Raw genomic sequence first — 224,566 nt, 5'->3', positions numbered from 1 at the left:
TGCGAAGCGGCTTCTGAAGCAACGAGCGCCGGTGGCTTTCGATCGTGCTGAAGCCTCGGAGAAGGAGGAGCGGCCTCCTTTAAGAGCAGCTCAGCCCCAAGCAATACTTCGATGATGCGATCCTTGCGATAGGTTTTAGGAAAGGTATCGCTGGCCGATCGTCCTTGAATGTAAACCGAATTCTCTGACCATTGAATCAACTCCCGCTGACTTAAATCGCCCTTTGCATCTCTATAGCTGAATTTTAGAGTCGACATCCGTTTCACTCCCTTCTGACGATCACATGGGCAAATTCCATGCATAACTACGCTGGCTATATCGAGAGGTGATTTCCTTTCAACAGGCTCGTTGAGGGTCATGACCTTCGCCCATTAGAGTTCAACGTTAGCAGCCCGAGCAGTGACGTCAGAAAAAGATGTGTTCCATTATTTTGCAGCGGAAGATCGCCACATGAACATAAGCAAAACCCGGTAACACACCCACCTCACCATCGCTTCTGCCTTACCTAGACTGCGCTAAGCGACCCCGCCCGTCAGAGGACCACTACCGACCGGTGGTTATAGTGTTGATCATATTAATCCAGTGGGCATAGTACCCACCAAGCACACCACAGGGAGGTGTTGTGAATAGCCGTTTTTTTAATCGGCCAACTCGTCGCAGACGGTTGGTATCTGGTAAGGATCAAAGGAAGTCACCATCACTTCAAGCATCCGAGCAAACCAGGACTGGTCACCGTGCCACATCCAAAAAAGGATCTGCTGAAGAAAACGGCCATCAGTATTTTGCAGCAGGCGCTGCTTTGACTCTCTGAGTCAGTTGCGCCATGGAGGACAACGAATATGCTCTACCCGATTGCGATTTCAATTGGCGATGACCATCACGCCTGGGGTGTAGAAGTCCCGGACATTCCTGGATGCTTTTCCGCCGGAGAGGATCTGGACGATGCCGTCGCCATGGCTCGCGAAGCCATCGAAGGTCATTTCGAGATTCTGGCGGACGACGACGCCCCCATTCCAGCGGCCAGCAAACTGAGCCTGCACGTGGCCAACCCGAAATACGCCGGTTGTGCATGGGCCGTGGTGGATATCGATGTGCTCAAGTATTTGGGCAAAGCCCAGAAACTCAACATCACTTTGCCGGGGCATTTGCTTAACCGCATTGACGAATATGTGTTGCACCACCCGGAAGAAAAAAGCCGCTCCGGCTTTTTGGCGTCGGCGGCTTTGAAAGTTTTGCAGCAGGGTTGAAACTTGTCGCGTCAACCTGTGCTGAGCTCATCCTACGCATTAAACCTAATTACATTTTCCTGTGAGTTAAATGATATTTTTAGGTTTAATCCACAGTATATTGTGTACTGAGAATCAAAACTGAACGCCGACGGTACACACGACATGCTGGATTTAAGCCTCACCACCGCAAGCGAGATCGTCAAACGGATTTGCCAACGCCTGCGCACAGAACGATTGGCTTTGGAGATGACACAGGCAGACGTGGCCGCTCGCGCGGGCATTGCGACGAATACGGTGTCAAACCTTGAAGCCGGTCGTAATGTGAGTTTCGACAACATGGTGCGAGTGGCGATGGTTCTCGGGCGCGAAAAGGAACTCGAAGGGTTGTTTCTGCCAAGGCTCGAAACTCTGGACGATATCATTCGCTACGAAAAAACGGCCAAGCGTCATCGCATCAAAAGGAAAGCCGACAATGCTTGAACAAGTTGACGTCTACTACGCGGGCTGGGGTGAACGTTGGCGGTGGGGCACACTTGCTACGACGAAAGCCCTGACCGGTCGCCCGCAGGTCATGTTTGAGTACAGCGATGAGGCAAAAAACAGAGGGCTGGAACTCTCGTCCTTGAGGCTTCCATTACAGGGGGCCAGGTTAAACCGGGATTTCCCGTCACATCAGTTGGGACTGCCTGGGCCGGTTTATGACTCGCTGCCAGATGGCTGGGGCATGTTGCTGATGGACCGATTGTTCAAACGTCGAGGCCTCAACCCAGCGCGCATAGGCCCCTTGGAGCGGCTAGCCTACATTGGCAACAATGCCATGGGGGCCATGTCGTTTGAACCTGTTGCACCCGAGGCGCTGGAACCGCAACTGCATGTTCCCATCGAGTTGCTCGCGTCCGAAGTGCAGGAAGTACTCAAAGGTAAAGGTGGAGAGCTTCTCCAGAAGCTACTACTGATCGGAGGTTCTCCACAGGGCGCCCGACCAAAAGCGCTGGTATATCGCGATCCGCACACTGATGCCTTTACTACGGCTGCCACTCCCGGTTTCGAAGCCTGGTTGGTGAAATTTCCGGCTCAGCAAGAACATCCCGAGGTGTGCGCCATCGAAATGGTCTATGCCGAATGTTTACGCTTGTGCGGTATCCAGACTCCTGACACTCGTTATTTCAGCCTGTCTGAGGGAATGGCCGCTTTTGCCACCAAACGCTTTGACCGACAAAACGACTTGCGGGTGCCCATGCAGAGTCTTGCAGCCTTTACCGGTGCGGATTTCAGATCCCCCGGGGCGCTGGACTACGTCAACTTCCTGCGTGCGACTCATAAGTGCAGCAATGACGTACGAGAGAAAGCCGCAGCGTTTGAGCGGGTCGTCTTCAATGTCGCATTCAACAACCGAGACGACCATCCGAAGAACTTTGCTTACATCATGTCGCCTGGCGGAGACTGGAAATTAGCGCCGGCCTATGACGTCACGTTCTGCGAGGGGCCGGGAGGCTATCACCAGATGGACGTGATGGGTGAAGCCTTGGAAATTGGAAGAGAAAACCTGCTCAACCTTGCAGTAGAGGCTGAAGTAAATGCCGCTACGGCCGCCGACATCATTGACAGATTTTGCGTGGTAGCTAGCCGATTCTCAACCATGGCTGAAAGTCTGTATCCGGGTGTGATCACCCAGGAAACCTTGCGCACCATTCAACAACGCATCGACCAAAACATCGGGCTACTTGCCTGAGTTCGTGCTGCCAGTTAGCAGTCTCGAGAAACCGGCGCTAATTGGCCGGTTTCTTTGGCTTCTTAAAGCGTTAGGGTTAATCCGCCGGCACAACCTTATCCAGTGCCTGATTCACCGCCAATTCGCCCAACATGACAACCTGCGCGATGCCGAGTGCGGTCTTGCGGTGTGAGGTGTCCAGCAGCGCGGCGAAGTTATTGAGCATGGTGGTGGCCGAGCCGAGGGTTTCGCTGGCGTTGGCGAGCAGGGATTCGGTGTCGTATTTCGGGTTGGCGAGGTACATCGGTTCGGGTTCGTGGGTGGAACCCATGATTCTGGCCGTGGGGCTGAGGTAGTGGTCGAGGGCGCGTTCGGCGGCTTCGTGGAATTTCTTTGAGTTGGGTGATTCGTAGGGGGATGCCGGATCGGTTTCCGGCGGATTGGGCGTTACTTTGAACATTGGATTGAGACCTTTTAGTAAGGCCGCAACCGATCTCGCTACTAAACGGATGGGTGGCAGCTGTGCGCAAGTTAGTAGACCGGACCCCAATCCAAATCCGGCGCACCCGAGGGCGCCATGCGCACAGCCGCCATCAGGTGCAAGCATTCGCCTGACTGAGTGGTACTCATGCAGCTATTTAGATTGAGGATGCCGAGCTACTAAACCCGATCACTGGAAATCAGTGACGCGAACCAAGTTACCGACCGCCTACCAAGCGCACAAGCCGGCGGATTCTGGCGTAGCGGTAGGCAACGGCGCAAGGATTTGTAGGCTTCAGGACGTAACACCGAACACTTATAAACACTGGCCACCGAGTGCGTTTAAGCAGCAAAAAACCTTGCAGAATTTTCTGACATTACAGATCCACAACACTCCATCGATTTTCACCTTCGTCTCGACCGACTAGCATTTCCCTATCAACCACCACCCTCCCCCTGCGCGGCCATCGACGAATACGTGCCATCACTTTCGAGGGATTCCACTCGCGGCCACTTTGCCGCTGACGATCGAACTCAAGAGAGCATTTCACCATGACGCAAAACATTTACGACGATCCCGAGTTTTTTCAGAGTTACAGCCAGATGAACCGCTCCATCGGCGGCCTCGACGCGGCGCCGGAGTGGCCTGCGCTCAAGACGCTGTTGCCATCCATGCACGGTTTGAATGTGGTGGATCTGGGCTGCGGTTATGGCTGGTTCAGCCGTTGGGCCATTGAGAGTGGCGCGGGGAGTGTGTTGGGGCTGGATGTCTCAGAGAAGATGCTGGAGCGGGCTCGGGCTACCACGACGGCGGCGAATATTCGTTATGAGCGCGCCGATCTGGAACAGCTCGATCTGTCCGCCTGTAGTTTTGATTTGGCCTACAGCTCACTGGCGCTGCATTACATCAAAGATTTGCCGGGGCTGTTTGCGCACCTGTACGCGGCGCTGAAACCGGGTTCGCACTTTGTGTTTTCCATTGAGCATCCAATCTTCATGGCGCCGCGTAATCCGGGCTGGTTGATTGACGGTGAAGGGAACAAGCGTTGGCCGCTGGACAGCTATCAGTTGGAGGGTGAGCGGGTTACGAACTGGTTGGCCGAGGGCGTGATCAAGCAGCATCGTACGGTCGGGACATTGCTCAATTCGCTGATCGATGCGGGGTTTACCATTCGTCATGTCAATGAATGGGGGCCGAGCGATGCTGAAGTAGCGGCGCAACCGGCACTGGCGGAAGAGCGGGAACGGCCGATGATGATGTTGGTGGCTGTGCAGAAGCCCTCACCCTAACCCTCTCCCAGAGGGAGAGGGGACTGACCGAGTTGTTCTCTAGGGTTACGCCGACCTGAAATATCGAGCCGAACTCCGGTTTCGAATACAACACCGGTCGGCTCCCTCTCCCTCGGGAGAGGGCTGGGGTGAGGGGCCCGTCCGAAAACGCACCCGAAATCTCCAGCCGAACAACACGTCCGGCTCATTTCAGCGAGTCGCGACAATGAATAACCGTGGAAATGGCAACAGCACCGAACCATCCGCCAATGCCGGATAAGCCTTCTCAACCTCCGCCAGATACTGCTCCAGGTACTGCGCCTTTTCCGCCTCGGTCAGCGGACTCAAAAACGGAATCAACCCGCTGCCCTTGAACCACTCCACCACCCCCGCCGCCCCGCCAGTCAGCTGATGGTGGTAGGTGGTGCGCCACACATCGACCCGCGCACAATGTGGCCGCAGCATCGAGAAATAATCGCCGGCGCTCGCCATGTCGGTACGCTGGCCCGCTGCACCCGCGAGTTTGCTGGCCCAAGGGCCATTCGCGGCGACTTCACGCATCAAGCGGTGGGAGGGTTCATTGAGGTTGTCCGGCATCTGGATCGCCAGACTGCCACCGGCCGACAACTTGCTGGCCAACGCCGGCAACAACGTCGCGTGATCCGGCACCCACTGCAACACGGCATTGGCGAAGATCACATCGAAGGGGCCTTCATCCGCCCATTGATCAATCTCCGCCACATCGAACTGCAACGGCGGCAAGCGCTTGCGTGCTGCATCGATCATGTCCGCCGAACTGTCCAGCCCGCTGACTTTCGCCCCGGGAAAACGCTGCACCAGCAGCTCCGTCGAGTTACCGGGACCACAACCGATATCGACCACAGTTCGCGCGTCAGACGTGGGAATCGCCGCCAGCAGATCGCGGGCCGGGCGGGTGCGTTCATCTTCGAAAGCGACGTATTGTTTGGCGGACCAACTCATTGCGTTCTCCTGTCGGGGACATTTCAGCGGTTCGTCACGATACAGGGTGCGCAGCGAGCAGTTCCACAGCGGCTCGATTGCAAACGGTGTCAGACCGTCCTGCCTGCTTATAGCCAATAGGTCGGACCTTATGGATTCGACGACCGTCCGTCGAGCCAGACAAAAGCGATTTTGACAGCTAAAAAATCGTACCTATAGTCAAGGAGCGGCAATCGGAAGGAACCCGAATCAGTCGATTTCGTGCAAGGAGCACGGCCTGTTCATTTCTCGTGATCAGTGGGTTCCCCCAGTAGTGTGCTGGCAAAAGCCATACGGCAAGCAAGCGTCGTCGTGCCTGGATTGCAGTCCGACGTTCACTATGAAAAAGGAGCATCACCATGTCTCGAGTGACGGATATTCTGGTTTCCATCGACACCGAAACCATTCTGAAAAAGTATCCAAACATCAGCAAGGATCCGAAGAATCCCACGCTGATCGATTGGAAACATGTGTACATGGTCACCAATCAGGACAACGTCGTCAGTGGCCAGGCCGGTGGCGAACTGGATCTCAAGGCTCAGGTCGGCGATCTGATCCGCTGGCGTGAAACCAGCCTGTCGCAGAGCTTCGAACAGGCGGTGATTTTCTACAAATTCGTCCCCAACGCCGGAGAGAACCTGATCTCGCCGCCCTCCCCGCGCAAGGCCACAGCGTGCGTTGCTGTGCCCAACACGAGCAATCCATCCGTACCAAGCTGCCAGAAAGTCGACAACCACTATTGGTCATCCGAAACCCTCGACTGTGGTCGCGTGACCTATCACTTCCACTTCCTGATCGTCGACCGCAACTGCCAGATCATCGGCTGCTGCTCGTGGGATCCGTTCATCTCCATCCATAACTGATGATGTGTCGAGCCCTTTGGGTAACAAGGGGCTCGACCGATCCGCTGCCGCTGCGCCCGGAACAGGATGTCTTGCCTTGACCGAAGCGGCTGTCGTCTTGTGCCAACATCATGAAAGGAATCCATGATGATCAGCGAACCGATCCCTTCACCCTCATCCGCCGTCACCGACGCACACAATGTGTTGCTGATCGTCGATGCCGAATCAGTGCTGACGCGTTATCCGAACCCAAGTCTGGACGCTGCCGCGCCAACGAGCATTACCGATGGATTTATCTTTTTCGCCATAGGTAATAACTCGAAAGAAATAGCCATAAATGACAGCACAATAACAGTCCCGGTCGAAATTGGCCGCGACCTGCACGTCCGTGGACGCTCCGTCAGCCTGATCGCCGAACACAGTATGGTTGTGTACCGCATGACAGTGGCTGACAGCGGCGTGCTTTCCGAACCGAACCTGCAAATTCATACCAACCTGACGGTGCCCGCGCCCAACCCGGACGACCCGACAACACCGGGCAGCCGACAGGCTGATGACCATTTCTGGACCTGCACGCCGAAGAAACCCGGCGACGTGCAATGCGAACTGAGTTTCATGCTGGTCAATCAGCAGTGTGAGGTGGTGGGTTACTTCCACTGGACTTTAGGACTGAAAATCACGAACTAATCGACAAAAAACCGGCCCTTAAGGCCGGTTTCATTTTCAGTCGTAATAGCCGACCGTTTTTTTCAGATGATCCGAATACTCGTAGATATCATCCACAGAGCTAATCGGATGACGGGTCTCATTTTTTTCCTCATCAAATATACCGATGTACTTCTGTGACCGATTGAAATGCAGCCGGCAGATTGGTTTGCGATTGTTGTCATCCAGCAGTATCCCGAAATAACTCTGCGTATCACGCTGAACGATTCGCTTGGCATCGACCACCGACCGGACCAGCGCGCGAACGATGTGGTAGCCCTCAAGCTCTTCCAGAGTTGTCAGAACCTTGTCATCCGACTCATCTCGCGGATCTACTGGATCTGTCCCGGTAGAGGTGGACGGCAAGGACGCCAATGCTGGTTGAATGGCACCACTCATTGCCGATTTGAGGCGATCATTGATCTGGTCATTCAAGAACTGCACAACGGCTTTTCTCGTCAGCTCATGAAACTGCTCACGTACTTTTTGAGTGATCACACCGTCGTAAACGCGGGAGGCAAATACCTTCACAAAGTCATCATCCGGCTTGCTGACCTGAGCTGCGATAACCTTTTTGATTTGACTGACATATTTCAATTCGCCAGCGGCGTTGATGATCGAGTCCACATCAAAAGCCGACTTCGTCAGCTTGATCAGTTCGGGGACCGAGTACTCATCGATGTCGAGAAGATCCAATTCCAGAAAGGGCTTTTCATCCATCTTGTTTGGCGCATCCAGGTCGGTAAAAAACTTGTAGACCTGACCGTTGGTGAGGATGGAAATTCGAGCGCTGGTGACGTGAAAGTACCGAAACAACTGGGAGGCGTGATTGATATGCAGAGGTTCACCGATCTTTTTGCACTCAATCAAAATCTGTACTTCGCCCTCCTTCATGATGGCGTAATCAATTTTCTCGCCCTTCTTCGTGCCGATGTCACAGACAAACTCTGGCGTCACCTCAGTCGGGTCAAAGACGTCGTAGCCCAACACCGTGCTGATAAATGGCATGACGAACGCATTTTTCGTTGCCTCTTCCGTCTGGATTGCGGCGCTCTGCAACCGTACTTTGGCGGCTAGGCTGGCTAACTTTTCGAAGAATTCCATGAGTGGCCTCTTGCGTGATGTCTGTCCGTGTAATGGGCTACTGGCAATTTGATTGCCACTTGATACTAGCCACAAAACCACACAATGAAAGTTTCGCCATCAGGCGAACTTTGCGCGACCGTGTTTTTATTGAAAGGGCATGGATGTAAGTAGAATTTTCATATCTCCCCCAATGTCTGAATTTCAAGCACTCCCCCAATAAGGAACACCGCTATGAAATTCGCAAAAATCTCCCAGAAGCTCGCGATGGTGGCCGGAAGTCCGAAGACCTTCATGGGAGCATTGATCCTGATCGGGTTGTGGGGGTTGAGCGGGCCGATTTTTCATTACAACGACACCTGGCAACTGATCATCAACACCTCGACCACGATCATCACGTTCCTGATGGTGTTCCTGATCCAGAACACGCAGAACCGCGACACCGACATTCTGCATTTGAAGATCGATGAATTGCTGTTAGTGACCAAAGAGGCGCAGAACGCGATGCTTGGGCTGGAGGCGCTCGATTTGAAGCAGCTGGAAGCGCTGCGCAGGCACTACCGTTCGTTGGGTGAAGGCGAAGTGTTCAATCTGGAGGGGCTGGGCGAGAAGAGCAAGTCCAAGCAGGATTTGAATGAGTGCTGATAAGTTAGATAAAAAGCAAAAGATCGCAGCCTTCGGCAGCTCCTACAAAATCCCTGTAGGAGTTGCCGAAGGCTACGATCTTTTGATCCTGGTTAGCGGCTAGCCTGCAGCGCGCGAGCCATTTCCAGATGACTTTGCAGCTTCGGCAAGGTCTCGTCGGCAAACGCCTTGATCTCCGGCACGTCAGTGGTCTGTGCTTCTTGCTGAATCTGCTCGATAGCCTCTTCAGTAGCTTTGACCTGGCTGGCGGCGTAGGCCTGATCGAAGGATGCGCCTTCGGTTACTTGCGGCATCAATTCCTTGGCCTTGCCGGCCAGTTCCTCACGCGGCGCGACCGGCAAGTCGAGCTTCTTGGCGATTTTCGCCAGGTGCTGGTTGGCCGTGGTGCGGTCGTTGATGACGACGATGGTGTAGTCCTTGACCTCTTTCGATTCGGCTTTGCTGTGGGCCAGACGACTGGCCTCGATGTCGGCCATGCCTTTGGCCGAGGCATCATTGATGAAATCGGCGGGCGACTGGGCAAAAGCGCTGCTGGCACACAAGCCCAACAGCGATGCAAAACTCATGTTGCGTATACGGGTGGCCATCCGGCTCATGGTCGCGCCCTCCTCACTTGCGAAATTCAAGCGGGAGCTTACGCCCCCGCCTCTCAATCAAAACTACCTTTACCGACTACTTCGATTTCTGAGCGGGCTTGCGGCCCATATCTGGTTTTGGCTCTTTGTCGACAGTCGTTGTGGTAGTTTTCCCACCTTTGCGACCCGCTTCAGAGGCCTTGGTTCGATCGTTGGCGAAGTTTCCCGAGTTCGAGTTTCTTGAGTTAGGCATGATTCTCTACCTCTTGGTAATGATCGTGGCGAGCAGGTGCCCGCCTAGATTGAGAATTTTCTGGCCGGCAAAGGTTTAGAAAAGTTGCAGTCGCTGCGACGAACGGCGCCGCTTTACCTACCCTGCCTGAGCGCTTGATTGCGCATCCCTGCACACACCCTCAAGCCTTGTTCGGCATCAGTCCCGGCAGCGCATGCAGCAGCGCGTTGATGGCAAAACCGATGAACATCACGCCGCACAAACGAGTGATAAGCAGCTCATGACGCTGATACAGCGTGCGAACCCGCTGCGCGCCAACCACGCCTATCAGAATAGCGTAGGCCAGCAAGCCACCGAGGAAACTCAGGGCAATCAGCGCCGGCAACATCGACCAGTTGAGCAGTTCGGCGCGGCTCGACAACAGCGCGGTGAAGGTCGCGACCGCCACCGGGTAGGCCTTGGGATTGGTCAGCCCGAACAGAATGCCGTGCCAGAACGGTTTGCGCGCCGCGCCCTGGGGTTCGTCGCCGTTGCGGCGCTGGGCGCGCACCGCGCGCCAGCCGAGCCAGAACAGATAGAGGCCACTGAGCACACCGAGCACATCAAACGCGGTGCTGCCGATTTCGCGGGCGCCGACAATCGCAATCAGCGCCGTGCTGCACCAGACCACATCGCCGAGCAGATGCCCACATAGAAACCCCGCCCCGGCCCGCCGCCCATGGGCAGCGCCGATGCCGAACACCGCCAGTACTCCCGGCCCGGGCGTAATGCCATAAATGAAACCCGAGGCCAGCACGGCCATTAGCAACGATGGAGTCATGGAAAACCTGCAAGCGCCAGAACACGTGGCCGCCAGTCTATAACAGACAAATGTGTCTGATCATGACTCGTCGTAAAAACGCATGCCGGCGTACGGTTTTTGCCGACACGCTGCCAGTCGGGAAGCGAGATCGCCGACATGAGCTTCGAGCTTGTGCCCGTCGGGATCGAGGAAGTAGAACGACGCGCCTTCGCTGCGGTTGTCACGCCACTCCAGTACGTTCGCGGCTTTTAGCTTGTGCACGAAAGCTGAGAAGTCGGCAGCATTGAGGCTGAAGGCGTAATGGGTGTAATCGGCGCAGGATTCACTCGAACGCAGCGGATCAAACGACAAACATAACCAAAGCCCCGGCAGCGAAAGGTAGGCACCGGCGTCCCACGTGGCTTCTACGCGCAACTGCAGCACATCGCGGTAGAACGCCAGGCTGCGGTGCAAATCGTTGACTGCGAGGGTCAGGTGGTTGAGGCCGGTGAGCATCGGGTCAGTACCCTCTGAGGTCTTCGGGGACGATGTATTGTTGGCCGTCGTAAGTCAGGGTGATCTGTTTCTGCTTCAGGCGGGTGGTATTGGAAACGCACTCTTTACCCGACTGGGTGTTTTTCATTTTGCTGCCGCTGGTGGTGACGATCAAATCGGCCAGACCATGATGACTGGAAGGGCCGATCTCGACCGTTCGGCGAATCGTCTTTGTGTAGCCTTCGCAATCATTCATGAACTCACCGTTGCTCTTGGCGACCACCAAGCCCTCCAGCACCGCACGCAACTCATTGCCTTCGCGAATGTACAGCGCCAGATCGGTTTTCTCGTAGGGAATGGCGTGGGAACTGTGCGCGAACTTTGAACGCAGACCGAAAGCCCGAACTTCCGGCGCCAGTCGATAACGGGCCGTGTCGATGCGCAGATCCTCAAAGCGCACGGCATCGGAGTTGTAGGCGCCCGGTTTACGGTAAGTGGCGATGGGGTTGTAAGTGCTGGCGTTGACGATCGAAAGATCCAGATCGAACACCCCGGCATCATCGTCGCCGGCGTCGGCAAGGTAGGTGGATTTGACTGCGATCGCCTGATTCTGCACGGCGGGCCAGACTTTGCAGCGCGACAGGGATTTGCCGTCGAAGTCTTTGGTCTGGCAGGCAGCCTGGGCTTGAGCGGCCATCGTCAAAAGGCCCATCGCGATGAAAGAGCCCAGCAATGTAGTACGCGAGAACATTATTCTTCCTTGAGTAAAAGACATCGGTCTTAGAGGCCTTTGAAATCTTCAGGCATTACGTAGTTTTTGCCGTCATAGCGAAGTGTCGTCAAGACCGGTTTTTGCGTGACGGTATTGGATACACACGCCTCGCCTTCGCCCTCGCCAACAGTCGAGCTACGGATCGTTTTGATAATCAGGTCGGCATAGCCATGGCTGCTGGTCTTGGCCAGAGCCACGGTTCGCGTAGTCTCGTAGCGCTCTCCCGCACAATTGCCATCCCACTCCCCGCCATATTCATAAACCACCAGCCGATTCATGACAGGACGCAGTGCGTTGTCGTCTTTCACATAGAGCGACAACCAGGTTTCATCCACAGGATTCACGCGCGAAGAGCCTTTGAACCGTACTCGCACGCCAAAGGCCTGCAATTGCGGCGCGAGCTTATAGCGGGCGGTATCGAATTTCAGATCATCAAGCGCGATGGCATCAACAGAAAATGCCGAGGGCTGATAAAAGCTCGCTAACGGCTTTGAATCTCCGCTCGCCACCAAGGACAAACGCAGATCGTAAAGCCCTACAGTCCCTGACTCGCCATACACCGGATCGGGCGAGAAATTGGCAGCAGCGGTGAGCGTCAGCCCGGGATACGCCGGCCAATCCCTGCAGAGGGAAAAATCCATCTCATGCGCCGTGGGTGCCGGTGTGCAATCGGCAAATGCCTGCCCCGCCAGCAACCACCCGCACAATACCGCACACCCGATCCAGCCAGACTTCACTGTCACTTCCCGCTCCTTGAGCACTTTTCAGCCGCGCACTATCCCCTGCTGTATCGACCCTTTCAACCGAATCATCAGTAAACCAAAGTGCATTTCCCGCTTGGTAGCGAGAAATCGTTGACGGCGTTGCGGGCGTTGGGGCGATGTTGGCGATTGCCAGGGTGGTGTTGATTCGTGTGTTTGAGAAAAATGGGGTGGCTGTTAACTGATGGAGTCAATCCGTGATTTATCAGTGTCTGGAAGTCAGTCTTCGCGAGCAGGCTCGCTCCCACAGGTGCCGAATTCCAACTGGAGAAATGCGATCACATGTGGGAGCGAGCTTGCTCGCGAAGGCGTCATTGCAGACACCGCAGATCTCAGAACTTGTCGAGCGTGCGCAATTTCTGCGGCAAGCCCCACAGCAACAGTGCCGCAGCGATCAATGCCGCCACGCCAATGACATACAGCGCCGGCGTGGTGCTGCCCGTCAGATCCTTGATCCGCCCGACCATCACCGGGCTGACGATCCCGCCGAATTGCCCGAGTGTATTGATCACCGCGATCCCGCCGGCCGCACCAGCGCCAGCACCGGCCAACAACTTCGGTGGCAGCGTCCAGAAGCTCGGAATCGAAGCAATGATCCCGGCACCCAGCAAGCCGAGGGCTACGATCAAGAACGTCGTGTGGCTGGCGAAAATTCCCGCACTGAAAAAGCCGATGGCGCCGACGACCACCAGCCCGGCGACAAACTTGCGCCGCTCACCGGTGGCATCCGACAAACGCCCGATCACCACCATGCTGATCGCCCCGCAAATGTACGGAATGGCCGTCAGCAGACCGATCATCACCGGACTCTCGGTGCCGGCGCTGCGGATCAATTGCGGCGCCCAGAAATTCAAACCGTAGGACGCGACCTGAATCAGAAAGTAGATCAGACCCAAGGTCAGAAAACCGGGAATCTTCAACGCCGCGAGCAACGAACCACCACTCTTGTGCGGCTCATGCCGGGCGATGCGGCTGGACAGCAGTTTCTTCTCGTCAGCGCTCAGCCAGTGCGCATCCTCGATGCGATCCTTGAGCAGCATCAGCACCAGAAAACCGAGACCGATGCACGGCACGCCGCCGAGCAAAAACAACCAGTGCCAGCCGCGCATTTGCAGCACACCGTCGAGGTGTTCCAGCACCAGACCGGAGAACGGCGCGCCGACCAGCCCGGCGAACGCCGACGCGAGAAACAACATTGAGGTGATGCGGCCACGGAAATGCTGCGGGAACCACAGCGTCAGGTAATACAGCACGCCCGGGGCAAAACCGGCTTCCATCGCGCCGATCACAAAGCGCAGCGCGTAGAACTGCCATTCGCTGTTGACGAACACCATCGCCGCCGTCGCCACGCCCCACGACATCATGATCCGCGCGATCCAGCGCCGTGCGCCAACCTTGTACAGCATCATGTTGCTCGGCACTTCGAACAGCACGTAACCGACCACGAACAACCCGGCGCCGAGGCCGTACGCGGTGTCGCTCAGGCTCAGATCGGTCTGTAGCTGGAACTTGGCGAAGCTGATGTTGATGCGGTCGAAAAAGGCGAACAGGTAGCAGACCATGATCAGCGGCATCAGACGCCAGGCGACTTTGCTGACCAGGGCTTTTTCGGCATCGTGATCGACGGACGGACGCGCGCCCGCCTCCATTACATTGAGGCTCATAGCTTTCTCCAGGCGGACTGCCGGTGGGCGTCCGATTGTTTTTGTTGTCTGGTTATGACGCTCACTGTGGAGCGCTTTTCTGTGGGAGCGAGCCTGCTCGCGAAGGCGGTGTGTCATTCACCGTTGATTTCGACTGACGCGACGCATTCGCGAGCTGGCTCGCTCCCACAGTGGATTGGGGTTGTCAGGTGGGGATCGGGTGCAGGTCGCAGTTGCGCCCGGCCTTGGCCAGTTGGCCGGGCACTTCGTGGCCCAGCAGATCCGGCAAGCCGCGCGAGAGTTTCAACAGCAGCGGCAAATCGATGCCGGTGTGGATGCCGATCTCATCGCACAGGTTCACCAGATCTTCAGTGCAGATATTGCCCGACGCACCCGGCGCAAACGGGCAGCCACCGAGACCACCGAGCGCCGCATCGAAACGCCGCGCCCCCGCCTCGTAGGCCGCCAGCACATTGCACAAACCCAGACCACGGGTGTTGTGGAAATGCAGGGTCAGATCAGCCGGCGAAACCCGCTGCAACACCCGCCGCACCAAACGATCCACCTGGCGCGGATTGGCCATGCCAGTGGTGTCGGCCAGGGTGATGCCCGCAATGCCGAGTTCCTGGTAAGCATCGACGATTTGCAGTACGCGATCCTCATCGATCTGACCTTCGAACGGACAACCGAACGTCGTCGCGATGCTGCCGTTGAGGCGCACGCCAGAACCGCTGGCAAACGCGACAATCTCTGCAAACGCCGCCAGCGAATCTTCACAACGCATGCGCATGTTGGCCATGTTGTGAGTCTGGCTGGCGGACATCACCAGATTCAGTTCATCGGCACCCGCCGCCAACGCGCGCTGTGCACCTTTGAGGTTGGGAATCAGCGCGACGTAAATCACCCCCGGCTGTCGTTGAATGCCGGTGAAGACCTGTTCGCCATCACGCAGCGCCGGAATGGCTTTCGGCGACACGAACGAACCGGCCTCGATGCGACTGAAACCGGCCAGCGACAGTTGATCGATCAACGCGATCTTGTCAGCGGTTTCCACCCACGTCGGCTCGATCTGCAAGCCATCGCGAGGCGAGACTTCCTGGACGATCAGGGTTTGCGAAATGTCCGTGATCATTGCACCACCCCTTGGCTTTTCAGGCGTTCGATGTCGAGTTCAGTCAGGCCGAGGCCGGCAAGAATACCGTCGGTGTGCTGGCCGAGTTTCGGCCCCGACCAGTTCACGCCGCCGGGGGTTTCCGAGAGTTTGGGGACGATGCCGGGCATCTTCACTGTTGCACCGCCGGGCAACTCGGCATTGAGCAGCATGTCCCGTGCCAGATAGTGCGGGTCGGCAACGATGTCGGCTACCGAATAAATTCGCCCGGCCGGCACTTCAGCGGCTTCCAGTGCCGCGAGGACATCGTCGATCGGCAGGCTGCTGGTCCAGTGGGTGATCGCGGCGTCGAGCAAACCGCTCTTGGCGGCACGACCATCGTTGTGAGCGAATTCCGCTGCTTCAGCCAGGTCATCACGGCCAATGGTTTGCATCAGACGTTTGTAGATCGGGTCGCTGTTGCCGGCGATCACCACGTAAGCGCCATCCGCCGTGAGGTAAGTGTTCGACGGTGCGATGCCCGGCAAGGCGCCGCCACTGCGCTCACGGACATGGCCAAGCATGTCGTATTCCGGCACCAGGCTTTCCATGACGTTGAACACACTTTCGGCCAGCGACACATCGACCACTTGCCCGCCGCCCTGCCCGGTCTTGACCCGCAGCAGCGACATCAGCGCGCCGATCACCGCGTGCAGCGAAGCCAGCGAATCGCCGAGGCTGACGCCGACCCGCGCCGGCGGTGAACCGGGGGTGCCGGTGGTGTAGCGAATGCCGCCCATGGCCTCGCCGATCGCGCCGAAACCCGGACGATCGCGGTACGGGCCGGTCTGGCCGTAGCCGGAAATGCGCACGAGGGTAAGATTGGGGTTCAGCGCGTGGAGTACGTCCCAACCGAGGCCGAGTTTTTCCAATGCGCCGGGGCGCAGGTTTTCGATGATGACGTCGGCATCGCTGGCCAGTTGCTTGACCAGTTCAATGCCTTCGGCAGATTTCAGATTGAGTGCCAGGGATTTCTTGTTGCGTGATTGCAGGTACCACCACAGCGACGTGCCTTCGTGCAGCTTGCGCCATTTGCGCAGCGGGTCGCCCTGACCCATGGCTTCGATCTTGATCACCTCGGCGCCAAACTCGGCGAGCATGCGCGCTGCAAACGGCGCGGCGATCAGGGTGCCGATCTCGATCACTTTGATCGCACTCAAAGGGGCAGTCATCGCGGGGTACCTCTTGTTCTTGGAGTAGGTGGCCAAGGCTAGAGGAACGCCAAGCGCAAAATCCAATCTTCTCTCGGCAATGAGCGTTCGCGAAATGCGAACGCTTGGGTGAGATTTCGTTGAGCTCAGGTCAGCCTTCCGCCTGTTGGGCTCGCCGATCGGGGTTGGTCCAGTGACGGCAGGATTGCCCGACTTTCGCCCAAGTGAGAAAGGTGATTACTCGACAGACTTTCGTCGCTTCGCCCTACAAACAAAACTCCGTCGCCTCTCGCGATTCACGGAAACAGCCGATTTTTGCCGAACTTTTCGCTCTGTAAAGTCTGGCAACACACACAAATTGCAACACCCCATGGATCGCTTCGCTCAAGGAATGTCGCCTGTGAATCTTCCGTTGCACACGCCCAATCTGTATTCCAACTTGCGCAAAATCATCGCCTTGGCCGACCACGATTGGGACATCGCCGAACAGGGCAAAGTCGCCGGCCTCAATGTCGAAGTGAAGAGCCCCAACCACCTGCTTGATCAATATGGACGTGAATTCCATCATTTCTGTACGACCTCATACCTTGGCCTCGACCACCACCCTGCCTTGCTCGAAGGCGCCATCACCGCGTTGCGCGAAACCGGCAGCCTGCGCGTCGCCAACTCGAAAAACCGTTGCAAACTGGCGATTCTCGAGCAATACGAGAGCGAATTGTCGCAACTGTTCGACGCCGTCTGCCTGAGCACCTTGTCTTGCAGCGCCGCCAGCGCTGGAATCCTGCCATTGCTGGCCAGCGGCATCTTTACCGAAGGCCGGCCACCGGTAATGGTGTTTGATCGTCACGCGCATTATTCGATGAATCATTTGAAGGCCGCATGTGCCGATGAAACCCTCGTGGTGACTGCGCCGCACAACGACATGGATTTCCTCGAACGCGTCTGCCAGCGACACGGCCGCGTGGCGTATGTCGCTGACGGCGCGTACAGCATGGGCGGCGTTGCCAACATGGAAGGTCTGCTGTACTTGAAGGATCGCTACGGGTTGTTTCTTTATCTGGATGATTCCCACGCGTTGTCCGCTGTCGGTCAGCAGGGCGCCGGCCTCGTTCGGCCACGGGTGGCGGCGCTGGAGGAGGACTGCCTGATCGTCGCGTCACTGGCCAAGTCGTTTGGCGCCAGCGGCGGGTTGGTGATGCTGGGCAACGGGAGACAGAAGACGCTTGTGCAACGCTACGGCGGGCCAAGCAACTGGTCGCAGAGTCTCAACTGCGCGGCGATCGGTGCCGGCAGAGCGTCGATCCGCCTGCATCGCAGCGCCGAGTTTGTCACGCTGCAAAGCGATCTTGAGGCTAACATCTGCCTCTTCGACAGCCTGATCAGCACCGATCAGTGCCACAGCAACATGGCCATTCGGTTGATCAAGTGCGGTCAGGCTGCTGTGGCCAATCGTATTGCCTGTGAATTGGCCGAACAGGGATTTTTCACCAGCGCGGTATTTTTCCCGGTGGTCGCTCAAGGCAAGGCAGCCATACGTATTACGCTGCGCGCGGACATGCAGCCGGCGCTTGTTCGAAGCTTCTGTGAAAGGGTCACCGGGCTGTTGCGCACCCACCATTGCGATCTCGACGACTGAAAACAGGGACGAGTCATGAACGCCAGCGTCACCCTCCTGATCACCTGCAGCACGGTTTTTCTCGCCCAATTGGGCATGAGTATTTATTTGCCGGCGTTGCCGGAGATCGCCCTATACCTGGGTGCGGAACCCGCACAGGTGTCGTGGGGGTTGTCGCTGTACCTGATCGGCATGGCGTTGCCGATGTTGTTCTGGGGCAGTCTGGCCCAGCGCATCGGACGCAAACCGGTGTTACTGGCGGCGTTGGTCATTTACGGGTTGGCCAATCTGGCGTTGCCGCCGGGTTCGACGCTTGAATCGTTTTTGCTGCTGCGACTGATGCAAGGTATCGGTGCCAGCGGAATTTCGGTGATGGCGCGGGTGCTGATCCGTGACAGCTTTCACGGCAATCTGCTGGCCAAAGCGTTGTCGTGGATTTCCATTTCATTCGTGGTGGCGCTGGGCATCGGCCAATATGTGGGCTCGCTGATCGAGGCGACGCTGGGCTGGCAGGCGATCTTCTACCTGCTCGGCGTGACGTGCCTGTTGATGGCGCTGATGGTGTCGCGCGTCACTTTCCCTGCGAGGGCTGAGGAACCGGGCAGCGCCTCATCATGGTCGGCATATCGGCAAATTCTGTCGCACCGGGCGTTTCTGCTGCCGGCTCTGGCCGGTGGCTTGGGCTACGGCGTGATCATCGCATTCAACACTGCGGCGCCACTGATTTTGCAGGGAACATTCGCTTGGTCGTCGGTGGATTACGGACTGCTCGGCTGGCCAATCAGCACTTCATATTTTCTCGGCGCGCTGGCGGTCAATCACTTCGTGCTGCGCACCGGTCAGGCATGGTTGATGACTGTCGGCGCAAGTTTGGTATTGGCGGGTAGCAGCGTGATGTTGCTGGGCAGTCTGACGGCCAGCTCCATCGCATTACTGTTTTGGCTGCCGTATTGCGTGGCCGTGTTCGGCCAATCGTTGAACTACCCGATCAGCCTGTCCCGTGCCAACGATGGCGCGCCGATTGCCGGAGCTTATGCGATGGCACTGAGCGGGTTCATTCATCAATTGATGGCGGCGATCATTGGCGCGATGGCCAGTCTGATCGCTAGTCCACAAGCCTGGCGCTTGTCGCTGCTGTGTACGTTGCTCGCTGTCGGCGCGATGCTCTGCGTGCGGTTCGCGCCGATGAGTGACAAGCGCTAGAAAGCATTGCGCAAAATATCCTCAATCAGACCGCGGAGAATCTCAGGAGCCCAGCCCACGCAAATGCTCAAACAGCATCCGGCTCACCGGCGACAATCCCGCCTCATCGCGCACCACCACAATCAACGCGCGATCCGACCAGTCATCCGTCAACGGCACCGCGTGCAACCCCAGCGCCTGACCAAACAGCTCATAAGCACGTTGCGGCAAAATGCCAATGCCCATGTTGGCCTGGACCATCCGGCACACCGCATCGAACCCCGGCACATGAATGCGAATACGCAGGACTTTGCCAGCCTGGCGCGCCGCCGCATGGGTGCGCATATTGATTGAACTGGCCGCGTGCAAACCGACGTAATCAGAGTCCAGGGTTTCATCGAACGCCACCGACTCACGGGTGGCCAACGGGTGCTCCGGCAGCATCACCACTACCAGTTTGTCCTCGCGGTACAACACGCTGTGCAGGCCTTTGATGTCGCTGTCGTTGGAGCAGATACCCAGATCCGCCACACCATCGAGCACACCTTGAATCACCCCGGCACTGGGTCGCTCTTCGAGGTCAGTCTTGACCTGCGGGTGCTGCGCGGAGAAGTCGCGAAGGTCTTCGGGAAGAAACTGAATGATCGCCGACAGGTTCGCCAGCATGCGCACATAGCCGCGTACACCGTGGCTGTGTTCGCCGAGTTCCAGGCCCATTTTCTCGACGTTGAACAGCATCTGCCGCGCATGGTGCAGCAGCGTTTCACCAGCCGGCGTCAGCGTCATGCCCTTGGCCTGACGCACAAACAGGCTGATCCCGAGCGCCTCTTCCAGCTCCATCAGGCGCTTGCTGGCCGCCGACACCGCGATGGCTTCGCGCGAGGCGGCACGGGTCAGCGTGCCCTCCTCGTGGACGGCGACAAACAGTTGCAGGGTGATCAGGTCGAGGCGGCGGATCAGGCTTTTTTGCAACATGCGAGACTCGGCAGTGGCGGCGCGGAAGAGCGCTGAGCATAACGCCACTAGCCGCCGCTGTACCCGTTTCAGAACGCGTTGCGAAAGATCTCCTCGATCTGGCGTTGATCCGCCGCTCGAGGATTGGTCAGGCCGCAGGCGTCTTTCAGTGCGTTGGTGGCAAGTACCGGAATGTCGCTGAGCTTGGCACCGAGTTCGCGCAGGCCACCGGGGATCTCGACATCTTTGGCCAGGCAACGGATCGCAGTGATCGCCGCTTGCGCGCCCTCCTCCGGGCTGAAACCGCGGATATCAGCGCCCATGGCGTGAGCCACATCGGTCAGCCGATCGGCGCAAACCAACGCGTTGAACGTCTGCACATGGGGCAACAGCACGGCGTTGCACACGCCGTGGGGCAAGTCGTAGAACCCGCCCAACTGATGCGCCATCGCATGCACGTAACCGAGCGAGGCGTTGTTGAACGCCATGCCGGCGAGGAACTGCGCGTACGCCATGTTTTCCCGCGCGGCGAGGTCGCTGCCGTCGCGTACGGCCAGGCGCAGGTTGTTGCTGATCAGGGTCATGGCTTTCAACGCGCAGGCATCGGTGATCGGGTTGGCAGCGGTCGAGACATAGGCTTCGATGGCGTGGGTCAGCGCGTCCATGCCGGTGGCGGCGGTCAGGCCTTTGGGCATGGCGACCATCAGTTCCGGATCGTTGACCGACAATAACGGCGTGACGTTGCGGTCGACGATGGCCATTTTCACGTGGCGCGATTCGTCGGTGATGATGCAAAAACGGGTCATCTCGCTGGCGGTACCGGCGGTGGTGTTGATCGCGATCAGCGGCAGTTGCGGCTTGCTCGATTGATCGACGCCTTCGTAATCGCGAATCTCCCCACCGTTGGTCGCACACAAGGCAATACCCTTGGCGCAGTCGTGCGGCGAACCGCCACCCAGCGACACGACGAAATCGCAGCGACTTTCCTTGAGCAGCCCCAGGCCCGACTCAACGTTGGCGATGCTCGGGTTCGGTTTGGCGCCATCGAAAATCACCGAATCGATGTCCTGCATCGCCAGCTTCTCGGCGACCATCGTCGCCACGCCCGCCTTGGCCAGTCCCGCGTCGGTGACGATCAGCGCTTTGCGAAAACCGTAGTTGCGGATCGCGACCATGGCTTCGTCGAGGCAACCGTTGCCCATGATGTTTACCGCTGGAATGAAAAAGGTGCTGGTCATGCGCGCGTCTCCTGACAGGGGCCGAATCGACTGCTCCGATTCAGCGGATAAGCACAGCATCGACCGATCGGTCAGCGTCGATGTTGATCTGGCTCAATGCCCGCTCGTGATAAAGTCGCCGCCCATCAGCCCTTTGTTTTGAGACTTCCTACGCAATGACCGATTTTCTCGATGTCGACGCCAGCCTTGAAGACTGGAACACCCTGCGCGCCGCGACCGAGTTCAACGGTTTGCTGGTGGGCAATGGCGCCAGCCGCGCGGTGTGGGACGATTTCGGCTATGACTCGCTGTTCGAAAACGCCCGAACCGTCGAGGAGAAACCGCTGAGCCCTTCGGAACTGGCGGTGTTCGACGCCATGCAGACGCGCAGCTTCGAGCAGGTACTCGGCGCGCTGAAAACCACCAGCCGGGTCAACAAAGCGTTGGCCGTCAGCTCAGCGGCGCCGCGCAATCGTTACTACGCGATCAAGGAAGCGTTGATCAACACCGTGCACGCCGTGCACATTCCGTGGCGTCTGGTGAAGCCTTCGACGCTGGCGACGTTGAACGAAGAACTTTCGCGCTATCGCACGGTGTTCACCACCAATTACGACTTGCTTAATTACTGGGCGCTGCAACATCAAAGCGACGCCATCGATGATCTGTTCAACGGTGCCAACGCGAGTTTTGATCTGAGCGAAACTGCCACCGACAAACCGCGCTTGTTGTACCTGCACGGTGGCCTGCATCTGGTGCGCAATCAGGACGGCACGGCGCGCAAACTGACGTCAACCGAAGGCACGCTGCTCGGCAGCTTCGCGATCAACAATACGATCAAGACGCTGGATGACGTACCGCTGTTCGTCACCGAAGGGCCGAGTGCGGACAAGCTCAAGACCATTCGCAGTTCGGATTATCTGTCGTTCTGTTACGAGCAGTTGCTCGGGCATGGCGGCAGTTTGTGCATTTTTGGTCATGCGTTGGGCGAGCAGGATGCGCACATCGTGCGGGCTCTGCGTTTGGCGAAACCTGCGACGGTGGCGATCTCGATTTATCCGCGCAGTGCAGCGTTTGTTCAGCATCAGAAGCGGCATTACGCGCAGGTGTTTGAGGGGACGGGGGTTGAGTTGCGGTTTTTTGATGCCAAGACGCATGCGCTGGGCAGTCCGAAATTGTCGGTGCCGGTCGAGATTTAGTGGTAAGGCTACCGACGCTATCGCGAGCAGGCTCACTCCTACAGGGGATCGCATTTCAACTGTAGGAGTGAGCCTGCTCGCGATAGCTTTAGCCCAATCAACTCATTCATCGGCGCTGTGCACCACCACCAGCAACTGCGCCTGCACATCCCCGACCGATCTGATCCGGTGCGGTTTCTGTGCATTGAAGTGCAAGGCATCACCGCGCTCCAGCAGCACCTTTTCGTTCATGAAATCCACTTCGACCTGCCCTTCGTGGACGAACAGAAACTCCTCGCCCAAATGCTCCTTGAAGGTCTTGTCGCTGAACTCATTTGGCGGGTAGATGATGAACGGAAGTAGGTTGCGCTCGCTGACCTGATGCGCCAGCACCGCATACCCCGGGCTCTGGTCATTCGCGGCGAGTGACTGCCGTTCGTGACTGCGCACCAGGCTGTAGCTGTCGAGGCTGACGTTGTCTTCGGAGAACAATTCCTCGACTTTCACATTCAGCGCTTTCGCCAGTTTCAACGCGGCAGCAATCGACGGGGTGTTGAGCCCGCGTTCGATTTTGGACAGATAACTCTTGGTCATGCCGGATTTTTCGGCCAGTGCCTCAAGGGTTACGCCAAGTTTTTTTCTCAATAATTTCAAACGGATAGACATGCGCAGCGGTTATTCCAGCAAGGAAGCGACGATTTGTGCTTGTCAATGACACTTTGTGTCATATAGCCTCTTTAGTGTCATTTGCACTCACCCAAAGGACACAGACATGGCCAAGACATTAGCACTACCCAAAGACCAACTGGTCAAGCAAGCGCTGACCCAGATGCAAAAAAGCCTCGCGGATAATACGTGGACCGACCGGCAAAAGCTGGCCCTGACCTGCCGGATTCTCTTCGAAAACGGTCACGACTCAGGCCTGGCCGGGCAAATCACCGCTCGTGGGCCGCAGCCCGGCACCTATTACACTCAGCAATTGGGCCTGGGTTTCGACGAAATCACCGCGAGCAATCTGCTGCTGGTCAACGAGGATCTGGAGGTCCTCGAAGGTCACGGCATGGCCAACCCGGCCAACCGTTTCCACAGCTGGGTGTACCGGGCTCGTCCGGATGTGAACTGCATCATCCACACTCACCCGACCCACGTGGCGGCGCTGTCGATGCTGGAAGTGCCACTGCAGATTTCCCACATGGATCTGTGCCCGCTGTACGACGACTGCGCATTTCTCGAAGGCTGGCCGGGGGTGCCGGTCGGTAACGAAGAGGGCGAGTTGATTGCCGGTGCACTGGGCGACAAACGCGCGATCCTGCTTTCGCACCACGGTCAGCTGTCGACCGGCACAACGATTGAAGAGGCGTGTGTCATCGCCCAATTGATCGAACGCGCGGCCAAGCTGCAACTGCTGGCGATGGCGGCGGGCACGATCAAACCGATCATTCCCGAGCTGGGCCGCGAAGCTCATGACTGGATCGCCAAGCCGAAACGCCACGCCGCGGCCTTCAACTACTACGCCCGGCAGAACCTGCGTCAACACGCCGATTGCCTGAACTGAACCCTGTTACGGAGAGATTCCCATGTCCACTATTCACGGCATCATCGGCTACACCATCACCCCGTTCGGCGCCAACGGCGAAGGGCTGGACCTGCCAGCGCTCGGCCAATCGATCGATCGCTTGATCGACAGCGGCGTCCACGCCATCGCGCCATTGGGCAGCACCGGCGAAGGCGCTTACCTGAGCGATGCGGAGTGGGATCAGGTCGCCGAGTTCAGCATCAAGCACGTGGCCAAACGTGTGCCGACGATCGTCAGCGTGTCTGACCTGACCACCGCCAAAGCCGTACGCCGCGCGCGTTTCGCTGAAGCCCACGGCGCCGATGTGGTGATGGTGCTGCCGGCCTCGTACTGGAAGCTCACCGAAGCGGAAATCCTCGCCCACTACCGCGCCATCGGCGAGAGCATCGGCGTGCCGATCATGCTCTACAACAACCCGGCCACCAGCGGCACCGACATGTCGGTGGATTTGATTCTGCGCATCGTCAATGGCGTGGAAAACGTGACCATGGTCAAGGAGAGCACCGGCGATATTCAACGCATGCACAAGCTGCAACTGCTCGGCGAAGGTCAGGTGCCGTTCTACAACGGCTGCAATCCGCTGGCGCTGGAAGCGTTTGCCGCCGGGGCGAAAGGCTGGTGCACAGCGGCGCCGAACCTGATTCCGCAGTTGAACCTGGATCTTTATGACGCGGCCATGGCCGGCGATCTGGATCGCGCGCGGGATTTGTTCTATCGCCAGCTGCCGCTGCTGGATTTCATTCTCAAGGGTGGCTTGCCGGCGACGATCAAGGCCGGGTTGCGGCAGACAGGGCTTGAATCGGGCGATCCGCGTTTGCCGGTGTTTCCATTGAGTGAGGCAGGTCAAACGCAGCTGAAAACGATCCTCAAGACCCTGCGCTGATCTCCCTGACACAAAGCAAATTTAATGTGGGAGCGAGCCTGCTCGCGAAGACAATGTATCAGTCGATGATGATGTTGACTGATACACCGCTTTCGCGAGCAGGCTCGCGCCCACAGGGGATTTTGGTGGATTTGAAAGTGAGGTCAGAGCACCGGCAAAGTCTTGTCCTTGATCACTTTGCTCGGCCCGTTCACCTTGACGCTGGCAATGCCTTTATCGCACGCCGCATCCGATGAATACGCCTCGCTGCTGCCGATGACCTGATGATTGGCCGCTTTCAGGTTGAAGTACGGATGGCCATCCTTCGTCGACTTCTTCTCATAGCGCTCATCCAGCGGGCTATTGGTTTGCACCGAAGCAATACCGCCGTCGGCTGCGGCGCGAGTGGTGTACAGCTCGCTGGTCAGAATCGTTTCGGCATTCGCCGCTTTCAGCACAAACCTGAACTGGCCGTTGCTGCTTTTACTGATTTCGTACCATCCGGACATGCTCGTTGCTCCTTGGCGATTGAGAGATTTCGCGCTTCAGAGTAAAGACCAGTCCTCACTATCTGTCGCTTGTACCGGCCTGCTCGCGAATGAGGCAACTCGGTGCCGGCTATTTCACCACCGCCCGCACCACCGACAACTCCGGCGCACTCACCCGCCGCTGACTCAAATAGCGCGTACAACTCACCCGCAGGAACGAGGCAAAATTCACCACCTCCCCGCGATAATCCATCACCTCCTCATACAGCTTGGCGATCAATTGGTTGGTGGTCATGCCGTCGACCTCGGCGATTTCGCTGAGGATGTCCCAGAACTGATTCTCCAGACGCAACGTGGTCACCACGCCGCAGATGCGCAGCGAGCGCGAGCGTGATTCATAGAGAATCGGGTCAGCCTTGACGTAGAGCTCGCACATCGGCGATTCCTCGTTACAGGGTGATTTTAGTGCCGAGCAAGCCAAGGAAACCGGCCAGCCAGTTCGGATGCGCCGGCCATGCCGGGGCTGTGGCCAGATTGCCTTGAACGTGGCCGTCCGTCACGGGGATGTCGATGTACGTACCGCCCGCCAGGCGCACTTCCGGCGCGCAGGCCGGATAGGCGCTGCATTCGCGGCCTTCAAGCACGCCCGCCGCCGCGAGCAATTGCGCACCGTGGCAGACCGCGGCAATCGGTTTGCCGGCCTTGTCGAAGGCGCGCACCAGGTCGAGGACTTTTTCGTTCAGGCGCAGGTACTCCGGGGCACGGCCGCCGGGGATCAACAGCGCGTCGTAATCGGCTTCGCTGACCTTGGCGAAGTCGAAGTTGAGAGCGAACAGGTGACCGGGTTTTTCGCTGTAAGTCTGGTCGCCTTCGAAATCATGGATCGCGGTGCGCACGGTTTTGCCGGCAGCCTTGTCCGGGCAAACAGCGTGGACGGTGTGACCGACCATTTGCAGAGCCTGGAACGGCACCATCACTTCGTAATCTTCGACGTAATCGCCGACCAGCATCAGGATCTTTTTCGCGGCCATGGGGAGGACTCCTCTGGAAATTACCTGGAAGTGTTCAAGGTAGACCTATTCGAGAGTGACGGGTAACAACGGGCTACTACTGTAGGAGCTGCCGAAGGCTCGGGCCGCGATCGGACGATCTTTTGATCTTGCCCGTAAAATCAAAAGATCGCAGCCTTCGGCAGCTCCTACGTTGCGGGGATTACCCGCAACTGTACGGATAAGTCCGTGCCTAGCTGTAACAGCCAGAAAGTCATGGTTTATGGCTTTATAAAGGCCATTCCCTGCCACCTTCAATTCTGGTCCACCATCATGTCCTCGCGCGAAAACACCGGCATGGCCCTCGGCCTGCTCGGCGTGGTGATTTTCAGCCTCACCCTGCCCTTCACCCGCATCGTGGTGCAGGAACTGCATCCGCTGCTCAACGGTTTGGGCCGCGCATTGTTCGCGGCGATTCCGGCAGCGCTGCTGTTGTTGTGGCACCGCGAGAAATGGCCGACGTGGCAGCAAGTCAAAGGCCTGAGCCTGGTAATCGCCGGGGTGATTCTCGGTTTCCCGGTGTTGTCGGCGTGGGCCATGCAAACCTTGCCGGCATCCCACGGTGCGCTGGTCAACGGCCTGCAACCGCTGTGCGTGGCGCTGTATGCCGCGTGGTTGTCACACGAACGCCCGTCAAAAGCCTTCTGGGCCTGCGCGGCGCTGGGCAGTGCGTTGGTGCTTGGTTATGCGCTGTATACCGGAGCGGGCAGCATTCAGGCGGGTGATCTGTTGATGCTCGGCGCGATTGCCGTCGGGGGGCTGGGCTATGCAGAAGGCGGCCGATTGGCCAAGGAGATGGGCGGCTGGCAGGTGATCTGCTGGGCGCTGGTGCTGTCGACGCCGCTGTTGATCGGGCCGGTGCTGTATCTGGCGCTGCAACATCAGGGCGCGGTGTCGGCCAAGACCTGGTGGGCGTTTGGTTATGTGGCGCTGTTTTCGCAGTTTCTCGGCTTCTTTGCCTGGTACGCCGGGCTGGCCATGGGCGGGATTGCCCGGGTCAGTCAGATCCAGTTGTTGCAGATTTTCTTCACCATCGCGTTCTCGGCGCTGTTCTTTGGTGAACATGTCGAGCCGATTACCTGGGTGTTTGCGTGTGGTGTGATTGCCACTGTCATTCTCGGCCGCAAGACTGCGGTGAAATCAAATGTGGGAGCGAGCCTGCTCGCGAAGGGTCCGTAACAGCCAACATCATCGTTGACTGTCAGTCCGCTTTCGCGAGCAGGCTCGCTCCCACAGGGTTTTGTGTCAGGCGAGGTAGCCGTCAGCGCGCAGCAAGGTTTCCAGGCAGTGCTCGCTGATGTTGTAGAAGTCTTTCAACTCCTGAATCTTCACCAACAACTGCGCCGGATCCACCGGCTCGGCGCGCTTCACTGCCAGAATCATCTTGTTCTTGTTGGTGTGATCCAGCGAGATGAATTCGAAGACCTTGGTCTCGTATCCGCAGGCCTCAAGGAACAGCGCGCGCAAGCTGTCAGTGACCATTTCTGCCTGCTGCCCCAGATGCAAACCATATTGCAGCATCGGTTTGAGCAACGCCGGGCTCTGGATCTGCAGGCGGATCTGTTTGTGGCAGCACGGCGAGCACATGATGATCGACGCGCCCGAGCGGATGCCGGTGTGGATCGCGTAGTCAGTGGCGATGTCGCAGGCATGCAAGGCGATCATCACGTCCAGTTCACTCGGCGCCACGCTGCGCACGTCACCGCACTTGAACACCAGCCCCGGATGATCGAGTTTTGCCGCCGCGGCGTTGCACAGGTTGACCATTTCCTCACGCAACTCAACGCCAGTGACCTCGCCCTCGGCCTTCAAGGTGTTGCGCAGGTAATCGTGAATCGCAAACGTCAGGTAACCCTTGCCCGAACCGAAATCCGCCACCCGCACCGGTTTGTCCAGCGCCAGCGGCGACGAAGTCAGGGCGTGGCTGAACACTTCGATGAACTTGTTGATCTGCTTCCACTTGCGCGACATCGCCGGGATCAGCTCATGTTGCGCATTGGTCACGCCGAGGTCCTTGAGGAACGGCCGGCTCAATTCGAGAAAGCGGTTTTTCTCGCGGTTGTGCTCGGCGGACGGTGCTTCGCGCAATTGCTGAGGTTTGCTCTTGAACAGCGAACTCTTGCCCTTTTTGCTGTATTCGAGCTGGGCTTCGTCAGTCACCGCGAGTAAATGTGCATTTTTGAACGAGGCCGGCAACAACCCGGCAATCGCCGCCACACCTTCGACCAAGGGCAGGTTTTTGGTGATGTCGCGGGTTTTGTAGCGATAGACGAACGACAGGTTAGGCTGCGCTTTGACGGTCACCGGCTTGATGATAACCCGCTGCAGATCCGCCTCTTCACCGACGTATTTGGCCAGTACCAGTTTGATGAAGCCGTTCTGTTCGAGACTTGTTTGCAGCAGCTCGATGAACTGGGCGTGGTGATCGGGCGCAGGCTTGGTGGCTGGAGCAGTAACGGGCATGGAGAAGCGGCCTCGGACGGGCGAAATCGGGAATGGCGGGTATTTTAGGGGGGATGGGGGTTGGGGACACGCTCTTATTTACCCAACGGTTGTTTGAAGCGCCCTCACCCTAGCCCTCTCCCAGAGGTAGAGGGGACCGACCGAGGTGTTTTCACGAGTTACGCCGACCTGAAATACCGAGCCGAACTCAAGTTTGAAAGGCCCCCGATCTGCTCCCTTTCCCCCTCTCCCATTGGTAGAGGGCTGGGGTGAGGGGCTGGATCTCAGCGTCGACGAATAATCCAGGTCTTACCCCAGCACAATCAACCGATTCGGCAACTCATTCCTCACCTGCGTCACCGGCACATGCACTTTCAGCAACTCCCCACACGCCTCGATACACGTGACAAACCCCTCCAATGTGCGCCCCCGCCTGACCTGCTCAGTAAACGCCGCCACAATCGCATCCCAACTCTTGTTATCGAGCCGTTTGGAAATCCCCTCATCCACCAGAATCTCCACATACCGCTCCGCCTCACAGACAAAAATCAGCATGCCGGTGCTGCCCACCGTGTGATGCAGGTTCTGCTCGAGAAACTGCCGCCGCGCCAGGTTCGACGCGCGCCAATGCCGCACGCGGCGCGGAATCAGATGAGTAGTGACTTTCGGCAGACGAAACAGCAGGCAAAGCACGATAAACGCCCCCCACTGCACCAGCAGCAAGCTGTGCATGGTCAACCACCCGGTCAGGTAGTGCACGACGCCGGGCACCACCAGCGCCAAAAGGCTCGCCCACAACAGCGGGATGTACGCGTAGTCATCAGCGCGCGCCGCGAGCACCGTCACCAGTTCGGCGTCGGTGTCGCGCTCGACCCGGGCGATCGCCTCGGCGACTTTGCGTTGTTCGTGTTCGGTCAGTAGTGCCATGTTGAAAAGTGCCTGCTCATTATTCTTCTGATATCACCAGCCGCCGGACGAACCACCGCCGCCGAAACTGCCCCCGCCGCCGCTGAAGCCTCCGCCTCCACCGCCGCCGCCAAATCCGCCACCACCGCCGAAGCCACCCCCTCCTCCGGAGCCACCCCGGCCGGCAGGCAGGATACCGAGCATCTGGCAGACAAACACCGTCAGGATGAACAACATCACCAAAAACACGAACAATGCCGGGTGCCGCGAGATGAAATCATCAGACGGATCACCGCTGGATTCATACACCGTCGACGGCTCATCCAGCGGATTACCGCCGAGCACCACCAGCATCGCCGCCACGCCGTCGCTGATGCCTTTGCTGAAATTGCCGGCCTTGAAGGCGGGCGTAATGACTTGATGGATGATCACTGAAGTCTGCGCGTCGGTCAGCCGATCCTCCAGGCCATAACCGACTTCGATGCGCAGTTTGCGCTCGTCACGAGCAACGATCAGTAGCGCGCCGTTGTTCTTGTCCTTTTGCCCGATGGCCCAGTGTCGCCCGAGCTGAACGCCAAAATCCTCAATGGTCGTGCCTTGCAGATCCGGTAGCGTGACCACGACCAGTTGCTCGTCGGTCGCCTGCTCGTGGGCCTGCAATTGCTGGCTCAGTTGCGCGCGCACCGACGGCTCGAGCATCTGCGCTTCGTCCACCACCCGCCCGCTCAACGCCGGGAACGTCAACTCGGCCCGGGCGCTGACGGCGAACAACCACAGCATCAGCACCAGGCCCATTTTCAACACGCGCATGGACAACCTCGAATCAGAATTTCACTTGCGGGGCTTTTTCCGCGCCGGGCGTGGTGGCTTCGAAGGTTTCGCGGATCGGCAGATCGCTGTACATCACGCTGTGCCAGAGGCGACCGGGAAAGGTGCGAATCTCGGTGTTGTATTTCTGCACCGCCAGAATGAAATCGCGGCGCGCCACGGCGATGCGGTTTTCCGTGCCTTCCAACTGCGATTGCAGGGCGAGGAAGTTCTGGTTGGCCTTCAGATCCGGATAGCGCTCGGAGACCAACATCAAGCGGCTCAACGCACCGGTCAATTGATCCTGCGCCTGCTGGAACTGCTTGAGTTTTTCCGGGTTGTCGAGGGTGCTGGCGTCGACCTGAATCGACGTGGCTTTCGCCCGCGCCTCGATCACTGCGGTCAGGGTTTCCTCTTCATGCTTGGCGTAACCCTTCACCGTTTCCACCAGATTGGGGATCAGGTCGGCGCGGCGCTGGTACTGGTTCTGTACCTGCCCCCACGCGGCTTTGGCCTGTTCGTCGAGGGTCGGGATATTGTTGATGCCGCACGCGGTCAGCAGCGTGGCCAGCACCAGCAGTGTGGCGACCTGCAAACGCGAGCGATTGGTTGGGCTTACATTCATCGCAGTGATGCTCCTTGGCACATATCATTATAAAAACCGAGCGCGAAACATTCTCAGCGGGCTCTTGGGGCATAATCGGCCGCGTCGCTGGATTACGACGGGGCAATGGGCTAAAAAGTGCCCTGCGTGATCATGCTGGCAAGTGTCGGCTGCCGTTTTTGGCTCTGTTTCTTTGAGCCCGTACCCGAACAACAATAGTCGCTCCCTAAATTTTGGCTGGCCGGCGTTGCATTGCCGCTTGGGCCCTTGAGAAAAATATTCATGAAGAAGCTGTGTTTGCTGGGTCTGTTCGTCAGCCTGGCCAGTCATCAAGTATTGGCCGCCACGACCCCGGTACCCCTGGAAAACAAGGATGCGTTCATCAGCAACCTGATGAACCAGATGACCCTCGATGAAAAGATCGGCCAGTTGCGCCTGATCAGCATCGGCCCGGAAATGCCTCGCGAGTTGATCCGCAAAGAGATCGCCGCCGGCAATATCGGCGGTACGTTCAACTCGATCACCCGTCCGGAAAACCGTCCGATGCAGGACGCTGCCATGCGCAGTCGCCTGAAGATTCCGATGTTTTTTGCGTACGACGTGATCCACGGTCACCGTACGATTTTCCCGATTCCGCTGGCCCTCGCCTCGAGCTGGGACATGGACGCCATCGGCCAGTCCGGGCGCGTTGCCGCCAAGGAAGCCGCCGCCGACAGCCTCGACATCACCTTCGCGCCGATGGTCGACATCTCCCGCGACCCGCGCTGGGGCCGCAGTTCCGAAGGTTTCGGTGAGGACACCTACCTGACCTCGCGCATTGCCGGCGTCATGGTTCGTGCCTATCAGGGCGCCACCCCGAGCGCGGCCGACAGCATCATGGCCAGCGTCAAGCACTTCGCCCTGTACGGCGCGGTCGAGGGCGGTCGCGACTACAACACCGTCGACATGAGCCCGGTGAAGATGTACCAGGATTACCTGCCGCCGTACCGCGCCGCGATTGATGCCGGCGCCGGTGGTGTGATGGTCGCGTTGAACTCGATCAACGGCATTCCGGCCACCGCCAACACCTGGCTGATGAACGATCTGCTGCGCCGCGACTGGGGCTTCAAAGGCCTGGCGGTCAGCGACCACGGTGCAATCTTTGAGCTGATCAAGCACGGTGTTGCCCGCGACGGTCGTGAAGCGGCGAAGCTGGCGATCAAGGCCGGTATCGACATGAGCATGAACGACACCCTGTACGGCAAAGAGCTGCCGGGGCTGCTCAAGTCCGGCGAGATCGACCAGAAAGATATCGACAACGCAGTGCGCGAAGTGCTCGCCGCCAAGTACGACATGGGCCTGTTCAAGGACCCGTACCTGCGCATCGGCAAGGCTGAAGACGATCCGGCCGACACCTACGCCGAGAGCCGTCTGCACCGCGCCGAGGCTCGTGAAGTCGCGCGTCGCAGCCTGGTATTGCTGAAGAACCAGAACGAAACCCTGCCGCTGAAGAAAGACGCAAAAATCGCACTGGTTGGCCCATTGGCCAAAGCACCGATCGACATGATGGGCAGTTGGGCCGCCGCCGGGCGCCCTGCGCAATCGGTGACGCTGTTCGATGGCATGAGCTCGGTGATCGGCAACAAGTCGAACCTGATCTACGCCCGTGGCGCCAACATCACCAGCGACAAGAAGGTGCTGGATTACCTGAACTTCCTCAACTTCGATGCGCCGGAAGTGGTCGATGACCCGCGCCCGGCCAACGTGCTGATCGACGAAGCCGTGAAAGCCGCCAAGGACGCTGACGTGATCGTCGCCGCCGTGGGCGAGTCCCGTGGCATGTCCCACGAATCCTCCAGCCGCACCGACCTGAACATCCCGGAAAGCCAGCGCGAGCTGATCCGTGCGCTGAAAGCTACCGGCAAACCGTTGGTATTGGTGTTGATGAACGGCCGCCCACTGACGATTCTCGAAGAGAACCAGTCGGCTGACGCGATTCTGGAAACCTGGTTCAGCGGCACCGAGGGCGGCAATGCCATTGCTGATGTGCTGTTCGGCGACTACAACCCGTCGGGCAAACTACCGGTGACCTTCCCGCGCTCCGTGGGCCAGATCCCGACCTACTACAACCACCTGAGCATTGGCCGGCCATTCACGCCGGGCAAACCGGGCAACTACACCTCGCAGTATTTCGATGACACCACCGGGCCGCTGTTCCCGTTCGGGTATGGCCTGAGCTACACCCAATTCGCCTTGAGCGACATGGCGCTGTCGTCGACCACCCTGAATGCCACCGGCAAACTCGACGCCAGCGTCATGGTGAAGAACACCGGCAAGCGTGACGGCGAAACCGTGGTGCAGTTGTACATTCAGGATGTCACCGGCTCGATGATCCGCCCGGTGAAAGAACTGAAGAACTTCCAGAAAATCATGCTCAAGGCCGGCGAACAGAAAGTCGTGCACTTCACCATCACTGAGGATGACCTGAAGTTCTACAACGCCCTGCTCAAGTACGCGGCGGAGCCTGGCAAGTTCAACGTGCAGATCGGCCTGGATTCGCAGGACGTGACGCAGCAGAGCTTTGAACTGCTATAACCGCCGCAAAACCCTGTGGGAGCGAGCCTGCTCGCTCCCACATTGGATTTAGGGTGTATTCAGAATCGGTTTTAGCCGCGGCGGTCGAGAATATTGACCACCACTCGATCCACCCAGCCCCAAACCCGCTGCTTGACCCGCCGCCACAACGGTCGGCGCTGCCACTCCTCCAGACTCACCTGCTGACTCAGCCCGAAGTCCTTCACAAAACTCGCCTCCACCGCTGCCGTCAACGACGGGTCCAGCGCCTCCAGATTCGCCTCCAGATTGAAGCGCAGGTTCCAGTGATCGAAGTTGCACGAACCAATGCTCACCCAATCGTCGACCAGCACCATTTTCAAATGCAGAAAGCACGGCTGGTATTCGAAGATCTGCACGCCGGCCTTGAGCAATCGCGGGTAGTAGCGATGCCCGGCGTAACGCACCGACGGGTGATCGGTACGCGGCCCGGTCAGCAGCAGGCGCACGTCGACACCGCGCGCCGCCGCCTTGCGCAGGGAGCGGCGGATTTTCCACGTTGGCAGGAAGTACGGTGTGGCCATCCAGATGCGTTTTTGCCCGCTGTTCAAAGCGCGAAACAGCGATTGCAGAATGTCGCGGTGCTGACGGGCGTCGGCATACGCCACGCGGCCCATGCCCTCGCCCTTGTCCGGCACGCGCGGCAACCGTGGCAGACCAAAATGCGCGGCCGGACGCCAGGCGCGGCGATAGCGGTTGGCGATCCACTGGCGATCAAACAGCAATTGCCAGTCGATCACCAACGGGCCGCTGATCTCGACCATCACTTCGTGCCACTCGCTGGTGTCCTGGCCCGGCGTCCAGAACTCGTCAGTGACGCCAGTACCGCCGACCACCGCCAGACGCTGATCGACCATCAACAATTTGCGGTGATCACGATAGAAATTACCGACCCAGCGCCGCCAGTTCAGCCGATTGTAGAAACGCAGTTCAACCCCGGCATGCGTCAGGCGCTGACGCAGATTGAGGGTAAACGCCAGGCTGCCGTAATCATCAAACAGGCACCGCACACGCACACCACGCTCGGCCGCCAGCACCAGCGCCTGCACGATGGTTTCAGCACAGGCGCCCGCCTCGACCAGATACAACTCCAGTTCGATCTGCTCCTGCGCGCCAGCGATCTGCTCGAGCATGCGCGGAAAGAATTGCGGGCCGTCGATCAACAGTTCGAACCGGTTGCCGTCCCGCCACGGAAACACCGCGCCGCGCATGTCAGCGCGCCGTGAAGATCAGCACCGCACCCACCGGCACCGACAGACTGATCGCCGACAGATCTGCGAGTTTGCGCAGACTTTCCAGCCCAGGCGCGAGATCGAAATCCTCGGCATTGATCACCAGCGGCTCTAGCGTGACCACCTGAAAACGACGATCATCGAGACGCGTCGCCAGCAGTTCGGCGGGGTATTCGTGTTGCTTGCCGTGCAGGTTGACGGTCAGTGGCAGGCGCAATTCCAGCTGCGCACCGGGGGCCAGATCGTTGATCGGGCGCAGGTCGATCTGGGTGGTGATGGTCGCTTCGGGGAATTGCTCGATCTGGAACAGCTCCTTGCGCATGCGCTCATCGCGCAGCGGGATACCGCTGTTGATCGAGTCCATCTCGACCTCGACTTCGGCGCGACCACTGGGATCGACCTTACCGTGCAGCACCAGAAAGCGCTGCACTTCGGAGACATTGGCGTTTTTCGTACTGACGAACGACAGCCGCGACGACTCGCCGTCCAGATACCAATTGGCCTGCGCCGGCAGCGCGACGGCGGCGAGCAGCAGGCTGGACAGGGTTGCACACAGGGAGCGGTTGAACATTGAACACTCGTGGGGCCGATAAACCTGCACGAACCTTAACCGCCCCCAAAGTTATTGCAACATCAAGATCAAAAGATCGCAGCCTTCGGCAGCTCCTACAGGGTGGACCCGGTCATGTAGGATCTGCCGAAGGCTGCGATCTTTTATGGCTGTAAACGACAGCCTTGGCGTTCGCTCAACCACTGGGCGCGATTGCTGCGACCCATGCCGCTGACGGTGATGGTTTTGCTGGCGCTGTCATCGGTGAACTGGCTGGTCGGCAGCCATTGTTTTACATAGCCACGGCAATACTCGGCATCGTTGTTCATCACATACCGGCAGGAGCAGTATTCCTTGGCGGTGTAGGCGCTGATGATGTCGGGGAAGGCCCACAGATTTTCGCGCTCGTAGACGACCCAGCCGAGCAGCAAAACAAGCAGCAACAGCAAAAAGCGCTTCATGGGCGCACCGCCTTCAGCACACGTTTAAGCAACTCGTTGTGATGGTAGCCACCGTCACGATCATCGCCATATCGCACGATCACCAGTTTCTCGCTGGGGATCACATAAAGCGCCTGGCCCCAGTGGCCGAGGGCAGCGAAGGTGTCAGGCGGTGCATCAGGCCACGGTGATGCGGCGCCATCGACGGGACGATTGAGCCACCAGTGGCCGCCGGGCACGGCCTCATCCTCGTGGGCCTTATAGCCAGCGAAGGGTTTGAGATTGAACGCGAGCCAGTCCTTGGGCAGCACTTGCCGCGCCTCCCAGCGGCCGTCGCGGGCCATCAGCAACCCGACTCGCGCCAGATCCCGCGCGGTGAGATAAGCATAAGAAGACGCGACAAACGTGCCGCTGGCATCGGTTTCCCACACGGCGTGACGGATGCCCAACGGCTCGAACAATGCCGTCCACGGATAATCCGCATAACGCTGCGGGCCGACGATCGTTTTCAACGCTGCCGCCAAGAGATTGCTGTCGCCACTGGAATAGTGGAAGGCCTGCCCCGGTTCGGCGTAGGCATCGTGATCGGCGGTAAACGCAGCCATGTCGCGATGACCACGGGTATAGAGCATCGCCACCACCGAGGATTTCAGCGGGGCGTACTCGTAGTCTTCCTGCCAGTCGATACCGGATGCCCAGTGCAGCAGATCGGCGATTTTTATCGCCGGGTGTTTGCTCAGTGGCGGGTAAAATTTCGCGGCCGGATCGTTTAGTTTGAACAGGCCCTCGCCGTAGGCCACACCGAGCACGCTGGCCATCAGGCTTTTGCTGATTGACCAGGTCAGGTGCGGGGTTTGTGCTGTGGTCGGGCCGGCGTAGCGTTCGTAGAGGATCTGGCCGTCGCGAATGATCAGCAGCGCATCGGTGCGGATGCCTTGGCGGGTTGCGTCGTCGCGGGGTGGGAAGGCGTAATTCTCCAGCGCTCCTGTATCGGTGATCGTCGTGCCAGTTGGCCATTGTTCGCCGGGCCATTGTTCGGCTTGAACGGTGAAGCTGATCAGCAGCAGAAACAGCGACAGGCCTTTGCACATGGGGAGGGCTCTTGGAGAGAACCTGCTGAGACTAGTCAGGGTTTATGACAGATGTGTGGTGTTCTTGGGATTGCTATCGCGAGCAGGCTCACTCCTACAGGGGATCGCATTTCAACTGACGAAACTCGATCAACTGTAGGAGTGAGCCTGCTCGCGATGAGGCCCTTCAGCCCGCCGCCAAAGCCTTGGCCAACCGCTTGGCCCGAGCCCCCGCCGCCAACTGCATCACCCCCTGATCGCGCTGCCACATCTGCGCCCATTCTGCCGGCCCGTCAGCCAACGCCTGACTCACCTCACCCTCCAGCGCTTCAAACTGCGCAAACAGCCCACCCAGCAACACATGCCCGGCCGGATTGTTCGGCGGTTGCCGGCTCGCCTCGGCACACCCGGCCAACAGCGCCAGCAAGCGCAATTGCAGCGCCTGCGGCCAGTCGCTGTCCTGTCCGACGCCATACAGCCACGCGGTCATTGCGCTCAGTACATAGACATCCTCAAGGGTGCGAAACGGTTTGACGTAAGCATCCCAGCCATCCCCCGCCAACAATTCGCACAACGCGCCATCCAGCTGCAACCGGCCATGACTGATGTCCGGCATCAACGGCAGCGCCGGCAGTTTTTCCACGATCACGCCGGGCTCGCCGGGATACACCACCGCCAAGCTCAGGCGCGGCGCTTCACCAGGCTCTTCACTGCGCGCAGCAATCAACAGCCAGTCCGCCGCATCGCCCGCCGTGACGAAGTCCTTGCGCCCGCTCAGGCGTAAATCGGTGAGCCGCGTCTGCATGTCCGCCGGACGCAAACTGCGCTGTTCGGTAGCACACAAAGCGCCCAGGCTCAGCGGCGCACTCGGCCACAACATGCGCAAAGCCGCTTGATAACCGACCAGAAACGCCAGCCCCGGCGTCGCCATCCGCCGCCCGCCCGCGACCGCCAATTCGAACGGTGTGACGTTGCCCAGTTGCTGCAACAACGTCGCAAAACCCTCGGCCAGGTCAGCAACGGCGGGCAATCGTTCACGGCTGTGCAGCAGATCTGGCCAGGGCATAGGAGGCTCCTTGTGGGCTGTCATATAAGCATCACCGAACGTTCATGGCGATGACACCGGGGCTACATAGCCTGACTTTGCACAACACGGCTGCATAAAGAAAGTCGATCGGCTGCAACCCACGACGGGTTAAAGGCCCGTACGGAGATTCACATGACTCAGATCGCCCGCATCAGCGACACCGGCAATGAACGCCGCCTGCAAGCCGAACGCCTGATCGGCGCCGAGGCTCTGCAGCAAGCCCAGGCCTTGCGCTTCAACGTCTTCAGCGGCGAGTTCAACGCCAAGCTGAAAGGCGCGGAACTGGGTCTGGACATGGATGATTATGATGTTCACTGCAGCCACATCGGCGTGCGTGACTTGAACACCGGCCGCTTGGTGGCGACCACGCGTTTGCTTGATCACACGGCCGCGAGCAGCCTCGGCAAGTTCTACAGCGAAGAAGAATTCAGCCTGCATGGCCTGACGCATCTGCAAGGCCCGATCCTCGAAATCGGACGTACTTGCGTCGACCCGGCGTACCGCAACGGTGGCACCATCGCGGTGCTGTGGGGCGAGTTGGCCGAAGTGCTGAATCAGGGTGGCTACAGTTATCTGATGGGTTGCGCGAGCATCCCGATGCAGGACGGCGGCATTCAGGCCCACGCGATCATGCAGCGCCTGCGCGAACGTTATCTGTGCACCGAAAACCTGCGCGCCGAGCCGAAAAATCCGCTGCCGACGCTGGATATTCCATCGAACGTGATCGCGGAAATGCCGCCACTGCTCAAGGCTTATATGCGCCTGGGCGCGAAGATCTGCGGCGAGCCATGCTGGGACGAGGACTTCCAGGTCGCCGACGTGTTCATCCTGCTCAAGCGCGACGAACTCTGCCCGCGCTACGCCAAACACTTCAAGGCGGCCGTGTGATGAGCCGGTTGCGGGTGTACGCGCGGATCGCGCGGGTGCTGCTGGTGGTGTCGCTGGGCTTGACCATGGCCAGCGTCTTCGGCGTATTTGAACGGATTGGTCTGGCGCATTCGATGGAGCGGCGTCAGCGCTGGTCGCGCTTTTTCATGGCGCGCTTGAGCAACGCCCTGCCCTTTCGCGTGACGGTTCACGGTGAGCTGCCAAAACAGCCGATGCTGTGGGTCAGCAATCATGTGTCGTGGACGGATATTCCGCTGCTCGGCATGCTCACACCGCTGTCCTTTCTGTCCAAAGCCGAAGTGCGCACCTGGCCAGTGGCTGGTTGGCTGGCGGCGAAGGCCGGCAGCCTGTTCATCCGTCGCGGTTCGGGCGACAGCCAGTTGATCCGCAAGCAGATGACCCGTCACCTGCAAACCGACCATGCCTTATTGATGTTCCCGGAAGGCACCACCACCGATGGCCGTTCGCTGCGTACCTTTCACGGTCGCTTGCTGGCGGCGGCGATTGATTCCGAGGTGATGCTGCAACCGGTGGCGATTCGTTATCTGCGTGATGGCGAAATCGACGCGCTGGCGCCGTTCATTGGCGACGACGATCTGCTCTCGCACCTGATGCGCCTGTTCAGCAATGATTGCGGCGATGTCGAAGTGCACCTGCTCAAGCCGCTCGCCTGTCAGGGGCGTGAGCGCGCGGCGTTGGCGTTTGAAGCGCAGCAGGCGGTGCAGAAGGCGTTGTTTGGCGAAGTGGCGAAACCGGCCGAACCGCGTCGTGCCGGCGATTTGATTGCCGCTTGAAAACACAAATCCCCTGTAGGAGTGAGCCTGCTCGCGATAGCGCTGTGTCAGTCAATACTAATGTCGACTGACACACCGCTATCGCGAGCAGGCTCACTCCTACATTAGATTTTCTGTGTCTGGGGGTTTTGGGCGAAGTCCTGGAGTTGTGGGTAGAACAAGCGGAAGTCGTCACTCAGCGGCTCATACAACCGCCGCAATTCCTCCATCGCCCCCGCCAACTCTTCCGGCCGGCTCAGCCGCCGCGAAATCCCGCGCAACACCTGCTCCAGCACTTCAAACTGTTGATACGAACCCAACCAGTCATTGGCAACCATGTGCGGGGCAATCCTCGCCAGTCGCTCGGGCAGGTGCCGTTCGTGAGTCAGCACCCGATACACATCAGCGGTGAAAACCTCCAGCGGCTGATCGGCATACAGCGTCCAGTCCCGCGCCAGGCAATGATCGAAAAACACATCCAGGACGATCCCGGCATAACGCCGCCGCGTGTCGGAAAACCGCCCCAGCGCGATATCCACCAGCGGATGGCGATCCGTGAACACGTCAATCCGTCGATGCAGTTGAATGGCCGCTTCCACCTCCGGCGCAAACTGCCCTTGCAGCCGACCTTTGACGAAATCGCCATACAGACTGCCGAGCAGTTGCCCGGGGCGCTGGCCACCGAGGTGTAAATGTGCGAGATAGTTCATGGGCGCAGCTTAGCACTGCGGCCCATAAGCCATACACCCATGTATCGTTATAACGCGATATACCAATTTATGCTGGCGTCAGATCAAAATCATATTGGTGTATCGCGATCTAACGATTTATATTTCGCCACATCGCGATATAGCGTTGTACACATTGTGAGCACCTGCCATGAACCTCGACCTCGACGAAATAATAAAAGCCCTGGCACACCCAGTACGGCGAGACATCCTCAACTGGCTGAAAGACCCGAAGAACGAATTTCCGGAACAGTTGCACAACCACGAGTACGGCATCTGCGCCGGGCAGATCGATCAACGCTGCGGCCTGTCGCAGTCGACCGTTTCGGCACACCTCGCGACGTTGCAACGCGCCGGTCTGATCAGCAGCCAGAAGGCCGGACAATGGCACTTTTTCAAACGTAACGAGGACGTGATCCAGGCGTTCCTCAGCACCCTCAGTAAAGAGCTCTGACCCTTAACGTCAGTCAGCCGACAAGGAAACCTGCATGCCCCTCTCGCTACTCATCCTCGCCTTGAGCGCCTTCGCCATCGGCACCACCGAATTCGTCATCATGGGCTTGCTGCCCAATGTGGCGGCCGACCTCGGTGTGTCGATCCCCGGCGCCGGTTGGCTGGTGACCGGCTACGCCCTCGGCGTGGCGGTCGGTGCGCCGTTCATGGCAATGGCCACCGCCAGACTGCCGCGCAAGGCTGCACTGGTGGCGTTGATGGGCATCTTTATTGTCGGCAACCTGCTCTGTGCGATTGCCAGTGACTACAACGTGCTGATGTTTGCCCGTGTGATCACCGCGCTGTGCCACGGTGCGTTCTTCGGCATCGGTTCGGTGGTGGCGGCCAATCTGGTGCCGGCCAACAAGCGTGCTTCGGCAGTGGCGTTGATGTTCACCGGTTTGACCTTGGCCAACGTCCTCGGTGTGCCGCTGGGCACTGCGCTGGGTCAGCAATACGGCTGGCGCTCGACTTTCTGGGCGGTGACTGTCATCGGCGTGATCGCACTGATCGGCTTGATCCGCTTCTTGCCGGCCAAGCGCGACGAAGAAAAACTCGACATGCGCGCCGAACTCGCCGCCCTTAAAGGTGCCGGGATCTGGCTGTCGCTAAGCATGACCGCGCTGTTCGCCGCGTCCGTCTTCACCCTGTTCACCTACGTTGCCCCGCTGCTCGGCGAAGTCACCGGTGTGTCACCGCGTGGCGTGACCTGGACGCTGATGCTGATCGGCCTGGGCCTGACCGTCGGCAACATCATCGGCGGCAAACTCGCCGACAAGGGCATGGCCGCCACGCTGATCGGCGTGTTCATCGCCATGGCCGTGGTCTCCACCGTGCTGACCTGGACCAGCGTCGCGCTGATCCCGACTGAAATCACCTTGTTCCTCTGGGCCACCGCGTGTTTTGCCGCCGTACCGGCGCTGCAAGTCAACGTGGTGACCTTCGGCAAAGCCGCACCGAATCTGGTGTCGACCCTGAACATCGGCGCGTTCAACGTCGGCAACGCTCTCGGCGCCTGGGTTGGCGGCAGCGTCATCGCCCACGGCTACGGCCTGACCAGCGTGCCACTCGCGGCGGCGGCTCTGGCCGTGCTCGCCCTGCTGGTAACCCTGATTACTTTCCGTCAGAACGGCAATGCCGATCTGGCCCCTGCAACTAACTGATTACTTTCCACTTACGAGGGTTGTAGACATGGCAACTATTTTTGATCCGATCAAACTCGGCGACGTCGAGCTGGCCAACCGCATCATCATGGCCCCGCTGACCCGCTGCCGCGCCGACGAAGGTCGCGTGCCGAACGCGCTGATGGCTGAATACTATGTACAGCGCGCTTCCGCTGGCCTGATCCTCAGCGAAGCCACTTCGGTAACGCCAATGGGCGTTGGCTACCCGGACACCCCGGGCATCTGGTCCAACGACCAAGTGCGCGGCTGGGCCAATGTGACCAAAGCGATTCACGGCGCGGGCGGCAAGATCTTCCTGCAACTGTGGCACGTCGGCCGGGTTTCCCACCCTTCGTACCTCAACGGTGAAGCGCCGGTGGCACCGAGCGCGATCCAGCCAAAGGGCCACGTCAGCCTGGTTCGCCCACTGGCCGACTACCCGACCCCACGCGCCCTGGAAACCGCTGAAATCGCCGACATCGTCGACGCTTACCGCACCGGTGCCGAAAACGCCAAGGCCGCCGGTTTCGACGGTGTGGAAATCCACGGCGCCAACGGTTACCTGCTCGACCAGTTCCTGCAAAGCAGCACCAACCAGCGCACTGACAACTACGGCGGCTCGCTGGAAAACCGTGCGCGCCTGCTGCTGGAAGTGACTGACGCCGCGATCGAAGTCTGGGGCGCTGGCCGTGTCGGTGTGCACTTGGCACCGCGCGCCGACTCCCATGACATGGGCGACGACAACCTGGCAGAAACCTTCACCTACGTCGCACGTGAACTGGGCAAACGCGGCATCGCGTTCATCTGCTCCCGTGAGAAAGAAGGCGCCGACAGCCTCGGCCCGCAACTGAAAGAAGCGTTTGGCGGCCCGTACATTGCCAACGAACGTTTCACCAAGGACAGCGCCAACGAGTGGCTGGCGAGTGGCAAGGCTGACGCGGTGGCGTTTGGTGTGCCGTTTATTGCCAACCCGGATCTGCCGGCTCGTTTGAAGGCTGATGCGCCGCTTAATGATGCGCACCCGGAAACCTTCTACGGCAAAGGCCCGGTCGGTTATATCGACTATCCAGCGCTGTAAGAAGCAGAAACACAAAGCCCCCGACTTGTGGTGAGTCGGGGGCTTTTTTGTGTTCGCCTGGAGAGCGATTGCGCGGCTGAGTACGTAGCCCCTCATCGGAACGCCGCCCGCCCAGCCCTCTCCCAGGGGAGAGGGAGCGGATTTGTGTGCGTTTCAAATCTGGAGTTCGACCTGATATCTCAGGTCGGCGGATCTCGAAAGAACACCTCGATCAGTCCCCTCTCCCTCTGGGAGAGGGCTAGGGTGAGGGCAAGCGGCTCACACTCATTCACACAGAAGACACAAATTCCCTACAAAATGCCTAGCTCGCTACGTATAAACTCCCCGCCGCAACCGTATATAAAAGCAGGCCAATTGACATAAGCTGTGCCAATTACGCATTTTGTTTCATTTGCGCAGGCTGGGGCTCAGGCGCAGCATATCCAACCCTGTATCGACCCAACGCTCGGCCTCGGCATGCAGCTCAAAGCTGTCCGGCGCCAGAAGCCATCCATACAGAAGGCCATCGATATAGCTGTGAATGCTGATGGCCGCGCGGGCAGTGTCGAGATCTTCCGGCAATTGGCCGCGATTGACCGCATTACGCAACGTCAGAGCGATACGCTCGTTGCAATCGAGACTGACGTCCCGGCGCTGCTGGCGCAGATCGCACATTTCATCGGTGAACTCGCACTTATGAAACAGAATTTCGTTGATACGCCGGGTTTTTGGGTCCAGCGCAACTTGATGAAACAAATGAATCAGCAGTTGGCGCATGCAGCCCAGCGGATCGAGCTCATCTTCACTTTCGCTGGCCTTGGCCAATTCATCCAGCGGCTCACGCAGCGAATCCAGCATGGCCTGGACCAGATCCGCCTTGTTGCTGAAATGCCAGTAGATGGCACCGCGCGTAACACCGGCCATTGTCGCAATATCGGCCAGCGTCGTACGGGCGACGCCCCTTTCATAAAAGGCTTTCTCCGCCGCTTCCAGAATCTGGCTACGGGTTTCTTGAGCTTCCTCTTTGGTACGACGGACCATGACAGTAAAACCTCAAACAGGATGTTTCAGGGATGGCTGAATATCCGCTGAATAAAGAGGGGGCGATCTCTCGCGGATCGGCTCCCCGGCCTACAATTTCAAACCTTGCAACGACTTTTGTAACGGGTCGGGTACGCGGCAAAGGTATTTACAAACAACCATGAACGTAAGTATATTCCTTAGCAAGCTACTTATCCACCCGGTATCCTTTTTTTACCCTTACACACTTCTTGTGCGCTCTTTGCGCGCCTGACCCGAGGATCTTCATGCAATTCAAGCCAGCTGTTACCGCTCTGGTCACTGCCGTCGCCCTGGCATCGCTGCTCAGCGGATGTAAAAAGGAAGAAGCGGCACCGGCCGCTCCACCGCCTCAGGTCGGCGTAGTCACCCTGCAACCACAAGCCTTTACCCTCACCTCCGAGCTACCGGGCCGCACCAGTGCGTTCCGCATCGCTGAAGTTCGCCCGCAGGTCAACGGCATCATTCTCAAGCGTCTGTTCAAGGAAGGCGGCGATGTCAAAGCCGGCCAGCAGCTGTATCAGATCGATCCGTCGGTCTATGAAGCGACCCTGAAAAGCGCCGAAGCCAACTTGCGTTCGACCAAGTCGATCTCCGACCGCTACAAGCAACTGGTCGACGAGCAGGCCGTCAGCCGTCAGGAATACGACACCGCCGTGGCCAACCGCATGGAATCGGAAGCGTCGTTGCAGACCGCGCAGATCAACGTGCGTTACACCAAGGTTTACGCGCCGATCTCCGGCCGCATCGGCCGCTCTTCGGTCACCGAAGGCGCACTGGTCAGCAATGGCCAGACCGACGCGATGGCGACGATCCAGCAACTGGACCCGATCTACGTCGACGTCACCCAGTCTTCGGTTGAGCTGTTGGAACTGCGCCGCGAGCTGGAAAGCGGTCGCCTGCAGAAGTCCGGGGATACCGCCGCAGCGGTCAAACTGACCCTGGAAGACGGCAGCCAATACAAGCTCGACGGTAAGCTGGAATTCTCCGAAGTCACGGTCGACCCGACTACCGGTTCCGTGACCTTGCGCGCCGTGTTCCCGAACCCGGATCACACCCTGCTGCCGGGCATGTTCGTCCGCGCCCAGTTGCAGGCCGGCGTCAACGCTGCGGCCATTCTGGCGCCGCAACAAGGCGTGACTCGCGACCTCAAAGGCACCCCGACCGCCCTGGTCGTCGGCGCCGACAACAAGGTCGAACTGCGTCAGCTCAAGGCCAGCCGTACCGTCGGCAGCCAGTGGCTGATCGAAGACGGCTTGAAAGCGGGCGATCGTCTGATCACCGAAGGGCTGCAATACGTACGCCCGGGTGTTCAGGTCAACCCGTCCGAAGCCACTAACGTAGGCAACAAGAACCCGGCCCCCGCTCAGGCAGCTGACAAAGCCGCCGGCGGCAAAGGGGAGTAATCCATGTCAAAATTCTTCATCGACCGTCCGATTTTCGCCTGGGTAATTGCCCTGGTGATCATGCTGGTCGGGGCACTTTCGATCCTGAAATTGCCGATCAACCAATACCCAAGCATTGCGCCGCCGGCCATTGCGATCTCCGTGACCTACCCGGGCGCTTCGGCGCAAACCGTGCAGGACACCGTGGTCCAGGTCATCGAGCAGCAGCTCAACGGTATCGACAATCTGCGTTATGTATCCTCGGAAAGTAACTCCGACGGCAGCATGACCATCACCGCGACCTTCGAGCAGGGCACCAACTCCGACACCGCGCAGGTACAGGTTCAGAACAAGCTGAACCTGGCCACCCCGCTGTTGCCACAGGAAGTGCAGCAACAAGGTATCCGCGTGACCAAGGCAGTGAAAAACTTCCTCTTGGTCATCGGCGTGGTATCGCGTGACGGCAGCATGACCAAGGACGACCTGTCCAACTACATCGTGTCGAACATGCAGGACCCGATCTCGCGGACCGCCGGTGTCGGTGACTTCCAGGTCTTCGGTGCCCAGTACGCGATGCGCATCTGGCTCGACCCGGCCAAGTTGAACAAGTACAACCTGACCCCGGGCGATGTCAGCACCGCGATCTCGGCACAGAACGTCCAGGTGTCTTCCGGTCAGCTCGGCGGCTTGCCGGCGTTGCCGGGCCAGCAGCTGAACGCGACGATCATCGGCAAGACCCGTCTGCAGACTGCCGAGCAGTTCAAGGCGATTCTGCTGAAGGTTAACCAGGACGGCTCGCAAGTGCGTGTCGGCGACGTCGCTGACGTCGGTCTGGGCGGTGAAAACTCGAGCATTTCCGCACAGTTCAACGGCAGCCCGGCTTCTGGTCTGGCGGTAAAACTGGCCAACGGTGCCAACGCCCTCGACACCGCCAAGGCGCTGCGCAAGACGATTGACGACCTCAAGCCGTTCTTCCCGCAAGGCATGGAAGTGGTGTTCCCGTACGACACCACCCCGGTGGTGACCGAGTCGATCAAAGGCGTGGTTGAAACCCTGGTCGAAGCGATCGTGCTGGTGTTCCTGGTGATGTTCCTGTTCCTGCAGAACTTCCGCGCTACCGTCATCACCACGATGACCGTGCCGGTGGTATTGCTCGGTACATTCGGCATCCTCGCGGCGTTCGGTTTCAGCATCAACACCCTGACCATGTTCGGTATGGTGCTGGCCATCGGTTTGCTGGTGGACGATGCCATCGTCGTGGTGGAAAACGTCGAGCGGGTGATGAGCGAAGAAGGCTTGTCACCGAAGGAGGCGACCAAGAAATCCATGGGCCAGATCCAGGGCGCACTGGTCGGTATTGCCCTGGTGCTGTCGGCGGTATTGCTGCCGATGGCGTTCTTCAGCGGTTCCACCGGTGTGATCTACAAACAGTTCTCGATCACCATCGTTTCGGCCATGGCCCTGTCGGTTCTGGTTGCACTGATTTTCACCCCGGCGCTTTGCGCGACCATGCTCAAGGCGATTCCGAAAGGCGAGCATGGCACGCCGAAGAAGGGTTTCTTTGGCTGGTTCAACCGCAATTTCGACCGTGGTGTGCAGAGCTATGAGCGCGGTGTCGGCAACATGCTGTCGCGTAAAGCGCCGTACCTGCTGGCCTATCTGCTGATCGTGGTCGGCATGATCTGGCTGTTCACGCGCATTCCGACCGCGTTCCTGCCGGAAGAAGACCAAGGCGTCCTGTTCGCCCAGGTGCAGACCCCGGCCGGTTCGAGTGCCGAGCGTACTCAAGTGGTGATCGACGAAATGCGCAGCTACCTGCTGGATAAAGAAGCAGGCGCAGTGTCCTCGGTGTTTACCGTGAACGGCTTCAACTTCGCCGGTCGCGGTCAGAGCTCGGGTCTGGCGTTCATCATGCTCAAGCCGTGGGACGAGCGTAACTCGGACAACAGCGTGTTTGCCCTGGCCCAACGTGCCCAGCAACACTTCTTCACTTTCCGCGATGCCATGGTGTTCGCTTTCGCCCCGCCCGCGGTACTGGAGTTGGGTAATGCCACCGGTTTCGACGTGTTCCTGCAAGACCGCGCCGGTATCGGTCACGACAAGCTGATGGAAGCGCGTAACCAGTTCCTCGGCCTCGCCGCTCAGAGCAAGGTGCTCTATCAGGTACGTCCGAACGGCCTGAACGATGAACCGCAATACCACCTGGAAATCGACGACGAGAAAGCCCAAGCCCTTGGCTTGAGCCTCACCGATATCAACAGCACGCTGTCGATCTCCTTCGGTAGTAGCTACGTCAACGACTTCATCGACCGTGGTCGCGTGAAGAAGGTTTACGTGCAAGGTCAGGCCGGTGCTCGCATGAGCCCTGAAGACTTGAAGAAATGGTACGTGCGCAACAACGCCGGGACCATGGTGCCGTTCTCCGCGTTCGCCAAAGGCGAGTGGATCTACGGCTCGCCGAAGCTGGCCCGTTACAACGGCGTGGAAGCGATGGAGGTGCTCGGTTCGCCAGCGCCGGGTTATTCCACCGGTGAAGCGATGGCCGAAGTCGAAGCGATTGCCAAGAAGCTGCCGGCCGGTGTCGGTATCTCCTGGACCGGTCTGTCCTACGAGGAACGTCTGTCGGGTTCGCAAGCGCCGGCGCTGTACGCCCTGTCGCTGCTGATGGTGTTCCTGTGTCTGGCGGCTCTGTACGAGAGCTGGTCGATTCCGATCGCGGTTATGCTCGTGGTACCGCTGGGGATCATTGGTGCGCTGCTCGCTACCAGCCTGCGCGGTCTGTCCAACGACGTGTACTTCCAGGTGGGGCTGTTGACGACCATCGGTCTGGCGGCTAAAAACGCCATTCTGATCGTCGAATTCGCCAAGGAACTGCATGAACAGGGGCGCAGCCTGCGTGACGCGGCGATCGAAGCCTGCCGCATGCGTCTGCGACCGATCATCATGACCTCGCTGGCCTTCGTCCTCGGTGTTGTACCGTTGGCGATCTCCACTGGCGCCGGCTCGGGCAGTCAACATGCGATCGGTACGGGTGTGATTGGCGGTATGCTCACAGCCACGATCCTGGCGATCTTCTGGGTCCCACTGTTCTTCGTTACAGTTTCGTCCATCGGCCAGCGTAAGATCGCTGACGAGGATGAAGCTACTGAAACTCCTAAAGAGGCTGGCCAATGAGCAAGTCGCTACTCTCCATCGCAGTCGCCGCCTTCGTGCTGAGCGGTTGCTCGCTGATACCTGACTATCAGCAGCCTGAGGCTCCGGTCGCAGGTCAGTACCCACAGGGGCCGGCGTACTCGCCGGCCCAGGCACCGGCGCAGGCCGCTGCCGAGCAAGGCTGGAAGCAGTTTTTCCATGACCCGGCGCTGCAACAGCTGATCCAGGTTTCGCTGGAAAACAACCGCGACCTGCGTGTCGCGGCGCTGAACATCGATGCCTATGCGGCTCAATACCGCATCCAGCGCGCTGATCTGTTCCCGGCAGTTTCGGCCAATGCCAGCGGCAGCCGTCAGCGGATTCCGGCCCGTGCCTCACAGACCGGTGATTCGAGCATCACCAGTTCGTACTCGGCCACCGTCGGCATCAGCGCCTACGAACTCGACTTGTTCGGTCGAGTGCGCAGCCTGAGCGAGCAAGCGTTGCAACAATACTTCGCTACTGAAGAAGCGCGTCGCAGCACCCAGATCAGTCTGGTCGCCAGCGTCGCCAACGCTTACCTGACCTGGCAAGCGGACAAGGAACTGCTCAAGCTGACGCAAGACACCCTCGGTGCCTTCGAAGAAAGCTACAAGCTGACCAGCCGCAGCAACGAAGTCGGTGTCGCTTCGGCACTGGACCTGGCGCAGTCGCGTACCTCGGTGGAAAACGCCCGGGCACAACTGGCGCGTTACACCCGCCAGGTCGCGCAGGACGAAAACAGCCTGACCCTGCTGCTCGGCACCGGTATCCCGGCCAATCTGCAAGCGGCCAAACCGCTGTCGGATGACCTGCTCAGCGACGTACCGCCGGGTCTGCCGTCGGATCTGCTGCAACGTCGTCCGGACATTCTGCAAGCCGAGTACAACCTGAAAGCGGCCAACGCCAACATCGGCGCGGCCCGTGCGGCGTTCTTCCCGAGCATCAGCCTGACCGCCAACGCGGGCAGCCTGAGCCCGGATCTGTCCGGTCTGTTCAAGGGTGGTTCGGGAACGTGGCTGTTCCAGCCGCAGATCAACCTGCCGATCTTCAACGCCGGCAGCCTGCGCGCCAGCCTCGACGCCGCCAAGATCCAGAAGGACATTGGCGTGGCGAACTACGAGAAGTCCATTCAAACGGCCTTCCAGGAAGTCGCCGACGGCCTGGCCGCCCGCCAGACCTACACCGAGCAGTTGCAAGCGCAACGTGACTTCGTTCAGGCCAACCAGGATTACTACCGTTTGGCCGAACGTCGCTACCGCATCGGCGTCGACAGCAACCTGACCTTCCTCGATGCCCAGCGTCAGCTGTTCAGCGCGCAACAAGCGCTGATCACCGACCGCCTCGCGCAGTTGACCAGTGCGGTCAACCTGTACAAGGCCCTGGGTGGCGGCTGGAATGCGCAAACCGCGCAGAACGAACCGCTGAAAGAAGAAGCGCCGAAGATGAAGTTGTTCTGATCATCTGTTGAACAAAAAGAGCCCGCCATTTAGGCGGGCCTTTTTTTACAAAAATAGAAAACCAAACTTAGTAGACAAACATCACTTTCTGAATTCTGCCCAGAAATTTTCAGCTTCCACTTTAACCACGGTCCCGAGAGCGTCTACATAATTAAACGAAAAAGTCCCTTCAATACGCTGCTTTTCCGCATCATCAACAACAAGATGAACTTTAAGTAGACCTTTACCAAATGCATCCCCCGCAATTCCCCCATTAGGCCTGCCGGCACCAAATATAGCGCTAACCTGCCAATCATCGTCGAAGGGATTTTTTATTTCGTAGGTCTTCTGCTCCAGCTTATGGTTCGCCAGCAACATCACTGCTGGGACCTTTTCGCCAGTATCTTCTCCAAAATAAGCCTCGACTACAGTACGCCAACTCTCAATATAGAAATTGAACCATCCTGTTTTCAGCTCTTCACTCGGTAGACCCTCGCGGGTAATTCGAAGGTTAATATCACCACTTGTAGCTCTGACCTGGCTTAGATTTTCACCGAATTTCTTAATTAACCCAACATGAACGCTATTCATAGCAAGCCCTTCCCGCATCGAGAGTTTAATATGCACTTACAAGTAACAAAACCTACACCCCGGCAATCTCACCTACAACTGTCATAGCTGACAGTTGACAATTCAAAATGACTTCTATAGGGCTGGCAAATCTAATTAGATAATGATTCCAGCAGCCACTAACAACGATTGGCAACTTTTTTGCCTGCCAGAAGTATGTTTGTACAGGCTTGCCTGAAAAAAGCCCCCCATTGACCAAAAACCAAGTTCAATCTTGCGTTCGATAATCGCCCAGAACCCGCTTTACCCAATTGAATCCGAACATCCGCCCCCCGCACCATTCGCTCCACAAAACCAATAACAACAGGTTCGACACCATGCTCCCGCGCCCTGCTCCGACCGGCTGACCGCCGTCGCTTCCCCCCTGAATTCATCGCATTTCTGCACCGTAAAAAACGGCCGCAGCGCACCCGTTCGCCTTAAAAAAACAAGAGAGACCCCAGCTATGACAACCTCCCCTGCGCCCTACGCATTTCCCGGTCTGATCGCCCTGGCCCTGGCCGGCGCGGCGCTGCCCGCTATGGCTGAAGAGGCCGGTTTCATCGAAGGGGCCAAGGTCAACCTGAACCTGCGCAACTTCTACATCAACCGCAATTTCACCAACCCGACCAAGGCTCAGGGCAAGGCTGAAGAGTGGACGCAGAGCTTCATCCTCGACGCCAAATCAGGTTTCACCCAAGGCACCGTCGGTTTCGGCATGGACGTGCTCGGCCTGTATTCGGTAAAGCTTGATGGCGGTAAAGGCACCGGCGGCACGGCGTTGCTGCCGTTGGACCATGACGGTCGCCCAGCGGACAACTTCGGCCGCACCAACGTCGCCTTCAAAGCCAAACTCTCGCAGACCGAAGTGAAGGTCGGCGAGTGGATGCCGGTGCTGCCGATCCTGCGTTCGGACGACGGCCGCTCGCTGCCGCAGACCTTTCGTGGCGGGCAGATCACGTCGAAGGAAATCGACGGCCTGACCCTTTACGGCGGCCAGTTCCGCGCCAACAGCCCGCGCGACGACAGCAGCATGAGCGACATGTCGATGACCGGCAAAGCGGCGTTCACTTCTGATCGCTTCAACTTTCAGGGCGGTGAATACGTTTTCAACGAGAAACGTACGCAGATCGGCCTGTGGAATGCTGAACTCAAGGACATCTACAGCCAGCAGTACGTCAATTTGATCCACAGCCAGCCGCTCGGCGACTGGACGCTGGGCGCCAACCTCGGCTTCTTCTACGGCAAGGATGACGGCAGCGCCCGCGCCGGCGATCTCGACAACAAGACCTGGTCGGGCATGTTCTCGGCCAAATACGGCGGCAACACCTTCTACGTCGGCCTGCAGAAACTCACCGGCGACAGCGCGTGGATGCGGGTCAACGGCACCAGCGGCGGCACGCTGGCCAACGACAGCTACAACGCCAGCTACGACAATGCGCAGGAACGTTCCTGGCAGTTGCGCCACGACTACAACTTCGCTGCCATGGGCATCCCCGGCCTGACACTGATGAACCGCTATATCAGCGGCGACAACGTACACACCGGGACGATCACCGATGGCAAGGAATGGGGTCGCGAATCGGAACTGGGCTACACGGTGCAGAGCGGCGCGCTGAAGGATCTGAACGTCAGATGGCGCAACTCGACCATGCGCCGGGACTTCAGCAATAACGAGTTCGACGAAAACCGCCTCATCGTCAGCTACCCGATCAGCCTCCTCTAAACACCGCATAAAATTGTAGGAGTGAGCCTGCTCGCGATAGCGGTTAATCAGTGACATTTAAAGTGACTGACACACCGCTATCGCGAGCAGGCTCACTCCTACAGGGGTTTTGTGCCATTGGTCAGGAGAAGTGGCACTTCGCCGGTCGGCAGGTAAAGTGACAAAACCTGAAGGACTCAGGTGCTTCACCTTTGCGCTTCCGTCGTCGTAGTCGGTCCTCAAGCTGGGAGCCAGGTTGTCATCGGAAGACACCAACGATCACCGGAGGACCACCTCAATGATCTCTCGTCTCGCAACACCCGACTGGGACGCCAAGGCGTACCAGCAGTTTTCCCGTCTCAGGCAACGCCCGGTCAATGAACTGCTCGACCGTGTGGACCTGCCGAACCCGCAACGCATTTACGACCTTGGCTGCGGCACCGGCATTGCTACGCAATTGTTGGCCAAACGCTGGCCGCGCGCGCAGTTGCAGGGGATCGACAGCTCCGCGCAGATGCTCGCCGAAGCGCGCTGTTTGCCGGTCAAAGCGTTGTGGAAACATTGCGATCTGCTCGACTGGCAACCGGAGCAGCCGGCGGATCTGCTGTTCGCTGCCGCCGTACTGCATTTTATCGATGGCCATGAGACCTTGCTGCCGCGCCTGCTCGGCCATATCAACCCCGGCGGTTGTCTGGCGGCGCACATGCCAGACTGGCGCGATGCGTTGTGGTATCGGCTGGTGCTCGACACCCTTGAAGACGGTGGCCTTGGCGGCACGCCATTGGGCACACCTGAACTGCGCCAGCGCATGGCCGCGCGGCCGTTGTTGGCGCTGGAGGACTACTACCGGTTGCTCGCGCCAATGACCTCGTCGCTGGATATCTGGGAGACCGAGCAGTTGCAGGTGGTTGACGGCAAATCGCCGGTGTATGACTGGGTGAAGGTCTCGGCGCTGCGGCCGGTGATGCAGGCGCTGGATTCAGAGGAACAGGCGCGGTTTATCTATCGCTATCTGATGCGGGTGCATGAGCATTATCCGCAGGAGGCGAATGGGCACACGTTGTTTGCGTTCAAGCGGATATTTATTGTGGCCACCGTCTGATTTGTCGCGGCCACTATCGCTATCGCGAGCAGGCTCACTCCTACAGGAGAACGCATTCCAAATGTAGGAGTGAGCCTGCTCGCGATGGCGTCAGCCCGGCCAACGACTATTCCCGGGATTCGACTCCTAGCTCATCCCACACCGATTCAGCCAGATGAAACGTCGCATTCGCCGCCGGGATCCCGCAATAAATCGCACTCTGCATGATCACTTCCTTGATCTCGCCCCGGCTCACGCCATTATTGGCCGCCGCACGCAGATGCAGTTTCAACTCACCTTCGCGGTTCATGCCAATCAGCATGGCGATAGTGATCAGGCTGCGGGTATGCCGAGGCAAGCCCGGGCGCGTCCAGATATCGCCCCAGGCATGCCGGGTGATCATCTCCTGGAACTCCGAGTTGAACTCGGTCAGCGTGGTCAGGCTGCGATCGACATGCGCATCACCCAGCACTGCGCGGCGCACTTGCATGCCGTCGTCGTAACGTTGTTTCTCGTCCACAAAAACTTCCTCACTTAGCCTGCAAAAACGCCAAGACACGATCACTGAAATCTGCGCCAGCCTGCACGTTGGACAAATGCGCCGCATAAAACTCGGCGTATTCGGCACCGCGTACATGCTCCTGAATAAAGTGCCCACCAGACGGCGGTGTCACCGCGTCTTCGGTGCCGGCAATCACCAACAACGGCACGTTGATCGACGCCAGTTGCTCGCGGAAATCGGCATCACGCACCGCTGCGCAGTTGGCCGCATAACCCTCAGGCGAAGTGGCCGCGAGCATGTCGGTTATCTGCTTGGCCGCTGCCGGATGCGCCGCCGAAAAGTCCGGAGTAAACCAACGGGCAATCGATGCGTCACGCAGGGCAACCATCGCCGCAGCGCCGTCGCGCAGCACGGTTTCGATGCGTGGATTCCACACCGACGGATCGCCGATTTTTGCCGCCGTGTTGCAGACGATCAGCTTGTTCAAACGATGACCGGCATTGATGCCCAGCCACTGGCCGATCAGGCCGCCCATCGACAGTCCGCAAAAATGCGCACGGTCAATGTGCAGAGCATCGAGCAAGCCGAGCACGTCATGCCCCAGTTGCTCAATGCTGTACGGGCCCGGCGTCACCAGCGATTGGCCATGGCCACGGGTATCGAAACGCAGCACGCGAAAGTGCTCGGTGAACGCTGGCATCTGCGCGTCCCACATGTGCAGATCAGTGCCCAACGAATTGGACAACACCAGCACCGGTGCATCGACCGGGCCCTCGATTTGATAGTGCAGTTCGCCATCGGCGAGTTGAACGAAAGCCACAGCCCTCTCCTTTCAGTCAGACAATGCGTTGTGTTCGGCCACCGCGCGCTCGACCCAGGTTTTCGCCTGACCGAGGTAATGGGCGGGGTTCAAAAGATGATCGAGTTCAGCATTGCTCAGCTCGGCGGTGACCTTCGGTTCATCACCGAGAACGGCGCGCAAATGGCGCTGCTCGGCCACTGCGCGTTTGCAGCATTGTTCGAGCAAGTGATGCGCGGTGTCGCGGCCGACCCGCTGGGCGAGGACGATGCTGACGGCTTCGGCGAGCACCAGCCCCTGAGTCAAATCAAGGTTTCGGCCCATGCGCTCGGCATCGACTTCCAAGCCGTCAGCCAGCAAGCGTGCCTGTTGCAGCGAACCGGAAACGAGGCAGCAGATTTCCGGCAGGGTTTCCCATTCGGCATGCCACAAACCGAGGCTGCGCTCGTGTTCCTGCGGCATGGCGCTGAACAGCGTCGAGACCAGACCCGGCACGCGCGTCGCTGCGCCGATCAACACCGCCGCGCCGACCGGATTACGTTTGTGCGGCATGGTCGACGATCCGCCCTTGCCCGGCGCCGAGGGTTCGAAAACCTCGGCGGCTTCGGTCTGCATCAACAGGCTGATGTCGCGGCCGAATTTGCCGAGGCTGCCGGCGATCAAACCGAGCACCGCGCCGAACTCCACCACGCGATCACGCTGGGTGTGCCACGGTTGCTCGGGCAAGCTCAGTTGCAGTTCTTCGGCCAAGGGTTCTGCGACCGGCAACGCCTGTTCGCCCAACGCGGCGAGGGTCCCGGACGCGCCACCGAATTGCAGCACCAGCAAGCGCGGTTTGAGTTCACGCAAGCGCTGACGGCTGCGAGTCACTGCACCCAGCCATCCGGCGATTTTCATGCCCAGGGTCACAGGCGTCGCGTGTTGCAGCCAAGTGCGCCCGGCCAGTGGCGTGGCCGCATGGCATTGCGCTTGAGCGGCGAGCGAATCGGCCAGTTGCGCCAGATCGCTTTCAATCAACACCAGCGCCTGACGCAATTGCAGCACCAACCCGGAGTCCATCACGTCCTGACTGGTCGCGCCCAAATGCACATAACGTTCGGCTTCAGCATCACTGGCAGCAATCTGCTTGCCCAACGCCTTGACCAACGGAATCGCCGAGTTGCCGGCCGTGGCAATCGCCTCGCCCAGCGCCGCAAAGTCATACAACCCCGCGTTACACGCCGCAGCAATCGGTGCGACAGCCGAAGAAGGAATCAGACCGACCCGCGCCTCAGCCCGGGCCAGCGCCGCTTCGAAGTCGAGCATCGCCTGCACGCGGCCCTGATCGCAGAACACTTCGCGCATATCGCGGGCAGTGAAATAGGCATCGAACAATTGATTGCCCGGTCGCTGAGTCATAAACAGTCCTTGCCGGCGCGGGCCATCACGGCCCGCGCGCTTCGGGTTAAAGATCGTGGTGCAAATACGCCGCTTGTTTCGGCAAGCGCAGACTGAACAGGAAGGCGATCGCCATCATCGCCGTCACGTACCAGTAGAAGGAGTTTTCCATGCCGATGTTCTTCAGGCTCAGCGCGACGAATTCCGCCGAGCCGCCGAAGATCGCATTCGCCACCGCATAGGCCAGACCAACGCCAAGTGCGCGGACTTCCGGCGGGAACATTTCGGCTTTCACCAGGCCACTGATCGAGGTGTAGAAACTGACGATCGCCAGCGCCACGGTGATCAGCACAAACGCGAGGAACGGGCTGCTGACGCTTTTCAGGCTCAGCAGAATTGGCACGGTGAACAGCGTACCAAGCGCGCCGAACCAAAGCATCGAGTTACGTCGGCCGATCTTGTCGGCGAGCATGCCGAACAGCGGCTGCATGCACATATACAGGAACAGCGCGCCGGTCATGATGTAGCTGGCGGTCTTGGCGTGCATGCCGGCGGTGTTCACCAGGTACTTCTGCATGTACGTGGTGAAGGTGTAGAAAATCAGCGAGCCACCGGCGGTGTAACCGAGCACAGTAATGAACGCGGCTTTGTGATCGCGGAACAGTGCGCTGATGCTGCCGGCGTCTTTGTGTGCGCGGGTTTCCTTGTTGGTGGTTTCTTTCAGGCTGCGACGCAGGAACAGCGAAATCAGCGCCGCCACCGCACCGACCACAAACGGAATCCGCCAGCCGTAGGCACGCAGGTCTTCTTCGGTGAGGAATTGCTGCAGCACTACTACCAGCGACACGGCCAGCAGTTGCCCGCCGATCAGCGTCACGTACTGGAACGAGGCGAAAAATCCGCGCTGGCCCTTGAGGGCGACTTCGCTCATATAAGTCGCGGTGGTGCCGTACTCGCCGCCGACCGACAGGCCCTGCAGCAAGCGTGCGAACAACAGCAGGACCGGCGCCCAGACGCCAATGTCCTTATAGGTCGGCAGGCAGGCGATCAGCAACGAGCCGAAGCACATCATCAGAATCGAGATGAGCATCGAATTCTTGCGCCCGTGCTTGTCGGCCACGCGACCGAAAATCCAGCCACCAATCGGGCGCATCAGGAAGCCGGCGGCGAACACGCCAGCGGTGTTGACCAGTTGCACCGTCGGGTTGTCGGAGGGGAAAAACGCCGGGGCGAAATAGATCGCGCAAAAGGCGTAGACATAGAAGTCGAACCATTCGACGAGGTTGCCGGACGAGGCGCCGACAATGGCAAAGATGCGCTTGCTGCGCTCTTCACCGGTGTAATGGGAGGTGGTGGTTGTCATTGTTTTTCACTCGATAGGGACAGTGAGAGTCTAGACATACTTTGCAACAGTCCCGTTCCACAGTTCCATCTGCAACACAGTTCTCCCCTGTGGGAGCGAGCCTGCTCGCGAAGAGGGAGTGTCAGTCAACATTTATGTTGGCTGACCCACCGCTTTCGCGAGCAGGCTCGCTCCCGCAGGGGATGGTGGTGATCTATTAATAATCGAAGAACACCGTCTCGGCGTCGGTACCCTGCAGAATCACGTTCCACTGGTAAACACCCGAGGCGTCCTGCTTGGCCAGCAACGTGCTACGGCGCTCCGCCGGCACACACTCCAGCAACGGATCATCGACGTTGGCCGGCTCGCCCTCAAAGTAGATCCGCGTCAGCAAGTGCTTGACCAAGCCACGGGCAAAAACCAATACCACCAAGTGCGGCGCCTGGGTCGAGCCTTTCAGCCCTTCAACCGTGCCCGGTTTGATCGTAGTGAAACGAAAGCGCCCTTCCGCATCCACCGGCACCCGGCCGAAACCTTCAAAGTGCGGATCGAGCGGTTTGTCCTGCTCGTCTTCCGGATGGTCATACTTGCCGGCGGCATTCGCCTGCCAGACTTCGAGCATGGCGTCGTTGACGACATCGCCGTTGCCATCCACCACCTGCCCGGTGATCGCCACGCGCTCGCCGAGGGTTTGCTCGACGGTGAGGTTTTCGCGGTTCAGCCAGGTCAGGCCGATGTGGTAATACGGCCCGACGGTGTGGGACGTGGTCGCAGTCAGCGTCATCTTATTTCTCCATCGGCGTGGCTTCACGCCCGCGCAGCACGATGTCCCAACGATAACCGAGGGCGTAGGACGGAATGGTTTTTTCCAGATCGAAACTGGCGATCAGGCGTTCCTTGGCCGAAGTGTCCGGCACGCAGTTGTAGATCGGGTCGTAGGCCAGCAGCGGATCGCCCGGGAAATACATTTGCGTGACCAAGCGGGTGAGAATGCTTGGCCCGAACAGCGAAAAGTGAATGTGCGCCGGACGCCAGGCGTTGTGGTGGTTGCCCCACGGGTAGGCGCCGGGCTTGATAGTCTGGAACTGATACCAGCCGTCAGCATCGGTGACGGTGCGGCCGGTGCCGGTGAAGTTCGGATCCAGCGGCGCGTCGTGCAGATCACGCTTGTGGTTGTAGCGGCCAGCGGCGTTGGCCTGCCAGATCTCCACAAGAATCCCCGGCACCGGCAGACCGTTTTCGTCGAGTACACGGCCGTGAATGATGATGCGTTCGCCCTGCGGCTCGCCTTCATGCTGGGCGGTCAGGTCGTTATCGGTGTCGCCCACACGCTCGGCGCCGATGGTCGGCCCGGTGATTTCCGACAGCGAGTGCGGCAGAAGCACCAACGGCTTCGACGGCGAGCGCAGGTTGGTGGATTGATACGTCGGGTGCAGGTACTCAGGCTGAGTGCCTTCCTTCGGACGACGGTAACCAGGCTTGTCAGACATGTCGCTTTCCTCTGTTCTTTTTCGTCACGGCTTGCGTCAAACGCGTTCGATGGCCAGGGCCAGGCCTTGGCCGACACCGACGCACATGGTCGCCAGACCTTTCTTGCCACCGGTCTTTTCCAACTGATGCAGCGCGGTCAGCACCAGACGCGCACCGCTCATGCCCAACGGGTGGCCGAGGGCGATCGCGCCACCGTTCGGGTTAACCTGCGCGGCGTCATCGGCCAGACCCAGTTCACGCAGCACCGCCAGGCCTTGGCTGGCAAACGCTTCGTTGAGTTCGATCACGTCAAAATCGCTGACCGCCACGCCGAGACGCTCGATCAGTTTGCGCACCGCCGGTACCGGGCCGATGCCCATCACCCGAGGTGCGACACCGGCGCTGGCCATGCCGAGCACTTTGGCGCGGGCGGTCAGGCCATGCTTTTTCACGGCCTCAGCGGAGGCGAGAATCAGTGCGGCAGCACCGTCGTTGACGCCGGAAGCGTTGCCGGCGGTGACGGTTTTGTCAGGGCCGTTGACCGGTTTGAGTTTGGTCAGTGCTTCAATCGTGGTATCGGCGCGCGGATGTTCGTCCTGGCTGACCACGGTTTCGCCCTTCTTGTGGGCAATCCGTACTTCAACAATTTCTTCGGCGAAGTAACCGGCAGCCTGCGCGGCGGCGGTACGTTGCTGACTGCGCAAAGCAAAAGCGTCCTGATCGGCGCGCGAGACTTTATAGTCGTCGGCGACGTTGTCGGCGGTCTGCGGCATCGCGTCGACGCCGTACTGCGCCTTCATCAACGGGTTGATGAAACGCCAGCCGATGGTGGTGTCTTCCAGCTTCATGTTGCGCGAGAACGCCGCGTCAGCCTTGCCCATCACAAACGGTGCGCGGGACATCGATTCGACGCCGCCGGCAATCGCCAGCTCCATCTCACCGCTGGCGATGGCACGGAATGCCGTGCCGATCGCGTCCATGCCCGAAGCGCAAAGCCGGTTAAGGGTCACGCCCGGTACGCTGTCCGGCAGGCCCGCCAGCAGCAGGGCCATACGCGCAACGTTGCGATTGTCTTCGCCGGCCTGGTTGGCGCAGCCGAGGAATACTTCGTCGATAGCATTCCAGTCCACCGAGGGATTGCGTTCCATCAGGGCTTTGATTGGCACGGCGGCCAGGTCATCGGCACGAACCGCGGACAAACCGCCGCCGAAACGGCCGATCGGCGTGCGAATCGCGTCGCAGATATAAACGTCACGCATCATGCTTCTCCCGGTGCCTGACCGTGGGCGGCGGCGGTGCGCGCTTCGAGATCGCGCAGCGCGGTCAGTTCGACGTCGGTCGGTTCAGCGGTGGTTTCAACGCTGTCAGCAAAACGAATCGCCCAACCGGTGGCCGCGACCACTTGCTCGCGGGTTACGCCTGGATGCAGCGCAGTGACCACGAATTCGTGGGTGCCCTCTTCCGGCTCCATGATGCACAGGTCGGTGATGATCCCGACGGGCCCGGCGCCCGGCAGGCCCAGACGCTTGCGAGAATCGCCGCCCTCGCCGTGACCGACCGAGGTGATGAAATCAAGCTTGTCGACAAACGAGCGCGCCGACTGTTTAAGGATGATCAACACGCTTTTCGCCGAACCGGCGATTTCCGGCGCACCACCGGCACCCGGCAGGCGCACTTTCGGCGAGAAGTAATCACCGACCACGGTGGTGTTGATGTTGCCGAAACGGTCGACCTGCGCGGCGCCTAGAAAACCGACGTCTATGCGCCCGCCCTGCAGCCAATAGCGAAAAATTTCACCGGTCGGCACGACAGTGTCAGCAGTTTCCGCCAACTCGCCATCGCCGATCGACAGCGGCAATACGCTTGGCTTGGCGCCAATCGGACCCGACTCATAGATCAGCACGACGTCTGGCGAGGAGGTCAGGCGCGCGAGGTTGGCGGCTTTCGACGGCAGGCCGATGCCGACGAAGCACACCGAGCCGTTCTTCAGGCGACGGGCCGCCGCGACGGTCATCATTTCATTGGTGGTGTAAGTCATTACTTGGCCTCCGAAGCAGCGGCCAACTTGGCCTGGAACGCGCTGAAGTCAGCGCAGCCATGGATGTATTCGTTGATCCACGCGGTGAACGTCTCACGGTCGCGAGCGATCGGATCCCACGCTTGATAGAAACGATTGTCGCGCTCGTTGTAACCGTGGGCGTAGGACGGATGTGCGCCGCCGGGTACGTGGCAAACCGCGCTCAAGGCCCAGGTCGGCAACACGCAAGAGTTCATCGGCGCGTTGAGGTTGTCGACGATTTCTTCCACGGTGACGATGCAACGTTTGGCAGCCAGTGCGGCTTCTTTCTGCACGCCGAGAATGCCCCACAGCAGCACGTTGCCCTGGCGGTCGGCTTTCTGTGCGTGGATCACGGTCACGTCCGGGCGCACCGACGGCACGGCCGCCAACACTTCACCGGTGAACGGGCAAGTCACAGTCTTGATCAGCGGATTGACCTTCGGCAGGTCGGAACCAGCGTAGGCACGCAGCACCGCGAACGGTAGGCCGGATGCACCGGCGACGTAGGCATTGGCCAGGTCGGCGTGGCTGTGTTCTTCGATTTCCAGCGGCTGCGGCCATTGTTTCTCGACCGCGTCGCGCAGACGGTGCAGCGAGCCCACGCCCGGGTTACCGCCCCAGGAGAAAATCAGTTTGCGCGCGCAACCGGCGCCGATCAGTTGGTCGTAGATCAGGTCAGGCGTCATCCGCACCAGCGTCAGATCTTTCTTGCCCTGACGAATGATTTCATGACCTGCGGCCGTAGGGATCAGGTGAGTGAAGCCTTCGAGTGCGACGGTGTCACCGTCGTTGACGAATTGCTTCACCGCGTCGTGCAGCGAAAGGATCTCAGCCATGGAGCGGGCTCCTGTTTTTGTAATGAATCGCCAGTGATAAAAAGGCGCGAGGTTCAGCGCCGGAGTCACTGCAGATTAAGCCTGGGGAAATGGCCAAACAATCCGATAATCGACTGAGTGTTCGTTTATCGAACAGATTGTTGTCAGCCTATCGGTTCGTGTTTCCTGCAAAAGATCGCAGCCTTCGGCAGCTCCTACATGGGAATGCGTAACCCTGAGCTGCTGCAGGCTGCGATCTTTTCGCTTCACACCGCGATATCAGGTGGCATCCGCATGGCTGACCATGCCTTTGACCAACACTGCCGCCGTCGCCAGACCCGCAGGAATCACCAACGCCGTCAGCACCTGCTCGAAATTCCAGCCAAGGCCCAACAACGTCGCGCCCATCCACGCCCCGAGAATCGCGCCAAAGCGGCCAATCCCCAGCATCCACGACACCCCGGTCGCCCGCCCCTGAGTCGGATAAAAACGCGCGGCCAGCGACGGCATCGCCGATTGCGCACCGTTCACGCACATCCCCGCCACCAGTACCAAAGTCGCCAGCAAGGTGATGTTGCCCAGGCTCTGCCCGACCGCGTAGGCAAACACCCCGGCCAGCAGGTAGAAAATGCCGATGACCTTGTGCGGATTGAAGCGGTCCATCGCCCATCCCACAGCGACCGCGCTCAATACCCCGCCAAACTGGAACAATGCACCGATGAACGCGGCTTGCTCCATGCTCGCGCCGCTGTCACGCATCAGCGTCGGCAGCCAACTGGTCAGCAGATAAACGATCACCAGGCCCATGAAATAGGTCAGCCACAGCAGCAAGGTGCCGGTGCTGTAAGTACCGGAGAAAATCACCGCAAACACATTGCGCGCCTTGACGGTCTTCTGTTCAGGCACGCTGAAACTGGAGGCTTGAGCGACGGTAACCGGATCGATCGGTGCCAGGGTCTTGCGCACTTTGTCAGTGCCGCGGTTACGCACAACAAGGTAACGCGCCGATTCCGGCAGCCAGAACAGCAGCACCACGGCGAGGATCAGCGGCAGGATCCCGCCAATCAGCAGCAGGCTGTGCCAGCCGAACGCCGGGATCAGCTTGGCGGAAATGAACCCGCCACCGGCCATGCCGAGGTTGAAACCGCAGAACATGCTGGTCACCAGCAGCGACTTCTTGCGCTCCGGGGTGTATTCCGAGAGCAGTGTGGTGGCGTTCGGCATCCCCGCGCCCAAGCCGAGACCGGTCAGGAAGCGCAGCACCAGCAGTTGTTCAACGTTAGTGCTGTATGCCGAAGCAAGGCTGAAGGCGCCGAACAGAACCACAGCGCCCACCAGTACGACTTTTCGTCCAAAGCGGTCAGCCAACGGGCCGGAACCCAATGCACCGAAAACCATGCCGATCAACGCAGCACTCATCACCGGGCCAAGGCTGGCGCGGTCGATGCCCCAGTCCTGCGACAGCGCCGGGGCAATGAAGCCCATCGCCGCCGTGTCGAGGCCATCGAGAAAGACAATCAGGAAACACAGAATCACCACGCGCCACTGATAGCGCGAGATCGGTTGGGCATTGATGAAGGTCTGCACGTCGAGGCAGTTACCTACAGCGGACTGAGGCTGGTTCATTATTTTTATTCCACGCAAAAAACGCAGTCGAACAGCGGCCGGCCAAAGAGCGGCACGGTCACAAGAATAGAAGGTGTGGATCAGGCGTTGCGGGAAACCCGGCAACAGCGGGTGGAGCGGAGACAGTCGGAGAGCGTGCGCATGGTGAGTTGCCTCTTGTCATTATTATGGGAGTCGACAATCCGGCGGGCTCATTCACATCAGCGCCGGATGACGCTGCCGCGACATTAATGATCCGAAGGTTTTAGCGTCAATTCGATAAACGCAACACTGTGCGTTTATCGAACAGCTTCATCAGGCGAATAACTGCGCGCTGAGGTCGCGACTGGCACTGAGCAGGCCCGGCAGGAAGCGCTGCTCAAGCTCGGTACGGCTGACGCGACCAGCGTGGGTGCTGACGTTGAGCGCCGCCACCACTTGGCCAGACGCGTCGTAGACCGGCACGGCAATTGAGCGCAGGCCCTGTTCAAGTTCCTGATCGACGATGCACCAGCCTTGCTGCCGCACTTCCTGCAGGCATTCGAGCAACGCATCTGGTGTATGGATCGTGCGGCTGGTCTTGGCGACCAGTTCGGCGTGATCGAGGTATTCACGCAGCGATGTGTCATCGAGTGCTGCCAGCAGAATTCGCCCCATCGACGTGCAATACGCCGGCAAGCGCCCACCCACTGACAGGTCCACCGAAATCAGCCGCTGAGTGGTCGCCGAACGCGCGATGTAGAGAATGTCGTCGCCTTCCAGCGTGGCCATGTTGCAGGCTTCGTGCAGTTGCTCGCTCATGCGGTCGAGATACGGCTGAGCGGACACTGCCAATGGCGTCGACGACAGATAGGCGTGGCCGAGGGTCAGCACTTTGGGCAGCAATGAGTAGGTGCGACCGTCCGTGGTGGCGTAGCCAAGTTTGATCAAGGTATGCAGGCAACGACGCACGGCGGCGCGGGGAATTTCCGTGCGATGACTGATTTGGGCGATGGTCAGATGGCGCTTGCGCTCTTGAAACGCCTGCACCACCGCCAAGCCCCGGGCCAGCGAGGTCATGAAGTCCGGATCACCGGTCAGCGCCTGGATGCGTTTGGCCGGCGAGGCGACGATCGGCGGCGCCACGGAGGTGAAGGAGTTGCGCATTTGATCGTTCATTTCTTGTCCTTTTATCCGGCACGGATCAATGGGCTATACAAGCGGCTTGCCGACAAATGCACAAGCAGCGGACCTGCAACATTGGGCGATTATCGAACCGCCGACCGATAATCGCAATCAACCGTTGCGGCCGTTTCATGCGCCTTTCTGGGTTTACTCAACTTCTCTCGTTATCCGAATCACGGCCTTAGTTGTTCGACTTAATGGCGCCAAAAACCGATCACTCGCCCAATAAAGGCCACCACGCACTTCAACTAGCGACAAAAGTTGCGGGTCACAAAACAATCACACATCCAGAACCGTTTTTAACTTGGCAAAGATAGTCATTCCTGAATCGACCGCTATAATGCACCTCAGTGGCACCTCGTTTTCAAACGCCGAGATCGTCACCCGCTGTGGCGATGTCCATCGCCGACAGCCCGGCCAGCGCCTGACGCGCATTACTCATGCAACGCCTGCGCTCGCTGAAACAGGAAACTGATGCTGCGTCAGTTTTTATCTGGTGCCGTAGCCGCCTGTAACACGGAAGTCTTGATCGCCCCATCGATAAAACCAATGCCTGTCTGGGCATTGAACTCTCGGTGGCTTCGTTCAATGGATTCGTTGCAGTGCGTTTCACCAGACACATAACTCAACTCATACAGGTAGCACTGTGACGAAAGACGAACTGCGCGCGGAACTTGAGCGCCAGGAACAACGTTACAAGGAAGTTTACGGCGGGGAAGTCACCACCTACGCCGCTCAGCCAGAACCGGAACGCAAAGCGTGGCGTAAACGCCCGACCGTTCAGGATCAGGTCTTCAAGCAAGAAATCGAAAAGATCGAAAAGGAACTCAAAGCCGAAGAGCCTTGAGCCGCGGTTTTTGGATCGTTGAAGGTTTTACGTCGATACCGGTTACAAGCGCGGTGAAACGACGATGCCTTGCGCGCCCGCTACCCGCGGGCAGCGGCCATCATCCGGTCTGGCAGATTGAGGACGGGCGTCCTACAGGTTTCACAGATATTTCAGACAAGCGTTCGAGACCTCTCCGCGACGTTGAAATCGCCTGCGAAATCAGTCTTTTACGAATAAAATCAATGACTTGAAAAACCATGCGTTGTGCTGGGTTTTCATGCGCTGCAACAAATTAAATCGAAGAAGTGTGTAACCGATGAGCAGGTAGGGGATCGATTTCCAGTCTTTTCTGGCATAATCGCGCCCCCTTACGACCGGGTCAGAAAACCTTCATGATCGATTTATTCAGCGGACTGGATGCTTGGGTGCTTGTGAGCCTCTTGCTCGCCCTGACGTTTGTCCTCGCCTTCGAGTTCATCAATGGATTTCATGACACCGCTAACGCGGTAGCCACTGTTATCTACACCAAAGCCATGCCGCCCCACCTGGCGGTGTTCTTTTCCGGTGTGTTCAATTTCCTCGGCGTGCTGCTGGGTGGCGTTGGCGTGGCGTATGCCATTGTCCATTTGCTCCCGGTTGAGCTGCTGATCAATGTGAACACCGGCCATGGTCTGGCAATGGTGTTCTCGTTGCTCGCCGCGGCAATCGCCTGGAACCTGGGCACCTGGTACTTCGGTATCCCGGCGTCCAGCTCGCACACTTTGATCGGCTCGATCCTCGGTGTCGGCCTGGCCAACGCCCTGATCAACGATATTCCGTTGGCCGACGGCGTGAACTGGCAGAAAGCGATCGACATCGGCGCCTCGCTGGTGTTCTCGCCAATGGCCGGTTTCCTGATCGCCGCGCTGATCCTGATCGGCCTGAAGTGGTGGCGTCCGCTGTCGAAGATGCACAAGACACCGGAACAGCGCCGCAAGATCGACGACAAGAAGCACCCACCGTTCTGGAACCGCTTGGTCCTGGTGATCTCGGCCATGGCCGTGAGCTTCGTGCACGGCTCCAACGATGGCCAGAAAGGCATCGGCCTGATCATGCTGGTGTTGATCGGTATCGTGCCTGCACAGTTCGTTCTCGACCTGAACAGCACCACGTATCAGATCGAACGTACCCGCGATGCGACCCTGCACCTGAGTCAGTTCTACCAGCGCAACGCCGATTCGCTGGGTGAATTCCTGGCCCTGGGCAAGAGCGTGGAAGGCGATCTGCCGGAGAAATTCCGCTGCAACCCGCAGCAGACCGAACCGACCATCAGCGCCCTGCTGCACACCCTCAAAGGTGTTGCGGACTACCACTCGCTGTCGTCGGAAAGTCGTATCGAAGTGCGTCGTTACCTGCTGTGCCTGGACGACACCGCGAAGAAGGTTGGCAAGCTGCCTGGTCTGGAACCGCGTGAAAAGGCTGACCTCGATAAGCTGCGCAAAGACCTGACCACCACCACCGAATACGCGCCTTTCTGGGTGATTCTGGCGGTTGCACTGGCTCTGGGCCTGGGCACCATGGTTGGCTGGAAGCGCGTGGTACTGACCATCGGCGAGAAGATCGGCAAGCAGGGCATGACCTATTCCCAGGGCATGTCGGCGCAGATCACTACTGCCAGTCTGATCGGTATGGCCAACATTTTCAGCCTGCCGGTGTCGACCACTCACGTTCTGTCTTCGGGCGTGGCGGGCACCATGGTTGCTAACAAGAGCGGCCTGCAGGGTGGCACGGTTCGCACCATTCTGTTGGCTTGGGTGTTGACTCTGCCGGCGACGGTTGCGCTGTCGGCTGGGTTGTTCTGGCTGGCGTCGAAGGCGTTGGGTAGTTGATAGATAGCGGGACATGAGAAAGGCGCGATTCGAGAGGATCGCGCCTTTTTTTGTGTTTGGGGTTTTGGGATTGGGGGCATATCCGTTGCTGCGGGTGTTGCTGGTCAGGGTTCCGCCCTTACGGCAGTCACTTTTTCCAGACGCCGAAAAAGTAACCAAAAAGGCTTGCCCCGGCGTACGGCACTTCGCTGAGGCTCAGTGTTCCCTCGCTACGGTGGGGCAAAAGATCAAAAGCCAGAGCCAAAGCCAAAACAAGATCAAAAGCCAGATCAAAGGCCCCTCACCCTAACCCTCTCCCGGAGGGAGAGGGGACTGACCGAGGTGTTTGGGCGAGTTATGCCGACGTGAAATACCGAGTCGAACTCAGATTGTGAAACAGATCAAAAGCCCCCTCACCCTAGCCCTCTCCCAGAGGGAGAGGGCTAGGGTGAGGGGGGAGGTACGCCGACATGCGATATCGCATTGAACTCAGATTCTGAAAGGTCAAAAAATCGGCTCCCTCTCCCTCGGGAGAGGGCTGGGGTGAGGGGCGAATCCAACACCGAACCAAAGCCGAACACCCGCTCTTCACCACTCAACAGGATGAGCGTTAGCTCGGCTGCGGCTTTTGATCTGTAAGGCGACGTCGGAAGGCTGAGTGGAGGGATTGATCCGGGCGTGGGAGCGCAGCGACCGTTTGGCGCAGCCAAACACAGCGAGAGGAGGTGCAGCGAAGCAAACCGTAGGCGCTGCGCCCGGATCGACCCCGCAGCGAAGGAACCCCGAGCCCCAGCGAGCGGGCCGCACGCAGGAGCAAGCGTTTTTTGCTTACTTTTTTAGGCGCTTGTAAAAAAGTGAGTCGCCGTAAGGGCGAAACCCTAACCCGCCGTTACCGAAAAAACGGATATACACACCAAACACCCACAACATGGTCGGCCCAAAGGCCGCCAAGACACAAAAAAAAGGGGCAACCGAAGTCGCCCCAAAATGCCTTGCGTGCTCATCAATCCAGAAGAATCACTTCTTGCGCTTATTCGCATCCTTCCAGATAAAAAATCCAAACCCTGCAAAAAACAGAACCATCAGCCCTACAGTCAGGACCCCGGCAAACACCACGTTATCGAAAAACATGACTGGCCTCCTGGCCCCTGCTCTGCTGCGATGGAACTAAGTTACCAAACACACAGGCGCACAAATTGACCGGGATCAATACCAGCAAGGAAGGGAGATAAAGGAGGGGAATTAAATGACCTGCATCAACGGATGCAGGGGCAGATCAACGCTTTTTCGGCTTGTTTTTCGACTTTTTCTTGGCTTTTCCCAACGGCATCGCCTGTTCAAAGGCCTGGCGCACTTCGTTCAGCCGCTTCTCTTTAATGTCATGCACGCGCTTGGCGCGTTCAGTACTGAGGTCAATCAGTTTGTCGTCTTGGCTCATGGCGTCAGTACATCACTTGAAAGAATCACAACTGCCACATCACCGGCAGGACTGCGCCAATAATGCAACGTCACACCAGCGCTGACCAGCCGAAGATCAGATCTCGATATCGACCCACAAGCCCTGACGCGGCTGATCTTCCATCAGCGGCACCACCGGCACGGTGTTGTCGGCGTTGAGTTCGGTGCCCGGCACGGCCAGATGCTCTTCCGGGTCTTCGTCAGCCTCGCGGCGGCGGCGATCACGCTCCTGCTGGCGGCGCTGTTCTTCGCGCGCCAGCAATCGATCCTCTTCGGGATCGCGCTTTTGCAGATCGATCGTGCTTTCGTTGGAGCTTTCCTGCACCGGCACCACCGGAGGAATGTCCGGCCGCTGACGAATCGGATCCTGCTGGGAAGTGATCGGCACAGCGCTCAGGGGGAGCATCGGTGGCAACATATATGGGGTCTCCTGTCAGCAGGCTATCGGCTGCGGCAAAGGCGCCTTGAGCCATTCGTCGCAAATCTGTGACGCACTTGGCACGTGTAGGAGCTGCCGAAGGCTGCGATCTTTATCAGACAGCTCAAACCTCAAGGGTTCTCAAAGATCAAAAGATCGCAGCCTTCGGCAGCTGCTACCCAGTAATCTTTGGCCCTGAAGCCCTCATTCCGTTAAGATAGCCCGCTTTTTCAAGGTGGGAGTCAGGCAGCATGGCGCAGCAGTATCAACCGGGGCAACGCTGGATCAGTGACAGCGAAGCAGAGCTTGGTTTAGGCACCGTTCTGGCACAGGACGGCCGCTTGTTGACCGTGCTTTACCCGGCCACTGGCGAAACCCGCCAGTACGCGCTACGGAATGCGCCCCTGACCCGCGTGCGATTCTCGCCGGGCGACAGCATCACCCACTTCGAAGGCTGGAAGATGACCGTGCAGCAAGTCGACGACGTCGACGGGCTGATGGTCTATCACGGTCTCAACGGGCAGAACGAAGCCGTCACCCTGCCGGAAACCCAGCTGTCGAACTTCATCCAGTTCCGTCTGGCCAGCGACCGTCTGTTCGCCGGGCAGATCGACCCGCTGGCGTGGTTCTCGCTGCGTTACAACACCCTCGAACACACCAGTCGCCAGTTGCAATCCTCGCTCTGGGGCCTGGGTGGCGTGCGTGCGCAACCGATCGCGCACCAATTGCACATCGCCCGTGAAGTTGCCGACCGCATTGCGCCGCGCGTATTGCTGGCGGACGAAGTGGGTCTGGGTAAAACCATCGAAGCCGGTCTGGTGATCCATCGCCAACTGCTCTCGGGCCGCGCCAACCGCGTGCTGATCCTCGTCCCGGAAAACCTTCAGCACCAGTGGCTGGTGGAGATGCGCCGCCGCTTCAACCTGCAGGTCGCGCTGTTCGACGAAGAACGCTTCATCGAAAGCGATGCCGCCAACCCGTTCGAAGACACCCAGCTTGCACTGGTGGCCCTGGAATGGCTGGTCGACGACGAGAAGGCGCAAGACGCACTGTTCGCCGCCGGCTGGGATCTGCTGGTGGTCGACGAGGCGCACCACCTGGTCTGGCACGAAGAAAAAGCCAGCGCCGAATACTCGCTGGTCGAGCAACTCGCCGAAGTCATCCCGGGCGTGCTGCTGCTTACCGCCACCCCGGAACAACTCGGCCAGGACAGCCACTTCGCCCGTCTGCGCCTGCTCGACCCGAACCGATTCCACGACCTGGCGGCGTTCCGCGCCGAGAGCGACAACTATCGCCCGGTGGCCGAAGCCGTTCAGGAACTGCTCGACAAGGGCCGTCTCTCGGCCAAAGCGCACAAAACCATTCAGGGTTTCCTCGGCAACGAAGGCGAAGCCTTGCTGACCGCGGTCAACGACGGCGACACCGAAGCCAGCGCGCGCCTCGTGCGTGAACTGCTTGACCGCCATGGCACTGGCCGCGTGCTGTTCCGTAACACCCGCGCCGCCGTGCAGGGTTTCCCAGAGCGCAAACTGCACCCGTACCCGCTGCCGTGCCCGGACGAATACCTCGAGCTGCCGCTGGGCGAACACGCCGAGTTGTACCCGGAAGTCAGCTTCCAGGCGCAGCCAGACGCCAGCGAAGAAGAGCGCTGGTGGAAATTCGACCCGCGTGTCGAATGGCTGATCGATCAGCTGAAAATGCTCAAGCGCACCAAAGTACTGGTGATCTGCGCCCACGCCGAAACCGCGATGGATCTGGAAGACGCCTTGCGCGTGCGTTCCGGCATCCCGGCCACAGTGTTCCACGAAGGCATGAACATCCTTGAGCGTGACCGCGCTGCTGCGTACTTCGCTGATGAAGAGTTTGGCGCGCAAGTGCTGATCTGCTCGGAAATCGGCAGTGAAGGTCGCAACTTCCAGTTCGCTCACCACCTGGTGCTGTTCGATCTGCCGTCGCACCCGGACCTGCTCGAGCAGCGTATCGGTCGTCTCGACCGGATCGGCCAGAAACACATCATCGAACTGCACGTGCCGTACCTGGAAACCAGCCCGCAAGAGCGCCTGTTCCAGTGGTATCACGAAGCGCTGAACGCGTTCCTCAACACCTGCCCGACCGGCAACGCCTTGCAGCATCAGTTCGGCCCGCGCCTGCTGCCGTTGCTCGAAGAAGCCGACGACAGCGAGTGGCAAGCGCTGATCGACGAAGCGCGCAGCGAGCGTGAGCGTCTGGAAGCCGAACTGCACACCGGTCGCGACCGTCTGCTGGAGCTCAACTCCGGTGGTGCTGGCGAAGGTGAAGCGCTGGTCGAGGACATCCTTGAGCAAGACGATCAGTTCGCCCTGCCGATCTACATGGAAACCCTGTTCGACGCGTTCGGCATCGACAGCGAAGACCATTCGGAAAACGCCCTGATCCTCAAGCCGAGCGAGAAGATGCTCGATGCCAGTTTCCCGCTGGGCGACGACGAAGGCGTGACCATCACCTACGACCGCAACCAGGCGCTATCGCGTGAGGACATGCAGTTCATCACCTGGGAACACCCGATGGTGCAGGGCGGTATGGACCTGGTGCTGTCCGGTTCGATGGGCAACACCGCCGTCGCGCTGATCAAGAACAAGGCGTTGAAGCCGGGCACTGTGCTGCTGGAACTGCTGTATGTCAGCGAAGTGGTAGCGCCGCGTTCGCTGCAACTGGGCCGATACCTGCCGCCGGCCGCGCTGCGCTGCCTGCTCGATGCCAACGGCAACGACCTGTCGGCTCGCGTCTCGTTTGAAACGCTGAACGATCAGCTGGAAAGCGTGCCACGCGCCAGCGCCAACAAGTTCATCCAGGCCCAGCGCGATCAGTTGACGCCACGGATCAACGCCGGTGAAGACAAGATCGCCCCACGTCACGCCGAGCGCGTGGCCGAGGCCCGTCGCCGTCTGGCGGCCGACACCGACGAAGAACTGGCGCGCCTGACCGCGTTGCAAGCGGTCAACCCGACTGTGCGCGACAGCGAACTGGTGGCGTTGCGTGAACAGCGTGAGCAGGGTCTGGCGATGCTGGATAAAGCGGCGTTGCGTCTGGAAGCGATTCGGGTATTGGTGGCGGGCTAGACCGCCCCGCTCCAGCGCTGAAAACAACAAGGCCCGCAGTGATGCGGGCCTTTTTTATTCAAAGCAAAAGCAAAGATCGCAGCCTTCGGCAGCTCCTACAGGAACCGTACTCCTATGTAGGAGCTGCCGAAGGCTGCGATCTTTTGATCTTAAGCCGTCGCCGCAGCCACTTCTGGCTCAACCACCGCAACCAACCCCTCCTTCATCCGCTGTGCATCGCGCACAAAACACCGCGCCGCCAGAAACAGAAACACCATGGTCAGAAACAACGCCACCGGAATCAGGTACATCGCATCATGCAGCCCGACTGCCTTGAACGCCTCGGTCATCTGCTCAGCCCCCGCCGCCGCCATCGCGGTATGCGCAAAATGATCGGACAAGCCCCCCACCACCACCGGCCCCAAACCACCGCCGAGCAGATACAACCCGGCAAAGAACAACGCCATCGCCGTCGCCCGCAAACGCGGTTCGACCACGTCCTGAATCGCCGTATAAACACAGGTGTAGAAGTTGTAGGCAAACAGCCAGCCGACACTGAATACCGCGACAAACACACCAATCTCGATGCGCCCGGCATGCAGCGCCCAGGCCGTGCACAACGTCGAAATAATCAGACTGAACGCGGCGAACAACAACCGACCATTGGCCACACGCTGGTGAATCTTGTCGGCAATCCAGCCGCCCAGCGTCAACCCGACCAGCCCGGTGACGCCGACGATCATCCCGGTAGCCACCGCCGCCTCCTGCAACGGCATGAGGAAATAGCGTTGCAGCATCGGCACCAGAAACGAGTTGCAGGCATACGTTGCGAAGTTGAAGCACAACCCGGCCAGCACCAGCCAGAGAAAAGTCGGTACCGCGAGAATCCGCCGGATCGGCCTGTCGACCTTCTCTTGCGAAACCTGCACGGTCTCCGCTGCGCCGCGCTTGGGCTCTTTAATAAAGAACATGAAGATCGCGAGGATCAGCCCCGGCACTGCCGCAATAAAGAACGGCGCACGCCAGCTGTCAAACGCCTTCACCATCCAGCCAATGGTGAAGAACGCCAGCAACAAGCCCAACGGCAGACCGAGCATGAAAATGCCCATGGCCCGCGCCCGACGATGGGCCGGAAACAGATCGCCAATCAGCGAATTGGCCGCCGGCGCATAACTGGCCTCGCCGATGCCGATGCCCATGCGCACGATCAGAAAACTCCAGAAACTGCCGACCAGACCGTTGACCGCCGTCAGCGCACTCCACGTCGCCAGGCCCCAGCCCATCAGTTTGCTGCGCGAGCCGGTGTCAGCCATCCGCCCCAGCGGCAGGCCGGCAATCGCGTAAACAATGGTGAAGGCGGTGCCGACGATCCCCAGTTGGAAGTCGCTGAGGTGCCATTCCATGCGGATCGGCTCGATGATGATCGCCGGAATGGTGCGGTCGAAGAAGTTGAACAAGTTGGCGAGGAACAGCAGGAACAGAATGCGCCAGGCATTCGCCGCTTGGGTCGAGTTCTGCATGGGTCCGTCTCTTTATTGTTATAGGGCTTCACTGCCAACGCATCCGAGCCCGGAACCTGCAATCTAGTCAGCCAGGACGGGGCTGTCTGTGATCATTCGTCTGCCTGATATCGGACCATGGCACTGTAACGAAACGTAAGCCCTTGATAAGCCTGCAATCCCCCGAAAACCGGGGCTTTTGCGGCAAAACCTTGCCACAAAAAAATAGTTTCGCGCCCCCCTTCCCAAGTCTGCGGCAAAGCCTAGAATGGCCGGCGGATCCGTCCGGATCTCCCGATCAATCCCTTTGATACCCTCGCCCATGTCTGAAGTCAGTCCGTGTCTGAATTGCGGTGCCTGCTGTTCCCATTTTCGCGTGTCTTTCTTTTGGGGTGAGTGTTCATCTTCCGGCGGCACGGTGCCCGATGAACTGGTCACACAGATCAGTCCCAGTCGGGTGGCAATGAATGGCACCGACTGCAAATCGCCGCGCTGCACGGCGTTGGTCGGCGAAGTCGGCAGCGAGGTGAAGTGCTCGATTTATGAATTGCGCTCCAGCCCCTGCCGCGAATTCGAATCGTCATGGGAAAACGGCGAACAGAATGTCGACTGCGACAAGGCCCGAGCGCGTTTCGGTTTGCCGCCGCTGCAACCGGACTGGGCGCAAATCCCTTTCGAACAGATCGCTTGAGCCTTTAGCGCCAATCGCTATGACGCTAATGCCGAAATCATTAGCGCCAATGTGCCACTACCCCTTCCAGGCCAAAAACCGCCTCTATACTCCTGTCATTCGCCTGCGTTCACCGCGCAGTCAGGACGACTTCAGAGACGGGGCATGCTATGGAGTGGCTTGGTTTGCAGTTTGTTACCGAGCTGCCGGAGAGCGGGCAGGTCATCCTCGATTGCAGTCACAACCCTCTCCTGGTGATGGTTGCGTATCTGGTCGCCTGCGCAGCCAGTTTCGCTACTCTGGATATGGCTGAGCGCGTTGTAAATGCCGAAGATCCGGGGTCGCGGCGGATCTGGCGCTGGATCGGCGCGACCTGCCTGGCCGGCGGCATCTGGGCCATGCATTTCATCGGCATGCTGGCTTTCCAGACACCCATCGACATTCAGTACGACCTTGGCATCACCCTTTTCTCGTTGCTGATCGCCCTGCTCGCCTCTTGGCTGGCCATGCAAACCCTTAGCGAAGCGCAGCCGAGTGCATTGCATTGCTTGAAAACCGCGTTTGTCATCGGCCTGGGCATCGCCGGCATGCATTACGTTGGCATGGCGGCGATGAAGTCGAGCGCCACCGCCTACTATCAGCCAGTACTGTTCGCGCTGTCTGTGGCGATCGCCATCGGCGCCAGTTTCGCCGCGCTGTGGGTGGCCCGCTATCTGAGCGAAGGCAGCGGCGTGGCGCATCAGTTGCTCAAGTACAGCGCTGCACTGATTCTCGGCGCCGGCATCATCAGCATGCATTTCACCGGCATGGCTGCGCTGGATCTGGTTCTTCCCGAAGGAGACCTGACAGCGAGCGGCGGCGATAACGGGCATCTGCAACTGGGCCTGACCGTGGCGCTGATCATCCTGCTGATCCTTGGCAGTGCGATCAGTGCAGGGCTGGCCGACAAGAAACTGCAAAACAAAGAAGAGGATCTGCGCCGGCTCAACGCCTTGCTCAGTCAACTCGATCAGGCGCGCATGTCACTGCAACAAGTGGCCAACTACGACGCCCTGACCAACCTGATCAACCGTCGTGGTTTCAACCAGATCTTCGCCGAGAAACTCAGCCAGAAAACCAGCGAAGGCGGCATGCTCGCGGTGATGTTTCTCGACATCGACCACTTCAAGCGGATCAACGACAGCCTCGGCCATGATGCCGGTGACGAGTTGCTCAAGGTCATCGCCCAGCACATCAAAGGCTCGGTGCGCAGCCATGAAGACGTGGTCGCGCGCTTCGGCGGCGACGAATTCTGCATCCTCATTAACCTGCGTGAGCGCGAAGAAGCCCGCAATATGGCGCAGCGCATCATGCTCAAGATGAAAGAGCCGATCGAGTTGGCCGGACGTCGCATGGTGATGACCACCAGCATCGGCATCAGTCTGTTTCCGGAAGATGGCAGCACCTGCGAAGAACTGCTCAAGCACGCCGATCTGGCGTTGTATCAATCCAAAGGCGCGGGACGTAATGGCCTGCACTTTTTCAGTTCCAACCTTAAGACCCGCGCCAGCTTCGAGCTGCAACTGGAAGAAGAACTGCGCCACGCCCTGCGCGAGGAAAACGGTCTGACGCTCTATTACCAACCGATCTTCGAACTGAAAACCGGCCGTGTCACCAAACTCGAAGCGCTGATCCGCTGGCAACATCCTCTGCACGGTTTACTGACCCCGGATCGCTTTATCACTATCGCCGAAAACAATGGCCTGATCGCCGAACTGGACAACTGGGTGCTGCGCCGCGCATGCAAGGATCTCGGTGAATTGTCGCGGCATGGCTGCGAAGAACTGAAAATTGCCTGGAACTGCTCGCCGCTCAATCTCGCACGGGAAGAACTGGCCACGGAAATCGAAAGTGCCTTGCGCACTGCCGGGGTCGCACCGGAACGCCTGGAACTGGAAGTCACCGAAAACGCGTTGATGGGCAACATCGCCAACACCCTGGTGCTGCTACGGCAGATCCGTGCGCTCGGGGTGTCGTTGTCGATCGACGACTTCGGCACCGGCTATTCCTCACTGGCCTACCTCAAGCGCCTGCCGCTCAACACCTTGAAGATCGACCGCTCGTTCATCCTCGACATTCCCACGGCCACGGCCGACATGGAGATTGTCCAGGCGATCATCGTCATGGCGCACACCCTGCATTTGCAAGTGGTGACCGAAGGCGTGGAAAGCCTGGAGCAGTACGAATTCCTTGAACGCTCGGGCTGCGACTTTATTCAGGGTTACCTGCTCAGCCGCCCGGTACCGCTGGACGAGCTGCGCCCGGTGCTGGAAGAAATCAATCAGCGCAAGCATTCACACGCGGTCAATCCGTTGATTCTGGCGCGCGGTACATTTGCACCAGTGTCGCTGGATCCTGCGCCAAATAGCCTTGCGCCCCATGCAGGCGCATCAGTTGTGCGGCCAATCCGCTGATCGGCGTCGCCGAGCCTTGTTCGCGGGAAAACTTCACTGCCGTATCGAGATCCTTGAGCAAGGTGCGCACGTGCCACTTGATCGGTTCGAAACGGCTTTCGGCCATTTGCGGCGCAAGAATTTGCAACGGTTTTGAATCGGCGAAACCGCCGGCCAGGGCTTCGGCGATCAGGCTGGCATCGACGCCAGCCTGTTCGGCCAGTGCCACCACTTCGGCAATCACCAGCGCATTGCAGGCAACGATCATCTGGTTGCAGGCCTTGGTCACCTGGCCCGCGCCTATGCCACCCATGTGCGTGACCCGTTGACCGAGGTTGAGCAGCACCGGGCGCACGCGTTCAAGATCTGCCGCTTCACCACCGACCATGATCGCCAGGCTACCGGCTTCGGCGCCGACCACGCCGCCCGACACGGGTGAGTCCAGCCAGCTCATCCCGGTTTTATCCGCCAGCGCCGCCGCCATCTCGCGAGTGGCCGTCGGTTCAAGGCTGGAAAAATCCACCAGCAACTGGCCGTTTTTCGCGCCTTCGGCGATACCGCCAGCGCCAAACACCACCTCGCGAACCACCGCCGTATCGGCCAGACACAGCATTACCACGTCGGCGTGCTCGCACAATTCAGCGGAGGTCGCCACTTGGCGGGCACCGGCCTCGACCAGTGGCGCGCACTTGGCCGGGTTGCGATTCCACACGGTCAGCGGGTAACCCGCCGCCATCAGACGCCGGCACATGGGCAGGCCCATCAGACCGATTCCGGCGAACCCCAACGAAGGTAGCGTTGACATCATTTTGCCTCTTTTCGATTAAAGATCGCCGAATAATGGCCGATTCATCAACGATCAGGAAAGGATTCCCCCCAGCGACAGTCAGGCCAAAACCCTGATGCTCGGGCTCAATTCGCGCAATTAAAAGACGCGAGATCTTATTCCGTGAGGTTCGCAGGCAACTGGCCCGCGAGCCAACCCAGTCCAGGTATATGGCGCACAATGAATTCTAAAAACAATCCCGCCACTGCGGTAGCCGATCTGACTTTGAGCCCTGCCGCCAACAGCCCGTCATCGTCGAAGCCATTGGTCCCGTCGCGCCCGCTGTCGACTCAGCAATACCTGTACTTCACCGAAACCAATACCGACCGCATCCTCGACAACCTCGACGGCCTGCGTGATCTGGTGTTCCCGCGTCCGCCGCACTTGGAAGGCGACAACGAACAGCACAACGACCAGGAATTCCCTTCGGTGTGCCTGATCGGCCTCGGTCGCTGCGGCTCGAACATCGCCCTCGACGTCGCGGAGCTGGTGTACAACGCGCGCAAGTTCTACCTCAACGAATTCAATAACGAAGATCGCGCGGCGGATCGCCGCCTGGCCGACAAGGGCTACAGCCCGGCGCAGTGGATCAAGAACAACCTGCGCATCGGCCCAAACAAATCGACCAAACCGGTGTTTCTGGTCGAACCACTGGTGATGCTCGGCGACCTCGACAAGGACATCGCCGGGCGCATCCGTTTCTCGCGCAAAGGCGAGAAAAGCGGCTTCCTGCGCGACTACAGCAAAATGAAGATCATGGACTTGTCCGAAGTCCACGCCGGTGGCGCCGGTAACGCGCCGATCCTCGGCCAGTACCTGGCGAAGATCATCCTCAACAAGGACACTCAGCGCTTCTCCAGCCCAGACTGGAAAATGATCCACTCGTACCTGATCGACAGCTGCGGCATCAAGGCCAACCAGTCGCGCCTGTATTTCTCGATCTTCAGTGCTGGCGGCGGTACCGGTTCCGGCATGGCCTCGGAGTTCGGCCTGGCCCAGCAGCACTCGTACATGAACAAGACGTTCGACACCAAGCCGATGGACGAGCATGACGGCAAGAGCGGGCATTCGTTCGTGTTCGAACCGATCTTCACCAGCGGCATCTGCGTGCTGCCGAACATCTCCGATCACCGCAGCGAAATGTCCGAGGCGCTGCACATCAACGCCGGTCGCCTGCTGTGCAAATATCTTTCGGAAGAATGGGATTTCTCCTACAACTTCGCCAACGAAGACAGCAGCGAAGCCAGCGTCATGGGCCGTATCCGCCCTTGGAACGCGATGATGTTGATCTCCAACGACATCATGCGTTACGCCGAAGAAAGCGACGACGGCAACATCCAGAACATTGATGTCAATGCCATGGAAAAGCACGCCAACCAGTACATCTCGCAGCAGATCTTCAACATTCTGACGGCGCAGGCTGTCACCACGGACTACGACCAGAACTACTTCCGCCGTGCCGGTATCGACATTGGCGAAACCATTCGCCTCGACGCCAACGACCTGTTCATGAGCCTGGCCGGCCCGGTGGCGATTGCCTACGCCGAATCGGTGGTGCCGGAAACGCCGCCGCCGAGCAGCGACAAATTCAAGGTGTTCGACAAAGAGCCGCAGCGCCTGAACATCGACGACCTGTTCTTCCGTTCGATCGACCTGCCGCACTTCAACAAAGTGACCCAGGCGATTGAAGGCATCAGCCTGTTGCCAATCGAGTCCAAGCGTTATCGCGCGTCGCTTGAGCAGTACAAGAATTCCGGCTACGACGCTGCGGCGCTGCACGACCTGCACTTCTTCAAGAACTGCTCATCGGTGGTCTCGATCGTCTCGCTGCCGAAAGACTACAAGCTGTCGTACATGGACCTGAACCGGTTGAAGACTCACCTGAACAGCCTGTTCCCGAATACCACGCTCAAGCGTTACGCACTGGTAATCGGCGCCTCGGCCAACCTGTCGCTGACCACATTGATCGCGAAGAGCCCGTGCCTCTCGGATGACTTCCTGACCCTGATCGTCGCGTTCATCAAACGCTGCTTCGCGAAGAACCCGTACCGTTTCGACGAGACCCTGGACAACTCGATCCTCGATTTCATCATTAATGAAGAGTTCGACGAAGACCGCATCGACGACCTGCTCAACGAGTTCGAAAACCCGGCGAAGATCCTCGATACCAACTGGTACGCGATCAAACCGATGTACGAGAAGAAGTACCGCGAGCTGATCAACGACAAAGAGAAGTTTGTCTCGATCAATGACATTCGTTTGTCGCGCGATTGCGTGAAGAAGTCGATCAAATACCTGCGCGAGATTTACCGTCACCGGATTGGCAAGACCAAGGTTATTTCCCTCAATAACCATACCGGCAAGTCGTTCTCGGTCTGATCCAGGATCGAGTCGCGGCAATCGCGAGCAGGCTCACTCCTACAATTGGAATGCGTTCCCCTGTAGGAGTGAGCCTGCTCGCGATGGCCTTTTCAGACGAAAGAAATCTCGAATCCAACATCCAGAAACAATTAAGCAGCCGTTAGGCTGCTTACTAAACTGTTCCCGTTACGTTTACGTCACCGTGAGCCCACCCGCGCTTGTGGTGTTTCTCTACGGCAACGTGCCATCACGCTACTCCGCTACACACTTTTCGCCGATGACCGGACGCACCATCAAGGTGCGACGCCAGTAGCGACCGCCCTTTCCTGGACCAGAATCCACGGCCGAACTACCACTGCCCACATCTCGGGATCGCGCTCGAAAAGATCCAGCGCCCGCGTTTCAGACAGCTTGGCGAGTTTGTCTTCGGCCAGCCAGGCAGCCACTTTCTCGCCATCATCCGAGGCCACGGCCTCGGCGGCGGCGATCAAATCCAGCGCAGGGTCGACCCACAATAGGGCACCCTTGGCGAAGAACGGCTCCAACTCTTTCCAGGTAATCGATGCGGTTTCACCAAGCAGCTTGGCATAGAGGGTGCTAGGTTCTTGATTCATGGGTGCTGTCCGGAAAAGAAATCGACGCGAATAATAACGTTGGTGGTCCGCCAGCAAAACCCGGTTGCAAAAGGCTGCACCGAACGAAAAGAGCAGGAACGCCAGGGAATGCTGCTGATTGGGCTATATGCCCACGAACGCCCCGCCGCAATTCTGTCTTTTTCATTCAAAAATGCGACACCCCCAAGTTTTGCCCCTCGGCGCCCGCTTCCCAGGCTGACAACCGGCGCTCTACACTGTACCGGTACAGTTGCCGGGGGCATTTCCGGAGGGTATCGCAAAGATATCTGACCCGGTTCTGCTGCTACGGCGCCAGAACTCAAAAAAATTACAACAGTAAGAGTGGAGCACTATGACTAAGGCTACTAAGCAGATTTCCAAACTGTTTGCCGCTATGGTTCTGGCCGGGGTTGCCAGCCATTCGTTCGCAGCTGACACCATCAAAATCGGTATCGCCGGCCCTAAAACCGGTCCAGTAGCCCAATACGGCGACATGCAGTTCAGTGGCGCGAAAATGGCCATCGAGCAAATCAACGCCAAGGGCGGCGTCGACGGCAAGAAACTCGAAGCCGTTGAATACGACGATGCCTGCGATCCAAAACAAGCGGTAGCGGTCGCGAACAAGGTCGTCAACGACGGCGTCAAGTTCGTCGTCGGTCACCTGTGCTCCAGCTCCACTCAACCGGCTTCGGACATCTACGAAGACGAAGGCGTGATCATGATCACCCCGGCTGCCACCAGCCCGGACATCACCGCCCGTGGTTACAAAATGGTCTTCCGTACCATCGGTCTGGACAGCGCCCAGGGCCCTGCCGCCGGTAACTACATTGCCGACCACGTGAAACCGAAAATTGTCGGCGTCCTGCACGACAAGCAACAGTACGGTGAAGGCATCGCCACCGCGGTGAAATCGACCCTCGAGAAGAAAGGCACCAAGGTGGCCGTGTTCGAAGGCGTCAACGCCGGCGACAAAGACTTCTCGGCGATCATCGCCAAGCTCAAGCAAGCCAACGTCGACTTCGTTTACTACGGCGGCTACCACCCGGAGCTGGGTCTGATCCTGCGCCAAGCCCAGGAAAAAGGCCTGAAAGCCAAGTTCATGGGTCCGGAAGGCGTGGGTAACGATTCCATCACCCAGATCGCCAAGGATGCGTCCGAAGGTCTGCTGGTGACCCTGCCAAAATCCTTCGACCAGGATCCGGCCAACGTTGCTCTGGCTGATGCATTCAAAGCCAAGAAGGAAGATCCGAGCGGTCCGTTCGTGTTCCCTTCCTACTCGGCGGTGACTGTAATTGCCGAAGGCATCAAGGCAGCCAAGTCCGAAGACGCGACCAAAGTGGCTGAAGCCATCCACGCCGGGACCTTCAAGACCCCGACTGGCGACCTGAGCTTCGACGCCAAGGGCGACCTCAAAGACTTCAAATTCGTGGTCTACGAGTGGCACAACGGCAAACCTAAAACTGAAGTATCGCCTCAGTAAGGCGCTGCCTGACTGACTGCCAATAAAGCCCACGGCGTGCCGTGGGCTTTGTTTTACGAATGTATTGGGCCGCGCTGGCGTGATCCGCCAGTCTCCCCACCTGAAAATCTCAAAACCGTCATCAGCGGTTCGCTGGCAAAACCCGGATTCGAAGTGGATAAAGATCCACGGGGCCGGGCGGGAAAATGACTCCACCAGTGAAATGCGTATCAGGTTTTTAGGAGCGCTGTAATGCCTGACATCTATCACTTCTTCCAACAGCTGGTTAACGGCCTGAACGTTGGCAGCATGTATGCCTTGATCGCCATCGGCTACACGATGGTCTACGGCATCATTGGAATGATCAACTTCGCCCACGGCGAGGTGTACATGATCGGCTCCTACGTGGCGTTCATCGCCATCGCCGGGTTGACCATGATGGGACTCGACAGTGTCCCGCTGTTGATGACGGCGGCGTTCATCGCCAGCATCGTCGTCACCAGTTCCTACGGTTACAGCATCGAACGCATTGCCTACCGCCCCCTGCGCGGCAGCAACCGTCTGATCCCGCTGATTTCCGCGATCGGTATGTCGATCTTCCTGCAGAACACGGTTCTGCTGGCGCAAGACTCCAAGGACAAAGCTATCCCCAACCTGATTCCGGGCAACATTGCCTTCGGCCCAGGTGGCGCACAAGAAGTGCTGATTTCCTACATGCAAATCGTGGTGTTCGTGGTGACCCTGATCGCCATGCTCGGCCTGACGCTGTTCATCTCCCGCTCTCGCTTGGGTCGCGCCTGCCGCGCCTGCGCCGAAGACATCAAGATGGCCAACCTGCTCGGCATCAACACCAACAACATCATCGCCCTGACCTTCGTCATTGGTGCCGCGCTGGCAGCCGTTGCGGCTGTGCTGCTGAGCATGCAATACGGGGTGATCAACCCGAACGCCGGTTTCCTCGTCGGCCTCAAAGCCTTCACCGCAGCGGTACTTGGCGGTATCGGCAGCATCCCCGGCGCCATGCTCGGCGGGTTGGTGCTGGGGGTGGCGGAAGCGTTTGGCGCCGATATCTTCGGTGACCAATACAAGGACGTCGTGGCTTTCGGCTTGTTGGTTCTGGTGTTGTTGTTCCGTCCGACCGGCATTCTGGGCCGTCCGGAGGTTGAGAAAGTATGACTAGGAATCTTAAACAGGCGCTGTTCAGCGCTTTGCTGGTGTGGGCCGTGGCCTACCCGGTACTCGGTCTGAAACTGACCATCGTCGGCATCAACCTGGAAGTGCACAACACCAGCCCGACCGTGCTGGCGACCATCGCCATCTGTTCGGTGCTGATGTTCCTGCGCGTGCTGTTCAACCAGCAGATCAGCAAGGCCTGGCGCTCATCGCCGGGCCTGCCGCTGATTCCGGCCAAAGCGAGCAACTTCCTCACTCTGCCAACCACCCAGCGCTATTTCATCATTGCGCTGATCCTGCTGGCACTGGTGTGGCCGTTCTTCGGCTCGCGTGGGGCGGTGGATATCGCAACGCTGATCCTGATCTACGTGATGCTTGGCCTCGGCCTGAACATCGTCGTCGGTCTGGCCGGTCTGCTCGACCTCGGTTACGTCGGCTTCTATGCCGTCGGCGCCTACAGCTACGCGCTGCTGTCGCACTACTACGGCCTGAGCTTCTGGATCTGCCTGCCGATTGCCGGCCTGATGGCCGCGACGTTCGGCTTCCTGCTGGGCTTCCCGGTGCTGCGTTTGCGCGGCGACTATCTGGCGATCGTGACCCTCGGCTTCGGCGAGATCATCCGTCTGTTCCTGCGTAACCTGACCGACATCACTGGCGGTCCGAACGGCATCAGCAACATCGAGAAACCGACGTTCTTCGGTCTGACCTTCGAACGTAAAGCCGCGGAAGGCATGCAAACCTTCCACGAGTATTTCGGCCTGCAATACAACTCGATCAACAAGGTGATCTTCCTCTACCTCGTTGCCCTGGTGCTGGCGCTGGCGGCGCTGTTCGTCATCAACCGTTTGCTGCGCATGCCGATCGGCCGTGCGTGGGAAGCGTTGCGTGAAGACGAAATTGCCTGCCGTGCGCTGGGTCTGAATCCAACGATCATCAAGTTGTCCGCGTTCACCCTCGGCGCTGCATTCGCCGGTTTCGCCGGTAGCTTCTTCGCCGCCCGTCAGGGTCTGGTGACCCCGGAATCGTTCACCTTCATCGAGTCGGCAATCATCCTCGCCATTGTGGTGCTGGGCGGTATGGGCTCGCAGTTGGGTGTGATCCTGGCTGCCGTGGTGATGATTCTGTTGCCGGAAATGATGCGTGAGTTCAGCGAGTACCGGATGTTGATGTTCGGTGCGCTGATGGTGCTGATGATGATCTGGCGTCCACAAGGTCTGCTGCCGATGCAACGCCCACACATGGAGTTGCGAAAATGAGCCGCGAGATCCTTAAAGTCGAAAACCTGAGCATGCGCTTCGGCGGTTTGCTCGCGGTCAACGGTGTGGCCCTGACCGTCAAAGAGAAACAGGTGGTTGCACTGATCGGGCCCAACGGCGCCGGCAAGACCACCGTGTTCAACTGCCTGACCGGTTTCTATCAGCCCACCGGCGGTAGCATCCTTTTGGACGGCGAGCCGATTCAAGGCCTGCCGGGCCACAAGATCGCCCTCAAAGGCGTGGTGCGCACGTTCCAGAACGTGCGCCTGTTCAAGGATATGACGGCGGTCGAGAACCTGTTGATCGCCCAGCACCGTCACCTGAACACCAACTTCCTGGCCGGCCTGTTCAAGACCCCGGCGTTCCGCAAAAGCGAGCGCGAGGCCATGGAGTTTGCCGAGTACTGGCTGGAAAAGGTCAACCTGAAGGAGTTCGCCAACCGTACCGCCGGCACCCTGGCTTACGGTCAGCAACGGCGTCTGGAAATCGCTCGCTGCATGATGACCCGTCCGCGGATCCTCATGCTCGACGAACCGGCTGCCGGTCTGAACCCGAAGGAAACCGAAGACCTCAAGGCGCTGATCAGCGTGCTGCGTGAAGAGCACAACGTCACCGTGCTGCTGATCGAACACGACATGAAACTGGTCATGAGCATTTCCGACCACATCGTCGTGATCAACCAGGGCACGCCTCTGGCCGACGGTACGCCAGAACAGATCCGCGACAATCCTGAAGTGATCAAAGCCTACCTGGGGGAAGCGTAAATGCTGCAGTTCGAAAACGTTTCCACCTTCTACGGCAAGATCCAGGCCCTGCACAGCGTCAACGTCGAAGTCCGTCAGGGCGAGATCGTGACCCTGATCGGCGCCAACGGTGCCGGCAAGTCGACGCTGCTGATGACACTTTGCGGTTCGCCGCAAGCGCACAGCGGCAGCATCCGCTACATGGGTGAGGAGCTGGTCGGCCAGGACTCGTCGCAGATCATGCGCAAAAGCATCGCGGTGGTGCCGGAAGGTCGTCGGGTGTTTGCCCGTCTGACCGTTGAAGAAAACCTGTCCATGGGCGGCTTCTTCACCGACAAAGGCGACTATCAGGAACAGATGGACAAGGTTCTCGGACTTTTCCCACGCCTGAAAGAACGCTTCAACCAGCGCGGCGGCACCATGTCCGGCGGCGAACAGCAAATGCTCGCCATCGGCCGTGCGTTGATGAGCAAGCCCAAGCTGTTGCTGCTCGACGAGCCGTCGCTGGGCCTGGCACCGATCATCATCCAGCAGATTTTCGACATCATCGAAATGCTGCGCAAGGACGGTGTGACGGTGTTCCTGGTTGAGCAGAACGCCAACCAGGCGCTGAAAATTGCTGACCGGGCGTACGTTCTGGAGAACGGCCGTGTGGTCATGCAAGGCACCGGTGAAGCGCTGCTGACCGACCCGAAAGTACGCGAGGCGTACCTCGGCGGTTGATGTGTTTCGCTAAACAAAAAACGGCCTTCGGGCCGTTTTTTTTGTGCCTGCACGATTTTCAGATTCTCCAAAAAGCCCTTGTAGGAGTGAGCCTGCTCGCGATGGCGTTGTGTCATTCAACATCACCAGTATCTGACATGACGCCATCGCGAGCAGGCTCACTCCTACAGGGTTTTGCGTTTTTCCAAAAAGATTTTGAGCGGGCTGTAACGCAACGCCACCTCGTTTCTCTAGAGGGACAAGCAAGCGCAAACGCGCTTGTAAAAACCCTGAACAAGACTGGAGAAACATCATGACTGCTACCACCCGCACCCTGTCCGCCACCGCCCTGGTTCTGGCCCTCGGTTCTGCCCTGAGCATGGCCGCTGTATCGACCGTCCATGCTGCCGACGCCGACATGGAAAAATGCTTCGGCGTGGCCATGAAAGGTCACAACGATTGCGCAGCAGGCGCGGGCACCACCTGTGCCGGCACGTCGAAAATGGACTATCAGGCCAATGCCTGGAAGCTCGTACCGAAAGGCACCTGCGCCACCACTGAAAGCAAAACCTCGCCGACCGGTTTCGGTCAGATGGAAGCCTTCAAAGCCAAGTCCTGATCGTTGGCCTGCCTGAGTGACGATCATGCTCACAATCAATGACCATGCCCCCTCCTGCACTCAGGCAGCCCTTCTCGGGCTCCCGCCCCGTGCCGGGCTGGGGCTCAAGACCGGGCACTTTCGTGACGTGCTCGGCTCACTACCGGACATTGGCTTCTTCGAAGTCCACGCCGAAAACTACATGGTGGCCGGCGGTCCGTTTCATCATTTTCTCGGTTTGATCCGCGAGCAGTATCCGCTGTCGCTGCACGGTGTCGGCTTGTCCATCGGCGCTGAAGGACCGTTGGATAAACAGCATCTCAAACGCCTCGCCGAACTGATTCAGCGCTATCAACCGCAATCCTTTTCCGAACACCTGGCCTGGTCAAGCCATGGCCCGGTGTTTCTCAATGACCTGTTGCCGCTGGCCTATGACACGCCGACATTGAACCGCGTCTGCGAGCATATCGATCAGGTGCAGAGCACGCTCAAACGGCCCATGTTGCTGGAGAATCCGGCGACCTATCTGGGTTTTCAGCGTTCGACCATCGATGAAGCGGAGTTCATCGCCGAGGTCATCCGCCGCAGCGGCTGCGGCTTGTTGCTAGACGTCAACAATGTCTATGTTTCTTGCGTCAACCATCAGCGGGATCCGCTGGCGTATCTCGATGCGCTGCCATTACACGCGGTGGGTGAAATTCATCTGGCGGGGTTTGCCGAGGATAGCGACAGCCTTGGCGATCGCTTGCTGATCGACGATCACGGTGCCCCGATCGATCAAGCCGTCTGGCGTTTGTACCGGAAAGTGCTGCAACGAATCGGTCCGGTGGCGACATTGATCGAGCGCGACAATCACGTGCCGGCGTTCGAGGTGCTACTGGCGGAGGCGCAACAAGCTGAGGCGTTTTTAATGGATGCCGGAGCACGCTCATGAGCGTTCAACGTGATTTCGCTGCCGCGCTCATCGACACGCGGGCACCCTGCCCCGAAGGTCTGTGCTGCGCCAACGGTGCCGATCCGGCGAGCCGTTTCGCGGTGTACCGCAATAACGTGCTGGGTTCGCTGATCAATGCGTTGAGCGACAGTTATCCGGTGGTTGCGCAATTGGTCGGCGAGGATTTCTTCCGCGCCATGGCGGCCATTTTCGTACAACAGCAGCCGCCGCAAAGTCCGCTGATGAATCGCTATGGCGAAGCGTTTGCAGCCTTCATCCAGACATTCGAATCCGCCTCGAGCGTGCCCTATCTGGCCGATGTCGCGCGGCTCGAGCATTTGCGCACGCGGGCCTATCACGCCGCCGACGCCGAGCCGGTGCGGCACGAACAAATCACTGCGGCGTTAGCCTCCCCACAAGCCTTGAGTGAATTGTGCCTGGTGTTTCATCCGTCCCTGCACTTGCTCGATTGCGCCTATGCCGTGGTTGCGATCTGGGCGGCACATCAGCAGGACGCTGTGCTCGAGGGCATCGAGATCGATCGTCGGCAACATGCCCTGATTCTGCGCAATGGCCTGGACGTCGAAGTGTTTGCCCTCGAACCCGGGGCCAGCGTGTTTATCCGTCATCTGATCGATGGCCAACCACTTCTGGCAGCGGTTGAAAACAGCCCTGAATTCGATCTCGGCCAAACCCTCGGCCTGCTGACCGCACACAACGCGATCACCCACTTGAACAACAAGGAATCGCCATGAGCCTCCTCCTCATCACCCGCGCCATCGCGCTGCTGGAAAAAATCCCTCACAGCCTGATCGCCTTCATTGCCCGTTTCTCGATAGCCGCGGTGTTCTGGAAGTCAGGGCAAACCAAGGTTGAAGGTTTGGCCATCGACCTGATCGACGGGACCTTTCAACTCGGTTGGCCGCGGCTGGCCGACTCGACCATTCCGTTGTTCAAGAGCGAATACCACGTGCCGCTGCTGTCGCCGGAACTCGCCGCGCACCTGGCGGCGTTCGCCGAACACTTTTTTCCGGTGCTGATACTGATCGGCTTCGCCACACGGTTTTCGGCATTGGCGTTGTTGGGCATGACGCTGACCATTCAGCTGTTTGTGTACCCCGATGCCTATCCGACTCACGGCACCTGGGCGGCGGTGTTGCTGTATCTGATGGCGACCGGCCCGGGCAAGGTGTCGATCGATCACCTGATCGCCCGCCGTTTCGCCAACTGAACGCCGACCTGTAGGAGCTGCCGAAGGCTGCGATCTTTTGATCTTGCTTTGAAAAAAACAAAATCAAAAGATCGCAGCCTTCGGCAGCTCCTACATGGGGTTTATGTTCATATGATCAGCGCTGAAGTCGATCCAACGCCTCGCCGCTGCGCTTGAACCAGCCGATCAAATAGTCTGCGAGCACCTGCGTGCGCTTCGGCAATCCGCCCTGATACGGATGCACCAGGTACATCGGCATGCGTCGGGTCTGAAAATCTCGCAGCAGCCAGCGCAATCTGCCGTCAGCCAATTCCGCTTGCAGCAAGTAGGAAGGCAATCGTGCGACACCGGCGCCGCTGAGCGCGGCTTTCTTCAGCAAGTTGTAATGATTGCTGGCGAACGGTCCTGACACCCGCACTCGTAACAATTCATGCTGCTGGTGATACAGCCATTCCTCACGCCCGCTGTAGTGGCTGTTGAGCAAACAGCGATGTTCGGTCAATGCTTGCGGCGTCAGCGGTTCACCGAAACGCTCGAGATATGCCGGGCTGGCGCAGGTCATTTCCTGCCAGGCCAGTAACGGTTTGGCAACCAGTCGTTCGTCATTGGCCACTTCGCTACGGATCGCCAGATCAAAGCCGTCCCGCGACAAATCGCGATAACTGTTGTTCAACTCCAGCTCGATCTGCACTTCGGGGTATTTGTGCGAAAACTCCAACAGCAAACCATCAAAAAAGGTTTCCCCCAGAGACACCGGCACCGTCATTCGCACCGGTCCGGCCATATCGTCTTTTAGCCGCGCCAAGGCCTGACGCGCTTTTTCGACCTGGACGACCAACGCTTGCGCCTGCGGCAACAATGCCGCGCCCGCCGCGGTCAGGCTCAAGCGCCGGGTCGTGCGTTGCAGCAACACCACGGAGAACTGCGCCTCGAGCTGGCTGATGCGCTTGGACAACTGCCCCTTGCTACAGCCCAACTGCTGCGCTGCCAAGGTGAAACTGCCCGCTTCGATCAACACCGCGAACGCCGCCAGATCATCCATTTCGCTCATGGATTGTTTCCATCTGAAAACCAAAGGTTGCCCATTAGTGCGCTTATCCGCAGAAAAAACCACTCTAGACTGAAACCTCGTTCAATCACTTGAGGTACAGCTCGATGAAGATTCTGTTGATAGGCGCTGGCGGCACCATTGGTTCGGCGGTGGACAAAGAGCTGTCGCAACGCCACGAAGTCATTCGTATCGGCCGCACCAGCGGTGATTTGCAAGTGGATATCAGCGACAGCGCGTCGATCCGCAAACTGTTCGAAAAGACCGGCAAGTTCGATGCGCTGGTCTGCGCTGCGGGCAACGTGACCTTCGCACCGCTGGGCGAGATGACGGAAGACAGCTTCGCTCTCGGCCTCAAAGACAAACTGATGGGTCAGGTCAATCTGCTGCTGATTGGTCGCGAATTCGCCAATGACGACGCCTCGTTCACCTTCACCACCGGCGTGCTCAGCCACGATCCGATTCGCAGCGGCGCCTGCGCAGCGCTGGTTAACGGTGCTCTGGACAGTTTCGTCCGCGCCGCCGCCATCGAACTGCCACGCGGCCTGAGAGTGAACTCGATCAGTCCGACCGTACTGCTCGAAGCGATGGGCAGTTACGCCCCGTATTTCCGTGGTTACAAGCCGGTTCCTGCAGCGGATGTGGCATTGGCCTACGCGAAAAGTGTCGAAGGCTTGCAGACAGGTCAGACATTTCACGTGGGCTAAACCCTTGTGATGAACGGTCAGGCTGCGTAACGTGGCGGCACTTGTCTGGAGAGTCGAAGATGCGTGTTGCCCGTTCGTTAGTCGTTGTTGCCCTGCTGCCGTTGTTTGCCGCTTGCCAGTTGTTCGACGGCCAGCGAGAAAGTGCCTCGCACGTCGGGCAGACGCGGATGCAGGGGCAACTGACCGCCGCTGACGGCAAACTGGTGTTCCAGCCGTGCCAGGAGCAGCGTCAACTGGTGGTCAATGACATCGGCGGCACCAGCGTTCTGCAGGAAGCAGCAACACTTGCTGATGAACAAGGCAAACTGTTTGCCGATGTCCGCGGCAAAGTCGCCGGTGACCGCCTCGACCTGACTCAGTTGTATCGCGTCGAGCGCTCCGGCACGGCCTGCGATGATCCGAATTTCAAACTGCTGATCCTCCGCGCCGCCGGCCATGGCCCGGAATGGAACGTCAAAGTCAGCGGCAGAGGCATGGTCATCGACCGCGAAGGCCAGCCGCCGCTTGCCATGCCGTATGTTGAAGAACAACTGGGCGACGGCCGCTTCAACCTCAGCAGTGAAGCCAACAATCAGCGCATCGAATTGTGGGTCGCGCCACAACGCTGCGTCGACAGCAGCACCGGTAGCGTGCAGCACATGAGCGCCGAGTTGCGCATCGACGGTCAGGTGCAGCGCGGGTGCGGGTATTTCGGCGGATCGCGCAACGACTGAGCGTTTTAGCCTCACCGGATCCGGCCTTTGCGGCTTATAATCGCGGCCTTCAAACGCCCTGGCGCAGTTGTGCGCCCCGCGAACCCGGATCCTCGCCATGTTACGAATCACTGAACTCAAGCTGCCAATCGACCATCCCGAAGAAGACCTGCGCGTTGCCATCGTGCAACGTCTGGGCATCGCCAGCGATGATCTGCTCGATTTCACCTTGTTCAAGCGCAGCTACGATGCGCGCAAAAAGTCCTCCGAACTGTGCTTCATCTACACCATCGACCTCGAAGTGCGCGACGAGGCCAAGGTGTTGGGCAAGTTCGCCGACGACCGTAACGTCAACGTGGCGCCGGATGTCAGCTACAAATTCGTAGGTGAAGCGCCAAGCGACCTGAGCCAGCGCCCGATCGTCGTCGGTTTCGGCCCGTGCGGGATCTTCGCCGGTCTGTTGCTGGCGCAAATGGGCTTCAAGCCGATCGTCCTCGAACGTGGCACCGAAGTCCGTCAACGCACCAAAGACACCTGGGGCCTGTGGCGTAAAAGCGTGCTCAACCCCGAGTCCAACGTGCAGTTCGGCGAAGGCGGCGCGGGCACGTTCTCCGACGGCAAGCTGTACAGCCAGATCAAGGATCCTAAGTTCCTCGGCCGCAAAGTCCTGCACGAGTTCGTCAAGGCTGGCGCGCCGGAAGAAATCCTCTACGTCAGCAAGCCGCACATCGGTACGTTCCGTCTGACCGGCATGGTTGAAAACATGCGCGAGCAGATCCGCGAACTGGGCGGTGAAGTGCGCTTCCAGGAACGCGTCACCGACGTGCTGATCGAAGACGGCCAACTGGTCGGCGTCGAACTGGCCAGCGGCGAAACCCTGCATTCGAAACACGTGGTTCTGGCCCTCGGCCACAGCGCCCGCGACACTTTCCGCATGCTCCACAGCCGTGGCGTGTTCATGGAAGCCAAACCGTTCTCGGTGGGTTTCCGCATCGAACACCCGCAATCACTGATCGACCGTGCGCGTCTGGGCAAGTACGCCGGCCACCCGAAACTGGGCGCCGCCGACTACAAACTGGTGCACCACGCCAAAAATGGCCGTTCGGTCTACAGCTTCTGCATGTGCCCGGGCGGCACGGTGGTCGCGGCGACTTCCGAGCCGAACCGCGTGGTCACCAACGGCATGAGCCAGTACTCGCGTAACGAGCGCAACGCCAACTCCGGCATCGTCGTCGGCATCACCCCGGAAGTCGATTATCCGGGCGGCCCGCTGGCCGGGATCGAGTTGCAGGAGCGTCTGGAGTCCCACGCCTTCATCCTTGGCGGCAGCGATTACAAGGCACCGGCGCAACTGGTTGGCGACTTCATCAACGACATTCCTTCGACCGAGCTGGGCGAAGTCGAGCCGTCGTACAAACCGGGCGTGGCACTGGGCGATCTGGCCCTGGCCTTGCCGGACTTTGCCATTGAGGCGATTCGTGAAGCCTTGCCAGCGTTCGAGAAGCAGATTCGCGGTTACTCGCTGCACGATGCGGTGTTGACCGGGATCGAGACGCGCACGTCGTCGCCGTTGCGCATTACCCGTAACGAAACCCTGCAGAGCATGAACGTGAAGGGCTTGTTCCCTGCTGGTGAGGGCGCGGGTTATGCGGGCGGGATTCTGTCGGCGGGTGTGGACGGGATTCGCATTGCCGAGGCCGTGGCACGCGACATTCTCGGCCTGACTGACTAATCATCTGAAGCAATACAAAGCCCTGTGGGAGCGAGCCTGCTCGCGAAAGCGGCATTTCAGACAACAATGATGTTGAATGAGATGCCCCCTTCGCGAGCAGGTCGAATCGTCGCACCGTCGCCCCCATATTTGGTTTTTGCGTTTCTTCAGATATTGGCGCGCAGGACTGAAGTCGGCAGCGGCTCACCGCGCTCGGCACTCGCCGCCACCGCCTCGATCAACCCCGCCAACTCATACCCTTGCGCTTGCAGCCAATCCTGATCGTAGTAAGTGTCGGCATACCGCTCGCCGCCATCGCACAGAATCGCCACGATCGACCCCGACTCCCCCGCCGCTTTCATCTGCTGCGCCGCCATCAAGGCGCCGATCAGATTGGTCCCGCTCGACCCGCCAACATGCCGTCCCAGACGCTGCGCCAGATAATGCATGGCCGCCAGCGACAAGGCGTCCGGCACCTTGACCATCGCATCGATCACCTTCGGCAGAAACGACGCCTCAACGCGCGGCCGACCAATGCCTTCAATCCGCGAACCGCAATCCAGACGCAAACTCGCATCGCCGGTCTGGTAGTAATCAAAGAACACCGAACGCTCGGCATCGGCGCACAACACCCGGGTGCAGTGCTGGCGATAGCGCACGTAGCGGCCAAGGGTTGCGGTGGTGCCGCCGGTGCCGGGGCTGGAAATCAGCCAGCTCGGTTCCGGGTGTTTTTCGTAACGCATCTGCTGGAAAATCGACTCGGCGATATTGTTGTTTGCGCGCCAGTCGGTGGCGCGTTCGGCGTAGGTGAACTGATCGATGAAGTGGCCGCCATGCTCGCGGGCCAGACGCTCGGATTCAGCGTAAATCTGCGTGGGATCTTTCACCAGATGACTTTGGCCCCCGTAGAAGGCGATCTGCGCAATCTTCTCTTTGGAGGTGGTCGCCGGCATCACCGCAATAAACGGCAAACCGAGCATCCGCGCGAAGTACGCCTCGGAAATCGCCGTCGAACCGCTGGACGCCTCGATCACCGGCGCGCCGGGCTTCAACCAGCCGTTACACAACGCATAGAGAAACAGCGAACGGGCCAGGCGATGTTTGAGGCTGCCGGTCGGATGACTGGACTCATCCTTGAAGTACAACTCGATGCCCGCAAAACCCGGCAGCGGCAAAGGGATCAGGTGGGTGTCGGCGCTGCGCTGAAAATCCGCCTCGATGATGCGGATGGCTTCGCGGGCCCACTGTCGGTTGTCGCTCATGGTGATGGTTCTCGTTGAATCGGGCAGGAGATGAATGCGTCCAAAAGGCTCACTCATCAGCTTAGGAAAAATCCTATAGCGCGCACAGATACAGCTGAGTCTCAATATGTCAGACAACTGCTAGGCTCAGCGTGGCTTGAGCCAGACACCTTGTAACGCCATATAACAAAAAAGAATATAACTTTTGTTTTAACAACTAACAGTACGGGTTAGGGTGTCCCACCTTTTTGACGATTCGATGGAGAGCGACCTTGCCTCTGCGTAGCACTTTCACGCGTTTCTTTCAGTTGGAAGCTGCCAGCGGTCTGTTATTGATCGCTGCGGCCATCCTTGCTCTGATTATCAACAACTCGCCACTGTCGTGGCTGTACACCGGCCTGCTCGACACCCCGGTGGTGGCGCAGATCGGTGCGTTGAAAATCGCTAAACCCTTGCTGCTATGGATCAACGACGGTCTGATGGCGATGTTCTTCCTGCTCATCGGCCTGGAAGTGAAGCGCGAGGTTCTCGACGGCCAACTGTCGAAGCCTTCACAGATCGTCCTGCCCGGTGCGGCCGCGATCGGCGGCATGCTGGTGCCGGCGCTGATCTACTGGTTCCTCAACCGTGACAATCCGGCAGCCCTCGACGGCTGGGCAATCCCGACCGCAACCGACATCGCCTTCGCCCTCGGCGTGCTGGCATTGCTCGGCAAGCGCGTGCCGGTGTCGCTGAAGCTGTTCCTGATGACCCTGGCAATCATCGATGACCTCGGCGCCATCGTTATCATTGCGATCTTCTACTCCGGCGAACTGTCGACTCTGTCGCTGGGTCTGGCGGCAGCGTGCATCGCGGCGCTGGTGGCGATGAACCGGCTCGGGGTGGTCAAGCTTGGGCCGTACATGATCATCGGTTTGATCCTCTGGGTCTGCGTATTGAAGAGTGGCGTTCACGCGACACTGGCCGGTGTGACGTTGGCGTTCTGCATCCCGTTGCGCACGAAAAACGCCGAGCCGTCGCCGCTGCTGACCCTCGAACATGCGCTGCACCCGTGGGTGGCTTACGGCATTCTGCCGCTGTTCGCCTTCGCCAACGCTGGCCTGTCGCTCAGCGGTGTTACCGTCGAAAGCTTCACCCATCATGTGCCGATGGGCATCGCGGTAGGCCTGCTGTTGGGCAAGACCGTCGGCGTGTTCGGCCTCACCTGGCTGGCCGTGAAGATCGGCATCGCCACCCTGCCCCAAGGCGCCAACTGGGGCCAGGTCATGGGCGTAGCTATTCTTTGCGGTATCGGCTTCACCATGAGCCTGTTCGTCGGTTCGCTGGCGTTTGAGCCGGGTGTGAGCGATTACGCAGGAATGGACCGGATGGGCATTTTGACTGGGTCGATTCTGGCGGCGTTGATTGGTTATGCGGTGACGGCGGCGGCGAGTCGCAAGAACTCCCAAGCGATATAACCTCTTTGGCGAGGGAGCAAGCTCCCTCGCCACAAGTTTCCTGCGTTCCTGTTACACAGCGAACAATCCCACGTCTTTAGAGACGCGTCCTACAGCCACCATTTTCCTGCTTCGTTAACGTCGCGCAGCCCTTTGCGAAGGGCTGTCGACGGATGAAAGAAAGGATGATCAGTGGCTGGCAACAAGGGCATTCCCCGGGTTCAAAACCCACCGCAAGGCGACGGGCATCACGTCACATACCGCTACATGACGGCCACTGAACTGGCCGAGCGCGATGCCAGACAAAATGCTTACGACGCCATGCTGGCGCGGCAGGAGGCTTTCGAGCGCAGCCGTGAGGTGGCGGTTAAGAAGACAGAGCCCGTTCGTGCCGGCTGCGTATTCGCCAAATCCTGCAAATTGCCGGATGCGATTATCGATTACTCCAATCCTGCGGGGATGGTGCCGACCGACAGCCTGAAGGATTACGGCGAGCTGATCCTGCTGGGCGCGCGTGAAGCCGATGAGAGCGGCGCAGTTCCTCTCAAGAAAATCGGTGCAACTGCTATTCCAGTTGGATTTGGCAGTCTGGCTCTGGCGAATCGGTGTTTGAAGCACTGCCCGCTGCTGTATCAAGCGCGGCTGTTGCGCCTTTGGTTGGTTTGGTTGCGCTGTTCATGCCATCGAGTCTTGGCGACAGTGCGCTCTATACCGACGAACAACTGCGTGGACTTGATCAGGCGCGAACGCGTGTTCGGCTGAGGGTCGAACAACAGGCCGACGGCAGCCTGAAGGGCTACGGCTTCTACACCGGCAAGAATCGCGATTGGGAAATGGTTGATGTCGTGCAGTTCAAGTTGCGTGGAAGCCAGTTCATTGCTGACTTTGGCGAAGGTGTAGAACTGATCTGGACGCCTGCTGTAGATGGCTCGGACATCCTCGGTATTCCGGCGCTGGAAGCCGCACCGCAAGCGCCGCATATTTGGGTTTATCCGCCGACAACAGCGGCGGATGGGATTCTGGTGAATCCGGCTTATCCGCCGGAGTACCGGGATTTTATTCTGGTGTTTCCCCCGAACTCCGGGGTTCGGCCGGTTTATATTGTTCTAAATGTTCGACGCCACGGTACCGCCGAAGCTGGACATACCTACCATCCTGCTCCCGAAACAAGCGATATCACTGCATTTCCCGGTTTGAGAAGAGCAAAAAAGAAAACCCCATACGCGGGTGGTCTCCGAGATCGCTGGACGGATGCGAAAGGCAGAACAATATATGAATGGGATTTTCTACATGGAGAACTTGAGACGTACCGGGCAAGTGATGGCACTCACTTGGGATCGTTCGACCACAAAACCGGCAAGCAGTTAGATCCGCCAAAAAAGAAGAAACGCAGCATTAAGAAATATCTATGAGGGGTCTATGGGATTAAGAGCCAGGCTTGAATGGTATGACAAGAAAACTGAACTGGGCGAAGGAGAAGAATTATCGAAAGACTTCGGTGATGACGGTTCAATTATCGAATCACTTGGAATGCCAATCGAAAATAATGTGAACAACGGAGGATTCGATGTGCCCTCGCAATGGGTCAATATCCTGCAACCCCATTTTAGACAAACCATTGATTTATCTTCTTTCGACTTTCAGGTCGCTTTCGTCTACCGCGACCATTGGTAAGCAACCAACAAAAAACCCCGACCAGTCACCTGATCGGGGTTTTCTTTACCCTGAATTCCGCTTAGTGCGAAACGCGGCTGGTCCCGCCGACGGTGGAGATGCGCACGCGTTCGCCAACGCGGAACACTTCATTCTCCTGAACCTGCTGCACATAGGCACGCATGCTGCCATCGTCTTCACGCACGGTGATTTCCACACCTTGAGTACGGGTCAGACCTTCTTCGGTCGCCGAACCGATCAGACCACCCGCCACCGCACCGATGACCGCAGCAACGATGCTGCCCTTGCCGCCGCCGATGGCGCTGCCGCCGACGCCGCCGACCGCTGCACCAGCGAGGCCGCCGATAGGGGTTTTGGTGCCTTCGATTTTCACCGGACGCAGGGATTCGATGGTGCCCATGCGAATCGTCTGCACGCGACGCGCTTCGTCACGGGAGTAGGAGTCACCGGTCAGGCTCGATTGGCAGCCGGTAAGCAACATCGCCATCGTGGAAAAGGAAGCAACCAGCAGAACAGACTTACGCATAGCATCAACTCCAAAAAAACATATAGTCATTAAACTCCGCTGCTTGACGCCTGTCACGACGCAGCCCGGATAAATTGGCTTTCATTCAGGCGCGGTACAGACGCCTGCACGCTTTCCCTGACATAGCCCCTACAGTAGCGCCAAATTGCCGAATCTGCGCCACCGACACCAAGGATTTTCATGGATTACTTCATCATCGTCGTCACCACTGCCGCCGGTTTGTACTTCCATTGGTGGTTGTACGTGCGGATCAAGCGCTGGATGGATCGCGATCTGGCGCTGTCATTGGCCGGCAAGAACGAGGACAAACGTGCCTTCATGCTCGAACAGCTGGCTCGCGCTCAGGCGCAGAAGATCAAGCGCCGGGATCTGCCGAAGTGGCTGGAGGCCGCTGCGGCAGGCTATCCCGCTCGGTAGACTGCTCAGGGTGCCAGACGTTCAAGAATCCAGTCGGCGCCCTGCACACGGTAGTTGAGGCGATCGTGCAGACGGCTCGAACGGCCCTGCCAGAACTCGATGCGCTCAGGCAACAAACGGTAACCACCCCAGTGTTGCGGGCAGTCGGGTTGCGTGTCGGAGAAACGCTGCTCGGTGGCCTTGAGCAAATCTTCCAGCTCACCGCGCCCGTTGATCACCCGGCTCTGCGGGGATGCCCAGGCACCGAGACGGCTGCCCAGCGGACGCACCTGATAATACGCATCCGACTCCGCGGGCGTAACCTTCACTACCCGCCCTTCGATGCGCACCTGGCGCTCGAGGGTGGGCCAGAAGAAGGTCATGGCGGCGAACGGGTTGGCCGCCAGATGCTGGCCCTTGGCGCTGTCATAGTTGGTGAAGAAGGTGAAGCCCTGCTCGTCCAGGCCCTTGAGCAGCAGAATGCGGCAGTGCGGTCGCCCATCCTGGTCGACCGTGGCCAGCGTCATGGCGTTGGCTTCCACTGGCGCCTGTTCGGTTTTCACCGCGTCGGCGAACCACTGGTGGAACAACGCAAACGGCTCGGCCGGAGCTTGCGCCTCGGTCAGACCATCCCGGGTGTAATCACGACGCATATCTGCCAGAGCCTGGGTCATGGCGCATTCCTTTCGTTAGCGGATCACTTCTTGGTGGCATCGGTCGCGGCGACTTTCTTGTCGGTCGCGGCGGCTTTGGCTGGAGCAGTCTTTTTAGCTGGGGCCTTGGCCGGGGCCTTTTTAGCCGGCGCCTTGGCGGCAGCTTTTTTCACCGGAGCCTTTTTGGTCGCTGGCACAGCAGCTTTCTTCGCGGCTGGGGCCGGGGTGACCGGCTTGGCGGCAGGCTTGACGTCTTGCGCCGCGACCATGGTCACCGGCTTCGGCGCGGGCATGTTGTACTTGCTCAGCAGCGCAACCATGGTGTTCTGCGGGGTCACCAGCAGTTCGACACGACGGTTCAGGGCACGACCTTCAACGCTGTCGTTGGCGGCGCGCGGTGCTTCGGAACCCATGCCGCGCAGCATCAGGCGATCACGCTGCAAGCCGCTGAGACGGAAGATCGCCGCAATGGACTGGGCACGTTCCTGGCTCAGTTTGATGTTGGCAGGCGCCGCACCACTGGAATCGCTGTGGCCAAGGACCAGCACGGCAGTTTTCGGGTCGGCTTCGAGGATTTTCGCCACACGGGTGAACGGGCCGAGGGTGACCGGAAGCAGCATGGCAGGACGATCCGGGTTGAACGAGCCTTCGACCGGTGCCGTCACGACCAGCACATTTTCACGGCGTTCGAGTTGCAGATTGCTGTCCTTGACCGCTTCACGCAGGCGCGGCTCGTAGTCGTCAAGCCAGGCCTGGGTGACTTTCGGATCCGGCATCGGCACAGCCTTCGTGGTTGGCTGATCCTTGCCGCCAAACGGCCACCACCATTTGCCACCTGCGTCTGCTTCAGCTTTGGCCACGGTCGCCGGTTTTTTCGCTTCCGGGGCGACTTCTGCCTTCATATCCGCTTTGACCGTTTCATCATCGGAACCGAACGGCCAGTACCACGGGCTGCTGCTTTCAGTTTTGGCCACAGGTGCGGTGGCTGCAGGTTTCAGAGGGGCTGGAGCCGGTACTGGCTCCTTGGCCGCCACTTTGTCGGAAGAGCCGAACGGCCACCAACTGCCGCCGTCCGCATCATTTTTCGGGGTCTGTGCACAACCGGTGATCGCTACACACAGGGCCAGGGCGAGGGTCTTTTTAGATGACATTGAAAATCCACAAAATGAAGTAATGAAAAATCAGAGCACTTTCGCCCGGATAAACAGCCGTTTTGAAACGAAAAACCGCTTGAGGTTCCGACCCTGGGACCTCGGATGAAACTTTACAGACAAGTGGCAAGCACCCGCGCGAGCTTCTGCGCGCGCGGATCCATCAAGACATACGGCCCAAGGGTATTTGTCACAAAACCGAAGGCGACATCATGCTCAGGATCAGCGAAACCGATGGAGCCGCCCGCGCCCGGATGGCCAAACGCCTTGGGGCCGAGGCCATAAGTGGCATTAGGCACGTCCGGCTGATCAAGCATGCAGCCGAGGCCAAAACGAGTCCGGGTCAGCAAAGTCTTGTCTTCGCCGAGGCTGTGTTCGCGGGTCAGCTCTTCAAGCATGTCGCTTTCAAGCAGACTGCCGTCGAGCAGGCCCGCGTAGAAACCGGCCAGACTGCGTGCATTGCCGTGGCCATTGGCCGCCGGTTGCTGCATGCGCCGCCATTCCGGTTTATTGGTGCTGGTGAGCACTGAAGGTGGGTTGGTAAAAGCGCGGGTGGTCATGGCCGTTGGCTCGCGCATGGTCACCTGCAGCAGGCGTTGCGCGGCGGCGTCACCGGCATTGCCCTTGCCGCGAGCGATGTGTGCCACGCGATGGAATTCTTCGTCAGCCAGACCGACGTGGAAATCCAGCCCTAGAGGCTTGGCCACCCGAGCGACGATGGATTCGCCCGGCCCACGACCGTCAGCGCGGCGCAGTAACTCACCGATCAGCCAACCGTAAGTGATCGCGGCATAACCGTGGCCAGTGCCCGGCGTCCACCACGGAGCTTCGGCGGCGAGGGCATCGACCATGGTTTGCCAGTCATACAACGCTTCCGGCGCAAGCAATTCACGCAGTGCCGGCAGACCGGCCTGGTGGCAGAGCAATTGGCGCAGGGTGATGGATTCTTTGCCGGCGGCGGCGAATTCCGGCCAGTAGCGGGCGACCGGGGCGTCCAGTTGCAGCTTGCCTTCACCGACCAGTTGCAGCGCGGTGACGGCGGTGAAGGTTTTGGTGCAAGAGAACAGGTTGGCGATGGTGTCGCTGTGCCAGGCTTCAGCGCCGTCCTTGTCGGCAGTGCCGGACCAGAGATCAAGGACGGTTTCTCCACCGACCTTGATGCACAGGGCTGCGCCGCGTTCCTGGGGATCGTCGAACAGTGCGGCAAAGGCTTCGCGCACCGCTTCGAATTGAAGCTCGTAATGTCCCTGAATCTGCACCCGCAACTCCCCCGCGAAAACGCTCTACAAAGTGGCCCGCATTGTTCCAGCCCTAGAGGGATTTGGGAACAGCTGCGGGCCGGACGGTTAAAAGCCAAGTCAAAAGATCGCAGCCTGCGGCAGCTCCTACAGAGAAACGCGTTCCCATGCAGGAGCTGCCGCAGGCTGCGATCTTTTTAGAGCATCAAAGGTCAGTGACCATTGCCGGAATGACCACCGGCATGTCCAGCCCCCGGCCCTTTACCGGCCTCGCCTTTGCGCCCGCCTTCAGCCTCATGCCCCGCCGCGGCGGCCGCTTTCTCTGCCTCTTTGCCAAGCTGATCAATTGCCTGCAAATTGCTCTTGCGCACGGTTTCGACAAAGCCCTGATACGGCAGATCCGTCACGCCCACCAGGCCAAAGTGACCATTCTCGCCATCAAGCAGACGCCCGGTCACCGGTTGATCCAGATACTGGAACCAATGCACGCCGACAATCGATGGTTCGTTCAAGGCCTGTTTAAGGAAATTGGCATACGCCGGGCCGCGATCTTCTTCCCTGGCCACTGGCGTGACGCCGCCCCAGAACGGGCCACGATCCGCTGAGCCGAAGTTGAATTCGGTGATCAGTACCGGTTTGTCCAAAGCGCCCAGCGCGGTAAAGTCATAGCCGTCCTGCGGTTTCAGCGTGTACATGTTGAAGCTCAGTACATCGCAATACTGCGCGCAAGAGGCCACGGCTTCCGGGGTACTGATGGCAAAACGGCCGCCAAGCAGCAACTGGTTGGGTGCGTGCCATTTCAGCGAGTCGGAAATGGTTTTGAAGTAAGTGTCGGCGAAAACCTTCTGGAAATATTTGAAGTCCGCCTCGATTTCCGGATGCTCGGGATTCGGCAGCGGTGGCACGAAACCCGGATCCTCCATCAACTCCCACGCCGGCAGATCGATGCCCCAGGCCTTCGACAGCCCCGCCTGATTGCGATACTTGTCGCGCAACTGCTTGAGGAACGCACGCTTGGCCGGTACGTCGGTGGTCATTTTCAACGTGCCATAGGCCAGCGCATAGCGGGATTTCGGATCATCACCGGGGCCGGCCCATGCCAGTTCGTTGTCGGCGTAATAGCCGATCAGCCACGGATCGTCGCGGTGATCGCGGGCGGCGATGGCGACAGCGCGCTCGGTGGCCATGGCGAAACGCGGATCAAACGGATCCGGCATACCACCCCACCAGTCGCTGCCGGTGCTGATGCTGGTGTAGTCGCCGACGATCGACAGCGGCAAGGTGTAAGGCACACGCTCGGCATCACTTAGCGAATCGGCACTCCAGTTGCCGACCGTGTTGAAGCCCCAGGCTTGCAGACGATCAAGCGTGTGGCTGGCCCACTGTTGCTCATCGACAGTGGCCTTGCACGGCTCGGCAGCCTTTTCTGTCGTTGCTTGTACGGTTTCAGTCTTGGCTGCTTCAGCGACACCGGACTTCGGCTCCGCAGGTACAGACACAGGCTCTGCCGCTTTCACGGCTGCCGTTTCGGCAGCGGCAGACTTGGCTGCTTCTGCTACCCCTGATTTGTTATCACTGTCGGCTTTGCACGGTTCACCGTAGACGCGCTGCAGGTTGGCGCCGTAGAAGTCGTACCAGCGCCCGTTGCCATAACCCCGGCCCTGATCGACACCATTTCCGCCACGGTTGTCACCTTCGCCAAAGTGACTGGCCAAGGGCTCATCCGCTTTGGGCAAGGATTCGAACATGTACTCACGACCGGCCACGTAAGTCTGGTTGACCTGCGGGCTGACGGTGTTCACACCCAACGAGTAAAACGGGTGCCCTTCAGGTGTGACCAGATACCAGCGGCCATCACGCTTTTCAGTTCGGAAGAAACCGCTGGCCTTGAACACCGGGCCTTTGTTCCAGCCGCCAAACTTGTCCAGCGAGGACTTTTCACGCTCGGCCAACCAGGTTTTCAGTTGTTGCTGTTCCTTGGCGGCGGCGGATTTCAGTTGCTCGTCGTTGCTGATCTTTTCCGGCCACTTGCTGCGGGTCGACTGCCCGTACGCATCGACCAGATTGCCGTACACCGCCTGGGTGACCGACTCGCCATCCTGCACACCGAAGCGTTCGAGCAGCAAGCTCTGCGCGACTTTCGGCTGATCCAAAGACAAGCTAACCGAAACCACTTGGCTGCGATCAATCTCACCGCTGCTGCTGGCCAGCAGGATCCGCTGACCATCGACCGTCATTGGCATGGGTGGCCCGGCTTTCATGCCAAGACTCAACGGTGACGATGCGACCAGCGGCACCAACAGGGTTTGCGCAGGACCTGCCGGCAGATCGACGCGGCTGACCAGTGTGCGACCGTCGTTGCTCTGGATTTGCACGTAGACCGTCACAGCCCAGTCCATTGCGCTCTGCAACCGCAGGGTCATCATCCCGGACTGCGACCAGTCCCACGCGCCGGTCTGCGGCGTCAGACGCAAGGTCGGACGGGCCACCGGGTTGAATGTCACCCGCCGCAGCACTTCGCCCTCAGCCGTTTGCTCCGCGTTGGCTTGCGGCAGATCAGCGTTTTCGGTGGCGATTTTCACCACGTCGGCAGGACGGACAAAGTTGAACAGGGTCTGCTGACCCGCAGGCGCCGCGAACAGCGGCGTGGCGAAGATCAAGGCAAATACGGCAGGCAACGAACGGCGGATCATAAGAACGGAGTTCTCCCTAACGACCAACAATGGCCAATGGAAAAGCGATGGCAGAGAGATAGACAACACGGTGGGCAAAACTGCCCACCGTTGTCTCAGGATATTTCACGACGGAAAGGAGGCAACGCATTGAGGATCGCCTTGCCGTAGCGCTGGGTGACCAGGCGCCGATCCAGCAAAGTGATGGTGCCGCGATCTTCTTCGGTACGCAGCAGACGCCCGCAGGCCTGAACCAGCTTCAGCGAAGCATCGGGCACGGAGATTTCCATGAACGGATTGCCACCACGGGCTTCGATCCATTCCGACAGTGCCGCTTCGACCGGATCGTCGGGCACCGAGAACGGGATCTTGGCGATCACCACGTGTTCGCAGTAGGCACCCGGCAAGTCGACGCCTTCGGCGAAACTGGCGAGACCGAACAGCACACTGGAATCACCGCCGTCGACCCGCGCCTTGTGCTTGTTCAGGGTTTCCTGTTTCGACAGGTTGCCTTGAATGAACACCTGCTTGCGCCAGTCGCGGTCAAGACCGTCGAACACGTCCTGCATCTGTTTGCGCGAGGAGAACAGCACCAGCGTACCGCGCGAGCCTTCGACCAGGTCCGGCAACTCACGGATGATCGCCGCCGTGTGTGCGGCGGCATCGCGCGGGTCGGCTTTCAGATCCGGCACGCGCAGCACGCCGGCATCGGCGTGATGGAACGGGCTCGGCACCACAGCGGTGACGGCTTTTTTCGGCAGACCGGCGCGCATGCGGAAACGGTCAAAGGTGCCCAGCGCGGTCAGCGTCGCCGACGTTACGAGGCAACCATACGCGACGTTCCACAGACTACGACGCAAGGTTTCCGCCGCCAGAATCGGGCTGGCATTGACCTCAATGTCGAACAGCGAACCGCTTTCGGCGAGGGTCAGCCAGCGCGCCATCGGCGGGCTGTCTTCCGGGTCTTCGGCGGTGAATGCCGTCCACAGTTCCCAGTTGCCCGAAGCGCGGGACAACAGGCTGCCAAACAGCGGATACCACTCTTCGGCCTGATTGCTGGCGATGCCGATGTTGACCTCACCGTCCATACCTTCCTTGAGCAGGTCGGTCAGACGGGTGAACAGATCGTTGAGGCGCGAAAAGCCCTTCTTCAGCTCGATGCCCATTTCGCGCATGTGCTCGGGAATCACCCCGGCGACAAAACGATGCCGCGGACGTTCACGGCCCTCGACGTCTTCGCCGGGTTTGAAGTCGGCGACCTGCTCGCAGGCGCTGAACATGAACTGTTGCTGTGCCTTGATCTCGCGCGCCAGCTCCGGCACTTGCTCGATCAACTTGCCAAGGTCGCCCGGCAGCGGATGCTGGGCCAGCAGCTTGGTCAGGTTTTTCGCCGTGGTTTCCAGCCAGTCGGCGGTGGAGCGCAAGCGCGTGTAGTGGGCAAAGTGGCCGATCGCCTTGTCCGGCAGGTGGTGACCTTCGTCGAACACGTAAATAGTGTCACGCGGGTCCGGCAGCACAGCGCCGCCGCCCAAGGCCAAGTCAGCCAGGACCATGTCGTGGTTGGTGACGATCACGTCAACCTTGCCCATGCCTTCGCGGGCCTTGTAGAAGGCGCACTGGCCGAAGTTCGGGCAATGACGATTGGTGCACTGGCTGTGATCGGTGGTCAGGCGCGCCCAGTCGGCGTCTTCCAGCGCATTCGGCCAACTGTCGCGGTCGCCGTCCCATTTATTGCCGGCAAGCTTCTCGATCATGCTGGTGAACAGCTTCTGACTGGCCTCATCGACCTCGATCTTGAAGCCTTCTTCTTCGAACAGCTGGGCGGTGGCGGTCTGCGCGTGGCCTTCCTGCAGCAACATGTCGAGCTTGGACAGGCACATGTAGCGGCCACGGCCCTTGGCCAGGGCAAAGCTGAAGTTCAGCCCACTGTTGCGCATCAGGTCGGGCAAATCCTTGTAGACGATCTGCTCTTGCAGGGCGACGGTCGCGGTGGCGATGACCAAACGTTTGCCGGCGGCTTTGGCCGTGGGGATCGCCGCCATGCTGTAGGCCACGGTCTTGCCGGTACCGGTGCCGGCTTCCACCGCGACAATCGCGGGGTCGCCACTGCGCCGGCCTTCGTCGTCGGTGTCGATATCCCCGAGGACTTTCGCGATTTCAGCGATCATCAGGCGCTGGCCATAACGCGGCTTGAGGCTCTTGGCCTCTAGAAAACGCGAATAGGCGCCCTGGATCGTGGTTTTGAGTTCAGTGCTGATCATGGATTGTCGGGCGCAAAAAACGCTGGATAAATTTTCAGTGGTTTCGGATGGCGGCTATCATACCCCGCTAATTAATCCCGCGCAGAACGGAGTGCCCCAATGACACCTTTTAGCCTCGTTTATCCCCTGCATGTCCTGTCCGCCCTGGTCTGGGTCGGCGGCATGTTTTTCGCCTGGATGGTCCTGCGCCCGGCGGCTGTGAAGGCCCTCGACGGCCCTGCCCGACTGACTTTGTGGGTGGAAGTGTTTCAAGGTTTTTTTCGCTGGGTCTGGGTCGCGGTGATCCTGTTGCCGATCAGCGGCGTGAGCATGTTGCATCTGCAGCAGGTCGGCTTTGAGACCGCGCCGAAGTATGTGCAGGTGATGATGGGCTTGTATGTGGTGATGACGGCGTTGTTTATCCGGATTCAGGGGCTGATGCTGCCGGAGCTGCGTAAAGCGGTGGACGCGAAGGACTGGCCGGCGGGTGCGGCGGTGCTGGGGCGGATTCGCCGGGTGGTGGGGCTTAATCTGATTGTCGGGTTGCTGCTGGTGGCGGTTGCGGCGGCGAGGCCGATGATCTGAAGATGGGGTAAAGATCAAAAGCCCCTCACCCTAGCCCTCTCCCGGAGGGAGAGGGGACTGAATGGGGGATATTGAAGAGTTACGCCGACCTGAAGGATTAGCTTTGAATCCATAATCGACACGGTCGGCCCCCTCTCCCTCAGGGAGAGGGTTAGGTAGGGGGTCTGCCTTTACAGGCGCTGCACAGTCACAGCACCCGCCGCCCCCACCGGCCCGGGCTGGCCATCCGCCCCGGCCTTACCATTCTTGCCGCCATCGGCGCGATACACCAGGCAGCCCTTGGACTGGCCGCCCTTCCCGGCCTTGCCACCAACACCCGCCGGGCCACCGTTGCCGCCCGCCACATTGACCTTGATCAGTTCGGCCGGAAACTCGCGCGGCACTTCAAGACGCACCAGCGCACCCGGTGCGCCCGGTTGGCCGTCGCTGCCGTTACTGCCATCAAAACCGTGCCCGGCCGAGCCATAAGTACAGCCCGGGTCTTCACCGTTGCCGCCATCCAGGCCAACAAAACCCGGTGCGCCGGTGCCGCCACGGGCATCGACCAACAGTTGCGGCGCGTTCAACGCCTTGAATTGCAGATTCAGATTGCGCCCCGCACGGGCGGCTTTTTCATAAGTCCCCGGCGCCCCGCGCGCGGTGATCTGGCTGCCTTCACTGAGTTCGGCGCGGGCCACTTTCAATTCCAGCGCCTGTTCAGCCGGAACGATCGCAATGCGAGCTTCATGGCCAAGACGCAATTCGCCCACGGTCAATTCGGTCACGTTGGCCGGAATCAGCAAGGTGCCGTAATCGGCGACGTCGAGACGTTCGAGCTGCAAGGTGCTGGTGGTATTGGGCAAGCGCATCAGCGAATTGGTTTCGACACTGACCACCTGGGCACAGGCCAACGGACTGATAAATGCAGCGAGCAAGCAGAGTTTACGCATGGGAAGAAGCCTCCGGAGCGGCCGGGGCCGGGATGGTTTGCAGGTGGAAAACGCCAAACAACAGGATGCGACCACGGTCACGCCAAGGGTGCTCACGCCCCTTGAGGCTGCGATTGCACAGCAGCACTTCGAACACATGGATCAGCAACAACAGACCGCCGGCCAGATTGACCAGCAGATGCAGCGGATGTACGAAAGGCACCAGTTGGTTGGCCAGCACCACGCAGCAGAACAGCAGGGTCAACAACCGCCCCAGCCCCCAGAACACTTTCATACGCTCCCCCGTGTTGCGAATTATTCTTTGGGCGCACAGTAACGGCTTCTGCGGGGGATAAGCCAGAGGGATAAATGAAAAAAACCCGATCGCCTGCCAAATGGCTGCCGGGACGACGATGATTATCGCCCGGCAGCTCTAGCCTGCGCCCTACAGACGCGTCCTAACGATTTATATGCAATTCCACACGACGGTTCTGCGCGCGGCCTTCATCGGTGGCGTTATCGGCAACCGGCTCGCTCTCGCCACGTCCTTCACTGGTGAGTTTGTTCGGCGCCAGGCCCTGGCTCAGCAGATAAGCGGCGACACTGCTCGCACGCCGTTCCGACAATGCCTGGTTGTAGGCGTCCGACCCTTTGCTGTCGGTGTGACCGATGACCTTGATGCTGACCACGTCGGCATTGCGCAGCTTGTCCATCAGCGTATCGAGCTGGGCTTTCGCCGCCGGGGTCAGATCGGACTTGTCGAAATCGAACAACACGTTGCCGGCATCGCTGAGGGTGATGACTTCAGTTTGCGGTGCGGGCTCCGGCACTTTTTCTGTGACCGGGTACTGCGGCAGCGGGCAACCACGGTGATCGACCGGGGTATTTTCCGGGGTGTCCGGGCAACGGTCGCGGCGGTCGAACACGCCGTCGTCGTCTTCATCGCCGTCCTGGGCATAACAGATCAGTCCGCCGGTAAGAATCCCCAGCGCTGCGCCGCCACCGGCCCAGCCAGCGCTTTCGATAGCGCCGAGGCCGCCACCGACCAGTCCGCCGATAACGCTGCAGATCGGCCATGTTCGTTGATTGAGGGGTGCAGTGCCATCGCTGTGGGTGGCGCAACCGGTGAGCAAACTGCCTAGCAGCAGCACCGGCAAGACGGACCTTGAGAAAACAGTCATTGTGAAAGCTCCTGTGTCACCGGCCCATACCGGTTACACAGGAGTAAAGACCCGCATCCGCGACTGCACAAGGCGCGGATGCGAGAGGGGCTTAACGCTGGATTTTGATTTCGGTACGACGGTTTTGCGCGCGACCGTCCGCTGTTTTGTTGTCGGCCACTGGCTGGCTTTCACCCAGACCGGACACCGAAACGAAGCTGGCGCGTGGCACACCTTGCTGGATCAGGTAGTCCACCACCGAGTGCGCACGACGATCCGACAGTTTTTTGTTGTAGGCATCGCTGCCCACACTATCGGTATGACCGGTCACAGTCAGTTGCGCCGTCGAGGATTCCTGTTTCAGGCGGGTGGCGACCTTGTCGAGCACTTGCTTGTCAGGGCCGGTCAGCGTGGCTTTGTCGAACTGGAAGTGCACATCACGGATAACAATGGTTTCTTCCTTGACCACTACAGCTTCTTCGACCACGGGTGCAGGCGTTGGTGGAGGGCAACCGTCAGCGTCGACCTGTACGCCTTTAGGCGTGCCCGGGCACTTGTCGCGACTGTCCGGCACACCATCGCCGTCTTCGTCGCCATCACCGTGAACCCAGCAATAGGCCGCTGCCGTGCCACCGATCAGCAACGCACCGTAGCCGGCCCATGCCGAACTTTCGGTTGCGCCGAGACCGGCACCGACGACACCACCGACCGCCGCACAGGTCGGCCAGTCGGTTTTCTGCAAACCTGCGCAACCAGTCAACACACTGGTTAGCAGAATCAAAGGTAATGCTGTCCGAACTATGCTCATCTGGTTTTCTCCTGAGGGATCGGCTTAAAACCGATTCAGGGAGTAAAGACCGGAGTTTTAATCTCCGCCAGCAATAGGCCATGCCTGTTTGCGACCGTGTTCACAGGACTTTGGCGCAATCGCCGGTAACTGGCGGAACCGGGCACTTTGCCGACATCGTCAGGCAGGCTAGTCTTGGCGGTCTGATTGAGGAGCTTTGATGAACGTCGCCATTTCTTCCCGCACGCCGCAACAGGCGTTGGCCGCTTTGCTGGATCGCTACGCCCCGGCGCGTCTGCTGCTGATTGGCGCCAGCGAATTTCCAGCCCTGAGCGCCTTTAAAGAGGCACATCCAGACACCGTCGTGGCCCATGCCGCGCCGGGCGCACTGCCTGCCGAACTGGCGGCACAGCGTTTCGATCTGGCGCTGGTGGTCGATTGTCTGGAACATTTGCCCAAGCGCGACGGCCTGAACCTGTTGGGCGGGATTCGCAATCTCAACGCCAGCCGCATCGCTGTGCTGGCAGACCTGTCGGCCAGCGGCTGGCAGGAAACCGACTTCTATTCACTGGCGTTGCAAGCCAGTGAACGTTTTCAACGCGACGATCAAGTGCTGACCCTGTTCACCTACGATCTGCTTGACTACAAACAAGTCCCCGACTGGCTCAATTCACGGTTCTGGGCCAATCCGGAAAACTTCGGGAAATACTGGTGGTAATGCAATGAGTACAGCCATTTGTCCTTGCGGCAGCGGCAATCTGCTGGAGGCCTGCTGCGGCCATTATCACGACGGCCATCCGGCGCCGTGCGCCGAAGCCTTGATGCGTTCGCGCTACAGCGCGTATGTGCTGGGTTTGATCGATTACCTTGTGGCGACCACCCTGCCCGCTCAGCAAACGGGGCTGGATCGCCAGTCGATCAGCAACTGGAGCGCGCAGAGCACCTGGCTCGGCCTTGAGGTGGAGAGTTCGGAAGTCTTTGGCGGTCAGCCGGAGCACGCCTTCGTCACCTTTACTGCGCGCTGGCACGACGATCAGGGTGAACACAGCCATCGCGAACGCTCATCGTTTGTGCAGAATGCCGGGCGTTGGTACTTCATTGATCCGACGGTGCAATTGAAATTGGGGCGCAATGACAGTTGCCCGTGCGCCAGCGGGCAGAAGTTCAAGAAGTGCTGTGCAGGGTATTTCGGCGCCTGATGTTGAAGATCAAAAGATCGCAGCCTGCGGCAGCTCCTACACAGGATTTGCGTTTCCCCTGTAGGAGCTGCCGAAGGCTGCGATCTTTTAGCGTCTAGACTGGCAGCAAAGGGAGTTAAACCATGCTAAGTCGTCGGCGCACCTGCCAATGCTTCATTCTGATGCTGGTCCTCAACCTCGGCGGTTGCGCGTCGTGGTTCAGCGATGACAGCGTCGACCCCGCCGTGCATCTGGTGAAAGTCGAAGTGGTGCGCGCCAAACTGCTCGAACAGAAATTCATCCTGCACTTTCGCATCGACAACCCCAACGACAGCGACCTGACCGTGCGCGGGCTGGAATATCGCATTCATCTGGCGGACATATTGCTGGCTGAGGGCGAGCATGAACACTGGTTCACCGTCGGGCCCAAGCGCAGCGCCTATTTCAAAGTGCCGATCCGCACCAACCTCTGGCCGAAGGTAAAAGACGTGGTGAAAATGCTGAAAAATCCGAACCAGCAGATTCCCTATCGTTTGCAGGGCGAAATGGAAACCGGTTTATTCATCGCCCACTACGTGCACCTTGAGCGCAATGGCGTGATAATCCCCGCCGATTTAATTCCGGAGCAACACCGATGACCCAGCAACCTCATGTCCATGGCCCTGACTGCAACCACGATCATGACCATCATCACGACCATGACCACGGCCATGTTCACGGCCCGAACTGCGGCCACGCCCACCAGGAACCGGTGCGCAACGCCCTGAAAGACGTCGGCCGCAACGACCCTTGCCCATGCGGCAACGGCAAGAAATTCAAGAAGTGCCACGGGGCGTGATGCCTGGGGCGAAGACCCTCTTCGCCTGACCCACCGCCTTCGCGAGCAGGCTCGCTCCCACAGTCAATCGAGTTCCTTCAGTTGCAATGCAATCCCTGTAGGAGTGAGCCTGCTCGCGAAAGAGCCGGCACATGCAACATCGTTGGCGTCTGACAGACTGCTATCGCGAGCAGGCTCACTCCTACATTTGATCTGCGCCGGTCACAGGTTTTGTGCCCACCGCGGTCCTTGTGGGAGCGAGCCTGCTCGCGAAGGGGCCGGTGTATACGGCGAAGTTATTTCAGCCGGCCACCAGAATCTGTGCAGCACTGACCACCGTCGCATACTCCCCGTGTAAATTCCCCAGCGACATCCCGTGCACCTCTTCAGCCGTTCGCAACGTGCCGAAATAGTCGGCCTTGTCGAAGGTGAAGCACGCATCCTCCGCCACCCAAGCCGCAAACTCCAGATTCCCCGCCGTGCGCGCTGTCGACTCAACCGAGTTATTGGTCGCCACGCCGACGATGACCAACTGCCCGATGCCCGCCTCACGCAACCGCGCCTCTAATCCGGTGGCACAAAATGCATCCGGCACCTGCTTCTGAATCAGCCATTCGCCGTCCTGCGGCAAAAACCTCTCCTGAAACTCCACCCCTTCCTGCTCCGGCCAAAACACCGAATCCGGTTCACGCGACAGATGTTGCACATGAATCACCGGCCTTGTGCTACGCCGCCACAGCCCCAGCAGATCAAGAATTCGCTCCTCCGCCTGCGGATTATTCCTTCGGCCCAAACGCGGCTCGAGGATGCCTTTTTGCTGGTCGATGATGATCAGTGCAGCGTTGGCCTGCAGCTCCATGGCGATTTTTCTCACGCGGGTCATTGAATTCTGCGCAGTTCAGCATCACCTCTTCCTGTTAAGCAAGCTATCGAACGCACACGGGACGACCTGACGCCGGCGTTTGCTGTCCGCACGCAAGTCCATTTCAGCTTTGGAGTTTTCCATGATCGACCTGTATTACTGGACCACCCCCAACGGCCACAAGATCTCCCTGCTCCTCGAAGAAGCCGGCCTGCCGTACAACGTGCACCCGATCAACATCAGCCAAGGTGAGCAGTTCCAGCCGCACTTTCTGAAAATCGCCCCGAACAACCGTATCCCGGCCATCGTCGACCACACGCCTGCCGATGGTGGTGAGCCGTTGTCGCTGTTCGAATCCGGGGCAATCCTGCTGTATCTGGCGGAGAAGACCGGGAAGTTTCTGCCCAAAGACCTGCGCGGTCGGCAAACGGCGTTGCAATGGCTGTTCTGGCAAATGGGTGGCCTCGGGCCGATGGCCGGGCAGAATCATCATTTCAGCCAGTTCGCACCGGAGAAAATTCCTTACGCGATCAAGCGCTACATCGACGAGACCGCACGGCTGTATGGCGTGTTGAACAAGCAACTGGCCGATAACCAATTCGTCGCGGGCAGCGAATACAGCATTGCCGACATGGCGATTTATCCGTGGATCGTCTCGCACAAATGGCAGAGCCAGAACCTTGAGGACTTCCCGCATGTACTGCGCTGGTTCAACCACATCAAGGATCGCCCGGCGACGGTGAAGGCATACGCGTTGGTGCAGAAAATCAATCCACCGAAATCCTGAATGACGATCAAAAGATCGCAGCCTGCGGCAGCTCCTACATTGGAATGCGCGTCCCTGTAGGAGCCGCCGCAGGCTGCGATCTTTTCCATTCGACAGAAATACGCAAATAACCCCCGCCCCCGCTTGCGCGGCCACCTCCTGCTCACTAACGTAGCGCCTTTACTGACGCTACCCCCCGCAGGAGCTTTGCCATGGCCTCGCCAGCCCTTACTCATTTTCTTCCCCGGTTCGGCGTTGCCGCAGCAGTGGCCGGTGTTTTGGGCCTGTCCGGTTGCCAGACCTGGAACGCTCAGGACACCCTCCCGCCGACCTCCGGCGTGCAACCGCTCAAGGGCCTGGCGCAGAACGTGTCGGTACGCCGCAATGCCATGGGCATGCCGTTGATCGAAAGTAATACTTTCCACGACGCGCTGTTCAGCCTCGGCTATGTGCACGCCAGCGACCGCATCAACCAGATGGTCACCCTGCGCCTGCTCGCTCAGGGCCGTCTGGCGGAAATGTCCGGCGCGTCGATGCTCGATGCCGACCGCTACATGCGCGCGGTCAATCTGAAGAAAAGCGCTGGCGAGCTGTACAAGGCTTCGTCGCCACGCCTCAAGCGCTTCTTCGAAGTCTATGCGCGGGGCGTCAACGCCTACCTGTTCCGCTACGCCGACAAGTTGCCGGGCGACCTCGCCGCCAGCGGTTACAAGCCCGAATACTGGAAACCGGAAGATTCGGCGCTGATTTTCGCCCTGCTGAATTTCAGCCAGTCGGCCAACCTGCCGGAAGAAATTTCCTCGCTGGTGCTCGCACAAACCGTGACCACCGACAAACTCGCCTGGCTGACGCCGTCCGCCCCCGACGAGAACTTGCCACTGGCCGAAGCCGATAAGCTGCAAGGCCTCAAGCTCAACGGGCAGATCCCGGGGCTGACCGAGCTGAGCAGCGCCAGCCAGCAACTGTCGGCGCTGAACCTGCTCGGCACCTCGTCTTCAAACAACTGGGCGATCGCCCCGCAACGCAGCCGCAGCGGCAAGAGCCTGCTGGCCAGCGACGCCCATGGGCCGCTGGCCGCGCCGTCGCTGTGGAGCTTTGTGCAGATCCGCGCACCGAAATATCAGGCCGCCGGTGTCACCGTTGCCGGTCTGCCGATGGTCCTCGGCGGTTTCAACGGCAAAGTCGCGTGGAGCATGACCAGCGTGCTCGGCGACAACCAGGATCTGTTTCTGGAAAAAATTCGCCGTCAGGGCAGCAGTTTGACCTATGAGGTCAACGGCAAATGGCAACCGCTGGGCGTGCGCAACGAAACCTACTTCGTCAAAGGTCAGCGACCGGTACGCGAAGCGGTCTATGAAACCCGCCACGGCGCGTTGCTCAACAGTGCCCAGGCAGCGGCGCAAGGCAGCGGTTTCGGTCTGGCCCTGCAAACGCCGAGCTTCACCGACGACAAGTCGCTGGATGCGTTTTTTGACCTGACCCGTGCGCAAACAGTTGAACGTGCCTCGGATGCCAGCCGGGAAATCCGCGCCATCGCCCTGAATCTGGTGTTCGCTGATGCGAGCAATATTGGCTGGCAAGTCACCGGGCGCTTCCCCAACCGTCGAGAAGGCGAAGGTTTGCTGCCGTCGCCGGGCTGGGAAGGTCGTTATGACTGGGACGGTTACGCCGACCCGATGCTGCACCCGTACGATCAGGACCCGGCGCAAGGCTGGCTCGGCACCGCCAACCAGCGCGTGATCCCGCACGGTTACGGCATGCAGTTGTCGAACTCGTGGGCCGCACCGGAGCGTGGCGAACGTCTGGCGGAGCTGGCTGGCAGCGGCAAACACGACAGCCGCAGCGTGATCGCCATGCAATACGACCAGACCACCACCTTCGCCGCCAAGTTGAAGAAAGTCTTCGACGCGCCAGGCATGAAGCAGCCGCTGAAACAGGCGATCGATGCCTTGCCGGAAGCGGATCGCAGCAAGGCGCGCGAAGCGTTCACGCGGTTGATGGCATTCGATGGCAAGCTCAGCCCGACCTCGGCGGATGCGGCGATCTATGAGTTGTTCCTGCAGGAAAGCATGAAGCAGATCTTCCTCGATGAGCTTGGCCCGGAATCGAGCCCGGCGTGGAAAGCGTTTATCGCCAATGGTGATTTGTCTTACGCGGCGCAGGCCGATCATCTGTTGGAGCGTGAAGACAGCCCGTTCTGGGACGACATCCGCACGCCGCAGAAAGAAGACAAAGCGGTGATTCTTGCCCGCAGCTTTGCCGCAGCGATCAACGCTGGCGACAGTCAGTTGGGCGGCGATCACCGCGCCTGGCAGTGGGGCAAGTTGCACAGTTATACGTGGAAAAACAGCAATGGCCAGACCGTGCGCGGGCCGCTGGCGGCCGGTGGCGATCACACGACGTTGAACACTGCAGCGTTCCCTTGGGGTCAGGACTTCACAACCTCGCGCGCGCCGTCGATGCGCTTTATCGTCGACTTCGGCCAGGCTGAGCCACTGATGGGGCAGAACGGTACGGGGCAATCGGGGAACCCGGTGAGTCCGCATTACCTCAATGGCATTGATGCGTGGTTGAAGGGGCAGTACATCGGTTTGCCGATGCAGCCGCAGAATTTTGACCGGGTCTACGGCAAAACTCGTTTGACCCTTACTCCTGGCAAATAAGCTGAACGTCAAAAGCCCCCCTAACCCTCTCCCTGAGGGAGAGGGGACTGATTGGGGGTTGCTGCAGGTCTACGCCGACCTGAAGGAGTTGTACCGAATCCGGAGTTAACTCGGTTCGCGCGTTGCCGAATCCATAATCGGCGCGGTTTTTCAGGTCGATGTCACTCGCCAGACGCCTCGGTCGGCCCCCTCTCCCTCTGGGAGAGGGCTGGGGTGAGGGTTGCTCTTCAAAGTCGATAGAACTTCCGGACACGCGCCAGCCTCATAGCTAACAAGCCCCCCATTCCTGGTAACGACATGGACCTTGTTATCGCCCGCCCCGAAGGTCTCTATTGCCCCGCCGGGGATTTCTATATTGACCCCTGGCGCCCCGTCGAGCGCTCGGTGATCACCCATGCCCACGGCGATCACGCCCGCACCGGCAACCAGCATTACCTGTCCAGCAGCGCCAGCGAAGGGATTCTGCGCGCGCGACTCGGGCAAGACATCAATCTGCAAACCCTCGCCTACGGCCAACGCCTGACCCATCACGGCGTCACCTTGAGTTTTCATCCCGCCGGTCACGTGCTCGGTTCGGCGCAAGTGCGTTTGGAATACGGCGGCGAAGTCTGGGTCGCGTCAGGGGATTACAAGATCGAACCCGACGGCACCTGCGCCCCGTTCGAACCGGTGCGCTGCCACACGTTCATTACCGAATCGACCTTCGGCCTGCCGATCTATCGCTGGCAGCCGCAGGCGCAGGTGTTCGGCGAGATCAATCAGTGGTGGGCAGCCAACATCGCCGCCGGCAAGGCCAGCGTGTTGTTCTGCTACTCGTTTGGCAAAGCCCAGCGGATTCTCCATGGCATCGACGAAAGCCTCGGCCCGATCCTCAGCCACGGCGCGGTCGAGCCGCTGAACCGTGTCTATCGCGACGCTGGCGTGTATCTGCCGCCGACGATCTACGCGGGAGACGTGAAGAAAAGCGACCCGATCATGCGTCAGGCACTGGTCATCGCCCCGCCCTCGGCAGGAGGTAGCACCTGGATGCGCCGATTTGGCGAGTACAGCGACGCATTTGCCAGCGGCTGGATGCGTTTGCGCGGCACCCGCCGGCGGCGCGGTGTCGATCGCGGTTTCGTCCTCTCCGATCACGCCGACTGGCCCGGCCTGCTGTGGGCCATCGAGCAGACCGGCGCGGAACGCGTGATGGTCACCCACGGCTCGATTGGCGTGCTGGTGCGGCATCTGCGCGAACAGGGTCTGGATGCCCAGGGCTTCAACACCGAATACGGCGATGACGAAGAAGAAAACATCGCCACCGAACCGACCATCGCCGAGCTGCCAGCATGAAAGCATTCGCCGAGTTGTACGCCGAACTCGACGCGACCACGTCAAGCAACGCCAAACTGGCGGCGATGCAGACCTACTTCGCCCGAGCCGAACCGCATGACGCTGCGTGGGCGGTGTACTTCCTGTCCGGTGGCCGGCCCCGGCAACTGGTGCCGGTGAGAATTCTGCGCGAACTGGCTGTCGAGATTTCAGGCTTGGAGCCGTGGTTGTTCGAGGAAAGCTATCAAGCAGTCGGCGACCTCGCGGAAACCATTTCGCTGGTGCTCGCGGAAAACCGGTACAGCTCTGACGCCGGTCTCGCCGAATGGATCGAAGAAAAGCTGCTGCCGCTGCGTGGTGAAACTCCGGAGTTCTTAAGCCGACAACTGCCGGCCCTGTGGGCGCAACTGGATCGATCAAGCCTGATGCTGTGCATCAAACTGATCACCGGCAGTTTCCGCGTTGGCGTCTCGAAACTGCTGGTCACCCGTGCCTTGGCGTCGATGGCCGGGCTGGACAGCAAACGCGTGGCGCAGCGTTTGGTGGGTTACACCGATCTGTCGAACCGACCGAGCGCCGCCAGCTACCTGAAACTGATCGCCCCGGAATCCAGCGATGAACATGCCCAGCGCGGCGGTCAACCGTACCCGTTCTTCCTCGCCCATGCCTTGTCGCAACCGGTGGAAGAATTCGAAGCCCTGATTGGTTCGGCCAGCGACTGGCAGATTGAATGGAAATGGGATGGCATCCGCGCACAAGTGGTCAAGCGTGAAGGCCGGCTGTGGATCTGGTCGCGGGGCGAAGAACTGGTGACCGAGCGTTTTCCCGAATTGGATGTGCTGGTACACGGCTTGCCCGACGGTACGGTGATCGACGGCGAAATCGTTGTGTGGAAAAGCACGCATCCGCGCACTGAAGACGCATTCGATCCGCAATCGACCGAGCCGCCGGCCGTGCAGCCCTTCGCTCTGCTGCAACAACGCATTGGCCGCAAGACTCTCGACAAGAAAATCCTCGAAGAGGTGCCGGTGGTGGTACTCGCCTACGACTTGCTCGAATGGCAGGGCGAAGACTGGCGCAACCAGCCGCAAGCGAAACGTCGGGCGCAACTGGAAGCGGTCATTGCGCGCTGCAACAGCCCGGTGCTGCTGGCCTCACCGGTGCTGACCGGCACTGATTGGTTCGACCTCGCCCGCCAACGCGAGTCTTCGCGGCGACTGGGTGTCGAGGGAATGATGCTCAAGGCGCGGGATTCGCTGTATGGCGTGGGGCGAACCAAGGACATGGGCGTTTGGTGGAAGTGGAAAGTCGATCCGTTCAGCGTCGATGCGGTGCTGATTTACGCCCAGCGCGGGCATGGCCGGCGGGCCAGTCTGTACAGCGATTACACCTTTGCCGTGTGGGACGGCCCGCCCGATTCGAGTCAGCGCGCGCTGGTGCCGTTTGCCAAGGCGTATTCGGGGCTGACCGATGAGGAAATGCGTCAGGTCGACAGCATTGTGCGCAAGACCACGGTGGAGAAATTTGGCCCGGTCAGCAGTGTGAAGCCGAGTCTGGTGTTTGAGCTGGGCTTCGAAGGTATTGCCCTGTCACGCCGACACAAGAGCGGGATTGCCGTGCGGTTTCCGCGAATGCTGCGCTGGCGACAGGACAAGACCGTGGATGAAGCGGATAGCTTGGCCACTTTGCAGGACCTGCTGGCCTGACCCCTTTTCCCGGCACAACACATGACGCGGCCACAAATCGGTGCACGCTTTGCGCAATGCCCATTTCCGTGCACTCAGTTCCCCTCGCCCCTCCCCGCCCAACCTTTTAAAACACTTGTTCGGGACTCTGGTTCGGAAATTGCTACTTTCTATAGGTCGTACGCGTTCCAGTAACAATAATTCTGCGCCACAAGCGCTCATATTGGTTCTTAGGGATTGAATAATGAAAAAAGCATTGCTGACCCTTTCTGCACTGGCGTTGTGCATGGCCGCTGGCTCCGCGCTGGCCAAGGAATACAAAGAGCTGCGCTTTGGCGTTGACCCTTCGTACGCACCGTTTGAGTCGAAAGCGGCCGACGGCAGCCTGGTGGGCTTCGACATCGACCTGGGCAACGCGATCTGCGCCGAACTGAAGGTCAAGTGCAAGTGGGTCGAAAGTGACTTCGACGGCATGATTCCGGGCCTCAAGGCCAACAAATTCGACGGTGTGATCTCGTCGATGACCGTGACCCCGGCCCGCGAAAAGGTCATCGACTTCTCCAGCGAACTGTTCTCCGGCCCGACCGCTTATGTGTTCAAGAAAGGTTCCGGCATCACCGCAGACGTCGCGTCCCTCAAGGGCAAAACCGTCGGCTACGAGCAAGGCACTATTCAGGAAGCCTACGCCAAAGCCGTGCTGGACAAGGCCGGCGTGAAAACCCAGGCCTATCAGAACCAGGATCAGGTGTACTCCGACCTGACTTCCGGCCGTCTCGACGCGGGCATCCAGGACATGCTGCAAGCCGAACTGGGCTTTTTGAAGTCGCCACAGGGCGCCGACTATGACGTCAGCAAGCCAGTCGACAACGAATTGCTGCCGGCCAAAACCGCTGTCGGTATTAAGAAAGGTAACACTGAGCTGAAAGCGCTTTTAGATAAAGGTATCAAAGCGTTACACGATGACGGCAAATACGCCGAGATTCAAAAGAAACACTTTGGCGATCTGAATCTGTACAGCGGCAAATAATGCCCCGGCGCCCATCCTCGATGGGCGCCTTTTCCATCCGCTCAGGTTGCTGATTTATGTTCGAAAACCTCTTACAAAATCTGGGGCTCTCTGCCTTCAGCCTCAAGGGTTTTGGCCCTTTGCTGTTGGAAGGCACCTGGATGACCATCAAATTATCGGCGTTGTCGCTGTTGGTGGCCGTGTTGCTCGGCCTGCTCGGCGCCAGTGCCAAACTGTCAAAAGTCAAACTGGTGCGCCTGCCCGCTCAGCTCTACACCACGCTGATTCGCGGGGTGCCGGATCTGGTGCTGATGCTGCTGATTTTCTACAGCCTGCAAACCTGGCTGACGTCCCTGACTGACTACATGGAATGGGAATACATCGAGATCAACCCATTCAGCGCCGGGGTGCTGACGCTGGGCTTCATCTATGGCGCGTATTTCACCGAAACTTTCCGTGGCGCGATCCTCGCGGTGCCGCGCGGTCAGGTTGAAGCTGCCACCGCTTACGGCCTCAAACGCGGCCAGCGCTTTCGCTACGTGGTGTTTCCGCAAATGATGCGTTTTGCCCTGCCGGGCATTGGTAACAACTGGATGGTGATGCTCAAGGCCACCGCGCTGGTGTCGATCATCGGCCTGGCCGACCTGGTCAAAGCCGCGCAGGACGCCGGTAAAAGCACCTATCAACTGTTTTACTTCCTGGTTCTCGCCGCGTTGATCTATCTGCTGATCACCAGTGCCTCTAATTTCATCCTGCGCTGGCTTGAACGCCGCTACGCCGCCGGTGCCCGGGAGGCCGTACGATGATCGAACTTCTGCAGGAATACTGGCGCGCCTTCCTTTATACCGACGGCCAGAACATCACCGGGCTGGCAATGACGATGTGGTTGCTCAGCGCTTCAATCTTCATCGGTTTTCTGGTGTCGATTCCGCTGTCGATCGCCCGCGTCTCGCCGCACTTCTACATTCGCTGGCCGGTGCAGTTCTACACCTATCTGTTCCGTGGCACGCCGCTGTATATCCAGTTGCTGATTTGCTACACCGGGATCTACAGCCTCGCCGCCGTGCGCGCGCAGCCGTTGCTCGACAGTTTCTTTCGCGATGCGATGAACTGCACGATCCTCGCCTTCGCCCTCAACACCTGTGCCTACACCACGGAGATTTTCGCCGGGGCGATCCGCAGCATGAACCATGGCGAAGTCGAAGCGGCCAAGGCTTACGGGCTGACCGGCTGGAAGCTGTATGCCTACGTGATCATGCCCTCGGCCCTGCGCCGTTCGTTGCCTTACTACAGCAACGAAGTGATCCTTATGCTGCACTCGACCACGGTGGCCTTCACCGCGACCATCCCCGATATTCTGAAAGTCGCCCGGGATGCCAACTCGGCAACCTTCCTGACCTTTCAGTCGTTCGGCATCGCCGCGCTGATCTACCTGACCATTACCTTTGCGCTGGTCGGCCTGTTCCGCCTTGCCGAACGCCGATGGCTGGCCTTCCTCGGCCCGACTCACTAGGACAACCCTGCAAATGCGCCACCTGATCCATGACTTGCTGGCCCCGCTGCCGGGGACCGCACGACAGATTCACAGCTTCCACTTCGGACCGGAGCAGGCCAAAGGCAAGGTCTACATCCAGTCCTCGCTGCACGCCGACGAACTGCCCGGCATGCTCGTCGCCTGGCACCTCAAGCAGCGTCTGGCCGAGCTGGAAGCGGCCGGGCGACTGCGCAGCGAGATCGTGCTGGTGCCGGTGGCCAACCCGGTCGGCCTCGAACAAGTGCTGATGGATGTGCCGCTGGGCCGCTACGAACTGGAGAGCGGGCAGAACTTCAACCGCTGGTTCGTCGACCTCAGCGAGGAAATCGGCAATGCCATCGAGGGCAAGCTGAATGACGATCCGCAGCACAACCTCGAACTGATTCGCACGCATCTGCGCAACGCCCTCGCCCGCCAGACCGCCAGCACGCAACTGCAATCCCAGCGCCTGATCCTGCAACGGCTGGCCTGCGATGCGGATATGGTGCTGGATTTGCACTGCGATTTCGAATCGGTGGTGCACCTCTACACCACGCCCGAAGCGTGGCCGCAGGTCGAACCGCTGGCGCGCTACATCGAAGCTCAGGCGAGCCTGCTGGCCACCGATTCCGGCGGCCAGTCGTTCGACGAATGCTTCACTTTGCTGTGGTGGCAATTGAAGGAGCGCTTCGGCGAACATTTCGAGATCCCGCTCGGCAGTTTCTCGGTGACCGTCGAGTTGCGCGGTCAGGGTGACGTCACCCATCCGCTGGCCAGCCGCGACTGCCAGGCGCTGATCGACTACCTGATCCAGTCCGATGCGATCGTCGGCGAGACCAAACCGCAGCCGCCATTGCCGTTCCCGGCCACGCCTCTCGCGGGAGTCGAGCCGGTGACCACGCCGGTCGGCGGCCTGCTGGTGTACACCGCCACGGCGGGGCAAGTCCTGGAAGCCGGGCAGCAGATCGCTGAAATCATCGACCCGATCAACGACCGGATCACCCCCATTCATTGCACCAGCGCCGGCGTGATGTACGCCCGCTCGCTGCGCCGCATGGCCACGGCCGGCATGGTCATCGCCCATGTTGCGGGCGCTGAAGCCTACCGCAGCGGCTACCTACTTTCGCCTTGAGGATGCTCGTCCCATGTACAAACTGACCGTTGAAGGCCTGCATAAAAGCTATGGCGACCATCAGGTGCTCAAAGGCGTTTCGCTCAAGGCCAAAACCGGCGACGTGATCAGCCTGATCGGCGCCAGTGGCTCGGGCAAAAGCACCTTCTTGCGCTGCATCAATTTTCTCGAACAACCCAACGATGGCGCCATGAGCCTCGATGGCCAGGCGATCCGCATGGTCACCGACCGCCACGGCATGCACGTCGCCGACGCCGATGAACTGCAACGTTTGCGCACGCGGTTGGCAATGGTATTCCAGCATTTCAACCTCTGGAGCCACATGACCGTGCTGGAAAACATCACCATGGCCCCGCGCCGGGTGCTGGGTTGCAGCAAACAGGAAGCCGACGATCGCGCCCGGCGTTATCTGGACAAGGTCGGTTTGCCGGCGCGGGTGGCGGATCAATACCCGGCGTTTTTGTCCGGCGGGCAGCAACAGCGCGTGGCGATTGCCCGGGCGCTGGCGATGGAGCCGGAGGTGATGTTGTTTGATGAGCCGACTTCGGCGCTCGATCCGGAGCTGGTGGGGGAAGTATTGAAGGTGATTCAAGGGCTGGCGGAAGAAGGCCGGACCATGATCATGGTGACCCACGAAATGAGTTTCGCCCGCAAAGTCTCCAGCCAGGTGTTGTTCCTGCACCAAGGTCTGGTGGAAGAAGAAGGTGCGCCCGAAGAGGTGCTGGGCAACCCTAAAAGCGAACGCCTGAAGCAATTCCTCAGCGGCAACCTCAAATAGCCACCTTCCCCTGTAGGAGCTGCCGAAGGCTGCGATCTTTTGATCTTGTTTTATAAAGATCAAGATCAAAAGATCGCAGCCTTCGGCAGCTCCTACACAGTCACCCTGATTAAACCTTTCGCCAACTGATGTGGTCACTGGAAGAACACCTCCAGAGCGCGCGCAGCCCGCATGGCGAAATCTCCCGACCTGGCAAAAATCTGGTTCAGCGCCCGCGACTGGAAGCCGTTCGCCTTTCAGAAACAGGTGTGGGCGGCGATCAAAAATGGCGAGTCCGGCCTGCTCCATGCCAGCACCGGCGCCGGTAAAACCTACGCAGTGTGGTTTGCCGCGCTCAATCGCTTCGCTCGCTCGCAGCCTGCCGTCGAAATACCGCGCAAACGCAAAGCCCCCGCCGAACCACTGACAGTCCTGTGGATCACCCCCATGCGCGCCCTCGCCGCCGACACCGCGCGCGCCTTGCAGGTACCGGTCGATGATTTGCAGATCCCGTGGAGCATCGGGCTGCGCACCGGCGACACCAGCAGCAGCGAACGCGCCCGGCAGAGCCGACGCCTGCCGACCACACTGATCACCACCCCGGAAAGCCTGACCCTGCTGCTCGCTCGTGCCGATGCGCAGGTGGCGCTGGCGAGTCTGCGCATGATCGTCGTCGATGAATGGCACGAACTGCTGGGCAACAAGCGCGGCGTACAACTGCAACTGGCCCTCGCCCGGCTGCGGCATTGGCAACCTGAGCTGATCGTCTGGGGCGTGTCCGCCACCCTCGGCAACCAATCCCACGCCGAACAAGTGCTGATCCCACAGGGCGGTGGCGTCAGCATTCAAGGACAAAGCGAAAAATCGCTGAAGGTCGACACCCTTCTCCCACCGGCCATCGAGCGTTTTCCCTGGGCCGGGCACATCGGTCTGAAGATGTTGCCGCAAGTGGTCGCCGAACTGGAGGCCTGCGCCAGCACCCTGGTCTTCACCAATACTCGGGCGCAATCGGAAATCTGGTATCAAGCGCTGCTGGAGGCGCGGCCGGACTGGGCCGGATTGATTGCCCTGCATCACAGCTCACTGTCTCGCGACACTCGCGATTGGGTCGAGCAGGCCTTGAAGAACGGGCTGTTGAAAGCCGTGGTCTGCACCTCAAGCCTGGACTTGGGCGTGGATTTCCTGCCGGTCGAGCGCGTGCTGCAAATCGGCTCGGCCAAAGGTGTTGCCCGCCTGATGCAGCGTGCCGGTCGCTCTGGCCACGCACCAGGACGCACGTCGCGGGTGACGCTGGTGCCGACGCACAGCCTTGAACTGATCGAAGCGGCCGCCGCCCGCGATGCCGTCGAACAACGGCGTATCGAACCACGCCTGTCACCGCACAAACCGCTGGATGTGCTGGTGCAGCATTTGGTCAGCATGGCCCTCGGTGGCGGATTTTTACCCGATGAGTTGTACGAAGAAGTCCGTGGCGCCTGGGCTTATCGTGACCTGTCACCCGCCGATTGGGCCTGGGCGCTGGCTTTCGTACGCCATGGCGGGATGTCTCTGACAGCCTATCCGGATTACCGCCGGGTCGAGCCCGACGAGCACGGCGTCTGGCGCGTACCGGATGCACGATTGGCACGACGTCATCGCATGAGCATCGGCACCATCGTCAGCGACGCGAGCATCCATTTGAAATTCTGGAGCAAGGGTGGCGGTGGCAAGCAGCTGGGCAGTGTCGAGGAAGGCTTTATCGCGCGGCTCAAACCCGGTGATGGTTTTCTCTTCGCCGGGCGTTTGCTGGAGTTGGTGCGAGTGGAAAACATGACCGCTTACGTCAAACGCAGCACCGCGAAAAAAGCCGCCGTACCGCGCTGGAATGGTGGGCGGATGCCACTTTCCAACGAATTGGCCGAAGCCGTGGTCAGGCGTTTCAGCGAGGCCGCGCAAGGCGAGTTTGTCGGCCCGGAAATGCGGGCGTTACGACCGTTGCTGGAAACCCAGATGCGCTGGTCGGGTTTGCCCACGACAGAAAACCTGTTGGCCGAAGTATTGAAGTCTCGTGAAGGCTGGCACCTTTTCCTTTATCCGTTTGCCGGGCGCCAAGTGCATCTGGGTCTGGCGAGCCTGTTGGCATGGCGCGTCAGTCAACGGCAGCCCGTGACGTTTTCCATCGCGGTGAACGATTACGGCCTGGAATTGCTCAGCGCTACGCCGATCGACTGGGCCGAGTATTTGAATACCGATCTCTTCAATGCTGATGATTTGTTAGCGGACGTTCTGGCCAGCCTGAATGCCGGCGAACTGGCGCTGCGGCGCTTTCGCGAGATCGCACGGATTGCCGGACTGGTCTTCGCCGGCTACCCCGGCGCACCGAAAAGTACCCGGCAGGTGCAGGCATCCAGCGGACTGTTCTTCGAAGTGTTCAAACAATACGATGCAGATAATCTGTTGCTGGCGCAGGCCGGGGAAGAAGTCCTACGGGAAGAACTGGATATTCGTCGCTTGGAACAGACACTGGAGCGGATCAACCAGATGAAACTGGACGTGCATCAGGTTAAACGTCCTACACCGCTAGGGTTTCCGCTGCTGGTGGAACGCATGCGCGAAAGCATGAGTTCGGAAAAACTCGCTGATCGCATCAGGCGAATGGTCGGTGATCTGGAGAATAGCGCCGACAAGGATAAATCCCGATGAATGCGCCCTACCCGGTGCGCCTGGCCGGCGAAGAACTTTGGCTCTTGCCGGAAAAAGCCCTGTACTGGCCGGCGCAGCAGGCATTGCTGATTGCCGATGTGCATTTCGGCAAAGCGGCGGCGTATCGCAGTCTTGGTCAACCGGTCCCGCATGGCACCACGGCGAGCAATATCGAAGTGATTGATCGGTTGTTGGCGAAGCTGCCCTGCCGGTTGTTGATCTTTCTCGGGGATTTCCTCCACGGACCTGGTTCACATGCGCCGGGCACGCTGGACGCATTGGCGCAATGGCGTGCGCGCCACGTTGATCTACCGATGACGCTGATCCGCGGCAATCACGACAAACGCGCCGGTGATCCGCCTGAATCGTTGAATATCCGGGTGGTGCCGGAACCGCTGCTGCTCGGGCCATTCGCCTTGCAACATGAACCGGACCCGCATCCTGAGAGACACGTGCTGGCCGGTCACGTACACCCGGTCTACCGGCTGCACGGCAAGGGTCGGCAGAGCTTGCGTCTGGCGTGTTTCAGGCTAAGCGAACGCGTCAGCCTGCTGCCGGCCTTTGGCGCTTTTACCGGAGGGTATCCGGTCGAGAAGGATGAAAGCTGCAGAATCTTCGTCATCGGTGATAACGAAATATGGCCAGTCAGTTGAAGTCTTTGCAGACCTCATCTGACTGGCCATTTTCACGGTTTATCAGGCGACAGGCGCCGGTGGCGGCTCGTCCGGAAGGGTCGGTTCGCCCGGCTCGGTCGGTTGTTCGTTAGGGGTATCTGGGTCGGGTTGACCGGGAATTCCGCCGGCCATGTTCAGTGGCGGATGCGCCAACAAGGACCAGGCCAATACGCCAATCTGATTGGGCTCGAGCCTTGCCAGTTCGGCAGTGATTTGCGGATCGATCTTCATAGGGCACTCCTCGGCGAAGGCCCGTTTTGCCGAAAGCAAAAACGGGCAGTACACCCCATAGAGTGTCTGCCCGCCAAAGAATTCCCGCGATCTGTCGGATGGACCGATCAGGTGCGCGGCAGGGTCACGCCACGCTGGCCCTGGTACTTGCCCCCGCGATCCTTGTAAGAGACTTCACATTCCTCGTCGGATTCAAGGAAGAGCATCTGCGCCACGCCTTCGTTGGCGTAGATTTTCGCCGGCAGGTTGGTGGTGTTGGAGAACTCCAGCGTCACGTGGCCTTCCCACTCAGGCTCGAGCGGCGTGACGTTAACGATGATGCCGCAACGCGCGTAGGTGCTTTTACCCAGGCAGATGGTCAACACATTGCGCGGAATGCGGAAGTATTCGACGGTGCTGGCCAGGGCGAAAGAGTTCGGCGGGATGATGCAGACGTCGCTGTGGACGTCGACGAAGCTGCCCGGGTCGAAATTTTTCGGGTCGACGATGGACGAGTTAATGTTGGTGAACACTTTGAAGTGGTTGGTGCAACGTACATCGTAGCCATAGCTCGATACACCGTAGGAGATCACACGGCTGTCGTCGCTGCCGCGCATCTGGCGCTCGACGAACGGTTCGATCATGCCGTGTTCCTGCGCCATGCGGCGAATCCACTTGTCCGATTTGATGCTCATGGCGGGGTGTCCTGAATAGCGAGGTGGAAAAATTCTGTCCGGCATCTTACCGGGCGCGCCGCCGGGTTCAAAGTGCGCGGTGCAATTCTCGCCGAACACCCATGAAATACGGGCTTTGGCGACGAACCGTCACACCGCCGATCCCGAAAACAGAGAAACCTTCGCAAGAAGCATTGGCACTTCTCGGAAACTGGGTTAAGGTGGCGTCACTGTGTTGCTTGTGTCACTGAGAATCTCTACACGATATGTTGAATTTCGATCCAACCATCTACAAGAATTTTTCCTGCTCTTTGCACTCAGTCTCGGCCAGGGTTCTTCCTGAGTCGCAGTTATCTTTGTTCAAGGAGTTACACCATGTCTAATCGCCAAACCGGTACCGTTAAGTGGTTCAACGATGAAAAAGGCTTCGGCTTCATCACTCCACAATCCGGTGACGACCTGTTCGTTCACTTCAAAGCTATCCAATCCGACGGCTTCAAAAGCCTGAAAGAAGGCCAACAGGTTTCTTTCATCGCTACCCGCGGTCAGAAAGGCATGCAAGCTGAAGAAGTACAAGTTATCTAACTTGTAGCTTCTTTAGAAAAGAGCCCCGCCCTTAAAAGCGGGGCTTTTTTGTGGGCGCCTGTTTTTCAGCTCGCAAAAAAAGATCGCAGCCTTCGGCAGCTCCTTGGATGTACATCAATCCTCTGTAGGAGCTGCCGAAGGCTGCGATCTTTTGCTTGTGCCTTACCAGGCTACGCCAAACCCTGCGGTGTAGCGGGTCTTGTTCAAGTCTGCATCGTTGGTGCCGCTGATGATGTCGCGCTCGGCCTTGAGGTTGAGCGAGGCCCAGTCGGTGACCTTGTAGCGCAGCCCCAATTCAGCATCCAGCGCGTAATCGGCAACACCGGACAGCGGCTTGCCCACTTCACCGTTGGTGAAGAACTCGACCTTCTTGCCGATCAGGTAGCGGTTGTAATCCCACTTCATGGCGACAGAATAGAAGTTGTCCTTGCTGCCATCGCGATACTCGTAATCGGTACGGTTGAGCAGCGAACCCAGCGAGAAAGCCCCCAACTCGTCATCCCAGAACTGATAGCCGGGACCGGTACCGACCACGCGCTGACGAGCCAGCTCTTCGATGTGATCGCGCTTGTAGTTCAGACGACCCTGCCAGAACCATTGATCGGTGAGGAAGCGGTCCAGTGCATATTCGGCGCGCCAATTGTCGGTAGTGGTCTCGTCGTCCTGCACTTCGCGGTTGTACTCGCCTTCGGCAGTATGGCGCCAGCGACCATGACGCGCGGTGGTCTTGAAGCCGACATCGTAGTCATCGGTGTCTTTCTCGGCGCGCTGATAGTCCAGCGCCAGGTCGACATTGCCCTTCCACACCAGATCCTCGACCACCGGTTTTGGCCTGAGAATCTGCTGAATGCTCGCCAGTTCCACAGTTTTCGGCGCCTCACCGTTGGCCAGGGTGACTTTGCCATCTTCGGCGGCCGTCAGCGACTTGGACACTTCACCGGTGTAGGCGTCCTGCTTGACCAGCAAGTGCTGATCGCTGTCCAGGGTTTTGACCTCTTTCCAGTCAATCGTAACCGCACCGGCGTACTTGGTCTGGATCAACAGCTTGCCACCGTCGAACACGGTGATAGTGCCGCTCAACTTGTCACCGTTCTTCAACCAGACGGTGTCGGCAAGCAGGGGCGTGGACGCACTGAAAACAGCAAGGCACAACAAGGATCTGGACAACATAAGCGAATCTAAGGCTCAAGTTTGCGAAAAAGGTCGGCATTATCCGTAGGAATAAGACCCTGACAAGGACTGACCGGACTATTTCTGATGAGTTCATTTCTCAACTGGCTGATCACCGATTACTCTGAAAGCCATCAAACTGTTCATGCTCAGGAACCGCGTACGTGAAAGACCCGCTCGACAGCGTAGAAAACGATGCGCAAATCCGACGCACGGCGCTCTACTCGACGCTCGCCCAAGTGCCAGAAGGCAAAGTCGTCAGTTATGGCCAGCTAGCTGAACTGGCCGGGTTGGGGCGCGCCGCGCGCTGGGTCGGCCGCACCCTGAGTCAGTTGCCAGGCGATACCAAACTGCCCTGGCACCGCGTGCTGGGCGCCGGCGGTCGGATCAGCTTGCCGGTGGGCAGCCCGTCGGGCGATGAACAACGGGCCCGATTGCGCATGGAAGGCATCACCGTCCAGAACAATCGTGTGGATATTCAGCGCCATGGCTGGCGTCCGGTAGAGCACAGCGGTTAGAGTGCGCGCTTTGTTTTCGCAATCTTGAGGCAGACTTCAGCCCATGCCCCGTAAAACCTGGCGCGCCGCGCTAGCCGCTTATGCCAGTCCTTCGACGCTCGTGCTGTTGTTGCTCGGTTTCGCCGCCGGCCTGCCGTACATGCTGGTGTTCTCTACGCTTTCCGTCTGGCTGCGTGAAGCCGGTGTCGCCCGTGAAACCATCGGCTATGCCAGCCTGATCGGTCTGGCCTATGCGTTCAAATGGGTCTGGTCACCTTTGCTCGACCAATGGCGCCTGCCGTTGCTGGGCAAGCTTGGCCGTCGCCGTTCGTGGCTGGTGCTTTCGCAGGCGCTGGTGATCCTCGGCCTGATCGGCATGGGTTTCTGCGATCCGCAGAAGCATCTGTCCTGGCTGATCGCCATTGCAGTCGTCGTCGCTTTCGCCTCCGCCACTCAAGATATCGCGGTGGATGCCTATCGCCTGGAAATCGCCGAAGACAATCGCCAGGCCGCCCTCGCCGCCAGTTACATGTCGGGTTATCGCGTGGCTGCACTGCTGGCGACTGCCGGCGCGTTGTTCTTCGCCGAAGGCTTTGGCTCCACGGGCTTCAACTATCAGCACTCTGCCTGGGCCGGCACTTACGCGCTGTTCGGCGCGCTGATGATTCCCGCGCTGCTGACCACGCTGTTCATGCGCGAGCCACCGGTACCGCTGCGCACACAGTTGCAGGCCGGGCGCTACACCTTCATGCATCAACTGATGTCGGTGTTTGTGCTGATCGTCTTGCTGGTCTCGGTACCGGCGATGTTCACCCAGCTCTACAACACTGATTTCGCCAGCGTGCTGTTCGGTGACATGAGTCCGCTTGACCTGCTGCTGGAAGACCGCGCCTTCCTGCGCGCGATTCTCTATACGCTGCTCACCGGCCTGTGTCTGTCGACCATGGGCCGTCGCGGCCTCGCACCGGTGCTGACACCGGTCAATGACTTCATTCTGCGTTATCGCTGGCAGGCGCTGCTGCTGCTCGGCCTGATCGCCACCTATCGGATGTCGGACACGGTGATGGGCGTCATGGCCAACGTGTTCTACATCGACCAAGGCTTTACCAAGGATCAGATTGCCAGCGTCAGCAAGATTTTCGGCCTGATCATGACACTGGTCGGCGCCGGCATGGGCGGCCTGCTGATCGTGCGTTTTGGCATTCTGCCGATTTTGTTTATTGGCGGCATCGCTTCCGCAGCCACCAACCTGCTTTTCGTCATGCTCGCCGACATGGGCCCGAACCTGCAGATGCTGGTGGTGACCATTTCCCTCGACAACTTCAGCTCGGGCCTGGCGACGTCGGCGTTCGTAGCCTATCTGTCGAGCCTGACCAATCTGAAATTCTCGGCCACGCAATACGCACTGCTCAGCTCGATCATGTTGCTGTTGCCGCGCCTGATGGGCGGCTATTCCGGGGTCCTGGTCGAGAAGTTCGGTTACCACAGCTTCTTCCTGATCACCGCCCTGCTCGGCGTGCCGACGTTGATTCTGATCGCCCTGCACTGGTTTCAGGAAAGCCGCCGCGAAGGCCCGACGCCAACGCCCGAGCCTGTGCCGACGCCGGTCACAGAAGAATCGTAAGACGTTTCGGCAACGGCGGGAGGAATCCCGCCGTCGTGCCTCCCCACTGACCTCACGCCTGTACGTCGGCAAAACTCGCCGGTACACTGCGGAGTCATTTCCAGTCATAGCAACCGACAACGGCCAACCATGCGCACCAGTCAATTTTTGCTCGCCACACAGAAAGAAACACCTTCCGATGCGGTCGTGATCAGCCACCAGCTGATGTTGCGCGCCGGCATGATCCGCAAGCTCGCCTCCGGCCTGTACACCTGGCTGCCCATGGGTCTGCGGGTTATGCGCAAGGTTGAAGCCATCGTTCGCGAAGAGATGAACGCCGCCGGCTCTCTGGAAGTGTTGATGCCGAGCACCCAACCGGCCGAGCTGTGGCAGGAATCGGGGCGCTGGGAAGAATACGGCCCTGAGCTGCTGCGCATCAAAGACCGCCACGGTCGCGACTTCTGCGCGGGCCCGACCCACGAAGAAGTGATCACCGATCTGATGCGCAACGAGTTGAGCAGCTACAAACAGCTGCCGATCAACCTGTATCAGATCCAGACCAAGTTCCGTGACGAAATCCGCCCACGCTTCGGTTTGATGCGCGGCCGCGAATTCATCATGAAGGACGCGTACTCGTTCCACGCTGATCAAGCCTCGCTGCAGGTCACCTACGACCGCATGCACCAGGCCTACTGCAACGTGTTCACCCGCCTGGGCCTGAAATTCCGTCCGGTTGAAGCCGACAACGGTTCGATCGGTGGCGCTGGCTCGCACGAATTCCACGTGCTGGCCGAGTCCGGCGAAGACGATATCGTCTTCAGCAACGGTTCCGACTACGCAGCGAATATCGAAAAAGCCGAAGCCGTGCCACGCGAAACTTCGCGCGCCGCTGCGACCGAAGAGCTGCGTCTGGTCGACACCCCAGACACCAAAACCATCGCGGCGCTGGTGGAGAAATTCAATCTGCCGATTGAGAAGACCATCAAGACCCTGATCGTGCGTGCCGAAGAAGAAGGCAAGCTGATCGCACTGGTCATCCGTGGCGACCACGAACTCAACGAAATCAAGGCTGCCCAGCAACCTGGCGTCGCCAGCCCGCTGGTCATGGCCACCGATGCCGAACTGCGTGACGCCATCGGCGCCGGCGCCGGTTCCCTGGGCCCGCTGAACCTGCCGCTGCCAATCATCATCGACCGCTCGGTCGAGCTGATGAGCGACTTCGGTATCGGCGCGAACATCGACGACAAGCACTACTTCGGCGTGAACTGGGAGCGTGATCTGCCAGTTCCGACCGTGGCTGACCTGCGCAACGTGGTTGCCGGCGATCCAAGCCCGGACGGCAAAGGCACGCTGGAAATCAAACGCGGTATCGAAGTCGGCCACATCTTCCAGCTGGGAAACAAGTACAGCAAGGCGATGAAGTGCGAAGTGCTGGGCGAGAACGGCAAGCCAGTGACCCTGGAAATGGGTTGCTACGGCATCGGCGTTTCCCGCGTGGTGGCAGCTGCCATCGAACAGAACAACGACGAAAACGGCATCATCTGGAGTGACACCCTGGCGCCGTTCCAGATTGCTCTGGTACCGCTGCGCTATGAAACCGAGCAGGTGCGCGAAGCCACCGACAAGCTGTACGCCGAACTGACGGCGGCCGGCTTCGAAGTGCTGCTGGATGATCGCGACAAGAAAACCAGCCCGGGCATCAAATTCGCGGACATGGAGCTGATCGGCATTCCTCACCGGATCGTGGTCAGCGACCGAGGCCTCGCCGAAGGCAACCTGGAATACAAGAGCCGTACCGAAGGCGAAGCGCAAGCATTGCCGGTGGCCGACGTATTGTCCTTCCTGCAGGCCCGTATCCGCCGCTGAAACCAGATAGAGACGTCATGTTCAAGCGAAACACCTTAGGCCTCGGTGGCACCGCCCTGTGCGGTGCCCTGCTGGTCAGCGGCTGTGCCAATCACATGTCACAACGCAGCGAGCACGAAGAGCGGGTCGAGCGAAAGTTGCTCGACCATAGCTTGCAGATTGATGTCGGCGAGCCTAAGGAGCTTGAGCTGCCGCAGCGACGCGTGAAGATCAACGAACAGAAGACTTTTGAAGTCACCGAGTTCGAAGTGACACGTCGCTACGATCGCTACACGCCTTACCAGCCTTGGCGGGAGGTCTACGAGATTCCGCTGGGTGCGGTGGCCGTAGTCGGTGGCGTCGGCGCCAACGTGGTCAATGTGTTCGCCCTCGGCAACCTGCCGGACAGCATCACCAAGGACTGGCTGAGCTACGGTTTTGCCGGGCTCAACCCGTTCATGAACGTACAGTCCAACGGTCGTGCACAACAGAACCTCGCCGGCATCGATGAAGTCCAGCGCGACAAGCGTACGGAGTATTCGAGCCTGCCGTGGAGCGAGCGGCCAGTGCAGGTCAAGGCTGGCAAGCAGACCTTTGACATGACCACCGATCGTAATGGTGTGCTGCGTCTGAACCTGCTCGACAGCCCGTTTGCCGAAAATGACCTCAACCATGTCGGCAAATTGCAGATCAGTGTCGAAGACGCCAAGGATGACGTGCACTCTGATTCGTCGCTGATGATCAGCAGTCATCTGCGCGGCAAGTTACTGGAAGCGCACGGGCTGATTTACGACGACCTGGAAGACGACGAAGTGAGCCAGTGGGTGCACCGGGTCAAACGCCTGTCGGAACTGGGCCTGGAAGAAGAAGCCAGCGAGCTGGAACAAAGCCTGATCGAACTGACGCGCAACGATCCTGAGTTACAGACTGAGTTTCTCAAGTCGCTGACCAAGGATGCCGGGCGTCTGGTGGCGGATCCCGGGCCGAATTAAGGCCTATTAAAAGATCGCAGCCTTCGGCAGCTCCTACATTGGAACGCGTTTTCCTGTAGGAGCTGCCGAAGGCTCGGGCCGCGTTCGGACGATCTTTTGACTTTAACGTTCGAACAACTCCATCTGCTCAAACCCGCCGCGCAAATCCTCCAGCCGCACCCCAACCCCCAACAACCGCACCGGTTTCCCGCCGCGATTGAACGCCTGCGTCAGCATCAACTGATAACTGCCAAGATCCCGCCCTGCCCCGGCCTGCTCGAGCGTCGTCTGGGTAAAGTCATGAAACTTCACTTTGACGAACGGCTTGCCCGGCCGATAACTGCTGTCGATCCGCGCCATACGGTTTTTCAGGGTTTCCAGCAGCTCTGGCAGTTTGTCGAGGCAACTGCGCAGATCCGGCAGATCAACGTCGTAGGTGTTTTCCACGCTGATTGACTGACGCCGACTGTCGTTGTGCACCAACCGGTCATCGATCCCACGGGCGAGACTCCACAGTCGCTCGCCAAAACTGCCAAATTCGCGCACCAGCGCCAATTTGTCCCACTCGCGCAACTGCGAGCAGTCAACGATGCCGAGCTTGCCCAGCTTATCGGCCGTGACCTTGCCGACGCCGTGCAACTTGCTCACCGGCAAACCGCTGACGAAATCCTCCACCTGATCCGGGGTAATAACGAACAGCCCGTTGGGCTTTTTCCAGTCGCTGGCGATTTTCGCCAGAAACTTGTTCGGCGCCACACCCGCAGACACGGTGATGTGCAATTGATTGGAGACGCGCCGACGGATGTCCTGAGCGATGCGCGTGGCACTGCCGCCAAAATGCGCGCTATCGGATACGTCGAGATAAGCCTCATCCAGCGACAACGGCTCGATCAGGTCGGTGTAATCGGCAAAAATCGTATGAATCTCTCTCGAAGCCTCGCGATACGCCTCCATACGCGGCTTGACGATGGTCAGGTCCGGGCACAGTTTCAAGGCATGCCCCGACGCCATCGCCGAACGCACGCCATAGGCCCGCGCTTCATAGTTGCAGGTGGCAATCACCCCGCGTCGGTCCGCCGAACCACCCACCGCCAACGGCTTGCCGGCCAGGCGCGGGTCATCGCGCATCTCTATGGCGGCGTAAAAGCAATCGCAGTCAATGTGGATGATTTTTCGCTGAGTCATGTCAGAAAAGGAAACGTGGCGAACCGGATCGGCAGTATCTCACTGACACCTGTATATAGCACCAGTGGTATGAATGTTCTTTCCAGGCGGTAGGAAATGTCCGTTGAATTTATTTTATCAATCGACGAGAGGCCTCCAATAGAGCTGAAAGCCTTGCTCCACCTGCCCTGCAGCGCGAAAAACACCCGAGAAAAAGCGCTAACCGATTGAACCTCAACAGATTTTATCCAGATTGCGGGTTGACACCCCGGCGTTCCTCTGTAGAATGCCGACACACAGACGCGGGATGGAGCAGTCTGGTAGCTCGTCGGGCTCATAACCCGAAGGTCGTCGGTTCAAATCCGGCTCCCGCAACCAAACATCAAAAAAGGCTACTCGAAAGAGTGGCCTTTTTTGTGCGCGTCTGTTTTGTCGATTTCCTCCTCTTATAGAGAAGCAATCGCCAAACAGGAATTCTTTGCATTTCCGAAGCTTAACGCGCTACCTGCGACCGTTTGACGCTATTTCACACTTATTTGACCCTTTCCGGGATTAGCGGTTGACACCCCGTCGTTCGTCTGTAGAATGCCGCCACACAGACGCGGGATGGAGCAGTCTGGTAGCTCGTCGGGCTCATAACCCGAAGGTCGTCGGTTCAAATCCGGCTCCCGCAACCAAACATCAAAAAAGGCTACTCGAAAGAGTGGCCTTTTTTGTATCTGTTGAAAAAGTCCTTTCGCAACAATGATCTGTCACTGTGCAGTGAACGCTTGGGATCTTCAGAAGTACTCACTTGCGACTATGCTTGAGTCGCAGGCAAGACGTCTGCAATCCAGGAACTGCCCTCGCCGATACCCGGTGAGAGGCGTAGTATTTTGTGATTATTTTTTTCTACAGGGATTGGTAACTTGGCTGGATACCTCCATCCTGTCGCGCACAATCCAAGAGGTGATTGATGCGCGCCAACTCGTCTGATCCACAAGACACCGTCACAGCGGAACATCCGATCAAACCCGAGCGTTTGCGCTTGCTGGATCGGTTGAGCAAATACCGACAACCGATTGGTCTGGCGGTGACTTTGCTGTTGTTCGCCATTGCGCTGATTGCCTGTCGTCATCTGCTCGCCGAACTCGATCTCGATGCACTGCACGACTCGATTCTCGACGTGCCGAAACCCGCCCTGCTCGGTGCGTTCGGCGCGACCGTGGTCGGCTTCATTATTCTCTTGGGCTACGAATGGTCGGCCAGCCGCTATGCCGGCGTGACCCTGCCACCGCGCACATTGGCGCTGGGCGGATTCACCGCGTTTGCGATTGGCAATGCGATCGGTCTGTCGTTGCTGTCCGGTGGCTCGGTTCGCTACCGCTTATATGCACGACTGGGTCTGGGGGCGTCGGAAGTCGCGCACATGACCTTGTTCGCCAGTCTGTCGCTGGGCTGCGCCTTGCCGCCGCTGGCGGCACTGGCAACGCTGAGCGACCTGCCTGCTGCCTCGCAGGCGCTGGGATTATCCGAAGGTCTGCTCGGCACAGTTGCCGCTGTAGTGCTGGCGCTGGGCGCAGTACTGGCTATTGGCATCTACCGTCGGCGCCTGCCGGAACAACCGTTGCGCGACAACCTGCTGGTCAGGGTTGGTCGCCGCACGCTGCGTTTGCCTGGGCGACGCCTGACGTTCCTGCAACTGATCATTACCGCCCTCGACGTTGCGGCTGCCGCCACCGTTCTCTATCTATTGCTGCCGGAAGCGCCACCGTTTGGTGCGTTCCTGCTGGTGTACCTGTTGGCATTGGCGGCTGGCGTGCTCAGCCATGTACCCGGTGGCGTCGGTGTGTTCGAAGCGATTCTGCTGGCCGCCTTCGCCGACAAACTCGGTGCCGCACCACTGGCCGCGGCGCTGCTGCTGTATCGCCTGATCTACGTAGTGCTGCCACTGCTGGTCGCCTGCGTATTCCTGCTGATCAACGAAGGTCAGCGCCTGTTTCAAACCCAGACCATGCGCGCAGCGTCTGGTCTGGCCGCGCCGATTCTGGCGGTGCTGGTGTTCCTGTCCGGTGTGGTGCTGCTGTTTTCCGGCGCTACTCCCGAGATCGACACGCGTCTGGAGCACATCGGCTTTCTGATCCCGCATCGTCTGGTCGACGCTTCGCACTTCGGCGCCAGCCTGATCGGCGTGCTCTGCCTGATGCTCGCTCAAGGCCTGCGTCGTCGCCTGTCGGCGGCGTGGATGCTGACCACCATTCTGCTGCTGGTCGGCGCCCTGCTCTCGCTGCTTAAAGGCTTCGACTGGGAAGAAGCGACGCTGATGACCCTGACGGCTGCGCTGCTCGGCGTGTTCCGCCGTTCGTTCTATCGCCCGAGTCGTCTGACCGAACTGCCCTTCTCGCCTTTGTATCTGGTGGCCAGCCTGTGCGTCCTCGGTGCATCGACGTGGCTGCTACTGTTCGCCTATCAAGACGTGCCCTACAGCCACCAACTGTGGTGGCAGTTCACCCTTGATGCTGACGCACCGCGTGGCCTGCGTTCGCTGCTCGGCGCTGCTGTGCTGTTGCTGGTGATCGCGCTGACCTGGCTGCTGCGCACCGCACGCCCGGTCATTCATTTGCCGACGCCCGACGAACTCGATCGCGCGGCAAAGATCCTGATGGCCTCGTCACAACCCGACGGTGGCCTCGCGCTGACCGGTGACAAGGCGTTGCTGTTTCACCAGAACGACGAAGCGTTCCTGATGTACGCACGCCGTGGCCGCAGCCTCGTGGCGCTGTATGACCCGATCGGCCCCGGCCAGCAACGCGCCGAGATGATCTGGCAGTTCCGCGACCTCTGCGATATTCACCATGCCCGCCCAGTGTTCTATCAGGTGCGCGCGGAGAACCTGCCGTACTACATGGACATCGGCCTGACCGCGATCAAATTGGGCGAAGAAGCCCGGGTCGATCTGCATCGCTTTGACCTGGAAGCCAAGGGTAAAGAGATGAAGGATCTGCGTTACACCTGGAACCGTGGCACCCGCGATGGCTTGTCGCTGGAAATCCACGAGCCCGGTCAGGCGCCGATGGATGAGCTGAAAGTTATTTCCGATGCGTGGCTGACCGGCAAGAACGTGCGCGAGAAAGGTTTCTCCCTCGGCCGTTTCAGCGACGATTACCTGAAGCATTTCCGCATCGCGGTGATTCGCTTCGAAGGTCGCCCGGTGGCGTTCGCCAACCTGCTCGAAACTTATAGCCATGACCTGGCCAGTATCGACCTGATGCGCGCGCACCCGGATGCGCCGAAGCTGACCATGGAATTCATGATGGTCGGCCTGATTCAACACTATAAGAGTCACGGATACGCGCGCTTCAGCCTGGGCATGGTGCCGTTGTCGGGGTTGCAACCTCGGCGTGGTGCACCGCTGACCCAGCGTCTGGGCTCGATGGTTTTCCGCCGTGGTGAGCAGCTGTACAACTTCCAAGGCTTGCGCCGCTTCAAAGACAAGTTCCAGCCTGACTGGGAACCCCGTTATATGGCCGTGCCCGCCGGACTCGATCCGTTGGTGGCGCTGGCCGACACTGCTGCCCTGATCGCGGGCGGCTTGACTGGATTGGTGAAACGCTGATGATTCAACGCTCCCTGAAGTACATCCTGGCCGCACTGATCGTGCTGGCCGTGATTGCCGGCGGCGGTTTCTGGTACCTCAAACGTCCGGCACCGGAACCGACCGTAGAACAGCTGACCCCGGCCGATGGCGCCGCCATGACCCGCGTCATCCCGGGCACCAAGCCCAAGGCGCAGGTGCTGGTCGCGGTCAACGACGACCAGAAACTCAGTGAAAAACAACTGACCACCCTGAGCCGCAGCGCCTCGGCGCAGATCGTTCAAGTGATTCTGCCCAAGGACTGCCTGCTGCAAAGCCGCGCCCTGCAATCGGGCCTGCGTGAACTGAATGGCCCGGCCACTTTGGTCAGCGGTATCGGCCCGGGTGCTGTGCTCGCATGGCGCTGGTTGGCGGAACAGAAAGACGACAAGGCCCAAGCCATCTCCGTCGACCTCGCTCTGGAAAAAGGTGGCTGCACGCACCTGCTGCCGAAATCCGCCGCCCACGGCCACTGGCTGGCAGCGTGGAACGACAACCCGGACGACGCCAGCGCAGGTTTCGTGCGCGATCAACCGAACGCCGAAACCAGCATCAGCGACTACGACATCAACCTGCCGCAAGTGCTGAACAACGAGCTGCGCAAGATCCTCGTCGGCGGCGACAAGGCCAACGGCGGTCTGGCGATCCCGGTGGTTGAAGTGCCGGCCGGTCAAGCCAAAGACACCGTGACCCTGTTCCTCTCCGGTGACGGCGGCTGGCGCGACCTTGACCGCAACGTGGCCGGTGAAATGGCCAAGATCGGTTATCCGGTCGTCGGCATCGACACCCTGCGCTACTACTGGCAGCACAAGAGCCCGGAGCAAAGCGCGCTGGACCTGACCGAGCTGATGCAACACTACCGGCAGAAATGGGGCACCAAACGCTTCATCCTCACCGGCTACTCGTTCGGTGCTGACGTATTGCCAGCGATCTACAACCGCTTGCCAGAAACCGAGCAGCAACGCGTCGACGCCATCATCCTGCTGGCCTTCGCCCGCACCGGCAGCTTCGAAATCGAAGTCGAAGGCTGGCTGGGTAACGCCGGCAAAGAAGCCGCCACCGGCCCGGAGATGGCCAAGCTGCCAGCGGCCAAGGTTGTGTGCATCTACGGTGAAGAAGAGACCGATGAAAGTGGCTGCACGGACAAGACTGCAGTCGGCGAAGCAGTGAAACTGCCTGGCGGCCACCACTTCGACGAGAACTACCCAGCGCTGGCCAAGCGTTTGGTGGACTTGATCGAGAAGCGCCAGAGCAAGGACTCGGTCGCCGAAGAGTGATCTGAGCCCCCACAAAAAGCCCTCGCAACTTCACGGTTGCGGGGGCTTTTTACATTTCAGCAGCCACCAGAATCCCCTGTGGGAGCGAGCCTGCTCGCGAAAGCGGTGGGTCAGTTTACAGATTCGCCGACTGACACTACGCCTTCGCGAGCAGGCTCACTCCTACAAGGGATGGCGCTGGATTCAGACAACGCGTCAGTCTCGCCGGCCAAGCTGAACATCTATCCACGTGACATCATCGTCGCCAACGCTAATGTCGCTATCCGGCGCCGCCAACAAACTGCTTTGCTGCACTTGGGTCAAGTCCGCCCAAAAGCCATCCGTGACAAATACCAAGCGCTCAACAGCGTCCAGTGCACAACAAACAAAGTCAGGGTTCGGGCCCCGATTGATCTTCAAGCATCGCGTTACTGAATGTCGAGCTGGATCTTGCGCCAACTCACAGTGCGAACGGTCGCGCCGCCAATTGGCCTTGCAGTGAGGTGGCGTAATCCACTCGATGGCACCCGCCAGCGTCACAATCCCGCATGAACAGTCTCCCTCGTATGCAATGGTGAGTCGGCCATGAGCGACCAAGCCAATCAGGTAACAGATGGCTCCCGTCTGATCAGCAGGCAACGACGCATGAAAATCCGACAGTATTGAAACCAATAGGCGCTCAACAGCTGCGGGTTCTGCAGGATAGCTCCCCTGCTCCATCTGTGTGGAATGAGCCGCCAACATGCCGCTTACGAAGCTTTCAGCCAACTGTCCACTGCCGCGCCTCGAAGTGCCATCCGCGACAACAAAAAACCCACTGCCACCCTCACAGGTCGCTCCGGCATAGTCATTATTTCCTCTGCTGGCTTGCCCAGTGATTGATCGGGAGTGGTATCTCATGCGTTGACCAGCGCTTTCATACGCCTGTGAATAATCTGCCCTCTGCCTGGATTCGCCTGCACCGAGCCTGAACTTTCGATCACGTAGCCAACCCCATCGAGCGCCATCAGCTTCTGGACTCCCTCTGTGATGAACGCCTTGAGGTCCTTGTCAGCTTGGCCCACCTCCTCCAACAGCTCAGGCCGACCATCGATCAAGATGATCATGTCCTCGACATCCTTGTGATAAGGATCGCCATTTCCCCGACCGGCGAAAGCTTCCAGTTTCGTCGCGAGAAAATAAGTGGGCTGGAATATCTGGATGACAGTGCCGCTGGGCAGGGTGAATTTATCCGCCCTCGCCAGCCCCTCGACGAACCAGCGGTTGGCATAGCCGAGCACTGCAGGGTCGGAAGGCATGACATCCACGACAACGTCATTGAAGCGAAAACGACAATTGACCTCGTCCTCACCCGTGATCTTGAATCCCTTGGCCGCCAGCCGTTCGGTGAGATGGTTCCAGGCGCTGATACCGGCCAGCTCGATCACTAGATCAACGTCATCAGTGAAACGAATGTCGTCCAGCACTGCTGTATCTGTAACCAGCATGGCGGTTGTGCAACCGCCAACAAAAGCAACTTCGGCGAGAAACGCCTCCCCCAAGCCTTCAGCCACGAACTCAATGAGTTCGTAGTTGTGATCCGCGTTTGACGACATGTTATTTCAGCCCCATCCCTGCCTTCAGAATACTGACTGCCACACCACACTCACGCGGTCCACCCAGACGGATTGCATCAGCGAGCGCCAGATAGTGGTAAAGGATCCGGTCTTTTTTCACCGCTTCCGGCACTGTTTTGTAAAGCGGCTCTATCGCTTGGCCTCGCTCGGTTCCATGCGCATCCGGCCAGACCGGAATCAAACCACCCGCACTCTTGATGCTTTTGGACAGCGCAGGCGCCGCAAAGCCTGTGGGTATCCCACGAACCATCGCGCCAGGCTTGACCGGGAAGAAGTACTTCAGCGCGTGCTCGGTAATTTTCAGCAGTTCCCGGCGGTGCACTTTGGCAAGCCCGGTGTCGTAATCATGAATGAGCAATCCAGATTCCCGGCACCGGGCGAGAGCATTTGAGACTTCGCTTTTGCTCAGCCCGAGAGAGGCAGACAGCGCACGCAGAGAGTAGCGGTCGCTCCAACTTGTCAGTGGTGGATCAGATGCTGGTTCCGCCCATCCCTCCCAGCCTGACCCATCAGCGAAAGGCGAATCGAATTCGCGGCGCTGGAAGAGTGTGTCTTCCCCATCAGTGGAATAGGTGACCAATGGCTTCCCCACACTCTCCCCTGCGGTCATTCGGCTGACGACATAAGGCCTGAGCAGCTCTTCGACCCTGTCCGAATTCGATTCCGCCTCCATCTCCCCCAAGAGATTCTCTTCCTGAGCATGGAGACTGGCCATCTTGAACAAAAGCAAAATGTCTTGACTCTTCATCTAGCTCCAAACCTCAAGTGTCCACATTCCATAAAACGTGGACACTTGTCTCACTACCCAGGGAGAGTCGTCAAGCCCTTGGGTGGATCACTTATTGCGGCATACCTTGCCCGCATATCGTCATGGCTGATTGCTTGGGCCAGATCAAAGATGAGCAATCGTTCACTGGCCTTCTTTTCGATCCGAAGGCACCTCGGTTCATCCTGTGCTTCTTTTTGCGCTGATGCTGTCATACGTACCTGAATGCTTTGTACACGTCGGTTCGTGCGTGACGTTTAGTATCGTTTACTTCCAGTCTCGCAATATCAGATGACGCCCACAGACCTTGTAGGCAAACTCCGAAACTCGTGTTTGGACGCTCTGCCGCTCTATTGCGCTGTTTTTCGACGGGATACTCTCCGGACGTCGCTGACCCATTCAGCGATCGGGTGTGGTAACCCGGAGAAACCATCGCAACAGCGCGCTCCTCAAGTTATGGCGGCTGTGCGTGGGACGCTTTCGGGCGTGCCGGTTTCCTTGGTTCCCGGTTTACCACCCTGCGTACAGTTGCCTCCCTTTCGCGTGGTAACGAAAGTCGCGGCACTTCGAACCAAGGAGTAACACGATGACCGAAACTGACCTGCACAGACTTGCAAACGCTAAAACCATCGGCTTCACCCCCTTCCTCTACAACTCGGATCAAGCGTTCTTCAACGTCCGCGCCGGCATCCCGATCATTGATGCCTTGTCCCAATCCTCCGACCTGCTATCCCTCGCTAAATCCTTCGCTGAGGATGCTGCCTTCATCAGAGATACCGACCGCCACGCTTGGGCGGCGCATTACCTGACGGTGATGGGCAAAGCCTTGATTGATGATGTGATTCAGGCGCTGATGCCGCGACCTGCGCGGACGAATACCGAATCTGAAGCTGAAGCTGATCTGTCTGAACGCACCTCTTGATTCAATCCAATACCCTGTGGGAGCGAGCTTGCTCGCGAATGCGGTGGTTCAGCCACCACATGCTTCGACTGACACTACGCCTTCGCGAGCAGGCTCGCTCCCACAGGGAATCAGCGGTGGTTTGAGGATTGGGCACAGGCACAAAAAAGCCCCCGACAGCCTCGAAGCTGACGGGGGCTTTTGAGTTGCGGCCAGGCTTACATTTCTACCTGCGTGCCGAGCTCAATCACCCGGTTCAACGGCAAATTAAAGAACCTCAAGTTCCCATTGGCATTCTTCAACATGAACGCAAACAGCGCTTCACGCCAACGCGCCATACCCTCAAGTTTCGAGGCAATCACCGTTTCGCGGCTGAGGAAGTAGGTCGTACGCATCGGGCTGAAGTCCAGATCATCCAGATGACACAGCTTCAGCGCCTGTGGCACGTCCGGCTCGTCGGTGAAGCCGAAGTGCAGGATCACCCGGAAGAAGCCCTCGCCGTGCGCTTCCACTTCGAAGCGTCGCGATGGCGGGACGCGCGGGATGTCTTCGTAGACCACCGTCAGCAACACCACTTGCTCATGCAGCACTTGGTTGTGCAGCAGGTTGTGCAACAGCGCATGCGGCACGGCGTCGGAGCGTGCGGTGAGGAACACGGCGGTGCCCTGCACCCGATGCGGCGGTTGTACGCGGATGCTGCTGATGAAGATCGGCAGCGGCAGCGCGCCTTCGTCGAGGCGTTCGACCAGCAGTTGCTTGCCGCGCTTCCAGGTGGTCATCAGCACGAACAGTGCGATACCGGCAATGACCGGGAAAGCACCGCCCTGCACAATCTTCGGCACGTTGGCAGCGAAGTACAGACCGTCCACCAGCAGAAAGCCCAGCAGCACCGGCACCGCAAGGATCGGTGGCCATTTCCACAGCAGCAACATAACCGCTGAAACCAGAATGGTGGTCATCAGCATCGTGCCGGTCACCGCCACGCCGTAGGCCGAGGCCAGTGCGCCGGAGGATTCAAAGCCCAGCACCAACAGGACCACGCCAACCATCAGCGCCCAGTTCACCGCGCCAATATAGATCTGGCCCTGCTCGTCGCTAGAGGTGTGCTGGATGTACATGCGCGGGATGTAACCGAGCTGAATCGCCTGACGGGTCAGGGAGAACGCGCCGGAAATCACCGCTTGTGAAGCGATCACCGTGGCCAGCGTCGACAGACCGACCAGCGGAATCAACGCCCAGCTCGGTGCCAGCAGATAGAACGGGTTGCGCGCCGCCTCGGGGTTTTCCAGCAGCAAGGCGCCCTGCCCGAAGTAGTTGAGCACCAGCGCCGGCAACACCAGAATGAACCAGGCGCGGGCAATCGGCTTGCGGCCAAAGTGGCCCATGTCGGCGTACAGCGCTTCGGCACCGGTCAGCGCCAGCACCACGGCGCCGAGGATCGCCACGCCCATGCCTGGATGAACGACGAAGAAATTCACCGCCCATATCGGATTCATCGCATGCAGCACTTCTGGCGTGTGGCTGATGCCGTACACACCGAGGGCGCCGAGGACGAGGAACCAGGTGACCATGATCGGCCCGAACAAAATGCCAATCCGCGCCGTACCGTGTTTCTGAATCAGAAACAGCGCCACCAGCACCACCAGCGACAGCGGCACCACCCAATGGTCGATGCCATCGAATGCCAGTCCCAGACCTTCAATCGCCGACAGTACGGAAATCGCCGGGGTGATCATGCTGTCGCCATAAAACAGCGCCGCGCCGATCAGTCCGCACACCACCAGCAACGAACGCAATTTCTTGCGATGCCCCGCCGCGCGACGAGCCAGTGCGGTGAGCGCCATGATGCCGCCCTCGCCCTGGTTGTCGGCGCGCAGCACGAACATCATGTATTTGATCGACACGACCCAGATCAGCGACCAGAAGATCAACGACAGAATGCCCAGCACGCCGTCATGGTTGACCGATACGCCGTAAGCGCCGGAAAACACTTCTTTGAGGGTGTACAGCGGGCTCGTGCCGATGTCGCCGTAAACTACCCCGACCGCCGCGACCAGCATGCTCAGCGGCTTGGTGGCCGAACCCTCGGCGCCTGCCGCATGACTACTTGCCTGACCCATCCAACACTCCTACTTCTCAGAACCGGCTTCTTTGAATGAAGCACTATGCTTTGTGGTGCAGCATGCGCTGTTTTACCTGTTGTTACAGACGTTTTGTTGACTGTAAAAAATTGGTAAAGCTCAACGGCGCGAAGCATAGCGCAGCACTCGTCGTATTTCCCTGCATAAAGCTGGTCAAGTGCGTTGCTCGCCGCTAGAATTGCGCACTTTTTGATCAGAGGCGCGCCCTAAGCGCCCGTCCGTCGGCTTTCGCACCAAGAAAGCGATGTCACAAAATACCGAGGTTAGACATGTCCACCACTCCTGCGCCGGCCAATCCAAAGGTTGGCTTTGTATCTCTGGGTTGCCCGAAAGCACTGGTCGACTCCGAGCGCATCCTGACCCAGCTGCGCATGGAAGGCTATGACGTGGTGTCTACCTATCAGGACGCCGACGTTGTAGTCGTCAACACCTGCGGTTTCATCGATTCGGCCAAGGCTGAGTCGCTGGAAGTGATCGGCGAAGCGATCAAGGAAAACGGCAAGGTGATCGTCACCGGTTGCATGGGCGTGGAAGAAGGCAACATCCGCAACGTGCACCCGAGCGTGCTGGCCGTGACCGGTCCGCAGCAATACGAGCAAGTGGTCAACGCTGTGCACGAAGTGGTGCCACCGCGCAAAGATCACAACCCGCTGATCGATCTGGTGCCGCCGCAAGGCATCAAGCTGACCCCGCGCCACTACGCCTACCTGAAGATTTCCGAAGGCTGCAACCACAGCTGCTCGTTCTGCATCATCCCGTCGATGCGCGGCAAACTGGTCAGCCGTCCGGTCGGTGATGTGCTCGACGAAGCTCAGCGTCTGGTCAAATCCGGCGTCAAAGAGCTGTTGGTGATCTCGCAAGACACCAGCGCCTACGGCGTTGACGTGAAATACCGCACCGGTTTCTGGAACGGCGCGCCGGTGAAAACCCGCATGACCGAACTGTGTGAAGCGCTGAGCACCCTCGGCGTCTGGGTCCGTCTGCACTACGTTTACCCGTATCCGCACGTTGACGAGCTGATCCCGTTGATGGCCGCCGGCAAGATCCTGCCGTACCTGGACATCCCGTTCCAGCACGCCAGCCCGAAAGTGTTGAAGTCGATGAAACGCCCGGCGTTCGAAGACAAGACCTTGGCGCGGATCAAGAACTGGCGCGAAATCTGCCCGGATCTGATCATCCGTTCGACCTTCATCGTCGGCTTCCCGGGCGAAACCGAAGAAGACTTCCAGTACCTGTTGAACTGGCTGACCGAAGCCCAGCTCGACCGCGTCGGCTGTTTCCAGTACTCGCCGGTTGAAGGCGCTCCGGCCAATGATCTGGACCTGGAGATCGTACCGGACGAGGTCAAGCAGGATCGTTGGGATCGCTTTATGGCGCACCAGCAAGCGATCAGCTCGGCGCGCCTGCAAATGCGCATCGGCCGTGAAATCGAAGTGCTGGTCGACGAAGTTGATGAGCAAGGCGCTGTTGGCCGCTGCTTCTTCGATGCCCCGGAAATCGATGGCAACGTGTTTATTGATAACGGCAGCAATTTGAAGCCGGGCGACAAGGTCTGGTGCAAGGTGACTGACGCTGACGAATATGATCTGTGGGCTGAGCAGATCTAAGGTCAAAAGCCCCTCACCCCAGCCCTCCCGAAACGTCGGACCGCCCGTAGGGAGAGGGAGCTGACCGTGTTGTTCTTTCGAATTACACCGACCTGAACGTTCGAGTCGGGCTCAGGTTTTGAACAGCACAAAGATCAGCTCCCTTCCTCCTCGCCCCCTTGGGGGAGAGGGTTGGGGTGAGGGGGAGAGATCTTGCTGGCGACAGAAGTATCCAGCCAGACACCGCAACAAATACAGAAAGCCCCACTCTTTTTACAAGATGCGGGGCTTTTTTACGGCTATCGTTTAGCGGGGGACGGACTCCCTTGAAACGGACAAGAGGCAGACGGGCATGCGTCACCACTCGGTTATCCATACGCCGAAACTCAGCGATTATCAGGAACTGACCCGGGTCTGGGAGGCCTCGGTCCGCGCCACCCATGATTTTCTGCCGGACAGCTATATCGAGCTGCTGCGCAATCTGGTGCTCACGCGCTATCTGGATGCGGTGATGCTGATCTGCACCAAGGACGCCGACCAGCGCATCACCGGGTTTGCCGGGGTCGCGGCGGGGAAGATTGAAATGCTGTTCATCGATCCAGATTATAGGGGTCAGGGCTTGGGCAAGAAGCTGCTCAACTACGCGATGCAGCATCTGAATGCCGATGAGCTGGACGTCAACGAACAGAACCCGCAGGCCTTGGGGTTTTACTTCAAGCAGGGTTTCGAGGTGATCGGCCGCTCGGAGGTGGATGGCATGGGCCAGCCGTATCCGTTGCTGCACATGCGCCTGCGACAAAACCAACAACGCTCAAGCCACGCCTGACACACAACCGTACCCCTGTAGGAGCTGCCGAAGACTGCGATCTTTGCTTTTTAAAGATCAAAAGATCGCAGCCTTCGGCAGCTCCTACAAATGGAACCGGGCTTAACCGGCGCCACACAGGTACAATGCCCACCCCTTTTTTGTTACGGCCCTGTCATGACTGACCCGATTCGCCTCTCCAAACGCCTCATCGAACTGGTCGGTTGCTCCCGCCGGGAGGCCGAGCTGTTCATTGAGGGCGGCTGGGTCACCGTGGACGGCGAAGTGATTGACGAGCCGCAATTCAAGGTCGGCGACCAGAAGGTCGAGCTCGACAAGGACGCCAAGGCCACCGCGCCGGAGCCGGTGACCATCCTGCTCAACGCTCCAGCCGGCATGGACGTCGACACCGCCATGCAATCGCTGAGCGCCGAAACCCTTAGCGAAGAACACCGCTTCAGCAAACGTCCTCTGCGCGGGCACTTCCTGCGCCTGACCGCCAGCGCCGACCTGCAAGCCAAGGCCAGCGGTCTGCTGGTGTTCACCCAGGACTGGAAGATCCTGCGCAAGCTCACTGCCGACGCCGCGAAGATCGAGCAGGAATACATCGTAGAAGTCGAAGGTGACATGGTCGCCCACGGCCTCAATCGCCTGCAGCACGGCCTGACGCACAAGGGCAAGGAACTGCCGCCGGTCAAGGCCAGCTGGCAGAACGAAAACCGTCTGCGCTTCGCCATGAAGAACCCGCAGCCCGGCATCATCGCCCAGTTCTGCGAAGCCGTCGGCCTGAAAGTCATCGGCATCCGCCGCATCCGCATCGGCGGCGTCTCGATCGGCAAGGTCCCGGTCGGGCAATGGCGCTACCTGTCCGGCAAAGAGAAGTTCTAAGACTTCCACTGCCGCCGCACATTCCGGCAGCGCGCCCGCGTGCTGCCCACAACGCTTATCAGGATTACTCACATGATTCATAACGACGTATTGCGCAGCGTGCGCTACATGCTCGACATCAGCGACAAGAAGGTTGTCGAGATCATCAAACTCGGCGGCATGGAAGTAGCGCTCGCCGACGTAGTGACCTGGCTCGACAAGAAAGAAGAAGACGAAGAAGGTTTCGTGCGCTGCCCGGACGAAGTCATCGCACACTTCCTCGACGGTCTGGTGATCTTCAAGCGCGGCAAGGACGAAAGCCGTCCGCCGCAGCCGATCGAAGTGCCGGTGACCAACAACATCATCCTGAAAAAGCTGCGTGTGGCCTTCGAACTGAAAGAAGACGACATGCACGCGATCCTCAAGGCTGCCGAGTTCCCGGTGTCCAAGCCTGAGCTGAGCGCGCTGTTCCGCAAGGTAGGCCACACCAACTACCGCCCGTGCGGCGACCAGTTGCTGCGTAACTTCCTCAAGGGTCTGACCCTGCGCGTTCGCCCGGCCTGATCCTCTCTGCGGTGGCGATCAATGGTCGCCACCGCAACGCATGACCGTTCATTCCCTCCGAAAATAGTGGCTCCGCTTTTTGCGGCTGACGACTAGGGTGTACTGATCCCTAATCCTCAGGACTCGCCATGCACTCGTATTTCTCCCTGCAAGGCCGCACCGCTCTGGTGACCGGCGGCACCCGTGGTATCGGCAAAATGATCGCCAAGGCCTTTGTCGAGGCTGGCGCCCGCGTCTATGTCTGCTCGCGCGACGCCGAAGCCTGCCATCAAACGGCTGAAGAACTCAGCGCCTTGGGCAAGTGTCATGGCGTGGCGGCGAACCTGGCGACCGAAGAAGGTGTGCAGGAACTGGCCGCGCGCTTGGGCGAGCAGATCACGCATCTGGATATTCTGGTGAATAACGCCGGCACCACGTGGGGCGCGCCGCTGGAGAGCTATCCGGTCAAGGGCTGGGAAAAGGTCATGCAGCTCAACGTGACCTCGGTGTTCACCTGCATCCAGCAGTTTCTGCCGCTGTTGCGCAAGGGTGGTTCGGCGGCGAATCCGGCGCGGATTATCAATATCGGTTCGGTGGCGGGGATTTCTTCCTTCGGCGAGCAGGCGTATGCCTACGGGCCGAGCAAGGCTGCCCTGCATCAGTTGTCGCGGATTTTGGCGCGGGAGCTGGTGAGCCAGCACATCAACGTCAACGTGATCGCGCCGGGGCGGTTTCCGAGCAAGATGACGCAGCATATTGGTAATGATCAGCAGGCATTGGCTGAGGACACGGCGCTGATTCCGATGAAGCGTTGGGGACGGGAGGAGGAGATGGCGGCGTTGGCGATCAGTCTGGCGAGTACGGCTGGGGCTTATATGACGGGGAATATTATTCCGCTGGATGGTGGATTCAGTTTGTAGATCGGCGGTGCGGCCTTCGCGAGCAGGCTCGCTCCCACATTGGATCTGTGTCATGCACACAACCCCTGTGGGAGCGAGCCTGCTCGCGAAGAGGCCAGGCCTACCAGCACCAGACTTGAGGCCCGCCGGGTTATCATGCCCACCCCTGCCCTGCTTCGAATGCAAACCATGACTTACAGCGTCTCCCCCATCGGCTTCGTGCGCTCCTGCTTCAAGGAGAAATTCGCCATCCCCCGCCAGCCACAACTGGCTCCCGCCGCCCGTGGTGTGCTGGAACTGGTGGCGCCGTTCGATCAGGGTGACGCGGTGCAAGGCCTGGAACAGGTCAGTCATGTCTGGCTACTGTTTCTGTTCCATCAGGCACTGGAAGAAAAACCGCGCCTGAAAGTCCGCCCACCACGCCTGGGCGGCAACAAATCCATGGGCGTGTTCGCCACCCGCGCGACTCACCGCCCTAACGGCATCGGCCAGTCGGTGGTGAAACTGGACAAGGTCGAAGCCAATCGGCTGTTCATTTCCGGCATTGATCTGCTGGACGGCACGCCGATTCTCGACATCAAGCCCTACGTGCCTTACGCCGACATCATTCCCGACGCCGCCAACAACATCGCCAGCGCTGCGCCACATTTGATCGACGTGCAGTGGACGGACTCAGCCCTGAAACAAGCGCACACACACGCCCAGCGCCTCGACGAGCCGCTGGTTGAGCTGATTGAACAGTGTCTGGCGCAGGATCCACGCCCGGCGTATCAAACCCCGGCACCGGAACGCGAATACGGTTCGCAGTTCTGGGATCTGGATGTGCGCTGGCATTACCCGACGCCTGAGCAGATCCGCGTGCTCGAAGTCATTCCTGCCAAGGCGTAACCCCGAAAACGAAAAAGCCCGCGCTGCCTTCTCAGGCAACGCGGGCTTTTTGCTTTTCTGTAGGAGTGAGCCTGCTCGCGATAGGGCTGTGTCAGTCGACATCCATCTTGACTGATCCATCGCTATCGCGAGCAGGCTCACTCCTACAGTTTTGGGGCTTACTTCTCGACGAACGCACGCTCGATCAGGTAATCACCCGGCTCGCGCATCCGCGCCGAGATCTTCAGGCCAAAGCTGTCGAGCACTTCGCTGGTCTCGTCGAGCATGCTCGGGCTGCCGCAGATCATCGCGCGATCGTCCTGAGGGTTGATCGGTGGCAGGCCGATGTCGCTGAACAGCTTGCCGCTGCGCATCAGATCGGTCAGGCGGCCCTGATTCTCGAAAGGCTCGCGGGTCACGGTCGGGTAGTAGATCAGCTTGTCACGCAGCGCTTCGCCGAAGAACTCGTTCTGCGGCAGGTGCTCGGTGATGAATTCGCGGTAGGCGACTTCGTTGACGTAACGCACACCGTGAACCAAGATCACTTTTTCAAAGCGCTCGTAGGTTTCCGGGTCCTGAATCACGCTCATGAACGGCGCCAGGCCAGTGCCGGTGCTCAGCAGGTACAAGTGTTTGCCCGGGTTCAGGTCGTCCAGAACCAGGGTACCGGTAGGCTTCTTCGAGATGATGATCTCGTCGCCTTCCTTCAAGTGCTGCAGCTGCGAGGTCAGCGGGCCGTCCTGCACCTTGATGCTGAAGAACTCCAGATGCTCTTCCCAGTTCGGGCTGGCGATCGAGTAAGCGCGCATAAGCGGGCGGCCGTTAGGCTGTTGCAGGCCGATCATCACGAACTGACCGTTCTCGAAGCGCAGGCCCGGATCGCGGGTGCACTTGAAGCTGAACAGAGTGTCGTTCCAGTGATGAACACTGAGGACACGCTCGTGGTTCATGTTGCTCATGTACGTTTGACTCCTGGAGATTGGGTCTGCGCTGGCTTTGGAAGGCGACGGTGCGCAATTGCATCGCATTCTAATAGCGACGACAATATCTGTTAACTGGATTATTAAGATAAGGGTTATCGGTTATATCGATATGCGATTTACTCTCCGTCAACTGCAAGTCTTCGTCGCCGTCGCCCAGCAGGAAAGCGTATCCCGTGCTGCGGGTCTGCTCAACCTCTCGCAGTCGGCTGCCAGCACCTCGATCACCGAGCTCGAGCGCCAGTCCAGTTGCCAGTTGTTCGACCGCGCCGGCAAACGGCTGAGCCTCAACGCCCTCGGCAAACAGCTGTTGCCGCAAGCGGTGGCGCTGCTCGATCAGGCCAAGGAAATCGAAGATCTGCTCAACGGCAAATCCGGTTTCGGCTCGCTGTCAGTCGGCGCCACGCTGACCATCGGCAATTACTTGGCGACGCTGCTGATCGGCAGTTTCATGCAGCGCCACCCGGAAAGTCAGGTAAAGCTGCACGTGCAGAACACTGCCAATATCGTGCAACAAGTCGCCCACTACGAAATTGATCTGGGTCTAATCGAAGGCGATTGCAGCCACCCGGACATCGAGGTGCAGAGCTGGGTCGAGGATGAACTGGTGGTGTTCTGCGCGCCGCAGCATTCATTGGCCCAACGCGGCAGCGCGAGCATGGAAGAGTTGACTCACGAAGCGTGGATTCTGCGTGAACAGGGTTCCGGCACGCGGCTGACCTTTGATCAAGCCATGCGCCACCATCGCAGCTCGCTGAATATCCGTCTCGAGCTGGAACACACCGAAGCGATCAAACGCGCGGTGGAGTCGGGGCTGGGGATTGGCTGTATCTCGCGGCTGGCGCTGCGTGACGCGTTCCGCCGTGGCAGTCTGGTGCCGGTGGAAACGCCGGATCTGGATCTGGCCCGGCAGTTCTACTTCATCTGGCACAAGCAGAAGTACCAGACTTCGGCGATGCGCGAGTTTCTCGAGCTGTGCCGCGCTTTCACCGCCGGGGTGCAGCGCAGCGACGAGATCGTTTTGCCGACGATCGCTTAAAGCAGAATCACCGCCCACACCAGCGCGATCATGCTCAGTGCCACGAATTGTGCGGCGCTGCCCATGTCCTTGGCGTTCTTCGACAGCGGGTGCAGTTCCAGCGAGATGCGGTCGATGGCCGCTTCCACGGCCGAGTTCAGCAACTCGACGATCAGCGCCAACAGGCACACGGCAATCAGCAAGGCCTGTTCGACACGGCTGACATTAAGGAAGAACGTCAGCGGAACCAGCACCACGTTCAGCAGTACCAATTGGCGAAACGCTGCTTCACCGGTGAAGGCCGCGCGCAGGCCGTCCAGCGAATAACCAGAGGCGTTGAGAATACGTTTCAGGCCAGTCTGGCCCTTGAAAGGTGACATAAAGTAGAAACCAACCAAAAAGGAGTGGGAAAGCTAGATCAACAAAAGTCAAAAAAGCGTGAAGACGCCAGCCTTTATTGGCTCGGAATTGACTCAAGTTGTTGCAGCAGTAAAGCCGCTTGCGTGCGGGTGCGCACATTCAACTTGCGAAAGATCGCCGTGACGTGGGCCTTGATGGTCGCTTCCGACACGCTCAGTTCATAGGCAATCTGCTTGTTCAACAGGCCTTCGCAGACCATGGTCAACACGCGGAACTGCTGCGGCGTCAGGCTGGCGAGGCCATCGCTGGCAGCCTTGGCTTCGTCGGAAACGGCAACGGCTTCGAACGCCTGTGGCGGCCAGAACACGTCGCCATCAAGCACTTTGCGCACCGCTTGCTGAATCACGCTGAGGTCGCTGGATTTTGGAATAAAGCCACTGGCGCCGAACTCGCGGGATTTGACCATCACCGAAGCTTCTTCCTGCGCCGAAACCATCACCACCGGAATCTGCGGGTACTGGCCGCGCAGCATGACCAACCCGGAAAACCCGAAAGCGCCGGGCATGTTCAGGTCCAGCAGGACCAGATCCCAGTCGGCTTTTTCGGTCAGGCGGGTTTCCAGTTCGGCGATGCTTGCGACTTCGACCAAGCGTACATCCGGCCCGAGGCCCAGCGTCACCGCTTGATGCAGGGCGCTACGAAACAGAGGGTGATCATCGGCAATCAGGATGTCGTATGTGGCCATTTTTCAAATGATCCTGTTTTTGATGGCAGACCCGGTGCATTCCGGTCTGGCCAAAGCAACTCAAGATGCCGCTTTCGAGCGATATCCACAGGGGCACGTTCAACGCCAATCAACAGCAAACACGGCGTTTCAAACCTTGGCCGCACCCTAATCGGCGCCAAGCATGCCCAGCGAAGACGGGGTGGTCAAGCAGCACGGCCGCTGGCTTGTACAGTATGGGCCACTATTGGGCCAACTCCGGCTGCGGCTTTCGTATATAGGGCAGCAACTCAGCGTGGGCTGGCGTCGACTCATTCATGTCCAACTGCTGTTTAGCGCCAAGGTAATGCTGGCTGAACACGTCGAAATAGGCGTCCAGCGCAGAAGCCGCGTCGCTGTCACCGGCCAGTTCCAGGCACAGCGCCGCGACTTCGGCAGTGCACAGGTGCTCGCTGCGGGTCGAACGGCGCAAGCGGTAGCGTGAGAGTTTGTCGGGCAGCAGGCTGAGGATTGGCAAACGGTCGAAATACGGACTCTTGCGGAAAATCTTCCGCGCTTCGGTCCAGGTGGCGTCGAGCAGAATGAACAATGGGCGCTTGCTGCTATCGATGGCGACGGTGTTGGTTACTCGCGAGGGCTCCACGTATTCGCCGGGAAACACCAGATACGGTTGCCATTGCGGGTCATTGAGCAGCGCCAGCATCTGCGGATCGGGCTCGGTACGCGACCAGATAAACGCATGGTTATCGCGCACCACGTCAGCAATCAGCCAACCGGTGTTGCTCGGTTTGAACACTTCCTTGCCGGTCATGATCAGGCACACGCCCGACCGCGTCTCGACACTAGGTCGCCAGGCGCACAGGCAATGGCTGATGATCACCCGGCAGTCGCGGCAACGCTCGGAGCGAAAGCCACGGGCCTGAATCGGCTTGATGCCTTCATCTTCGCGCTGATCGCGCAAACGGGCGACGGCGTTGGGGGCATGGTTCATCGCAGGCAGCGCCGGCAGACAGGGAAACTCGACACGAACAACACTCGTCAGGGCAATAAAGGCCGGCAGTTTACCAGAGCGACGGGCGCAAGCCTGTACCCTCCCGACCGGCTCCCCTATAATTCGCCGCCACTGAACGCACAGTCACGTGGCTGGTCGAACCACCAGTCACTGAACCAGGAGAGTTTCATGCTGCGCCTTATCGTTCCCACCGCTGCCATTCTGCTGGCGTCGTCCTTCACCGCTCAGGCTGCCTCCCTGAGTGAGCAGAATCTGAACCGCGAGCTGCGCAACGTCGCCGCCCAAAGCAGCGTCGGCACGCCACGCGCCATCAGTGAAGACATTCTTGATCAGGGCTTCACCGTTGAAGGCACGCAGTTGATCAACCACCTGAGCGTGCAGAAAAGCCACGCCGACAAGATGCGCGCTGACCCTAAAGCCGTGTATTTCCAGTTGGGCGCTTCGGTGTGCAACAACCCGTCGTTCCGCAAGCTGATGGCCAAGGGCGCGATCATGCGTTACGACTTCACCGAAGTGAAAACCAACAAAGCGATCGGCTCCGCCAGCTACCAGGAATCGGATTGCCCGAAAGCCGGTCCGGCGAAAAAGAAGTAATCATCGCGAATTGGCGCGCCGCTGTTCATCCTCGGCGCGCAGTTCGGCCAGCAAGGCCTGTAAATAGTGTGAGCGGCGCTCGCCGCCGGCCAAGCGCCGGCAGCACTCTTCTTCGAGACTGAGATGATTGGTCTCGGCTGATGCCTTCAACATTCGATACAACTGCGTATCGATCTCCAGAATCACTCTGGCCATGTGTCCCGCCTCCTTGCCACCCGCAAATCCTTGAATCGCGTGCACCGTGACGCAAAGCTGTCGTACGACGCCTGTAAGTTAGTTAATCAGAGGGATTGCCGCTCGGCGCAGGTTCGGACGAGCGGTGAAGGAACCGGCGAACAATCAATAAACAGTTGCCAGGCAAAGCGTTGCGGCGCAATGATCAAGTCAGCGCAAATGCGCGCAAGGGTCTAGATTCAGAGTATTCCCGATCATTTTTCAACGGCAGGAAAGGAACTGCTGATCGTGTGTTTTTTGCAGCGCGGCACTGACGCCGCTCGTCAGGGCCATCCGCTCTGTGCAGAAGGAGACGTTGAATGCCTTACCAACCGAATGACCTCTTGAGCCGTCATTTTCAGGAAAGCGGCCCCGACCTCATCTGTAAGGTCGAAGAACAACTCAGCCGTGTTTCCCCCAACAGCCCGAACATTCCCATCTACCGCGACATGATCCTGACCGTGCTGCGCATGGCCCAGGAAGACCACAACCGCTGGAACGCCAAGATCACCCTGCAGGCTCTGCGCGAACTGGAGCAGGCGTTCCGGGTGCTGGAGCAATTCAAGGGCCGACGCAAAGTCACGGTGTTCGGCTCGGCGCGTACACCAGTCGAACATCCTCTATATGCCATGGCCCGAGAACTCGGCGCGGCGTTGACCCGCTCGGGGATGATGGTCATTACCGGTGCGGGCGGCGGCATCATGGCCGCAGCCCATGAAGGTGCCGGCCGTGATCACAGTCTCGGTTTCAACATCACCCTGCCCTTCGAACAACATGCCAACCCCACTGTCGATGGCACCGGTAATCTGCTGCCGTTCCACTTCTTCTTCACGCGAAAACTGTTTTTCGTCAAAGAAGCCGACGCGCTGGTTTTATGCCCGGGCGGTTTCGGCACGCTGGATGAAGCACTGGAAGTACTGACGTTGATCCAGACCGGTAAAAGTCCATTGGTGCCGGTGGTGCTGCTGGATGCACCCGGCGGCACATTCTGGCAAGGCGCGATGGACTTCATTCGCCAGCAACTGGAGGCCAACCGCTACATCCTGCCTACCGACATGAAACTGATGCGGCTGGTTTACACCGTTGAGGAAGCGGTGGAACAGATCAACCAGTTCTACAGCAACTTCCACTCCAGCCGTTGGCTCAAGCGTCAGTTCGTGATTCGTATGCATCACAAGCTCAGCGATCAGGCGCTGGCGCACATGCAGGAAGCGTTCGCCGATCTGTGCCTGAGTGACCAGTTTCATCAACACGACTACAGCGGTGAGGAACACGATGAAGCGCAGTTCAGCCATCTGGCGCGGCTGGCCTTCGCCTTCAATGCCCGCACTCACGGGCGCCTGAGGGAGTTGATCGACTACATCAACCTGCCGGAAAACTGGGCTCAGTCAAAACCGCAAACAGCACAACGTTCGCGCGAACCCTTCAAGGTAATTTGAGGGCAAAAAAAAAGGCCCGCTATTTTCATAGCGGGCCGTTTTTATTGAAGCAGTTTAATCGTCCATCCCTCGACCGCTGAACAAGCGGTTGATCATCTCCATCGAAAACCCCCGATAGGCCAGGAACCGACCTTGCTTGGCCCGTTCCTTCGCATCAATCGGTAAATGCCCGGAGAACTTCCGGCGCCAGGTGTCCTGAAGTTGTTCCTGCCAACTGATACCGCTTTCGCGCAGGGCGAGTTCGATATCGGCGCGCTGTAAACCGCGCTGGCCCAGCTCTTCGCGAATTCGCAGAGGGCCGTAGCCGGAACGGGCACGATAGGAAACAAAGCTTTCAAGGTAACGGGCTTCGGAAAGCAGTCCCTCTTCCGTCAAACGGTCGAGGGCTGTTTCGATCATCTCCGCCTCGGCGCCGCGCTGACGCAATTTGCGCGTCAACTCGACTCGACCATGCTCGCGGCGTGCAAGCAGGTCCATGGCGGTGCGTCGCACCGCGACGAGGGTATCGAGTACGGCGGTGGTCATCGCTGCAATCAGATGTCAGCGTCGGCCAGGTCGTCTTCAGTCTCTTTGACTGCAGAGGCCTTGGAGTCGATCACTGCTGGAGTAAGCAGCTTGTCACGAAGTTGCTTCTCAAGCTTCGCGGCGATTTCCGGATTGTCTGCCAGGAACTTGGCCGAGTTAGCCTTGCCCTGACCGATCTTGGTGCCTTCGTAGGCATACCATGCGCCGGACTTCTCGACGAAACCGTGCAGCACACCCAGGTCGATCATCTCGCCATTGAGATAGATGCCTTTGCCGTAAAGAATCTGGAACTCAGCCTGACGGAACGGCGAAGCGACCTTGTTCTTCACAACCTTGACGCGGGTTTCGCTGCCGACCACTTCGTCGCCTTCTTTCACCGCGCCGGTACGGCGGATGTCGAGACGAACCGAGGCGTAGAACTTCAGCGCGTTACCACCGGTGGTGGTTTCCGGGCTACCGAACATCACACCGATCTTCATACGGATCTGGTTGATGAAGATCACCAGGCAGTTGGCGTTCTTGATGTTACCGGTGATTTTACGCAGCGCTTGGGACATCAGACGGGCTTGCAGGCCCACGTGCATATCACCCATTTCGCCTTCGATTTCAGCCTTCGGCACCAGTGCAGCTACGGAGTCGACGATGATCACGTCAACGGCGTTGGAACGCACCAGCATGTCGGTGATTTCCAGCGCCTGTTCACCGGTGTCCGGCTGGGACACCAGCAGGTCGTCGACGTTAACGCCCAACTTGCCGGCGTACTCAGGATCGAGGGCGTGTTCGGCGTCGACGAATGCGCAGGTCGCGCCGGCTTTTTGCGCCTGGGCGATCACCGACAGTGTCAGTGTGGTTTTACCGGAGGATTCAGGACCGTAGATTTCAACGATACGGCCTTTTGGCAGTCCGCCAATGCCGAGCGCGATGTCCAGACCCAGAGAGCCAGTGGAGATAGCCGGGATCGCCTGACGGTCCTGATCGCCCATACGCATCACGGCACCCTTGCCGAATTGACGTTCGATCTGACCCAGGGCCGCAGCCAAGGCTTTCTTCTTGTTGTCGTCCATTAAAGTCCTCACGTAATCAATAAGGCCTGACGGCCAACACCTGTATAAGTAGCCAGTATTATTCCACAGCGTTCGCGGATCGCCTACCCCTGATTTTCGATTTCTCGTGCCGCTAGTCGCAGGAGCCCCTCTAGCGCGGCCTTCACCGTTTGTCGGCGGACATCATCGCGGTTGCCGGGGAAGTGCTGAACCTCACTGGTGACCGTTTCGCCAACGCCCCACGCCAGCCACACCGTGCCGACCGGTTTGTTCGGCGAGCCGCCGTCCGGCCCGGCCACACCACTGACTGCTACGGCAAATCGCGCCAGGCTTTTGTCCTGGGCACCACGCACCATCGCCTCAACGACCTCGCGACTGACTGCACCCACCGACTCGAACAATTCACCCGGCACATTCAGTTGCTGGGTTTTCTGCCGGTTGGAGTACGTCACATAACCCGCCTCGAACCACGCCGAACTGCCGGGAATCCGTGTGATGGCTTCGGCAATCCCGCCACCGGTACAGGACTCGGCGGTGGTGACGTGGGCATTGAGCAGTTGCAGACGTCGGCCAAGGTCGGCGGCCAGTTGAGTGATCTCTTTCACGGCGTGCTCCGGATCGTGTGGAATGCCTCCACCGTACACGAGCCGGTTGCGCTTTCAATACACAGACTCATTCAAAATGTTCGGGCGCCAGCGCTCTGACATAGGCCTGACAGGCCTGCAAGGCAATCATTCCACGGTCGCCGGTGTCGGTGATGGCGATAATTCGTTGAGCATGCGCCGGGTCAAGTCGGGCGCGTACGGTTGCATGATCCACGCTGCCGGCGCCGGCGGTGGCTGGCACGTTGCAGCCTGGGGCAACGTCGCTGGCGTCGAGAAGGACTGACAGGCGCACATCAGCAGTGGCAAGGCGATCGCGCAGGCGATCCTGATCACGTTGGGCATCGCTCAGCGCTCGGTAGTGGGTTTTTTCACTGGCCGCGAGCCGTTGCTCCAGCGCCAGACGTTTATCCTGCTCAGCCTGTTGCACGGTGGCGGCGGTCTGGGTCAGTTGATTGAGGGTTTCGCCGTTTAACCGCGCCTGCTCGGCCAGTTGCCGCCCGTAACGCCACTCCTGCAACTGCCAGGCCGCTGCAAATCCACCCGCAGCCAGCAACAGGACGCCGATCATTCGCCAGGGGATTGGCATAGCACCGCCCTCGCCCGCGCCCAGATTTCCAGACGATCCTGCAAGCCGTTCAACCCGCCGTTGATGCGACGGGTAATGGTGTTGAACTCGTCGCGGTCGGCCAGTGCGTTCAAACCTTTCTGCTCCCAGAACCATGCCGCGGATTCGGCCGCCCATTGCGGCTGTTCGAGCAATTCGGGCAGAGACAGCAGGCGCTCATCGCCGAACAGGCCAAGGCTGCACTGGCGGTAATTCGAACGGCCGGTAATCTGGATCAACCCGCGCCCTCGGTATTTTTGCCCGTCGCCGTCGGCTTCAGGTGTGTTGCCCAGACGCAAGGCCAACGTACCCGTGTCGTACTTGCTCAGGTATTGGTTGTTGCCCAGTTCGCGCACATAACGCAATTGCCCCGACTCATGGCCGACCTGCGCAAGAAACGCAGCAATACGTTTAGGCGTGTCGATGCGCCGCCGAGTCATGGCAGTGTTGAGTGCAGAAACAAAAACGCCCGCTTGGGAGCGGGCGTTGGGCATGATGTCGATAAGGTTGTTTTCAGTTAATTGCATAATGCTTGATCCTCCCTGGATATTGCCCCGATTGAATCACGGTTGAAGGCCAATGCCGCTCAGCCATTTTTTTGCCAGAGTTTTCAGGGTGCTGTCCGGCGTCAGTTCTTCGGGGGATGCAAACACCCAACCGAGGGTGCCGAAGTTGGCGGTCCAGTCGATTTGCGGTGCCGGAGCGATTTCAGTGATGTCGATCCAGAGCAGATCCGGATGAAACATCTCGGCCATATTTCCATCGGTGGAGAAGAGTTCGACCACGGTGTTCTGGGTGATGCGTGCGTAGGTTTTCATCAGGCGTACTCGTAGATGATCACGGCACCGGGAGCGCCTGCTGCGCCCGGTCTACCCGGCTGATTGGTTGTGTTAGCGATCCCGCCCGCGCCTGAACCATAACCGGAACCGGGGGCAGCCACACTCAATGCGACGCTGCTCGCATACCCACCACTGCCGAGCGGTGAGTTTGCGCCGTGCCCGGCAAGTGTTGATCCGGTGAGGCACATCCCTGGGTTGCCGGCCGCACCTGCCGAATTGACAATGTTGCCGCCACTTGAGGTTTGGCTGGGAAAACCACCCACATACAAGCCGAATCCAGGAAGCGTAAGCGGAGAACTCGAGGGAGACCCGCCGCCACCGGTGGCCGTAACCAATGAACCCAGCGAACTTGTACCGCCACTTCCTCCGCCTGTGCCGACAACCCCCGCCGCGCCCCCAGCCCCCACGGTAATGATTTGGCTCTGCCCGATCGCGGCAGAGGATAACCAGGCTTGTGCGTAGCTACCGGAAGCGCCACCGCCTGTAAGGGAAACCTGGGTAGAGTTCGTCGCACCGATTCCCGAGCTGCCACCACCTCCGCCGACGATGGTGACCCATACGTTCTTCATTCCCACTGCTGGCACATAGATGCCGGACGCAGTAAATGTCCTGATCCCCAAGAGCCGGCCACTTGCAGCATTGCCACCACTCGCATACACCAGCACCCAACTATCCAGTGCTGCGCTGTACACCACCGAACACACACTACCGCCGACAATCTCGGCAGGGCGCAATGCACTCGCTGCGAGACTGACCAGCGGCTTGGGCATCAGCCCGTTCGGTGCAAACGTACTCGCCCCGGTATTGGCATTACCGGCAGTAAAGCGCAGCGCCAAGCCGTCCTTCAATACAGTGACGGCAGGCACATAATTGGCCATATAGAGATTGGCCGCGCCGATGTCAGTGGCATGTTTGTCTTCACCTGCCTGACTGAGTTTTTTCACCGCTTGCAACAACTGGGTTGCATCGGCTTCGCTCGGCTCAAGGCCGGCGGATTTGACGACGTTCAACAACTCATCGGTGACGCTGTTGCCCCAGGTCGCCGGGATCAACGATCCGGGCAATCCCGCGACGACGTCTTCATTGACGAATTTGCCATTCACCAGCCCGACGCTGGGAACACTTTTTGGATAGTCCACGTTAGTTCCTCAACTGTCTGTCTGAAGCAAGCCTTCCAGCCAGTCAGGCTCAACTGGTCGGGAAAGCACATTGGGAAAGTCCGGATCATTCGGCCAATCGCGCAGTGCCTGCCGATACACCAATAGTTGTTTGAATTCCTCGGAGCGCAACGTCGTGCCCTCGCCCACTTCCAGTTCTTCGGCATCACGAAACACCAGCCACTGGGTGTTTTGCAGAACGTGGTTGCGCCATGCGCGCTCGTGGCTGGCAAGCGTTGCAGGAGAAACGACGGGGTCGGTCAAAACGGGCTGACCACTGGCGCTGGCGCTGATGACTTTGCCGCTCGCCTGCCCGGCAAACAGTTCGGTGTATTGCGCCTGGGTGATTTCCACCGCCCCTGCAGGCAGTTCGGGAAGTGCGCTGTCGACCCGATCAAAGCCCAAGCTTTGTGCATAAAAGAAAATCGTCATGGTCAGTACCCCCAAACCAGAATGCGGCCCGAAATGCCCGGATCAGCCTTTACACTTGAAGCCAGGACGCTTCGGACCCGAGCGACCACCGTCGTTGTCGTGGAGCTCCCGCCGTCAAATGCCCAAACGGTAACGTTGGAGGCACTCCATCCTGCCGGGTTACCTTCATTGGCAATACCTCCGAGGACAGCATTGGGAAACCTGATTGGCAGCGACACCGTCATGTTGCCATTCGCATCGGAGCCCCCCGTTACCCACTGCACGATCAAACCGCTGGGAAACTTTTGATATCCCGATGTGGCGAACTGTGCGGCGTAATTGGTTGAGTACTTCAGCGCAGCGGTGCCATAGACCACCCACACTCCAGACTCCCTGACGAAGTTCGCACTCTCACCATTGTTCATCACGATCGACGCCAGATAAGCCCCTTGAGGACTGATCTGCGCACCGGTTTTACTGGTCACCGTGACGGGCGCACTGTTACGGCAATGCAGGCTGATCGTCGCGCCGCTCGGCACCGCAGCAGCATCCGGAAGCGTCACGGTATACGTCGCGTTGCCGCCCAGGCCGATAGAACAGCCGACATCGACCGGGGTCAGTTGCGTGGCCGCATATATACCGCGAGCACTGGCATAACTGCCTAGCGCCCGCTGCACAAACTCGGATGTTGCTGCCGAGCGTCCACCATCAAACTGCGGCGCCGTCATGAACAATGCCGGACTGCGCAATGCCGCCAACAACTGATTGTTCGACGACTCGTTCGGCGTCAGACCAGCCGCCTGAACAACGTTAAGAATCTCTTGCGTGACGCTGTTGCCCCACGTCGCCGGGATCAGCGAGCCGGGTTTACCGGCGATCGGGTCTTCGTCGACAAACTGGCCATTGACCAGGCCGACACTGGGCACACTCTTGGGGTAGTCCAAGGTTTATCTCCTTAATCTGAAAATACATTGGGCGCAGGCCTCAGCCGCTTGAAGCGGCTAACCACACCGAGGCCGAAGACCGGGAGACGGTCAAAGGAACAAACGTTTCCTTGTGCAGGTATCAGTCGTTCACGACAACGCCGGGAACTGCCGGCCAGGCGACGGCATCGGGAAAACCGCTCTGCTTTTCAATACGGTTCAGCTCCACGCTGTAGAGCTTCCATTCGATCAGCAGTAGTTGTTCGTCATGGTTGGCATCGCCGATATCTTCGGCGTACTGCAGGGGGGCGATGCGCAGCACGGCATCGCGTAGCAGTGCGTCGCGCTTAGCGAGGACGACGCGTTTGCGATCCGCCAGCTGCGCAACCTCATCAACCTGCCAGGCGTTGCCCACCCAGACGTGAAAGCCACCCGGAAAAGGCAACCGGGTGAAGCCCTCCGGCAATTCGCCAAGCGCGTTCCAGGTTTCCCGAATGCCTGTGTCAGTGCGGTAGACATCGCCACGACAATCGATCTGCTGTTGCAAAGAACCCTTGTCATAGGCCCAGGCAAAACCCTCAGGCGCAGGGGAGAGTTCGATGCTTAGCGTCACCGCATTGCTTGGCAGTTGCAGACCGATTCCCGGCACGAGCGGGAACTCGACAGGGCCAACCAAGGCACCGCTGTCATCTATCAGATAATTGAACATGGGCACCTCAGATCAGTTTGATTCGCGCGGGATAGGCGATGTTTCGCGGTCGGGTTTCAGCGGCGAAATTGCCGATACTGCCGATGTAGGCATCATTGTCGAATGCAGGGTTGGGATAGGTCGTTGCCACCGTTGCTGAAGTCGGTAAAAAATTGACGTTGGTGGTAACGTCCCAGGCGATATCCGGAATCGCTGGAGCAGGCTTGAATGTCGCCCCGGTTCCAGTCGGCAGATAATGGTTGTGGCTTTGCAAGGCGTGCATTTGCAGGCTGCCTATTACACGTCCAGCATCAACGCTTCTGTTCTCACTCAAAACCCGCAAAAACTCGCCCCGAATCTCGGGAATTCGAAAGTTCGAAGCGCCATCGCCACTGGTCCAGCCGCCTTCTCTGCCAGTTCGCGCAGCTTCTGTGGTCAGCGCTCCGGATAGCTGGGCGAAATCCCACAGCCACGGCCATTCGGCGCGCTTGAACAGATCACCGTTGGGAACGCCATAACCTCCTGGGTTAAGCGTTGTGGTGGTCTCGAAAAACGGGCGTCCCAAGGCGGTATTGTCGAAGCGTCCTATCGGCCACCAGCTCCCCGTTCCGTCACTGCGCAGATGCCACCAGTCACCTCCCCCCATCAGCACCAGAAACGGATAGCCGCTGGCCGACAAGTTGGTGTGAAAGCGAATCCTGTCGGTGCCGGATGCTTGAACAACGAGGCGATTGCCGCTGTTGTCGACACGACGAAGAATCACATCGCGTACACCCAGAGAAACATCCGCCGGAGGTAAAGTCAGGGTCACGGGAGCGGGACTGCCATCGATCAAAACGAGACCGAGTTCCTGCTCAGCCAGTGACTTGGAAGCTGCAAGCCGGGTAATCACCGAACGCACCGGACTAGCGCTGCCAACAATCGATTGAATCGCCTTGAATAGTTGGCTGGTATCCGCCTCGGAAGCCACCAGCCCGCCACCGCTGATCACACTCAGAATTTCCTGAGTCACACTGTTGCCCCACACCGCCGGAATCAAAGAGCCCGGCGTACCCGCCACCGGGTTTTCATCGACGAAGCGACCATCGACCAGGCCGACGCTTGGGACGCTTTTTGGATAATCCATAGGTTGTTCGTTCCTTTGAAATGACAAATGACCGGCGTCGGCACAGCGTCTTCTGCGTGCCTGTCCACGGTCCGTTTTCTGAAAATAAAAAGCCCACAACGAAGTGGGCTTGGCTGACGCAGTACGCAGAATTTTCGGTTTAGCTGGAAAGGCCGCTGGCCAATTCGCGAATGGCGACCAAAGCTTCGTCACCAGCGCTGCGCGCCAGATCCATGTTGCCTTTGGCAGCCTGCGTGCGAATTTGCGCTTTGGCCTTCAGGCGCAGCGTACGCAGCGCCAGCAGATGGTCGGTCAGTTGATCGGCCTTGCTCAGAATCTGCTCGGCGGCTTGTTTGGCAGTGCGTCCTTTGACCACCCACGCAGCGACCGACAGCGGCACTTCCTTTTTCGGGTAACCGGCGTCCTGATAGGCCTGAGCATCCGCGGCGGCCTGGGCGTATTCCATGGCCTTGAGCGGGTCGCCGGCCAATGCGATGCGAGTGCTGTCGGCAGCGGCGTCAACTTTGACGCAAATCTGTTCAACTTCCTGCGCATTCAATTCAGTCTGTTTGTCTGCATTCAGAACCCATGCCACACCGTCCCAGTCATGGGCGGCAGAAGGTTGAGGAAGGCGCATTTCGCCGTCGAACTGATGAAGCTCCTGAATAACGATCATCGAATAAGCTCCCAGGAAAACTGGACGTTAACGGCATCGGAAAAATTGACCGCGATACCGACGCTGTAATCAGTGACGGGATGGCTCTTGATGCCCATGCTCAGTAGCAGTTCATCACTCTCCGCGTTCGACTGGCCAAGGTTGTGCTCTGCCTGATAGCACTGCCACAGCGAGCGCAAATTGGCATGATCGAAACTGGCGGCCAGCGTTGAAACCGTCACGTCGTTGACGATGTTGTTAGTGAACAACACACAAGGAGTAACCGTTGCGGGGTTCCAGCCACCTGCGTTATTGGAGCTGCCAGCAATCATGGGCGACAGGAAACAATAATTGCCCCCCGCCCAGCCGGTTGATGGAAAACCAACAGCCGTCACTGCGGTTGAGGACGGCGTTGGATTGCCGGCAACCAATCGGGCAGAACGTGCGTGCGGATCCAGTGGCAGGAAAATTGCGCCCGTGCCGTTGACCGTCTGAGTCCAGGTCAAGCGCGCACGGTTGTAGATGGTTCGAACCGTGGGCACCGAGCCCGGTGCGCCGGTCACGATCCAGGCCAGGCACATGTCCAGTGCCGTCGACTGGAAGCCGCCACCGGCGGCACCGTTGACCGTTCCTTTCAACGACTCGGGCGTCACGTCATGGATGTTGCCACGCTGCACGTAGAACGTCAGCGCACCGCCAGAGACCTGAGCGCGTAAAAAGTAATGGCTGCTGGGCAACAGATCCGCACTGCTCCAGGCCGACGTCACAAACGTGCGCGAACGACCCAACTGGCCATTCACGACTTCCTGACCGAGGCTGATATAGGTGCCTGCCGCAATCGAAACCCTGCCACCACTGGTGGATGCCGCAGCCGGGCTGACCGTCAACCGACCATCGGCGGTGGCTACCGTCGGCAGCGGCAACGCCACCAGCGGCAACGCCAGATCCTGATTCCAGCCCTTGGCCGTCACCGACTGAATCGCTTGCAGCAACTGATCGTATTTTTTCTCGTCCGGCGTCAGACCCGCCGCATTGATCACACTGAGAATTTCCTGGGTAACTCCGTTACCCCAATCCGCCGGGATCAGCGATCCCGGGGTTCCGGTCATTGGGTTCTCATCGACAAACTTCCCATTCACCAAGCCGGCGCTGGGCACACTGTTCGGATAATCCATGGCTTATTCCTCCCTAGTCATAATTGATGTGCACCTTGGTATGCGCCGGTGCACTGCGGTGAATCAGGCATTCCAGCGCCGACCCCGGATTGACGCCGAAGCGCTCGCCCCAGTAGCTCGCGCCGAAACGCCGACCGAGCAGCAAGCGCCCGCCGGTGTTGAGGGTCCACATGAACTGCGCTTCCCACGTGCCCCAGTGCGCCGAGCCGAAACGCGAACGGCCCATGCGCGGGGCTTCGAGTTCGGTGATGGTCGCGTTGGGGTAACCCTGGCTTTTGGCGATGTCGATGTAGTAACCGACAGCCTGGCTCCCCACCGCGAGCAAGCGCCGGCGTACGGCGAGGCGGCGGTCGTCGAACAGCGGTGTGGCGCCCAGGCACGGGTCGGGCAGGTTCATCACCTGTTCCCAGTCCGGCACCAGTTCGCTGACGCCGGCCGGGTCCATTTCGTTGAGCAGGTCGGCGGCGCGGGCATCGAGGCGCGCCAGTTCGACGGCGACGCCTTGCAGCACTTCCTCCAGTTCCGGCACCCGTTCCGGATCCCACGCCGGGCCAGTGGGCAGCAAGGCTCGCAGTTGCGCCTGATATTGCGCGGCGGTTCTTATGCCCCCCATACGCAACCTCCGAAGGTCAGCAGTTCGCTTTGCCCGGCAGGCACGTCAGCGGCCGGCGCGGTCAGCGTGTGATCGTACTCACCGCCAGCGCTGCTGATGGCTTCGCGGATATGGCTGATCAGCAACGGCACGCCCAGATCGGCCTCGCGGTTGTGCAGGTCGCGCAACTGCGCTTCAACGGCGGCGCGCACAGCGGTGGTGTCCGGGTTGACGCTCTTGAAGCGATACACCACCGGCACTTGAATCGGGCGCTGCACGTGCACTTCCGCCGTCACTGGACGCAGCGGTTCGATGTAGTCCTGAACTTCCGCCAATTGCTCATCGTTGGGCACCGGTTGCGGGTCTTCGTCACGCATGATGAATACCGTCACCGTGCCCGGCCCGAGCAAGCCGCCACGACACCAGGCGCGGGTCACGCCCGGCACTTCCAGTGCCCAGGTCTCGTAGTCGCTGGCCGAACCGCCATGGGGAATCACGCGGTAGGAACGGATCACCCGCGAGCGCAACGACTCCAGGCTTTCCCGCGCCACACCGCCGCTGAGTCCCGGCGCCAGCACGACAAAACTGTTGCCGACCACACCGGCAATCGGCTGCACCGGCGTCAGCGCCAGCCCGGCGTCGGCATTGCCGAGGCTGCCGGCATCGAGTGCGGCGATGGTGGTGGTGTTGCTGCCATTGACCGTGGTGCGCGCGGCGGTGACTTTGTAGGTGCGGCCGTCATTGGTTTGCAGCAGCGTATCGGCGTCGAGCACCGCGCCGGCAGTCGCGGTAAAACTGACGCTGCCGGTGGCGACTTGCGCGGGTTTACGTGGCTGGTTCAGGCGCAGTGCGGCAATCCGCTCCAGGGTGGATTCATCGGCCTTGTCCGGCAGAATCTGCTCGGCAATCCAGTCGAGATAACCGTACAGGCCAAAAGCGGCGCCACCGAGGGTACGGGCCAGCACTTGCGCATCGGACTGGCGCAGCGAATCGCCGGCCAGGTCGCTTTGGGTGCGCTTGATCAGCACCGGCAGCGAAGGGGTTTCAAACGGCATAGATCACCTGCCAACTGTTATCGGGGTTGATGTCCAGACGTTCGCCGTCGGCCAGGGTCAGGACCGTGCGCAGGTTCAGGCGCTGAGCGTCGAGGCGTTCGCTGATGATGTCGATGGCGCTGCAGTGGCCGTCGTCGATCAGCCATTGCAAGGCTTCGCGGGCATAGAACTCGGCGTCCATCTGCGTTTGTCGGGTCAGCTTGACCCGGCGCAACAGCCACAGCCGCGAGCCGATACGGTCATCGGCGACGGTAGGAAAGCTGTCGCCCCACCAGCCGAAACGCTCTTCGTCGTCGAGGGCGTCGTCATCGGCGGCGCGACGCCAGGTGAACAGGCTGATGAGCACGGCGCGGGTCAGCGCGGCGTGGAGATTTTGGCTGATCAGCATCACTTGCCTCCTGCCGGCGCGCCGGTCTGGCCGCTGCCGGCCTGTACGCCGACGTGCACGTGTTTGATCTGGCTGATGCCACCGGCGAGTTGATCGCCGGTGGACACGATCTTGCCGGTCTGATTGATCACCGGCGTATCGAAGTTCACCGCGCTGCTGGCGCGGATGTTCAGCGTGGCGGTTTCGATGTCGATGATCCGCCCACGCTTGAAGTGAATCTTGTCGCCCTCGTCGGTGTAGATCGCCACTTCACCAGCGGCCAACGCTTGCAGGCGATAGCGGCGGTCAGCGATGACCAGAGCGATGGCGTGGGAACGGTCGCCGCCGATGAACGTGACGACACCTTCGGCACCGGCCAGCGGATGGCTGGTGAAACCGTAAGGTTCGAAGTGCTCCATATCGTCGTTCACTTCGCCGGCGGTGAGGCGCATTTGCAGCGATTGCAGCTTGGATGCCGAGTTGGCGAGCACGACAGTGCCGCGCGCCAGCAGGCGTGTCAGTAGGCTCATGAATTGTCCTCAAAGGTAGGCATCACGCGATCCACTGTGGGAGCGAGCCTGCTCGCGAATGCGCTGGGTCAGGCAGTGTGATGTTGAAGCTGCCAGCGCTTTCGCGAGCAGGCTCGCTCCCACAGGGTTCGGAGTCAGGCTCAGGTTTTTTTCGGGGGCGTTGGATCAGGATCGAAGGTATGCGGCGGCGCCACTTGCAGCGTGGTCACCGAGCCTTGCGCCGACAGCGAATACGTGACCTTGGAGATCAGCATGTCGCCATCGAACCCAAGCACCGGATCCGTGACTTTGACCAGCGTGTTGTGCCGCCAAAGATCACCGTTAGCCTGGCGCCAGCCCTGCACCTGATACGTGGTGGTCTGCGCCCGCCCCATACGGGTGGCGCACTCCCACTGGGCGCGTTGCTGGGCCAGTTCGAACGTCAGCGCGGTGCCTTCGTTGATGATGGTGGTGCGTCGACGTTTGAAGCTCAGATCGGTCGCGCTGGATTCAACCTCGCTGACCGCCGCCCCGCTCTTCTTGTCCGAACCTTTCTGCTGGCCGATCACCCGGTATTCGGAGAACACCTGGCTCTGATCCATCGGCGCATTGGCCGACAGGATATTCTTGCCCAGCTCCAGCGCATCACTGGCCCGTCCACCGCTGCCAGGCTTGGCCAGCACCAGTCGGCCCTGCGCGTCATCGGTGGAAAACACCCGGAACAGTGAGAGCAACCGGTCGATCGACTGGAACACCGTTTCGCCCGGCACGATGGTGTGCTTGGCGAGCCGCGCGGTCTCGGGAATTTCATTGATCACCATCAGCCCGTACTCCATCGCCAGCGCCTGAACGATGTTCAACAGCGGTTGCTCCTGCCACTGGTTCGGCTGGTTTCTGGCGGCGCAATCGACCAGGTCCTGGGTCTTGGAACTGCCCTCGATGCTCAGGCTGATCTGGCGCCCGTCATAGCTGATCGGCGCCTTGAACACATAGCCGGTGAGCACCAGGTCCTGGCCGATTTTCACTTCGCAGGGGTCACCCGGCTTGATCCGCTGGTCCACCGTCTGCCCCGGCCACTGCCAGGTGATGTCAAGTTTGAACGTGCGGAACTGGCGCTCCAGATCGGCCGTGATTTCCACGCTTTTCCATCCGCCGTATTCCATGTTGTTGACGGTCAATGTGACGCGGTTATCCATCTCGCTCATGGCTCACTCCCTGGACACTTTCACGTCGTTGGGGGAAAAGCCCGGATGGTTCATCGCGTTGCTCTGAGTCACTTGGGTCACCCGTGTGGCATCGGCAAATTGCTTGTAGGCCACAACCAGCGCCGGCAAGCTTTCCTGGAACGATTTGGTGACCTGTCGCACACCGGATGACGCAACTGCCTTGAGATGCGCCAGCAGCGCTTCCTTGACATCGTTGATTGCCTGGTGGTGTTTGGGATCGGCCTTGTCCAGCATCGGATCAATGGCCACCCCGACAGCCTTCTGCAGCGCTTTCATTTCATCGGTCACCGGTACTTCCGGACGGGTCACGGGTTGATCCGCCTGATGCGCCACCGAAGGTGTCGACGACAGTTTCACGGCGGGGGTCGCCACTGGCATCGACGCCACCCACTGCGCCACTTTGACCAGCATCGTGTCCTGCACCAGATCGGCCATGGCTTGCGCTGCGGCGTTGGTGTCCTTGCCGGTGGTGATCTTCGGCGCATCAGCCTTGCGAATGGCTTCGAGTTGTTGGGACACGTCAGCAATCACGCCACGGTAGCCCTCCTTCGCAAACTCCTTGAGCTCCTTGATATCGCCGAGCAAACCCTTGAATTCCGCTGCCACTTCCTTGGGCAGCTCCTTCACGGCTTTAACCAGTTCAGTGATCTGTTTGTACTGCTCGATCAGCGGTTTGAGCTGCTCCTTGATCACCTCATAAACCCCGGTCAGGCTGTTGCGCAGATTGGCGATGCCGATCCGCGCAGCCTTGATCAGCGTCATAGCCTGCTCGAAGCGCGCCACCGCCGAACCCAGCAGTGTGTCGGCTTTGGCCAGCAGCACTTTCTGCGTGCTGACGCTGGCAGTCGGAAACGGCAACGGCTGATCGGGATAGAACTTCAGGGTAAAGGTCACCAACCCGCCGTCCTGGCGGGTGTGGGTCATGTCGCATTCACCGACCTTGACTTGCAGGCGCCCGAGCCACGGATGCACCAGTTCACCACTGCCCGCCTCCAATGCCTTGAGCAGCTTGTCGCGCTGCTCCAGGCAATCGGCGCCGATGATGAACGCCGTGACGTCGTGAATCCTGGCCTGCTGGCCAAGATCTTCGAAATACGGCAGGTCACGTTGCGGATACTCGTGCAACTGGCCTTTGCGACCGACCGGGGTTTTCGCCTGATCGATCCAGAAGCCGACACCACGAAAGGATGCCGGCAACAAACGGTCACGCCAGTTCATTGGAACCTCCTGCCGACAACGAGCGGTAGCCAATGCGCGAAGACAGCGCCAGGCCCGGTTGATTGCTTTGCGGTTGATCGGTGCGCATCCCCGGCGGTGCATTGACGAAGCTCACCGTCAGGCCACCTTCGAGTTGCGTGCGGTTGTTGGCCGCGCTTTGCTGGATCAGTGCGCCGGAAGTTTGTGGCAGCGTGCTGCTCATTCCTTGCGCCCCGGCAGGCGCCGCAGCGCTGGTGCCGGTGATCGTGGCGAAGAACCCGGAGAAATTGCCACCGAGCAGTTCTTTGACTTGTCCGAAAATACCTTGGAGTTTTGTCCACATATCACTGAACCAGTCGAGAACGGGCTGCCACTTCTGCTGGATAGATTCCAACGGCGACTGACTGAACAGATCACCCAAGGTTGCTTTCACCGATTGCGCGTCTGTGTTCAGCGTTGCCCACAAACCGGAGAAATATTCAGTAACGCCATTCCACTTCGCCATGACCGCTTCCACGGGAGCGTTGCCGAACAAGTTCTGAAACTCGCTTTTCAATGGCTGGGCACCCGCCCGGAGAACGTCCCACAGCGCTGAAAAAACCGGTGCCAAGGGTTGCCAGGCGCTTTCGACCATAGCGGTCGGAGACCAGGAGAACGTCGATTTGAGTTGCTCCCAACCGCTCGCCGCAATGCTGTGCATGCTGCCAACCGCATCGAAAACCGTATTTTGCGCAGAACCCCAGACCGTCGACATGTTGGTTGCCAGCGTGCCGTCGAACAGCGATGTAATGCTCGACCAACCGGTTGCAACTCTGTTGCCCATATCGTCGATGGCCGTGAAGACCGCGCTTTGTGCGGAATCCCATACGCCTGACATTCTGGCTGTCAGTGTGCCGTCGAACGTTGACTTGACCGACTCCCATCCGGCCTGTGTCGCCGCATAGGTACGATTCCAGTACCCGCTGACGACTTCATCGGCGGAGTTCCACAACGCCGTCATTTTTTCCAGTGGCGAGGTGTACAACCGGGCCTTGAGGCTTTGCAATCCAGCCGCAGTGCTGACAGCTGCACTGTCCCAGTAAGCGCCGACGGAGGTGCGAGCCGAATCCCAGGTTTGTTCGATGAAAGCGCCGAATGCATGCAGACCTTCGGACGCACCCGCCGCAAGACGGCTGGCACCGGTAATGGCATCAGCGCGCATTTCCTGCCACTTCAGCGAAGCCGTGGCACTCATCGAGTCGAACCGTTGCCTTGCGTCCGCGACCATCTCATCCCAGCCCTTGCTTACGTCGTCGATGCCGCGACGGGTCGCATCGCTGATCGACTGCCAGTTGCGGCTGAAAAAGCCCGAGATCGCCCCCCAGTTGTTGGTAATCAAGCGCGCGCCGATGACGATGACCGCCACCGCCGCCGCAATCGCGGCGGCAATCAAACCGATCGGTGAGGTCAGAATACCCAACACACCGACCAGCCCCATCGCACCCACAGTGACCACCGTGAATGCGATAGCTGCCGCCGCCAGCCCTTCAACAAGAGAAGGATTGTTCGCTACAAACTGGCCAATCGAAGTAATCACTGGGGTGATTGCGGTGACGATGCCGTTCACCGCTGGCAACAACGCGTTGCCAATATTCAGCGAGATCTTGTCCAGCGCTTCGTTGAACTTTGCCAGGTTGGCCGAAGTTTCCCCCTGCACCACTTTGGGCAGTTTCAGGCCCTTGTTCGCCATGACCTTTTTTGCCAGCGCATCCTGCGCCTCGATGGCTTTCTTGATGCCGTCCTGAAACGGCTTGAGCAAGCCACCTTCGGAAATGAACCCGGCGACGTCCAGCGGCTCGAGGCCGCTGTCCTCCATGCTTTTCTTGAATGCTGCGACCTTGCCGCGCAGCCCTTTCATTTCGGCTTCCATCTTCTCGGCGCCCTTGAGCACCACGAGCATGTTGACCGTGACAGGAAAGGTCTGCGGAATCAGGCTCAAATTTGTATTCGCCATCACTGCACCTGCTGCATCGCATTGATCCGTTGCGCGTGCTCCAGCGATTCGCGGAGCACATCCAGTGGCCTGGCCATCATCTGTTCGGGGTCAACCTTCCAGAACCAGGCCAGGTCATAGGCGACGGCAATCAGGTCGGTGATGGCGCCGACGCCGCACTCATGAAAAAACTCGCAACGGCCCAGCTCAACGCGTTGAGGTCAGCCAGATCCAACTGGTTGACCGACGACGGCGGAATGCCGGCGCACACGGCGATGTATTTGGCCGCCACGTCCATGTCGAGGCTGACTTCTTCGCTCTTGTCGATCTTGTACGGCAGCGCCTTGATCGCTCGCACCTCCTGCACCGTCGGACGGCGCAGGACGAGTTCGGTCAGGGGCTCGCCGTGAGCTTCGATCGCAACCTGAAGCTTCACGGCGCCGCTCATTGCCAGGTCCCCTTGATGCCTTCGAATTTCAGTTCGATGGTGGCGTCATCGCCTTTGGAGACTGGCTCTTCGACCAGGTACGCGCCGGCCAGCACGTAGACTTTGCCGTTGCTGAATTCGCAGGTGACAGTGATGTCGGTGCCTTCGATCAGCTTCTTCAGCGGGAAGTCGGCTGTGTGCAGCGCGGTCACTTTGAACGACGGCGCGATGTCGGTTTCCTTGTAGAAACCCGGTACGACGGTTTCGCGTTTGACCGCCATCAGCGGGGCTTCGCAGCCGCCATTGATGGTCAGTTGTGCGCCGTCGACTTTGACGTAGCAGGTACCTGCAATCAGTTGACCCATGGTGTTACTCCCTTGCAAAAAAAAGCCCACGCGCGGTGGGCTGAAAACTTGCCGTCAAACGCGCGGATCAAGCCGCGTCGTCGTACTGCAGACGGAATTGGTTGAGCAGCGCGAACACGCGCAGACCGTTGATGTAATCCGGCGGGAACAGCACGTTCACGCGGCTCGGGTCCTGCACGTCGCGTTCGACGATCAGGTGCTCGGCGAACAGCTCGGCGTTCTCCACGTGGCCTTCCAGTTCGAGCTTGGCGTACTGGGCGATCAGCTCACCGCGAATAGTCGCCGGGGTGACGATTGGCTGGCCGGCACCGAAACGAGTACCGTCGGAGGCCAGTTTGTGCCGGCCGTATTTGCTGGTGATCACGCTTTGCAGACGGCGCACGATGAACGCCGACTGGTGCATGGTTTCGCTGTCCAGGTAGGAGTTGTCGGCCTGGCCGTAAGCGTTCTTCTGGTAGGTAGTGATCGAACGCTGGATGCGCACGTAACCGCCTTCGTAATACGCGGTGGCGATGCCGTAGTTGAGCAGCGACTGACGCTCGGTCAGGGTGAAGCGTTCGCTGGCCGGTGCCGGATCAACGCCCGGCAGGCTGCCGCTTTGCGTCGGACGGCTGGCGTCGGCGGAGATGAACACGGCGGTCCGTGCAGCCAGTGCGGCAGCCTGTACCCAGAACGGTTGCGGAACGCCCGGTTCCAGCGCCTGAATGGTCATGTGCTGATCGTTGCGTGCCTGGCCGGCAGCAACCAGAGTGCCGACAGTTCCGCGTTTGGCGCTGTAGACGTGACCGAACAGTTGCTTGGCCCAGGACCAGCGACCGGTGCTGTCATCCATCACTGCTTGCCAGGTGTTGAGGGTCGACAGATCGGACCATGGCAGTGCGATGAACTCGAACGGCTCGTCACCCAACGCGGCAATCGCCGCCACCTGATCCGGCACGCCGGCGCCGCCGGTCATGGCGGTGATCGCAGTGGTCAGGCCGGCCGGGGTGTCTTCGCCGTTGCTCTTGCCCAGACGATTGAATTGCAGGCTGATGTCGTTACCGCTGTCGCCCGTCCATTTGGCGTTCAGGGTCACCACACCTTCGGCAGCCGCAGCGCTCACCGGCAGGTCGGCGGTAGCGTTGATTTTCTGCGCCAGGGCGGTGGCCGCTTGCGCAGCGGTGGCACCGTTGACCACAGTGGCTTGCACACGCACGCCGCCGACATACAGATTCAACACGCCAGCCTGAGTGGCGGTGCCAGTCAGGGTCAGCACGCCTTTGGCGATCGCGCCTTCGGCGTTGTGCAGCGGCAGGCACCAGATCTCACCGATCGGGTCAGCCTTGCGAAAGGTCTCGTACATCGAGGCGAGCATCGAGCCCTGACCACCGATGCTCTTGGCCAGCGCAACGCTGGAGACCAAAACCAGTTTGCCGACTTCGGTCGGGGCAATGTTGTCGTTGACCTGAGCGACGATCAAACGACGCAGGGTCGAACTCGCGCTATTGGCGGCCGAGTTGTCCATTTCGGCATAGAACAGCGGCACACGAATGTCCGCGGGGATGTTGCTGAATCCGATCGCCATTATTTGGCTCCCTTTTGTTTGGCTGGTGCGGTTTTGAGGGTGATATCGCCGTCGGCCAGACGTCGGCGCCACCAGGCGCTGTCCAGCACTTCACGGCCTTCGGCCGGCAGCAGATCGCCCGCCTCCGGGTCAGGTACAACACGGCCGGCGGCCGGCAGTACGGTGATGCGATTGCTCATGGGGTTACGTCTCCAGAGAAAGTCATTTCCACGCGCCCATCGGGGCCCGGGCGTTTCAGGTTGGGGTCGGCCGGGTCGATCGCATCGACCCGCACGGTGGCCCCGGTAAAGGACGACAAACCGTCCAGTTCGCGTTCGTGCCAACTCTCCGCAGGCTGACTTGGCAGATTGCGGCCGAGCTGGAACTCGGCAAAAAAACGCAGCCGGTAGAAGGCGCGGCTGCTGTTGATCGAGACCAGTTCACCGCCGTCGTAAACGATGGCGCTGTAGTCTTTGTCGGGCTTGAACCCCACCACCGCGCGCCACAGTTCGGCACGCAAGTCGTGCAACAGATCCAGCGCTTTTGTAGCGTCGGTGGCGTCAAGCACGAGGACGATTTCGAAGCGGTCGCGAATCGGTTGGGTGGCGAGGTTTTGTGTGGTGCTTTCACTCGCCAAGTCGGCCAGTGGCAGCACATGGGCCGAGGGTGTCGGCAGATCGGCATTGCCTTGCAGCAACGCCAGATCGACACCCACCGAAATGTGATTGGCAAGGCCAGGGCATTGCCCACGCAACTGCGTGAGGATCGGGGTGATCTTCATGGGGGTGTTCCAGAATGATGAGAATTGCGCAGGACCCAATGTGGGAGCGAGCCTGCTCGCGAAAGCGGTGTCTCAGTCGCTTTCAATGTTGGATGTTCCGGCCTCTTCGCGAGCAGGCTCGCTCCCACATGGAGATGTGTCGTCAGTCTTTGGATTCAGCCTTTGGATCGAGGCCGCTGGCATCGATCAGGCAGCGATAGCTGTTCTCGCGATTGCCACTGGCGGTGACCTTGTCGATCGACCAGCGCCCGCGCATGAAGTCCGGCCAGGTGTCATCGAGCAGCACCAGGCCTTCAGCCGCCAGCCGTGGGTCGCCGGGGCAGGTGATCTTCACCTTGAACTTTTGTCGGAGCATTTTGCGCACTTCGCCCTCGCCGACGGCGATGGCATCCGCTTCGTTGGGTTGCTTCTGGCGGATGGTCTTGAACGGCGCAAGCCCGGTTTCGACCCAGCGCAACACGCCTGTCGCCGCATCGACAAAACAGGTCTTGCAGCCCTTGGCCTGTTCGCGGGCGGCCTCTTCCAGCGTGGCGCTGATGAAGGCGTGATCGCCGGGACGATTGTTGTGGGTGACCGACAACGTCACTTCCTGCAGTTTCTGGCCCGAGATTGATTTGATCTGCCCGGGCCGCGCCAGCACATACGCATCGCCATAAGGTTTGGCGACCAGGTTGTACTTCTTTGCCAGCCGCGTCAGAAAGCCCATGTCAGTTTCATTGGACTGGTCGACGTGGGCGATCTTGATCATCGACACGTCCGCAGCGACACGCGATGAAAATCCGTGTTGCGACACCAGTTTGCTAAACAGTTGACCGAGCGTCGTCGGTCCATGACTGGCGGTGCGACGCTGCTTGAAGCCGGTCTCGTCATCCTTGCTGAAAGGCGCTGCAGTGGCCACCAGGGTCAGGCGCAACGGAAACAGCGTCGGTGTCAGGCGAGTGACTTTGAACTGGCCCTTGTCGACCATCTCTTCCATTTCCAGGTAACCCACCAGCAGGCCGATTTTCCCGCCCAGATTTGGCAGCCCTTCGAGGCCTTCCAGATCAATGGTCAGGGTCAGTTGATCCGACTCGATACCGGCTGCATCAATGTGTTCCCAACTGATCAGACGCTGGTTGAGCAGATCCGCGTTTGCGCCATAAATCTGCACGACCGGGGTAAAACCCAATGCCATACAACCTCCTTAATCCCAAGCCGTGAGCGCTTTGATCGCGGCGGGTTTGCTGTCGAGTTCAGGCAGCACGACCCAGATACCAGCGGGCAGAACCGGGCCGTGTTCAGCCAGGGTCGGGTTGAGTTTCCACAGGGCTTCTTCAGCGGCATCATCGCTGCGCCCGGTTTCGCGGTAGAGCAGCAGATTCACCGAATCACCGGCCACACTTCGAACCTTACGCATTGTTGAACTCCGCCAATTCAATAACCCAATCGACCACCATCGCCGTACCGTCATCGATGATCTGGCTTTGGGTTTCCTGAACGTTGTTGATCCGCCACAGACCCCAGTTGCGACCGATGCCGTCAATCAATGGCAGCGGTATGCGCAGTGCCTGCAAGGCGCGCAATTCATCGAGCCGATCCATGGCCACGGCGTACATCGATTTGCCGGTGATGGTCAGGGTTTCCGACTTCTGGCCGGTCTGGCTGGATTTCGGTTTGCTGGTGAGAATCTGTATTTCGCTCCAGCCGCCATCGGACTTGCGCAACAACGTGTGGTACGCAAATTGGCGCGACAGGCCGAAGATGAAGCTGCCTAATGCCATTTGTTGTTTCATCAGGCGACTCCATCGGTCAGGGCTGCGTCACGGCGGGTGGCGAGGAGATTGGTTGGCATGATTTGACCCAACTGCCCCATGGTTGTTTGTACCACCAGATTGGCGAGCGCCTGGGCGCTGGCCAGATCCTGGCCATTGATCTGAATCGTTGAGTTGAACGTGACAGGCTGGCTGGCGGCTGTGGTGGCCGGGATCGCGGAGGTCGCCGAGGTCGCGATCAGGTCCTTGCTGACCTGAGCTGGCGCGTCAAGACGATCGACTTGGGTCCCCAGCTTGTCGCCCAGCGACTCACCGATGGCTCCCCCCGCCATGCTTCCGAGCCACCCGCCAATTGCAGTACCCACGCCAGGCAGAATCAGCGTGCCAAGCGCGGCACCGACAGCGGCGCCCGCTGAAGACCCGGCCAACGAAGCACCGGATGACACCACTGAACGCGTGTCCCCGTGCATCACACCATTGACCAGTTCATATCCTGCGCTGAGCAGGCGCAGCGGCGGCGCTTTTTTGGCCAGCAGCGCGCCGGCCTTGGCGTAGGAGTCGGACAGCGGCGCGGCGTGCATTGGGCTGGCGCCCGATGAGCCGGAGAATGCCGTCATGCTTGCGGGCCACGCTGAGGGCTGACGAATGAGAGGATTGCGAGCTGCAGAGCTGCCGGAACCAATCAGTGGTTGATGGCTCTTTCGCTGGGTCAAAGAACCGAGGCTCACCCTGCGTGGTTTCAGGCCTCCACCCTTTCTCTGGGTAGGCTTTTTTGGGTTTGGCTCATCAAATGGCGAGTTTTCAACGGGCTTACCGCTATCGCCGGCAACATCGATATCCGCAATCCATTTGCCAAGTCCCTTCGGCAGTTTCGTTGCGATGCCCTTCACAAGCTTGCCAACGAAATTATCAGCGGCCTTTGCCAGCAACGCCCCCACAAACGCCGTAAGCCCCGCCGCCGCAATAGTCAGAGACGTAGCGACTTTCGGGTTTGCCTCGGCCTTCTCCGCCGCCCAGTTCAATGTATTGGTGAGGGAGTCCAGCGTTTGCGCATCCGGAGCGACCGCTGTCGCCAAACGGTTTCTACTGGCGTCGTAAGCGTTCCAGCTTTGCTGAGGACTGCCGCCAGCCGGATCGGCTGATCTCTGCACCGCACCTTTGTATTGCGGCTCGGTACTTTGGGTCGGTCCCTGAAGGGGAACCGGCGAGAACGTCGCTTCAGCAGGTTCCGCCATCAATTGATGCAAACCGTCGCTGCCGGTCGATAGCCTCTTCAGCAACTCGGTCTGTGGATCGAGCGGTTTTCTCGCGGTCAGCAACGCAAATGTCTTGTCGACATCCTGGGGTTTATCCAGCAGTTTGCTGACGCCTTCATCACCGTTGAACAACGTCTTGATCAGTGCCGATTGTTGGCTCGCCGGCTTTTGTTTAAGAGCCTCGAGTGCCTTGAAAACGGTTTGCGGCACATCCTCGTTGAGCTTGTCCGGCTGGAGTCCAAGTGTTGCCCAGGCTGCACGCTCGGCGACCGAGCCTTTGGCACCTTTGGCCAGCGCAGCGCTGATGCTTTTCACCGATGTAGCGGCGCCAGACGTGTCCACATCTGCGTTGAGCAAAGCGGCCGCAAGAGCAGCCAGTTGCTCAGGTGCAATACCCGCCGCGACTCCTGTTTCGCCAGAACTCTGTACCACCGAGCCGATGTCGGCTGCGGTCGCTTTCAGCGAATTCTTCCCGAGATGAATACTGGCGTCGGCCAAGCTTTGAGCCTGCGCGCGATCAAGCTTGAGCGAGGTTCTCCAGACCGTCAGCATTTCTCCAGCGGCCTTCAGTTCAATGCCAAACGCTGTCGCGTTCGTGGCGGCATCACGGCCGAAATCCAGCAGTTCCTGTTCCTTTGTGTCGCCAGTGAGATTGGCGCCTACCCCGGATTTGCCCGCGGCATATTCGACCTCGGCCAGGCTAACCGCGGTCGCACCACTGCCTGCCACCGTTTTTTCACCGGCCATTGCCAGGTTGGCGATCTCCATGCTCTTGAGATCGCCGTCCATGCCCGGCACTTGTTTTAGCCTGGCCATGGCCGTTTGAAGCGCCATGGTCGACTGCAGAAACGCGGGAGGCTGACGCTGTTCGATCTCGGTCGTGAGTTTCGACTTCGGCGCACTTACTGGCGCCGACGTTGGCGAACTGGCCTTCGACAGCGATTGCAGCGCGACCATGACTTCCCGAAGCTTGATCTGCTCCTTGATCAATAACCGGATGTCCTGACTGGCGGTCACGACCGCGAGCTTCAACTCCGCCAGTGGATTGGCAATAACGTCAAATGCGGACTTCTCAACTGCCAAGCCAGCGTTGCTGAACCCGACGCTGCTGTTCGCGCTGGCCAGCATTGGCGAATACCTTGTTTCTGCCATGCCGCTCTACTCCTGTTTCACGCCAAGGCGAGTGATCGCTATGTCGTAGCGGCGCAACGCCTTTTCGGCGTCCCATTCCAGAATCTCCGCTTCACTTACCGGGTAAATGAGCGGGACGATATCGAGGATTACTTCGATGTCGCGTTCCGAAAGTAGGCCGCCGGCTGGTTTAAAAAATCGTCGATACGCACCTGCAATTGCGTCCAGTCCGGGACGCTCAAGTGAGCCAGATCAGGGATCATCAGACCGGTGCAGTGGGCGGTGATGAACTCGGCGCGTTCCTTGGCCGTTTTCAGTTTCTTCATCACTTTGGTGGCGCGCAGCACAGGCATTTCCAGGCTCAGCGAGGTCACGGTGCGGCCGGTTACGGCGAGCGGTTGCAGCAGTTGCACCTGATCGGGATCGTCGGACTTTTGCGCGTCTTCGACCTGGTCGAGAAAGTACGACGCAGGGCGTGTCGACATCTCGTGCACGTACTGGGCGATGCTCACGTAGTCCGGGCGCTTGAGCTGGTCGAGTTCTTTGACCGACAGGCCAGTGGCGAGCAGCGCCAGCTCGAAGAACTGATCGTCTTCGTCATCGCCGGCGCGTTCCAGCGCTTCTTTCTGTGCGGCGTAGAACAGTGGCTTGAGCTGGATCTGGTTGATCTGCGAACCATCGTCGCCGGTGATCGGCGACAGCAGGTCATGCTGGGGTGGCATCCACGACATGTATGAATTCCTTGGTGATTCTTGGGGGTTACTCAATTTCTGCCAGTCACACTGGCCCACTGTGGGAGTGAGCCTGCTCGCGAAAGCGGTCGTTCAGTCACATTGATGTTGAATGTGCCAAAGGCTTCGCGAGCAGGCTCGCTCTCACAGGTTTTGCGGTGTAACGGGTTACGGCATCAGCACCGCACGACGCGCATCACCGAGGATGTCGACGCCGTTGAGGACGAACTTCTGGGTACGCACGTCGATGTCGATCACCGGAATGCCGTTTTCCAGGCGGTTGTAGGTGCGGCAGGAGAAGTCCAGCGTCGTCAGAGCCTTGCCGCCCATTTTGATTGCGTCTTCGCCCATGGTTTTGAGCTTGCCGCCGATGGTGTGGTAGGTGAACCAGGTATTGCCGTCCTGATCCTGACCGGCTTCACGCACGTTCAGCAGGATGTCGTCGCCCAGTTTCACGCCCATCGCCAGCAACACTTCAGCACCGGTGCCTTGCAATTTGATCTGCGCATTGAGCGGCTTTGCACTCTTGGCCATCTCCTCGACGATGAAACGCCCGCCCGTCATGCTTTCCATGTCGAAATCAATTTTCGGCGGGGTGAATTCTTCAACAGTCGCCGACAACGGCAGGCCTTGGAGGGTGGCCGCGATGGCCTGTCTTACGCGGTTGGTAAACATTAGAGAACGTCCTCCAGGAACTGCTCGATGATTTCATCGCGGGCGTTGAGTTGATAAACCATGTGTTCGTTTGGCGCGTAGCGGCCGTAGTCGATGACCACATACCAGGTGCCGTTCTTGTACTTCTCGACGCTGTTCAGTTCCGGGTGCAGATACACGCTGCCGCCAGGGATGGTTTCGTCGGCGACCAGGGTTTGCAGCCAGTCGTTGATGCGCTTGACCTCTTGATCCATGAAGGACTTGGTGAGGTTCTTGGCCATGGCTTTCTGGCCGGCCTTGACCAGCTTGCGGCTGATCGCATCTTCGAGGCCGACGTAGCTGATGAACTTGCCGGTGATCGAGCGGTTGCCCAGCAGCGAGAAGCCGCCGAGCACGGTGCGGGCGTAGTAGCTGACGCCGTAGCGGTTGAGCAGATCGCCTTCGGTGGAGGTGTCGAGAATGTTGTACTCAACGACCCGCGAAACGTCTTCGGCGTAGGTCACCTGGTTGCCCGGGCTCTCCCACTGCTTGACCTTGGCCAGTGCGGCAATCGCCAGGCTGGAAGGCGACAGGAAGACGTTTTTCTTCGCCGCTTTCGAGTACACGGCCGGCATGTTGTGCACCACCAGGCAACGGTCGAAACCGAGGTCGGCGCCGCCGAGTTCCTGGCTGTACAACACTTGATCGGCAACCGAGGCGTCCTTGCCATCCAGCACCACACGGGCCTTGATGCGCTTGCCGAACGAGGCGAACTCGCTGGCCACAGCTTTGGTGCCGGTGAAGCCCGGCGCGCCGATGATGGTCAGGTCTTCCGGGACACTGCCCAGCGCGGCCAGACCGAGCTTGCGGCCGGTCAGTGGATCGACGCCGCCGATCACGTTGTTGACGGTGTCGGCCGGGGTCGCACCCGCCTCGACGATGACCACGTAAACCGGCACCTTGACCACTTTGAGGATCTGGTAAACCGCGTGGTACAGGGTGCCCTCTTCCGAACCGGTCGGATCGAGCAGCGCGTGGGTGGTGAAACTGTTGATGCGGAACGGTGCGTTACGCGGAATCAGCGGATCGGCTTTCGGCGCGGTGCCGACCAGGCCGATGACGTTGTCACCCAGGCCACCCATGGCCTCGGGGGATTCGGTGGCATTGACGGTAATGCCGTTGTGCTCGAAGTTCAGAACCTCAGCCATAGTCAGTCAGCCTTCTTGGCAGCGGCCTTTTTGGCCTGGGTGGTTGGGGTTTTCAGTTCCAGTCGACCGGCGAAGTGCAAGGCACTGGCCTCGACGTCGAGCAGATCAAGGTCTTGACCGATGCTCGACCAGTGCCCACCGCCGGTGGGGAATGGGACGAGCACGGTGTAGGTTTGGCGGGTTGCCATTCGGGTTTCTCCAAAGACGAAAAAGCCCCCTGGTTTCAACAAGGGGCTATCAGTTGCTGATCAGCGGATAAGAAAACGCCCCGTCAGTGCGGGGCGTTTTTATTCAGGCAGGCTAGCGAGCCATTCCGGCGCTGCCGGGCGGTGTTCGCTCAAGGGCAACTCACCGCCGACCGGCCAGATGCGCAGCACGTGGCGATAGGTCTGCAACTCAATGTATTGCGCCGGGGTCAGCTGGGTCGGCCAACGGTCCACCTCGTCACGGTGACGGTTGACCACGGGATCAGTGAGCGCGATCTGCTGTTTGCGCCAGTAGCGCTCAATGCTCTCAAGTTCCGCTGGTGTTGGCCCCGGCCGATCAACCAGCACTGGATAGTTATTTTCATTCATGACAATCATCTTGCCGGTAGACAGCCCGTTCAATAACTCGAGCCAGTACTCCTGAGAGATTTCAACTGCATCGCTTGGAATTTCGGTATGAAAGGTGGGATCGTAAAAACCGCCCGTGGAGGGTGCATAAAACATAGGTTCTTCCTTGTTTGATAAGTAACGACTCTAAGGCACCGCTTGGGTGGCCAGATATGGAAACGTCCCACGGTGTGGGGCGTTTATTGAAGTGCTGAGGCGGGTGCAACTGGGGGCTGGTCTGGCCAACCGTCCTTGAGCATGGCATCGGTGTAGGTGCCGGCAACAACGCTTTCCGACAGAGCCCTTTCCCGGTCAAAGCAAGTCTGAACATGAGACCGAACAGCCGTTGCTACAGCAAGAATTTGCGAAGCAGTCAGTTCGACAAAGCCGTCCACAGCCTTGTAACTGCATTGATAAGCAGGGTTCAACATCGCAGAAACCGCCATTCCAGCAATCAGCGACTGGCTGTCTCGGGAAGTATCGATAGCCACACCCTCGACCACGACCCCCGAACCTTCTCGGCGGAATCGTTCTGCAGTAATCAAGGTCAACAGGCGGCTTTTTACCAATTCGCCAGAAGCGAAACCAAAGGCGTCTTCCAGTTCTTTTTCAGAAGGTTCATGGTCAAAAAGAATTTCACCCTCTGCCAATGGCCAATCAGGGGCGACACCTCGAAAGGCTGTTCCCTCTTTTGAGTACGCTCTCAACATGGGTATCCCCTAAAACGTGTATTGGGAAATATGGACGGAATTAGCTCGAGACAAAATTGAGTCCAGGATGTAGTGAATCGTTTGTGGCGTGGTCATTACCAGGTCGGAGAATGAACCGAGAACCCCCAACCCCAGCATCCCGCCAATACCGACAGTTTTTAATCCAGTCCCCACCGCATCAGAAGCAAGTCCCAGATAACCACCCCCAGCGTTTTCAGCACTGCTGATGTAGTGAACATACCCGCCGACGGATTTCGCGTTTTTCGGAACAATCGACGCCAGGGAAACAGGAGTCCATGTCAAAGACGCCCCGTTAGACAAGACTTGCGCTCTGGGGATGGATATCAGGCGTTGGTGCTGGACACCGGTAACCATCAATCGATTGGTGTCGGTTTGCCAAACGCTGACCAGCGCGCTTGCGGTGTATCCGGCCGGCATGTAAGCGCCGGAATAAACCTCAGGAATCAACGCCGAGGACGCATTGACGCCGAGTAGCTTGGCAATACGCAGCACTGGGTTATAGATAACGTAAATCCCGACACTGCCGAGCGCCGGGGCAACTCCGACATCCATCCCACCAGCACCAATAGTCGTCAAATCTATAGATAGATTGACGCTCGACAATTTGTATTGACCGATACCGGGTTGCTCAGCAATCAACTGATCAGCCGTGAGTGTTGCAAGCGATGCTGCTGTGGGTAGCGATACTCGCAAATTACGAGTTGCGCCGACCTCGGCACCGTTGAGACGCCAGCTTTTGATATCTGCAGCCAATGCAGCGATGTCGATACTTCCTTGATTGATCGGTGCATTCCAGGCTTTGATGCACCACATCACCGCCAGGTTGTTCGGCCTGGTGATGCCATAAGTGACCTCAGGGCCGCCGGGCAATGGGAAGTTCGCCTGAGGATTCACGCCCATGAGTGTTACGCCGGCGTAAAGCGTCGGGTCACCGCTGTCATAACCGGTTCGAATCCTTGAGGCCTCATAATCAGCGAGATTGGAGGCAATCGTCTGCGTGGCCGGAATATTGGTATCGATTGCAGCAATACTGCCCTTCTGCCAACTGCCGATTGCTCTTCCTGGATCAGCACCACGCCCGTGATCCCAACCACGCAGAAACTCCCCGCGCGAGTCGGGCAATCGGAAGTTGCCCGCACCTTCATTGCCTTTGTTATAGACAGCGCCGAGATAGGCGGCCAGATCCGGATAAGTCGCAATGCTCTGCACACTGCCATCCAGTTCCAGATAACCGGGAGCGACAATACCCGTCGGGAATGCCAGAACAGCGCCAATCGGAACGGCGGATTTGAGCCGTTCGACTTCCTTGGCCAGCGCGGCGACATCGATGGTTCCCTGATTGACCGGGGCGTTCCAGGCTTTGATGCACCACATGACGGCGATGTTGCGGGGACGTGCCTCCGCGCCACCAGAACTGTTGAAGCCAGCCGCGAAATTGGTTATTACGGCCGTATTGCCGTTATCTACCACTACGGCACTCGGATTACTGCCGGTCGCATTGGCGAATGCCTGCATGCGGGTGACGGTATGAGCATGCGACTTGTTGTCGTCGGCCTGCCAGCTGCCGAGACCTCGGCCAGCATCCACCCCTCGTCCATGATCCCAACCGCGCAAAAACTCCCCACGCGTTTCAGGCAAACGGAAATTCCCTGTACCTTCATCACCCTTGTTGAACTTGCCGCCCAGGTAAGCACTCAAGTCCGGGTAAGTCGCGCTGCTCTTGACGCTGTTATCCAGTTCCAGAAAACCCGGCGGCGGCGAATCAACCGGAAACGCGACGATCGATCCCACCGGCAACGCCGACGCCTTGGCAATCAGCGCTTCGACTTCAGCCTTGTTGTACGAATCCTTGATGCCAAATCCTGCCAGCGTCTCCGGGTTTGCACCCGCAGTAGCGCGACCATATTCATCAACCGTCAAACTCTTGTAAGTCCCGGCAGCAATCCCGGTGCGACCGGCCAGCATCTTGAACGTCAGCGCAGTCGTGCCGAGGGTAATCGGCGCATTGGTGGTGAGGTGCCACAGCGAATCACCGCTCGCCGTGCCCTCCTCCACCATCACTGTCAGCCCCGGTGTGACCTTGGCGCTGCTATTGGCATCCGTTGCCCTCACCCAGTCGCCATTGCCGACGATCCACAGGCCGTTGTCCTTGGCCAGCGTCTGGTTCGCAACAAGCACGCGGTCGCCAGCAATCACTGCGACGCCGTCAATTTGCTGCGCACCGTTCAACACGATGTTGGTGGATGCCGCAACACGCACCGACTGCTTACCATCCAGCTTGCCGAGTTCTTCGGCGAGATAACTCATGACCCAGGCACGCGTGGCCTTAACAACGGTGTCATCAATCAACAACGTCACCAAGGACGCATTGCTGGTCTCGAAAATCGAGCGGATATAAAACTCTTTACCCGAACCCGACGTCGCCAGCACCGGTTTGAACGACTCCGGATATTTGACGATGGCGTAGAGAATCCCGGTATCAGTCCACAGCCCCGCTTCCCGCACATACCAGCCGCCAACATCCGGCGGAATGGTCACTTCGGCGAGCAGCCAGCTCGGGTTCTTCTCGTCCTGGAACAGCGCATTGAGCGGCCCGCGCCAGACTTCGCGTTTCAGCGCGATGGCGGTCGCGGCCGGATTGTAGACCGAGCCGCCGCCATCGCCGACGGAAATCTGTGTCAGCTTGATCGGCGTGCCCGCAGCCTTGCACGCTGTTTCGTAGGCAATCCCTGCGTTGGTAAGCAGGGTGTAATAGTCAGCCATTCAGGCCCCCTGAGGATAAATTGTGGATGTTTCGACGGTGTACATGCCGGCAGCCATGAACGCCTCTCCCGAGGTTTCGAGCCCTTCGATGAACACTGGATAAACCGTGGTCAGCTCGCCACAGAACGTCGCGGCGCCGATGACGTGATTGCCGAAAGCGCTCAAGCCAACCGAGACCGTCAGCACATCCCGTTCGCTCTTGGCATCGGCCAGACGTCGGTCGAGACGGGCGTCGATTTCTTCGCTGTAGGGTTGGTCGCTGAAGGCTCGTACGGAAAAGCTGTAAGGCGCACCGGGCGGCGTCTGTTCGTACCAGGCGCGGATTTCCGGGCGCAATTGCAAACCCTTGGCGGCGTTTTCCAGCGCCTTGCGAGTGCCGGCCTGACGCGCGGTAGGCCAGGCCAGTTCAACGGTCAGGCGTTTTTCCGCTTCCGGTGCGGCGGTGCTCCATTCGGCGACACCGCGATCCGCTGCCAGATAAGGCAAGAATGCGACCGGTGTTTCGCTCGGGTTCATCAGTTCGGGGAACGGCGGCGCGATGCGATCAAGCAGTGCGCCAAAGCCCAGATCCAGGCCTCGTTCGAGTGCCGAGCTGTTGGCCGGCAGCAGCGTCGGACGCTGAGTTTTCTCACTCATAGCGTCAGCACCTCAACCTCGACCGCCGTGCAATACGGCGCTTGAAACGCCGTAGTCACGATCGGCGCCAGCGGTTCGAGAATCTGCAATTGCACGGCGCCGGCACTGTGCAGCGTGTAGTCGATCCAGCTCGGATCAACCCGACCTTCGAGACGATGGCAACTGTCAGCGTAAGCCTGCAATTGTTGTTGCGCGGCGACTTTGGTCAGGCCCGAATCGGGGCCGGAATTGATCTTGGCGACCACGCGAATCTTGTAGCGCTGAATATCGGCTGCCTTGACCATGACAAGGTCGGTTTCCGGTCGTACATCAGGCCGTGCGAAGTGCTGACGAACGCCGTCAAGCAATGCCTGGGAAGGCGTGCCATCGTCGTCGCGGGACAGCACTGTGACCTGCACCTCGCCCGGCGCGGTACGCCGAGCATTGCCATCCTTGACCTGCGCAGCGAGACCGTCCGGGTCGAAGGTGTAAGTGACGTTCACCACACCTGCCTCGGTGGATTCGACCTGCACCGTGGGACGCTCGCCAAGGGTGAAAACTTCGCGGCGATACTGCATCCGCGAGCCCGCCGCCGGGGCGTGTGGCGCCAGGTAATAACGCAGGCGGGCGTCGTCGTCACTTTCGTAGATCGCTGGCACCGGCGGAAATGCTGCGGGGTCGCCGGGATCAAGCAACTGCCGCTCAAGGCCCATGTCCGCCAGCCGCGCATCAAGGTTGCTGCCAGTCGCCCACCACGCCAGCATCTGTTTGATGCGAGCGTTGTATTTGCGCTCGTGGGTTTGCAGCCGCACACAGAAAGCTTCAAGCGCCAAGGTCAGCAGTTCGCTTTCGTTGTCCAGGCTGGTCGTGAGTTTCGCGGCACTGTCCGGCGAGCGCGCGCCGACGTATTCAATGACAAAAGCCTTGAATTCGGCGAGCAGGTCTTCGAAGGCTTCAACGGTGATCAGCGCGGGTTCGGCCAATTGGTTCTGGCCGGGGATCAACATGCTCATGTCACGACCTCGAAGGTTTGTTGACGGTTTTTCCAGGTACCGGCGAACCGCAACAACAGGCCGGCACCCTGACGACTGGCGACGATCACTTGCGGCTGAAAATCGTCAATGCCGTTTTGCTTGTTGTAGAAGGCTTGCGCCGCGTAGCTCTGGGCTAGAAGCAGAACGTCGTCACCGAGGTTCTGCCCCAGCAGCGTGGGGATCAACGAGCCATACAGGGGCCTTTTTTGCCGGGTGCCCAGCGGCGTAGTCAGGGCCCGGGTCGCGCGCTGCACAAACTGCAGCCAGTCGTCGACCGTGGCCCCGCTGTCTCTATCGATTCCGATCATGGGAGGCTCTTGAATCAGGGGCTGATGACGCGGCCCTGGTGATCGACCAATGGGCCGCTGAAGTGCACGCCCGAAGCGTCAATGGTCAGGCCGACTGCACCGAGTTGCAGGGTGATCAGTTGTGGTGTCATCGCTAACCGGGCCGGGCCGATGCTCAGCTCCAGCGATTCGCGCGAACCGCTGAAGGCTGCCGGGCCGTTTTGCCAGTGCAGAGTGTGCGAGGCGTCGTCGTAACCGCTTTCGCTGCCATCGACATGCACTCGGCGGGTCAGCGTCGGTACGGTGGCGGTGGGTGGAAAACGATCACTGTTCAGACCGAACAGCGCCACAGATTGCGCGCCGCTTTCGCCGCTGCCGTAGTTGAACAACAGACACTGTTCACCCACTGTTGGAATCCGCGACTCGCTTTGTGCGCCGGCGCTGGGGTTGAAAAACTTGATGGCCGGCGTCAGCAAACCACCGTGACTGACCTGACAGGTGTTGCTCGCAGCGTCGACGCTCTGGCAAATGCCGATGCGGCAGAAGCTTTCAGCACGGCGGTGCAGGTCGTCGATTTCCGCTTCCATTTCGGCCAGGCGTTCGATGATCGGACCCAGCTGCATACGCAGTAATGCGTCGAACATCGGTCAGGCCTCCAGCGTGGTGTATTGGTCGGGGTCGTCGATGTTGCTGACTTCCCAGGTGCGGGCGAATTTCGGGATGCCCAGCGGATCGTCGAGCAAGGTCGGGCCGAGGTAAAGAGTCTGGCTGAACGTCAGCGTCCAGGCTTTGTATTGCTGATCGGCGCGAATGAGTAATGACGGCAAGCCATCGATATTCACTGGCAGATCGCATTGATCACCGGGCAAGTTCCAGCCGTTGTCGGTGATCAGGTTTTTCAGCACAGCGGTCAGATCGCATGCTGCAAATGCGCTGGCAGAAAGGGCCGGAATGACTTGCAGGGACAACGTCATGGCATGCGCAATTCGTCCGTCAGCGGCGCGCACTCCAGTCCCATTCCGGTCGAAGTCGATCAACACCCAGGCCTGATCGCCCGGCGCAGTGAAATCATCGTGATTGCCGACGTTGAGGTTGAGTCCGGCAGTGTTGCGCAGCGTCGTCGCGATGGCTGTGAACAGTTGCGACGGCTGCTGGATCGGTGTGGGCATACATGACCTCCTTTTCGATCGTCCACGCGCAGTCCTGCCGCCCAAAGGGCGGCATGGACAAACAGTCAGGGTTAAGGTTGGTCGCGCGGCGGGACGTCGCAGACGCCGATGCGCTTGGCGGCCCAGCGTTCGTACAACCCGATGGCGACGTCGGCGCCAGCCATCGCTGTCAGGCAACCGAACGCGCCAGCCGCCCAGATCGACATGCCGGCGGCATACAGCAACATGATCGCCGACACGCCGCAGATCATGCAGGCGCCGGAGCGCAGGGCCAGACGGCGCAGCAGCGGCCAGCCACGTGCGCCCTCCTTGTCGGCGCGCCACATTTCGCCGGACACCCCGCCGACGACGGCAAGAAGGATGACCAGCCAGATCGGCATGTCCGCCAACGCTTGTTGCTCGTTTGTCATGTCACGCCTCCTGGTGTGATGGATGAAGGGTATGTGTTGGGTTCAATCGGTTTCTCTCAGGCAGGCATTCCAAAAAGCCCGGCGCTGTGGCCCGGGCTTTTCAGTAATGCGCTCCCGCAGACAGGTTTTGAAAATGGCGATCAGAAGGGCGCGGCCGGCCAGTTGATGATTGGAAATGTGTTCTGGTTTTTCACTTCGCCGACAGCGATGAAGTACTGCTTGTAGGCTACCAATGTGGCCTCATCAGCCGCAGTGGCGATACCGAGGTCCAACTTGTATTGCAAAGGGTTGAATTTCAGCCAGCGTGTTGCGTCGTCCAACCGGAGTTCTATGCGACCGCTCGTAAACAACTGCTGCTCCGGAACCGTCGTTTCAACAAATTCATTTCCAGAAGGCCCCCACACCAGTTTCATTCCCGGTTGAACGGTTTCGTTACCGGTGACATCGCGCCATGAAGCACTTGGTTCACTTACCGGTACGGCTGGCGCCTCGCCATCAATGTCCACTACTTGTAGAACCACGGTGTAACCCATGGCCGTAATTGTGAGTGCATAACGATTCATTCAAATTTCCTTTTTGGCTAATTCTTGAGCGAAATGGCTTGGTGTGTTTGTCAGTACGGTGCTACCGGCCAGACGATGTTTGCCGGATAACCCGGCTGCTTATCGATGTCGCTGACGTCAATGCAATACTGCTTGTGAGTCAGCAATCGAGCCTGGTCTTGCGTTGTGGCGATACCGAGATCAACTTTGAACTGAAGCGAGTTGAGCAGCAGCCAGTTGGCGCCCGTATTCAGCAGTTGCCATTTCTGTTGTTCGGCTTCGTTACGCAAGTCTTCATCCGTGGGCGGCGAGAATAACCAGATGCCATTGAACGTCGCCCCCCAACCCACGCGCATGTCTGTACTACCGGTTACATCGACCCATACGGACGTTGGCGAAGCAGGTGCATCAGGACGGACTTCGCTTTCCTTCAATTGGACAACTTTGTTGTATTCAACCAATGCGTAGAGATTCATCGGGTATTCCTCAATGTGTGGTCATTTCAGGTGAGTGGCGTGAAAACTTCCGGTAGGCATTCCAAAAAGCCCGGCGGCGATGCACCGGGCTTTTCAGTAATGCGCTCCTTCGCCTTCCTTCAAATCCTGTGTCCAAGAAGGAAGTTGACTGTTCGGCGCTACTGGCGCGGTACGAGTCCATTCAAATTGTTTTTCCGACCGCGGTCCCTGCCCGCCGGATAACTGCTTCTGGTGCTTTACGCTGCACACCCGGGTCAGTTGCCAACCCTCTGAACCGTTGAGGCCGGTTCATCGCTGCCTGTTCTTGTGGAACTAAAGAGCTTTCTTGCCAGCCGCTTTGTCGAGCGGCTTGGTGGCAAGGATATGCATGTATGCATATCCAGTCAATGCGTAAATGCATTTATTTATGCATTTGAAATGCGCAGATGCATGGAAGCCCCGCAACTCAAGGGTTTGGCGGTTTCATCAAGGCGAAAAAAAACCCGCCGATTGGCGGGCTTATCTGAAGTCGGTGTGGTTAGCGGGCGTACATGCCCCACCAGAAGACGTGACCGAGGATGACGATCTGCTCTTCCTGGATTTCCTGGAAGCTGTAGTCTTCGTCCGGATGCTCATCGCGATTGAAGCTGCGCAGACGAATGCCGGTCGGCAGGCGATAGAGTTGCTTCACGCGCAACTGGCCGTTGTGATTGATCGCGTACAGGTCGCCATCAATGATGTCGCCGATCCCGCACTTGCCCGCATTCACACCAACGGTGGCGCCATCACGCAACACCGGTAGCATACTGTTGCCGCGCACTGTCACGCATTTGGCCTGATCGAACTGCACGCCGTTATGGCGCAGGCTACGCTTGCCGAAGCGCAGGCTAGAGCGCTCGCTCTCTTCGATGACGAATCTTCCTGATCCTGCTGCCAATTCAACCTCGCGAAGGAACGGCACCGATACTTCGTCATCATCGACCGGCGTATCGTCGTCCCACAGCATTATGTCCTTGAGTTCCGCGTGTACGTCATCACGCGCGGCTCCGGCCGACGGCGCGACATCTGCGCGCCCGCGCAATTGATCGGTGCTCACGGCGAAGTACTCGGCGATCTTCGAGATGTGTTTATCCGAGGGATCGACGATCTTCCCGCTGAGGATCCGCGAGAGAGTGGATTGAGGCACGCCGGTGCGACGGTGGAGCTCCGTGGGGGAGATCCCGTGCTGGTCGAGCAGTGCTCTTAAGACGGAGGCTACGTTGCGTTTTTGCATAACGCGCATAGTGCTTGAAGTTTTTAATGAAGACAAATGCTGATTTGCATAAATCGTGCATAAATACACCTTTCGGTGAAGAAAACCGTCACCCGGCTGCGATGCCTGCGTCCGGCAGACCGCCCATGGTAACCTTGCGCCCATCGCGCGAAAGCCTGGCTGATGCCCCCGCTTTTGCCCTACATCTTTTAACGAGTTGCCTGACAATCCGATGAATAAAGCCGTCTCCGACCTGTCCTCCCACACTCCGATGATGCAGCAGTACTGGCGCCTGAAGAATCAGCACCCGGATCAGCTGATGTTCTACCGCATGGGCGACTTCTACGAGATCTTCTACGAAGACGCGAAGAAGGCGGCCAAGTTGCTCGACATCACGCTGACCGCGCGCGGGCAGTCGGCGGGGCAGGCGATTCCGATGTGTGGCATTCCTTACCACGCGGCTGAAGGCTATCTGGCGAAGCTGGTGAAGCTTGGCGAGTCGGTGGTGATCTGCGAGCAGGTCGGCGACCCGGCAACCAGCAAAGGCCCGGTGGAACGTCAGGTAGTGCGCATCCTCACCCCTGGGACGGTCAGTGATGAGGCGCTGCTCGATGAGCGCCGCGACAACCTGATTGCCGCCCTGCTGGGTGACGAGCGCCTGTTCGGTCTGGCCGTGCTGGACATCACCAGCGGCAGTTTCAGCGTGTCGGAAATCAAAGGCTGGGAGAACCTGCTCGCGGAACTGGAGCGGATCAATCCGGTTGAGTTGCTGATCCCGGATGACTGGCCGAGGGACCTGCCAGCGGAAAAACGCCGTGGCGTCAGTCGTCGTGCGCCGTGGGATTTCGAGCGTGACTCAGCACTGAAAAGCCTTTGCCAGCAGTTCTCCACCCAAGACCTGAAGGGCTTTGGCTGCGAGAACCTGACCCTGGCCATCGGCGCTGCCGGTTGCCTGTTGGCCTACGCCAAGGAAACCCAGCGCACCGCCCTGCCCCATCTGCGCAGCCTGCGCCACGAACGCCTGGATGACACCGTGGTGCTGGACGGTGCGAGCCGCCGCAATCTTGAACTCGACACCAACCTCGCCGGTGGCCGCGACAATACCCTGCAATCGGTGGTCGATCGCTGCCAGACCGCCATGGGCAGCCGCTTGCTGACCCGTTGGTTGAATCGCCCGTTGCGCGATCTGACGGTATTGCTGGCGCGCCAGACCTCGATCACTTGCCTGCTTGATCGCTACCGTTTCGAAAAGCTGCAACCACAGCTCAAGGAAATCGGCGACATCGAGCGAATTCTCGCGCGAATCGGCCTGCGCAACGCGCGTCCTCGTGACCTTGCCCGGCTGCGCGACGCCCTTGGCGCACTGCCTGAACTGCAAGTGGCGATGACCGATCTGGAAGCGCCGCACCTGCAAGGTCTGGCGACCACCACCAGCACTTACCCGGAACTGGCGGCGCTGCTGGAGAAAGCCATCATCGATAACCCGCCGGCGGTAATCCGTGACGGCGGCGTGTTGAAAACCGGTTACGACAGCGAACTCGATGAACTGCAATCGCTGAGCGAAAACGCCGGTCAGTTCCTCATCGATCTCGAAGCCCGCGAGAAAGCCCGCACCGGCCTGAGCCATCTGAAAGTCGGCTACAACCGCATTCACGGCTACTTCATCGAACTGCCGAGCAAGCAGGCCGAATCCGCCCCGGCGGATTACATCCGTCGCCAGACGCTGAAAGGTGCCGAACGCTTCATAACGCCTGAGCTGAAAGAATTCGAAGACAAGGCGCTGTCGGCCAAGAGCCGCGCCCTCGCCCGCGAGAAGATGCTGTACGAAGCGCTGCTGGAGGACCTGATCAGCCAGTTGCCACCGCTGCAGGACACCGCCGGTGCGCTGGCCGAACTCGACGTGTTGAGCAACCTTGCCGAGCGTGCGCTGAACCTCGACCTGAACTGCCCGCGCTTCGTCAGCGAGCCGTGCATGCGCATCTCCCAGGGTCGTCACCCGGTGGTCGAGCAAGTGCTGACCACGCCGTTCGTGGCCAACGACCTGAGCCTCGATGACAACACGCGCATGCTGGTGATCACCGGCCCGAACATGGGCGGTAAATCCACCTACATGCGCCAAACCGCACTGATCGTGCTGCTGGCGCATATCGGCAGCTTCGTACCGGCAGCCAGTTGCGAACTGTCGCTGGTCGACCGCATCTTCACCCGTATCGGCTCCAGCGATGACCTCGCGGGTGGCCGTTCGACCTTCATGGTCGAAATGAGCGAAACCGCCAACATCCTGCACAACGCCACCGAGCGCAGCCTGGTGCTGATGGACGAAGTCGGTCGCGGCACCAGCACTTTTGACGGCCTGTCGCTGGCCTGGGCTGCAGCCGAGCGCCTGGCTCATTTGCGCGCCTATACGCTGTTCGCTACGCACTACTTCGAACTGACCGTGTTGCCGGAAGCTGAGCCACTGGTGGCCAACGTCCACCTCAACGCCACCGAGCACAACGAACGCATCGTGTTCCTGCACCACGTGCTGCCCGGCCCTGCCAGTCAGAGTTACGGTCTGGCAGTAGCGCAACTGGCCGGTGTGCCGAGCGAAGTGATCGTGCGTGCCCGCGAGCACCTGAGCCGACTGGAAGAAACCGCTTTGCCGCATGAAGCGCCGAAACCCGCCGCCAAGGACAAACCGGCGACGCCACAACAAAGCGACATGTTCGCCAGCCTGCCGCACCCCGTGCTTGATGAGCTGGCTAAACTGGATCTGGATGACCTGACCCCGCGTCGTGCGCTCGAAATGCTCTATGCACTGAAGAACCGGATATAAGCACTGAAGAAGCGGATATAACGCAAACGGCTTCAAGCTGTTAGAATCTCGCGCGGTTTGGGATGCTGCTGGCTAATAGCCTGGCCAGCAGATATCGCTCCCGAACCTGGCGACCCCAACCGTGAAGGGGCAACGCTGCCGCCGCCTGAGGAGAAAATTAGAAATGACCTTCGTCGTCACCGACAACTGCATCAAGTGCAAGTACACCGACTGCGTAGAAGTCTGTCCGGTGGACTGCTTTTACGAAGGCCCGAACTTCCTGGTGATTCACCCGGATGAGTGCATCGACTGCGCCCTGTGCGAACCGGAATGCCCGGCTGTAGCTATCTTCTCCGAGGACGAAGTTCCGGAAGAGATGCAGGAGTTCATTCAACTGAACGTTGATCTGGCTGAAATCTGGCCGAACATCACCGAGAAGAAAGAATCGCTGCCGGATGCCGAAGAGTGGGATGGCGTCAAAGGCAAGATCAAAGATCTCGAACGCTGATCTGCCACGCGCTCGAATGAAAAGGCCCCTTGCGGGCCTTTTTGCTTTCCGCATTTTGCTTTTCTGCGGGCAAAAAAAAGGGGCGGTATGACCCGCCCACATTTTTTCCCTATTCCCTGTATTCCTTTTCATCGTCCTGATGAATCGCGTCCTGCGATGTCCATTCCCCTCTTCCTTGAAGGGCGTGTCTGTCCGTCGACACAACCCAGATACTAGAGAATTCCCCGGCCAGAGCAATCGGCACGGAGACCGCAGAAGCGCTGTAATAAGCACTTCACATTAAAAAATAAATATATAAATCAATAAGTTAAATAAGAACACCGAAGCTAATCGACGTCTGCCGTCTTGTAAAAATAGTGAACACTTACGAAAGAGTAAGCCAAGGCTTACAGCGCGAGACTACAAACGATGGAATTGCCGACCGTACGTCCGGCAGTTAACAGGGATGCAAGAGATAGCCAACAAATCCAGGCCAACAAAAAGCCCCGAACCAGTCGGGGCTTTTTGCGGGCGGACGTGTGAGGCGCTTACTGAAACAGCGACTCGCTCGACAGGCCATTCTTCTCGAGGATTTCACGAAGGCGCTTGAGGCCCTCCACCTGGATCTGCCGTACCCGTTCCCGGGTCAGGCCGATCTCCAGGCCTACATCTTCCAGCGTACTGCTCTCATGACCGCGCAGGCCGAAGCGGCGTACAACCACTTCGCGCTGCTTGTCGGTCAGCTCCGACAGCCATTGATCGATGCTCTGCGACAGGTCGTCATCCTGCAGCAGTTCACAAGGATCAGTCGGGCGATCATCGGTGAGGGTGTCCAGCAGGGTTTTATCCGAATCCGGACCCAGCGAGACGTCGACCGAAGAAACCCGCTCGTTCAGGCCCAGCATGCGCTTGACCTCCCCCACCGGTTTTTCCAGCAGGTTGGCGATTTCTTCGGGTGAAGGTTCGTGGTCGAGTTTTTGCGTCAGCTCCCGTGCAGCCCGCAGGTACACGTTGAGCTCCTTGACCACATGGATCGGCAACCGGATGGTCCGGGTCTGATTCATGATCGCGCGCTCGATGGTCTGACGAATCCACCAGGTCGCGTAGGTCGAGAAGCGGAAGCCGCGCTCGGGATCGAACTTTTCCACCGCCCGGATCAGCCCGAGGTTGCCCTCTTCGATCAGATCCAGCAGCGACAGCCCCCGATTGACGTAACGCCGGGCGATTTTTACCACCAGCCGCAGGTTACTTTCAATCATGCGCTTGCGCCCGGCCGGATCGCCACTTTGCGACAAGCGCGCAAAATGAACTTCTTCCTCCGGGGAGAGCAATGGGGAAAAACCGATTTCGTTGAGATACAACTGCGTGGCATCAAGTGCACGCGTGTAATCGATGTACTTATGTTGTTTAAGTGAAGCGGAGTGTTTGGATTTGGAACGAACGGAAGGTGGAGCAGCCCCTTCATCATTCGACATCGAAGATTCCGAATCGATGCCGGCCTCCATAAGGAGAACCTCATCGTCGATGTCAAACTCCGGCACTTCTTTACTGAGAGCCATTGTTATAGTCCTTTGGTGAGTTCGACCCCAAGCTCAAGCGACGCCTTTATCCTTGGCAGCGCTGGAGCCTGTCCCCTCTACGCGACGGAACAGGCTGGCTTACAAATCAACGTCTTGGCAGGAACTGCAACGGATCCACAGGTTTACCTTGGCGGCGAATCTCAAAATGCAGTTTCACCCGGTCTGTACCCGTTGACCCCATTTCGGCAATTGTCTGTCCGACCTTGACCTGCTGTCCCTCCCGAACCAACAGCCTGCGGTTATGGCCGTAGGCACTGACGTAGGTTTCGCTGTGTTTGATGATGACTAATTCGCCGTAGCCCCTTAAGCCACTCCCGGCGTATACCACCGTCCCATCAGACGCAGCTAAAACAGGCTGTCCCAAATCTCCGGCGATATCAATTCCTTTATTCAAACTACCGTTTGAAGAGAATTTTCCAATCAGAATGCCATTAGATGGCCATCCCCAGCCGGTCGGGGCCGGGCCTGCAGGAGGCAGTGGAGCAGGTGCCTGCTTGTTGGCGACGGACGGTGCAACGCCCGCAGAACTGCCAGCAGAACCCGTGGTTGTGGTGGTCGTCGTGCCATTTGCCTGACGCCGGATTACCGTGGTTTTGCTCGACGAAGAAGGCGAAGAACTGCTGTTGCTCACCACCGCCGTCGGCGTTGAACCGGTACGGCCATCGAAGCGAATTGTCTGACCCGGATGGATCGTATACGGCGTAGGAATATTGTTCCGGGCAGCGAGGGCTTTGTAGTCCCAGCCGTAGCGAAATGCGATCGAAAACATCGTATCTCCGGGACGGACTACATACTGCCCGGTCGTCACCGTAGGACGCTGGGCCACCGCGCTGTTGCGATCGACCACCCGGACATTGCTCGATTTGGTGCTGGAGCAACCGACCAGCAAGGTGCTCAAGACAAGGCCAGTCACCAGGCGCTGAAAGCTCGTGTTACCCATACGCTGCGCAATGACTGTGAGACTCACCCGCCGCTCCCTTTGTGGTGGCTGAAAAATGTGAAATGCCGGATGCCGGCATCAGGTGTCGCAAGTATAACGGGCCGAATCGGCTTTACCTTTAATGAAGCGAAATCGCGTCGCGCACACGTTTGCAAGTGGACAGTCTGCTGCGTTTAAACCATCGCTGCCGGAGTAAGACACAGGCGAACGAAAGGAATTCAGCGCGCGTAAACAAATGCTCAGGCCAGCGGCCCATTGAGCAACGGAACGAAACGAACAGCCCCCAGAACATGCCGCGAAAAGCCGTTTTCCTCACGCACGATCAGCAACAATTGCTGCACTTCTCCCGAGCCCACCGGAATCACCATACGCCCGCCCGGAGCCAATTGATCGAGCAAGGCTTGCGGTACATCCGTGGCCACGGCGGTGACGATGATGCCGTTATACGGCGCCAGCGCCGGCCAGCCTTCCCAGCCATCGCCCCAACGGAACACCACGTTGCGCAGGTTCAGTTCGACCAAACGTTCCTTGGCACGATCTTGCAGCACCTTGATGCGCTCGACCGAGAACACTCGCTCAACCAGTTGCGACAACACGGCGGTCTGGTAACCGGAACCAGTGCCGATCTCCAGCACTTTATCCAGCGGCCCCGCCTCCAGCAGCAGCTCGCTCATGCGCGCCACCATATAAGGCTGGGAAATGGTCTGGTTATTGCCGATCGGCAGCGCCGTGTCCTCGTAAGCGCGATGTGCCAGCGCTTCATCGACGAACAGATGACGCGGCGTACGCCGAATCACTTCCAGTACCTTGGCGTTGGACACGCCTTCTTCGTACAGGCGCTGGATCAGACGCTCACGGGTACGCTGCGAGGTCATGCCGATGCCGCTGCGCAGCCTGTCTTCGTGTTCACGGGCCATCAGCGCAGTCCCTCCAGCCAGCCGTCGAGACTTCTGAAGGCGTCATTGAAGGTGCGATCGAGCTGCAACGGCGTGATGGAAACGTAGCCCTGCATCACCGCATGAAAGTCCGTACCCGGACCGCCATCTTCGGCATCGCCGGCAGCGGCAATCCAGTAACCGGCCTTGCCACGCGGATCGACCACTTTCATCGGCGCCGCCGCGCGGGCGCGATGACCGAGTCGAGTCAGCTGGATACCACGAATGTGATCGATGGGCAGATTGGGAATGTTCACGTTGAGCACCGTGCGCGGTGGCAGATCAAGCCCGGCATGGGCCTCGACCAGTTTGCGCGCAAAGTAGGCTGCCGTCGGCAGATTATCCACCTGCCGCGAGACCAGCGAAAACGCGAACGACGGACGCTCGAGAAAACGTCCCTCAAGGGCGGCCGCCACTGTCCCGGAATACAGCACGTCATCGCCAAGATTGGCGCCGAGGTTGATCCCGGAAACCACCATGTCCGCCTCGCGCTCCAGCAAGCCATTAAGGCCCAGGTGCACGCAGTCGGTCGGTGTGCCATTAAGGCTGATAAAGCCGTTGGCCAGATATTGCGGGTGCAGCGGACGGTCGAGCGTCAGCGAACTGCTGGCGCCGCTTTTGTCCTGCTCCGGGGCGATAACCACGCACTCGGTGTAATCCGCCAGCGCAGCATAAAGCGCGGCAAGACCGGGTGCGGTTACCCCATCGTCGTTAGAAATCAGAATACGCATGGGCTGTCCGTCTGCCCCACCGGCACCAGATCAACGAGTTCGCGCACCAATACGGTAGCGAAGCATCCGGCCGGGAGGACGAATTCCAGTTGCAGAATGTCAGGCTGGGGATAATGCCACGTCAACCCGCCAATGGGCAGCCGCAGGATGCGACGTTCGTGACTCATACCGGCGTTAATCAACCAATCGCGCAGCTCTGCTTCATCGGCGGCAATCGCCTGCTCCAGATCATGGACAACGCCCGCGGTCGGCGAGTCACCTTCGCCCCACTGCGGACCGGTCGGGTGCAGATCGAGAATCGCCAGACGCGGGTCGCTGCATTCAGCTTCACCGGCCGGAAAAAAACTACGGCTGTCGGTGAACGCCAGCAAATCGCCGACCTGAGCTTTTTGCCAAGTACCATCGGCAACACGCGCCGCCAGTACTTTGTTGAACAGGAAGCTGCGCGCGGTAGAGAGCAGGCGCGAACGCACATTGCGCTGCTCCGGCAAGGCTTTGCGCGCCGCCCACGCACGCGCATCAACGACGTTGCCGCCGTCATGGCCGAAACGCTGGGCGCCGAAATAATTGGGGATGCCTTGCTTGGCGATCAGTTGCAGACGCTGTTCAATCGCGTCTCTGTCGCCAGTGAACTGAGTCAGGCGCAAGGTGAAACCATTGGCCGAATGCGCGCCGCGTTGCAGCTTGCGCTTGTGGCGAGTGGTCTTGAGGATTTTCAGCGTGTCGTTTTCCGCCGCCGACAGGTCCGGATCGGCCTTGCCCGGCAATTGCACGCTGAACCATTGGCGGGTCAGCGCCTGACGATCCTTGAGGCCGGCATAGCTGACGGTGCGCAATGGCACGCCGGCGGCCTTGGCGATACGCCGTGCGGCTTCTTCAGTGTTGAGGCCGCGTTTCTCGACCCAGATCCACAGGTGTTCACCGTCGCCGCTAAACGGGATATCGAGGACTTCATCGACCTGAAAATCTTCAGCGATGGCTTTCAGTACCGCACTGCCGAGGGGTTCGCCATAGGCCCGTGGGCCGAGCAATTGCAGTTCATTCATGCGCGCAGCAACAAGGCAACGGAGTGCACGGCAATGCCTTCTTCGCGACCGACAAAGCCAAGCTTTTCGGTGGTGGTAGCTTTCACGTTCACTTGATCCAACTCAACTTGAAGATCCGCCGCGATCAGCGCGCGCATCGATTCGATATGCGGGGCCATTTTCGGCGCCTGGGCAACGATGGTGTTGTCGACGTTGCCGACTTTCCAGCCTTTGGCGTGGATCAGTGCGACCACATGCCGCAGCAGCGCACGGCTGTCGGCGCCCTTGAATTGCGGGTCGGTGTCCGGGAAGTGTTTGCCGATATCACCCAGCGCCGCAGCGCCGAGCAAGGCATCGCTCAAGGCGTGCAGCAGGACGTCACCGTCGGAATGAGCGAGCAGCCCGAAGCTGTGTGCAATGCGCACGCCGCCCAGAGTGATGAAATCGCCTTCAGCGAAACGGTGCACATCATAGCCGTGGCCAATACGCATAAAAAAAACGCCCCGATTTTTGTCAGGGCGTGATTCTACCTGCATTAACCGCGCAGGGCGCGTGCGTGATGCTGCAAGTGGTCGTCTATGAAGCTTGAGATGAAGAAATAGCTGTGGTCGTAGCCCGGTTGCAGGCGCAATGTCAGCGGATGGCCCGCTTGTTTTGCCGCTTGTTGCAAGGCTTCAGGTTTGAGCTGAGTGGCGAGGAAGTCGTCGCGATCGCCTTGATCGACCAGCAGCGGCAGTTTTTCGTCCACTTCGGCGATCAGCGCACAGGCATCCCACTCTTTCCACTTCGAACGATCTTCGCCCAGGTAACGCGAGAACGCTTTTTGACCCCATGGGCAATCCATCGGGTTGTTGATCGGCGAGAACGCCGACACCGATTGATAGCGCCCTGGATTTCGCAATGCGCAGACCAACGCTCCGTGGCCGCCCATCGAGTGGCCGCTGATGCTGCGTTTATCAGAAGCTGGGAAATGCGCTTCAACCAGCGAAGGCAATTCCTGCACGACATAGTCATGCATCCGATAGTGGCGCGACCAAGGTTCCTGCGTGGCATTCAGATAGAACCCGGCGCCGAGGCCGAAATCCCACGCGCCATCCGGATCGCCCGGCACATCAGGACCGCGCGGACTGGTGTCCGGCGCAACGATGATCAAACCCAGTTCGGCAGCCATGCGCATCGCGCCGGCCTTCTGCATGAAGTTCTCATCGGTGCAGGTCAGGCCCGACAACCAGTACAACACCGGCAGCTTGCTGCCCTGCTCCGCTTGCGGTGGCAGGTAGACGGCGAACACCATGTCGCAACCGAGCACGTCGGAGCGATGGCGATAACGCTTGTGCCAACCGCCGAAACTTTTCTGACAGGAGATGTTTTCCAGACTCATGGGGATTCTCCCAGCTGCAAGTGGCAAGCTTCGAGCTTCAAGAAAAGGCAAAAGCGCCTTTGCTTGCAGCTTGAAGCTTGTAACTTGGGGCTGCTTTTAGAAATGAATGACGGTACGGATGCTCTTGCCTTCGTGCATCAGGTCGAAGGCCTTGTTGATGTCTTCCAGACCCATGGTGTGGGTGATGAAAGTATCCAGCGGAATCTCGCCGCTCTGAGCCATGTCGACGTAGCTCGGCAACTCGGTACGGCCGCGCACGCCGCCGAACGCCGAACCGCGCCAGACGCGACCGGTGACCAACTGGAACGGACGGGTAGAGATTTCCTGACCGGCACCGGCGACACCGATGATGACCGACTCACCCCAACCTTTGTGGCAGCACTCAAGGGCGGCGCGCATCAGTTGCACGTTGCCGATGCACTCAAAGGAGAAGTCGACGCCGCCATCGGTCATGTCGACGATCACTTCCTGGATCGGACGATCGAAGTCCTTCGGGTTCACGCAGTCGGTGGCGCCGAGTTGCTTGGCGATCTCGAACTTGGCCGGGTTGATGTCGATGGCGATGATGCGCGCAGCCTTGGCTTTAACAGCGCCGATCACCGCTGACAGACCGATGCCGCCCAGACCGAAGATGGCCACGGTGTCACCCGGTTTGACCTTGGCGGTGTTGAGCACGGCACCGATACCGGTGGTGACGCCGCAGCCGAGCAGGCAGACCTTTTCCAGCGGTGCATCCTTGGAAATCTTGGCCACGGAGATTTCCGGCAACACGGTGTACTCCGAAAAGGTCGACGTGCCCATGTAGTGGAAAATCGTTTCGCCCTTGTAGGAAAAACGCGAAGTACCGTCCGGCATCAAGCCTTTGCCTTGAGTCGCGCGAATCGCCTGACACAGGTTGGTCTTGCCCGACTTGCAGAATTTGCACTGTCCGCATTCCGGGGTGTACAGCGGAATAACGTGATCGCCTACGGCAACCGAAGTCACGCCCTCGCCGATGGCTTCAACGATGGCGCCGCCTTCGTGGCCGAGGATCGACGGGAAGATGCCTTCCGGATCTGCACCGGACAGGGTGTAAGCGTCAGTGTGGCAAACACCGGAAGCGACTACGCGCAGCAAAACTTCACCGGCCTTGGGCATGGCGACATCGACTTCTACGATTTCCAGCGGCTTCTTGGCCTCGAAGGCAACGGCGGCGCGCGACTTGATCATGCTGACTCTCCAGTGAATCCAATGAATAAAAAACCAGACAAGGAGTGTAATACATAGCTTTACGATGAATAATCCGGACAAAAGCAAAACATTATTGCCACACAGGGATAATCCCGATGTCCGAAAATCGCTGGGAAGGCATCGACGAGTTCGTCGCCGTTGCTGAATGCAGCCAGTTCACTGCCGCCGCCGAACGTCTCGGGGTTTCGTCCTCGCACATCAGTCGACAAATCGTACGGCTGGAAGAACGCTTACAGACGCGCCTGCTCTATCGCAGTACCCGTCGGGTGACGCTGACCGAGGCCGGGCAGACCTTTCTGCAACATTGCCAACGCTTGCAGGACGGTCGCGAGGAAGCATTGCGCGCCGTCGGCGATCTGACCAGCGAACCGAAAGGCATGCTGCGCATGACCTGCGCCGTCGCGTATGGCGAACGCTTTATCGTGCCGCTGGTGACGCGATTCATGGGCCTGTATCCGCAGCTGCGCATCGATATCGAACTGAGCAACCGCCAGCTCGATCTGGTACATGAGGGGTTGGATCTGGCGATTCGCTTGGGGCGGCTTCAGGATTCGCGCTTGGTCGCGACGCGCTTGGCGCCTCGCCGCATGTTTCTCTGTGCTTCACCGTCCTACGTTGAGCGGTATGGGCGCCCACATAGTTTGTCGGAATTGAGTCGGCACAATTGCCTGATCGGCAGCTCGGACATCTGGCAGCTTGAGCAAAACGGGCGGGAATTTTCCCAGCGGGTGCAGGGCAACTGGCGCTGCAACAGTGGGCAAGCGGTGCTGGATGCGGCGCTTCAAGGCGTGGGGTTATGTCAGTTGCCTGACTATTACGTGCTGGAACATTTGCACAGTGGCGCGTTGATTTCGCTGCTGGAGGCGCATCAGCCGCCGAATACGGCGGTGTGGGCGCTTTACCCGCAGCAGCGGCATTTGTCGCCGAAGGTGCGCAAGTTGGTGGATTTTCTTAAGGAAGGGTTGGCTGAGCGGCCCGAATATCGAAGCTGAGTGATGGGTTGCCTGAACTATCGCTTTCGCGAGCAGGCTCGCTCCCACAGGGGATCGGCGGTGAATGCAAATTTGGGGTCAGGCGCAAATCAAATGTGGGAGCGAGCCTGCTCACGAATGCAATCAGAAAAGCGCCACTGCACTCAGCGGCGATTCGCCCAACGCTGGCGCAACCACTCCAGATCTTCAGGCCGGGTCACCTTGAGGTTATCCGCCCGCCCTTCAATCAGACGCGGCTTGAGACCTGCCCACTCCATAGCCGAAGCCTCATCGGTAATCACAGCATCAGCAACCAGACTGTCCGCCAGCGCCCGATGCAACGCACCCAGGCGGAACATCTGCGGCGTATACGCCTGCCAGATCACGCTGCGATCCACTGTCTCAACAACCCGACCGTGCTTGTCGACCCGCTTCAACGTGTCGCGCGCCGGCACCGCGAGCAAACCGCCCACCGGATCATCCGCCAGCTCATCCAGTAACTTGTCGAGATCTTCACGACTCAGATTCGGCCGTGCCGCATCGTGCACCAGCACCCAATCCTCATCATCGGCACCCTGCGCATGCAAATGCAGCAAGGCATTGAGTACCGAGCCGGAGCGCTCGGCCCCGCCTTCAACGCGTTGAATTCGCGGATCGCTGACGCAGGCCAGGTTCGGCCAGTAAGGATCATCAACCGCAAGACTGACCACCAGCCCTTTAAGGCTTGGGTGATCGAGGAAACAGCCGAGGCTGTGTTCGAGAATTGTGCGCCCGCCCAGTTGCAGGTATTGCTTGGGACGGTCCGCGGCCATTCGGGCACCGATGCCCGCGGCAGGAATCACGGCCCAGAAGGCCGGCAGGGAATTGATCATTGGGCCAACTGGTAAAGGGTTTCGCCGTCCTTGACCATGCCCAGTTCGTGACGAGCCCGCTCTTCAACGGTCTCCATGCCCTTTTTCAACTCGCTGACTTCAGCGTCCATCACTCGGTTGCGCTCCAGCAAACCTTCGTTCTCGGCGTGTTGATCAGCAATCTGCTGATTCAGCTCGGCGACTTGCGCCAGACTGCCATTGCCCACCCACAGGCGGTACTGCAGACCGGCCAGTAGCAAGAGCAAAACGAGAAACAACCAGTAAGGACTGCGCATCGAATATCAGGTATCCAGTGAAAAAAGACAGCCACGCCAAAACTTTGAAGCATCTGATAGCACGAAGCCTGGAAGACCCAGGCTTGTGCTGTTAAGGCATCAGATTAGTGGCAAATCCATCGCTGTCACGACTTTTTCGACACAATCCGGTGTCCTTCCATCGATTTGTACTTAGCCGCGGAATTCGCTGCGACCGTTGTACTTGGCCTTGCCATTCAACTGCTCTTCGATACGCAGCAGTTGGTTGTACTTGGAAACGCGGTCGGAACGGCACAGCGAACCGGTCTTGATCTGTCCAGCCGAGGTGCCAACGGCCAGGTCGGCAATGGTCGAATCTTCGGTTTCGCCCGAACGGTGCGAGATCACTGCAGTGTAACCGGCAGCCTTGGCCATCTGGATGGCTTCCAGGGTTTCGGTCAGGGTGCCGATCTGGTTGAACTTGATCAGGATCGAGTTGGCGATGTTTTTATCGATGCCCTCTTTCAGGATCTTGGTGTTGGTCACGAACAGGTCGTCGCCGACCAGTTGAACCTTCTCGCCGATCTTGTCGGTGAGGATCTTCCAGCCAGCCCAGTCGGACTCGTCCAGACCGTCTTCGATCGAGATGATCGGATAACGTTCGGTCAGGCCTTTGAGGTAGTCAGCGAAACCTTCAGCGGTGAACACCTGGCCTTCGCCGGACAGGTTGTACTTGCCGTCTTCGTAGAATTCGCTGGCCGCGCAGTCCAGCGCCAGGGTCACGTCGGTGCCCAGCTTGTAACCGGCGTTGGCAACGGCTTCGGAGATCACTTTCAACGCGTCTTCGTTGGACGCCAGGTTCGGTGCGAAACCGCCTTCGTCGCCAACGGCAGTGCTCAGGCCACGAGCCTTCAGTACAGCTTTCAAGTGATGGAAAATCTCGGTGCCCATGCGCAGACCTTCCGAGAACGACTTGGCGCCAACCGGCTGCACCATGAATTCCTGGATGTCGACGTTGTTATCGGCGTGCTCGCCACCGTTGATGATGTTCATCATCGGCACCGGCATCGAGTACACACCCGGGGTGCCGTTGAGGTTGGCGATGTGTGCGTACAGCGGCAGGTCCTGATCCTGCGCAGCCGCCTTGGCCGCAGCCAGGGACACGGCGAGGATGGCGTTGGCGCCCAGAGTTGCCTTGTTTTCGGTACCGTCGAGCTTGATCATCGCGTGATCCAAGGCTTTCTGGTCGCTTGGGTCGGTGCCCAGCAGCAGATCGCGGATCGGACCGTTGATGTTGGCTACCGCTTTGAGCACGCCCTTGCCCAGGTAACGGCTCTTGTCGCCATCACGCAGCTCGAGCGCTTCACGCGAGCCAGTGGATGCACCGGACGGCGCGCAAGCGCTGCCGATGATGCCGTTGTCGAGAAGCACGTCCGCTTCCACGGTGGGATTGCCACGGGAGTCGAGAACTTCACGACCTTTGATGTCGACGATTTTTGCCATTGTTGTAAACACTCCAAAGTTGACGAAAACGACGCAGCTAGAGGAAATCTTTTTACCGTCGGCAAGGGGTGTGCAGCGGGCAGACTTGCAGACGATAACGCTCATGCCCGAGGGCATGAGCGACAAATCGTGCGGTACTTTACCGGAGAATTGAGTGTTACGCGGTTTCTACCGTCGGAAAACTCTTAACCAGTTCGTCCAACGCTTTGAGCTGGACCAGGAATGGCTCCAGTTTGTCCAGACGCAAGGCGCAAGGGCCATCGCATTTGGCGTTGTCCGGATCCGGGTGCGCTTCGAGGAACAGACCTGCCAACGACTGGCTCATGCCCGCCTTGGCCAGATCCAGAACCTGTGCGCGGCGACCGCCGGCGGAGTCGGCACGACCACCCGGCATTTGCAGCGCGTGGGTCACGTCGAAGAATACCGGGTACTCGAACTGCTTCATGATGCCGAAGCCGAGCATGTCGACCACGAGGTTGTTGTAGCCGAAGCTCGAACCACGTTCGCAGAGGATCAGTTGATCGTTACCCGCTTCGACGCACTTGTTCAGGATGTGTTTCATTTCCTGAGGCGCGAGGAACTGGGCTTTCTTGATGTTGATCACTGCATTGGTCTTGGCCATCGCGACGACCAGATCGGTCTGGCGCGACAGGAAGGCCGGCAGTTGAATGATGTCGCAGACCTCAGCGACGACCGCGGCCTGATCAGGCTCATGGACGTCGGTGATGATCGGCACGCCGAAGGCTTGTTTGATGTCCTGGAAGATGCGCATGCCCTCTTCCAGGCCAGGACCACGATAAGAGGCCACAGAAGAACGGTTGGCCTTGTCGAAGCTGGCCTTGAACACGTAAGGGATGCCGAGTTTTTCGGTAACCTTCACGTACTCTTCGCAAACCTGCATGGCCATGTCGCGGCTTTCCAGCACGTTCATGCCGCCGAACAGCACCATGGGTTTGTCGTTGGCAATCTCGATGTCGCCGACGCGGATGATCTTCTGTGCCATCGGGGTTACGCCTTCTTCTGGTGTTGAGCCAACGCAGCTTTGACAAAACCACTGAACAGCGGATGGCCATCGCGTGGTGTCGAGGTGAACTCAGGGTGGAACTGGCAAGCGACGAACCATGGGTGATCGGCCGCTTCCACCACTTCAACCAGCGCAGCATCAGCGGAGCGACCGGAGATTTTCAGGCCGGCTTCGATCAGTTGTGGCAGCAGGTTGTTGTTCACTTCGTAACGGTGACGGTGACGCTCGACAATCACGTCCTTGCCGTAGCAGTCGTGCACCTTGGAGCCGGCTTCGAGCAGGCAGTCCTGAGCGCCGAGACGCATGGTGCCGCCCAGGTCGGACGATTCGGTACGCACTTCAACGGCACCGGTCGCGTCTTCCCACTCGGTGATCAGACCGACAACCGGATGGCCACTGGCGCGATCGAACTCGGTGGAGTTGGCGTCTTTCCAGCCCATCACGTTACGGGCGAACTCAATGACCGCCACTTGCATGCCGAGGCAGATACCCAGGTACGGAACCTTGTGTTCGCGAGCGTACTGAACCGCAGTGATCTTGCCTTCCACTCCGCGCAGACCGAAGCCGCCCGGCACGAGGATCGCATCAACACCTTCGAGCAGCGCAGTGCCCTGGTTTTCGATGTCTTCGGAATCGATGTAACGCAGATTGACCTTGGTGCGGTTGCTGATGCCGGCGTGACTCATCGCTTCGATCAGCGACTTGTAGGCGTCCAGCAGCTCCATGTACTTGCCGACCATGGCGATGGTCACTTCGTGCTCCGGGTTCAGCTTGGCGTCAACCACCGCTTCCCACTCGGACAGATCAGCGCTGCCGCATTGCAGACCGAAACGCTCAACGACGAAATCGTCCAGACCTTGCGAGTGCAGGATGCCCGGGATCTTGTAGATGGTGTCGGCGTCTTCCAGCGCGATCACCGCACGTTCTTCAACGTTGGTGAACTGAGCGATCTTGCGACGCGACGAGATGTCGATCGGGTGATCGGAACGGCATACCAGCACGTCTGGCTGCAGACCGATCGAACGCAGCTCTTTTACCGAGTGCTGGGTTGGTTTGGTCTTGGTTTCGCCAGCGGTGGCGATGTACGGCACCAGAGTCAGGTGCATCAGCATCGCGCGCTTGGCGCCGACTTCGAAACGCAGTTGACGAATGGCTTCGAGGAACGGTTGCGACTCGATGTCACCGACGGTGCCACCGATTTCAACCATCGCCACGTCAGCGTCACCGGCACCCTTGATGATGCGGCGCTTGATTTCGTCGGTGATGTGCGGAATCACCTGGATGGTTGCACCCAGGTAGTCACCACGGCGCTCTTTGCGCAGCACGTGCTCGTAGACACGGCCAGTGGTGAAGTTGTTGTTCTGGGTCATGGTCGTGCGGATGAACCGCTCGTAGTGGCCCAGGTCCAGGTCGGTTTCGGCGCCGTCGTGGGTGACGAACACTTCACCGTGCTGGAACGGGCTCATCGTGCCCGGGTCGACGTTGATGTACGGGTCCAGCTTCAGCATGGTGACCTTAAGTCCCCGCGCCTCCAGGATGGCCGCCAATGAAGCCGATGCAATGCCTTTCCCCAATGAAGAAACAACACCGCCCGTGACGAATATGTAGCGCGTCATGAAAAACCCTAGAAGTCTGCGTTAAAGCGGTACGAGCCGCCGGGGAAAGCGAAGGAAGGCCGAAGCCCCCGATCACCTGCATTAATCACAGTGCACCTTTCAAAAAAACCGCCGCGTTGGGACAGACCGGCAGGTGAAACACCGGTACGTTGCTCGCTACACATTTTTTGGAATCGCCCAGCAAAGACTGCTTGGTAATCGGCAACTCCTGCAATTCAGGCGAATCCACAGAAGTTGTATCAAGAAGGGAGCGTAGTCTACCGGAATGCTCCTTTCAGCTCAAACCTTGATCTTCGTCTGTTGGCAGCCAATGCAATTTCCAGCCGTCCTGCGCAGGGCCATCAAGTCCCGGCAGGTTCGCCACCGCGAGCAATTCATCGTCACGAAACAGCAGCGGCAATCTGCCACGCACGAAGCCCGGCACCGCGCGCTCATTGAGCAGGCGCTTGAGATCACGGTGACCGCGATCCGCCAGATGCATGACTTCGCCACCCTGACGATAGGCAATGCGCAACGGCCCGACAGGGCTCTGCCCGCTGAACGCGACACGACCATTATCGGCCAAGCGTAGCGCTGACGCCGGCGTCTGCCAGTCGCCGCCGATCATCGGCGTGCGCAGCCAGTAGCCGCTGAGCCACCAGAGGCGTCCGGCGCTGCGGTGTAACTCGCCGTCGGCCAGACGCCAGACCGGTACCGCATCAGCAGCGGCATCACACAGATTTGTCCAACCCGACCAATGGTCGGTGTCGGGTAAGCGAGTCATTGGTTCCAGCCAGTGACTGAGGGCGTTGCGTTGGCGGGCGGCAGACAGCACAGCCAGCGGCGCCAGTTCCAGCGACGGCAGCCCCAGCCATTCGAAACCATGCGCGGTGGCGGCGGTTGCCAGATCGATCTGCGCCAACTCATCGAGCAGACCCTGTGCCTCACGCAGATGCGCGGCACTGCGAGCCATGCTTGTCTGCGCTTGCGGCCAGCGCTCGCTCAGCAACGGCATGACCTGATGCCGCAGGTAATTGCGCGAGAACTGCCGATCCTGATTCGATGGGTCTTCGATCCAGTTCAAGTGATGAGCCTGCGCATACGCTTCCAGCTCGGAACGAGAGACATCCAGTAACGGACGAATCAGTGTGCCCTGCCCGACTGGTCGCTGCTTGGGCATCCCCGCCAATCCGCGCACACCCGCACCACGCATGAATCGAAACAACAGCGTTTCCGCTTGATCATCACGATGCTGGCCAGTGAGCAACACGTCATTGGCTTGCGTCAGCGCACAGAACACGGCGTATCGCGCATTCCGCGCCGCCCGCTCCAGACTCGCGCCCGGTTGCACCCTCACCCGCTCAATCAGCAACGGCACCCCCAACGCATCGCAGACAGACTGGCAGTGTTGTGGCCACGCATCAGCCGCAGCCTGAAGGCCGTGATGGATATGGATGGCGCTTAGCGCAGGGAGGGATTCAGATTTTGCCAGAGAGGCAAGCAGATGCAGCAGGACGGTGGAATCAAGACCACCGGAAAACGCGATGCGCCAATGAGCGGCATTGCGCCAAGGCTCAAGGTTAAGCAACAGCCGGGAAGGCAAATCAATCATGGACTGACCCATATTTAACTCTTTGCCCCAAAACAAATGTAGGAGTGAGCCTGCTCGCGATAGCGGTGTGACAGCCAACACATTGGTTGAATGTTACACCCTCATCGCGAGCAGGCTCACTCCTACAGGGGTATTGCGCTCGACTTAGAGACCGTAGCTCATCAGTCGATCATAACGGCGCTTCAACAGCGCTTCGTTATCGAACTTCTTCAGCATCGCCAGTTGCGAGCTCAGCTCGGCACGGATCGATGCAGCGGCGGCAGCCGGATCACGGTGCGCGCCGCCCAGAGGCTCGCCAATCACCTTGTCGACAATGCCCAGGCCTTTCAGGCGCTCAGCGGTGATGCCCATCGCCTCAGCAGCATCAGGCGCCTTTTCGGCGGTTTTCCACAGAATCGAAGCGCAACCTTCTGGCGAGATCACCGCGTAGGTCGAGTATTGCAGCATGTTCAATTGATCGCAGACACCGATAGCCAGTGCACCACCGGAACCACCTTCACCGATAACGGTGGCGATGATCGGGGTCTTCAGGCGCGACATCACGCGCAGGTTCCAGGCAATCGCTTCGCTCTGGTTACGCTCTTCAGCGTCAATACCCGGGTAGGCACCCGGGGTGTCGATGAAGGTCAGGATCGGCATTTTGAAACGCTCGGCCATTTCCATCAGACGGCATGCCTTGCGGTAGCCTTCCGGACGTGGCATGCCGAAGTTGCGGCGCACCTTCTCGCGCACTTCGCGGCCTTTCTGGTGACCGATGATCATCACCGGCTGATCCTCCAGACGGGCGATGCCGCCAACGATTGCTGCGTCGTCAGAGAAGTGACGGTCGCCGTGCAGTTCGTCGAACTCGGTGAAGATGTGCTGGATGTAGTCCAGGGTGTACGGGCGTTTCGGGTGACGCGCCAGGCGTGCGATCTGCCAGCTGGTCAGCTTGCCGAAGATGTCTTCGGTCAGCGTCTTGCTCTTGTCCTGCAGGCGGGAGATCTCATCGCCGATATTCAGCGAATTGTCATTACCGACCAAGCGCAACTCTTCGATCTTGGCTTGCAGGTCGGCGATCGGCTGTTCGAAATCTAGAAAATTCGGGTTCATAGGCGTCCGTCTTGGGTCGTGTCCCAAATGAGCTTGGGTCGGCCGGTTGTCTATTCGCGCCCTACCTTAAGGGAGAGGCGCGCTGAGGTCGAGATTAAAAATTCAGGTGGCGGGCGAGCGCAATGATGGCACTCGCCGGTCAACGGTATTGGAGGAAGACGTTGTCTCGCCCGAACTGGTCACGCAGTGCTTGAATCAACGCATCTGCCGGGTCGATCCGCCAGGTCTCGCCAAACTGCAGCAAGGTCTTCGCATCCGGGCTGGTGTACTCCATGGTCACCGGGCACGCGCCGCGATGACGCTTGAGCAAATCACCCAACCAGCGTAGCTGATCGCCTTTCAGGTCCTGGGTTTGCAGCTTCAGGCGCAGGCTTTCGGCGAGGTTGGTCCGGGCGTCTTCCATGCTCATCACGCGCTTGACCCGCAGCTTCAGGCCGCCGGAGAAGTCGTCATTGCTGACCTCGCCTTCGACGACCACCATCGCGTCAGTCTGCAACAACGACTGCGCCGCATGGAACGACTCGGAAAACAGCGAGGCCTCGATGCGTCCAGAGCGGTCATCCAGGGTGATGAACCCCATCTTGTCGCCCTTCTTGTTCTTCATGACCCGCAGCGCAATGATCATGCCCGCTACGGTCTGGGTATCACGCGCCGGTTTCAGATCAATGATGCGCTGGCGGGCGAAACGACGGATTTCACCTTCGTATTCATCAATCGGGTGACCGGTCAGGTACAGGCCCAGGGTGTCTTTCTCCCCTTTGAGCCGCTCCTTGAGCGTCAACTCCTTGGCCTTGCGATGGTTGGCGTAAACGTCAGCGTCTTCTTCGACGAACAGTCCACCGAACAGGTCCGAGTGCCCGCTGTCCTGAGTGCGTGCAGTTTGTTCGGCGGCCTTGATCGCCTCTTCCATGGCTGTCAGCAGCACCGCGCGGTTGCGGTCGATGTTGGCTTGGTAGGCTTTTTGCTCATCGTGGAAGTACGGGCCAAGGCGATCCAGAGCGCCGCTGCGGATCAAGCCGTCGAGCGTGCGTTTGTTGATGCGCTTGAGGTCGACCCGGGCGCAGAAATCGAACAGATCCTTGAACGGCCCCGCCAGACGCGCCTCAGTGATCGCCTCAACCGGCCCCTCGCCTACGCCTTTGATCGCGCCCAGGCCATAGATGATCCGGCCCTCATCATTCACCGTGAACTTGAATTCCGAAGTATTCACATCCGGCGCGTCGAGGCGCAGCTTCATGGTGCGAATTTCTTCGATCAAGGTCACGACCTTGTCGGTATTGTGCATGTCCGCCGACAGTACCGCGGCCATGAACGGCGCCGGGTAATGGGTTTTCAGCCAAGCGGTCTGGTACGACACCAGACCGTAAGCAGCGGAGTGAGACTTGTTGAAGCCGTAACCGGCGAATTTTTCCACCAGGTCGAAAATGTTACCGGCGAGGTCGGCGTCGATATTGTTGGTCTTGCAACCCTCAATGAAACCGCCGCGTTGCTTGGCCATTTCTTCGGGTTTTTTCTTACCCATCGCCCGACGCAGCATGTCTGCACCGCCGAGGGTGTAACCGGCCATGACCTGAGCAATCTGCATCACCTGTTCCTGATACAGGATGATGCCGTAAGTCGGCGCCAGAACAGGCTTGAGGCCTTCGTACTGGTAGTCCGAGTGCGGGTACGCCAGTTCGGCGCGACCGTGCTTACGGTTGATGAAGTCATCCACCATGCCGGACTGCAGCGGGCCCGGACGGAACAGGGCCACCAGTGCGATCAAGTCTTCGAGGCAGTCGGGCTTGAGCTTTTTGATCAGCTCTTTCATGCCGCGCGATTCAAGCTGGAACACCGCGGTGGTTTCAGCTTTCTGCAACAACGAGTACGTCGGTTTGTCGTCCAGCGGGATAAACGCAATATCCAGCGGCGGTTCGTTGACCTTGGCGCGGTCGCGGTTGATGGTCTTCAGCGCCCAGTCGATCACCGTCAGCGTACGCAGACCGAGGAAGTCGAACTTCACCAGACCGGCCGCTTCAACGTCGTCCTTGTCGAACTGGGTTACCAGACCGTCGCCGGCCTCATCGCAATAGATCGGCGAGAAGTCGGTCAGCTTGGTCGGCGCGATCACCACACCACCAGCGTGTTTACCGACGTTACGCACGACGCCCTCGAGCTTGCGCGCCATCTCCCAGATTTCCGCAGCCTCTTCATCGACCTTGATGAAGTCACGGAGGATTTCTTCCTGCTCGTAGGCTTTTTCCAGGGTCATACCGACTTCGAACGGAATCATCTTCGACAGACGATCCGCCAGGCCATAGGACTTGCCCTGCACCCGCGCCACGTCACGCACCACCGCTTTTGCGGCCATGGAACCGAAGGTGATGATCTGGCTTACCGCGTTGCGGCCGTACTTCTCGGCCACGTAATCGATCACGCGGTCACGACCGTCCATGCAGAAGTCGACGTCGAAGTCGGGCATCGATACCCGTTCCGGGTTAAGGAAACGTTCGAACAGCAGGTCGTATTCCAGCGGGTCGAGGTCGGTGATCTTCTGCACGTAGGCCACCAGCGACCCGGCACCCGACCCACGGCCCGGACCTACCGGTACGCCGTTGTTCTTGGCCCACTGGATAAAGTCCATAACGATCAGGAAGTAGCCGGGGAAGCCCATCTGGATGATGATATCCAGCTCGAAATTCAAGCGGTCGACGTAGACCTGACGCTTGGCTTCGTAGTCTTCGGTGGTGTCTTTGGGTAGCAGCACCGACAAGCGTTCTTCGAGACCGTCGAAGGAGACTTTACGGAAGTATTCGTCGATGGTCATACCATCAGGAATCGGGAAGTTGGGCAAAAAGTGCGTGCCCAGTTTGACTTCGATATTGCAGCGCTTGGCGATCTCGACGGTGTTTTCAATCGCGTCAGGAATATCGCTGAACAGCTCGATCATTTCCTCGGCGCTTTTCAGGTATTGCTGATCGCTGTAATTCTTCGAACGCCGCGGATCGTCGAGGGCGCGGCCCTCACCGATGCATACGCGGGTTTCGTGGGCGGCGAAGTCTTCCTGCTTGATGAAACGTACATCGTTGGTCGCCACCAGAGGCGCGCCAAGTTTGTCGGCAAGTGCGACGGCACCGTGCAGTTGTTCTTCATCGTTAGGACGATTGGTGCGCTGGATTTCCAGATAGAAGCGATCCGGGAACACCGCCATCCATTCCCGCGCCAGCACTTCGGCTTCTGCCGGGTTGCCGCCAATCATGGCCATGCCGATCTCGCCTTCTTTGGCGGCGGACAGCATGATCAAGCCTTCGTTGGCTTCAGCAACCCATTCACGCTCGACAATGATCATGCCGTTGCGCTGGCCTTCGATGAATCCGCGCGAGATCAGCTCGGTGAGGTTGCGATAGCCCTTGGCGTTCATCACCAACAGGCTGAGCCGGCTCAGCGGTGCGTCCGGATCCTTGTTCGACAGCCACAGGTCGGCGCCGCAGATCGGCTTGATGCCTGCGCCCATGGTGTTTTTATAGAATTTGACCAGAGAACACATGTTGTTCTGGTCGGTGACCGCGACCGCCGGCATGTTCATGGCCGTCAGCGCCTTGACCAGTGGCTTGATCCGCACCAGCCCATCGACCAGGGAGTATTCAGTGTGCAGGCGTAGATGAACGAATGAAGCCGGCATAGTGATCCTGTCCAGTTACATAGAGACAACAAGGCCCGGATTGTACCGGGCCTCGAACAAAACATCAGCCTTGCGACTAAACCTGTGTCAGGCCTTCGAGCGCTTCATAAGCCTGACGCACCGGGGCGAACGAGCGCCGGTGAATCGGCGTCGGGCCAAGACGCACCAACGCTTCCAGATGAACGGGCGTCGGGTAGCCTTTATGGCCACCGATGCCGTAACCCGGGTAGATCAATTCGAAGGCGGCCATTTCGCGATCGCGGCTGACTTTGGCCAGAATCGATGCGGCAGCGATGGCTGGAACCTTGCCGTCGCCCTGCACGACCGCTTCGGCACGCATCGGCAATTGCGGGCAGCGGTTGCCGTCGATCATCGCCAGCTTCGGCTGAATGTGCAGGCCGGCCACTGCACGCTGCATGGCCAGCATGGTCGCGTGGAGAATGTTGAGCTCGTCGATTTCTTCGACTTCGGCGCGAGCGATGCACCAGCTCAGGGATTTCTCGATGATCTCGTCGTAGAGCTTTTCACGCTTGGCTTCAGTGAGTTTTTTCGAGTCGTTGAGGCCCAGGATCGGCCGATTCGGATCGAGGATCACCGCCGCCGTGACCACGGCACCGCACAACGGACCACGACCGACTTCATCGACACCGGCGACCAGTTCTTCGACTTCGGCGACCAGAGTGAAATCCAGGCCCATCTGCATGCTTGTCTTGCTCATCGTGTCTGACCGATCAGGTTAAGGACGGCGTCCGCCGCCTGATTGGAGGCATCCAGCCGCAGCGTGCGGTGAATCTCATCAAAGCCGCGCGTCTGTTCTTCGCCGCCTTCGATCAATGGCGACAGGGTCTGTGCCAGCGCCTCGACTGTTGCATCATCCTGCAATAATTCTGGAACCAGCAGTCGCTGGGCCAGCAGATTCGGCAAGGACACGTACGGGCTCTTGACCATCCGCTTCAGAATCCAGAACGTCAGCGGTGCCAAACGGTACGCCACGACCATCGGCCGCTTGTACAACAGTGCTTCAAGGGTGGCGGTGCCGGAGGCGATCAACACGGCGTTGCACGCAGCCAGAGCCAGATGCGATTTGCCATCGAGCAGGGTCACCGGCAGATCCCGGCCTGCGAGCAGCTCTTCAAGCTGCGCGCGGCGTTCGGCATTGGCGCACGGAATGACAAAGCGCAAACCCGGGCGCATCGCACGCAGACGTTCGGCAGTATCAAGGAACAGCACACCCAGTCGAGACACTTCGCCGCCACGGCTGCCGGGCATCAACGCCACCAGCGGGCCGTCAGGCAAGCCCAGCTCGGCACGCGCCGCAGCACGATCGGCCTCCAGCGGAATGGTGTCGGCCAGTGTGTGGCCAACGAACCGCACCGGCACGCCTTTCTCTTCGTAGAATTTTGCTTCGAACGGCAGCAGCGTCAACATCAGATCGCAGCCTTCGCGAATCTTCAGCACCCGTTTCTGCCGCCATGCCCATACCGAAGGGCTGACGTAATGCACGGTCTTGATCCCGGCCTGACGCAGCTTGAGTTCGATATTGAGGTTGAAATCCGGCGCATCGATACCGATGAACACATCCGGCTTCTCGGCGATCAGCGTGGCGATCAGGTCCTTGCGGCGCTTAAGCAGCTCGCGCAACCGACCGAGGACTTCCACCAGCCCCATGACCGACAAGCGCTCCATGGGAAAGTAGGACGTCAGGCCTTCGGCCTGCATCAACGGGCCGCCGACGCCGATGAACTCGACGGCTGGATGCTGCACCTTGAGCGCGCGCATGAGACCGGCGCCGAGAATGTCACCGGAAGCTTCACCTGCCACCAGCGCAATACGCAGATTGGCCATGATCAGCGAGTGATGCCGCGAGTCGACGACTGAATGGAGTCACGGAATATCGCGACTTCCGGGAACTGCGCAGCAGGTTCGACCAGTTCGGCCAGTGCCTGCTCGACCGTGAGGCCTTGGCGATAGACGGTTTTGTAAGCGCGACGCAGGGTGTGGATCGCGTCCTCGCTGAAACCGCGACGGCGCATGCCTTCGAAGTTCATGCTGCGCGCTTCGGCAGGGTTGCCGAACACGGTGACGAACGCCGGAACGTCCTTGCCGATGGCGGTGCCCATGCCGGAAAAGCTGTGGGCGCCAATGTGGCAATACTGGTGAACAAGGGTGAACCCGGAGAGGATCGCCCAGTCATCCACATGCACATGGCCGGCCAACGCCGTGTTGTTGACCAGAATGCAGTGGTTACCGATGACACTGTCATGCCCGATGTGAGCGTAAGCCATGATCAGGTTGTGATCGCCCAGCGTGGTTTCCGAACGGTCCTGAACGGTGCCACGGTGGATCGTCACGCCTTCACGGATGACATTGTGGTCACCGATCACCAGACGGGTTTCTTCGCCTTTGTACTTCAGATCGGGCGTGTCTTCGCCTACCGAGGAAAACTGGTAGATGCGATTGTGCTTGCCGATGCGGGTCGGGCCTTTGAGGATGACATGCGGCCCGATCACGGTACCCTCGCCGATTTCCACACCTGCGCCGATGATCGACCACGGGCCGACCTCGACGCCATCAGCCAGAACGGCCGACGGATCGATGATTGCGCGAGGGTCAATCAAACTCATAGCTTGCGTTCCGCGCAGATGATTTCAGCGGAGCAGACTGGCTTGCCGTCGACCGAAGCCTGGCATTCGAACTTCCAGATCTGACGCTTGCAGCTGATGAACTTGGCTTCAAGGATCAACTGATCGCCCGGCAACACCGGCTGACGGAAGCGCAGCTTGTCGGAGCCGACGAAGTAGTAAAGCGTGCCGTCGGCAGGCTTCACATCAAGCATTTTGAAACCGAGGATCCCGGCAGCCTGAGCCATCGCTTCGATGATCAGCACGCCCGGCATGATTGGATGCGCAGGGAAGTGACCATTGAAGAACGGTTCATTGATGCTGACATTCTTGTAGGCGCGAATGCGCTTGCCTTCAGTGTCCAGTTCCACCACCCGATCCACCAGCAGGAACGGGTAACGGTGAGGCAGGTATTCGCGAATCTCGTTGATGTCCATCATTTCGGGGGGAAGCCTATGTAAAGATTGGGAGCGCGACTGACGCGCACTCCTCTAGCAAATCAAGGAGGCAGTCTAGAGGCTGTGCACACTTGATATGGAAATGGTATCAGCCATCTGATGAAGCATTGCCGTCAGGGGTCACTTCCCCTACGCGCTTTTCCAGCTGTTTCAAACGTCGCGCGATGTCATCGAGCTGACGAATGCGGGCCGCGCTTTTGCGCCATTCGGCCGCCGGTTGCATGGCTGTACCGGAAGAATAGGCACCCGGCTCGGTAATCGAGTGGGTCACCATGGTCATCCCGGTCAGGAAAACGTTGTCGCAAATATCAATGTGGCCGACCAGACCGACACCACCGGCCAGCATGCAATGCTTGCCGATTTTGGTGCTACCGGAAATGCCAACACACGCGGCCATGGCGGTGTGATCACCGACCTGAACGTTGTGGGCGATCTGGATCTGGTTGTCGAGCTTAACGCCATTGCCGATCACGGTATCGGCCAACGCACCGCGGTCGATGGCGGTGTTCACGCCAATCTCGACATCGTCGCCGATGGTCACGCCACCGATCTGGGCGATTTTCTGCCAGATGCCTTTTTCGTTGGCGAAACCGAAACCTTCGCCGCCGAGCACGGCACCGGACTGGATAACCACGCGCTTGCCGATCCGCACGTCGTGATACAGCGTTACGCGGGGCGCTAGCCAACCGCCTTCGCCGATTTCACTGCGCGCGCCGATGAAGCAATGCGCGCCCAATGCCACGTTTGCCGCGATCCGCGCACCGGCCTCGATCACCACGAATGGGCCGATGCTGGCGGTTGGATCAACCACTGCGTCAGGCGCAATGACCGCCGACGGATGGATACCCGCAGCGGCTTTTGGCTTGGGATCGAACAGATGCGAGATTCGCGCGTAAGCCAGGTAAGGATCCGGCACCACCAACGCATTACCGGCAAAACCTTCGGCATCGGCCTCTTTGAGCAGCAATGCAGCGGCCTGCGAGCCGGGGAGGTATTTGCGATATTGAGGGTTTGCCAGAAAGCTCAACTGAGCTGGGCCAGCCTCTTGCAAAGTGGCTAGCCCAGTAATTTTCGTCTCAGGGTCGCCACGCAGGGTGGCGCCGAGGAACTCGGCCAACTGGCCGAGCTTGATAGTCACGGTCATGGGTTACTTCAGCTGATTCATGCGCTCGATAACCTGGCGCGTGATGTCGTACTGAGGTTTGACATCGATCACTGCACCACGCTCGAACACCAGATCAAAACCACCTTTCTTGATGACTTCTTCCACTGCGCTATCCAGTTTCGGCTTCAGTTGCTTGAGCATTTCTCGGTCGGCAACAGCTTTGGCTTCGTTCAGCTCCTTGGACTGGAACTGGAAGTCACGGGCCTTTTGCTTGAATTCCAGCTCCAGACGCTCACGTTCACCTTGCTGCATTTTGTCGCCACCGGCCATCAGACGATCCTGAATACCCTTGGCGCTGCTTTCCAGGGTTTTCAGCTTGGTCAGTTGCGGACCGAACTTCTTCTCGGCATCCACGGCGTACTTTTTCGCAGCGTCGGATTCCAGCAAGGCCATCTGATAGTTCAGAACGGCAATTTTCATGTCGGCAAATGCCGGGCCTGCCACCATCAAGGAGGCCAGGAGAACCAATTGAGTCAACTTACGCACGATGCACTCCTACAAAATCCATTGTCGTTATCTTGGGTCAGACGCTTAGAACGTCTGGCCGAGGGAGAATTGGAACACTTGAGTTTCAGCCTCATCCGGCTTCTTGATCGGCATGGCCAACGCGAAGCTCAGAGGACCCAGTGCGGTGACCCAGGTCACACCCACACCCACGGAACTGGCCATGTTGCTCAGGCTGATGTCGTTGCACTTGGTGTTCGACGACGAGCCGTTGGCATTGGTAGTGTCCTTGCACTGCGAGTCAAATACGTTACCCACATCCCAGAATACCGAAGTCCGCAGGGAGCGCTGATCTTTCACGAATGGCAGCGGGAACAGAACCTCGACACCACCCTGGATCAGAACGTTACCACCGAACGGCAGCGGATCCTGATCCGGGTCAAGACGCGTACCCGGGTTTGTGCCACGGCTTGGCGTACTGCGTGGACCGAGTGTGCTGTCCTTGAAGCCACGAACCGAGTTGAAACCACCAGCATAGTAGTTTTCATAGAACGGCAAGCCGTCAGTCCCGCCGTAACCGTCGCCATAACCCAATTCGGTGTGCAGACGCAGGGTGTAGTTCTCGCTGATCGGCTGGAACAGCTGGCCGCGGTAATCAAGTTTGTAGAACGAAAGGTCGCTGCCCGGCACGGTGGTTTCCAGGGTCAGGCTCTGGGAACGGCCGCGGGTCGGCAGTACGCCTTTGTTCAGTGTCGATTCGGACCAGCCGGCTGACGCCTTGAAGTTCAGGTACTTGTCGCCTTCCTTGTTAACGAAGTCGAAAATCTCGTCAACGGTGTAGGTACCGGTCTTGATCTCGTCCTGTTGAACCGAGAGGCCAAAGGTCAGACGCGAAGTTTCGCTGATCGGGTAGCCAACGTTGACGCCGGCACCCAGGCTGTCTACCGCATAGCTTGCTACATCGACGTCGAGGTCTTTGTAGTCAGTGGTGCGATAGAACGCGTTGTAACCCAGGCTCACGCCATCGGCGGTCCAGTAGGGGTCAACGTAGCCGAAGTTGTAGCGGCTTTGATATTCGCTACGGGTCAGGCCGATGCTGACGCGGTTACCAGTACCGAGGAAGTTGTTCTGGGTGATCGAACCACCGAGGATCAGACCGGCACTCTGGGCGAAACCGACACTGGCGGTAATCGAACCGGAAGCCTGTTCTTCAACTGCATAGTTCACGTCAACCTGGTCGTCGACACCTGGCACAGCCGGGGTTTCAACGTTGACCTCTTTAAAGAAGCCCAGACGCTCAAGACGAGTCTTGGATTGGTCGATCAGGTAGGTCGAAGCCCAGCCACCTTCCATCTGACGCATTTCACGACGCAGCACTTCGTCCTCGGACTTGGTGTTGCCACGGAAGTTGATGCGGTTGACGTAGGCACGCTTGCCCGGATCAACAGCAAACAGGATATCGACGGTGTGGTCATCATCATGCGGCTGAGGTACGCCGTTGACGTTGGCGAAGGTGTAGCCCTCGTTACCCAGACGACGTGTGATCAGCTCGGACGTGGTGGTCATCAGCTTGCGCGAGAACACTTGGCCTTTCTGCACCAGCAGCAGGGACTTGACCTGATCTTCAGGAACCTTCAGGTCACCGCTGAGTTTGACGTCACGAACGGTGTATTTCTCGCCTTCGGTGACGTTGACAGTGATGTAGACGTGCTTCTTGTCCGGGGTGATGGAAACCTGGGTCGAAGCGATATCCATGTTGATATAGCCACGGTCCAGATAGTAGGAACGCAGACGCTCCAGGTCACCGGAAAGCTTTTCACGGGCGTACTTGTCGTCGTTCTTGAAGAACGACAACCAGTTGGTGGTTTTCAGCTCGAACAGGTCGGTCAGGTCTTCCTCGGGGAAAACCGTGTTGCCCACCACGTTGATGTGCTGAA

224 protein-coding genes, 2 tRNA genes and 1 pseudogene (2 of these 227 cut by a window edge) are annotated in these 224,566 nt (G+C 59.2%); 86 read left to right on the top strand and 141 right to left on the bottom strand.

Going from position 1 to position 224,566, the window contains the following annotated elements; genetic code table 11:
• A protein-coding gene (locus PspR84_RS07210) for a BRCT domain-containing protein (RefSeq protein WP_238785229.1) crosses the window boundary here: on the bottom strand, positions 1-359 show its 5' portion. The gene continues 262 nt to the left of window position 1, outside the view; 359 of the gene's 621 nt are visible here — the first part of the coding sequence; it begins with the start codon at positions 357-359; the stop codon falls past the left edge of the window.
• A 267-nt stretch (positions 360-626) separates the two neighbouring features.
• On the opposite strand from PspR84_RS07210, the gene PspR84_RS07205 reads away from it, so the two are divergent.
• The 4 genes from PspR84_RS07205 to PspR84_RS07190 all read left to right on the top strand — a co-directional run bounded on the left by PspR84_RS07205 (position 627) and on the right by PspR84_RS07190 (position 2,961).
• Positions 627-803 carry a type II toxin-antitoxin system HicA family toxin gene (locus PspR84_RS07205; protein WP_160060057.1) on the top strand — a complete coding sequence of 59 codons (177 nt, stop codon included), beginning with the start codon at positions 627-629 and terminating at the stop codon, positions 801-803.
• 36 nt (positions 804-839) lie between these two features.
• Entirely contained in the window at positions 840-1,247 is a 408-nt protein-coding gene (locus PspR84_RS07200; RefSeq protein ID WP_007911473.1) for a type II toxin-antitoxin system HicB family antitoxin, read from the top strand.
• Between the two features lie 144 nt (positions 1,248-1,391).
• Complete coding sequence (locus PspR84_RS07195; RefSeq protein ID WP_095119135.1) at positions 1,392-1,709, top strand: helix-turn-helix transcriptional regulator; 318 nt, start codon at positions 1,392-1,394, stop codon at positions 1,707-1,709.
• Entirely contained in the window at positions 1,702-2,961 is a 1,260-nt protein-coding gene (locus PspR84_RS07190; protein WP_160056508.1) for a type II toxin-antitoxin system HipA family toxin, read from the top strand. The genes PspR84_RS07195 and PspR84_RS07190 overlap by 8 nt, the downstream gene beginning before the upstream one ends.
• Before the next feature lie 76 nt (positions 2,962-3,037).
• Here the strand turns inward: PspR84_RS07190 and PspR84_RS07185 are convergent, their stop codons facing one another.
• A complete protein-coding gene (locus PspR84_RS07185; protein ID WP_160056506.1) occupies positions 3,038-3,400 on the bottom strand; it encodes a DUF6124 family protein in 363 nt (120 codons plus the stop codon).
• A gap of 572 nt (positions 3,401-3,972) precedes the next feature.
• On the opposite strand from PspR84_RS07185, the gene PspR84_RS07180 reads away from it, so the two are divergent.
• Positions 3,973-4,710, top strand: coding sequence for a class I SAM-dependent methyltransferase (locus PspR84_RS07180; protein WP_160056504.1), 738 nt, complete (start codon positions 3,973-3,975; stop codon positions 4,708-4,710).
• 189 nt (positions 4,711-4,899) lie between these two features.
• Here PspR84_RS07180 and tam read toward each other — a convergent pair whose 3' ends face one another.
• Positions 4,900-5,670, bottom strand: coding sequence for a trans-aconitate 2-methyltransferase (tam, locus tag PspR84_RS07175; protein WP_160056502.1), 771 nt, complete (start codon positions 5,668-5,670; stop codon positions 4,900-4,902).
• Positions 5,671-6,047: 377 nt separating this feature from the next.
• Between tam and PspR84_RS07170 the strand changes: the two genes are divergently transcribed.
• Positions 6,048-6,551, top strand: a complete 504-nt coding sequence (locus PspR84_RS07170) for an inclusion body family protein (protein ID WP_007911481.1) — start codon at positions 6,048-6,050, stop codon at positions 6,549-6,551.
• A gap of 126 nt (positions 6,552-6,677) precedes the next feature.
• Positions 6,678-7,217: an AidA/PixA family protein gene (locus PspR84_RS07165; protein ID WP_160056500.1), complete on the top strand. Its 540-nt coding sequence runs from the start codon at positions 6,678-6,680 to the stop codon at positions 7,215-7,217.
• 36 nt (positions 7,218-7,253) lie between these two features.
• On the opposite strand, the gene PspR84_RS07160 is transcribed toward PspR84_RS07165, so the two are convergent.
• Positions 7,254-8,339 (bottom strand): type I restriction endonuclease, encoded by a 1,086-nt coding sequence (locus PspR84_RS07160; RefSeq protein ID WP_077571499.1) that lies wholly within the window; start codon positions 8,337-8,339, stop codon positions 7,254-7,256.
• Positions 8,340-8,552: 213 nt separating this feature from the next.
• On the opposite strand from PspR84_RS07160, the gene PspR84_RS07155 reads away from it, so the two are divergent.
• On the top strand, positions 8,553-8,963 hold the full coding sequence (locus tag PspR84_RS07155; RefSeq protein WP_123594790.1) for a low affinity iron permease family protein: 411 nt from the start codon (positions 8,553-8,555) through the stop codon (positions 8,961-8,963).
• 92 nt (positions 8,964-9,055) lie between these two features.
• Here PspR84_RS07155 and PspR84_RS07150 read toward each other — a convergent pair whose 3' ends face one another.
• The 9 genes from PspR84_RS07150 to PspR84_RS07110 form a co-directional block, all read right to left on the bottom strand.
• A complete protein-coding gene (locus tag PspR84_RS07150; protein ID WP_160056498.1) occupies positions 9,056-9,559 on the bottom strand; it encodes a DUF4142 domain-containing protein in 504 nt (167 codons plus the stop codon).
• Between the two features lie 76 nt (positions 9,560-9,635).
• A complete protein-coding gene (locus tag PspR84_RS07145; RefSeq protein WP_007911485.1) occupies positions 9,636-9,791 on the bottom strand; it encodes a KGG domain-containing protein in 156 nt (51 codons plus the stop codon).
• A 160-nt stretch (positions 9,792-9,951) separates the two neighbouring features.
• On the bottom strand, positions 9,952-10,590 hold the full coding sequence (locus PspR84_RS07140; RefSeq protein WP_160056496.1) for a LysE family translocator: 639 nt from the start codon (positions 10,588-10,590) through the stop codon (positions 9,952-9,954).
• A gap of 60 nt (positions 10,591-10,650) precedes the next feature.
• Positions 10,651-11,067, bottom strand: a complete 417-nt coding sequence (gene fos, locus PspR84_RS07135; protein ID WP_160056494.1) for a fosfomycin resistance glutathione transferase — start codon at positions 11,065-11,067, stop codon at positions 10,651-10,653.
• A gap of 4 nt (positions 11,068-11,071) precedes the next feature.
• Positions 11,072-11,797, bottom strand: a complete 726-nt coding sequence (locus PspR84_RS07130; RefSeq protein ID WP_160056492.1) for a hypothetical protein — start codon at positions 11,795-11,797, stop codon at positions 11,072-11,074.
• Between the two features lie 29 nt (positions 11,798-11,826).
• On the bottom strand, positions 11,827-12,561 hold the full coding sequence (locus PspR84_RS07125) for a hypothetical protein (RefSeq protein ID WP_160056490.1): 735 nt from the start codon (positions 12,559-12,561) through the stop codon (positions 11,827-11,829).
• Between the two features lie 350 nt (positions 12,562-12,911).
• Complete coding sequence (locus tag PspR84_RS07120; RefSeq protein ID WP_160056488.1) at positions 12,912-14,243, bottom strand: MFS transporter; 1,332 nt, start codon at positions 14,241-14,243, stop codon at positions 12,912-12,914.
• Positions 14,244-14,427: 184 nt separating this feature from the next.
• On the bottom strand, positions 14,428-15,354 hold the full coding sequence (locus PspR84_RS07115) for a hydroxymethylglutaryl-CoA lyase (protein WP_160056486.1): 927 nt from the start codon (positions 15,352-15,354) through the stop codon (positions 14,428-14,430).
• The gene (locus PspR84_RS07110) at positions 15,351-16,544 is read right to left on the bottom strand and encodes a CaiB/BaiF CoA-transferase family protein (RefSeq protein ID WP_160056484.1); all 1,194 of its coding nucleotides are present in this window, start codon (positions 16,542-16,544) and stop codon (positions 15,351-15,353) included. Before PspR84_RS07110 ends, PspR84_RS07115 begins: the two co-directional genes overlap by 4 nt.
• Positions 16,545-16,923: 379 nt before the next feature.
• On the opposite strand from PspR84_RS07110, the gene PspR84_RS07105 reads away from it, so the two are divergent.
• Both PspR84_RS07105 and PspR84_RS07100 read left to right on the top strand, forming a co-directional pair.
• Entirely contained in the window at positions 16,924-18,159 is a 1,236-nt protein-coding gene (locus tag PspR84_RS07105) for an aminotransferase class I/II-fold pyridoxal phosphate-dependent enzyme (protein WP_238785227.1), read from the top strand.
• 15 nt (positions 18,160-18,174) lie between these two features.
• Positions 18,175-19,341 (top strand): MFS transporter, encoded by a 1,167-nt coding sequence (locus PspR84_RS07100; protein WP_160056482.1) that lies wholly within the window; start codon positions 18,175-18,177, stop codon positions 19,339-19,341.
• A gap of 42 nt (positions 19,342-19,383) precedes the next feature.
• Here PspR84_RS07100 and PspR84_RS07095 read toward each other — a convergent pair whose 3' ends face one another.
• Positions 19,384-20,295 carry a LysR family transcriptional regulator gene (locus tag PspR84_RS07095; protein WP_160056480.1) on the bottom strand — a complete coding sequence of 304 codons (912 nt, stop codon included), beginning with the start codon at positions 20,293-20,295 and terminating at the stop codon, positions 19,384-19,386.
• Positions 20,296-20,363: 68 nt separating this feature from the next.
• A complete protein-coding gene (yiaY, locus tag PspR84_RS07090) occupies positions 20,364-21,512 on the bottom strand; it encodes an L-threonine dehydrogenase (RefSeq protein WP_160056478.1) in 1,149 nt (382 codons plus the stop codon).
• 155 nt (positions 21,513-21,667) lie between these two features.
• On the opposite strand from yiaY, the gene PspR84_RS07085 reads away from it, so the two are divergent.
• Positions 21,668-22,687: a DUF4917 family protein gene (locus PspR84_RS07085; protein ID WP_160056476.1), complete on the top strand. Its 1,020-nt coding sequence runs from the start codon at positions 21,668-21,670 to the stop codon at positions 22,685-22,687.
• A gap of 102 nt (positions 22,688-22,789) precedes the next feature.
• On the opposite strand, the gene PspR84_RS07080 is transcribed toward PspR84_RS07085, so the two are convergent.
• The gene (locus PspR84_RS07080) at positions 22,790-23,332 is read right to left on the bottom strand and encodes an XRE family transcriptional regulator (protein ID WP_160056474.1); all 543 of its coding nucleotides are present in this window, start codon (positions 23,330-23,332) and stop codon (positions 22,790-22,792) included.
• A gap of 106 nt (positions 23,333-23,438) precedes the next feature.
• On the opposite strand from PspR84_RS07080, the gene PspR84_RS07075 reads away from it, so the two are divergent.
• Positions 23,439-24,221, top strand: coding sequence for an aldolase (locus PspR84_RS07075; RefSeq protein ID WP_007911518.1), 783 nt, complete (start codon positions 23,439-23,441; stop codon positions 24,219-24,221).
• A gap of 22 nt (positions 24,222-24,243) precedes the next feature.
• Positions 24,244-25,125 carry a dihydrodipicolinate synthase family protein gene (locus PspR84_RS07070; RefSeq protein ID WP_160056472.1) on the top strand — a complete coding sequence of 294 codons (882 nt, stop codon included), beginning with the start codon at positions 24,244-24,246 and terminating at the stop codon, positions 25,123-25,125.
• A 143-nt stretch (positions 25,126-25,268) separates the two neighbouring features.
• On the opposite strand, the gene PspR84_RS07065 is transcribed toward PspR84_RS07070, so the two are convergent.
• From PspR84_RS07065 to PspR84_RS07055, 3 genes are all read right to left on the bottom strand, one after another.
• Positions 25,269-25,613: a YegP family protein gene (locus tag PspR84_RS07065; protein ID WP_160056470.1), complete on the bottom strand. Its 345-nt coding sequence runs from the start codon at positions 25,611-25,613 to the stop codon at positions 25,269-25,271.
• Between the two features lie 109 nt (positions 25,614-25,722).
• Positions 25,723-26,028 (bottom strand): ribbon-helix-helix domain-containing protein, encoded by a 306-nt coding sequence (locus PspR84_RS07060; RefSeq protein WP_016982789.1) that lies wholly within the window; start codon positions 26,026-26,028, stop codon positions 25,723-25,725.
• A 13-nt stretch (positions 26,029-26,041) separates the two neighbouring features.
• Positions 26,042-26,623 (bottom strand): DJ-1/PfpI family protein, encoded by a 582-nt coding sequence (locus PspR84_RS07055; protein WP_095049176.1) that lies wholly within the window; start codon positions 26,621-26,623, stop codon positions 26,042-26,044.
• A gap of 291 nt (positions 26,624-26,914) precedes the next feature.
• Here PspR84_RS07055 and PspR84_RS07050 point away from each other — a divergent pair, with 291 nt between their 5' ends.
• On the top strand, positions 26,915-27,820 hold the full coding sequence (locus PspR84_RS07050) for a DMT family transporter (RefSeq protein ID WP_160056468.1): 906 nt from the start codon (positions 26,915-26,917) through the stop codon (positions 27,818-27,820).
• Positions 27,821-27,886: 66 nt separating this feature from the next.
• Here PspR84_RS07050 and PspR84_RS07045 read toward each other — a convergent pair whose 3' ends face one another.
• From PspR84_RS07045 to PspR84_RS07030, 4 genes are all read right to left on the bottom strand, one after another.
• Positions 27,887-29,104 carry an SAM-dependent methyltransferase gene (locus PspR84_RS07045; protein WP_160056466.1) on the bottom strand — a complete coding sequence of 406 codons (1,218 nt, stop codon included), beginning with the start codon at positions 29,102-29,104 and terminating at the stop codon, positions 27,887-27,889.
• A 288-nt stretch (positions 29,105-29,392) separates the two neighbouring features.
• Positions 29,393-30,010, bottom strand: coding sequence for a hypothetical protein (locus PspR84_RS07040; RefSeq protein ID WP_160056464.1), 618 nt, complete (start codon positions 30,008-30,010; stop codon positions 29,393-29,395).
• Between the two features lie 33 nt (positions 30,011-30,043).
• Positions 30,044-30,799: a TPM domain-containing protein gene (locus PspR84_RS07035; RefSeq protein WP_160056462.1), complete on the bottom strand. Its 756-nt coding sequence runs from the start codon at positions 30,797-30,799 to the stop codon at positions 30,044-30,046.
• A gap of 13 nt (positions 30,800-30,812) precedes the next feature.
• Positions 30,813-31,421, bottom strand: a complete 609-nt coding sequence (locus PspR84_RS07030; protein WP_160056460.1) for a LemA family protein — start codon at positions 31,419-31,421, stop codon at positions 30,813-30,815.
• A 261-nt stretch (positions 31,422-31,682) separates the two neighbouring features.
• Here PspR84_RS07030 and bglX point away from each other — a divergent pair, with 261 nt between their 5' ends.
• On the top strand, positions 31,683-33,974 hold the full coding sequence (gene bglX / locus PspR84_RS07025; protein ID WP_160056458.1) for a beta-glucosidase BglX: 2,292 nt from the start codon (positions 31,683-31,685) through the stop codon (positions 33,972-33,974).
• Between the two features lie 71 nt (positions 33,975-34,045).
• On the opposite strand, the gene PspR84_RS07020 is transcribed toward bglX, so the two are convergent.
• The 5 genes from PspR84_RS07020 to PspR84_RS07000 form a co-directional block, all read right to left on the bottom strand.
• The gene (locus tag PspR84_RS07020) at positions 34,046-35,203 is read right to left on the bottom strand and encodes a phosphatidylserine/phosphatidylglycerophosphate/cardiolipin synthase family protein (protein WP_160056456.1); all 1,158 of its coding nucleotides are present in this window, start codon (positions 35,201-35,203) and stop codon (positions 34,046-34,048) included.
• 1 nt (position 35,204) lies between these two features.
• Complete coding sequence (locus PspR84_RS07015) at positions 35,205-35,795, bottom strand: YceI family protein (RefSeq protein ID WP_160056454.1); 591 nt, start codon at positions 35,793-35,795, stop codon at positions 35,205-35,207.
• 143 nt (positions 35,796-35,938) lie between these two features.
• Positions 35,939-36,235: an amidase gene (locus tag PspR84_RS07010; protein WP_160056452.1), complete on the bottom strand. Its 297-nt coding sequence runs from the start codon at positions 36,233-36,235 to the stop codon at positions 35,939-35,941.
• The gene (locus PspR84_RS07005; protein ID WP_160056450.1) at positions 36,232-37,305 is read right to left on the bottom strand and encodes a serine hydrolase; all 1,074 of its coding nucleotides are present in this window, start codon (positions 37,303-37,305) and stop codon (positions 36,232-36,234) included. Before PspR84_RS07005 ends, PspR84_RS07010 begins: the two co-directional genes overlap by 4 nt.
• A 166-nt stretch (positions 37,306-37,471) precedes the next feature.
• Positions 37,472-38,350 carry an acyl-CoA dehydrogenase family protein gene (locus tag PspR84_RS07000; protein WP_160056448.1) on the bottom strand — a complete coding sequence of 293 codons (879 nt, stop codon included), beginning with the start codon at positions 38,348-38,350 and terminating at the stop codon, positions 37,472-37,474.
• A gap of 153 nt (positions 38,351-38,503) precedes the next feature.
• Between PspR84_RS07000 and olsB the strand changes: the two genes are divergently transcribed.
• Positions 38,504-39,259 (top strand): L-ornithine N(alpha)-acyltransferase, encoded by a 756-nt coding sequence (gene olsB, locus PspR84_RS06995; protein ID WP_160056446.1) that lies wholly within the window; start codon positions 38,504-38,506, stop codon positions 39,257-39,259.
• A complete protein-coding gene (locus PspR84_RS06990) occupies positions 39,259-40,053 on the top strand; it encodes a lysophospholipid acyltransferase family protein (RefSeq protein WP_160056444.1) in 795 nt (264 codons plus the stop codon). The genes olsB and PspR84_RS06990 overlap by 1 nt, the downstream gene beginning before the upstream one ends.
• 104 nt (positions 40,054-40,157) lie before the next feature.
• On the opposite strand, the gene PspR84_RS06985 is transcribed toward PspR84_RS06990, so the two are convergent.
• On the bottom strand, positions 40,158-40,742 hold the full coding sequence (locus tag PspR84_RS06985) for an ACP phosphodiesterase (RefSeq protein WP_160056442.1): 585 nt from the start codon (positions 40,740-40,742) through the stop codon (positions 40,158-40,160).
• A 169-nt stretch (positions 40,743-40,911) separates the two neighbouring features.
• Here PspR84_RS06985 and PspR84_RS06980 point away from each other — a divergent pair, with 169 nt between their 5' ends.
• Genes PspR84_RS06980 through PspR84_RS06970 form a run of 3 tightly spaced genes read left to right on the top strand, consistent with a single transcriptional unit; the run spans position 40,912 to position 43,493 of the window.
• A complete protein-coding gene (locus tag PspR84_RS06980; RefSeq protein WP_007917068.1) occupies positions 40,912-41,214 on the top strand; it encodes a metalloregulator ArsR/SmtB family transcription factor in 303 nt (100 codons plus the stop codon).
• Between the two features lie 34 nt (positions 41,215-41,248).
• Positions 41,249-42,415, top strand: coding sequence for an MFS transporter (locus PspR84_RS06975; protein ID WP_160056440.1), 1,167 nt, complete (start codon positions 41,249-41,251; stop codon positions 42,413-42,415).
• A gap of 28 nt (positions 42,416-42,443) precedes the next feature.
• The gene (locus tag PspR84_RS06970) at positions 42,444-43,493 is read left to right on the top strand and encodes an alkene reductase (RefSeq protein WP_160056438.1); all 1,050 of its coding nucleotides are present in this window, start codon (positions 42,444-42,446) and stop codon (positions 43,491-43,493) included.
• 387 nt (positions 43,494-43,880) lie between these two features.
• Here PspR84_RS06970 and emhR read toward each other — a convergent pair whose 3' ends face one another.
• Positions 43,881-44,513, bottom strand: a complete 633-nt coding sequence (gene emhR, locus PspR84_RS06965) for an efflux system transcriptional repressor EmhR (protein ID WP_077571468.1) — start codon at positions 44,511-44,513, stop codon at positions 43,881-43,883.
• Positions 44,514-44,779: 266 nt separating this feature from the next.
• On the opposite strand from emhR, the gene emhA reads away from it, so the two are divergent.
• The 3 genes from emhA to emhC are packed head-to-tail and all read left to right on the top strand — an operon-like array spanning position 44,780 to position 50,547.
• Positions 44,780-45,937, top strand: a complete 1,158-nt coding sequence (gene emhA / locus PspR84_RS06960; RefSeq protein ID WP_064393040.1) for an efflux RND transporter periplasmic adaptor subunit EmhA — start codon at positions 44,780-44,782, stop codon at positions 45,935-45,937.
• Between the two features lie 3 nt (positions 45,938-45,940).
• A complete protein-coding gene (gene emhB / locus PspR84_RS06955) occupies positions 45,941-49,090 on the top strand; it encodes an efflux RND transporter permease subunit EmhB (RefSeq protein WP_160056436.1) in 3,150 nt (1,049 codons plus the stop codon).
• Entirely contained in the window at positions 49,087-50,547 is a 1,461-nt protein-coding gene (emhC, locus tag PspR84_RS06950; RefSeq protein ID WP_160056434.1) for an efflux RND transporter outer membrane subunit EmhC, read from the top strand. The genes emhB and emhC overlap by 4 nt, the downstream gene beginning before the upstream one ends.
• 81 nt (positions 50,548-50,628) lie before the next feature.
• Here emhC and PspR84_RS06945 read toward each other — a convergent pair whose 3' ends face one another.
• Positions 50,629-51,117, bottom strand: a complete 489-nt coding sequence (locus PspR84_RS06945; RefSeq protein WP_160056432.1) for a hypothetical protein — start codon at positions 51,115-51,117, stop codon at positions 50,629-50,631.
• A gap of 484 nt (positions 51,118-51,601) precedes the next feature.
• On the opposite strand from PspR84_RS06945, the gene PspR84_RS06940 reads away from it, so the two are divergent.
• Positions 51,602-52,861 (top strand): OprD family porin, encoded by a 1,260-nt coding sequence (locus PspR84_RS06940; RefSeq protein WP_160056430.1) that lies wholly within the window; start codon positions 51,602-51,604, stop codon positions 52,859-52,861.
• A gap of 277 nt (positions 52,862-53,138) precedes the next feature.
• The gene (locus PspR84_RS06935) at positions 53,139-53,942 is read left to right on the top strand and encodes a methyltransferase domain-containing protein (protein ID WP_160056428.1); all 804 of its coding nucleotides are present in this window, start codon (positions 53,139-53,141) and stop codon (positions 53,940-53,942) included.
• A 106-nt stretch (positions 53,943-54,048) separates the two neighbouring features.
• On the opposite strand, the gene pcaC is transcribed toward PspR84_RS06935, so the two are convergent.
• From pcaC to pcaR, 11 genes are all read right to left on the bottom strand, one after another.
• Positions 54,049-54,441 carry a 4-carboxymuconolactone decarboxylase gene (gene pcaC / locus PspR84_RS06930; protein WP_025110738.1) on the bottom strand — a complete coding sequence of 131 codons (393 nt, stop codon included), beginning with the start codon at positions 54,439-54,441 and terminating at the stop codon, positions 54,049-54,051.
• 10 nt (positions 54,442-54,451) lie between these two features.
• Positions 54,452-55,243 (bottom strand): 3-oxoadipate enol-lactonase, encoded by a 792-nt coding sequence (gene pcaD / locus PspR84_RS06925; protein ID WP_160056426.1) that lies wholly within the window; start codon positions 55,241-55,243, stop codon positions 54,452-54,454.
• Between the two features lie 12 nt (positions 55,244-55,255).
• The gene (locus PspR84_RS06920) at positions 55,256-56,620 is read right to left on the bottom strand and encodes a 3-carboxy-cis,cis-muconate cycloisomerase (RefSeq protein WP_160056424.1); all 1,365 of its coding nucleotides are present in this window, start codon (positions 56,618-56,620) and stop codon (positions 55,256-55,258) included.
• A 46-nt stretch (positions 56,621-56,666) separates the two neighbouring features.
• A complete protein-coding gene (locus PspR84_RS06915) occupies positions 56,667-57,962 on the bottom strand; it encodes an MFS family transporter (protein WP_095049154.1) in 1,296 nt (431 codons plus the stop codon).
• Between the two features lie 196 nt (positions 57,963-58,158).
• The gene (pcaG, locus tag PspR84_RS06910) at positions 58,159-58,725 is read right to left on the bottom strand and encodes a protocatechuate 3,4-dioxygenase subunit alpha (RefSeq protein WP_102902710.1); all 567 of its coding nucleotides are present in this window, start codon (positions 58,723-58,725) and stop codon (positions 58,159-58,161) included.
• A 1-nt stretch (position 58,726) separates the two neighbouring features.
• Positions 58,727-59,431 (bottom strand): protocatechuate 3,4-dioxygenase subunit beta, encoded by a 705-nt coding sequence (gene pcaH / locus PspR84_RS06905; protein ID WP_160056422.1) that lies wholly within the window; start codon positions 59,429-59,431, stop codon positions 58,727-58,729.
• A gap of 36 nt (positions 59,432-59,467) precedes the next feature.
• Entirely contained in the window at positions 59,468-60,673 is a 1,206-nt protein-coding gene (pcaF, locus tag PspR84_RS06900; RefSeq protein WP_174244436.1) for a 3-oxoadipyl-CoA thiolase, read from the bottom strand.
• Complete coding sequence (locus tag PspR84_RS06895) at positions 60,670-61,449, bottom strand: CoA-transferase subunit beta (protein WP_016982817.1); 780 nt, start codon at positions 61,447-61,449, stop codon at positions 60,670-60,672. The genes pcaF and PspR84_RS06895 overlap by 4 nt, the downstream gene beginning before the upstream one ends.
• The gene (locus tag PspR84_RS06890) at positions 61,449-62,306 is read right to left on the bottom strand and encodes a CoA transferase subunit A (RefSeq protein WP_160056420.1); all 858 of its coding nucleotides are present in this window, start codon (positions 62,304-62,306) and stop codon (positions 61,449-61,451) included. Before PspR84_RS06890 ends, PspR84_RS06895 begins: the two co-directional genes overlap by 1 nt.
• Positions 62,307-62,564: 258 nt before the next feature.
• A complete protein-coding gene (locus tag PspR84_RS06885) occupies positions 62,565-63,911 on the bottom strand; it encodes an MFS transporter (RefSeq protein ID WP_160056418.1) in 1,347 nt (448 codons plus the stop codon).
• A gap of 294 nt (positions 63,912-64,205) precedes the next feature.
• Positions 64,206-65,048: a pca regulon transcriptional regulator PcaR gene (pcaR, locus tag PspR84_RS06880; protein ID WP_007917109.1), complete on the bottom strand. Its 843-nt coding sequence runs from the start codon at positions 65,046-65,048 to the stop codon at positions 64,206-64,208.
• Between the two features lie 652 nt (positions 65,049-65,700).
• Here pcaR and PspR84_RS06875 point away from each other — a divergent pair.
• Both PspR84_RS06875 and PspR84_RS06870 read left to right on the top strand, forming a co-directional pair.
• Positions 65,701-65,901, top strand: a complete 201-nt coding sequence (locus PspR84_RS06875) for a hypothetical protein (protein WP_008080067.1) — start codon at positions 65,701-65,703, stop codon at positions 65,899-65,901.
• A gap of 374 nt (positions 65,902-66,275) precedes the next feature.
• Entirely contained in the window at positions 66,276-67,751 is a 1,476-nt protein-coding gene (locus PspR84_RS06870; RefSeq protein ID WP_034153067.1) for an inorganic phosphate transporter, read from the top strand.
• A 996-nt stretch (positions 67,752-68,747) separates the two neighbouring features.
• Here PspR84_RS06870 and ccoM read toward each other — a convergent pair.
• From ccoM to PspR84_RS06865, 3 genes are all read right to left on the bottom strand, one after another.
• Positions 68,748-68,861: a cytochrome c oxidase subunit CcoM gene (ccoM, locus tag PspR84_RS29830; protein ID WP_003222396.1), complete on the bottom strand. Its 114-nt coding sequence runs from the start codon at positions 68,859-68,861 to the stop codon at positions 68,748-68,750.
• Positions 68,862-69,006: 145 nt separating this feature from the next.
• Entirely contained in the window at positions 69,007-69,168 is a 162-nt protein-coding gene (locus PspR84_RS29445; protein WP_007918490.1) for a hypothetical protein, read from the bottom strand.
• Between the two features lie 96 nt (positions 69,169-69,264).
• Positions 69,265-69,606, bottom strand: coding sequence for a hypothetical protein (locus PspR84_RS06865; RefSeq protein ID WP_003222394.1), 342 nt, complete (start codon positions 69,604-69,606; stop codon positions 69,265-69,267).
• A gap of 251 nt (positions 69,607-69,857) precedes the next feature.
• On the opposite strand from PspR84_RS06865, the gene rapA reads away from it, so the two are divergent.
• Complete coding sequence (rapA, locus tag PspR84_RS06860) at positions 69,858-72,704, top strand: RNA polymerase-associated protein RapA (protein WP_008082238.1); 2,847 nt, start codon at positions 69,858-69,860, stop codon at positions 72,702-72,704.
• A gap of 149 nt (positions 72,705-72,853) precedes the next feature.
• Here rapA and PspR84_RS06855 read toward each other — a convergent pair whose 3' ends face one another.
• The gene (locus PspR84_RS06855; protein WP_160056414.1) at positions 72,854-74,203 is read right to left on the bottom strand and encodes an MFS transporter; all 1,350 of its coding nucleotides are present in this window, start codon (positions 74,201-74,203) and stop codon (positions 72,854-72,856) included.
• A 301-nt stretch (positions 74,204-74,504) separates the two neighbouring features.
• Between PspR84_RS06855 and PspR84_RS06850 the strand changes: the two genes are divergently transcribed.
• A complete protein-coding gene (locus tag PspR84_RS06850; RefSeq protein ID WP_007918504.1) occupies positions 74,505-74,873 on the top strand; it encodes a YkgJ family cysteine cluster protein in 369 nt (122 codons plus the stop codon).
• Positions 74,874-75,022: 149 nt separating this feature from the next.
• On the top strand, positions 75,023-77,305 hold the full coding sequence (locus tag PspR84_RS06845) for a bifunctional diguanylate cyclase/phosphodiesterase (protein ID WP_160056412.1): 2,283 nt from the start codon (positions 75,023-75,025) through the stop codon (positions 77,303-77,305).
• On the opposite strand, the gene PspR84_RS06840 is transcribed toward PspR84_RS06845, so the two are convergent.
• On the bottom strand, positions 77,196-78,092 hold the full coding sequence (locus tag PspR84_RS06840; protein WP_174244435.1) for an NAD(P)-dependent oxidoreductase: 897 nt from the start codon (positions 78,090-78,092) through the stop codon (positions 77,196-77,198). The two genes, PspR84_RS06845 and PspR84_RS06840, sit on opposite strands and share 110 nt — an antisense overlap.
• Before the next feature lie 198 nt (positions 78,093-78,290).
• Here PspR84_RS06840 and PspR84_RS06835 point away from each other — a divergent pair, with 198 nt between their 5' ends.
• A complete protein-coding gene (locus PspR84_RS06835; protein WP_160056408.1) occupies positions 78,291-80,489 on the top strand; it encodes a hypothetical protein in 2,199 nt (732 codons plus the stop codon).
• 275 nt (positions 80,490-80,764) lie between these two features.
• Here PspR84_RS06835 and PspR84_RS06830 read toward each other — a convergent pair whose 3' ends face one another.
• Positions 80,765-81,085, bottom strand: coding sequence for a DUF2288 domain-containing protein (locus PspR84_RS06830; protein WP_160056406.1), 321 nt, complete (start codon positions 81,083-81,085; stop codon positions 80,765-80,767).
• A gap of 352 nt (positions 81,086-81,437) precedes the next feature.
• Here PspR84_RS06830 and PspR84_RS06825 point away from each other — a divergent pair, with 352 nt between their 5' ends.
• The 9 genes from PspR84_RS06825 (at position 81,438) to PspR84_RS06785 (ending at position 89,181) form a co-directional block, all read left to right on the top strand.
• Positions 81,438-82,565, top strand: a complete 1,128-nt coding sequence (locus PspR84_RS06825) for a branched-chain amino acid ABC transporter substrate-binding protein (RefSeq protein WP_095138462.1) — start codon at positions 81,438-81,440, stop codon at positions 82,563-82,565.
• Positions 82,566-82,796: 231 nt separating this feature from the next.
• Entirely contained in the window at positions 82,797-83,720 is a 924-nt protein-coding gene (gene livH / locus PspR84_RS06820) for a high-affinity branched-chain amino acid ABC transporter permease LivH (RefSeq protein WP_007918526.1), read from the top strand.
• Positions 83,717-84,973, top strand: coding sequence for a high-affinity branched-chain amino acid ABC transporter permease LivM (locus PspR84_RS06815; RefSeq protein WP_160056404.1), 1,257 nt, complete (start codon positions 83,717-83,719; stop codon positions 84,971-84,973). Before livH ends, PspR84_RS06815 begins: the two co-directional genes overlap by 4 nt.
• Positions 84,970-85,737, top strand: coding sequence for a high-affinity branched-chain amino acid ABC transporter ATP-binding protein LivG (livG, locus tag PspR84_RS06810; RefSeq protein WP_077571419.1), 768 nt, complete (start codon positions 84,970-84,972; stop codon positions 85,735-85,737). The genes PspR84_RS06815 and livG overlap by 4 nt, the downstream gene beginning before the upstream one ends.
• The gene (locus PspR84_RS06805) at positions 85,738-86,439 is read left to right on the top strand and encodes an ABC transporter ATP-binding protein (protein WP_008082262.1); all 702 of its coding nucleotides are present in this window, start codon (positions 85,738-85,740) and stop codon (positions 86,437-86,439) included. It begins immediately after the preceding gene.
• Between the two features lie 292 nt (positions 86,440-86,731).
• Positions 86,732-87,037, top strand: a complete 306-nt coding sequence (locus tag PspR84_RS06800) for a DUF2282 domain-containing protein (protein ID WP_007918537.1) — start codon at positions 86,732-86,734, stop codon at positions 87,035-87,037.
• A 25-nt stretch (positions 87,038-87,062) separates the two neighbouring features.
• On the top strand, positions 87,063-87,950 hold the full coding sequence (locus tag PspR84_RS06795; protein WP_160056402.1) for a DUF692 domain-containing protein: 888 nt from the start codon (positions 87,063-87,065) through the stop codon (positions 87,948-87,950).
• On the top strand, positions 87,947-88,705 hold the full coding sequence (locus tag PspR84_RS06790; protein ID WP_160056400.1) for a DNA-binding domain-containing protein: 759 nt from the start codon (positions 87,947-87,949) through the stop codon (positions 88,703-88,705). The genes PspR84_RS06795 and PspR84_RS06790 overlap by 4 nt, the downstream gene beginning before the upstream one ends.
• Positions 88,702-89,181, top strand: a complete 480-nt coding sequence (locus PspR84_RS06785) for a DoxX family protein (protein ID WP_160056398.1) — start codon at positions 88,702-88,704, stop codon at positions 89,179-89,181. The genes PspR84_RS06790 and PspR84_RS06785 overlap by 4 nt, the downstream gene beginning before the upstream one ends.
• Positions 89,182-89,296: 115 nt before the next feature.
• Here PspR84_RS06785 and PspR84_RS06780 read toward each other — a convergent pair whose 3' ends face one another.
• Positions 89,297-90,211, bottom strand: coding sequence for a LysR family transcriptional regulator (locus PspR84_RS06780; protein WP_160056396.1), 915 nt, complete (start codon positions 90,209-90,211; stop codon positions 89,297-89,299).
• A 104-nt stretch (positions 90,212-90,315) separates the two neighbouring features.
• On the opposite strand from PspR84_RS06780, the gene PspR84_RS06775 reads away from it, so the two are divergent.
• The 3 genes from PspR84_RS06775 (at position 90,316) to PspR84_RS06765 (ending at position 93,339) form a co-directional block, all read left to right on the top strand.
• The gene (locus tag PspR84_RS06775) at positions 90,316-90,915 is read left to right on the top strand and encodes a short chain dehydrogenase (RefSeq protein WP_160056395.1); all 600 of its coding nucleotides are present in this window, start codon (positions 90,316-90,318) and stop codon (positions 90,913-90,915) included.
• A gap of 59 nt (positions 90,916-90,974) precedes the next feature.
• The gene (locus PspR84_RS06770; RefSeq protein ID WP_160056393.1) at positions 90,975-91,628 is read left to right on the top strand and encodes a hypothetical protein; all 654 of its coding nucleotides are present in this window, start codon (positions 90,975-90,977) and stop codon (positions 91,626-91,628) included.
• A 97-nt stretch (positions 91,629-91,725) separates the two neighbouring features.
• Positions 91,726-93,339 carry an NAD(P)/FAD-dependent oxidoreductase gene (locus tag PspR84_RS06765; RefSeq protein ID WP_160056391.1) on the top strand — a complete coding sequence of 538 codons (1,614 nt, stop codon included), beginning with the start codon at positions 91,726-91,728 and terminating at the stop codon, positions 93,337-93,339.
• 146 nt (positions 93,340-93,485) lie between these two features.
• Here PspR84_RS06765 and PspR84_RS06760 read toward each other — a convergent pair whose 3' ends face one another.
• Positions 93,486-94,580 (bottom strand): PLP-dependent cysteine synthase family protein, encoded by a 1,095-nt coding sequence (locus tag PspR84_RS06760; protein WP_160056389.1) that lies wholly within the window; start codon positions 94,578-94,580, stop codon positions 93,486-93,488.
• 251 nt (positions 94,581-94,831) lie between these two features.
• Here PspR84_RS06760 and nhaA point away from each other — a divergent pair, with 251 nt between their 5' ends.
• From nhaA to PspR84_RS06745, 3 genes and pseudogenes are all read left to right on the top strand, one after another.
• On the top strand, positions 94,832-96,016 hold the full coding sequence (gene nhaA / locus PspR84_RS06755; RefSeq protein ID WP_099758184.1) for a Na+/H+ antiporter NhaA: 1,185 nt from the start codon (positions 94,832-94,834) through the stop codon (positions 96,014-96,016).
• 171 nt (positions 96,017-96,187) lie between these two features.
• Positions 96,188-97,407, top strand: a pseudogene (locus tag PspR84_RS06750) (S-type pyocin domain-containing protein).
• A 7-nt stretch (positions 97,408-97,414) separates the two neighbouring features.
• Positions 97,415-97,669 (top strand): colicin E3-like toxin immunity protein, encoded by a 255-nt coding sequence (locus PspR84_RS06745; protein ID WP_064393075.1) that lies wholly within the window; start codon positions 97,415-97,417, stop codon positions 97,667-97,669.
• Between the two features lie 61 nt (positions 97,670-97,730).
• Here PspR84_RS06745 and PspR84_RS06740 read toward each other — a convergent pair whose 3' ends face one another.
• Positions 97,731-98,195, bottom strand: coding sequence for a glycine zipper 2TM domain-containing protein (locus PspR84_RS06740; RefSeq protein WP_007918566.1), 465 nt, complete (start codon positions 98,193-98,195; stop codon positions 97,731-97,733).
• Positions 98,196-98,375: 180 nt separating this feature from the next.
• Between PspR84_RS06740 and PspR84_RS06735 the strand changes: the two genes are divergently transcribed.
• On the top strand, positions 98,376-98,612 hold the full coding sequence (locus PspR84_RS06735; protein ID WP_160056387.1) for a hypothetical protein: 237 nt from the start codon (positions 98,376-98,378) through the stop codon (positions 98,610-98,612).
• 5 nt (positions 98,613-98,617) lie between these two features.
• On the opposite strand, the gene pdxH is transcribed toward PspR84_RS06735, so the two are convergent.
• The 5 genes from pdxH to dinG all read right to left on the bottom strand — a co-directional run bounded on the left by pdxH (position 98,618) and on the right by dinG (position 106,566).
• Positions 98,618-99,265 (bottom strand): pyridoxamine 5'-phosphate oxidase, encoded by a 648-nt coding sequence (gene pdxH / locus PspR84_RS06730; protein ID WP_160056385.1) that lies wholly within the window; start codon positions 99,263-99,265, stop codon positions 98,618-98,620.
• A 23-nt stretch (positions 99,266-99,288) separates the two neighbouring features.
• The gene (locus PspR84_RS06725; RefSeq protein ID WP_160056383.1) at positions 99,289-100,395 is read right to left on the bottom strand and encodes an OmpA family protein; all 1,107 of its coding nucleotides are present in this window, start codon (positions 100,393-100,395) and stop codon (positions 99,289-99,291) included.
• 113 nt (positions 100,396-100,508) lie between these two features.
• On the bottom strand, positions 100,509-101,654 hold the full coding sequence (locus PspR84_RS06720; protein WP_160056381.1) for a serine hydrolase domain-containing protein: 1,146 nt from the start codon (positions 101,652-101,654) through the stop codon (positions 100,509-100,511).
• A 191-nt stretch (positions 101,655-101,845) separates the two neighbouring features.
• On the bottom strand, positions 101,846-104,326 hold the full coding sequence (locus PspR84_RS06715) for a beta-galactosidase (protein ID WP_160056379.1): 2,481 nt from the start codon (positions 104,324-104,326) through the stop codon (positions 101,846-101,848).
• A 95-nt stretch (positions 104,327-104,421) separates the two neighbouring features.
• Positions 104,422-106,566, bottom strand: a complete 2,145-nt coding sequence (dinG, locus tag PspR84_RS06710) for an ATP-dependent DNA helicase DinG (protein WP_102902682.1) — start codon at positions 106,564-106,566, stop codon at positions 104,422-104,424.
• A 99-nt stretch (positions 106,567-106,665) separates the two neighbouring features.
• Between dinG and PspR84_RS06705 the strand changes: the two genes are divergently transcribed.
• A complete protein-coding gene (locus PspR84_RS06705) occupies positions 106,666-107,130 on the top strand; it encodes a DUF2269 family protein (protein WP_160056377.1) in 465 nt (154 codons plus the stop codon).
• A 170-nt stretch (positions 107,131-107,300) separates the two neighbouring features.
• Here PspR84_RS06705 and PspR84_RS06700 read toward each other — a convergent pair whose 3' ends face one another.
• The 4 genes from PspR84_RS06700 to PspR84_RS06685 all read right to left on the bottom strand — a co-directional run bounded on the left by PspR84_RS06700 (position 107,301) and on the right by PspR84_RS06685 (position 110,006).
• Positions 107,301-108,059, bottom strand: a complete 759-nt coding sequence (locus PspR84_RS06700; RefSeq protein ID WP_160056375.1) for a collagen-like protein — start codon at positions 108,057-108,059, stop codon at positions 107,301-107,303.
• Positions 108,052-108,333, bottom strand: coding sequence for a DUF1145 domain-containing protein (locus PspR84_RS06695; RefSeq protein WP_077571401.1), 282 nt, complete (start codon positions 108,331-108,333; stop codon positions 108,052-108,054). The genes PspR84_RS06700 and PspR84_RS06695 overlap by 8 nt, the downstream gene beginning before the upstream one ends.
• Before the next feature lie 163 nt (positions 108,334-108,496).
• The gene (locus tag PspR84_RS06690; RefSeq protein ID WP_160056373.1) at positions 108,497-109,219 is read right to left on the bottom strand and encodes an OmpA family protein; all 723 of its coding nucleotides are present in this window, start codon (positions 109,217-109,219) and stop codon (positions 108,497-108,499) included.
• A 91-nt stretch (positions 109,220-109,310) separates the two neighbouring features.
• Entirely contained in the window at positions 109,311-110,006 is a 696-nt protein-coding gene (locus PspR84_RS06685; RefSeq protein WP_160056371.1) for an OmpA family protein, read from the bottom strand.
• 199 nt (positions 110,007-110,205) lie between these two features.
• Here PspR84_RS06685 and PspR84_RS06680 point away from each other — a divergent pair, with 199 nt between their 5' ends.
• The 4 genes from PspR84_RS06680 (at position 110,206) to PspR84_RS06665 (ending at position 112,001) form a co-directional block, all read left to right on the top strand.
• Entirely contained in the window at positions 110,206-110,703 is a 498-nt protein-coding gene (locus tag PspR84_RS06680) for a DUF6231 family protein (RefSeq protein WP_160056369.1), read from the top strand.
• A 4-nt stretch (positions 110,704-110,707) separates the two neighbouring features.
• The gene (locus PspR84_RS06675; protein ID WP_160056367.1) at positions 110,708-111,184 is read left to right on the top strand and encodes a YchJ family protein; all 477 of its coding nucleotides are present in this window, start codon (positions 110,708-110,710) and stop codon (positions 111,182-111,184) included.
• 122 nt (positions 111,185-111,306) lie between these two features.
• On the top strand, positions 111,307-111,801 hold the full coding sequence (locus tag PspR84_RS06670) for an LEA type 2 family protein (RefSeq protein WP_160056365.1): 495 nt from the start codon (positions 111,307-111,309) through the stop codon (positions 111,799-111,801).
• Positions 111,798-112,001, top strand: coding sequence for an SEC-C metal-binding domain-containing protein (locus PspR84_RS06665; protein ID WP_003198420.1), 204 nt, complete (start codon positions 111,798-111,800; stop codon positions 111,999-112,001). Before PspR84_RS06670 ends, PspR84_RS06665 begins: the two co-directional genes overlap by 4 nt.
• A 280-nt stretch (positions 112,002-112,281) precedes the next feature.
• Here PspR84_RS06665 and PspR84_RS06660 read toward each other — a convergent pair whose 3' ends face one another.
• A complete protein-coding gene (locus PspR84_RS06660) occupies positions 112,282-112,839 on the bottom strand; it encodes a cysteine hydrolase family protein (RefSeq protein WP_160056363.1) in 558 nt (185 codons plus the stop codon).
• A 145-nt stretch (positions 112,840-112,984) separates the two neighbouring features.
• Here PspR84_RS06660 and PspR84_RS06655 point away from each other — a divergent pair, with 145 nt between their 5' ends.
• From PspR84_RS06655 to pdeM, 11 genes are all read left to right on the top strand, one after another.
• Positions 112,985-113,629: a glutathione binding-like protein gene (locus tag PspR84_RS06655; RefSeq protein WP_160056361.1), complete on the top strand. Its 645-nt coding sequence runs from the start codon at positions 112,985-112,987 to the stop codon at positions 113,627-113,629.
• A 191-nt stretch (positions 113,630-113,820) separates the two neighbouring features.
• Entirely contained in the window at positions 113,821-116,271 is a 2,451-nt protein-coding gene (locus PspR84_RS06650; protein ID WP_160056359.1) for a penicillin acylase family protein, read from the top strand.
• Between the two features lie 297 nt (positions 116,272-116,568).
• On the top strand, positions 116,569-117,603 hold the full coding sequence (locus PspR84_RS06645; protein WP_160056357.1) for a ligase-associated DNA damage response exonuclease: 1,035 nt from the start codon (positions 116,569-116,571) through the stop codon (positions 117,601-117,603).
• Complete coding sequence (locus tag PspR84_RS06640) at positions 117,600-119,288, top strand: ATP-dependent DNA ligase (protein ID WP_160056355.1); 1,689 nt, start codon at positions 117,600-117,602, stop codon at positions 119,286-119,288. The genes PspR84_RS06645 and PspR84_RS06640 overlap by 4 nt, the downstream gene beginning before the upstream one ends.
• A 223-nt stretch (positions 119,289-119,511) precedes the next feature.
• Positions 119,512-120,294, top strand: coding sequence for a transporter substrate-binding domain-containing protein (locus PspR84_RS06635; protein WP_159815007.1), 783 nt, complete (start codon positions 119,512-119,514; stop codon positions 120,292-120,294).
• A gap of 56 nt (positions 120,295-120,350) precedes the next feature.
• Positions 120,351-121,079, top strand: coding sequence for an ABC transporter permease (locus PspR84_RS06630; protein WP_160056353.1), 729 nt, complete (start codon positions 120,351-120,353; stop codon positions 121,077-121,079).
• Positions 121,076-121,786 (top strand): ABC transporter permease, encoded by a 711-nt coding sequence (locus PspR84_RS06625; RefSeq protein ID WP_034154960.1) that lies wholly within the window; start codon positions 121,076-121,078, stop codon positions 121,784-121,786. Before PspR84_RS06630 ends, PspR84_RS06625 begins: the two co-directional genes overlap by 4 nt.
• Positions 121,787-121,799: 13 nt before the next feature.
• Positions 121,800-122,918 (top strand): succinylglutamate desuccinylase/aspartoacylase family protein, encoded by a 1,119-nt coding sequence (locus tag PspR84_RS06620; protein ID WP_160056351.1) that lies wholly within the window; start codon positions 121,800-121,802, stop codon positions 122,916-122,918.
• 13 nt (positions 122,919-122,931) lie between these two features.
• On the top strand, positions 122,932-123,696 hold the full coding sequence (locus PspR84_RS06615) for an ATP-binding cassette domain-containing protein (protein WP_007918612.1): 765 nt from the start codon (positions 122,932-122,934) through the stop codon (positions 123,694-123,696).
• A gap of 171 nt (positions 123,697-123,867) precedes the next feature.
• A complete protein-coding gene (locus PspR84_RS06610) occupies positions 123,868-126,357 on the top strand; it encodes a ligase-associated DNA damage response DEXH box helicase (RefSeq protein ID WP_160056349.1) in 2,490 nt (829 codons plus the stop codon).
• The gene (gene pdeM, locus PspR84_RS06605; RefSeq protein ID WP_160056347.1) at positions 126,354-127,010 is read left to right on the top strand and encodes a ligase-associated DNA damage response endonuclease PdeM; all 657 of its coding nucleotides are present in this window, start codon (positions 126,354-126,356) and stop codon (positions 127,008-127,010) included. The genes PspR84_RS06610 and pdeM overlap by 4 nt, the downstream gene beginning before the upstream one ends.
• A gap of 42 nt (positions 127,011-127,052) precedes the next feature.
• On the opposite strand, the gene PspR84_RS06600 is transcribed toward pdeM, so the two are convergent.
• Together PspR84_RS06600 and dcd are read right to left on the bottom strand one after the other, a co-directional pair.
• On the bottom strand, positions 127,053-127,262 hold the full coding sequence (locus PspR84_RS06600; protein WP_016986417.1) for a hypothetical protein: 210 nt from the start codon (positions 127,260-127,262) through the stop codon (positions 127,053-127,055).
• Between the two features lie 107 nt (positions 127,263-127,369).
• Complete coding sequence (gene dcd, locus PspR84_RS06595) at positions 127,370-127,936, bottom strand: dCTP deaminase (RefSeq protein ID WP_007918616.1); 567 nt, start codon at positions 127,934-127,936, stop codon at positions 127,370-127,372.
• A gap of 354 nt (positions 127,937-128,290) precedes the next feature.
• Between dcd and PspR84_RS06590 the strand changes: the two genes are divergently transcribed.
• Positions 128,291-128,500 carry a cold-shock protein gene (locus PspR84_RS06590; protein WP_002554837.1) on the top strand — a complete coding sequence of 70 codons (210 nt, stop codon included), beginning with the start codon at positions 128,291-128,293 and terminating at the stop codon, positions 128,498-128,500.
• Between the two features lie 162 nt (positions 128,501-128,662).
• Here the strand turns inward: PspR84_RS06590 and PspR84_RS06585 are convergent, their stop codons facing one another.
• The gene (locus PspR84_RS06585) at positions 128,663-129,670 is read right to left on the bottom strand and encodes a DUF481 domain-containing protein (RefSeq protein ID WP_160056345.1); all 1,008 of its coding nucleotides are present in this window, start codon (positions 129,668-129,670) and stop codon (positions 128,663-128,665) included.
• 164 nt (positions 129,671-129,834) lie between these two features.
• On the opposite strand from PspR84_RS06585, the gene PspR84_RS06580 reads away from it, so the two are divergent.
• The 4 genes from PspR84_RS06580 (at position 129,835) to PspR84_RS06565 (ending at position 134,607) form a co-directional block, all read left to right on the top strand.
• Positions 129,835-130,188 carry an MGMT family protein gene (locus PspR84_RS06580; protein WP_160056343.1) on the top strand — a complete coding sequence of 118 codons (354 nt, stop codon included), beginning with the start codon at positions 129,835-129,837 and terminating at the stop codon, positions 130,186-130,188.
• Between the two features lie 43 nt (positions 130,189-130,231).
• On the top strand, positions 130,232-131,791 hold the full coding sequence (locus PspR84_RS06575; protein ID WP_160056341.1) for an AmpG family muropeptide MFS transporter: 1,560 nt from the start codon (positions 130,232-130,234) through the stop codon (positions 131,789-131,791).
• Between the two features lie 129 nt (positions 131,792-131,920).
• A complete protein-coding gene (locus PspR84_RS06570) occupies positions 131,921-133,636 on the top strand; it encodes a proline--tRNA ligase (RefSeq protein WP_160056339.1) in 1,716 nt (571 codons plus the stop codon).
• Positions 133,637-133,653: 17 nt separating this feature from the next.
• On the top strand, positions 133,654-134,607 hold the full coding sequence (locus tag PspR84_RS06565) for a hypothetical protein (protein ID WP_137217559.1): 954 nt from the start codon (positions 133,654-133,656) through the stop codon (positions 134,605-134,607).
• A 102-nt stretch (positions 134,608-134,709) separates the two neighbouring features.
• Here PspR84_RS06565 and dinB read toward each other — a convergent pair whose 3' ends face one another.
• On the bottom strand, positions 134,710-135,771 hold the full coding sequence (gene dinB / locus PspR84_RS06560; RefSeq protein WP_160056337.1) for a DNA polymerase IV: 1,062 nt from the start codon (positions 135,769-135,771) through the stop codon (positions 134,710-134,712).
• Positions 135,772-136,051: 280 nt separating this feature from the next.
• On the opposite strand from dinB, the gene PspR84_RS06555 reads away from it, so the two are divergent.
• From PspR84_RS06555 to PspR84_RS06540, 4 genes are all read left to right on the top strand, one after another.
• Positions 136,052-136,128, top strand: a tRNA-Met gene (locus PspR84_RS06555).
• A gap of 222 nt (positions 136,129-136,350) precedes the next feature.
• Positions 136,351-136,427: transfer RNA gene (locus tag PspR84_RS06550), tRNA-Met, on the top strand.
• A 278-nt stretch (positions 136,428-136,705) separates the two neighbouring features.
• A complete protein-coding gene (mprF, locus tag PspR84_RS06545; RefSeq protein ID WP_160056335.1) occupies positions 136,706-139,345 on the top strand; it encodes a bifunctional lysylphosphatidylglycerol flippase/synthetase MprF in 2,640 nt (879 codons plus the stop codon).
• Complete coding sequence (locus PspR84_RS06540; RefSeq protein WP_160056333.1) at positions 139,345-140,640, top strand: AcvB/VirJ family lysyl-phosphatidylglycerol hydrolase; 1,296 nt, start codon at positions 139,345-139,347, stop codon at positions 140,638-140,640. The genes mprF and PspR84_RS06540 overlap by 1 nt, the downstream gene beginning before the upstream one ends.
• Before the next feature lie 875 nt (positions 140,641-141,515).
• Here PspR84_RS06540 and PspR84_RS06535 read toward each other — a convergent pair.
• Together PspR84_RS06535 and PspR84_RS06530 are read right to left on the bottom strand one after the other, a co-directional pair.
• A complete protein-coding gene (locus tag PspR84_RS06535) occupies positions 141,516-142,214 on the bottom strand; it encodes a hypothetical protein (RefSeq protein ID WP_160056331.1) in 699 nt (232 codons plus the stop codon).
• 1 nt (position 142,215) lies between these two features.
• Positions 142,216-142,983 carry a MarR family transcriptional regulator gene (locus tag PspR84_RS06530; RefSeq protein ID WP_160056329.1) on the bottom strand — a complete coding sequence of 256 codons (768 nt, stop codon included), beginning with the start codon at positions 142,981-142,983 and terminating at the stop codon, positions 142,216-142,218.
• Between the two features lie 604 nt (positions 142,984-143,587).
• Here PspR84_RS06530 and PspR84_RS06525 point away from each other — a divergent pair.
• Positions 143,588-143,923 carry a DUF3077 domain-containing protein gene (locus PspR84_RS06525; protein ID WP_160056327.1) on the top strand — a complete coding sequence of 112 codons (336 nt, stop codon included), beginning with the start codon at positions 143,588-143,590 and terminating at the stop codon, positions 143,921-143,923.
• Between the two features lie 197 nt (positions 143,924-144,120).
• Here PspR84_RS06525 and PspR84_RS06520 read toward each other — a convergent pair whose 3' ends face one another.
• Positions 144,121-146,022, bottom strand: coding sequence for a potassium transporter Kup (locus PspR84_RS06520; protein ID WP_160056325.1), 1,902 nt, complete (start codon positions 146,020-146,022; stop codon positions 144,121-144,123).
• 290 nt (positions 146,023-146,312) lie between these two features.
• On the opposite strand from PspR84_RS06520, the gene rimO reads away from it, so the two are divergent.
• The 6 genes from rimO (at position 146,313) to tsaA (ending at position 151,631) form a co-directional block, all read left to right on the top strand.
• Positions 146,313-147,650, top strand: coding sequence for a 30S ribosomal protein S12 methylthiotransferase RimO (rimO, locus tag PspR84_RS06515; protein WP_008088939.1), 1,338 nt, complete (start codon positions 146,313-146,315; stop codon positions 147,648-147,650).
• Between the two features lie 331 nt (positions 147,651-147,981).
• Complete coding sequence (locus PspR84_RS06510; RefSeq protein ID WP_160056323.1) at positions 147,982-148,455, top strand: GNAT family N-acetyltransferase; 474 nt, start codon at positions 147,982-147,984, stop codon at positions 148,453-148,455.
• A 156-nt stretch (positions 148,456-148,611) separates the two neighbouring features.
• Positions 148,612-149,322 carry an rRNA pseudouridine synthase gene (locus tag PspR84_RS06505; protein WP_160056321.1) on the top strand — a complete coding sequence of 237 codons (711 nt, stop codon included), beginning with the start codon at positions 148,612-148,614 and terminating at the stop codon, positions 149,320-149,322.
• A 72-nt stretch (positions 149,323-149,394) separates the two neighbouring features.
• A complete protein-coding gene (locus tag PspR84_RS06500) occupies positions 149,395-149,865 on the top strand; it encodes a DUF1456 family protein (RefSeq protein WP_007908719.1) in 471 nt (156 codons plus the stop codon).
• Between the two features lie 128 nt (positions 149,866-149,993).
• Positions 149,994-150,764, top strand: a complete 771-nt coding sequence (locus tag PspR84_RS06495) for an SDR family oxidoreductase (RefSeq protein ID WP_160056319.1) — start codon at positions 149,994-149,996, stop codon at positions 150,762-150,764.
• 168 nt (positions 150,765-150,932) lie between these two features.
• A complete protein-coding gene (tsaA, locus tag PspR84_RS06490) occupies positions 150,933-151,631 on the top strand; it encodes a tRNA (N6-threonylcarbamoyladenosine(37)-N6)-methyltransferase TrmO (RefSeq protein WP_160056317.1) in 699 nt (232 codons plus the stop codon).
• A 158-nt stretch (positions 151,632-151,789) separates the two neighbouring features.
• Here tsaA and fpr read toward each other — a convergent pair whose 3' ends face one another.
• The gene (gene fpr, locus PspR84_RS06485) at positions 151,790-152,569 is read right to left on the bottom strand and encodes a ferredoxin-NADP reductase (RefSeq protein ID WP_007908723.1); all 780 of its coding nucleotides are present in this window, start codon (positions 152,567-152,569) and stop codon (positions 151,790-151,792) included.
• A gap of 133 nt (positions 152,570-152,702) precedes the next feature.
• On the opposite strand from fpr, the gene PspR84_RS06480 reads away from it, so the two are divergent.
• The gene (locus tag PspR84_RS06480) at positions 152,703-153,629 is read left to right on the top strand and encodes a LysR family transcriptional regulator (protein WP_160056315.1); all 927 of its coding nucleotides are present in this window, start codon (positions 152,703-152,705) and stop codon (positions 153,627-153,629) included.
• Here PspR84_RS06480 and PspR84_RS06475 read toward each other — a convergent pair.
• Positions 153,626-153,988 (bottom strand): diacylglycerol kinase, encoded by a 363-nt coding sequence (locus PspR84_RS06475; RefSeq protein ID WP_042557932.1) that lies wholly within the window; start codon positions 153,986-153,988, stop codon positions 153,626-153,628. The two genes, PspR84_RS06480 and PspR84_RS06475, sit on opposite strands and share 4 nt — an antisense overlap.
• 74 nt (positions 153,989-154,062) lie before the next feature.
• Complete coding sequence (gene erdR, locus PspR84_RS06470) at positions 154,063-154,713, bottom strand: response regulator transcription factor ErdR (protein WP_077571373.1); 651 nt, start codon at positions 154,711-154,713, stop codon at positions 154,063-154,065.
• Between erdR and PspR84_RS06465 the strand changes: the two genes are divergently transcribed.
• Positions 154,706-154,864 carry a hypothetical protein gene (locus PspR84_RS06465; protein ID WP_160056313.1) on the top strand — a complete coding sequence of 53 codons (159 nt, stop codon included), beginning with the start codon at positions 154,706-154,708 and terminating at the stop codon, positions 154,862-154,864. The genes erdR and PspR84_RS06465 overlap by 8 nt on opposite strands.
• Positions 154,865-154,936: 72 nt before the next feature.
• Here PspR84_RS06465 and PspR84_RS06460 read toward each other — a convergent pair whose 3' ends face one another.
• The gene (locus tag PspR84_RS06460) at positions 154,937-155,683 is read right to left on the bottom strand and encodes a tRNA-uridine aminocarboxypropyltransferase (protein ID WP_034154936.1); all 747 of its coding nucleotides are present in this window, start codon (positions 155,681-155,683) and stop codon (positions 154,937-154,939) included.
• 189 nt (positions 155,684-155,872) lie between these two features.
• Here PspR84_RS06460 and PspR84_RS06455 point away from each other — a divergent pair, with 189 nt between their 5' ends.
• Complete coding sequence (locus tag PspR84_RS06455; RefSeq protein WP_008077172.1) at positions 155,873-156,298, top strand: PA3611 family quorum-sensing-regulated virulence factor; 426 nt, start codon at positions 155,873-155,875, stop codon at positions 156,296-156,298.
• Here PspR84_RS06455 and PspR84_RS06450 read toward each other — a convergent pair whose 3' ends face one another.
• Positions 156,299-156,493 (bottom strand): hypothetical protein, encoded by a 195-nt coding sequence (locus PspR84_RS06450; protein WP_034154934.1) that lies wholly within the window; start codon positions 156,491-156,493, stop codon positions 156,299-156,301.
• A 338-nt stretch (positions 156,494-156,831) separates the two neighbouring features.
• On the opposite strand from PspR84_RS06450, the gene PspR84_RS06445 reads away from it, so the two are divergent.
• On the top strand, positions 156,832-157,950 hold the full coding sequence (locus PspR84_RS06445; protein ID WP_160056311.1) for a TIGR00730 family Rossman fold protein: 1,119 nt from the start codon (positions 156,832-156,834) through the stop codon (positions 157,948-157,950).
• A gap of 54 nt (positions 157,951-158,004) precedes the next feature.
• On the opposite strand, the gene recX is transcribed toward PspR84_RS06445, so the two are convergent.
• The 45 genes from recX to PspR84_RS06220 form a co-directional block, all read right to left on the bottom strand.
• Complete coding sequence (gene recX / locus PspR84_RS06440) at positions 158,005-158,475, bottom strand: recombination regulator RecX (RefSeq protein WP_160056309.1); 471 nt, start codon at positions 158,473-158,475, stop codon at positions 158,005-158,007.
• 8 nt (positions 158,476-158,483) lie between these two features.
• Positions 158,484-159,539, bottom strand: coding sequence for a recombinase RecA (gene recA, locus PspR84_RS06435; protein ID WP_007908746.1), 1,056 nt, complete (start codon positions 159,537-159,539; stop codon positions 158,484-158,486).
• 83 nt (positions 159,540-159,622) lie between these two features.
• Positions 159,623-160,123 (bottom strand): CinA family protein, encoded by a 501-nt coding sequence (locus tag PspR84_RS06430; protein ID WP_160056307.1) that lies wholly within the window; start codon positions 160,121-160,123, stop codon positions 159,623-159,625.
• 67 nt (positions 160,124-160,190) lie between these two features.
• A complete protein-coding gene (locus PspR84_RS06425) occupies positions 160,191-160,709 on the bottom strand; it encodes a lysis system i-spanin subunit Rz (protein ID WP_160056305.1) in 519 nt (172 codons plus the stop codon).
• Entirely contained in the window at positions 160,688-161,254 is a 567-nt protein-coding gene (locus tag PspR84_RS06420; protein WP_160056303.1) for a glycoside hydrolase family 19 protein, read from the bottom strand. The genes PspR84_RS06425 and PspR84_RS06420 overlap by 22 nt, the downstream gene beginning before the upstream one ends.
• A gap of 36 nt (positions 161,255-161,290) precedes the next feature.
• The gene (locus PspR84_RS06415; protein ID WP_160056301.1) at positions 161,291-161,545 is read right to left on the bottom strand and encodes a hypothetical protein; all 255 of its coding nucleotides are present in this window, start codon (positions 161,543-161,545) and stop codon (positions 161,291-161,293) included.
• Positions 161,545-162,705: a hypothetical protein gene (locus PspR84_RS06410; RefSeq protein WP_160056299.1), complete on the bottom strand. Its 1,161-nt coding sequence runs from the start codon at positions 162,703-162,705 to the stop codon at positions 161,545-161,547. Before PspR84_RS06410 ends, PspR84_RS06415 begins: the two co-directional genes overlap by 1 nt.
• Before the next feature lie 9 nt (positions 162,706-162,714).
• Positions 162,715-163,155, bottom strand: coding sequence for a phage tail assembly chaperone (locus PspR84_RS06405; RefSeq protein ID WP_160056297.1), 441 nt, complete (start codon positions 163,153-163,155; stop codon positions 162,715-162,717).
• Between the two features lie 2 nt (positions 163,156-163,157).
• Entirely contained in the window at positions 163,158-164,078 is a 921-nt protein-coding gene (locus PspR84_RS06400; RefSeq protein WP_160056295.1) for a phage tail protein, read from the bottom strand.
• 121 nt (positions 164,079-164,199) lie between these two features.
• Entirely contained in the window at positions 164,200-164,766 is a 567-nt protein-coding gene (locus PspR84_RS06395; protein ID WP_160056293.1) for a tail fiber assembly protein, read from the bottom strand.
• Positions 164,767-164,773: 7 nt separating this feature from the next.
• Positions 164,774-165,871 (bottom strand): phage tail protein, encoded by a 1,098-nt coding sequence (locus tag PspR84_RS06390; RefSeq protein ID WP_160056291.1) that lies wholly within the window; start codon positions 165,869-165,871, stop codon positions 164,774-164,776.
• A gap of 139 nt (positions 165,872-166,010) precedes the next feature.
• Positions 166,011-166,526, bottom strand: a complete 516-nt coding sequence (locus PspR84_RS06385) for a phage tail protein (RefSeq protein WP_160056289.1) — start codon at positions 166,524-166,526, stop codon at positions 166,011-166,013.
• Positions 166,523-167,680, bottom strand: coding sequence for a phage tail protein (locus PspR84_RS06380; RefSeq protein WP_160056287.1), 1,158 nt, complete (start codon positions 167,678-167,680; stop codon positions 166,523-166,525). The genes PspR84_RS06385 and PspR84_RS06380 overlap by 4 nt, the downstream gene beginning before the upstream one ends.
• Before the next feature lie 13 nt (positions 167,681-167,693).
• On the bottom strand, positions 167,694-168,293 hold the full coding sequence (locus PspR84_RS06375) for a putative phage tail protein (protein WP_034154917.1): 600 nt from the start codon (positions 168,291-168,293) through the stop codon (positions 167,694-167,696).
• The gene (locus tag PspR84_RS06370; RefSeq protein ID WP_160056285.1) at positions 168,281-169,327 is read right to left on the bottom strand and encodes a baseplate J/gp47 family protein; all 1,047 of its coding nucleotides are present in this window, start codon (positions 169,325-169,327) and stop codon (positions 168,281-168,283) included. The genes PspR84_RS06375 and PspR84_RS06370 overlap by 13 nt, the downstream gene beginning before the upstream one ends.
• Entirely contained in the window at positions 169,317-169,715 is a 399-nt protein-coding gene (locus PspR84_RS06365) for a phage GP46 family protein (protein ID WP_003222234.1), read from the bottom strand. Before PspR84_RS06365 ends, PspR84_RS06370 begins: the two co-directional genes overlap by 11 nt.
• On the bottom strand, positions 169,715-170,224 hold the full coding sequence (locus tag PspR84_RS06360) for a phage baseplate assembly protein V (protein WP_110720163.1): 510 nt from the start codon (positions 170,222-170,224) through the stop codon (positions 169,715-169,717). The genes PspR84_RS06365 and PspR84_RS06360 overlap by 1 nt, the downstream gene beginning before the upstream one ends.
• 140 nt (positions 170,225-170,364) lie before the next feature.
• Positions 170,365-171,408, bottom strand: a complete 1,044-nt coding sequence (locus PspR84_RS06355) for a phage baseplate assembly protein (RefSeq protein WP_160056283.1) — start codon at positions 171,406-171,408, stop codon at positions 170,365-170,367.
• Positions 171,409-171,411: 3 nt separating this feature from the next.
• Positions 171,412-172,647 (bottom strand): DNA circularization N-terminal domain-containing protein, encoded by a 1,236-nt coding sequence (locus tag PspR84_RS06350; RefSeq protein WP_160056281.1) that lies wholly within the window; start codon positions 172,645-172,647, stop codon positions 171,412-171,414.
• Positions 172,634-174,619, bottom strand: coding sequence for a hypothetical protein (locus PspR84_RS06345; protein ID WP_160056279.1), 1,986 nt, complete (start codon positions 174,617-174,619; stop codon positions 172,634-172,636). The genes PspR84_RS06350 and PspR84_RS06345 overlap by 14 nt, the downstream gene beginning before the upstream one ends.
• A gap of 130 nt (positions 174,620-174,749) precedes the next feature.
• Positions 174,750-175,046 (bottom strand): phage tail assembly protein, encoded by a 297-nt coding sequence (locus PspR84_RS06340; RefSeq protein ID WP_007908778.1) that lies wholly within the window; start codon positions 175,044-175,046, stop codon positions 174,750-174,752.
• Positions 175,043-175,390 (bottom strand): phage tail tube protein, encoded by a 348-nt coding sequence (locus PspR84_RS06335; protein WP_007908779.1) that lies wholly within the window; start codon positions 175,388-175,390, stop codon positions 175,043-175,045. The genes PspR84_RS06340 and PspR84_RS06335 overlap by 4 nt, the downstream gene beginning before the upstream one ends.
• Before the next feature lie 67 nt (positions 175,391-175,457).
• The gene (locus PspR84_RS06330; RefSeq protein WP_160056277.1) at positions 175,458-176,954 is read right to left on the bottom strand and encodes a phage tail sheath subtilisin-like domain-containing protein; all 1,497 of its coding nucleotides are present in this window, start codon (positions 176,952-176,954) and stop codon (positions 175,458-175,460) included.
• Positions 176,954-177,133: a DUF2635 domain-containing protein gene (locus PspR84_RS06325; RefSeq protein WP_093436496.1), complete on the bottom strand. Its 180-nt coding sequence runs from the start codon at positions 177,131-177,133 to the stop codon at positions 176,954-176,956. Before PspR84_RS06325 ends, PspR84_RS06330 begins: the two co-directional genes overlap by 1 nt.
• Entirely contained in the window at positions 177,130-177,714 is a 585-nt protein-coding gene (locus tag PspR84_RS06320) for a hypothetical protein (RefSeq protein ID WP_160056275.1), read from the bottom strand. The genes PspR84_RS06325 and PspR84_RS06320 overlap by 4 nt, the downstream gene beginning before the upstream one ends.
• Positions 177,715-177,856: 142 nt before the next feature.
• The gene (locus tag PspR84_RS06315; RefSeq protein ID WP_160056273.1) at positions 177,857-178,888 is read right to left on the bottom strand and encodes a phage late control D family protein; all 1,032 of its coding nucleotides are present in this window, start codon (positions 178,886-178,888) and stop codon (positions 177,857-177,859) included.
• A gap of 9 nt (positions 178,889-178,897) precedes the next feature.
• Positions 178,898-179,110, bottom strand: coding sequence for a tail protein X (locus PspR84_RS06310; protein ID WP_064393145.1), 213 nt, complete (start codon positions 179,108-179,110; stop codon positions 178,898-178,900).
• Positions 179,103-179,486: a phage tail protein gene (locus PspR84_RS06305; protein ID WP_160056271.1), complete on the bottom strand. Its 384-nt coding sequence runs from the start codon at positions 179,484-179,486 to the stop codon at positions 179,103-179,105. Before PspR84_RS06305 ends, PspR84_RS06310 begins: the two co-directional genes overlap by 8 nt.
• On the bottom strand, positions 179,486-181,849 hold the full coding sequence (locus PspR84_RS06300; protein WP_238785225.1) for a phage tail tape measure protein: 2,364 nt from the start codon (positions 181,847-181,849) through the stop codon (positions 179,486-179,488). Before PspR84_RS06300 ends, PspR84_RS06305 begins: the two co-directional genes overlap by 1 nt.
• Before the next feature lie 152 nt (positions 181,850-182,001).
• Positions 182,002-182,583: a phage tail assembly protein gene (locus PspR84_RS06295; protein WP_160056267.1), complete on the bottom strand. Its 582-nt coding sequence runs from the start codon at positions 182,581-182,583 to the stop codon at positions 182,002-182,004.
• Positions 182,584-182,751: 168 nt separating this feature from the next.
• Positions 182,752-183,258 carry a phage major tail tube protein gene (locus PspR84_RS06290; protein ID WP_160056265.1) on the bottom strand — a complete coding sequence of 169 codons (507 nt, stop codon included), beginning with the start codon at positions 183,256-183,258 and terminating at the stop codon, positions 182,752-182,754.
• On the bottom strand, positions 183,258-184,424 hold the full coding sequence (locus PspR84_RS06285; protein WP_034154903.1) for a tail protein: 1,167 nt from the start codon (positions 184,422-184,424) through the stop codon (positions 183,258-183,260). Before PspR84_RS06285 ends, PspR84_RS06290 begins: the two co-directional genes overlap by 1 nt.
• Before the next feature lie 2 nt (positions 184,425-184,426).
• Entirely contained in the window at positions 184,427-184,612 is a 186-nt protein-coding gene (locus PspR84_RS06280) for a hypothetical protein (protein ID WP_007908808.1), read from the bottom strand.
• A gap of 99 nt (positions 184,613-184,711) precedes the next feature.
• Complete coding sequence (locus tag PspR84_RS06275; RefSeq protein ID WP_160056263.1) at positions 184,712-185,134, bottom strand: phage tail protein; 423 nt, start codon at positions 185,132-185,134, stop codon at positions 184,712-184,714.
• Between the two features lie 83 nt (positions 185,135-185,217).
• The gene (locus PspR84_RS06270; RefSeq protein ID WP_160056261.1) at positions 185,218-185,727 is read right to left on the bottom strand and encodes a DUF4376 domain-containing protein; all 510 of its coding nucleotides are present in this window, start codon (positions 185,725-185,727) and stop codon (positions 185,218-185,220) included.
• A 9-nt stretch (positions 185,728-185,736) separates the two neighbouring features.
• Positions 185,737-188,511, bottom strand: coding sequence for a phage tail protein (locus PspR84_RS06265; protein ID WP_160056259.1), 2,775 nt, complete (start codon positions 188,509-188,511; stop codon positions 185,737-185,739).
• The gene (locus PspR84_RS06260) at positions 188,512-189,147 is read right to left on the bottom strand and encodes a phage tail protein I (protein ID WP_160056257.1); all 636 of its coding nucleotides are present in this window, start codon (positions 189,145-189,147) and stop codon (positions 188,512-188,514) included.
• Entirely contained in the window at positions 189,144-190,139 is a 996-nt protein-coding gene (locus PspR84_RS06255) for a baseplate J/gp47 family protein (protein ID WP_160056255.1), read from the bottom strand. Before PspR84_RS06255 ends, PspR84_RS06260 begins: the two co-directional genes overlap by 4 nt.
• The gene (locus PspR84_RS06250; protein ID WP_160056253.1) at positions 190,136-190,468 is read right to left on the bottom strand and encodes a phage baseplate protein; all 333 of its coding nucleotides are present in this window, start codon (positions 190,466-190,468) and stop codon (positions 190,136-190,138) included. Before PspR84_RS06250 ends, PspR84_RS06255 begins: the two co-directional genes overlap by 4 nt.
• A gap of 14 nt (positions 190,469-190,482) precedes the next feature.
• Positions 190,483-191,091 carry a phage baseplate assembly protein V gene (locus PspR84_RS06245; RefSeq protein WP_160056251.1) on the bottom strand — a complete coding sequence of 203 codons (609 nt, stop codon included), beginning with the start codon at positions 191,089-191,091 and terminating at the stop codon, positions 190,483-190,485.
• Between the two features lie 3 nt (positions 191,092-191,094).
• Complete coding sequence (locus PspR84_RS06240) at positions 191,095-191,616, bottom strand: hypothetical protein (RefSeq protein ID WP_160056249.1); 522 nt, start codon at positions 191,614-191,616, stop codon at positions 191,095-191,097.
• 71 nt (positions 191,617-191,687) lie between these two features.
• Entirely contained in the window at positions 191,688-192,026 is a 339-nt protein-coding gene (locus PspR84_RS06235; RefSeq protein WP_160056247.1) for a phage holin family protein, read from the bottom strand.
• Positions 192,027-192,166: 140 nt separating this feature from the next.
• Positions 192,167-192,589: a tail fiber assembly protein gene (locus PspR84_RS06230; RefSeq protein WP_160056245.1), complete on the bottom strand. Its 423-nt coding sequence runs from the start codon at positions 192,587-192,589 to the stop codon at positions 192,167-192,169.
• Positions 192,590-192,639: 50 nt separating this feature from the next.
• Positions 192,640-193,044 carry a tail fiber assembly protein gene (locus PspR84_RS06225; protein WP_160056243.1) on the bottom strand — a complete coding sequence of 135 codons (405 nt, stop codon included), beginning with the start codon at positions 193,042-193,044 and terminating at the stop codon, positions 192,640-192,642.
• Positions 193,045-193,561: 517 nt separating this feature from the next.
• Positions 193,562-194,296 carry an XRE family transcriptional regulator gene (locus tag PspR84_RS06220; RefSeq protein ID WP_007908821.1) on the bottom strand — a complete coding sequence of 245 codons (735 nt, stop codon included), beginning with the start codon at positions 194,294-194,296 and terminating at the stop codon, positions 193,562-193,564.
• Between the two features lie 211 nt (positions 194,297-194,507).
• Here PspR84_RS06220 and mutS point away from each other — a divergent pair, with 211 nt between their 5' ends.
• Both mutS and fdxA read left to right on the top strand, forming a co-directional pair.
• The gene (gene mutS / locus PspR84_RS06215) at positions 194,508-197,090 is read left to right on the top strand and encodes a DNA mismatch repair protein MutS (protein WP_160056241.1); all 2,583 of its coding nucleotides are present in this window, start codon (positions 194,508-194,510) and stop codon (positions 197,088-197,090) included.
• Positions 197,091-197,253: 163 nt separating this feature from the next.
• Positions 197,254-197,577 (top strand): ferredoxin FdxA, encoded by a 324-nt coding sequence (fdxA, locus tag PspR84_RS06210; RefSeq protein ID WP_008077096.1) that lies wholly within the window; start codon positions 197,254-197,256, stop codon positions 197,575-197,577.
• A 527-nt stretch (positions 197,578-198,104) separates the two neighbouring features.
• Here the strand turns inward: fdxA and rpoS are convergent.
• From rpoS to PspR84_RS06170, 8 genes are all read right to left on the bottom strand, one after another.
• Positions 198,105-199,115: an RNA polymerase sigma factor RpoS gene (gene rpoS, locus PspR84_RS06205; protein ID WP_016985073.1), complete on the bottom strand. Its 1,011-nt coding sequence runs from the start codon at positions 199,113-199,115 to the stop codon at positions 198,105-198,107.
• Positions 199,116-199,221: 106 nt separating this feature from the next.
• Entirely contained in the window at positions 199,222-200,103 is an 882-nt protein-coding gene (locus PspR84_RS06200) for a peptidoglycan DD-metalloendopeptidase family protein (RefSeq protein ID WP_160056239.1), read from the bottom strand.
• Between the two features lie 212 nt (positions 200,104-200,315).
• Positions 200,316-200,951: a protein-L-isoaspartate(D-aspartate) O-methyltransferase gene (locus PspR84_RS06195; RefSeq protein ID WP_171057346.1), complete on the bottom strand. Its 636-nt coding sequence runs from the start codon at positions 200,949-200,951 to the stop codon at positions 200,316-200,318.
• Between the two features lie 41 nt (positions 200,952-200,992).
• Positions 200,993-201,742 (bottom strand): 5'/3'-nucleotidase SurE, encoded by a 750-nt coding sequence (gene surE, locus PspR84_RS06190; protein WP_007908831.1) that lies wholly within the window; start codon positions 201,740-201,742, stop codon positions 200,993-200,995.
• On the bottom strand, positions 201,730-202,788 hold the full coding sequence (gene truD, locus PspR84_RS06185; protein ID WP_160056237.1) for a tRNA pseudouridine(13) synthase TruD: 1,059 nt from the start codon (positions 202,786-202,788) through the stop codon (positions 201,730-201,732). The genes surE and truD overlap by 13 nt, the downstream gene beginning before the upstream one ends.
• A complete protein-coding gene (ispF, locus tag PspR84_RS06180; protein WP_034149878.1) occupies positions 202,785-203,258 on the bottom strand; it encodes a 2-C-methyl-D-erythritol 2,4-cyclodiphosphate synthase in 474 nt (157 codons plus the stop codon). The genes truD and ispF overlap by 4 nt, the downstream gene beginning before the upstream one ends.
• Positions 203,259-203,302: 44 nt before the next feature.
• A complete protein-coding gene (gene fghA, locus PspR84_RS06175) occupies positions 203,303-204,154 on the bottom strand; it encodes an S-formylglutathione hydrolase (protein ID WP_174244494.1) in 852 nt (283 codons plus the stop codon).
• 90 nt (positions 204,155-204,244) lie between these two features.
• Positions 204,245-205,357, bottom strand: a complete 1,113-nt coding sequence (locus PspR84_RS06170; RefSeq protein WP_008081726.1) for an S-(hydroxymethyl)glutathione dehydrogenase/class III alcohol dehydrogenase — start codon at positions 205,355-205,357, stop codon at positions 204,245-204,247.
• Positions 205,358-205,473: 116 nt separating this feature from the next.
• Here PspR84_RS06170 and PspR84_RS06165 point away from each other — a divergent pair, with 116 nt between their 5' ends.
• On the top strand, positions 205,474-206,370 hold the full coding sequence (locus tag PspR84_RS06165; RefSeq protein ID WP_034156318.1) for a LysR substrate-binding domain-containing protein: 897 nt from the start codon (positions 205,474-205,476) through the stop codon (positions 206,368-206,370).
• A 143-nt stretch (positions 206,371-206,513) separates the two neighbouring features.
• Here PspR84_RS06165 and ispD read toward each other — a convergent pair whose 3' ends face one another.
• The 15 genes from ispD to bamA form a co-directional block, all read right to left on the bottom strand.
• A complete protein-coding gene (gene ispD, locus PspR84_RS06160; protein WP_160056233.1) occupies positions 206,514-207,221 on the bottom strand; it encodes a 2-C-methyl-D-erythritol 4-phosphate cytidylyltransferase in 708 nt (235 codons plus the stop codon).
• The gene (gene ftsB, locus PspR84_RS06155; protein ID WP_007908838.1) at positions 207,218-207,496 is read right to left on the bottom strand and encodes a cell division protein FtsB; all 279 of its coding nucleotides are present in this window, start codon (positions 207,494-207,496) and stop codon (positions 207,218-207,220) included. Before ftsB ends, ispD begins: the two co-directional genes overlap by 4 nt.
• A 171-nt stretch (positions 207,497-207,667) precedes the next feature.
• Positions 207,668-208,957, bottom strand: a complete 1,290-nt coding sequence (eno, locus tag PspR84_RS06150; protein ID WP_007908839.1) for a phosphopyruvate hydratase — start codon at positions 208,955-208,957, stop codon at positions 207,668-207,670.
• A 157-nt stretch (positions 208,958-209,114) separates the two neighbouring features.
• Positions 209,115-209,960, bottom strand: coding sequence for a 3-deoxy-8-phosphooctulonate synthase (gene kdsA, locus PspR84_RS06145; RefSeq protein WP_160056231.1), 846 nt, complete (start codon positions 209,958-209,960; stop codon positions 209,115-209,117).
• Positions 209,961-209,965: 5 nt separating this feature from the next.
• Complete coding sequence (locus PspR84_RS06140) at positions 209,966-211,597, bottom strand: CTP synthase (protein ID WP_160056229.1); 1,632 nt, start codon at positions 211,595-211,597, stop codon at positions 209,966-209,968.
• Between the two features lie 274 nt (positions 211,598-211,871).
• The gene (tilS, locus tag PspR84_RS06135) at positions 211,872-213,200 is read right to left on the bottom strand and encodes a tRNA lysidine(34) synthetase TilS (protein ID WP_160056227.1); all 1,329 of its coding nucleotides are present in this window, start codon (positions 213,198-213,200) and stop codon (positions 211,872-211,874) included.
• A 132-nt stretch (positions 213,201-213,332) separates the two neighbouring features.
• Entirely contained in the window at positions 213,333-214,280 is a 948-nt protein-coding gene (locus PspR84_RS06130; RefSeq protein ID WP_158960639.1) for an acetyl-CoA carboxylase carboxyltransferase subunit alpha, read from the bottom strand.
• 139 nt (positions 214,281-214,419) lie between these two features.
• On the bottom strand, positions 214,420-217,941 hold the full coding sequence (dnaE, locus tag PspR84_RS06125; protein ID WP_160056225.1) for a DNA polymerase III subunit alpha: 3,522 nt from the start codon (positions 217,939-217,941) through the stop codon (positions 214,420-214,422).
• A gap of 76 nt (positions 217,942-218,017) precedes the next feature.
• Positions 218,018-218,644, bottom strand: a complete 627-nt coding sequence (rnhB, locus tag PspR84_RS06120; RefSeq protein ID WP_007908845.1) for a ribonuclease HII — start codon at positions 218,642-218,644, stop codon at positions 218,018-218,020.
• Between the two features lie 11 nt (positions 218,645-218,655).
• Positions 218,656-219,786 (bottom strand): lipid-A-disaccharide synthase, encoded by a 1,131-nt coding sequence (lpxB, locus tag PspR84_RS06115; RefSeq protein WP_160056223.1) that lies wholly within the window; start codon positions 219,784-219,786, stop codon positions 218,656-218,658.
• A gap of 2 nt (positions 219,787-219,788) precedes the next feature.
• Positions 219,789-220,565, bottom strand: coding sequence for an acyl-ACP--UDP-N-acetylglucosamine O-acyltransferase (gene lpxA / locus PspR84_RS06110; RefSeq protein WP_064393182.1), 777 nt, complete (start codon positions 220,563-220,565; stop codon positions 219,789-219,791).
• On the bottom strand, positions 220,562-221,002 hold the full coding sequence (gene fabZ, locus PspR84_RS06105) for a 3-hydroxyacyl-ACP dehydratase FabZ (protein ID WP_003222142.1): 441 nt from the start codon (positions 221,000-221,002) through the stop codon (positions 220,562-220,564). The genes lpxA and fabZ overlap by 4 nt, the downstream gene beginning before the upstream one ends.
• 106 nt (positions 221,003-221,108) lie before the next feature.
• Positions 221,109-222,164 carry a UDP-3-O-(3-hydroxymyristoyl)glucosamine N-acyltransferase gene (gene lpxD, locus PspR84_RS06100; RefSeq protein ID WP_160056221.1) on the bottom strand — a complete coding sequence of 352 codons (1,056 nt, stop codon included), beginning with the start codon at positions 222,162-222,164 and terminating at the stop codon, positions 221,109-221,111.
• A 3-nt stretch (positions 222,165-222,167) separates the two neighbouring features.
• The gene (locus PspR84_RS06095; protein WP_007908849.1) at positions 222,168-222,671 is read right to left on the bottom strand and encodes an OmpH family outer membrane protein; all 504 of its coding nucleotides are present in this window, start codon (positions 222,669-222,671) and stop codon (positions 222,168-222,170) included.
• Positions 222,672-222,716: 45 nt separating this feature from the next.
• Positions 222,717-224,566 carry the 3' portion of an outer membrane protein assembly factor BamA gene (bamA, locus tag PspR84_RS06090; RefSeq protein WP_160056219.1) on the bottom strand. It continues 526 nt past the right edge of the window, so the window shows 1,850 of its 2,376 coding nt (coding positions 527-2,376); its start codon lies off the right edge, out of view; its stop codon occupies positions 222,717-222,719.

Source organism: Pseudomonas sp. R84 (assembly GCF_009834515.1).
Lineage (GTDB): Bacteria > Pseudomonadota > Gammaproteobacteria > Pseudomonadales > Pseudomonadaceae > Aquipseudomonas.
Note: the sequence above shows the minus strand (reverse complement) of the source record. Positions and strands in the feature narration are given on the sequence as shown.

Excerpts from the sequence above, each read along its gene's own strand:
- PspR84_RS06695 (WP_077571401.1), bottom strand. The coding sequence starts at position 108,333 with ATGAAAGTGTTCTGGGGGCTGGGGCGGTTGTTGACCCTGCTGTTCTGC.
- PspR84_RS06395 (WP_160056293.1), bottom strand. The coding sequence starts at position 164,766 with ATGTTCAATTATCTGATAGATGACAGCGGTGCCTTGGTTGGCCCTGTC.
- PspR84_RS07165 (WP_160056500.1), top strand. The coding sequence starts at position 6,678 with ATGATCAGCGAACCGATCCCTTCACCCTCATCCGCCGTCACCGACGCA.
- PspR84_RS06320 (WP_160056275.1), bottom strand. The coding sequence starts at position 177,714 with ATGAAGATCACCCCGATCCTCACGCAGTTGCGTGGGCAATGCCCTGGC.
- erdR (WP_077571373.1), bottom strand. The coding sequence starts at position 154,713 with ATGGCCACATACGACATCCTGATTGCCGATGATCACCCTCTGTTTCGT.
- PspR84_RS06645 (WP_160056357.1), top strand. The coding sequence starts at position 116,569 with ATGGACCTTGTTATCGCCCGCCCCGAAGGTCTCTATTGCCCCGCCGGG.
- PspR84_RS06985 (WP_160056442.1), bottom strand. The coding sequence starts at position 40,742 with ATGAACTATCTCGCACATTTACACCTCGGTGGCCAGCGCCCCGGGCAA.
- PspR84_RS06310 (WP_064393145.1), bottom strand. The coding sequence starts at position 179,110 with ATGCGTAAGGTTCGAAGTGTGGCCGGTGATTCGGTGAATCTGCTGCTC.
- PspR84_RS06660 (WP_160056363.1), bottom strand. The coding sequence starts at position 112,839 with ATGGAGCTGCAGGCCAACGCTGCACTGATCATCATCGACCAGCAAAAA.
- olsB (WP_160056446.1), top strand. The coding sequence starts at position 38,504 with ATGACTCAGATCGCCCGCATCAGCGACACCGGCAATGAACGCCGCCTG.
- PspR84_RS06140 (WP_160056229.1), bottom strand. The coding sequence starts at position 211,597 with ATGACGCGCTACATATTCGTCACGGGCGGTGTTGTTTCTTCATTGGGG.
- PspR84_RS06600 (WP_016986417.1), bottom strand. The coding sequence starts at position 127,262 with ATGAAGATCGATCCGCAAATCACTGCCGAACTGGCAAGGCTCGAGCCC.
- PspR84_RS06260 (WP_160056257.1), bottom strand. The coding sequence starts at position 189,147 with ATGAGTGAGAAAACTCAGCGTCCGACGCTGCTGCCGGCCAACAGCTCG.
- ftsB (WP_007908838.1), bottom strand. The coding sequence starts at position 207,496 with ATGCGCAGTCCTTACTGGTTGTTTCTCGTTTTGCTCTTGCTACTGGCC.
- lpxD (WP_160056221.1), bottom strand. The coding sequence starts at position 222,164 with ATGACCGTGACTATCAAGCTCGGCCAGTTGGCCGAGTTCCTCGGCGCC.
- kdsA (WP_160056231.1), bottom strand. The coding sequence starts at position 209,960 with ATGGCACAGAAGATCATCCGCGTCGGCGACATCGAGATTGCCAACGAC.
- recX (WP_160056309.1), bottom strand. The coding sequence starts at position 158,475 with ATGACCACCGCCGTACTCGATACCCTCGTCGCGGTGCGACGCACCGCC.
- PspR84_RS06520 (WP_160056325.1), bottom strand. The coding sequence starts at position 146,022 with ATGGGTCAGGCAAGTAGTCATGCGGCAGGCGCCGAGGGTTCGGCCACC.
- PspR84_RS07030 (WP_160056460.1), bottom strand. The coding sequence starts at position 31,421 with ATGAATGTAAGCCCAACCAATCGCTCGCGTTTGCAGGTCGCCACACTG.
- PspR84_RS06195 (WP_171057346.1), bottom strand. The coding sequence starts at position 200,951 with ATGACCTCGCAGCGTACCCGTGAGCGTCTGATCCAGCGCCTGTACGAA.
- PspR84_RS06330 (WP_160056277.1), bottom strand. The coding sequence starts at position 176,954 with ATGGCGATCGGATTCAGCAACATCCCCGCGGACATTCGTGTGCCGCTG.
- PspR84_RS07100 (WP_160056482.1), top strand. The coding sequence starts at position 18,175 with ATGAACGCCAGCGTCACCCTCCTGATCACCTGCAGCACGGTTTTTCTC.
- PspR84_RS06375 (WP_034154917.1), bottom strand. The coding sequence starts at position 168,293 with ATGGGGGGCATAAGAACCGCCGCGCAATATCAGGCGCAACTGCGAGCC.
- PspR84_RS06415 (WP_160056301.1), bottom strand. The coding sequence starts at position 161,545 with ATGAAAACCTACGCACGCATCACCCAGAACACCGTGGTCGAACTCTTC.
- dcd (WP_007918616.1), bottom strand. The coding sequence starts at position 127,936 with ATGAGCATCAAATCGGACAAGTGGATTCGCCGCATGGCGCAGGAACAC.
- PspR84_RS07170 (WP_007911481.1), top strand. The coding sequence starts at position 6,048 with ATGTCTCGAGTGACGGATATTCTGGTTTCCATCGACACCGAAACCATT.
- PspR84_RS07130 (WP_160056492.1), bottom strand. The coding sequence starts at position 11,797 with ATGTTCTCGCGTACTACATTGCTGGGCTCTTTCATCGCGATGGGCCTT.
- PspR84_RS06920 (WP_160056424.1), bottom strand. The coding sequence starts at position 56,620 with ATGACTCAGCGACCGGGCAATCAATTGTTCGATGCCTATTTCACTGCC.
- PspR84_RS06760 (WP_160056389.1), bottom strand. The coding sequence starts at position 94,580 with ATGAGCGACAACCGACAGTGGGCCCGCGAAGCCATCCGCATCATCGAG.
- PspR84_RS07200 (WP_007911473.1), top strand. The coding sequence starts at position 840 with ATGCTCTACCCGATTGCGATTTCAATTGGCGATGACCATCACGCCTGG.
- PspR84_RS07020 (WP_160056456.1), bottom strand. The coding sequence starts at position 35,203 with ATGCGCGGCGCGGTGTTTCCGTGGCGGGACGGCAACCGGTTCGAACTG.
- dnaE (WP_160056225.1), bottom strand. The coding sequence starts at position 217,941 with ATGCCGGCTTCATTCGTTCATCTACGCCTGCACACTGAATACTCCCTG.
- PspR84_RS06295 (WP_160056267.1), bottom strand. The coding sequence starts at position 182,583 with ATGTCGTGGATGCCACCCCAGCATGACCTGCTGTCGCCGATCACCGGC.
- PspR84_RS06980 (WP_007917068.1), top strand. The coding sequence starts at position 40,912 with ATGAACCTCGACCTCGACGAAATAATAAAAGCCCTGGCACACCCAGTA.
- lpxA (WP_064393182.1), bottom strand. The coding sequence starts at position 220,565 with ATGAGTTTGATTGACCCTCGCGCAATCATCGATCCGTCGGCCGTTCTG.
- PspR84_RS06355 (WP_160056283.1), bottom strand. The coding sequence starts at position 171,408 with ATGAGCGAGATGGATAACCGCGTCACATTGACCGTCAACAACATGGAA.
- PspR84_RS06935 (WP_160056428.1), top strand. The coding sequence starts at position 53,139 with ATGATCTCTCGTCTCGCAACACCCGACTGGGACGCCAAGGCGTACCAG.
- PspR84_RS06405 (WP_160056297.1), bottom strand. The coding sequence starts at position 163,155 with ATGACGATTTTCTTTTATGCACAAAGCTTGGGCTTTGATCGGGTCGAC.
- PspR84_RS07120 (WP_160056488.1), bottom strand. The coding sequence starts at position 14,243 with ATGAGCCTCAATGTAATGGAGGCGGGCGCGCGTCCGTCCGTCGATCAC.
- PspR84_RS06245 (WP_160056251.1), bottom strand. The coding sequence starts at position 191,091 with ATGTTCGACGCATTACTGCGTATGCAGCTGGGTCCGATCATCGAACGC.
- truD (WP_160056237.1), bottom strand. The coding sequence starts at position 202,788 with ATGAATGAACTGCAATTGCTCGGCCCACGGGCCTATGGCGAACCCCTC.
- PspR84_RS06870 (WP_034153067.1), top strand. The coding sequence starts at position 66,276 with ATGATCGATTTATTCAGCGGACTGGATGCTTGGGTGCTTGTGAGCCTC.
- mutS (WP_160056241.1), top strand. The coding sequence starts at position 194,508 with ATGAATAAAGCCGTCTCCGACCTGTCCTCCCACACTCCGATGATGCAG.
- PspR84_RS07070 (WP_160056472.1), top strand. The coding sequence starts at position 24,244 with ATGTCCACTATTCACGGCATCATCGGCTACACCATCACCCCGTTCGGC.
- PspR84_RS06315 (WP_160056273.1), bottom strand. The coding sequence starts at position 178,888 with ATGGCATTGGGTTTTACCCCGGTCGTGCAGATTTATGGCGCAAACGCG.
- PspR84_RS06575 (WP_160056341.1), top strand. The coding sequence starts at position 130,232 with ATGCCCCGTAAAACCTGGCGCGCCGCGCTAGCCGCTTATGCCAGTCCT.
- pdeM (WP_160056347.1), top strand. The coding sequence starts at position 126,354 with ATGAATGCGCCCTACCCGGTGCGCCTGGCCGGCGAAGAACTTTGGCTC.
- PspR84_RS06450 (WP_034154934.1), bottom strand. The coding sequence starts at position 156,493 with ATGGCCAGAGTGATTCTGGAGATCGATACGCAGTTGTATCGAATGTTG.
- lpxB (WP_160056223.1), bottom strand. The coding sequence starts at position 219,786 with ATGGCCAATCTGCGTATTGCGCTGGTGGCAGGTGAAGCTTCCGGTGAC.
- dinB (WP_160056337.1), bottom strand. The coding sequence starts at position 135,771 with ATGACTCAGCGAAAAATCATCCACATTGACTGCGATTGCTTTTACGCC.
- PspR84_RS06990 (WP_160056444.1), top strand. The coding sequence starts at position 39,259 with ATGAGCCGGTTGCGGGTGTACGCGCGGATCGCGCGGGTGCTGCTGGTG.
- PspR84_RS06420 (WP_160056303.1), bottom strand. The coding sequence starts at position 161,254 with ATGCAATTAACTGAAAACAACCTTATCGACATCATGCCCAACGCCCGC.
- PspR84_RS07190 (WP_160056508.1), top strand. The coding sequence starts at position 1,702 with ATGCTTGAACAAGTTGACGTCTACTACGCGGGCTGGGGTGAACGTTGG.
- pdxH (WP_160056385.1), bottom strand. The coding sequence starts at position 99,265 with ATGACCCAGGCTCTGGCAGATATGCGTCGTGATTACACCCGGGATGGT.
- PspR84_RS06665 (WP_003198420.1), top strand. The coding sequence starts at position 111,798 with ATGACCCAGCAACCTCATGTCCATGGCCCTGACTGCAACCACGATCAT.
- PspR84_RS07060 (WP_016982789.1), bottom strand. The coding sequence starts at position 26,028 with ATGTGCGAGCTCTACGTCAAGGCTGACCCGATTCTCTATGAATCACGC.
- PspR84_RS06800 (WP_007918537.1), top strand. The coding sequence starts at position 86,732 with ATGACTGCTACCACCCGCACCCTGTCCGCCACCGCCCTGGTTCTGGCC.
- PspR84_RS07185 (WP_160056506.1), bottom strand. The coding sequence starts at position 3,400 with ATGTTCAAAGTAACGCCCAATCCGCCGGAAACCGATCCGGCATCCCCC.
- PspR84_RS06620 (WP_160056351.1), top strand. The coding sequence starts at position 121,800 with ATGCGCCACCTGATCCATGACTTGCTGGCCCCGCTGCCGGGGACCGCA.
- PspR84_RS06690 (WP_160056373.1), bottom strand. The coding sequence starts at position 109,219 with ATGACTGTTTTCTCAAGGTCCGTCTTGCCGGTGCTGCTGCTAGGCAGT.
- PspR84_RS06570 (WP_160056339.1), top strand. The coding sequence starts at position 131,921 with ATGCGCACCAGTCAATTTTTGCTCGCCACACAGAAAGAAACACCTTCC.
- PspR84_RS06385 (WP_160056289.1), bottom strand. The coding sequence starts at position 166,526 with ATGATCGTTATTCAGGAGCTTCATCAGTTCGACGGCGAAATGCGCCTT.
- PspR84_RS06455 (WP_008077172.1), top strand. The coding sequence starts at position 155,873 with ATGCTGCGCCTTATCGTTCCCACCGCTGCCATTCTGCTGGCGTCGTCC.
- PspR84_RS06610 (WP_160056349.1), top strand. The coding sequence starts at position 123,868 with ATGGCGAAATCTCCCGACCTGGCAAAAATCTGGTTCAGCGCCCGCGAC.
- PspR84_RS06365 (WP_003222234.1), bottom strand. The coding sequence starts at position 169,715 with ATGCTGATCAGCCAAAATCTCCACGCCGCGCTGACCCGCGCCGTGCTC.
- fabZ (WP_003222142.1), bottom strand. The coding sequence starts at position 221,002 with ATGATGGACATCAACGAGATTCGCGAATACCTGCCTCACCGTTACCCG.
- PspR84_RS07150 (WP_160056498.1), bottom strand. The coding sequence starts at position 9,559 with ATGAGCCGGATGGCCACCCGTATACGCAACATGAGTTTTGCATCGCTG.
- PspR84_RS07085 (WP_160056476.1), top strand. The coding sequence starts at position 21,668 with ATGACCGATTTTCTCGATGTCGACGCCAGCCTTGAAGACTGGAACACC.
- PspR84_RS06130 (WP_158960639.1), bottom strand. The coding sequence starts at position 214,280 with ATGAACCCGAATTTTCTAGATTTCGAACAGCCGATCGCCGACCTGCAA.
- PspR84_RS06640 (WP_160056355.1), top strand. The coding sequence starts at position 117,600 with ATGAAAGCATTCGCCGAGTTGTACGCCGAACTCGACGCGACCACGTCA.
- rpoS (WP_016985073.1), bottom strand. The coding sequence starts at position 199,115 with ATGGCTCTCAGTAAAGAAGTGCCGGAGTTTGACATCGACGATGAGGTT.
- mprF (WP_160056335.1), top strand. The coding sequence starts at position 136,706 with ATGCGCGCCAACTCGTCTGATCCACAAGACACCGTCACAGCGGAACAT.
- PspR84_RS07050 (WP_160056468.1), top strand. The coding sequence starts at position 26,915 with ATGTCCTCGCGCGAAAACACCGGCATGGCCCTCGGCCTGCTCGGCGTG.
- tsaA (WP_160056317.1), top strand. The coding sequence starts at position 150,933 with ATGACTTACAGCGTCTCCCCCATCGGCTTCGTGCGCTCCTGCTTCAAG.
- PspR84_RS06815 (WP_160056404.1), top strand. The coding sequence starts at position 83,717 with ATGACTAGGAATCTTAAACAGGCGCTGTTCAGCGCTTTGCTGGTGTGG.
- PspR84_RS06340 (WP_007908778.1), bottom strand. The coding sequence starts at position 175,046 with ATGAGCGGCGCCGTGAAGCTTCAGGTTGCGATCGAAGCTCACGGCGAG.
- PspR84_RS06785 (WP_160056398.1), top strand. The coding sequence starts at position 88,702 with ATGAGCCTCCTCCTCATCACCCGCGCCATCGCGCTGCTGGAAAAAATC.
- PspR84_RS06165 (WP_034156318.1), top strand. The coding sequence starts at position 205,474 with ATGTCCGAAAATCGCTGGGAAGGCATCGACGAGTTCGTCGCCGTTGCT.
- PspR84_RS06765 (WP_160056391.1), top strand. The coding sequence starts at position 91,726 with ATGTTACGAATCACTGAACTCAAGCTGCCAATCGACCATCCCGAAGAA.
- PspR84_RS07080 (WP_160056474.1), bottom strand. The coding sequence starts at position 23,332 with ATGTCTATCCGTTTGAAATTATTGAGAAAAAAACTTGGCGTAACCCTT.
- livH (WP_007918526.1), top strand. The coding sequence starts at position 82,797 with ATGCCTGACATCTATCACTTCTTCCAACAGCTGGTTAACGGCCTGAAC.
- PspR84_RS06235 (WP_160056247.1), bottom strand. The coding sequence starts at position 192,026 with ATGACAAACGAGCAACAAGCGTTGGCGGACATGCCGATCTGGCTGGTC.
- PspR84_RS06650 (WP_160056359.1), top strand. The coding sequence starts at position 113,821 with ATGGCCTCGCCAGCCCTTACTCATTTTCTTCCCCGGTTCGGCGTTGCC.
- PspR84_RS07055 (WP_095049176.1), bottom strand. The coding sequence starts at position 26,623 with ATGGCCGCGAAAAAGATCCTGATGCTGGTCGGCGATTACGTCGAAGAT.
- PspR84_RS06735 (WP_160056387.1), top strand. The coding sequence starts at position 98,376 with ATGGATTACTTCATCATCGTCGTCACCACTGCCGCCGGTTTGTACTTC.
- PspR84_RS06425 (WP_160056305.1), bottom strand. The coding sequence starts at position 160,709 with ATGCCAATCCCCTGGCGAATGATCGGCGTCCTGTTGCTGGCTGCGGGT.
- pcaH (WP_160056422.1), bottom strand. The coding sequence starts at position 59,431 with ATGTCTGACAAGCCTGGTTACCGTCGTCCGAAGGAAGGCACTCAGCCT.
- PspR84_RS06505 (WP_160056321.1), top strand. The coding sequence starts at position 148,612 with ATGACTGACCCGATTCGCCTCTCCAAACGCCTCATCGAACTGGTCGGT.
- PspR84_RS07110 (WP_160056484.1), bottom strand. The coding sequence starts at position 16,544 with ATGACTGCCCCTTTGAGTGCGATCAAAGTGATCGAGATCGGCACCCTG.
- PspR84_RS06635 (WP_159815007.1), top strand. The coding sequence starts at position 119,512 with ATGAAAAAAGCATTGCTGACCCTTTCTGCACTGGCGTTGTGCATGGCC.
- PspR84_RS06475 (WP_042557932.1), bottom strand. The coding sequence starts at position 153,988 with ATGTCACCTTTCAAGGGCCAGACTGGCCTGAAACGTATTCTCAACGCC.
- rimO (WP_008088939.1), top strand. The coding sequence starts at position 146,313 with ATGTCCACCACTCCTGCGCCGGCCAATCCAAAGGTTGGCTTTGTATCT.
- PspR84_RS06835 (WP_160056408.1), top strand. The coding sequence starts at position 78,291 with ATGAATTCTAAAAACAATCCCGCCACTGCGGTAGCCGATCTGACTTTG.
- PspR84_RS06590 (WP_002554837.1), top strand. The coding sequence starts at position 128,291 with ATGTCTAATCGCCAAACCGGTACCGTTAAGTGGTTCAACGATGAAAAA.
- PspR84_RS07035 (WP_160056462.1), bottom strand. The coding sequence starts at position 30,799 with ATGCGCGTGTTGAAAATGGGCCTGGTGCTGATGCTGTGGTTGTTCGCC.
- surE (WP_007908831.1), bottom strand. The coding sequence starts at position 201,742 with ATGCGTATTCTGATTTCTAACGACGATGGGGTAACCGCACCCGGTCTT.
- pcaG (WP_102902710.1), bottom strand. The coding sequence starts at position 58,725 with ATGACGCTGACTGCGACCACGTCCCACACCGTCGGGCCGTATTACCAC.
- PspR84_RS06220 (WP_007908821.1), bottom strand. The coding sequence starts at position 194,296 with ATGCAAAAACGCAACGTAGCCTCCGTCTTAAGAGCACTGCTCGACCAG.
- PspR84_RS06830 (WP_160056406.1), bottom strand. The coding sequence starts at position 81,085 with ATGAATCAAGAACCTAGCACCCTCTATGCCAAGCTGCTTGGTGAAACC.
- PspR84_RS07015 (WP_160056454.1), bottom strand. The coding sequence starts at position 35,795 with ATGTTCAACCGCTCCCTGTGTGCAACCCTGTCCAGCCTGCTGCTCGCC.
- PspR84_RS06715 (WP_160056379.1), bottom strand. The coding sequence starts at position 104,326 with ATGATCCGCCGTTCGTTGCCTGCCGTATTTGCCTTGATCTTCGCCACG.
- PspR84_RS06795 (WP_160056402.1), top strand. The coding sequence starts at position 87,063 with ATGCTCACAATCAATGACCATGCCCCCTCCTGCACTCAGGCAGCCCTT.
- PspR84_RS06230 (WP_160056245.1), bottom strand. The coding sequence starts at position 192,589 with ATGAATCGTTATGCACTCACAATTACGGCCATGGGTTACACCGTGGTT.
- PspR84_RS06305 (WP_160056271.1), bottom strand. The coding sequence starts at position 179,486 with ATGAAACAACAAATGGCATTAGGCAGCTTCATCTTCGGCCTGTCGCGC.
- PspR84_RS06685 (WP_160056371.1), bottom strand. The coding sequence starts at position 110,006 with ATGAGCATAGTTCGGACAGCATTACCTTTGATTCTGCTAACCAGTGTG.
- PspR84_RS06540 (WP_160056333.1), top strand. The coding sequence starts at position 139,345 with ATGATTCAACGCTCCCTGAAGTACATCCTGGCCGCACTGATCGTGCTG.
- PspR84_RS07045 (WP_160056466.1), bottom strand. The coding sequence starts at position 29,104 with ATGCCCGTTACTGCTCCAGCCACCAAGCCTGCGCCCGATCACCACGCC.
- PspR84_RS06740 (WP_007918566.1), bottom strand. The coding sequence starts at position 98,195 with ATGCGTAAGTCTGTTCTGCTGGTTGCTTCCTTTTCCACGATGGCGATG.
- PspR84_RS06270 (WP_160056261.1), bottom strand. The coding sequence starts at position 185,727 with ATGTTGAGAGCGTACTCAAAAGAGGGAACAGCCTTTCGAGGTGTCGCC.
- PspR84_RS06865 (WP_003222394.1), bottom strand. The coding sequence starts at position 69,606 with ATGTTGCCACCGATGCTCCCCCTGAGCGCTGTGCCGATCACTTCCCAG.
- rnhB (WP_007908845.1), bottom strand. The coding sequence starts at position 218,644 with ATGCAGATGGGCCTGGATTTCACTCTGGTCGCCGAAGTCGAAGAACTG.
- PspR84_RS06680 (WP_160056369.1), top strand. The coding sequence starts at position 110,206 with ATGAACGTCGCCATTTCTTCCCGCACGCCGCAACAGGCGTTGGCCGCT.
- PspR84_RS06525 (WP_160056327.1), top strand. The coding sequence starts at position 143,588 with ATGACCGAAACTGACCTGCACAGACTTGCAAACGCTAAAACCATCGGC.
- PspR84_RS06915 (WP_095049154.1), bottom strand. The coding sequence starts at position 57,962 with ATGACAACCACCACCTCCCATTACACCGGTGAAGAGCGCAGCAAGCGC.
- fdxA (WP_008077096.1), top strand. The coding sequence starts at position 197,254 with ATGACCTTCGTCGTCACCGACAACTGCATCAAGTGCAAGTACACCGAC.
- PspR84_RS06345 (WP_160056279.1), bottom strand. The coding sequence starts at position 174,619 with ATGGCGAATACAAATTTGAGCCTGATTCCGCAGACCTTTCCTGTCACG.
- PspR84_RS06825 (WP_095138462.1), top strand. The coding sequence starts at position 81,438 with ATGACTAAGGCTACTAAGCAGATTTCCAAACTGTTTGCCGCTATGGTT.
- PspR84_RS06670 (WP_160056365.1), top strand. The coding sequence starts at position 111,307 with ATGCTAAGTCGTCGGCGCACCTGCCAATGCTTCATTCTGATGCTGGTC.
- ccoM (WP_003222396.1), bottom strand. The coding sequence starts at position 68,861 with ATGTTTTTCGATAACGTGGTGTTTGCCGGGGTCCTGACTGTAGGGCTG.
- PspR84_RS06535 (WP_160056331.1), bottom strand. The coding sequence starts at position 142,214 with ATGTCGTCAAACGCGGATCACAACTACGAACTCATTGAGTTCGTGGCT.
- PspR84_RS06325 (WP_093436496.1), bottom strand. The coding sequence starts at position 177,133 with ATGAGCAATCGCATCACCGTACTGCCGGCCGCCGGCCGTGTTGTACCT.
- PspR84_RS06725 (WP_160056383.1), bottom strand. The coding sequence starts at position 100,395 with ATGTCATCTAAAAAGACCCTCGCCCTGGCCCTGTGTGTAGCGATCACC.
- emhA (WP_064393040.1), top strand. The coding sequence starts at position 44,780 with ATGCAATTCAAGCCAGCTGTTACCGCTCTGGTCACTGCCGTCGCCCTG.
- PspR84_RS07145 (WP_007911485.1), bottom strand. The coding sequence starts at position 9,791 with ATGCCTAACTCAAGAAACTCGAACTCGGGAAACTTCGCCAACGATCGA.
- PspR84_RS06840 (WP_174244435.1), bottom strand. The coding sequence starts at position 78,092 with ATGATGTCAACGCTACCTTCGTTGGGGTTCGCCGGAATCGGTCTGATG.
- PspR84_RS06770 (WP_160056393.1), top strand. The coding sequence starts at position 90,975 with ATGCGTGTTGCCCGTTCGTTAGTCGTTGTTGCCCTGCTGCCGTTGTTT.
- pcaR (WP_007917109.1), bottom strand. The coding sequence starts at position 65,048 with ATGAACGATCAAATGCGCAACTCCTTCACCTCCGTGGCGCCGCCGATC.
- PspR84_RS06745 (WP_064393075.1), top strand. The coding sequence starts at position 97,415 with ATGGGATTAAGAGCCAGGCTTGAATGGTATGACAAGAAAACTGAACTG.
- PspR84_RS07155 (WP_123594790.1), top strand. The coding sequence starts at position 8,553 with ATGAAATTCGCAAAAATCTCCCAGAAGCTCGCGATGGTGGCCGGAAGT.
- emhB (WP_160056436.1), top strand. The coding sequence starts at position 45,941 with ATGTCAAAATTCTTCATCGACCGTCCGATTTTCGCCTGGGTAATTGCC.
- PspR84_RS06970 (WP_160056438.1), top strand. The coding sequence starts at position 42,444 with ATGGCAACTATTTTTGATCCGATCAAACTCGGCGACGTCGAGCTGGCC.
- PspR84_RS06845 (WP_160056412.1), top strand. The coding sequence starts at position 75,023 with ATGGAGTGGCTTGGTTTGCAGTTTGTTACCGAGCTGCCGGAGAGCGGG.
- PspR84_RS06380 (WP_160056287.1), bottom strand. The coding sequence starts at position 167,680 with ATGGATTATCCGAACAGTGTGCCCAGCGCCGGCTTGGTGAATGGGAAG.
- PspR84_RS06890 (WP_160056420.1), bottom strand. The coding sequence starts at position 62,306 with ATGGCTGAGATCCTTTCGCTGCACGACGCGGTGAAGCAATTCGTCAAC.
- pcaF (WP_174244436.1), bottom strand. The coding sequence starts at position 60,673 with ATGATGCGTGACGTTTATATCTGCGACGCGATTCGCACGCCGATCGGC.
- PspR84_RS06510 (WP_160056323.1), top strand. The coding sequence starts at position 147,982 with ATGCGTCACCACTCGGTTATCCATACGCCGAAACTCAGCGATTATCAG.
- fos (WP_160056494.1), bottom strand. The coding sequence starts at position 11,067 with ATGCTCACCGGCCTCAACCACCTGACCCTCGCAGTCAACGATTTGCAC.
- PspR84_RS06495 (WP_160056319.1), top strand. The coding sequence starts at position 149,994 with ATGCACTCGTATTTCTCCCTGCAAGGCCGCACCGCTCTGGTGACCGGC.
- PspR84_RS06945 (WP_160056432.1), bottom strand. The coding sequence starts at position 51,117 with ATGAATAGCGTTCATGTTGGGTTAATTAAGAAATTCGGTGAAAATCTA.
- eno (WP_007908839.1), bottom strand. The coding sequence starts at position 208,957 with ATGGCAAAAATCGTCGACATCAAAGGTCGTGAAGTTCTCGACTCCCGT.
- PspR84_RS07180 (WP_160056504.1), top strand. The coding sequence starts at position 3,973 with ATGACGCAAAACATTTACGACGATCCCGAGTTTTTTCAGAGTTACAGC.
- PspR84_RS07040 (WP_160056464.1), bottom strand. The coding sequence starts at position 30,010 with ATGGCACTACTGACCGAACACGAACAACGCAAAGTCGCCGAGGCGATC.
- PspR84_RS07075 (WP_007911518.1), top strand. The coding sequence starts at position 23,439 with ATGGCCAAGACATTAGCACTACCCAAAGACCAACTGGTCAAGCAAGCG.
- PspR84_RS06675 (WP_160056367.1), top strand. The coding sequence starts at position 110,708 with ATGAGTACAGCCATTTGTCCTTGCGGCAGCGGCAATCTGCTGGAGGCC.
- PspR84_RS06300 (WP_238785225.1), bottom strand. The coding sequence starts at position 181,849 with ATGCTGGCCAGCGCGAACAGCAGCGTCGGGTTCAGCAACGCTGGCTTG.
- PspR84_RS06480 (WP_160056315.1), top strand. The coding sequence starts at position 152,703 with ATGCGATTTACTCTCCGTCAACTGCAAGTCTTCGTCGCCGTCGCCCAG.
- PspR84_RS06225 (WP_160056243.1), bottom strand. The coding sequence starts at position 193,044 with ATGAATCTCTACGCATTGGTTGAATACAACAAAGTTGTCCAATTGAAG.
- ispD (WP_160056233.1), bottom strand. The coding sequence starts at position 207,221 with ATGATCAATTCCCTGCCGGCCTTCTGGGCCGTGATTCCTGCCGCGGGC.
- tilS (WP_160056227.1), bottom strand. The coding sequence starts at position 213,200 with ATGGGTCAGTCCATGATTGATTTGCCTTCCCGGCTGTTGCTTAACCTT.
- PspR84_RS06630 (WP_160056353.1), top strand. The coding sequence starts at position 120,351 with ATGTTCGAAAACCTCTTACAAAATCTGGGGCTCTCTGCCTTCAGCCTC.
- emhC (WP_160056434.1), top strand. The coding sequence starts at position 49,087 with ATGAGCAAGTCGCTACTCTCCATCGCAGTCGCCGCCTTCGTGCTGAGC.
- livG (WP_077571419.1), top strand. The coding sequence starts at position 84,970 with ATGAGCCGCGAGATCCTTAAAGTCGAAAACCTGAGCATGCGCTTCGGC.
- PspR84_RS07195 (WP_095119135.1), top strand. The coding sequence starts at position 1,392 with ATGCTGGATTTAAGCCTCACCACCGCAAGCGAGATCGTCAAACGGATT.
- PspR84_RS06895 (WP_016982817.1), bottom strand. The coding sequence starts at position 61,449 with ATGACTTACACCACCAATGAAATGATGACCGTCGCGGCGGCCCGTCGC.
- dinG (WP_102902682.1), bottom strand. The coding sequence starts at position 106,566 with ATGATCAGCACTGAACTCAAAACCACGATCCAGGGCGCCTATTCGCGT.
- yiaY (WP_160056478.1), bottom strand. The coding sequence starts at position 21,512 with ATGACCAGCACCTTTTTCATTCCAGCGGTAAACATCATGGGCAACGGT.
- PspR84_RS06285 (WP_034154903.1), bottom strand. The coding sequence starts at position 184,424 with ATGGCTGAGGTTCTGAACTTCGAGCACAACGGCATTACCGTCAATGCC.
- recA (WP_007908746.1), bottom strand. The coding sequence starts at position 159,539 with ATGGACGACAACAAGAAGAAAGCCTTGGCTGCGGCCCTGGGTCAGATC.
- PspR84_RS06615 (WP_007918612.1), top strand. The coding sequence starts at position 122,932 with ATGTACAAACTGACCGTTGAAGGCCTGCATAAAAGCTATGGCGACCAT.
- PspR84_RS06280 (WP_007908808.1), bottom strand. The coding sequence starts at position 184,612 with ATGGCAACCCGCCAAACCTACACCGTGCTCGTCCCATTCCCCACCGGC.
- PspR84_RS06390 (WP_160056291.1), bottom strand. The coding sequence starts at position 165,871 with ATGGATTATCCAAAAAGCGTCCCAAGCGTCGGCCTGGTCGATGGTCGC.
- PspR84_RS06290 (WP_160056265.1), bottom strand. The coding sequence starts at position 183,258 with ATGTTTACCAACCGCGTAAGACAGGCCATCGCGGCCACCCTCCAAGGC.
- PspR84_RS07005 (WP_160056450.1), bottom strand. The coding sequence starts at position 37,305 with ATGTGCAAAGGCCTGTCGCTGTTTCTGCTGCTGATCAGCTTCACCGTT.
- tam (WP_160056502.1), bottom strand. The coding sequence starts at position 5,670 with ATGAGTTGGTCCGCCAAACAATACGTCGCTTTCGAAGATGAACGCACC.
- PspR84_RS06460 (WP_034154936.1), bottom strand. The coding sequence starts at position 155,683 with ATGAACCATGCCCCCAACGCCGTCGCCCGTTTGCGCGATCAGCGCGAA.
- PspR84_RS06265 (WP_160056259.1), bottom strand. The coding sequence starts at position 188,511 with ATGGCTGACTATTACACCCTGCTTACCAACGCAGGGATTGCCTACGAA.
- PspR84_RS06940 (WP_160056430.1), top strand. The coding sequence starts at position 51,602 with ATGACAACCTCCCCTGCGCCCTACGCATTTCCCGGTCTGATCGCCCTG.
- PspR84_RS06565 (WP_137217559.1), top strand. The coding sequence starts at position 133,654 with ATGTTCAAGCGAAACACCTTAGGCCTCGGTGGCACCGCCCTGTGCGGT.
- PspR84_RS06700 (WP_160056375.1), bottom strand. The coding sequence starts at position 108,059 with ATGCGTAAACTCTGCTTGCTCGCTGCATTTATCAGTCCGTTGGCCTGT.
- PspR84_RS06585 (WP_160056345.1), bottom strand. The coding sequence starts at position 129,670 with ATGTTGTCCAGATCCTTGTTGTGCCTTGCTGTTTTCAGTGCGTCCACG.
- PspR84_RS06850 (WP_007918504.1), top strand. The coding sequence starts at position 74,505 with ATGTCTGAAGTCAGTCCGTGTCTGAATTGCGGTGCCTGCTGTTCCCAT.
- PspR84_RS06360 (WP_110720163.1), bottom strand. The coding sequence starts at position 170,224 with ATGAGCCTACTGACACGCCTGCTGGCGCGCGGCACTGTCGTGCTCGCC.
- PspR84_RS06335 (WP_007908779.1), bottom strand. The coding sequence starts at position 175,390 with ATGGGTCAACTGATTGCAGGTACCTGCTACGTCAAAGTCGACGGCGCA.
- PspR84_RS06885 (WP_160056418.1), bottom strand. The coding sequence starts at position 63,911 with ATGAACCAGCCTCAGTCCGCTGTAGGTAACTGCCTCGACGTGCAGACC.
- PspR84_RS06855 (WP_160056414.1), bottom strand. The coding sequence starts at position 74,203 with ATGCAGAACTCGACCCAAGCGGCGAATGCCTGGCGCATTCTGTTCCTG.
- PspR84_RS06350 (WP_160056281.1), bottom strand. The coding sequence starts at position 172,647 with ATGAACTGGCGTGACCGTTTGTTGCCGGCATCCTTTCGTGGTGTCGGC.
- PspR84_RS06250 (WP_160056253.1), bottom strand. The coding sequence starts at position 190,468 with ATGATCGGAATCGATAGAGACAGCGGGGCCACGGTCGACGACTGGCTG.
- PspR84_RS29445 (WP_007918490.1), bottom strand. The coding sequence starts at position 69,168 with ATGAGCCAAGACGACAAACTGATTGACCTCAGTACTGAACGCGCCAAG.
- PspR84_RS06780 (WP_160056396.1), bottom strand. The coding sequence starts at position 90,211 with ATGAGCGAAATGGATGATCTGGCGGCGTTCGCGGTGTTGATCGAAGCG.
- PspR84_RS06655 (WP_160056361.1), top strand. The coding sequence starts at position 112,985 with ATGATCGACCTGTATTACTGGACCACCCCCAACGGCCACAAGATCTCC.
- PspR84_RS06530 (WP_160056329.1), bottom strand. The coding sequence starts at position 142,983 with ATGAAGAGTCAAGACATTTTGCTTTTGTTCAAGATGGCCAGTCTCCAT.
- bglX (WP_160056458.1), top strand. The coding sequence starts at position 31,683 with ATGAAGAAGCTGTGTTTGCTGGGTCTGTTCGTCAGCCTGGCCAGTCAT.
- PspR84_RS06240 (WP_160056249.1), bottom strand. The coding sequence starts at position 191,616 with ATGCCCACACCGATCCAGCAGCCGTCGCAACTGTTCACAGCCATCGCG.
- emhR (WP_077571468.1), bottom strand. The coding sequence starts at position 44,513 with ATGGTCCGTCGTACCAAAGAGGAAGCTCAAGAAACCCGTAGCCAGATT.
- PspR84_RS06805 (WP_008082262.1), top strand. The coding sequence starts at position 85,738 with ATGCTGCAGTTCGAAAACGTTTCCACCTTCTACGGCAAGATCCAGGCC.
- PspR84_RS06500 (WP_007908719.1), top strand. The coding sequence starts at position 149,395 with ATGATTCATAACGACGTATTGCGCAGCGTGCGCTACATGCTCGACATC.
- PspR84_RS06275 (WP_160056263.1), bottom strand. The coding sequence starts at position 185,134 with ATGTTTTATGCACCCTCCACGGGCGGTTTTTACGATCCCACCTTTCAT.
- PspR84_RS07140 (WP_160056496.1), bottom strand. The coding sequence starts at position 10,590 with ATGACTCCATCGTTGCTAATGGCCGTGCTGGCCTCGGGTTTCATTTAT.
- rapA (WP_008082238.1), top strand. The coding sequence starts at position 69,858 with ATGGCGCAGCAGTATCAACCGGGGCAACGCTGGATCAGTGACAGCGAA.
- PspR84_RS06445 (WP_160056311.1), top strand. The coding sequence starts at position 156,832 with ATGCCTTACCAACCGAATGACCTCTTGAGCCGTCATTTTCAGGAAAGC.
- fpr (WP_007908723.1), bottom strand. The coding sequence starts at position 152,569 with ATGAGCAACATGAACCACGAGCGTGTCCTCAGTGTTCATCACTGGAAC.
- PspR84_RS06775 (WP_160056395.1), top strand. The coding sequence starts at position 90,316 with ATGAAGATTCTGTTGATAGGCGCTGGCGGCACCATTGGTTCGGCGGTG.
- PspR84_RS06705 (WP_160056377.1), top strand. The coding sequence starts at position 106,666 with ATGACACCTTTTAGCCTCGTTTATCCCCTGCATGTCCTGTCCGCCCTG.
- PspR84_RS06975 (WP_160056440.1), top strand. The coding sequence starts at position 41,249 with ATGCCCCTCTCGCTACTCATCCTCGCCTTGAGCGCCTTCGCCATCGGC.
- PspR84_RS06255 (WP_160056255.1), bottom strand. The coding sequence starts at position 190,139 with ATGAGCATGTTGATCCCCGGCCAGAACCAATTGGCCGAACCCGCGCTG.
- PspR84_RS06170 (WP_008081726.1), bottom strand. The coding sequence starts at position 205,357 with ATGATCAAGTCGCGCGCCGCCGTTGCCTTCGAGGCCAAGAAGCCGCTG.
- PspR84_RS07010 (WP_160056452.1), bottom strand. The coding sequence starts at position 36,235 with ATGAAGCGCTTTTTGCTGTTGCTGCTTGTTTTGCTGCTCGGCTGGGTC.
- PspR84_RS07160 (WP_077571499.1), bottom strand. The coding sequence starts at position 8,339 with ATGGAATTCTTCGAAAAGTTAGCCAGCCTAGCCGCCAAAGTACGGTTG.
- PspR84_RS06790 (WP_160056400.1), top strand. The coding sequence starts at position 87,947 with ATGAGCGTTCAACGTGATTTCGCTGCCGCGCTCATCGACACGCGGGCA.
- PspR84_RS07095 (WP_160056480.1), bottom strand. The coding sequence starts at position 20,295 with ATGTTGCAAAAAAGCCTGATCCGCCGCCTCGACCTGATCACCCTGCAA.
- PspR84_RS07115 (WP_160056486.1), bottom strand. The coding sequence starts at position 15,354 with ATGATCACGGACATTTCGCAAACCCTGATCGTCCAGGAAGTCTCGCCT.
- PspR84_RS07065 (WP_160056470.1), bottom strand. The coding sequence starts at position 25,613 with ATGTCCGGATGGTACGAAATCAGTAAAAGCAGCAACGGCCAGTTCAGG.
- PspR84_RS07000 (WP_160056448.1), bottom strand. The coding sequence starts at position 38,350 with ATGCCCTGGCCAGATCTGCTGCACAGCCGTGAACGATTGCCCGCCGTT.
- PspR84_RS06370 (WP_160056285.1), bottom strand. The coding sequence starts at position 169,327 with ATGCCGTTTGAAACCCCTTCGCTGCCGGTGCTGATCAAGCGCACCCAA.
- ispF (WP_034149878.1), bottom strand. The coding sequence starts at position 203,258 with ATGCGTATTGGCCACGGCTATGATGTGCACCGTTTCGCTGAAGGCGAT.
- PspR84_RS06625 (WP_034154960.1), top strand. The coding sequence starts at position 121,076 with ATGATCGAACTTCTGCAGGAATACTGGCGCGCCTTCCTTTATACCGAC.